Raw genomic sequence first — 165,974 nt, 5'->3', positions numbered from 1 at the left:
TCACGTCGTGGCTGAAAGCCTGAACCATAACCTGGTCTTCGTGGCCTTCCTGGTAGGTGTTGCCAACGGAGTCAGCGGTGAATGCGCCTGCAGTGATCAGGCCTTGTTTTTCGCCGGTAACCGACATATACGCTGGTGTTGCCATGGGGTGCTCTCCTTGCGGATAAATTTAAGGTGCCCGGGAGGCGAAATCGCCCGGTGGGTGCCTGACTGTTATCAAGGAGCGTGCCAGGTTTGGAGAGGTGCCCGGGTGACGGGCTCGACATGGTAGTCGGTGATCTTTCGGGGCGATTTTCAGCGGAATAATCAGGAGAAAGTGCGCAAGAAGTTGCGCAGTACTGCGCAACTTCTTGCGCACTTGGCTGCAGGCCTTGCACTGCTTGGGCTGCAGAGGATTTAGGCCCTGAAATATTACGACCTACTGCGCAACTTCTTGCGCAGTATGGCATTGGGCCATGATTGGCAAATGTAGCGTCTACAGTCCCGAGCAATGTGAGAGGCGGACTGCTTTCGGCCAATAGCAGTCATTCGTGAGCGGCCGTTTCGACCCAAAGTGGACGGTCGCAAGTAGAAGCGAGCACTGAGTTGAAAAATGCAGGTCAAGGTCGTAAGCCCTTCGCAGTTGAATAACGCGCGCTGCTCAGACCCGTTAACTGCATGGGGTTTGCCAGAGGGTGAAACCATAACCGGTTCGGCAGTACACCGGGCCGTGCGCTCGCAACGCGAATTCAACTGCGGGGTGAGGATGAGGATGTGAGCCGAATGGGAAAGCACAGAAAATGCTGAACTCCGGCGCGATCAGCCGAGCTACGTCATCGTGCCAACTAGTCCTAGCTCCATGGTGCATGACCTGTAAGATCTGAATGCAGTCAATGCGGGGTTGACCAAAATAATCCACAAGCTGTCCAAGCTGTCGCTTTGTACTTAATGACCCGTCACCAGTGAGCAGCAGCGATTTCGGCCCGCTCACCCTGGTGGGTGGGTAGAACCAATACCAGTAACAGTTGTAGTGGTAGTGGTCTTTGTTCAGAAGTTCCCAATCAGCCAATGTCAGGTCATTTGACGTTCCGTAGGCGTATCGGGCGGGAGCACCGCAGTTGATTGCACCTGCATACACGAACAATGAAATCAAATTCCTTAGGCGGGGAGAGGCTCCGAAGGTCTTGTTGTAGATCCGCTCCATAGAAGCTTTGACAGCCTCGCGATTGCCTGGGTATGCGGGATCGAGGAGAGTGGTCGTGAGCTTCCCGATTGCTTTCTGGAAAGGAGCAGTGGCATGTGGTGTCAGCGAGGAGTCGTTGTAAGGGACAAACTCCCAGATGTCCTTGACGTTGAACCGTGCGGAGGGGCTAAGCCACTCGACCGGATAGCTGCCAGCCCGGTAGCCTTCATCCACAACGGGAGATCGTCGGAGGGGCGGCGGATCTATGACTACGCCATCGTCTGAAGTGAAGGGCGGTCTATCCTGGTTCTCAGGCATCTGAGTGGTGGCTGGTAGGACTACTGCGATCCGTTCAACATCCACGTCTTGCGCCGAGGCGATATACTTGACGGGATCGATGACGAACAGTTGCCATTCGCTAAACGTCCTTGTCTTCACCTCCATAGCGATGCTTATCCGTAAATGCATAGGGATGTATGGGAGTACTAAACGACCGACCTCGAATTTGGCTAAAAGCTCCAAAAGACCGTTGATGTGATCTCTATCGAAGTGAGAAATAAACACCATATCCAATCTCGCTTTTCCGTTGGAGCGAGATATCGCCACTGAGTGGGACAGTTGGTCGATTTCCTTAGTTAGATCGAGCTGATGCTTTTTGAGATAAGTTCCGCAGTCAAAAACCCACCAGTACGGTTCAGCCCCCATAATTTTGAGCACGCCACTTGTGAAGAGACCTTGCCCAACAGGATGAAAGTTGTAAGCTGAGTACCAATTTTTCATCGATCTTCCCTGAGAGAACATTGCGTGATGTCATTTTGACATGTTTGGGTGTCCCGCACAGTGTTTTTAAGGTCGCCAATGTTCTTGCCTGACATCAACCGCTAGGCACGGGTGCTCCGAGGGGTTGGCAGCCCAAGCTCAAGACGCTCAAGACGCTCATGACGTGTTGCTTTGGAATGCTTCCAGCGTGTGTTCCGTAGTGGCTATCCTTTACTCGTTGACAGCATTCGATTACTGGAGAGTATGTGTCGGATGTCGTCCCACCTGAAGCTTGTAAAGAAGAAAATAGGCCTTCCGGCATCGGCAGACCATCTTCGTAGTCTCGCCAGCGATCTTCGGTAACGAACACAAGCGTTGCGGCTTGGGCTTTGCTCTGCTCTGCTCCATTGCCTCACGCAGCGCGATAATCTCTTCAGCCTTCGCTTCACGATGACTGGGGCGGGGCCAGAGCCGAGGGAGGCTGCTGTTCTTATTGACAAGCCGAAGTCTAACGTCATCCCAGTCAACCAATCGGGCGATATCTGCGGTAGTGTCTCCGACGCATCGAGTACCTAGACCGATGACTGACTCTGCGCCAGCTTCCTTGTACCCGCGGATTGTCAATTCAATTGCTGACCTGGCTCGCACTACCTGCTCTCTGGACAAGTTGCGTAGAGTCAGATGCACCTCGCCTACCGCTTGCACACTTCGCCGCGCACGCCGCCGAACATCGATTTTCTGATGCTGCTCATCTAGAACTCGAAGTTTGAAGTCTTTATCTGCCCCGAGAATCACTTTATTTGCATAAAACTTTACTGGCCGTTCCCTGCCAGTCAGGACGGGCGTGAGTCGGGCCGATTTTTAAAGTCTCGTCAGGTTCGAAGCAAATTTAAGAGTCTTGATCCCGTACGACATCGGCGCGCATACGCGACCCCACAATGTCGGTCTTTTATTCTGTAGGCCCGAACTGAAATCCGACGTTATCAACAGCATCGGCCGACAGCTGGCTTTCGATACGTCCATGATCGCACGGGGATATTAATTTTTGGTATATGGGGCGTCCCACATACCTTAGTTATTTTAAGAATAATCTATTCAGTCTTCTGGCTCATCGTCCACATCGTTTGCTTCTTCAATACCAGACATCACAAAGTTGAAAGATGCTGCGATATGATCTTGAATTGACTTCTCTCGAAGAATGACGAACTCGTCAAAATCCGCTTTTGATTTTTTGGGTCTTTTAAGAACATCGAATGCGCTACTTTCGATAAATTGAAGTCTGTAATTTTCAGCGATTATTGCGTCACTCTGACCCTTGCCAGCTTCTCCGATGTGATCCGAAGGATTTCCATTGATCCATCGTCTATTGGTCTCTGATTCTAAAAACATTAGATTTAGTATGACGTCACCCTGATCTCCTTTGTTCCATCCCGAAATTGTAGGAAGGTATTTTTTTGGGAAAATGTGATGTTTTTCCGTTGGGAAAGCGCCAGGGCGAAAACCGATGCCGTTTGATGATACTGGGTCTTTCGGGCTTCGAGAATTGATGAGGCCTCGAATCAACTTACCAATAGCTCCGTTAGGCGAGTGCCGCAAAAGTCGGGGTATGGTAACTTCAGTTATCCAGGAAGGAGCGGATAAGTCGTCATCAAGCCAAAGATTGAAGTCTAGGTAGTCGCGAACTTGTTTGTTATGAACACCTTCCTGATATCTTTGGGATAACGCAGCGCCAACATACCAACGCGTCAGCTTCTTCTCCGCGTTTGTTTTTTCTAAGCCTTTGAAATTTCGGCTATTTATTTCTTTTAGGGCTAGGGCCATTGGTGCGTAGACAGCGTCATAGGGAACCATGTCTACACCCTTGGTATCCAAACCTGCGCCGAGATTATCCGTTAGAAATCGGCCTAATATCTCAAGAGATTGATATGCTGACTCTTTATGGGATGTATAAAGCTCAGCGCTAATCGTTTTTGGTAGGTTTGCCTTCTTAGGTTCTTTTCCGCCTAGCATGGCAATTGTTTGTAAAAGTATTTCTCCAGTCCCATCCATATTTCCATAATATTTACCCCTCTCGCGAAAATCTTTGATCTCCTGAGATAGATCGATATCTTTAGGGTATAGAATCGACACTACAAGTTCAAACGGTGTGAGCATTTGTCCTGTTGTGTTTAATGTTGTGAATATTCGGCTGATAGATTCAATTTGGGTGGCGGATTCAATCTCAATTACCGGGACAGTGTCAGTTTTTGCAAGGCTGAAAAATGGTACAATAAGACGATAGGCAAAGTTAGTGCGCTCAGGATATGCTTGAAGATAACCGAGGATGGCCAAATTTAATTCCGTAGAGTCCGCCAGTATTGATGTGCAAAGCAAGTGCCTTTTCACCAAAAGCGAACGAGGGTCATTTGTGCGTTGCCGGGCGATGATATAGCTGTCAGTTTCATCGAGATCATGAATAAACTGAATTACTTCATCTCTGTTTTCAAAGTTAATATTTTTTGTATTGCAAAGTTCAAGCAGGCGATCCAGGTGAATATAATATTGCCTTGGGCCGGTAGCGTACAGAAGATGAATTCCAGCAGTGAGCCGCTGCTGGCCATCCAATACGAGGAAATCAGCGGCCTTATTCGGGGCTTGAACGCATGCTCCCTCAAAAGTTCTCGGAGCAAGGAGCTCATTTTCACCTTTTAGAAATAGCAGGGCACCAATAGGATAACCCTGACGAAGCGAGTCAAAGAGTTTGATTACTTTATCTGTTCTCCAGCGCCAGCCCCTCTGGAAAGCCGGAAGCTTCAACTTACCATCATGTGCGTCTGTAACAAGGTCTCGGAAGGAACGGGCGCTTGAGGTCATCAAAAATATCCTATTGAACGGGGGGCAAATTCATCTACGCCTGCGGCTTACTTTCTTTAGCATTCATAGGCAAATGTAGACTATCGCACCTACCTGGTTAGCATGGCAACGTGCTGGATGTGGGCATGGAATATCTGCACAATTCGCGTGAGCCGCCCGTGGATTGATAAACACGAAATAGCCGATTTTGGCCGAAAAGCATTGGTTGGCGAATGTCTCCTTTTGGCCGAAAGCTGCCTGACGCACGGACGGTGCAAAGCCGCCCTATGGCTCCCTCCACGACTCCTGCTCGGCGTCAGGAAACAGCGGACCGCCTCGACTGTCGACTTAATCCAGGCGTCTTGCCCGTAATGCGCTTGAATGCGCGACTGAATGCGGCCTGAGATGTATAGCCCAAGCGCAGCGCCACCTCTTCAATTGGCAGCCTTTCTAGCGTCAACCACTGGCTTGCAAGCCGCATCCGCAACTCCGTGACGTAGCGCAACGGGGTCATGCCAATAGTCACCTGGAAACGATCCGCGAAGACTGATCGCGAGGTATTGCATTGCTCCGCCAGTTGCGCAACGGTCCAGTCGCGTCCCGGTTGTTGGTGGAGCGCAAGAAGCGCATTTGCCAAGCGTGAATCGCGCAATGCGGCGACCAGGCCAGAAGCATTACCGCAGGCGCACTCCACCCAACCGCGAACGACCATGGCGGCCACCACGTCGGCCAGTCGCGCGAGGATGCCGGCGAAGCCGATACGTGCGGCACTGACCTCGCGCTCCATGGTGGTCAGGATCGGCACCAGTCCGGGGTAACGCTGGCCGCCGGCATCAATCAGCATCAGGCCGGGCATCAGGCTGCCCAGGCCATGGATACTGTCCAACTCAAACTCCATGCAGCTACTGAATAAAATGGTGGTCGGCGTGGAGTTGGCATCGGTTCCGGCATCCACCGCGCTGACGGTTTCACCGAGGGGCGCGCCGTCTAAACGGTCGATGTCCTGAACAGGCACTTCCGCATGGGAAAGCAGTTGATGGGCCGCACCATGGGAGATGAGTACGGCGTTGCCGGCAGACAGCGCATACGTTGTCCCGTCCTCCATCCGTAGCATCGCATTGCCGACCGCCAGGAAGTGGAACCAGGCATGCCCAGGTTTGGCAGCGAAGCCCAGGCCGAAGGCTGGACCGGCTTGGATACGTCGGTGCTCGACGCCACGCAGGCGCATGCGGCGCAACAGCTCGTTGATGAGTTCCGAGGAGAGAGCAAACTGATCTGTAGGCATCGTTAGGTGTTTCAGTCAAAAAATCGAGGTTTTTGATCATAGATCATCCAGATTCTCGCGCCTAGACTGCGGGTCGCAATGAAGATTGGGAGATCCGTGCAATGACTGACCTTGTGTGTAATGCCGTACCCGACAGCCGTGCCGGCGTCGGGCAGGATGTAGAACCTGCAACCCCCGCGTGGATGGCCGTATTCTCGTTGGCAATGGGCGTGTTCGGCTTGCTGACCGCTGAGTACCTTCCGGCAAGCCTGTTAACACCGATGGCTACCGATTTGGGAGTGTCCGAAGCGCTAGCTGGCCAGGCCGTAACGGTAACTGCAGTGGTGGCGCTGTTCGCCGGCCTGTTGGTGCCCGGCCTGACTCGCAGTATCGATCGCCGTTGGGTGCTGCTGGGGTTTTCCACGCTGATGATCGCATCCAATCTGTTGGTCGCTATTTCCTCCAGTTTCGCGGTGCTGCTGTTGATGCGTATCTTGCTGGGTATCGCCCTTGGCGGGTTCTGGAGCATGGCGGCGGCAGTGGCGATGCGATTAGTACCGGCTGCTTTGTTGCCGCGAGCGCTCTCGATCATTTTCAGCGGCATTGCTATCGGGACGGTGGTTGCGGTCCCGTTGGGCAGTTTTCTAGGCGGGCTATATGGCTGGCGCAGCGCGTTCTTTGCAGCGGCGGCGGTGGGGGGCGTGACGCTTGCTTTCCAGTCGTTTACTCTGCCGCGCCTTGCGCCGCGCCGGCCTGCACGCCTGCGCACGGTGTTTGAGGTGTTGCTGCGACCGGGCATCGCCATGGGGATGTTCGGTTGCGTGCTGGTGCACAGCGGCCACTTTGCGATGTTCACTTATATTCGGCCATTCCTCGAAGGTACGACAAGCATTGGCCCGCAAGGGCTGTCGCTGATGCTTCTGGGGTTTGGTGTGGCGAACTTTGTCGGCACGCTGGTGGCTGGATGGCTGCTTCCCCGTCACCCGTTGGCCACCCTGGTGTTGATGCCGGTGCTGGTGGGCGTTGCGGCACTGGCGTTGGTTCTTTTGCCGGCCTCGGTGCCGGGTCAGGCCATTCTGCTGGCGGTCTGGGGCTTGGCCTTTGGTGGTGTGCCAGTGGCATGGTCGAACTGGGTCGCCAGCGCCGTACCTGATCAGGCGGAAAGCGCTGGGGGCATGGTAGTGGCGTCTGTGCAGTCGGCCATCGCAACAGGCGCAGCCGCTGGCGGTGCGATGTTCAGTTTCGGTGGTAGCGCAGGTGTATTTGTAGCGGCGGCCGTGTTGATGCTGCTGGCCGCGTTGCTGATTGCGTTGCGTGTCCGGGTTCCTTCCCATGGCGGTGCCCAGGCCAGGCCGGCGCTGCATCTTTGATCCGACTCCCCGGGCGCCCCGGTTCTGCCCGTAACCCGGACATAAAACAAGAACAATACGACGTCTCACCAACGACGCCTGAAATCTTTTCGCGCCGCAGGTATAGGCGATGCGCTCGGGTGGTTCGACTGGACGTTGTACGCAACCTTTTCGGTGAACCTGGCAGGCAATCTGTTCGACAAGGCCTGTCAATGTATCCGCGCTGATCAAGCATTCGACTTGGCCAAGACATCCTGTAGTGAAGAACGGCAGAGAATGGCCGAAAGCTGTCCGTTGAAAACAGCCACATCCTCAGGTGTGTCGAGGTCGAACCAGTGATGTCGGAAGGGAAGGGTTGCGGAAATGGCCGAATAGATGCGGAAACGGTCTATAAAGAGAGAAGCCAAATTCCTGAAAGCCAGAAACGACAAAGCCCTGAATAATCAGGGCTTTGTCGGTACCAAATATGGCGGAGGCGATGGGATTCGAACTCATGGACCTGTTACAGTCGACGGTTTTCAAGTCCATGTCTAAAACAAGTAATTTCAATGGGTTATGGTCCGAAGTATTCCGCTTTGATTGTGTGCAAGCGTCACTCGGTACGGCCGATAACGGCCAAAAGCAGGCTTGAGACGACTCATACAGCTTGAAAAGCCCTTAGTCAGTCATCGCCATCCGGTTTCACAGTGTTACCAGCTTGCCTCATCTATGCGGGGGACATTGTTATGCATTCTTAAATTATTATCGTATTAGAAGCCTTCTTTTCTTAAATTGGCCTCAACGTCTTCGCGTTTTCCATGGCGCTCGTAGCCTTGAGCAAGTTGATGCAGCATGGCTGCAACATTTGGATGGGAGTGCTGTACCCGTTCTGCCTGGCTTCTGTAATTTGCTGCCAGATCACGTTCTTGGTCGCCGCCATCCCAAGGAGACCGGCTAGTGACCCCACGCTTATTAACGGTTCCAGTGATGAAGCCGCTACGCATATGTTCTAATTCAGGAGAATCTAAAATCTCCCTAGCCGGCGTGAATGGCCACGTACCATCCTCATCTGCAGGGGAATGGGAGAGAATTTCTCCTAAAGTCTGATCACACATTGTTGGCCGCTCTGCATCACTGCATAACTCACGTGCCTCCTGAATAAAGTGAGAAAATTTATCTGCATCAATACTCCCATCTGATTGGGTGCCAGGCAGTCGCTTGCAGTGATGCAAGACACTCCAAGCCCTCTCTGCAGTTGCCCGACTGGCGTCAGTAACCTCCTGCCTTTCCCCGTGTTCCGGCTTGTAGATCGCACAAATTAACTCCTTGAAGAGTTCTGGCTCCGATGTGATAGCTTCATAAAGCGCACTAGCATTGTCTCCTCGCCCATACTGAAGAAATGGAAACAGCCCAAATTCAAGTTGAGCCAGAGCTAACCGCTCAAATTCATCAGAGTTCTCTAGACGCTCCAGCATTTTCTCTAGATGCCAAGGCTGAATTTTCGGCCCATCTATCTCTCTACAGTTGAGTAACTGTTGAAGAGCTAAAAAAATCTTGCCAGGAGCAGTTTCTTGAAGTTTGAATTGGCAGCAATAAAGAGCACTCATTGGCCGCTTAGCCTTCAAGAGCTGCTCTAACACAAAGTCCAGATCCTCTTCATTTGTTTGATGGTATGGTTGAACCCTGTTCCAATACTCGGTATCGATTTCATCACCACAGGACTCAACCAACTGCCAGGTTTCTCGGTTTGGGATAGCCAGAGTCAAGAAGCTGGCGAGCCTCACAGGTGGCCACCCACGGTGTTTGCCTAACTCAATTACTTTTTTAAGTAGCGCATCAGATGCGGGTGGCGCAGCCGTACGGAGAAAGCCTGCTATACACGCACTCATGTGTGTGCCGTTATCAAAGCTCTCAAGCTTTTCCGGAATCCATTCCATCCAGTAGCCCTCACCCCAGGAAACCCCTGCCAATGTGGCTCCGACGATGCTGGGTTCCGTGCATACTTCAATAAGGCTTTCTATTCCTGGGATCCCTTGAGCCTCATATATCTCCGATAACGAGGAGGCTCTGAGCTCGGAAACAATTTTAGCTTTGTCATGGAGATCTTTTTTTTCATCCTCCGAAGGGAGATCCAGCCAATGACTATCGAACAACCAATGGTCTCGTATGATCAAGTTGAGGGGAGCCAATCGTTCATAGCACGTCTCCACCGACTCGAGCCACTCGTCAAGCTCCTTAGTGGGTGCCTCATCGTAATTACGGTGCCAATTAATAATTGCCCTCAGAGCTAAGCGTAAAATTTCCCGATCCACATCCCTATCTGTCGCTTGCGTGAAGGGTTCAATCAGTTCCAATAATCTGGGCAAACCCTCTCGATCCCTAAAGCCGGTTTTTTGCAGTAACAAGACAATTCTAGGTGCATTCCCATCGCTGAGTTGAAGTAGCTTTTCATGGACGAAATCAAGCATTTCATACATTTCAGCATGGGTAACACCACGGCCTGCACCTGCATCGTCTTCACGCCATTTGGGCCTGTGGATATGGTCGGCAGTTTGGTGACCACGCCCCGCGATCCCCACCAAAAGACGAAAGGCAGCCTCGGGATCCCTATCGATTAACAGGCTGAGTACCTGGATCCGCTCCGATAAGCTGGCAGCAGTTTGCGGAAACCACGAGCGGAAAAAGCTCAGAAGGCTCCGGCTCGGTTTGTTGCCCCAGTTTCCCTTCATCGGGACATGGCTTAGCTGGGCAAGAATCAGCGCCACGGGGGCCAAGCGACGCGGAGCCCAGCCAAGAGTTTCCAATGCCCAAAGCAAACCTGCGTGCCAGCAACGCCCTCCAAGTATAGAGTCACTGGTTTCGGTAAAAAGCCTCGTTATTGGAGCATCCGGCATGCGTAAGCTATTCTGAATAGCACGAAGAAATCTATCCGGCGCGGCTTCTGCCAAGTTGGGTAGATAGGAGGATAAAGACAGCCAGCGCCATCCATCGGCCCCGTCAAGCAACTCGCCCACTAACTCCGCCACCCTATCTTCGATCTCCAGTGCCTGTAGGCCAACTTGCTCTGGGGCACGCACTGCCAACTTTATGAGCGAATCGCAGATCGATTCAAATAATAAATTTGAATACGGATGAACTTTTCCATGAAGCTGGGCCATCCAGCGCTCTTTATCCGGCAGTTCCAACTGGGGGTCAGGTGCCGATAACATTTTCTGAGCAAGGGCAAAGAAGCGGTCCAGTTGGTTGCTAGTAATTCGGTCTGCACATTGACTGAGCAGCTCCAAAGGCGATTTGGCTTTCCACACTGCGCCGATCTTCAGCAGTGGAGCATCGTCAAGACGTACAAGTTGCCGCAAATCTTGCTCAACAGTTTCATATGAACGGCCAGACAGTTCTTCAACTGCTTGTCGATCCGCTGCTTTGTCTGAATGCCAAGCTCCAAGTAGACAAAGCAGAGGTAGGCTTGCTGCTTGCGGTGCTTCTAGCCAAGCAGGGCGTTGAATTGCCGGGTTTGTCGCTCTTTGTCGGCGAAACACGGTCCATGAGCGGCCAGTGGATAATGCATACCGCTTGGCATCAGATTCTTCCATTCCTGTAGCAATTAGAGCTTTCTCGAACTCGTATATGTTCGGCCGCTCCAAGATCAGCTCGTTACCATTCGGTCTGCCGGCCAAATCGCCTGTGGCGTGAGGAATGATAACTCGCAAGCCGTCACGTAAAACTAGATTGCTTGCGGTTTCAGTGCGAGCCGCGATTGCAACTCGCAATTGTGGGTTTGCTTCCACATACCTCCAACCATGAGGTTCTGTCACAACAAGGGCATGATGTTGAAGGTCGCCCGATGCCATCACCACCGCGACTGTGAATGCTACGGCTTCTTCCACACTGTCGGCACGTATCACGAGAGGCTGTGCAGGTGTAACGCTCTCCTGAAGCTTTTCACCCAAAGCGTCGAACATAGATGTCCGATCCCGAAATAGTGCTTCGGGAGTGATGGCCGGGCTACATTGTCGCGCCCACGTATCCCAGTAGCGAGAAAGGCTTACTACCCCCCCACCACTCAAACCCAACGCTTCGGCGAACTGCAATGCAACTGCGGGGCTTTGCTCCAACCATTGCTCGAGATCGTCCGCATCGTAGACCCGCACATCAGCCCATTCCCCCTGGCAGATCCGCTCCCTAAGCCATTCAGACTTTTTTGTCCAGCGACGAGGGGTAACAAATACATACGTGCAAATCGATCGCTCTGCCTTGCTTGTCGTTTCTGTACGCTTCCGATAATCGCGATTAGCTTTGCCGGGCACATCCTTATCACAGCCAACCTCCCAGCAAGACGCACCAGCTGGAACCCAAGCATTACCCAAGTCACTAAACAAAACGCCGTCCCAGCCGGGTACGTAGGTTGAATCCCCGGCCGGAAATGAAAGTTGGCGTGTTGCTCCGGGCTCAAAGCAAAGGCGCCTGACCCAGCGCGGCAAATCGGTTTGGGCTTCTTTGGCATGCGTATTGGCCCAATTGACGATGTGGGAGGCTGTGATTCGCATAATCCGTTCCAGATAAAAGAGTAGTCAGTGCGACCTCAAGCTTACCCCTCCGCCAACTCATCTAGGAACACCATCGGTTTTCGTGTGGTTTAGTATCCCGGTGTTTTCGTGAGTGTTCTATGGCTGAAACCAGGGGTCTCCCTGGCTTGCTGCGACCCGGACCGCTTTGGTTCGAGCATTCCATACCATTCAGCGATACCCCTCTCGAAATGAACTTAAGGAGGTCATCAGCCCTGATGCGGGGCCGGCGAATTTCGTGGACAGCCAAATAATGCAAGCGCCGCGGAGCGGTTGATATACATATCCTCCAAGCCAGACTAGTAAGACAGTCTAAAAGGTGGCACTGTGCTACTTTAGGCGTCTAGGCGTCTAGAGTCGAGGTTGGGCAATTTTCTCGCGCAGCTTTGACGGACCAAGAGAAAGACAACAAGTGTGATTGGAGTGCAGGGAGCAATGGCAATAAATTTTGATGTGGTTATTGAAACGCCTGAATACGAAGTAGATATGAAGGCTGGACTGGATACCCTCCAAGGGGTTTCAGACGCGACCCGAATTATTGGTGAGACGTTGTTGACCCAAAAGGTCCCGCAACGTATCAGCTACAAAAGCGATGTGAGAACAACACTTAAAAAAACCTTCCCGGGATCGTACGGCCACATATTCAGCTTGGACTTAATGAGTGAAGAACTTAAAAAGCAGTACCGGAAAATTGGCTCCGCTACATTTTCAGAACTTATGTCGTACTTTACAAAAGAAGCGTTGCATATAGATGTAGACGTGGACTCTCTATCAGAAAAAGCTCAAAAAACTCTTGAAGCTCTTGGTGACAATACCGAGAAGCTCATAGAGCAATTACGAGAATCACCACTTCGAAATATTCACGAGGTCCCTAAGAAATTCGGTTATAAAGTATTATTGAGTCGCCGAAACAGTGTTAACAACAGAGAAGTGCTTGTCAAGTTTGACAAGGAAACATCTCTAGTGTTGGAGGCTAAAAGATCTGATGAAAAGGTAACTTTGCTTGCAAGTATCCGAAGACTTAATACCAATACGGGAAACGGCCGGCTTCAAGTAAAAGGTGGTGAGGAAACGGTCGCATTTGGATTTTCTACAATGTATCGCGACGTAAGGCTTGCGACCAAGAAAAAGTTTTCAGAAAATCTGGATTACAATAATGGTATTGATATTGAGCATTGGAAATATTTGGAGATAATCGCGGCCCCAGTAAAACTCCTAGATGAGAAAATCGTGAAGTACATTGTGTTGGGCTTTCATGATGAGTAACAGATACATAAGCATTGCTGCTGGATTGATTGCGCTAGTTAGTATGCTTTATGTAGGGAATTTCTATTTCCGCCTCGGGTATGTAATTTCAGACAGCCCTGAAGCTTGGGGGCAGTTAGGAGACTACGCCGGCGGTGTTCTAAACCCATTGCTCAGTTTTATATCGATTGTTTTGCTGATAAAGTCACTTGCATTACAGAATGATGCCAATAGTGATCTTAGAGATGAGATTCGTAATACTAGAAAAACTGAAAGACTTCGGTCCTTCGAAGCACAGCTGTTTCACATGATAGAATCTCAGCGATCACTGTTTGACTCCTTGCGTTTGGAAATATTTTTGAATGGCGAAAAAATTGAGAAATTTGGTGCGGACGCGGTTATAGCAATTGAGGATGAGATCATAAGAATTAGAAATGAATTTGATTTAGATCAGATTGGCGATGATCGCATACGCGAATTTCTGAAGCACGTGGATAATACTGACAAAATCTTCGGTGTTACTCGTATTTTCTATAATATAGTCAAACTAATCACTGACAAACTTAGTGATGATAATGGCTTTGAGGAAAGTGATCGTGCTGCTCATTATGTGACGCTAATAAATTTCAGTGACTTTGCTCTCCTTCGACTCATAATGATTTCCGTTCAATTTATGGATTATCATTCGGTCGAGTATTTAAAGAAAAACTTAGAGTTCAGCTCAGTTGTAAAAAACATGTCACTTGGATATTCATTGTACTGATGATTATCGGCTTAAAATCCCTGATCCTGTCCTGAATCGCCCTCTGATTTACGGGGCTCGTCCGACTGGCACCTTTTGGCTGTGGATTCAACCGGTGGACGCAACACGACTAAATTCTGTGTAAGCAGAAGGAGTGTTGCAGATGAAGCAGAGACCTCGGATTTATTACACCGACAGCCAGAAAAAACTGATGTGGGATCACTGGCAGAAAGGCCATATAGTACTGAGATGGGACTGGCGCGTAATTTTAGTGCGGAAACAGAGCGTCGCTGTTGATTGGTTGAGCATGATTCGGTTGTAATGGGCTAGTCTCCGCAGACGCCTCGATCAAGGACGAATCCATGCCAAATAACTCAGACTCCAACATCGCCACGGCCGTCGCTCTTACATTGCTTTTGCACAACCAGCATGCCCTGGGTGCAGCAATAGAAGAGGGTACTAGATGGCTTTCAGAGAGTAGGGCAGAGAGCGTTGCCGATAACGCACTGGTTGCCATGGAGACCTTGGACACGAATGCCAAAGCGATTACAGATGCGATTATGCGATTACGGCAGACCTAAGGGGTGTAGCCCCAAATATTGGCCCCGTAAAAATATGACTTTGAGAGTCTTTTCGTTCAACCGTTAGGTATTCCAACTCCCATGACAGCACCTCCCCACGATCCATTCTTCGCCGCACCAGAGAATTTGGAGTCACTTCGACTCTATTCCCGAACACTCAGAAGTTTCGCCGCAACGTCTGATTCCAATCTGGTGGCGCAAACGTTGCTGAAAATCGTCGAACTGATGATTTCAAACGCTTCTAGATTCGATGAGTATTGCACTGCGAATATCGAGTGGATCGGTGATAGCTTCATGCGCGAGGTAAGAGAGTTTCCAAATACTCCGGAAGAAAAAAGATCTGAGGCAATTACATCCAATTTCACTTCTGCGTTCCGCTTTTTGTGCGAATTAGAATTTGTGCAGCCTGCGGAACCGAGCTTTGAAATCCGGAAGATCGGACTCTTCGTTGATGAAAATTTTGAATTATTCACCGGCAATGACCGTCAGCAGATCACATTCGCTAGGCACTCCATGCCGGTGCAGGTGGCGAAAAAACTGCTGAACGATCCAGCCATCGCGGAGTTTCGAAAATTTTCGCAAACCGTCGAAGAGGCATCGAAGCTCAAAGCAGATTGGGATTCTGAACTCGAAGAGCGACGACTACATGTCGAGGCAATTCAGCAGGGATTAAAAGACGTAACCTCGTCCTATAACTTCGTAGGTCTTGTTGATGGGTTTCGCCAGCTGGCAATCACAAAGCTCACTGAGCGCAGAGTCGCGTTCTGGTCCCTGATCGTGCTTGCAGTAGTGATGATCACTCCACCAACCGTTCAGATTACTTATGTGGTTACTCATATAGACGCAATCGAGTCGAAAAAAGGACTGCTGCTGTATACGCTTCCAACGATTCTCGCGATCGAAGTAATCCTCATCTATTTTTTTCGAGTCGTTCTCGCGCAGTTCAGATCAGTCAAAGCGCAAGTACTGCAGCTAGATTTGCGAATCGCCTTGTGTCAGTTCGTACAGAGTTATGCGGAATACTCGAAAAAAATAAGGAAGGATGACCCAAGCGCTCTCTCGAAGTTTGAAGCCATTGTTTTCAGCAGTCTCGTCTCTGAAAGTGAGGGTATCCCCTCCACATTTGATGGTGCTGAGCAACTCGCCAACCTTATCAAGAGCGTCCGAGGAACGTAGCGCGGTTGATGTCAGTTAATTCCAGCCTATTTTCAATCGGCCCACACGCCTGGCCCAGGCGAGGGACCTTTTTTCGTCGCCTCAGAAACCGGTCCCCGATGGTCTGGTCTACCATCTTTGACTGTCTAGCTATACGAGGCGACCGTTACCGGTGACAGCTTCAAGTCCATTTGTAGCAAATCCACCAAGTCCGGTCCGTCGTAGTTGATCCACGTCCGTGCTACCGACTGATCATTTCTCCATTTGTCATGGTCCACCTAATCGGCGATCCAGTCGACCGGCGCACGGATAGGACCAGACCTTTCTACATACCGATTTCCGTCCGACTTGTCTTAGGGTGCGGGATCCTGCATCCCGATTTCTTTCCGCAATTTATTTTGTGGTGCTGGTTTTGCTGTATGAGAACGGAGGGAAAATTTGTGTGATGCGGAAAAATCCAGATCCTAAGCTTATGATTTACAAGTAAAAAGATATGGACTTAAAATCCCCCGCTCGTAAGGGCGTGCCGGTTCGATTCCGGCTTCGGGCACCATCTATATCAAGGGCTTGCATGACATACCTCATGCAAGCCCTTAGTTTTTTCCGCAATCAAAAAATCTTTTCCGCAATTCCCGTCCTTCTGTCACTCCGTAGGGGCTATCTTCATGCCCTTACGCGTCCGGATATCCTGTTCTGTCATCCCGACAGATGCATGCCCAACTGGTCTCGAGTTTCGTGGATGCTCTCTGTTGGTTCCTCTTCGCCCGCTGCCGCTTTTGCTCGTGTCCCGTATTTGAAATTCTGCTTACGGAATCCAGGGGCAACCGGCAGTTAACGTTCATTCCGTGTAGCCGGCGTTGTCCGATTCATAATGGCGTGGTGAGCGAAAACGGAAGGCGCAGTTCTTCGACAGGCCCTGTATCCCGGCCGCACATTTCGTCGTGCACGCATTGCTGCACCAGCACGCAAGGAAATGCAGGGACGGTCTGCAGCAAGTCACGCAGGTGGGTGATCGAACGCAGGTGCATCGGCTTGGTCGCATCATCAAGCAAGGTGAACTGGCCGTGGTCCAGGCGGATCCGCGCCAGATAAAAACCACCTTCGAGTGACAGCAGTTCCAGCTCGCGTATTTCGCTGTTGGCCGCGTGTTCGGTGAGGGTCTTCAGGTTCATGCTTCACTCCTTGCCTACCAGGGCAGGCGTTCTCCATCGTAAGCAAAGAAATGGCCGCTGTCGGCCGGCGTCAACTGGTCTATCAAGGTCAGTAATTGGGTCGCGGCAACGTCTGCCGGCTGGGCACTGGAGGCTCCGCGGAAAGGTTGCGACAACCCCGAGACAACCGTGCCTGGGTGCAGACTGAGCAAGCGGCTCTGCGGGCGAGTGCGTGCCAGTTCGATGGCGGCGGTCTTGATCAGCATGTTCAGTGCAGCTTTGGAGGCGCGATAGGCGTACCAGCCGCCCAAACGGTTGTCGCCAATGCTCCCGACCTTTGCCGAAAGCATTGCCATCGCTCCCATGGGATCGAGCAGCGGCAGAAAGTGGCGCAGCACCATTGCCGGCCCCAGCGCGTTCACTTGAAACACTGTCTTAAGCGCCTCCGGCTCGATTGCACTGAGGCTTTTTTCCGGCTTGATCCCGTCGCGATGGAGTAGGCCGGCCGCGTGTACGATCAGTTGATACGGTGCTTCGGTTGCCAGCTCGGTGGCGGCCCTGGCAATCGTTTCGGGTCGTTCAAGGTCCAGCTCGGGAACGGTATGGCGCCCCAGCGCGCGAACCCCGGCACAGCGCGGATCCTGTTCGAGTTGTTCGCAAAAAGCCGTGCCGAGGGTTCCACCGGCGCCGATCACCAGCGCGCGATAGCCGTCGCCGAGCGAGTCCATGGTCAATACGCGATTCATTGGCTCGCACCGGCGCCCTGGCGACGGAAGAATAGCGTCACCTGGCCGACCTCTACCCCGAACTTGGACATAGTGGTGCGGTTGATCAACGTGTCCTCGTCCATCAGGTACATCCAGTCGTCCATGCTCATTTCGTAGGTCGAGTCGTCGACCGGCAGGTTCAGGCGATAACGCCAGTGCAACGTGTTTCCAGCGATTTGGCCCTTGGCGACACCCACCACATCATCTGCGCGACCGCTCCAGCGCCCCTGGCCCTCGGGCGTGAGGGTCCAGACGCGGCGCTGGCGTGTGCCGTCGCTATATTGGAAGCGCTCGTCGAGAATCAGGTTGTTGCCCTCGCGGCGGCTGACGATGTCGACCTCGAAGCGCTTGACAACCTCACCGCTGCGCTTCTGAAACATCCCCCAGGCTTTGACGGGCTGGCTGAAAAAATGCTCCAGATTCAATGCCGGTTGCTGATCCGCATAACGGGCGACATCCACACTGCTGCAACTCCCGACGCTGAGGGCCATTGCCAGTATCAGTAGAAATCGGGTCATTGCCTTACTCCCTGAAGTACAAAGGTGATGAGTGTGAAGTTTCGACCTATGGGCTTGTACAGTTGGCAGGCCCTGTATAGGTTTATCGCCGTCCGATCAGCTGCAGAAACTCCTGCCGCGTCGTCGAACTATCACGGAAGGCGCCCAGCATTACGGAGGAAGTCATGACCGAATTCTGCTTCTCTACGCCGCGCATCATCATGCACATGTGCCTGGCTTCAATGACCACCGCCACACCGGCGGCATCGGTGATCTGCTGGATGGCTTCAGCAATCTGCCGGGTGAGGTTTTCCTGGATCTGCAGGCGACGCGCGAACATATCAACCACTCGCGCGACCTTTGATAGCCCCAGCACCCTGCCGGTGGGGATGTAGGCCACATGCGCCTTACCGATAAAGGGCAGCATGTGGTGCTCACACAAGGAATAAAGCTCGATGTCGCTGACGATGACCATTTCATCGCTCTGCGACTCGAACAAGGCACCGTTGGTGACGTCCTCCAGGCTCAACGTGTAGCCATTGCACAGATACTGCATCGCTTTGGCGGCACGCTTGGGCGTGTCTAACAACCCCTCGCGCTCGGGGTTTTCACCGACGCCGACGAGAATTTCACGGTAATGGCTGGCTAGTAGTGGGTTCATTGAAGTTTCTCGCGGCGTTGGTATGCGTGAGGGCCAATCCGTAGCTAAAGAGTTGTACGCGGCCAAGTGCTTTGTATAGGTTTTACTCAAGATAGGCTGAAAAAAATCATCTGACAATGAAACGGCAATCTTTTTGTGCAGATGCGAAACCCTCACATCGCAGATGTGTGAGGTTGCTCGGATAGCTTCTCGGAAGCCAATGCCACGACGTGCACTTACAACCTGGGATGGGAAACACTTACACGGCAGCGCCGCCAACCGTCACGGTACCGTCGGCGAAACTGAGTCCAGTGTTACTTTCAGAAGGGTGAGTCAGGCGATAGCAATGCGTTTGACGAACGCGGGAATGATGCATCTCTTTGATTCTTCGCCCCGTCGAACGAGGGGCGATGGATCTACGCAGAAGAGACACGAAAAAAGGGCCGAGAGAATCGGCCCTTTTTATGCTGTCCTAAACAAAGGCTTGTCCGCTAAAGCCGCGGGGCAAGCGCTGAAGTCCGGCCATCGTCGTCAGCCGTTCAATCCATTCGGCGCGCCAGTTGGTTGGGCCGTGTGAGGCTTTTGCTTTTCGCGCGGTGCGGCGAGCCGCATTGCGCTGGTCTTTTCTTGCTTGTTTGAAGGCATCGGTATTGCGGCAACTGCGGCACTTCACGCGATTGAGTTCTTTGCTTGCGCTCAGTTGTTCACCTTTGTGACCACAGGCCAGATGCCCGTCGACGTTGAAATGGATGACCATGAAATGTCTCCTTCGTGACGTGTACAAATTTTGACCATTTGAATACAACGACGTTCGGGGAGGTTTTCGACAGGAAAAAAAACACCCGCATGCGGGCGGGTGAGGGGGGTGTTTCTAAAGGAGTAACTCTACTGTAGGCCAGCAGATGTGATGGTTGTGTGAAAAGACCCACGCCAATTCAAAATCCAGATAAAAAGCGCCAAAGCAGGACTTCAGTGACACTTTTGCCACCGCTGGTGAGGCTCAGATGATTACCGCGCAAAACCCACCGTCATCTGAATCGAGGCAGTGGCCGATCAACAGGCTTGAGCGCCGACAGTGAATTGCGGATCAGCGGAGTATCTTTTTCGATGTCATTCAGGCGATCGCGGATGCGCAGGGCTGTCGGGTGCCCGCCCTGGTGATCGACCCAGTCGGCTATCTCCTTGCAAGCGGCCGCGAGGCGCGCCTGCCGGGCGTCGAGCAGGGTGAGGAGGGTGGTGATGGACTCTTTTTCGGACATGAAACACCTCCGTACGTTGAAACCGCTGAACAGCAGCAAAAAGCCCGCGAGTTGCGAGCTTTCTGCCGATGGGGCGCTGCTCCTTCAGCTGGTTTCAGTATAGACCCGCTGCTGATCGGCATCAGCTTGATAACTGTCGGGCCGGTGTGGTTGAACTGGCTGCGTTGAGGCGCTTGCATTCGTCTCGAGCGTCCTCTTCCACGTCGTAGCCATCGCCAATGAAACCGCCAGTGCGGCTATCGCAGATGCGAAACCAACTTTTGGCTTCTGCAGGATCATGCTGGCTATCAGTGGCGCGTCGCCCGTGAATGATGATCTTGTTGCAACGCTTCACGACGAAAATGTCTTCCATGGCGTCACCGCAGTTGATTCGTGTCACATCAACTATAGAAGTCTTCAGCAATTGTGCAAAAAACAGCCAGGTCAGCTCGTCGGTTGCAGACGCCATCCTTCGGCGTGCCACTGCAGTTCATGGGTTGGGTTTAACGCCCGTAGAAACGCCTGATCGTGGGAAACCGCCACAATCGCACCAGGAAAGGTCTGCAAGGCTTGCTCGAAAGCTTCTACCGAAGTCAGATCAAGGTGATTGGTTGGTTCATCAAGCAGCAGTAATTGGGCGGGCGTCTGACGCCATAACGCCAGAGCAAGCGCGGCTTTCAGGCGTTCACCGCCACTGAGTGAAGCGCAGGGCAGGGTGACGCGCTGCGCGTTGAGTTGCAGGTGTGCCAGGTAACTGCGCAACGTGCCTTCGCTCAGCGGTGTTTGTTGCTCCTTCAGCTGTTCAACGATAGACATACGATCATCCAGCGACGTCAGTTGCTGATCGAGGAAAGCCAATGGCACATGGGTGATGCAGGCGCCGGACAGTGGCCACAGTTCACCGCTTAGCAGGTTCAACAACGTCGATTTGCCACAGCCATTCGGACCACTGACCGCAATACGCATCGGCCCGTGGATGTCTAGGTTCAGCCGCGACGATGGTGCATCAGCCGCTAGCCAGGGCAAACGAGCGTCGATCAACGTGCAGATCCGGCGTGTACTTGGCACGATGCTGCCCGGCAGATTGATCAAGACACCCTCGTCAGGCACGACCTTCGCGAAGGCGTCACGTACCCCGGTATCCAGATCGGTTTTGCGTGACTGCTGGCCGAGGCGCACGTGGCCCATGATTTCCCGCGCAGCCGCTTTCATCGCCGCCCGTTCGAAGCCCGCCACGTTGGCGGTCTGTGCGTTGCGCCGACTGCTGGCAGCGTGGCGCTGGATTGTGTCGTGCTCGCGTTGCAGTCGCGCACGCTGGCGCTGGCGTTCGACTCGGGCCTGATCAAGCTGTGCCTGCGCCGCGGCTTGATGGATCTGCCGCTGTTCAGTGAATTCTGAATAACGCCCCCTGAAGACAGTCGCCCCCAATGGCGTGAGTTCGACAATTCGACGCATCTGTTCCAGTAACTGGCGGTCGTGACTGACGACAATCAGGCCACCGCGCCATGCTTGCAGTGCGCTCATCAGCCATTGCCGACCCGTGTTGTCGAGGTGGTTGGTCGGCTCATCCAGCACAAGTAATTGATCGGGATTCAGCAGCGCGCCGATCAGGGCGATTCTGGCTTGTTGGCCACCGCTGAGCGTTTGAGTGAGGTCGCTGGCAACGATGTCGGGCAGTCCGGCTTCATCCAGTCGCTGACGCAAGCGCTCCGATAAATCCCAGCGTTCGCCGATGAGGTCGAAATCCTCGCTACTGGCGCAGCCCATCGCCAGCCGCTCGAGCGCCGCGAGCCCCGGCGCCGTGCCTGTTGCGTCGGCGACTGTCTGCCCGCAGGTTGCGACGAAGTTTTGCGCGACGTAGCTCACCGAAACCGGACGCACCACACTGCCGGTGACAGGCTGCAATTGTCCGGCTATCAGCCGCGCGAGCACGCTTTTGCCGATGCCATTGCGACCCACGATAGCAGTCGGCAGATGATCGAATTTTAGAGTGAGGTCGTTGAAAATCGTCTCGCCATTGGCGAATTGAAAGCCCATTTGATTCAGGGAGACGAGTGCAGGCGTACGCGAGACGTGAGTCATCGGCACCTCCAGAAAATGTCGTGAAAACTGACAAGCGCTAATAAGCGGCAAGTCGCGATTACATTTTTAGAAGGCTGGATTGTTCACGTTTGCGATCATCCTGAGGACGGAAAGGTGGCTAGCCTAAAGGAGGGTGCGCAGTCGATCAAGGGGCGACGGTCATCTCGCTCATGCGTTCGAGAAACATCGCCAGCGCCACTTCTTCGGTGCGCAGCCCTTTGCGTACGCGTGGGCGCGGCAATTCGGCAAGCGCGCCTAGCATGAAATTTTCCACCACGGCCGGGTGGATGTAGCACTTGCGGCACACTGCAGGCGTGTTCCCCAGCTGTTTGGCGACGCCTTTGACCATGTCCACCACATGCCGTTTAGCTTCGGTTTCTGATTCATGTTTAAGCTCGCGCAACACGGACAAGGCCAAGGCGCTGCCGGCCCAGGTGCGGTAGTCCTTGGCGGTGAAGTCTGCGCCGGTCAGGGTTTTCAGGTAGCTGTTGACGTCGGAAGAGCTGACGGTATGCCGTTCGCCGTGTTCATCCAGATACTGAAACAGGTTCTGTCCGGGGATTTCCAGGCAGCGTTTGATGACCCGCGCCAGGCGCCGATCCTTCACGGTGATCTGGTGTTCTATGCCGCTCTTGCCCCGAAACTGGAACAGGATCGCACTGCCGTTGACCTCGACGTGCCGGCTGCGCAGGGTGGTCAGACCGTAGGAGCGATTATCCCGCGCGTATTGTGTATTGCCGACTCGAATCAGCGTTGCGTCGAGCAAGGTGATCACCGTGGCCATGACCTTGTCGCGACTGAAGCCCGGTGCAGCCAACAGTGCTTCCAGTTGTTTGCGTAACTTCGGCAATGCCTGGCCGAACTCGCGCAGCCGCGAATACTTGTCGGCATCACGCACCTCACGCCAGCGCGCGTGATATCGGTATTGCTTGCGGCCACGGGCATCGCGGCCGGTGGCTTGAAGATGACCGCTCGGGTCGGGGCAGATCCACACGTCGGTGTAGGCCGGTGGCACGGCGAGGGCGTTTATGCGTTTGATCTCATCCGCATCGGTAATGCGTTGGCCCGACGGTTCGAAATAACTGAACTTGCCGCGCAGTTTTTTGCGGGTGATGCCGGGCTGTGTGTCATCGACGTAATGCAGGTCGGATGGCAGTGCATCGATCAGCTCGGTGTCGGGCATGGCGGCTTCCTTTGGTGGCGCAGTGGTCGTTAAAACCATTGACCGCACGCCGAAGCCGTCGTGCCGAATGATTTACGCGAGCACCGCGACTGCCTTTATTTGCGCCCACAATTGCAGGCCAGGACGCACGCCCAATTGATCGCGGGAGAACCTTGTAATGCGCGCCAGCAACGGCGTGCCGCCCGCGTCGAGACGAATCAACACATGCGCGGCATTGTCCGCGGCCTGCTCACTGATGACGGTGACCGGCAGGCGATTGAGGATGCTGCTGGATTCGCTGTTTTGCAGGGTCAGGCTGATGTCGCGCGCATGTACCTTGCAGCGCAAGGTCTGGCCCACCGCCATTGGCGCATGCGTTACGCGGATGCTCATTTCGGTGGCCGGCAATTGCAGGCTCAGCAGCTGATAATCCGCGTCGTAGGCACAGACCTGGCCTTCGATGATCACGCCGGCGTCATCGCCCATGGCCATCGGCAAGTCCAGACGCGCGAGGGTTTCACCAATCGGCCCGCTGGCCAGGGCCTTGCCGTCGCTGAGCAGCACCAGATGATCGGCCAGGCGCGCGACTTCGTCCTGCGCATGGCTGACGTACAACAGTGGAATATCCAGCTCATCATGCAAGCGCTGAAGGTAGGGCAGGATTTCGTTTTTGCGCTGACTGTCGAGTGCTGCGAGCGGCTCGTCCATCAGCAGCAGTTTTGGGCTGGTCAGCAGCGCACGGGCAATGCCGACACGCTGACGCTCGCCACCCGAGAGATGCTGCGGATGACGCTCAAGCAAATGACCGATGCCGAGCAATTCAGTGGCATGCGTCATGTCGACCCGGCGCTGGGACTTGGCAATACGTTTGAGGCCGAACTCCAGATTGGCCAACACTGACAGATGCGGAAACAGGCTGGCCTCTTGAAACACATAACCCACCGCGCGTTTGTGCGGCGGGACGAAAACACCGTTATCGCTGTCCTGCCAAACCTCGTCGTTGACCCGAATAAAGCCTTGCTCTGCGCGTTCAAGCCCGGCGATACAGCGCAGGCACGTGGTTTTTCCCGACCCGGAGTGGCCGAACAGCGCGCTGACGCCGCGGCCCGGCAAGTGCAGATCGACATCCAGGCTGAAGCCTGAATAGGCCATTTTCAAACGTGCATCAATCATCGATCAGCTCCAGCCCGCGCGGGTCCTGCGGCTTGAGTACAGCGCGAGCAACACCACAAACGAAAACACCAGCATCGCGCCTGACAGCCAGTGGGCCTGTGCGTATTCCATCGCTTCAACGTGATCGTAGATTTGCACCGAGACCACGCGGGTCTTGTCGGGGATATTGCCGCCAATCATCAGCACGACGCCGAACTCACCGACGGTATGGGCAAACCCGAGGATGGTCGCCGTGATGAAACCCGGGCGGGCCAGCGGCAGGATCACGCTGAAAAAGGTGTCCCACGGATTGGCGCGCAACGTTGCGGCCACTTCCAGCGGACGGGTACCGATTGCCGAAAACGCGTTTTGCAACGGTTGCACCACGAACGGCATGGAATAGATTACGGAACCAATCACCAGCCCGGTGAAACTGAACGTCAGAGTGCCCAGGCCCAGCCATTGGGTGAACTGGCCGAGAAAGCCGTGTGGCCCCATCATCAGCAACAGATAAAAACCGATGACGGTCGGCGGCAGCACGAGGGGCAGGGCGACGATCGCCCCAACCGGGCCGCGCAACCATGAGCGGGTGCGCGACAACCACAGGGCAATCGGCGTGCCGATAACCAACAGGATCGCGGTGGTCAGGGACGCCAGTTTCAGGGTCAGCCAGATCGCCGCAAAATCGGCACTCGTCAGCGACATTTTAGAGTTGGTAGCCGTAAGACTTGATCACCGCAGCGGCTTTCGGGCCCTTGAGGTATTCAACCAGTGCCTTGGCGGCAGCGTTGTCCTTGCCTTTGCTGAGGATCACCGCGTCCTGTTTGATCGGATCATGCAGGCTGGCCGGTACGATCCACGCCGAACCGCTGGTGACTTTGCCTTCCTTATAGATCTGCGACAGCGCGACGAAGCCGAGTTCGGCGTTGCCAGTCGAAACGAACTGGTAGGCCTGGGTGATGTTCTGGCCTTCGACAATCTTGGTCTTGGTCGCTTCGGTCAGTTTCAGCTTTTCCAGCACTTGCGTGGCTGCCAGGCCGTATGGTGCGGTTTTCGGATTGGCGATGGACAGGTGCTGGTATTCGTTTTTCTTCAGCACCTCACCTTTGCTATCGACATAACCATCCTTCGCGGACCACAGCGCCAGGGTGCCAACGGCGTAAGTGAAGCGCGAGCCCTTGACGGTATCGCCTTCTCTTTCCAGTTTTTCCGGCGTGGTGTCGTCCGCCGAGAGGAACACTTCGAACGGCGCGCCATTCTTGATCTGCGTGTAGAACTGGCCGGTGGCGCCATAGGCTGCAACCAGTTTGTGCCCGGTGTCTTTTTCGAAATCGGCAGCGATGGCCTGGATCGGTGCCGTGAAATTCGCAGCAACAGCAACCTGCACTTCATCAGCCTGAGCAGCACCGATGGCGAATACTGCAAGCAGTGAGGTGAGACAGGCAGGGGCAAAACGTGAGGCGCGAATGGTCATGTAGCAGCTCCGTTGTGGGCGGTGCACAGGGCAGTTTTACTCGTGGCGTACTGCGCCGTTGCAAAGGGGGAAATCGCTATGTAGCGAAATATATAGCGATCCCCACTTTGTGGCGAGAGGATTTATCCTGACGGGCCACTTGACCTGAAACGCACCCCGCGCGCGGTATCAAAGCGCATTCAGCTTCGCCAATGCACCCTCGGCCAATTGGCGAGTCAGTTCAGCACTGCTGAGGTCTTGGCCCAGCGTGAAAGCCTGGCCTGCCCACAGGTTGGCGAACTGCGCATCATCTTTTGCACGTAGAGGCATCAGGGCGCCACCGGCCAACGGGAATGCCGGCGCTTTGGCCGACATTGGGCCCATTTCACGCATCACACGATTAAGAATGCCCCGTGCCGGGCGTCCGGTGAAAATGTTGGTGATCGCGGTCTCACTCTCTTTGGCGGTGCGCAAGGCCTTGTGATGAGAGGCGCTTACTTTCGCTTCCGGGGTGAACAGGTACGCGGTGCCAACCTGAGCCGCTGACGCGCCGAGCATGAAAGCTGCCGCGACGCCTCGCGCATCTGCGATTGCACCGGCGGCAATCACCGGCACTGTCACCGCATCGACGATCTGCGGCACCAGTGCGAACGTGCCGACTTGACTGCTCAAGTCCTCGCTGAGAAACATCCCGCGATGACCGCCGGCCTCGTAGCCCATGGCGATGATCGCGTCACAGCCATTGTGTTCCAGCCAGATCGCCTCATCGACGGTGGTTGCCGAGGAGAGGATTTTGGCGCCAGTAGCCTTTACCCGATCGAGCAGGGATTTCTCCGGCAAACCGAAGTGAAAACTCACCACCGCAGGCCGGAATTCTTCCAGCACTTCGCACGCTGCCGTGTCGAACGGCGCCCGGTTGGATACCGGTGTTGGCGCCTCGAAGTCGACACCCAGTTCCCGGTAGTACGGTTCCAGCAGGTTCTTCCACTCGCGTGCGCGTTGCTCATCAGCGGCGGGTGGCTGGTGGCAGAAAAAATTCACATTGAAGGGCTTGTCGGTGTGTTCGCGAATCGTTTTCAGCTCTTCGCGTAACTGCTCGATGCTCAGCATCGCCGCCGGCATCGAACCCAGGCCGCCAGCGTTGCACACGGCGATCACCATCGATGAATTTGTCGCACCGGCCATCGGGCCCTGAATGATCGGCGATTGAATGCCGAGCAGGTCGAGAATGCGTGTATCTGGCCATTGGCTCATGGAAGCGGACTCCGAACGATGAAACGGGGCAGGGACGGCAAAGCCGGTTTTACCAGCAAAACCAGACTCCGGGCCACTTTGAAATTGTGAACATCACCTGACGCAGGTTCTTAGCGTCGACGAAATCCGCCATCTCCACCACAGCCGCCATGAAAATACCCGGGCGATTCGTGGATTGGCTGAAAGTCGAGTGTGGCAACGTGTTGCGATGTGATATTTGAAAGCCATGACCACCTGAAATCCATCCATGAGAGGCCATCATGTTCAACGGTATTTTGATCAATAAAGACGACAGCGGTTATCGCGCCAACCTTCAACAGATCAACGAAGACCAGTTGCCCGAGGGCAACGTGACCGTGGCCGTCGCGTACAGCACGTTGAATTTCAAGGATGGCCTGGCGATTACTGGCAGCAGTCCGGTAGTGCGCAAGTTTCCCTTGGTTCCGGGGATCGATCTGGCAGGCACCGTCGAGGTCAGCTCACATCCCGACTATAAAGTGGGCGATCAGGTGCTGCTCAATGGCTGGGGCGTGGGCGAAAGCCATTGGGGCGGCCTGGCGCAAAAGGCCCGGCTGAATGGCGACTGGCTGATTCCGTTGCCAAACGCTTTTACCGCTGCTCAGGCGATGGCGATCGGCACGGCGGGTTACACCGCAATGTTGTGCATTTTGGCGCTTGAGCGTAATGGCGTGACGCCTGCGCAGGGCGAGGTGCTTGTGACGGGGGCCAATGGCGGTGTGGGCAGTTTTGCCATCGCGCTGCTGAGCAAGCTCGGCTATAAGGTCGTGGCGTCCACGGGTCGGGTGTCCGAGCATGACTATCTCAAGCAATTGGGCGCGACTGAAATCATCGACCGCGCGACCTTGTCCGAACCGGGCAAGCCGCTGGCCAAGGAACGTTGGGCAGCGGTAATCGATTCGGTCGGCAGCCACACGCTGGCGAATGCCTGCGCCAGTACGCGTGCAGAGGGCACCGTCGCCGCGTGCGGTCTGGCCCAGGGCATGGATTTCCCTGCCTCGGTGGCGCCGTTTATTTTGCGCGGTGTCACCCTAGCCGGCATCAACAGCGTGACTCAGCCAAAAGCGCGCCGCGTGGAGGCATGGGATCGATTGGCGAAGGATCTGGACTTCGCCTTACTGCCATTGATCAGCCATGAAATCGCCCTCGGCGACGTTATCGATGCCGCGCCGAAACTGCTCGCAGGACAGCTTCGCGGACGCGTTGTGGTGGACGTCAATCGCTGAAGCGGTACGCAGCTTCAGGGTTGCGTTTCACGCTCCAGCAGTTGCCGTTTACGTTCGACACCCCAGCGATAACCGGAAAGATTGCCATCGCTGCGCACCACGCGATGGCAGGGAATCGCGACGGCCAATCGATTGGCACCGCATGCCTGAGCCACGGCGCGCATGGATGTCGGCGCGCCGATGCGTTGGGCAACGTCGGCGTAGCTGGCGGTGCTGCCAACCGGGATTTCCCGCAGCGCCTGCCAAACGCGTTCCTGAAATGCCGTGCCGCGCACGTCCAGCGGTAGATCGAGGCCGATGGCCGGGGTTTCGATAAAGCCGACGACTTTGGCGATCAACTGTTCAAACCCTGCATCGGCGCCAATAAGATTGGCTTTGCGAAACTGGTCCTGCAGATCACACACCAGTTGGTGAGGATCGTCGCCCAACAAAATCGCGCAAACCCCGCGCTCGCTTTGTGCCACCAGGATCGCGCCGAGCGAGCATTGTCCGACGGCAAAACGAATGTCGTTGTTTTGCCCGGCGGCGCGGTAGTCACCGGGTTTCATCCCCAGCAAGTGATCGGCGCTTTCATAGAAACGACTGTTGGAATTGAAACCTGCGTCATACAACGCATCGGTCACTGAGCCGCCGTCTGCCAGGCGCTCACGCACGCGGCGCGAGCGGTGGGCGCTGGCGTAACCCTTGGGCGTCAGTCCGGTCGCGGCTTTAAACACACGGTGAAAATGAAACGGGCTCAGACCGGCCGTTTCGGCGAGTTCATTGAGCGCGGGCAAAGTGTCGGCGGACTCGATCTGCCTGCATGCCAGCGCCACGGTGGCAGCATGTTGCGCGAGCACATCGCTCTGATCCTTGCTGGCCCTTTTGCTCGGGCGGTAGCCGGCGGCTTCAGCCTCAAGCGCCGTATCAAAAAACTCCACATTCTGCGGTTTCGGCAAGCGCGCAAGACTGCTTGGGCGACAGTAGATGCCTGTGGTCTTCACCGCATAGACAAACGTCCCGTCCGCCCGAGCATCCCGCGCAACAACAGCGGCCCAGCGTGGATCGTCTTCAATGTTGGGCGTGTTCGAAAGCGTTTTCATGATGGCTAATCCGTTGACCTGTTTAATTCAGGTTAACCAGCGTTGGTGAACACAACACTCCGGGCCTTGCGGTCAAATTTTCAAGGTTCATCCGGCAACACGAAAAGTCAGATTGATGCGTTGTTCGCCAAGTTGCGGGTGTCGCCCCTGCTTGATTGGTAAAACGCCATGGAAACGCAAACGATCGACACCACCCCAAACCACCATGTCGCCATGCAACAGAGGGATCCGCTGGCTCTTGTCACCACGCGCGAAACCGCCAAACAAAAACATTGCCGGCAAGCCCAGCGACAGCGAAACGATTGGTGCAGCGTAGGCATTTTCGTCTTTGTCCTGATGCAAGGACATCTTGGCGCCGGGGATATAGCGGTTGATCAAGCAGGAATCTGCCTTGAAGTCAGAAAAACCGGCCCCCTGCGCCGCAGCCTCTGCCAGATCGGCAAACACCGGCGGCAGCTCGGGCCAGGGCAATCCGCTGAGTGGATCGACCCTTGAGTAACGATAGCCGCTGCGGTCAGTAATCCAGCCCAGTTGCCCGCAGCTGCTGGTGCCCACCGACATGCTGAAGCCGCCCGGCGTGACCATGTGGCGGAGTGGGGCGGCGACCAGGACGGCGTCCAGCGCCGGTAGCAATCGATCGGTCAGCGGCAGGGCGAATCCGCGCAGTACCCAAGATTGTTCACCGATCTGTTCGGCGCGGGGCTGCTGTGCGGGTTGGTGATCAGCGAACAAGTCGAAAGTGTGCGGCTGCATAGCGATCACCAAAACCTTGCGGCAGTCATTCTGTTGGTCCGTTACAGCGCTTTGCTGACGGCGATATCGCTGATCACATCTTCAGTCTGCCCGTGGATTGCGTCGAGAGCAGCCTTGGCTTCTTCCGCGGTGCCGTTTTCCAGTTGCGCGAACTCGAAACGGCGCTCGCCGTTGAGCTTGTACTTGATGACGTATTTAGTCGTTTGGGCCACGGTCATGAATACCTGTCTGTGTGGGCGGGGCGGCTCAGCTGAGTTTGGAGCTGGAGCGGCGGATGATCTTGATCGAGTGCGTCAGCGTCGGTTTGCGTGTAACGCTGATTGCCCGGGTGGTGACGGTGTCGATGGTAATGTTCCAGAATCCGGTGCTCGGCGCGGTGATGCGGGCCGGGAACGTGTCGAAAGCGCCGCCGTGGTAAGAGTGACGACCGCCATTTTTGAAGCTGCGGAAGTTGGCGTCGCTCATCAAACGGATGTTGCAGGTTTGCGAGCACTGGATGACGACGATGTCGTCTTCGTTGAGGTGTTCGCGCTGGTGAATGAATTTCATGGGCGCCTCCAGAAGGGCTTTTTCTACAAAATCAAAACGATAGCTTGTAATTGGGCGCAGTTTATCAGCCTGCACAGGTTATTATCTGGCCGTCGGGCGTTGGTTTGACAATTTTGAACAGATATTCGCGATTGGATGCGGGTTAAATGCAGAAGGCCCCGGAGAAAAACGGCATTTGTGCTGTCGGACGGTCTTTAACGGAGGTTTTGTATGAAGTGGGGTGTGGTGTGTCTGCCGTTGGTTTTGGCTATGGGTGGTTGTGCGAACGTTTCCGAAATCAATGAAACGCTACCGACCGTAAGCGTAATCTCTGGCAAGAAGCCCCATGAGTACGCGCAATGCCTGACCGAAAAACTGGCGAACAGCCGCGGCGCGCTGCAGGTTCAGCCGCAAAAGGAGGGGGTTCGCGTGATTGTGCCGGGCAAACTGTCTTCTGGTCCCGCCGCCGTGTTTGATATCGAAGACCGCTCCGGCGGTAGCAGCATCAAGCTGCATGAGCGCATGTCCAATGTGCCGGTGCGCCCGCGTGATGTGCGTAACGCTGCCAACGCCTGTATTTCCGGCTGATAGACTATTGGTCATCAGCATCAATGCCGTCACAGTCATGCTGTGACGGCATTTTCATTTCTGGAGTTGCAATGAAGCGAGAGCAAGTGCGGGAACGCCATGCAGAGGGTTTGATCTCTGCCACACATGTCATTCAGAACCCGGCAAATTCCGGAGAATGGATCGTGTTTTTCAAGAAGAGCGCCGGGCGCAGCTATTTCCTGGTGGACGAAAACGACGAAGTCGAGTCTTTCAATCGGCTCGACGACCTGATCGAAGTCGTACGCGGACTCGGGATCAAGTTCGCGGAAATTCACATGTAGCGTCTATTTGCAGACCACTACCACGCTGCGGTTTTTGTAGTTACCGACATCGACGCCCAATGTCTTTTCGCTTTCCTTCGGCGCCGGTGTGCCGTCAGTGCCGACGATACGGTAGCCCGTCCCTGCGCATGAGGCGTCAGCCTTTTCATAGCAGGTGGCCCAGGAATTGGCTTCGCCGGAGCAGTCGATGGTCAGCCCCTGTTCGCCGTTGTTCAGGGTGGTCGGTTGGGACGTGGCGCAGCCGCTCAATACCAGTACCGCAATCAGTGGCAAAAATCTGTTCATGTTCATAGTTGTCGTCTTCAGCGATGGGGGACTAGACGCTCTGACAGCGCCGGTGTGAAAAGGTTATAGCGATTGGCCACTTGTTTGCGACGGTCGTGTGTCAGGCACAAAAAAGCCCTGCTCGACGGCAGGGCTTGCGGCGCTTGGCAGCAGATCAGTCCTGATCTTTGCCGCGGCGCTTTGCCGATGCAGGGGTGTCAGTGAATACCGACGCAACATCAGTCGCCATCTGCTCGCTGTCGAAAGGCCCGGCAACGTGTTCGCCATTGGTAGTGGTGAGAGTCCACTTTCCGTCTTTCTTGTCGATCACATACCCGTTGATGATTTTTACGGCGGCCATCTAATCTGTCTCGTTCGCTGGTTCAAAGTCGCAATGATACCGGCAAAATGTTCACAACGGGGGCGATGAGCGTATGGTAATCCTGCTCGTCGGTCACTTTGCGCTACGCTGGGTGATGGTCTGAAGATGTCGATGGAACTATCGGCGAGAATATTTCTCTATTTTGGCATCGGTCAGCCAGTGCGGGGCATTGTAAGGTGCACGCCGCCTGATTAGACTGCGCCGAAACTCGTACACACAGCCTTTTCAAGGACTTATATGATCAAGAAATGCTTGTTCCCAGCAGCCGGTTACGGTACTCGCTTCCTGCCAGCGACTAAAGCCATGCCTAAAGAAATGCTGCCGGTGGTAAACAAGCCACTGATCCAGTACGGCGTTGAAGAAGCTCTGGACGCTGGCCTGACTGAAATCTCGATCGTTACCGGTCGTGGCAAGCGTGCACTGGAAGACCACTTCGACATCAGCTACGAGTTGGAAAACCAGATCAAAGGCACCGACAAGGAAAAATACCTGGTCGGCATCCGCAAACTGCTGGACGAGTGCTCGTTCTCCTACACTCGTCAGACCGAAATGAAAGGCCTGGGCCACGCCATCCTGACCGGCCGCCCACTGATCGGTGACGAGCCGTTCGCCGTGGTGCTGGCGGATGACTTGTGCGTCAACCTCGAAGGCGACGGCGTACTGACCCAGATGGTCAAGCTGTACAAGCAGTTCCGCTGCTCGATCGTGGCCATTCAGGAAGTTGATCCGCAAGAAACTCACAAATACGGCGTGATTGCCGGTGAGATGATTCGCGACGACATCTACCGCGTTCACAGCATGGTCGAGAAGCCAAAGCCGGAAGATGCGCCGTCGAACCTGGCAATCATCGGTCGCTACATCCTGACTCCGGACATTTTCGACCTGCTTGAGCAGACCGAGCCAGGCAAGGGCGGCGAAATCCAGATCACCGACGCCCTTATGAAACAGGCCCAGAACGGCTGCGTAATGGCCTACAAGTTCAAAGGCACGCGTTTCGACTGCGGTGGCGCTGAAGGCTACATCGACGCGACCAACTTCTGCTTCGAAAACTTCTACAAGACTGGCAAGGCTTACTAAGAGCGCTCGACTCGTCTGTAGGAGCATCACACGACCCAAATCCTGAGATGCTCAAAAACAAACGCCCCGACTTGTTCGGGGCGTTTGCGTTTGTGCAATTCGGCCACATTTTTTCTATCTGCATTGTCTGAAAGTCTAATCTGAATTAAGTTTTAATTTCCTTTGAGTGTCGGGCATCTCGAAGTCTATGGGACATTCAGCTGGAGAACGATCGCGCGATTAAGCGGCGTTAGGCGTTGGCGGAAAGACTGAGGCGTTTGATGGTAGATGTTCCCAGTCAAGTTTCGTAGTGATCTGCAAGGTGTATCAAATGCATTGGGCCGTCGTTTGAATCCGGGGGGGGGCTCGATTGTCAGCACGTGTTTTCATTGTTGAACTGATCCATTTACGCGAGGGAAGTGCGTAGAAAAACGTTTCACGGGCGCATGAACAATGCACCGTGGAATTATTTTTGTAAAAAGGAGCTTTACTCATGGTTACAACAAGCGAGGCGATTAATCGTAAAGCAAAATCAAAACGCTGGTTCGGCCTCAGCGTTCTGATGCTGCCAGTACTGCTGGTAACCGTAGACAACACTGTGCTCGGATTCGCACTACCCAAAATTGCCGAAGCTTTGCGTCCGACTGCCAGCCAGCAACTTTGGATGATCGACGCTTACTCGCTGGTGCTGGCGGGATTGCTGGTGTCGATGGGCAGTCTGGGTGACCGGGTCGGGCACCGTAAGTTGCTGCTCATCGGGTCTATGGGTTTTGCAGTCGTATCGGTTTTGACCGCGTATTCCGACACGGCCATGCAACTGATCATCGGGCGTGCATGCATGGGGATTTTCGGTGCGATGCTGATGCCTTCCACGCTGGCATTGATACGTTCGGTTTTTGAGGATCGAGAAGAGCGCAGGCTGGCGGTGGCGATCTGGGCAACGACGTTGACCGTCGGCTCGGCACTGGGGCCTTTGGTGGGCGGAGTGTTGCTGCAGTTCTTTGGTTGGGGCGCAATTTTTCTGTTGGCGGTGCCCGTTCTGATTCCATTATTGGTGTTGGGGCCGCTTTTGCTCCCTGAGTCAGAGCGTGATGCGTCGGGCCCGTTGGACCCGATCAGCATCCTCCAGTCGATGGTCGCACTGGGAAGCATCGTTTACAGCATCAAACATGGCGCCAGTGACGGCGTTGACTTGGCAGTGCTAATTACTTTTTTGGTCGGTGCATTGGCGGGCTGGATGTTCGTAAGGCGACAGCTGCGTCTTCCTGTGCCTCTGATGGATATGGCCCTATTTCGCAGTGGCACCTTCAGCGGGTCTGTTTTAATCAATTTGATGAGTCTTGCGTTTCTCGTCGGTTTCGTTTTCTTTACGACTCAGTATCTGCAAATTGTCCTGCAGATGTCGCCCTTGAGTGCGAGTCTGGCGTTGGTGCCGGGGCAAATTATGGCAATCATGGTTGGAATGGCGGTGGTCCCGGTCGCGCAGCGTATGCCTGTGCATGTACTGATACCGGTCCTGATGGCCTTCGCTGGCGCTGCGTTTTTGCTGGTGGCCAGCATGGGCAGCAGTCTTGCGGTATTGGTAGCGGCGTTCGCATTGTTGAATATCGGAGTGGGCGCTATTGCGACGGTTTCCAATGACGTGATTTTGTCGGCTGCGCCCCCGGCAAAGGCAGGTGCAGCTTCCGCCATCAGTGAAACAGCCTATGAAGTGGGCGTGGTGTTGGGGGACGACTCTGCTCGGCGGCCTGGTTACGGCCTACTATCGTACTGGCCTGCAGCTACCAGCGTTTTTGAGTGATATTCAGGCAGCGCTGGCAAGTGAAACGCTGTCGGGTGCTCATCATGTGGCGACCGGTTTGGTGGAAGATCAGGCGCAACAGTTGATGCAGCAGGCAGGAAGTGCATTTGAAGGCGGAATCGAATTGGTTTCGTGGGTCGCGTTCAGCCTGGCACTCATGGCGATTCTGATCGCTTGGCGTACGTTGCGATTGCCAAAATCGCAACCAGCAGAATGTCATTAATCAAAAGCTGAAGGTAGAACTCCTCGGTATTGCTCATCCACATCCTGTAGAGACTTGCTCAATGGGTGTCTACAGGTATGCTGATCGCCTGCCGAGGAGATAGAAATGGCCTACGATTTTGACCTTTATGTAATTGGTGCTGGTTCCGGTGGAGTTCGCGCTGCGCGGTTTGCGGCCGGTTTTGGTGCGAAAGTGGCGGTGGCTGAGAGCCGTTATCTGGGCGGGACCTGCGTCAACGTGGGTTGCGTGCCGAAGAAGCTGCTGGTTTACGGCGCGCATTTGGCCGAAGACTTCGAGCAGGCGTCCGGTTTTGGCTGGAGCCTGGGTGAGGCGAATTTTGATTGGGCGACGCTGATCGCCAACAAGGATCGCGAGATCAATCGCCTCAATGGCATTTATCGCAATCTGCTGGTGAACAGCGGTGTGACCCTGCACGAAGCTCACGCGAAGATCGTTGGTCCGCATGAAGTCGAAGTCAATGGTGAGCGCTTCACTGCAAAAAATATCCTTATCGCTACGGGTGGCTGGCCGCAGATTCCAGAGGTTCCGGGGCGTGAGCACGCGATCGGTTCCAATGAGGCTTTCTTCCTCAAAGAACTGCCCAAGCGCGTATTGGTCGTGGGTGGTGGTTACATCGCGGTCGAGTTTGCCGGGATCTTCCACGGCCTCGGCGCCAACACCACATTGCTGTACCGCGGCGATCTGTTCCTGCGCGGCTTTGATGGTTCGGTGCGCAAGCACTTGCAAGAGGAGCTGACCAAGCGCGGCATGGATCTGCAATTCAATGCCGACATCGCGCGCATCGACAAGCAGGCGGACGGCAGTTTGAAAGCCACGCTCAAGGATGGCCGAGTGCTGGAGGCCGATTGCATTTTCTACGCGACCGGTCGCCGTCCGATGCTGGACAACCTGGGGCTGGAAAACACTGATGTTCAGCTCACCGATAAAGGTTTCATCAAGGTCGATGAGCAATACCAGACCACTGAGCCGTCGATTCTGGCGCTGGGTGACGTCATTGGTCGCGTGCAGCTGACGCCTGTGGCATTGGCCGAGGGCATGGCGGTGGCGCGGCGTCTGTTCAAGCCGGAGCAATACCGTCCGGTGGATTACAAGATGATCGCGACGGCTGTGTTCAGCCTGCCGAACATCGGCACTGTCGGTTTGACCGAAGAAGAGGCGCGTGAAGCGGGTCACGATGTGGTGATCTTCGAAAGCCGCTTCCGGCCGATGAAGCTGACCCTGACTGAATGTCAGGAGAAAACGCTGATGAAGCTGGTGGTCGACGGCAAGACTGACAAGGTTCTCGGCTGCCACATGGTCGGTCCGGACGCGGGCGAAATCGTCCAGGGCCTGGCGATTGCGCTGAAGGCTGGCGCGACCAAGCGTGACTTCGACGACACGATCGGGGTGCACCCGACGGCCGCCGAAGAGTTTGTCACCATGCGTACGCCGGTCGGCGCTTAAGCGTCTTTCGGTTTGGCCGAGTCTGGCGCTGCCGCAACGGTAGCTGCCAGGCTAAGGCTGTCCTCCAGGCTCGCTTGAGCCTTGGTCAATTCCTTTTCCAGTGACTGATTGAGTAGCGTCTGCTCCTCGATGCTCTGTTTGAGTGTCTGGCTTTCCAGTGTTGCTACGCGCAGACGTTCCTGGAGGAGGGTGCGCTCACTGTCAACGCGGGTGGCTTGCTCCAGCAATTGATCCTGGCGCTGGTTGCTTTGCTTGAGCTGGTCTTGCATCAGGCTGAGTTCGCGTTGAGTGCCGCGGTTCTCGGTGAGCAAGCGCTCGTTGTCGCGATGCAGTTGGGTAATTTCATCCTGACGCACCATCGCGCTTTGCTGCGCCTGACGCAGCTCTGCCTGAATTTGCTGCACCTGGCCTTCGTGGCGGCTCTGTTCCTGCTCGCGCTGCTCCTTGGTGGCGTTGCGGTAATGCTCCAGCGCATCGCGGGCATGCAAGTGCTTTTCTTCCAGTGAGCGGATCTGCTCGTCCTTGTCCTGCAAGCGCAATTCAAAGTCGGCCAATGCCTGATTCAGACCGGCATTGCGGGTTTGCTCGGTTTGCAGCATCGAGCGGGTGTTGCTTAGCGCCTCGGATTCACGCTCCAGCGCGGCGCCTTGAATGTCGTGCTGGTGCTCCAGTTGTTCCAGTGCCTGACGCACCTGCTTGAGCTCTGATTCGAGCGCGTCGCGCTGTTCCTCAAACTGCTCGCGAGCCTGCTCGATGGGCTCTTGGGCCTGCTCCTTCAAGCGCTGGGCGAGACGCGAAACCAGCGCTGTGAGCTCGTCGTCGATGGGCTCGGCTGAAGCTTCGATCGGCTGAGCGCCGTCATCCAGCTCTTTCAGATAGCGATGGATCGTGGTTTTCGAACCGGTATTGCCCATTTCAATGCGTACTGCATCGATGCTTGGGTGTTCGCCGCGAGCCAGGATTGCTGTGCGTGCAATCTGAACCAGCGCTTTGGTAATGCCGCCACGGGCCATGTGAACTCCTACGATTACGTACTGTGGTACATGCCACTAAAGTACACAGTGTACCACGATGATAATAAAGTTAAATCTTTGATATTTAAGAAGCGGGATATACTGGTATTACCCAGTGTCAGGCGGCAAAATGCGTTTTGGACACCCTTGAATCAGTACGCCAGCGAGAAAACAGCCCATGAGCGATCTGGATCGCTACCTGCAAGCCGCCACCCGCGACAACACCCGCCGCAGCTATCGCGCCGCCATCGAGCATTTCGAAATAACGTGGGGTGGGTTTCTGCCGGCCACAGCCGACAGCGTTGCGCGGTATCTGGTCGAGCATGCGGGTGTGCTGGCGATCAATACCCTGAAGTTGCGGCTGTCGGCACTGGCGCAGTGGCACAACAGCCAGGGTTTTGCCGACCCGACGAAAGCGCCCGTGGTGCGAAAAGTGTTCAAAGGCATTCGGGCGCTGCACCCGGCGCAGGAAAAACAAGCCGAGCCTTTGCAGCTGCAGGATTTGGAGAGAGTCATCGATTGGCTGGAACAAGAAGCTGAAACTGCGAAGGCGCAGCAGGATCGTCCGTCATTGCTCAAGGCTTATCGCGATCGCGCGCTGATTCTGCTGGGCTTCTGGCGCGGCTTTCGCAGCGATGAGTTGTGCCGCTTGCAGATCGAGCATGTACAGGCGCATGCCGGCAATGGCATCACCTTGTATCTGCCGCGCAGCAAAGGCGATCGGGAAAACCTCGGCCAGACGTATCAGACTCCGGCACTGCTCAAGCTATGCCCGGTGCAGGCCTACATCGACTGGATCAACGAGGCGGCGCTCGTGCGCGGCCCGGTTTTCCGTAGCATCGATCGCTGGGGCAATCTGAGCGAAGAGGGCTTGCACGCCAATAGCATCATCCCGTTATTGCGCCAGGCGCTGGAACGCGCCGGGATTGCCGCCGAACGCTACACCAGTCACTCGTTACGCCGCGGCTTTGCAACCTGGGCCCATCAAAGTGGCTGGGACCTGAAATCGTTGATGAGTTACGTTGGCTGGAAGGATATGAAGTCAGCCATGCGCTATGTTGAAGCCAGCCCATTCCAGGGGATGGCTCGGATTACGGATAAACCGGTTTCGCCCTAGATATCGTTTTCTTCTATTAATACAGTCTGCTAATAGCGAAAACAAATCAGCAGCATCAGGTTTGCCAATGAGCCATCCGTCGAGTGAGTGGGTAGGATTCACCCCATCAACTTCATAACCACTGACGGAGAGTCATCAATGCCTATCATCAACAGCCAAGTAAAACCGTTCAAAGCTACCGCGTTTAAAAACGGCGACTTCGTTCAAGTCTCGGACGCTGACCTGAAAGGCAAGTGGTCGGTCGTGTTCTTCTACCCAGCCGACTTCACCTTCGTTTGCCCAACCGAGCTGGAAGACCTGGCTGACAACTACGCTGCTTTCCAGAAGCTGGGCGTAGAGATCTACAGCGTTTCCACCGACACCCACTTTGCTCACGCTGCCTGGCACAACACTTCGCCAGCCATCGGCAAAATCCAGTACACCATGATCGGCGACCCGACTCAGGTTATCTCCCGCAACTTCGATGTGCTTATTGAAGAAGCTGGCCTGGCTGACCGTGGCACCTTCGTGATCAACCCTGAAGGCCAGATCAAAATCGTTGAACTGAACGATGGCGGCGTTGGCCGTGACGCTTCCGAGCTGCTGCGCAAGATCAAGGCTGCTCAGTACGTTGCTGCTCACCCAGGCGAAGTTTGCCCAGCCAAGTGGAAAGAAGGCGAGGCCACTCTGGCTCCGTCCCTGGACCTGGTCGGCAAGATCTAAGTCTGTGACACGCAACTCAGGGCGGAACTCCGCACCTACTTAAGTTAGCTGCACCGCCCAATAAAACGCCCGGGCGAGATTCGCTCGGGCGTTTTTTTATGTCTGAAACAAACCAAAGGAAATCGCCCGTATGTTGGACGCCAATCTTAAAGCCCAGTTGAAATCGTACCTGGAACGGGTTACCCAGCCGATCGAGATCGTTGCTTCCCTCGACGACGGTGCGAAATCCCGTGAAATGCTGGACCTGCTGAAAGACGTTGCCAGTCTTTCGAGCCAAATTACTTTGATCGACAGCGGTGACGATGCTCGCAAGCCATCGTTCTCGATCAACCGCCCGGGCGCCGATATCAGTCTGCGTTTCGCCGGCATCCCGATGGGCCACGAATTCACCTCGCTGGTGCTGGCCCTGCTGCAAGTCGGCGGCCACCCATCGAAAGCCAGTGTCGAAGTCATCGAGCAGATTCGCTCGCTCAAAGGCGAGTTCAGTTTTGAGACGTATTTCTCGCTGTCCTGCCAGAACTGCCCGGACGTCGTTCAGGCGCTGAACCTGATGGCGGTGCTCAACCCGAACATCCGCCACGTCGCCATCGACGGCGCGTTGTTCCAGGACGAAGTCAACGATCGCAAGATCATGGCGGTGCCGAGCATTTACTTGAATGGCGAAAACTTCGGCCAGGGCCGCATGGGTCTGGAAGAGATCCTCGCCAAACTCGACACCGGCGCTATCGAGCGTCAGGCTGAGAAAATCACCGCCAAGGAAGCCTTTGACATGCTGGTGGTCGGCGGTGGCCCGGCCGGTGCTTCGGCGGCCATTTATGCCGCACGTAAAGGCATCCGCACCGGTGTTGCGGCTGAGCGTTTCGGCGGTCAGGTGCTGGACACCATGGCCATCGAGAACTTCATTTCCGTGCAAGAAACCGAAGGGCCGAAACTGGCCACGGCGCTGGAGGAACACGTCAAGCAGTACGACGTCGACATCATGAACCTGCAACGTGCCGACAAGCTGATCCCGGGTGAAAATGGCGAGCTGCATGAAATCCGTTTCGCCAGTGGTGCGACCCTCAAAGCCAAGAGCGTGATTCTGGCGACCGGTGCGCGGTGGCGTGAAATGAACGTGCCGGGCGAGCAGGACTATCGAAACAAAGGCGTGGCGTACTGCCCGCACTGTGATGGCCCGTTGTTCAAAGGCAAGCGTGTCGCGGTGATTGGTGGTGGTAACTCTGGCGTTGAAGCGGCCATCGACCTGGCCGGTATCGTGGCGCACGTGACGCTGCTGGAGTTCGATGTGCAGTTGCGGGCCGACGCCGTGTTGCAGCGCAAGCTGCACAGCCTGCCGAACGTTACCGTGATCACCAGTGCGCAAACCACTGAAGTCACCGGCGACGGCCAGAAGGTCAACGGCCTGCGCTACAAGGATCGCAATACTGACGAACTGCGCACTATCGAGCTGGAAGGGATTTTTGTGCAGATCGGTCTGCTGCCCAACACTGACTGGCTCAAAGGCACCATCGAGCTGTCGCCGCGTGGCGAGATCATTGTCGATAACCGTGGCGAGACGTCGATCCCGGGCATCTTCGCTGCCGGTGACGTGACCACGGTGCCGTACAAGCAGATCGTGATTGCAGTGGGCGAGGGCGCGAAGGCTTCGCTGAGCGCATTCGATCATCTGATCCGAACTTCGGCTCCGGCGTAAACGCCAGGCCTGAAAAGACAAAACCCCATGAGTGATCATGGGGTTTTTTATTGTGCGTGAAAATGTAGCCCCTCACCCCAGCCCTCTCCCGAGGGAGAGGGAGTCGACCGCTGGCGGAAGCGACCATCTGCCTGCAACATACGGCTCGACTATGGATTCAGCGCCGATCTTTCAAGTCGGTGAATCTCATCAAGATCCCCCATTCAGTTCCCTCTCCCTTTGGGAGAGGGTTAGGGTGGGGGGCTTTTCGCCTTTCACATCGGCGCAGGCTGAATGATCTCGACCCAGTAACCATCCGGATCCTTGATAAACGCCAGGCTTTTCATGCGGCCATCGGTCAGGCGCTTCTGGAAGTCACAGCCCAGCGCTTCAAAACGCTCACACGCTGCCACGATGTCCGGCACCGAGATGCAGATGTGGCCGAAACCACGCGGGTCAGTGTTGCCATTGTGATAGGCAAAATCAGCATCGTTTTCGGTGCCGTGATTGTGGGTCAGTTCCAGAATGCCCGGGATCGACTTCATCCATTCGGTGCGAGCAGCAGCGTCGGCCGGGATCTGCGCCTTGTCGACCAGCGCGAGGAAATACAGGCTGAACTCCGCTTCCGGAAAGTCGCGCTTCTCAACCAGCGAGAAACCCAGCACGCGGGTGTAGAAATCCAGGGACTTGGTGATGTCCTTGACGCGCAGCATGGTGTGGTTGAATACGAAATTGTGGGTTGCGCTGTCTGGCGTGGCGGTTACGCCGGGGAAGGTGTTCAGTTCGTGCAGGCTCATGGGCCCTCCAATAACTATGGGCGAGTGATTGGCGCAATGATACGCATGCCTGCCGGCATCGCCAAATGAAAGGGCAGGCTTGCCGTGCGCGCGGCCGGGGCTCAGACTTTGCGGCTCAATCTTCGAGTGCGTCCGGCAATGATCCGACTGTTTAAAACCCCGTTAGTTTTCTTTGGCTTGTTTCTGTGCACCGCTACTGTGTTTGCCGAAGAACCGAGCATCACCTGGCCCGCAGGCTGGCAGGTGGAGGCGCTTGCCGACACCGCGCCGCAGGTTTCTCGCCAGCGGGCGGTCAAGAACGATGCCGATGGCAATCAGGTAATGGTGATGGAGTTGACCATGACTCAGGTTGAAACGGATCATCAAGTCAATTTGCAGGGTGTTTTGCTGGAAATGCGCAAGTCGATACAGAAGGACTTTTTCCAGGGTGGCTATCAAAGTGTCTGCAACAAGGTGCATCCGGCGACGCTTGGTTCTTTGTCTGCCCTGGAGACGACTTGCACGGTGACCGAAAACGGTCGGCATGTGTTATCGCAAACGCTGGTGGCGGCGGTCGCGGCGGATAAGGCTTATGTTCTTTCCTATGCCGGCCAAGCCGAGGCTTATAAGGCGAGTGCAGAAGAAATTGTCGCGGTGAGAAACAGCCTGAAACTTTAAGCCTCTGTACTTTTTCGCCAGTTAGATACCCAAAGGGATTAAGCACAAAGTTTAACGTTGGCGTCGCTCGCAACATGATGCAGCAGAATGTTCAGGTTTTTGGCTCAGTAACGTTACACAAAATTCGCAACTTGCTCGATGAAATTCATTTCATTTGTTAGATATTGTCAATAAAAAAGCCCTGCATCATGCAGGGCTTTGGTGGGGGCCGGATTAACCGCGCAACCAGGAATCAACGGTGCCTGCACCATACTCTTCCTTCCAGGCTTTGAGGCCACGGTGGTTACCGCCTTTGGTCTCGATCAGTTCGCCGGTGTGCGGATTATGATAGACCTTGACCACGCGAGCGCGACGGGTTTTAGGCGCTGAAGCGCTTTGCAGTGCGGATTTTGTCGGATTCGGATCGAGAATGGCGATGATGTCTTTGAGGCCTTTGCCGTAGCTTTTCATCAGCCCTTGAAGCTTTTCTTCGAATTCGATTTCTTTCTTGAGCCCGGCATCGTTCTTCAGCGATTCCAACTGCTTGAGCTGTTCCTGAAGGGCCTTTTCAGCTGCACGAAATTCAGCGAGTCTGGACAATATCTTTACTCCAATAGTGTATTTGGCTGATACCAACCGCAAACAAAGCTTAAAACTGGAGCCTTGTAGCGACTCGGTGATAAGTGGCTCGCCTGCCAATCTTTGCACAGGCAAGAAAAATTGTAGTTGTTAATGCGTCAGGAGTAAATCCTGATGTTGTCCTTATGTAACAGCAGTGGTCTTTTGTATCATTTTTGTGCGCCTTGTCGGCGCATCTCGCATAAGTCCATTTAGTTAATGGTGAGTTAATGCACTAATGAAGTCTGCTGCCGGCATGGGTTTGCCGTACAGATAGCCTTGCAGGAAGTTAACGTTATGCGCGGTCAGATAATCGGCTTGTGCCTGTGTTTCGACACCTTCGGCAACAATGCCCAGATCAAGCTTGGCCGAGAGTTCGATGATGGTGTCCAGAATGTGCCGCGAAAGGGCGTCAACGCCGATCATTGCCACAAAACTTTGGTCGATCTTGAGGAAGTCCACATTGAATTGGCGCAAGTAACCGAGGCTTGAGTGCCCCGTCCCAAAGTCGTCGATGGCGATCTTCACGCCCAGTGCATGCAGTTGCTCAAACAGCTGCCGCGTGATTTCGGTGGGCTCGATCAGCTCGCGCTCGGTCAGTTCCAGCACCAGGCTAACGCTATCGGGCGCGAATGATTCGAGGAACTCACGGCAATCTTCGACCAATAGCAGATCCCGGCAATGACTCGCCGTAATGTTGATACCGATGTGAAACGGTGCGGCAAAGGTCGATGACTGGGGCCCAAGTAACGCCGCTGTTTGTTGCATCAAGGCGCGGGTCATCGGCACGATCAGCCCTGAATGTTCGGCGAACGGGATAAACAGGTCCGGGCGCACCAGTCCTTCCTTGGGGTGATTCCAGCGCATCAACACTTCAGCGCCCGACCATTTCTTGCTGTCGCCGTGCACCACAGGCTGGAAGTATGGGATGAACTCGCCGGCTTCCATGGCGCGAAGCATTTCGTGGCTCGGCGAAGTCGAGCGCTTCTGCACGACGTGGCCGATGGCGCCCGACACCACACCAAAGAACATCAGCAGGCTGAACAATGGTGGGTACTGTTCGGCCATGTAACGCCAGGTTTCGCCCTTCGGAAAACCGGCCGAGACGCTGAACGCATACCGCGATGAGTCCAGCATGGTGTGCGCCACCGGCAGCGCGGGCAGCACGCCCTGGCGGACCTGGCCATTGGCTGACATCCAGTTATCACCCACCTGCAATAACAGCAGTGTGTGCCGGCCGATCAGTCGCAGCATATTGCTCAGGTGATAGCCATCCAGTGTCGTCAATGCACCACCGCGACCATCGCTGAGCCGGTACACCAGCAGCGCAGTGTTGGGTGTGACCGGATTGCCGTTCATCAACCACAACTTGCCCTGAACATAGTCGCCTGCTTTGACGGCTTCCTTGAAGTCGCCGAACAACGAACTGCAATAAAGATTGTTGTCCCACACCAGATTGGTCGAGCGCACGAAAGGGCGGCGGGTTACCTGCTCGCGCAGGGCCAGTTTGACGTTTTCACACGGTTGACCGGCCAGTTGCAGTAGATCCCGGGCCGCCTGGGCTGTGCTGTCAAGCATCAACTCGAACTGGCGCAACGCCTCTTCGGCAGTCTTCTGTGAACTTTGCGCAAGTGTGCGCTCGGCCTGCATGTAGAGAATCACGCCACCCAGCAAAACTGGCAGCAGCGCACAGAGCAGGGTGATGGCGATGCGCACGCTATGTTTACGGCGAGGTCTGACGGTCAACGGCATGGGCACATCCTGTCGCAAAAAAGTGAGGCGCCCGACATCAGACCAGGCATTGGCGCACAGCTGAAAAACACTTCAGCCAGTGGGCAGGATAGATGGCAGATTACACTTGCGCCGCACATTGCGGGTTAAGTCGTGATGCCAGCGCGATAAAGGCCAGCGCCGCCGGTGATGCCTGGCGCTGGTCGAGGACGGCGAGACCGACTTGGCGTTTAACCGCCGGCGACAGCGGTATTTTTACGTAACCGGGATGTGGCGAGTCCGGCAGCGAACCTCCGGCAATCACCGATGCCCGGATGGGCGTCATCGGCGCGACCTTCGGTGCGCGAGTGGCTGCTACTTGCAGCGTTGGGGTCTTCGGCATCTCTTCTACAACTTGTGCTTCTTTTATGGTTTGCAGTACATCAATGCTGCGCGAGCCATCGTTGAGGGTCGCGTTGAATCCCGCGGTGATCGGGCGGGCATTTACCTGTGCAACAAACCCCTTGCACCGGCGTCAGAAAAGCGGATTTTATAGAGAGGGCAGACAACCCTATTTACGCTGTGTAGAATCGGGTTACGCATACAATAATAATTCGTCTTCTGGCAGCAGAAGCCTCGCCCGCAAGAGCCTTGGGTCGACAATGAAGATATTCGGGTTTCAACTGATCTACGGTGACTTTCTCGCCCGCAGTGTGCGTGGCATCTCCTGTGCGCCACCCAGCTACCTCAGCATGACTGACAAATAACCCTGGTTAATTGATAAGAAATGATGAGGCGTCACCATGGCAGATTTATACGAAAACCCAATGGGCCTGATGGGCTTTGAGTTCATCGAGCTTGCATCGCCGGTCCCTGGCACTCTGGAGCCGATCTTCGAGATCATGGGCTTCACCAAAGTTGCCACCCACCGTTCCAAGAATGTGCACCTGTATCGTCAGGGCGCGATCAACCTGATCCTCAACAACGAACCGAACAGCGTGGCTTCCTACTTCGCGGCCGAGCACGGCCCGTCGGTGTGCGGCATGGCGTTCCGCGTCAAGGATTCGCAGCAGGCCTACAAGCGCGCGCTGGAAATCGGCGCCCAGCCGATCCACATCGAAACCGGGCCGATGGAGCTGAACCTGCCGGCAATCAAAGGCATTGGCGGCGCGCCGCTGTACCTGATCGACCGTTTCGGCGAAGGCAGCTCGATCTATGACATCGACTTCGTGTTTATCGAAGGTGTTGATCGCAATCCGGTCGGTGCCGGCCTGAAAATCATCGACCACCTGACGCACAACGTGTATCGCGGTCGCATGGCTTATTGGGCGAATTTCTACGAGAAGCTGTTTAACTTCCGCGAAATCCGCTACTTCGACATCAAGGGCGAATACACCGGCCTGACCTCCAAAGCGATGACCGCGCCGGACGGCATGATCCGTATCCCGCTGAACGAAGAGTCGTCCAAGGGCGCCGGGCAGATCGAAGAGTTCCTGATGCAGTTCAATGGTGAGGGCATCCAGCACGTCGCGTTCCTCTCTGACGACCTGATCAAGACCTGGGATCACCTGAAGAAGATCGGCATGCGCTTCATGACCGCGCCACCGGAAACCTATTACGAAATGCTCGAAGGGCGTCTGCCGAACCACGGCGAGCCGGTTGATCAACTGCAGTCGCGTGGCATTCTGCTCGACGGCTCTTCGGAGCAGGGCGACAAGCGCCTGCTGCTGCAGATCTTTTCGGAAACCCTGATGGGCCCGGTGTTCTTCGAATTCATCCAGCGTAAAGGCGATGATGGTTTCGGTGAGGGCAATTTCAAGGCACTGTTCGAATCGATCGAGCGTGACCAGGTTCGCCGCGGTGTACTCGCGACTGAGTAAGCGATAAAAAAGCCTGGCTTCGGCCAGGCTTTTTCAAATCAAAAGATCGCAGCCTTCGGCAGCTCCTACAGGGGATTTACCTTCCAAATGTAGGAGCTGCCGAAGGCTGCGATTTTTTGCTTTTAAGGTCTGCGCTGTCGCATCAGATGTTTAAACCCCTCAAACACCAGCACCACAACCGCCAGCCAGATCGGAATGTAGGTCAGCCATTCGCCTGACTTGATGCTTTCGCCCAGGATCAGCGCGACACCCAGCAGTAACACCGGCTCAACATAACTCAACAACCCAAACAGACTGAACGGCAACAACCTGCTGGCAATGATGTAAACCACCAGCGCTGAAGCACTGATCAAGCCGAGCAGTGGAATCAGCCACATCAACCCCGGATATTGATTGAACACGTCCAGGCCTTGCTCACCACTCTGCACAAACCAGTAAGCGACCGGCAGCATCAGGGTCATGTCGACCCACAGCCCGCCGAGGTGGTCGGTTTTCAGGTATTTGCGCAGCACGAAGTACAGCGGATAGCCGACCACGACCACCAGCGTCGCCCAGGAAAATCCGCCGACCTGATACAACTCGTTCAACACGCCCAGGCTTGCAAAGAACACCGCGACCTTTTGCAGGTACGACAGGCTCTCGCCGTAGGCAATCCGCCCGGTCAGTACCATGGCCAGCGGCAGCAGGAAGTAGCCCAGTGACACGTCGAGGCTGTAACCGTTGAGCGGTGCCCACATGAACAGCCACAACTGCACGCCGAGCAGCGCTGACGAGACGACCAGCCCCCCGATGAGTTTCGGCTTGCCCGCCATCAGGCGAATCAACTCCAGCACCCGCCGCCATTCGCTGGAGACCAGCATGAACACCGTCATGCACGGCACCGTCAGGAGCATCCGCCAGCCGAAAATCTCCACGCCGCTCAACGGGGTGAGCAACGAAGTGAAGTAATACATGACGGCAAACAGCACCGAGGCTGTAACCGATAAAGCGATACCTTTAGACAAACTGTCCTCGCGGGTGGGTGATCAAACGGGGCGCGAAGGATACGTGGTTTTTGTGCTGAATATTGCTCGAGTGCTCGATATTCCACACATCCGTCATGACGGTGGTTCGAATCCATTGTAGGAGCTGCCGCAGGCTGCGATCTTTTTGATCCTGTTTACCAAAGCAGAATCAAATGATCGCAGCCTGCACTCGCTCTTGCAGATGGTTTACCGAGTAGCCTTCAACGGGTTACTGAAGCGCTTGAGGTACATTTGACCGAGCTTGTAAGAGGCATAGTCAGTCACGTGGCCAATGTCACGATAGACCGGAAAACCGTCAATGACCGTCGCGCAAGTGCCGTCTTGGCATTGAACACCTTTTGGATCAATAACAATCAGACTCGGGTACTCATCCTGCAGTTCGCTGAACAGCTTCGCCAATACCGGGTCTTCGCCACCCGACCATGGTGAGGTGGCGCACAGGCTGCTCTGCTCGGTGCTTCCCATCCAGCCTCGCAACTTGACTCGTTTCAACAGGCATTCGTTGATACCCGCCGGCATGGGCATCGTGTTCATCAGGAAGATGGGCGTGGCGCCCGACTTGACGATGATGTCCAGGGCTTCGCGGATCGCCACGCCCAGACGTTGTTGTGATAGCTCAGTGCTGCGAGGATCATCCTGTTTCGTGACGATGTCAGCATTCAGGTACGCCTCCCAGAATTGGCCAACGATCACGTACTCAAAACGGCTTTTGCTGATCAGGTCGTAATATTGCTGAGCGGCGGTATGGCACTTTTGATACAGCCCGCCCTTGTATTTTTTCTCGTCGTAGAGGTAGACCTTGGGCAGTGCCAGGCACGCCGGGTAACCCTGTGCGAGTGCTGACAGGTTGGCGTCTTTAGCCAGCGTTTCAACAAATCCCCAGTAATGGTTCGAAAACGAATCACCCAGCAGAAATACCTGCGGGTCTGCCTGGGCGGCACCCATGATGCAGCCGAGGTCGGTGCCATCACTGACACCCAGGCATTTTTCCCGATGGGCGGGGACATAGGCCTTCAGACCACTGAAGACCTGACTCGAATCTTCGCCAAAACGCTCGGGCCATCCATCGTGCTTCTTGCCGGCAGTGTGCAGCAACGAAAGTCCGATCGCGGGCACCAGCATCAGCAGTATCAGGGTTTTGGCAAAGCCAGCCCTTGGCTTGCGAAATTTGTTTTCGATGAGCACGAACGAAAGCCAGGCAATCACAAACGTGGCGACGAAATAGATGACCGTCACCATCGGCGTAAGCGTGATGCCGACATAGGTCAAGAACGCCAGGATCGGCCAGTGCCAGAGATACAACGAGTAGGAGAGGGTGCCGATAAACACCAGCGGTTTGAAGGCCAGTATTCTGGAAGTGATGCTCGCATCGCCAATGCCCCGAATGAGCAAGGCTGCGGTCGCGATGCAAACCGCTATGGCGTGGTAGCCCGGGAACCCCGCGAGGATATCTTCCCGCGTCGCGCAGTAGAGAATCGTCGCCAGTGAAAGCGCACAGACCAACGATGCACTCAATCGATTGAGCCTGAATTTGTCCGTGCTGAAAATCACGGCACAGGAGCCGATCATCAATTCGAAAATTCGAGCGCTAAAGAGGTAGTAGTTTTTATCCGCCAGTGTGTGAGACCAGTACAAGGCCAGCGCCATGGCCGCCACAGTTAAACCGAGGACGGTCAGCTTGAAGGCTTTTTTCGCCACATAGCGGTTGAGCAGCCAAATGCCCAAGGGCAAGACCAGATACCACTGCCACTCGATGGCCAGCGACCAGGTGTGCAGCAGGGGCAAGGTCGCTGCATCGGGTGTCGCATAGCCGGTTGTCGCGTTGGAAAAATACTGGTTTGAGAGGAGTAACGAGGTGTACTTGCCGCTTTTCAGAAAATCGACATAGTCATCGGGCAAGTAAAGCAACGTGGTGATGATCAGTGTTGCGATCAGCAACGCAATGATGGCCGGCTGTAATCGCCAGATACGGCGGGTGTAGAACCCCGAGAAGCTGAACGTTCTATTGTCCAGCGACTTCATGATGATCGAGGTCGTCAGATACCCCGAGATCACGAAGAAGATATCCACGCCGATGTAGCCCGACGGGAACAACGTCAATCCGCCGTGAAAGATCAACACCAGCAGAACGGCAATCGCCCGCAGCCCGTCTATGTCTGCTCGGTATTCAATAGTGGGTTTGCGATGGGGGGTAGCAGAAGCTTGCGCCGAAGGGGAGGGGGCTTCTGCGGTCTTATCATTGGCGCCGAGTGCTTTATGCCATATCGCGCGCAAAGGCTTCCATGCAAACTCAAAAGGGCGATTGAGCATTTACTTATCCTGAAACAGTCTTGAACGATCTGATTTGTTTTTGTGATTGCGCTCAATTCACTGGGAAAAGGCGCGATGCGCAGGGTATCAGAAATGTTACAGAGATTTTTTCAATCGCCTGGGTTCAGCTCAGATCTTGTAATCAAACGACCCACCACCGTGGCGCCTGCCTGTTGAGAGCGCCAAGGCGCAGAGGAAAACGTCAAACCGAATGGGGTTTACGCCCTGACACAAAATGACTGACATCGTTGAACCCTGGTGTCGATGCATGCCCAGGCACCACCAGCGAATCGATAAACGCTTCATCTTCAGCCGTGATGCTGACTGTCTGCGCCCTGGTGTACGCATCCCACTGCGTTTCCGTGCGCGGCCCGACAATCGCCGACGTCACTGCACTGTTGTTCAGCACCCAGGCGATCGCAAATTCAACCATGCCCACCCCACGGCCTTCGGTGTACTGCTGAATCTGCTGGGCAATGCGCAACGACTCGACCCGCCATTCGGTTTCCAGAATGCGCTTGTCCTGACGCCCGGCGCGGCTGTTGGCGTCGGGTGTCACATCCGGCGCGTACTTACCGCTTAGCACGCCACGGGCCAGCGGACTGTAAGGCACAACGCCGAGGCCATAGGTCTGCGCCGCGGTAATTTGTTCGATCTCGGCCTGACGGTTGACGATGTTGTACAGCGGTTGACTGATCACTGGCCGATCAACGCCGAGTTTATCGGCGATGCGAATCACCTCGGCAATCCGCCAGCCGCGATAGTTCGACAAACCCCAGTAACGAATCTTGCCCTGACGAACCAGATCGCCAATCGCCGCCACCGAGACCTCCAGCGGCGTGTTGTGGTCTTCGCGGTGCAGGTAATAGATGTCGAGGTAATCGGTGCCGAGCCGTGTCAGGCTGGCATCAATGCCGTTGAATATGTGTTTGCGGCTCAGGCCGCTACGGTTCGGCACACCGTCCACCGGGCCAAAACCGACCTTGGTCGCCAGCACCCATTCATGGCGATTACCGGCAATCGCTTCACCGACGATCTCTTCGGAGCGGCCGTTGGTATACACGTCGGCGGTGTCGATGAAGTTGATGCCCTTATCCCACGCCTTGTCGATGATGCGCAGCGATTCCTCAGTGCTGGTCTGCTCACCGAACATCATCGTGCCGAGGGTGAGGGTGGAGACCTGCAGTCCTGAGTGACCCAGTGTGCGATAGCTCATGCCGAAATCCTTTTGTCGGTGGGAAACTCTAATCAAATATCAGATGCGCTGCGTGAGACAAAGCAAAAAATCGCAGCTGCGACAGCGCCTGCACGGTGTATATCCATCCCGTGTAGGTGCTGCCGCAGGTTGCGATCTTTTGATACGGCTTGAATCAGGCGCGCAATGTCCGCGTCATGCGCAACGCCAACACACTCCCGGCGACGATCACACCTGCCAGCAGATACAACGCCGCATCCGTCGATCCGGTGCTGTCCTTGACCCAACCCACCAGGTACGGGCTGAGAAATCCGGCCATCTGTCCCATCGAGTTGATCAACGCCAACCCTCCGGCAGCAGCGCCCGCACTCAACATGGCAGTCGGCACCGGCCAGAACATCGGCAGGCCCGTCAACGCCCCCATGGTCGCGATGGTCAGACCCAGGATAGCGATGGCCGGATTGCCGGCGAAATTCACCGCAATCACCAGACCGATCGCACCCATCAACATAGGCACCACCAGATGCCAGCGGCGTTCTTTGCGCAGGTCCGCAGAACGCCCGACCACCAGCATGAACACGGCCGCCAGCAGATACGGAATAGCACTCAACCAGCCGATCACCAGGTTATCGCTGAAACCGAGGTTCTTGATGATCGACGGCAGCCAGAAGTTGATCGCGTACACGCCGCTCTGGATGCAGAAGTAGATGAGGCCGAACGCCCAGATCGCCGGATTCTTGAACACCGCCAACAGCGAATCGGTGGTGGTTTTCGGTTTGTTCGCCAGGTCTTCGGCTTGATCCGCTTCCAGTACCGCACGCTCATGTGCGGTCAGCCATTTGGCCTTGGCAAAGCTGTCGCTCAGCAGGAAGTAAGCCAGCAAGCCCAGCACCACGGTCGGAATGCCTTGCAGCAAAAACATCCACTGCCAGCCGGCCAAACCGCCCTGGCCCGCCGCGAAGTGATTGAGAATCCAGCCCGAAAACGGGCTGCCGAGCAGACCGGACACCGGGATCGCCGACATGAACAGCGCCATGATCCGGCCACGGCGGAAGGTCGGGAACCACTGCGAGAGATACAGCACAACGCCCGGGAAGAACCCGGCTTCGGCCGCACCGGTAAACAGGCGCAGGGTATAGAACTCGGTTGGTGTGGTGACAAACAACAGGCAGGTCGACAACGTGCCCCACGTGATCATCATCACCGCAATCCAGCGTCGCGGACCGAATTTGGTCAAGGCCAGATTGCTCGGTACGCCGCACAGCACGTAGCCGATAAAGAAAATGCCGGCACCTAGGCCGTACACGGTTTCGCTGAATTTCAACGCGTCGAGCATCTGCAGTTTGGCAAACCCAACGTTAACCCGGTCGAGGTAGTTGAACAGGTAGCAGATAAAAATGAAGGGGATCAAGCGCAGGGTAATGCGTTTGTAAACGGCGTTTTTATCGTCGTCGATGGTCTGGGTAGCTGCGGCGCTCTGCGACATAGCGGCTCTCTCTTTATTATGATTTTTTGCGATGCAAAGGGTAACGTTGATCGCCCTGAGAGTCTCGGCCACCTTTGGCTGGATTGTCTTTGTGCCTGAGCACAGGGTTTGCCACCAGACCCTGTGCGGGTGACCAACCGTCCGCGCCTGTTTAGAAGGATTGCAGCCGTTATGTTCGAACTCGATCACGACCTCGCTCAGGACATCGTCGACCGGGCCATGGCCATTTTGCCGTACAACGTCAACGTCATGGACAGCCAGGGCTTGATCCTTGGCAGCGGCGAGCCGGAGCGTATCAACACCCGCCACGAAGGTGCGCAACTGGTGTTGGCCAACGGTCGCGTGGTGGAGATAGACGCGCCGACAGCCCTGCATCTGAAGGGTGTGCAGCCGGGGATCAATCTGCCGCTGTGGCTCGATCAGCGGTTGATAGGCGTGCTGGGCATTACCGGCGAACCAGAGCATCTGCGCACTTACGCCGAACTGGTGCGCATGACCGCCGAAATGCTGGTGGGCCAACGCAATCAGCAGGCCGAACAGCAATGGCGGCGCCAGCGCTGCGATGATCTGCTGGCATTGCTGCTGAGCGAAGCGGGCGATTCACCGCGTCTGGTCGACGAGGCGCAGCAACTCGGGCTCAAGCCGCAATTGACGCGCGTGCCGTATCTGTTCGAGTTGGGTCTTGAGCACGGGCCGGGGCAAACGGTCGAAGCGCTGAGTGCCTGGCTGACCTCGCGATACCCGGACAGTTGGTGCGTGAGCTCGGCCAAGTCGTCGCTGCTGTGGTGTCGGCCGGCCAGTCAAAACATCGAGCACGATCGTTTGCTGGAAAAACTCGACGGCCTGGGCTGGAAAATCCTGCGCATTGCGGTGGGCGGGCAGGCCGATGGGCTGGTCGGGTTGCGCCGTTGTTATCGCCGGGTCGGCGATTTGCTCGCCTACGGCCGCGAGGTGTTGCCCCATTCGCGCTTGTTGACCCTCAATCGCTATCGTCTACCGGTCATGCTGTGGCGCCATCGCAACGACGATGCGCTGGATGAACTGCTCAAACCATTGCGCAAGGTGATCGCCAAGGACGGCAACGGCCAATTGCTGGCGACGCTGCGCAGTTGGTGTGATCACGATGGGCAGAGTCAGGCCTGTGCCGATGCGCTGGGTATTCATCGCAACAGCTTGCGCTATCGGATGGAGCGGATTGCCGAGATCAGCGGGGTGGATCCGCTAAGGCTGGAGGGGATGCTGGCGTTGTATCTGGGTGTGCAGTTGTTGCCGCAGATTGAACCGGGTTAATTGCTGCTCTCACTGACGCCATCGCTGGCAAGCCAGCTCCCACAGTTTTGGGGGGTGTTCACAATATCTGTGGTCACCTAAGCCCCCTGTGGGAGCTGGCTTGCCAGCGATGGCGCCGGAACATTCAGCATCAACACCAAGACCTTTTGTAGAAATGAACAATAAACGCCTGCGCCACTTGTGCAGCAGACAGGCGTCAATGCGCATGCCGACTGGCAGCATGAGGGGCATTGGAACTGGAGAATTCACATGAAGATCGTCATCGCCCCCGATTCGTTCAAGGACAGCCTGAGTGCCCAAGGCGTTGCCGAGGCCATTGCGCTGGGCCTGGCGCAAGTCTGGCCGCACGCCACGCTGGTCAAATGCCCGATGGCTGACGGCGGCGAAGGCACGGTCGAGTCGATTCTGGCGGCGTGCGAAGGCGAATTGCGCCGCACTACTGTGCGTGGCCCATTGGGCACGGCAGTTGATGCCGCGTGGGGCTGGTTGCCGCACAACCACACGGCAATCATTGAAATGGCCGAGGCCAGCGGTTTGCAATTGGTGCCGCCGGGCAAGCGTGATGCATGCATCAGCAGCACGTTCGGCACCGGCGAACTGATTCGCGCCGCACTCGATGCCGGTGCGCAACGGGTGATCCTGGCGATTGGCGGCAGCGCCACCAACGATGGCGGGGCAGGGGCGATGCAGGCGTTGGGTGTGAAGTTGCTCGACGCCCAAGGCCAAATGCTGGTGCCGGGCGGATTGGCGTTGGCGCAATTGGCGCGTGTGGATTTGACTGAACTTGATCCTCGTCTGGCGCAGGTGCGGTTTGATATCGCAGCGGACGTCAACAATCCACTGTGCGGCCCGCACGGTGCCTCGGCGATTTTCGGTCCGCAGAAAGGGGCATCGCCAGCGCAGGTGCAACAACTGGATCAGGCCCTCGGTCATTTCGCGCAATTGTGCGCCGAGGTGCTGGGCAAGGACGTGCGCGATGAACCGGGCAGTGGCGCGGCAGGGGGCTTGGGTTTTGCCGCCAAAGCGTTCCTTGGCGCGCAGTTTCAGGCCGGCGTGGAGGTGGTGGCCGAACTGGTCGGGCTGGCCGAGGCCGTCAAGGGCGCGGATCTGGTGATTACCGGCGAGGGGCGTTTCGATGCACAGACGCTTCGCGGCAAAACCCCGTTCGGCGTGGCGCGGATTGCCAGGCACTATGCCGTGCCGGTGATCGTAATCGCAGGAACCCTGGGTGACGGTTATCAAGAACTCTATGGCCACGGCATCGATGCCGCTTTCGCCGTGACCAGTGGCCCGATGACGCTCGAACACGCCTGCGCCGAAGCACCACGACTGCTGCGCGAACGGGCCACCGATATCGCCCGTGTGTGGCAACTGGCCGCAAAACCCTGAGACATTCGCACTGCAAGAGCTGCCGAAGGCTGCGATCTTTTGCTCTTGGTTTTTAACCTCAAGAGCAAAAGATCGCAGCCTTCGGCAGTTCCTACATAATGCGCCGTCGACATGGGCGGTCGGGTGTTTCATTGCCGTAACAACCTGAAAAATACTTCTTCCTTACCCACATCCTTCCTCAAGCCTGGCCGATACAGCCAATAGGCGCGCACAACAAATCCCAAAACAGTGACGCCGCACTGAAGCCCGTCCCGCGGGCAGGTGATCAAGGCATGGATGCTCGTAGTTTCTATCCTCCGAGAGTCCAACTATGTCCTTGCGTAACCTCAATATCGCGCCCCGTGCCTTCCTCGGTTTTGCCTTCATCGCCTTGCTGGTGATTGTGCTCGGCGTGTTCGCCGTCAATCGCATGTCGATCATTCGCCAGGCGTCAATCGACATGGACTCAACGCAGTTGCCCAGCGTGACGCAACTCAGCGTGATGACGGAAAACGTGCTGCGCCTGCGGATTCTGTCGTTCCGCGTGCTGGTCAATCGCGAGCCCGCTGGTTTGCAGGAGGCGCAAACTCGCATCAATGTGTTGGTGGACAAAGTGCGTAATGCTCAAGCCAGCTATGCCGCGCTGCCCGCCGGCACAGAAGAACGCGCGCTTTACCAGACATTCGTCACGACGCTGGACAACTACCTGCAAGCGCAGAGCCAGATGATGGAGCTGTCGCGTCAGGACAAACTCGACGAAATGCGCACCTTGATCAACACGCGCATCAAGGACGGCACCGACCAGATGGGCGAGCAGCTCAACAAGCTGATCGCAATGAATGCTGCCGACGCCAAAGCCGCGTCGATTCAGGCGGGTAAGTATTACGACAGCGCCATCACCGGCATCATCATTGTCGCCGTCGTTGCTGCGCTGGCGACCGTGCTGCTGGCCTGGCTGCTGACCCGCAGCATCGTCACCCCACTGAACCGCGCCGTTGAAGCCGCGCGAACCATTGCTGGCGGCAACTTGAGCAAACGCATCGAAGTCGATGGCAAGGACGAACCGGCTCGCCTGCTCGAAGCCCTCGCAGCGATGCAAACCAACCTGCGCAAAACCATCGAACAGATCGCCGGGTCCGCGACGCAACTGGGTGCCGCTGCCGAAGAACTCAGCGCCGTGACCGAAGAAGCCTCACGTGGCCTGCAACAGCAGAACAATGAAATCGAACAAGCGGCCACTGCCGTCAACGAGATGACCGCCGCTGTCGAGGAAGTCGCGCGAAATGCCGTGTCGACCTCCGAAGCGTCGAACCAGTCGACTCACGCCGCCCGCGAAGGTCGCGATCAAGTGGTGAAAACTGTCGACGCGATCCAGACCATGACCCACGACGTGCAAAACACCTCGCACATGATCGAAGGCCTCGCCGCACAGGGTCGCGACATTGGCAAGGTGCTCGACGTGATCCGCGCCATCGCCGAACAGACCAACCTGCTGGCGCTCAACGCCGCCATCGAAGCAGCGCGTGCCGGTGAAGCCGGACGCGGTTTTGCGGTAGTGGCGGACGAAGTGCGCGCGCTGGCTCATCGCACCGCGCAGTCGACGCAAGAGATTGAAAAAATGGTCGCCGGTATCCAGAACGGCACCGGCGAAGCGGTTTCGTCGATGCAACAAAGCAACCAGCGCACCCAGTCCACTCTGGAAATGGCTCGCGCCGCCGGCGTTGCGCTGGAGCAGATCACCCAGTCGATCCACCAGATCAACGAACGCAACCTGGTCATCGCCAGCGCTTCGGAAGAACAGGCGCAGGTCTCGCGCGAAGTTGACCGCAATCTGGTCAACATCCGCGACCTGGCCACGCAATCGGCCGCTGGCGCTAACCAGACCAGCGCCGCGACCCACGAACTGTCGCGCCTGGCGGTGGATTTGAACGCCATGGTGGCGCGTTTTGTGATTTGAGATAGGGTGAAGGCTGGACACTGCGCAATCAGGAGACGTGCATGCGCTATTCAGCCTTGACCCAACGAATCGCCGGCGAGGGCGCAGCGGCCTGGCAGATTCACGACCGAGCGCTGGAGTTGCGCGCCGAAGGTGTCGACATTCTGCTGCTAAGTGTGGGGGATCCGGATTTCGATACGCCGCTGCCGATCATCCACGGCGCGATCGACAGTCTGCTGGCGGGCGACACGCATTATTCCGATGTGCGTGGCCGCCTGGCGCTGCGCAAGCTGATTGCCGAACGTCATCGGCGAAGCAGCGGCCAAGTGGTCGATGCCGACCATGTGATCGTCATGCCCGGGGCGCAATGCGCCGTGTATTCGGTGGCGCAATGCCTGCTTGATCCGGGTGACGAGGTGATCATTGCCGAACCGATGTACGTCACCTATGAAGCTGTTTTCGGTGCGTGCGGCGCGACGGTGGTGCCGGTGCCGGTTCGCCCGGAAAACGGCTTTCGCGTCGATCCCGCCGATGTCGCGGCGCGCATCACGGCGAAAACCCGCGCCATGCTGCTCAACAGTCCCAACAACCCATCCGGTGCGAGCCTGTCGTTGCTGATCTGGCAGGAATTGGCCGCGCTGTGCGTGCGTCATGACTTGTGGCTGATCAGCGACGAGGTCTATAGCGAACTTCTCTACGAAGGCCAGCACATCAGTCCGGCGAGCCTGCCGGGCATGGCCGAACGCACGGCGACAATCAACAGTCTATCGAAATCCCATGCCATGACCGGCTGGCGCGTCGGCTGGTCGATCGGGCCGAAATCGTTGGCTGGGCATCTGGTTAATCTGTCGTTGAGCATGCTTTTTGGTCTGCCGGATTTCGTGCAGAAAGCCGCGCAAGTCGCGCTGGAGACCGACCTGCCGGAAGTGAAGCAGATGCGTGAGGAATATCGACTGCGCCGCGACCTGGTCTGCGAGCGCTTGCACGGTTGCCCGGGTCTGCATCCGGTCCGCCCTGATGGCGGCATGTTCGTGATGGTCGATGTGCGCCAGACCGGACTCGGCGCGCAGGCATTTGCCGAGCGGTTGCTGGAAGGGTATGGCGTCTCGGTGCTGGCCGGGGAGGCATTTGGGCCCAGTGCAGCGGGGCATATTCGCATCGGGCTGGTGGTGGATCGGGTGCGGCTGGCGGATGCCTGTTCGCGGATTTCGCTGTGTGCGGCGCAGCTGTTACAGGCGCGCAGTGCCTGAACGTTTTGCGTCAGATGTACTGGCCTCATCGCTGGCAAGCCAGCTCCCACAGTGGTTAGTGTCGCTCACAAATGTGATGAACACCGAATAACCTGTGGGAGCTGGCTTGCCAGCGATGGGGTCCATTCAGGCACTGAAAATCTCAGCCCTGCCAAGCCACTGGATTCACCGGATTCAAAGGCTTTTTACCACCCAAAGCCGCCAACAAATTCTCTACTGCGCACCGCGCCATTGCCTCGCGTGTCTCGTGCGTCGCCGAGCCCATATGCGGGGTTGCCACCACGTTATCCAGTTGCATCAACGGCGAATCCTGATTCAACGGTTCACGCTCGAACACGTCCAGACCTGCCGCACGAATCCGTTGATGGCGCAGTGCATCAACCATCGCTGCTTCGTCAACAACCTTACCCCGCGAGATGTTGATGAAGATGCTTTCCGGACGCATCAACGCAAATTGCCCGGCGCCGATCAACCCCTCGGTCTGCGCCGTCAGCGGCAAGGTCAGGCAGATGAAATCGGCCTGCTTGAGCAAATCTTCCAGGCTGCGGTACTGCGCATCAAAACGCGCCTCGACAGCCGGTTTACGCGACTGACTGTGATAGATCACCGGCATGCCAAAACCGAAATGACCACGTTGCGCCAGCGCCTCGCCAATGCGGCCCATGCCGATGATGCCCAGCGTCTTGCCATGCACATCGGTGCCAAAATGCGCCGGGCCGAGGTTGCGCTGCCACTGACCGCTGCGCACCATGTTCGCCAGCTCGACCACGCGCCGGGCGGCGGCAAGGATCAGGGCGAAACCGGTGTCGGCGGTGGTTTCGGTCAGCACGTCCGGGGTGTTTGTCAGCAGAATCTTGCGGCGGGTCAGGTAATCGATGTCGTAGTTGTCGACGCCCACCGACACACTGGCGATGGCCTCCAGCTGTGGCGCCAGGTCGAGCAATGTGGCGTCGAGTTTCAGGCTGGCGCCGAGCAAGCCATGGGCGCGGGGCAGGGCATCACGCAGTTGCATGAGGCCGTCGGCATCGAGGCTTTCGATCAGCGTCACATCAAACTGATCTTGCAGGCGCGCCATGAGCGCGGGCGATAGTTTCTTGTACAGGACGACCTGTTTTTTCATGGCAAAGATCTCTTCAGGAGTGAGCCGGCACGGCAGGCGTGGCGACGGCTTTGGCCACGACGCGATCACTGGCGCCGGGCTTGAGGAAAATCGTCAGCACCACCGACAGCAGCAATGCACCGCTCATCAGCAGATACGAAGAACCGGGCGAACCGGTCGAGCTGTTCAGGTAACCCACCAGGTACGAGCCGCCGAACGAACCGAGCGCGCCCATGCTGTTGATCAGCGCCATCGCGCCACCGGCGACGTTGGCCGGAAGAATCTCGGGCACGATCGCGAAGAACGGCCCGTAAGGCGCGTACATGCAGGCGCCAGCGATCACCAGCAGCGTGTACGACCACCAGAAGTGTTCGGCACCGAGCGCGTAGGATCCGTAGAACGCAATGGAAGCAATCAACAGCGGCGGCCAGACGAAGCGTTTGCGTTTTTGCAGTTTGTCCGAGCCCCACGACACCACCAGCATGCCGATCACGGCCGCCAGATACGGCAGCGACGACAGCCAGCCGGCCTCGATCATGTCCATTTGCGCGCCAGCCTTGAGGATCGACGGCAGCCACAACACAAAGCCGTAGACGCCGATGCTCCAGCAGAAAAACTGCAAGGCCAGAATGATCACCTTCGGTGAACGGAACGCCTCGGCGTAGTTCTTCACCGCTTTGATGCCGACCTGTTCGGCGGCCAAGGCGCTTTCCAGATCGTGTTTTTCCTGGTCGCTGAGCCACTTGGCCTGGGCCGGACGATCATCGGCCAGTTTCCACCAGATAAACGCCCAGAGCACCGCCGGCAGACCTTCAATGATGAACATCCAGCGCCAGCTGAAATGCTGCACCAGATAACCCGACACCACCGACATCCACAGCATGGTCACCGGGTTGCCGAGGATCAAAAAGGTGTTGGCCCGCGAGCGTTCGGCGCGGGTGAACCAGTGGCACAGGTAAACCAGCATCGCTGGCATCACCGCCGCTTCGACCACGCCGAGCATGAAGCGGATGACGATCAGCCAATAGGCATTGCTGACCACGCCGGTCAACGTCGCGAGCCCGCCCCAAAGGATCAGGCTGACGAAAATCAGCTTCTTCACGCTGTGTTTTTGCGCGTAGATCGCGCCGGGTACCTGGAAGAAAAAGTAGCCCAGGAAGAACAGTGCACCGAGCAATGAGGACAGGCCCGGCGTGATCATCAAGTCTTCGGCCATGCCGGACGCCGCAGCGAAACCGTAGTTGGCGCGATCGAGATACGCCAGGCTGTAAGTGATGAACACGATGGGCATGATGTACCACCAGCGGCGGGCGGCGAGGGTTGCAGTTTTCATGGGTGTGACTCCTGAGCTTGTTGTTTTTGTCGCAGCAGGTTTAGTTAATCGGTTGACTGTCAGGTCCTCATCGCTGGCAAGCCAGCTCCCACAATGGTTTGTGGTGTTTCAAAAGCAGTGGCAACACCACAGGACCCTGTGGGAGCTGGCTTGCCAGTGATGGGGTCCATGAATTCAACAGTGAGTTCAGCCCGGGTCGGCAACCCCTCCATATCCCCGCGACTCTGCACCGCCCGACTGCCAATCCAGTTCGCGCGCCGCACGGCCTCGGCAAAACTCTGGTGCTCCAGCAGGGCGCTGATCATGCCCACCGCAAACCCGTCACCCGCGCCAACCGTATCGACGACATGGGTCACCGGCACCCCGGCAACAAAGCCCTGATCCAGTTGAGTGCGGTAATAGGCACCCTGCGGCCCGAGCTTGATCGCCACCGCTTCGGCGCCCTGATCGAGATAAAACGCAGCGATATCTGCCGGGTCTTCAAACCCGGTGAGCAAACGCCCTTCGCTCAAGCCCGGCAGGACCCAATGGGCGAGGGCGGCGAGGTGGTTGATCTCGCCGATCATCTCGCGCTCGCTGGCCCACAGACTCGGGCGCAGGTTGGGGTCGAACGATACACTGCGCCCGGCATTGCGCATGCGCGTCATCAGCTCAAATGACATTTCCCGCGCCGTACCGGACAGCGCGGGAGGAATGCCGGTGGCGTGCAGATGCCGAGCGTTCAGCAGTTCGGGCGTGATCGATTGCGGCGACAGATGACTGGCCGCCGAGCCACGACGGAAATACTCGACCTGCGGGTCGCTGCCATCGTCGCAACGGGACTTGAACTGGAAGCCGGTTGGATGCGTTTTGCAGACTTCAACCTGGCTGCAATCCAGACCCTCGCGCGCCAAGGTGTCGACGACAAAACGGCCGAGCGAATCATTGCCCACCCGACTCAGCCACGCGACGTTGAAACCCAGCCGTGAGAGGCCGATCGCCACGTTGCTGTCGGCGCCGGCAATGCGCTTGTGGAAGTGCTCGACCTGTGCCAGGTCCCCGCTTTGCTCGGCCACCAGCATCGCCATGGTTTCGCCGAACGACAGAATATCGATCTCAGACATGAGCTGGCTCCAGGCGGGATTGGCCGAGGCGGGCGAGGGTGGCGACGTGTTCGGTGGTCAACTCCACCAAGTCATCGCCCTGCAACGGATATTCGGCGGCGCGCATAACGCCTTGGTCCATGTGCCGCAGCAGTTGCTCCCACAGATGCAGGTCGCTGACGGCGGGCGGCACTGCTACCAATTTGCCGTCGGCGCGCCGGGCCACGGCTTTGCAATGCACATAGCCGACGTGCCGACCGAGCAGGCGTGCGGCGTTGGCAGCGGATTGATCCTGCCACTGCCAGTTGCCGATATCGAAGGTCATCTTGATCGGCAAGTTGTGCTGTTCAACAGCATTAAAGAAGCGTTGAAACGGCTCGATCCGCCCGCCGTGTAGCGTCTGGTCGTTTTCCACCAGCAGGTGCACCGGGCTGTTGCCGAGCAGTTGCTGCAAAACCCTCAGATCGCAATTGTCGGTGAAGTAGCCGAGGGAGATTTTCAGCCATTTGGAACCGTACGCCTCGGCGTGTTGCAGGGCCGTGATCAGTTCAGGATTGGGGCGCGCCTGGCCGGCCAGCCACAACTCGGTCGGCGAGGAATAGATGCTTTGCAGGCCCAGTGCCTGAGCGGCTGCGCTCAACTGTGCGGGGTTCTCGCGAGTCAGCAACTCTTCGCGCCACTCGATACGATCGGCCCCGGCAGCGGCCAGCACGTCGATAAAAAAGTCCTGCCCGCGTTGGCGCACTAGCTCGGCGCCGTAGCTGGACAGGCTGATGGAAACGGCAGGTTTATTCATTGTTGTTGACCTCTGAAACCGGTTTCATTTTTGTTCAAAAAAATATCAGTCAGTGCTGTGTTGCTTTCGAGCGCCTCATCGCTGGCAAGCCAGGACCCACAGGTTTAGTGAGCGACACGGACATAGTGGGAGCTGGCTTGCCAGCGATGAGGCCCGATCAATCACTGCAAAACCCCCAGGGTGGAACCTCGCACAACCAGCACCGGCGCAAAATCCACCACCCGCGCCGCCTCATCATCCCCACGCAAACGCTTGAGCAAACACTCGAATGCTCGCGCGCCAATCGCTTCCGTTGGCTGCGCAAGCGCAGTAATCCCGCTGCCCACCAGCGGATACCAATCCAGATCATCCAGGGCAATCAAGCCGATATCCTCGAACAGCCGCGAACCGATCTTGCGCAACGCATGAGTGGCGGCCAGCGCGGCCACGCCATTGGCACAAAACAGCGCTTTCGGGCCGAGATCGGGTTTGTGTAAAAAGGTTTGAAGATGCGTCGCGAGATCGTCGCCGGTTTCCACCACCGCCCCATTCAATGCAGAGCGCTGCTTTAGCTGCGTCTGAAAACTGCTGACTCGTTCGATCCGCGAACTGGTGCCGTCATAAGGTTCAGTCACCAACAACACGTCGCGATAACCACGTTGTTCCAAGTGGGCCAGGGCCATTTCCACTGCCTGCGGGTTGTTCAGCCCGATCATGTCGCTGTCGAGCCCGTCGACCTTGCGATCCACCAGCACCAGCGGCATCTCGCGGCGCAGCTCGTGCAACTCGTCACGGTGATGGCCGAGGGTGTTCACGATCAGCCCTTCGATGTTGTACGAGCGCAATAGCGCCAGATGCTGGCGCTCCTGCTCGTCATTGCGGTCGGTGTTGCACACCACCAGGCTGTAGCCGTGCGCACGGCAGGCGGTTTCCACCCCGTGCATCACGGCAATTGAATAAGGGTTGCGGATATCGGCCACGAGCATGCCGATCAGGCGTGTACGCCCGCGCTTGAGGCCACGGGCCATCTGGTTTGGGCGATAGCCGAGTTCATCGATAGCCTGTTCGATGCGCAAAGCGATGGCATCGGAAAGCAGGGCGCGGTCGTCGCCGATGAAACGCGAGACGCTGGCCTTGGATACGCCCGCGCGCTCGGCGACATCAAGCATGGTGACGCGGCTGCGCTGGGCGGCGGAGAAGTCGTTCACGGTCTGAAACCTTATTATTGGATTTATCAGGTTCAGTCGCTGGTGTAGCGCTGAAACCGGTTTCAGGAAACAACAGAATCCAATCGTCCGTCAAGTGAAGGATCGTCTGATAGTCGTCAGGTCCAGACGGGCGGCGCTGCAAAGCAGGCCGCCCTTGTACCCGTCAGCCGAATAAGCCTGCGGCGATATTGATGGAGAATCCGAGAATTGCCGTGTTGAACACGAAACCGATCAACGACTGTGCGAGGACGATTTTGCGAATGTCCCGCGTCGCCACGCCGACGTCGGCAGTTTGCACCGCCACGCCGATGGTGAAAGAGAAGTACAGGAAGTCCCAGTAGTTGGGCGTGGTCAGCCCTTCGGCGAAACGCAGTGCGGGTTCCTTGCCGTCCCAGGTGTAAAACAGGCGTGCATAGTGCACAGAGAAAATCACCCCGATCAGCAGCCACGAACCAATCACCGTCAGGGCGGTGAAGCCGTAGTGCATCAGTTTGTGAGTGGTGTCCAGATCCTTGCTGCCGGCCAATTCGAAGGTAATGGTGGCGAGACTCGCCAGCGCGGCGATGCACACCACGAACAACACCAGGCCGGCATTTTCATCTTCGACTTCAGCGATGCGCCTCACGTCCGGGGCCTTGGAGCGCGCGGTCAGCCAGAGCATCAGGATCAGGTAAGTCCATACGCCGGCGTTCCAGCCGTAGAGGATTTTGCTGACGATGGAGTCGACGGGCGAAATCAGGCCCACGGCGAGGCCGAGCAGGGCAGCTGCGGAAAGGCGAGGGTGGGTGCGGGCGAGCAAGCGCATGGGGACTCACTTTGGTGGTCGATCCCTGCACCATAGCGCACGCCATGTGGCTTTTGTAGGAGCTGCCGAAGGCTGCGATCTTTTGATCTTGTGTTTTAAGAAAAAAATCAAAAGATCGCAGCCTTCGGCAGCTCCTACATGTTTACACGTGGGGTTTAGTGAATCGTTTTACGAGCTTCATCACCACGACGAAGAACACCGGAACGAAGATCACTGCCAACGTTGCGGTGATCATCCCGCCGATCACCCCTGTACCGATCGCTTGCTGGCTCGCCGAACTGGCGCCGGTGGCAATCGCCAGCGGCACCACGCCGAGGATGAAGGCCAGCGACGTCATCACGATCGGACGCAGGCGTAGGCGGGCGGCTTGCAACGTTGCATCGATTAGGTCGTGACCTTCGTCGTACAGGCTCTTGGCAAACTCGATGATCAGGATCGCGTTCTTCGCCGACAGACCGATGATGGTGATCAACCCGACCTTGAAGAACACGTCGTTGGGCATTCCGCGCAGGGTCACTGCCAGCACCGCACCGAGTACCCCCAACGGCACCACCAGCAACACCGAGGTCGGAATCGACCAGCTCTCATACAGCGCCGCCAGACACAGGAACACGATCAGCAGCGACAGGCCGAGCAGAATCGGTGCCTGGCTGCCGGACAAGCGCTCTTGCAACGACAGGCCGGTCCATTCTTGTCCCAGACCCTTCGGCCCCTGTGCGACAAGACGTTCAATCTCGGCCATGGCCTCGCCGGTGCTGTGGCCGGGAGACGGTTCGCCGGAAATCGCAATCGCCGGATAACCGTTATAGCGGGTCAGTTGGGCCGGCCCTTGAATCCAGTTGGCCTGGACAAATGCCGACAGCGGAACCATTTTTCCGGCATTGTTGCGCACGTGCATTTTCAGCAAATCATCGACCTGACTGCGTTGATCGCCTTCAGCCTGCACCACCACGCGCTGCATACGTCCCTGATTGGGGAAATCATTGATATAGGCCGAGCCCACGGCAGTAGACAGCACGTTGCCGATGTCGGCGAACGACACCCCCAAGGCATTGGCCTGCTTGCGATCCACTTCGAGTTGCACTTGTGGCGCCTCGGCCAGTGCGCTTTCACGCACATTCATCAGGACCGGACTTTCCTCCGCGGCTGCCAGCAGTTCCGTGCGCGCTTGCATTAATGTCGCATGACCGAGGCCACCGCGATCCTGCAAACGGAACTCGAAACCGCTGGACGTGCCGAGACCGTCCACGGGCGGCGGCAGAACCGAGAACGCCATGGCGTCCTTGATCTGGCTCAGGGCGATGTTGGCGCGGTCGGCAATCGAGCTGGCCGAATCTTCGCTTTCGCGCTGCGACCAATCCTTGAGTGTCGAGAACGCCAGTGCAGCGTTCTGTCCGCTACCGGAGAAGCTGAAACCGAGAATCACCACGCTGTCGCTGATACCAGGCTCACCGGCGTTATGCGCTTCAAGCTGTTCGGCCACTTGCACCGTGCGGTTCTTGGTTGCGCCGGGCGGCAGTTGGATATCGGTGATGGTGTAACCCTGATCCTCGACCGGCAGGAACGAGGAGGGCAGACGCATGAAGCAAATCCCCAGGCCCACCAGCAACACGCCATAAATCAGCAGGTATCGCCCGGTGCGTTTCAGCGCATAACCGACCCAGCCCTGATAACGCAAGGTCAGTTGCTCGAAACGGCGGTTGAACCAACCGAAGAATCCGGACTTCTCGTGATGCTCGCCCTTGGCGATTGGCTTGAGCAGTGTCGCGCACAGCGCTGGCGTCAGCGTCAGGGCGAGGAATGCGGAGAACAGAATGGACGTCGCCATCGACAGCGAAAACTGCTGATAGATCACCCCGACCGAACCCTGCATGAACGCCATCGGGATGAATACCGCCACCAGCACCAGAGTGATGCCGATGATGGCGCCGGTGATCTGCGTCATCGCTTTGCGCGTGGCCTCCTTGGGCGACAAGCCTTCGGTGGCCATGATCCGCTCGACGTTTTCCACCACGACAATGGCGTCGTCCACCAGAATGCCAATGGCCAATACCATGCCGAACATGGTCAGCACGTTGATCGAGAAACCCAGCGCGAGCATGGTTGCAAACGTGCCCATCAGCGCCACCGGCACCACCAGCGTCGGAATCAGCGTGTAGCGCACGTTCTGCAGAAACAGGAACATCACCGCAAACACCAGCAGCATCGCCTCGCCGAGGGTGTAGATCACTTTAGTGATCGAGACTTTGACGAAGGGCGAAGTGTCGTAAGGGATTTTGTATTCCACGCCGGCCGGGAAGTAGCGCGCCAGCTCATCCATCTTCGCCCGCACCAGCGTTGCGGTGCTCAGCGCGTTGGCTCCCGGCGACAATTGCACGCCGACAGCGGTGGACGGCTTGCCGTTGAGGCGTGTGCCGAACTGATAGTCCTGACTCCCGATCTCGACCCGCGCCACATCACCGATACGCACGGTGGATCCGTCCGGGTTGGCCTTGAGCACGATGTCGGCGAACTCCTGCGGCGTCGACAACTGGCCTTTGACCAAAATTGTTGCAGTGATTTCCTGCGTTGACGGGCCGGGCAAGTCACCGATGCTGCCTGCCGACACCTGAGCGTTCTGCGCCACAATGGCGGCGTTGACGTCAGCCGGGGTCAGGTTGAAACCGATGAGCTTCTGCGGGTCGATCCAGATACGCATGGCCCGCTCGGCACCGTACAACTGAGCCTTGCCGACGCCGTCCAGACGCTTGATTTCGTTCATCACGTTGCGCGCCAGATAGTCACTGAGCGCAACGTCATCGAGCTTGCCGTCGTTGGACGTCAGGCTGATCAGCAAGAGGAAACCCGAGGAGACTTTCTCCACCTGCAAACCCTGCTGGTTCACGGCTTGCGGCAAGCGCGACTCGACCACTTTGAGACGGTTTTGCACGTCGACCTGCGCCAGTTCCGGGTTGGTGCCCGGCTGGAACGTCGCTTTGATCGTGGCGCTGCCCAAGCTGCTCTGCGATTCGAAATAAAGCAGGTGATCCGCGCCGTTAAGCTCTTCCTCGATCAGGCTGACCACGCTTTCATCGACGGTTTGCGCCGAGGCGCCGGGGTACACGGCATAGATTTCGATCTGAGGCGGCGCGACGTCGGGGTATTGCGCCACCGGCAATTGCGGGATGGCCAGCGCACCGGCCAACAGGATGAACAAGGCGACCACCCAGGCAAATACGGGGCGATCGATAAAGAACTGCGGCATATAAAAGCGTCCTGCTTACTGACCAGAGGTCTGGGCAAGTGGAAGAGGGGTGTCATCAATCTGCACCTTGTCACCGGGGCGGGCGTGTTGCAGGCCTTCAATAACGATGCGGTCGCCGGGCTTGAGTCCACCGGTGACGATCCAGCGATTGTTTTGCACGGCGCCCAGTTGCACCGTTTGCTCGGCTACACGCATTTGCTCATCGACGGTCAATACTTGCGCGATCCCAGCGCTGTCACGTTGCACGGCGCGTTGCGGCACGGTGATGCCGTTCTGGATAGTCGCCTGCTGCAGTCGCACGCGAATGAAGCTTCCGGGCAGCAGGTCGAGATCGGGATTGGGGAACTCGCTGCGCAAAATGATCTGGCCGGTGCCCGGGTCGACGGTGATGTCGCTGAACAGTAGTTTGCCCGGCAACGGGTACAGGCTGCCGTCATCCTGAATCAGGGTCGCTTTGACCTGATCCTGACCGACTTCCTGCAATTGTCCGGAGCGGAAAGCCCGGCGCAGTTCGTTGAGTTCGCGGGTCGACTGGGTGAGGTCGGCGTAGATCGGATTGAGTTGCTGAATCAGCGCCAGTGGCGTGGTTTCGTTCTGCCCGACCAGCGCGCCTTCGGTGACCAGCGCGCGGCCGATACGACCGGAAATCGGCGCGGTGACAGTGGCGTAACCCAGGTTCAATCTGGCCCGCTCCACCGCAGCCTTGTTGCCGGCGACGTCAGCGGCCGTTTGCCGGGTATTGGCGCGGGCGTTGTCATAATCCTGAGCGCTGATGGCTTTGTCGTCGATCAACTGGGCGTAGCGTTGCTCCTGCAGCTTCGCCTGAAACGCGTTGGCCTCGGCCTTGCGCAACGCCGCTTCGGCGCTGTCCAGATCAGCCTTGAACGGCGCCGGGTCGATGCGGAACAGCACATCGCCTTTCTTCACGTCGCTGCCTTCGCGAAAGTTACGTTGCAGTACGACGCCGGGCACACGGGCACGAACTTCGGCAATCCGCGGTGCAGCGATCCGGCCGCTGAGTTCGCTGCTGATCGACAGTGGGCGCGCTTCGATGGTTTCGATGCGCACGGTTGCTGGCGGTGCCTGATCTTCGGCCTTCGAAGAAGAGTCACAGGCGCTCAGCGTCAGCGCCACGGCGATCAGGCCGAGCCCGGCCAGCAGTTTGTTCGACATTTACCACCCCCAATATTGATGCCCGCATCCTACGGGCAGTTGGCGAGAGTAGCGGTGAAGCTTTGTAGTCGCTGTGTGAAATTGTGTAAGGGTTTTACTCAGGAACGGGTGAGGGCGTATATCCTTAAGCCATTGAAATTTATTGCGACATATAAAGCATTCGCGAGCAGGTTCGCTCCCACACTTGGAATGCATTCACTTGTGGGCGCGAGCCTGCTCGCGAATGCGGTTGCTCGGTCGCCACAGCACTTTCTGGATCACCCATGCCCAATATCCTCCTGGTCGAAGACGACACCGCCCTCGCCGAACTGATTTCCAGCTACTTGGAACGCAACGGTTATTCCGTCAGCGTCATTGGTCGGGGTGACCATGTGCGTGAACGGGCGCGGGTCAATCCGCCGGATCTGGTTATCCTCGATCTGATGTTGCCGGGGCTCGACGGGCTGCAAGTCTGCCGTCTGCTGCGCGCCGATTCGGCGACGCTGCCGATCCTGATGCTTACCGCCCGTGATGACAGCCACGACCAAGTGCTCGGCCTGGAAATGGGCGCCGACGACTACGTCACCAAACCCTGCGAGCCGCGTGTGTTGCTGGCGCGGGTGCGGACCCTGTTACGGCGCAGCAGTCTCGGAGAGCCGTTGACGGCCAACGACCGCATCATCATGGGCAATCTGTGTATCGACTTGTCCGAACGCACCGTGACCTGGCGCGATCAGCCGGTGGAACTGTCCAGCGGTGAATACAACTTGCTGGTGGTGCTGGCCCGACACGCCGGCGAAGTGCTCAGCCGCGACCAGATTCTGCAACGCCTGCGCGGCATAGAGTTCAACGGCACCGACCGCTCGGTGGATGTGGCGATTTCCAAGTTGCGCCGCAAGTTCGATGACCACGCCGGTGAGGCGCGCAAGATCAAGACCGTGTGGGGCAAGGGTTATCTGTTCAGCCGTTCCGAGTGGGAATGCTGAGCTGATGTTCCGCATCCTGTTCCGTCTGTATCTGGTGACGATTGTGTCGTACAGCGCCGCCATCTATCTGGTGCCAGACCTGGTGGTCATGGCCTTTCGGGATCGCTTCGTCACCTACAACCTGGATTATTCCCGTGGTCTGCAATCGTTGATCGCCAAGCAGTTCCGAGCGGTGCCGCAAGATCAATGGCCAGCGCTGGCGGCGTCGATGGACAAGGACTTCCAGCCTTTGCACATCGTGCTGGCTTCTATCGATGACGCTGAATTCACTGACATTGAGCGTGAACGGCTGCGGCGCGGCGAGAACGTGGTGCGCATCGGTGACTGGGGCTGGCGCACCCTCGCGGTAGCGCCGCTAAACGACAGCATGGCGGTGCAAATGATCGTGCCGCCGGATCCGATGGACGTCGATCTGCTGTACTGGAGCATCAACGTATTGATCGGCGCGACGCTCCTTGCGTGCCTGTTGATATGGTTGCGCCCGCACTGGCGCGATCTGGAGCGCCTCAAAAGCACCGCCGAACGCTTCGGTAAAGGCCATTTGAGCGAACGCACGAAAATCGCTTCAAGCTCCAACATCGGCGGCCTGGCGGTGGTGTTCGACACCATGGCCGGCGATATCGAAAACCTGCTTAATCAGCAGCGCGACCTCCTCAATGCGGTTTCCCACGAATTGCGCACGCCGTTGACACGCCTGGATTTCGGCCTGGCACTGGCACTGTCCGACGACCTGCCGGCAGCAAGCCGCGAACGCTTGCAGGGATTGGTCGCACACATTCGTGAGCTGGATGAGTTGGTGCTGGAACTGTTGTCCTACAGCCGCTTGCAAAATCCGGCGCACTCACCGGAACAGGTCGAAGTGTCGCTCGATGAGTTCATCGACAGCATCCTGGGCAGCGTCGACGAAGAGCTGGAGTCGCCGGAAATCGTCATCGACGTGCTGTTGCACGGCCAGCTCGAACGTTTTTCGCTCGACCCGCGGTTGACCGCCCGAGCGATTCAGAACCTGGTGCGCAATGCCATGCGCTACTGCGAGAAACGCATTCAGATTGGCGTACAGGTTAACGCTGAGGGTTGCGAGATCTGGGTGGATGACGACGGCATCGGTATTCCTGACGATGAGCGAGAGCGGATTTTCGAGCCGTTTTATCGACTGGATCGCAGTCGGGATCGGGCCACGGGCGGGTTTGGGTTGGGATTGGCAATCAGTCGCAGGGCCCTGGAAGCTCAAGGCGGGACGTTGACGGTCGAGTCTTCGCCTTTGGGTGGGGCGCGATTCCGTTTGTGGTTACCAACAGCTGCCTGAAACTCAAGTCCCTGTAGGAGCTGTCGAGTAAAACGAGGCTGCGATCTTTTGATCTTGTTTTTTAAGGATCAAGATCAAAAGATCGCAGCGTGCCGCAGCTCCTACAGGGGGCGCGTTGTTCAGGTCAGCTCGGTCGATTGAATCAGTCCAACGCCAGCGCCCTGCATCCGGTCGATCGCGGCCGCCAGCGACCCATTCATGTCGATCGCCCGGCAAGCATCCAGCACGACAAACGCATTGAACCCCGCCGCCCGAGCGTCCAGCGCCGAGTACATTACGCAGAAATCCAGCGCCAGACCGACCATGTAAACCGTGTCTATGCCGCGCTCTTTCAGATAACCGGACAGCCCTGTGGTCGTGCGACGGTCTGCCTCCAGAAACGCCGAATAACTGTCTATGTCAGGATTGCAGCCCTTGCGAATGATCAATTGGGCGTGGGGCAGGTCGAGTCGCGGGTGGAGCTCGGCGCCGGGTGTGGCTTGCACACAATGCTCGGGCCACAGGGTTTGCTCGCCGTAAGGCAACTGGATGACATCGTAAGGTTGGTGGCCGGGGTGACTGGAGGCGAACGACGCATGGCCGGCTGGATGCCAGTCCTGGGCAATAACGACCTGTTTGAACTGGCGCGCGAGGCGGTTGATCAACGGCACAATATGATCGCCTTCAGGCACCGGCAATTGGCCGCCGGGAATGAAGTCGTTTTGGACGTCGATCACCAGTAAAGCAGCACGAGACGAAATGGGCATCGGTGAATCATCCTCGGAAAATCACTCGCTCAGCATAGAGCAGTCTGGGTCATGCACTTATGCGGCTTTTCAACAATTTCGCCTTGTCTGCCAGCGCCGCCGGGGCGTCATGGCCGATCAGCATCCAGGCATGCTCGCGCTCGGTCCAATACACCACATTCATACCATGCCGACTTTCATGCTCCAGCGGCCGGCTGCCGCTGTTCGAGCGGGTGACGCACAGCGATAATGGCCGCTGCCTGGCATCCAGATAAACGATCTGCGCAATCGGCACACCGTCATATTCAAGCATCTGTGCGCGTTTGAATTCGGCGCCCGGCAATTTCAACACGGCAGGCCAAAGACTCAGGCCCATTCGCGCATCGACCGTGCGCAACTGCGCGCGTTGTGTGGCTTCGTCGGCAGGCAAGTGGTCGAGCGTATGCGGTCCATACAGCGCCATGTAGTCGCCGACCAAGCCTCGCCACTCATGCGTTTGTTGCGCCTGCCAGCCGAGAAACAAGCGGTCGGCGAGTACGCCACCGGCGATCAATGTTGCGGCGGCAGCACCGACAAACCAGCGCCGACTCAGTCCCGGGTTTTCTGGCGAAGGGATGGCATCCAGTCGTGCTTGCAGGCGATCGAGCGGTGCCTGTTGCGCCAGTTCATCGTAAGCGGTCCTGTACGGCAGGCTGCTGCGATTCAGCCACTGCACGCGCAGGTTCAGCAGCGGATCATCCGCTATGGCCGCGTCGAGTTGGCGGCGATAATCCTCGGCGATTTCGCCGTCCAGATACGCCACCAGTTGCTCATCCGAAGGTGCATTCATCAGCGATCCCCTTCGGTGGTTTTCGGGACCGCTTGCAGCGGCGGGTACTCGGCGAGTTTCAGGCGGGCGGTGGCCAGACGACTCATCACCGTAGCGATCGGTACTTGCAGGATCTCGGCGACGTCGCGATACGACAGGCCCTCGACATAGGCCAGATACACCGTTTCGCGCTGGGTTTCGGGCAGCGCATCGACGCGGCGGATCACCTGCGCCGCCATGACGTGTGTTTGCGCCGCGTATTCGCCGTCGAGCATCATTTGTCCATCGGGCTGTCCACCACCCTGACGCACACGACGGGCGCGTACTTCATTGAGCCAGGTCGAATGCAGAATGCTCAGCAACCAGAGATCCATGCGCGTCCCCGCGACGTATTGCGCAGCACGCTCCAGTGCACGCACACACGTTGTCTGCACGAGATCCTCGGCCACATGCCGATTGCGCGACAGCAGCAGACCGTAGCGCCACAGTCGTGCGAGGTGCTGTGCGAGTTCTGCTCTGAATGCCTGATCGCTGATGATGGACTCCGTTTATGGGTGTTCAGGTGCTTGATGAATCGATGTCAGTACGTTGGCAGTGGGCATCACGCCGCTGGTGAGCAGCACGCATTTCTGGGTCTTGCTGTCCCAGACCTGGCCTTTTGGACACTCGGGTTTCTGCACGGGATTCTTTTCATCGCCACTGGCCATGACCATTGGGCTGGACAGGGCGGCGGCCAGTAGCCACGGGGCGGCGAACATAACGGATCGGATAGTCATGGGCAAGGCTCCACGAAGGGACATGTCTGTGTTTGAAAAGCACAGAGCGAAATTTTCTTCATTGCATAGACAGTGACTGTTCAGGGTGCAGGTAAATTCAAGGAATATGGCGTCTGGCAAAATCCACGGGGGGGAACGAGCCTGCTCGCGAAGGCTCATTCAGCAGCAACAAGTCATCCGGATCAGCTCGGTTGACGCATATTGATCATGTTCTTGCGATCCCTCACCCCGCGAACCACCAGATACAACAACGGCCCGATCGACACAAAAACCGCCGTCAGCGACAAATAAGGCACCACCGACCAAACCGTCTGCCCACGCGAGCGGGCATCCCTGACCATCCAGACCCCGGCCAGCGTCGCCAGCAGATACAGATCAATTACCACTTGCGCGGTATCTGGCCGCGACATCAGGCTGATGCCGAAATCGATCAACGACTGCTCGGCCTGGAGCATCACCGAAACGGTGTAGCCGGTAAATGCGAGCAAAGCAGTGAGAGGCAGGGCGATAGACATCATGCGTTCATTCCTTGAAGTGATGGGCAGAACCGTCAGCCTATCGTTCGTGCCGGAAATTGGCCATTGACTTGCCATTAGCGCTCGGGCTAATTTTCAGGCCATGACTTCCACTGTATTGCGTTGCCAGCCAAGCATTATTACCGCCATTCCTCATTTGGCGGGCTAGCTCACGACTGCAGCACCCAACCCGCCCTAGAGGCGGGTTTTCATTTTCTGTCTCCCGGGTTTTAACCACGAACACCGATCCCTGCAGGAGCTGCGGCACGCTGCGATCTTTTGACTTTGGTTTATAGAATCAAAGACAAGATCAAAAGATCGCAGCCTTCGGCAGCTCCTACAGGGCGGGGTGAGTCAGGAGACGATGATGAACGACCAGCAAGCTCTGCTTGAGCACTACGTAAAAAAGATCCTTGCCGCGCCGGTGTATGACATTGCTGTGCGCACGCCATTGCAGGCCGCGCCGGCATTGTCCGAAGCGCTCGGCAATCACATCCTGCTCAAGCGCGAAGACCTGCAACCCACGTTCTCCTTCAAGATCCGCGGTGCCTACAACAAGTTGGTGCAATTGAGCGACGAGCAGAAGGCACGTGGCGTGATCACCGCGTCGGCCGGCAATCACGCGCAAGGCGTGGCACTGGCAGCGCGTGAACTGGGCATCTCGGCGACCATCGTCATGCCGTCGACCACGCCTGAACTCAAAGTACTGGGCGTGCGAAGTCGCGGTGCCGAAGCGCTGCTGCACGGCGAGAGCTTCCCCTTTGCCCTGGCACATGCGCTGAAAATGTCCGAGCAGTCAGGCCGCACCTTCGTTTCACCCTTCGATGACCCGGACGTCATCGCCGGACAAGGCACGGTTGCGATGGAAATCCTTCGTCAGCATCAAGGCGCACTGGACGCAATCTTCATCCCGGTGGGCGGTGGCGGTTTGATCGCCGGCATCGCGGCTTACGTCAAATACCTGCGCCCGGAAGTGCGCATCATTGGTGTCGAGTCAGAGCATTCGGCGTGCCTGAAAGCTGCGTTGCACGCGGGGCAACGGGTGGTTTTACCCAGCGTCGGCACCTTCGCCGACGGCGTGGCCGTGGCGCAGATCGGAGAGTACGGGTTTGAAGTGTGTCGCTTTTGCGTAGATGAAGTCATCACCGTCAGCAACGACGAACTCTGCGCGGCGATCAAGAATATCTACGACGATACGCGCTCGATCACCGAGCCTTCCGGCGCGTTGGCGGTGGCGGGGATCAAGCAATACGTGAGGCGAAGTGGTGTGCGGGATCAGACCTTCGTGGCGATCGACTCAGGCGCCAACATCAATTTCGACAGCCTGCGCCACGTCGCCGAGCGCGCCGCTGCATGCGGCTTGCCGGCGTAATGGTGGTCAGGACAGCAGGGGGCGCAGGAAGCTGCGCTCGTAACTGATAATGAATTTCTTCTCGACCAGTGACTCCACCAGCGCGGTGCTCTCTGGGTCGGTCATCGCGATATGCCGGTAGCTTTCGTAATCCGCCAGCGACGGAAAACTGAACAGGCAGTAGGCGATATTGCTCGCACCCTCGGACGGCAAAAAATAGCCGTGATGGGTGCCGCCCAGTCGCTCGACAATGCCGAGCCAGGCCTTGGCATACGCCTCAAACTCGGTCAATTGGTAAGGGTCGATCACGTATCTGACGTGGCAGGTAATCACCGATGACGCTCCTTGCTCAGGTCATTCCTGAAGGGCAGTGCCGACTTTGTCCGAGGCGGACCAGATGCGATAACGCACTTCGACGTCCGACGGAGCGTAGACCACCACCGGCAGCTTGCTGTTGTAGCGCAGCATGAAGCCGTCGCCGACGACAGGCACGAACGCGCGTTTTTTCTGCGAGCCGGATGGGCAGGCCATCATCGTGCTCATCGGGCCAATGACTGTTTCCAGTCGGTAGAACGGGTAACCCCAGCCTTCGAGGTTTTTCTCGTCCAGCATCCCGCCGAGGCGTTGAAGATTGCAGTCCACTTCAAGGGTTTTGCCCGCGAGAATCTCGACCTGGAAATTCTCTTCCTTGTCCTGCTTGGGCAGATGAATGACCTGTCGGGTGAAGCCGGTCTCTGCCTTGGGATATGGCGCGACATCTTCCAGTTTGGCCGCTTGGGCGAGACTGGACAGGCTGGCGATCATCAGGCCGACGGTCGCGTAAGCTTGGAAAGAACCCATAAAAGCCTCCTTGCAGGTGTAGTGTGGTTGAGCGCCATTCTTACTGTCACCGACGCTGAATGCAAACTGCGACCGACATGCAATTTGCAGTGCCTCGATAGGCGATTCATGCAATTTGCAACTGGCTCAATGCTGGCCCTCTTGGCAAGTGCTTGATTTCGCTAGGGTCAAAACGATCTGATGAGAGGCACGCTTTATGCGTCTATTTGGTGCAGCGTACCGGGTTCGGACGCCTACACTCCAAGAGGCATTTCGCCGTACCACCGTTTGCTACACCCAAGGAATCAGCGGGGATACACCCGTGCAGGGGCAGCAAAAACGGTCAACGTGAAGAGTTGATTGGCAGTCTCATCAATAAGGAGAGGTTCACCATGTTTCTTTCTGCCTTGGAACTACGCAACATCATTGAAAGCAGCTTTCTGCCCAAACGTTGCCAATGCACGCTGTCGCCGGACCTGTCGATGACCGTCAAGGTTTTTGGCGATCACAAGACCGATCAGGTCGATCTGCTCGTTAGTGACATCGATGCCAGCCACCTCAATGGCTGTCGTGAAATCAACGACCTGATCGCCGGGTTGCGTTCGGAACTTGCGCAAAAAGCATTGCCGCAGCAGTACAGTCCACGATCCAGAGCCATTTAACGCACTGTTTCACCCAGTTCGACCGTCACGCGCCGGGCCTGCAAAAATCCAAGGCCCAGCGCGAACTCGACCAGCACCGCGAGCAGAATCCCGGGGCCGGCATGGCCGTTCAGCCATTCAGCAAAACCCAGCACTGCCAAACCAAAACAACCTACGATAAACCCGTTGCTCAGCGCATTACGCCCAAGCGACGGCGGTGCCTTGCGCGCCAGATAAAACATCACTCCCAACGCCGCGAACAACACTGCACTGCGCCGCGCAACAAAACCCGCGACCCCGGAAGACTCGATGCTCCAGATGGCCAACAACATATCCGGCAAAAATCCCCAGACGATCGCCAGTAGAAAACACAACAAAGACGTGAAGCTCGACAACGTGCGAAACGACAACTGCATGGCGAATCCTTGCGGCAGTGAGGCGGGCCCCGAGCATAACCCCGGGAACCCTCCAAGCCTACTGTAACGCCACAAATCAGACTTTTCTGTCAGTTCTGATAACTGCACGCGTCAGACAATTTCCGGTAGCTGATTTCCTGAGGCTGCCCGTTGTTATTGATGTACTTCATGTTGGCAGTGATCACCTTGCAATCCATCGTTGGCGGCTCGGTGAGCGACACCACTTTCGCCACATGCAGCGGCATACCGTAATGATAGGGAACGGCGCTGGACGAAGTGGACGTGTCATTGGCCTGGGCCAGCCCGGCGAACGCGGTAGAGGCGAGGGCGGTGGTGAGCAGTAGCGTGCGAATGTTCATGGTGCGACTCCCGTACGACGGATGAGAGTTCGGCGCAATGTAGCCGAACCTGCCGCACTGGGCGTCAGCGAAGGGCTGAGGGCGTGCGGTTCAGTAGAGTTTTTGACCACGGCGTTAAGCGATGATTAACCGAGTTGAATGCCGGTTGTCAGGGAACGGGGCGATTTCCGCGGGAGGGAGTGCGGATTCCTACAAGGACAGATGCCTTGTCTGCTTTCGGCAGCTGGAGTGGGGCGGGTATGGTTCGGTGTCGCTGCAAAATCAGCGATTCGGGTTTGGTCACCTGATAACTTCCCCCCATTGCAGATGTGCCATCATTTGCGCTGCGGACATCTATGTCCTTGCGGTGCATTGCTGTGGCGGCTGTGTGCAGGACGCCTTCGGGCGAGCTGAGTTTGGGGTTGTTCTCGGTTGACCAAGCCTGCATACAGTCCGCCTCCCACTGTTTGGTCACAGTGCTGGCGGTTACTATCGCCCCAGTCTGAGTAACCACCTATGCCAATAATTAAACCGCTGCAAAACCGCTATCTCGCCCTCAACAGCAACGTTACCGAAAGTCCAACGCTGCTCATCGACACCGAAGCCAACCCCAAAGACATCCTCGAAGCCGCCGTCCAGCGCGTCCGCGCCTCGGCCGACCTGCTCGAAACCCTGCATTGCCTCTGTTTCAAACACGCCGATGTCGAGGACATTCCGCACATTACGCATGCGTTGTATCTGCTGGTTCAGGACGGCAATGATCTACTGCAGGTTGCGCAGCAGCAGATGTTGAACTGGAAGGCGCCGGTATAGAGACTGGTTGCACGCTCTAGCATTCACGGGCGGAAGCGCTTTCTGCCCGTGCTTACGCTGGTGTGGCTTGATTTGCAGACGTCAGCATGGCGCCGGGCGTACGGAGTAGGGCGAGGATCTTGGGGTGGCGTAGCAGAGCAGCAAGGCCAGTACACTCAGAGCTACTTGTCTCCGGCGCCAGGTTCGTTTTCGGCGTGCTGCCTCAGCAATATCTATCAAGTGCATAAAGTCCAGAGGCTGAAGATTAAATTCTGGTTTTGCGCCTAGAGTGTGTGTTTCTCATCGACTGGAGTAGCAAGCTAAATGCTGTGTTTTTCATGTGTTAACGACTTAGTTTTTCAGGAAAAAAAGACAGCGGAGGGTGAGTCAGTGCCCACTTTTTCGAGAGTTCGTTTGCTTCTGCTAGTTGCGAGCTTGTTAGTTTTGCTGCAATGATTGGAAGTTTGTATTTAACATTAACCTGCATTCCACCGCCACCATCCAATGTTTGAAGTGAAGATACGAGCGAGTATCCTTTCACAGGATCGTATGGGAAACCAAATGAATCAGGCTCGTGAGCAAGATATGATCCGAAGTTGTAGACGGATTCAGCATTGCCTACTAGAGCTGCTTGTTCATTCCAATATCGAAAGCCGTCGATATCGCCTTTTTCATAAAGAAGGGCTGCGTATTCCATCATCGATTTAGGGTTTCCGTTCTCGGATGATAGTTTGAACCATTTTTCCACTTCTTTAGAACGATTCCAAGGTAAAAACAACCCTTTGCCTTGCTTGTATAAGACTGCCAGCCAATATTGCGCTTGGGAGTTTCCGGCGATCGCTGATTTCTCAAGCCAAGAGTCATCTAATGTAACTTCGTACATAATATACATTGCTTCTGCGCTACCGCTTTTTGCTTTTTTTGAAGCTTGATTCTTTGCTTCGTTCAACCACTCAATTGGCTCTTTCTGAGGAGGAGTACAGCCTTTAACGATATCGCATAAATTTCGATTCGACCGAGTTGTATCATTGCGTACAGATCACCTTGATTTGCTGAAGCTTCATACCAACTTCTTGCATCGGGATCTACGTAATGGTTTTTTGTTCTCAAGGCTTCGGCTAAATAATATTGTGCTTCGTGATCACCGGCCTCTGCTGCAATTGTAAGAAAAGGAATGGCGGAGATCGCTTTGTGCTGGTTGTAGAGTACGATTCCATTATCTTTAGCAGATCGCTGCTGCAAAGTGAGTGAGCCTGTGCGTACGAAGGAAGCAAGGCGATCAATAGCAGTGCGCCGGCTAAACTCTTCATGAGATTATTGACTTAACTTGTCTGGAAAAAAAGAAAGAGGAGCATGGGTGGATTTCCATTTTTTTGCGAGCTGCTTGCCTTCTGTAATTTGATCGGCTGTCATCTTAGCTTCAATTTTTAGAAGTTTTCTTTCCACTCTAGCTTGTAATCCGCCACCGCCATCTAGTTCCTTCAACGTATAAACGAGTGCATATCCTTTGATAACGTCGAATGGAAAACCATAGGTGTCTGGCTCATGAGCAAGATCAGATCCGTAACCATATACCGTTGTGGCATAACCTGCTAAAGCCGCTTGTTCGTTCCAGTGGCGGAATCCTTCTAGATCACCCTCCTCATAAAGAAGGGCTCCGTATTCCATGATGGAAGGTGGGTATCCACCCTCAGCTGAAGCCTTGAATAGTTTTTCAACAGCTTCGGAACGTTTCCATGGCAGAAAAAAACCATCCCCTTGTTTGAAGCTAGTGGCCAATAAGTACTGTGAGATGTGGTGGTTTTTCGCGGCAGATTTTTGTAGCCAAGTTTTATCTAATGTTAGTTCGTACATGATGTACATGGCTTCAGCGTTTCCATCCTCAGCCTTAGGGTGAGCCAGGCTATATGCCTTGTTTAACCAATCTGAAGGTTTTTTTTCTGTGGTTGGACAGTCATTTGCTAGTTTACACGGATCATTTTTATCTCGTCCAAGCTGAATCATTGCATAGAGATCCCCTTGAGTGGCTGCGGCTTCATACCACTTTTTAGCTTCAGGGTTCATATAGCTATTTTTCTGTCTTAACGACTCAGCAAGGTAATATTGTGCCTCATGGTCTCCGGCTTCTGCCGCGACTCGAAGTAAAGGAGTTGCGGAGACACCTTTGAGCTGGTTGTAAAGAATTATACCCTGCTGCTTTGCGAGCGATTGTTCAATATTCAGCTCGGCGGCTGCCTGGTTTATACCCATGAGTACTAGCGCGGACGACAAAAATACTATAAGGCGCATCTTGTTTTTCAAAAAAAGGATAAACCTCTAAGCAGCATGGTCAGACTCTTTGTGGGGTGAAGATCTTGATCCAAACTAGAAACCTAGTTTTTCTGGAAAGAACGAAAGGGGCGGATGCGTAGACTTCCATTCAGCGGCGTACTTTTTTGCTTCTTCGATTTGAGCAGCGGTCATTTTTTCTGCTATTTCGGGCAGCATTTCATCGACGTAAACTTGAATGTTTCCACCTCCATCTAGCTCTTTAAGGAGAGATGTCAACGCGTAACCTTTTATCAGATCTAACGGATATTCAACTTTATTAGGGGTGTGTGCGATATATGCACCGTAGGTGGCGACAGCATCCTGATAGCCAGTATTCGCTGCTACCTCCAGCCAATGGCGAACGCCTTCAAGATCATTTTTTTGAAAAAGAATCGCGACATATTCCATCATGGCTTTAGGAAACCCTCCCTCGGAGGCATCCTTCAATAATTTTTCTTCAGCGTCTTTTCGTTTCCAAGGCAACAAAAATGTGCCTTTGCCCTCGGCGTAACGATTGGCAAGCAACCACTGCGAAGGCGCATATCCAGTCGCAGCGGCTTTTTCAAGCCATTGTAAATCTGCTGTTGCATTGTAGAGAACTGCCATTGCCTCGCCATCGCCCTTCAATGCGTGTGGTTCTGCCGTTTTTATAAGAAGGCCGAGCCAGTCGGCCGGCTTCTTACTTCCTTGTGGACATTGATTTCCTACTGAGCATAAATCACTGGCGGTCGTGGCGAGCTTAAACATTGCATAGTAATTTCCTTGAGAGGCAGAGGCTTCGTACCATTTTTGTGACTCGGCCGTCATTCTCTGCTTCTGCTGGCGTATTTCCTCCGCTAAATAAAATTGTGCATCTTGATCTCCAGCATCTGCAGCTATGCGCAATTCGGGCTCAGCGTACTTTAACTGATTAAAAAGCATGATTCCGCGATCTTTTGCGCTTTGTTCGGCGGGAGATAATTGAGCGAAAGCAAAGCTGGAAAATACTATCGTAAATGCAGCAAATATTTTAGTTGGTTTACGCATCATTTTGGCTGCTCTAAAAATTTATGAGTTTGGTGCGATGTAGGTTGCTTTTCCGCCAGGGACAAAGGTTTTGCCATAGTATTGAATGCGATGGCACGACCCATCTAAACGGCTACCCAATATGCTCACATGCGTTTTGTAGCGGGAGCGCATTCTATCGTTTTGAATACCGAACATTCTCTGAACGGATTCAGCCATGAAGTTATCCATTCTTAGTCTATTTTCGCAATAGGTTTGTTCTGCTGCGCTTGGATCCTTTGTCCCGAAGCGGTTCATACTCATACATGCTTCTTCAAACTGTGCCTGTGCAAGCGATACAGTTCCCTGGGCTTTGGCTTGGCCTAAAATCAAACCAATTATTCGTTCTATAGCTTGTTGCTGAAGTAGATGGCACTCATTTGCTGAATAGGTTTTTTCAATGGGTTTGCCATCCACGCCATATTCTCTGATCTTGAATTCTTCTGCATTGGAAATCAGGGTCATAAACATGGGGCCGAGTGCGCCCGGAGTCGCCGATAAAATCCATTGATCCATTTCTGCCTGGTTACGATAGTTCATGATCGTATGGGCTATGGATGCGCCTCGTCCGCCCCCGGTCAAAGCCTCATACAGCGACATAGCCATGTCAACGCCTTGCATATAGACCATGGCCACTTCCATACCGGCTACGCCAAGAAAATTCAACTTGTCGATGTAATCTGCTGCCTCATCCTCAACGAAGATCAGGGATTTATCCTGATTTTTGTGCATTTCGCGACGCAGGAGGTTAATCAGGTCAGTAACGCCGTCGTAACCGACTTCGAACTGGAACTCGCCACCGGCGCCAGCACCTACGATCAGTGATGCCTTGAACCTCAGGATAAATCGACCTTCATGCAACGAAATAGCCAGATCGGCGCTAGCGCCAACGCCGTACGCGCCGGTGAAGCCGGCAGTGAGCCTTGCGAGGCTGAACCACTGGCTGGCTTTTGAGCTATTAGCGCTGCCTGCCATTCCAGTAGACGGCGCGGTTCGCAGTGCGGCGATATCCTTTGGCGGCGCCCAGTTCAGGGCTCCGGTGAGTAATATTCCGGCCTGCACACCGGCAAAAAGGTTGAATTGCGCTTTCGCACCATCCTCAACTCTTATTTTGGCGGCGTCGCCGGTTAGTGCTGGCTCGCCGCGTACGGTCGCTGCTGTTGCTTTTGAAGTCTCCGGTCGTTTCGCGTCGGAGATTTCCGGAAGGTTCAAGCCGCCCTGAACATTTGCTCTGCCTAGCTGAATGCTAGAGGAGAGCAGTAGCGTCGCTCCTGTGTAGCCCCAAGCTCTTGCACCTAGGTGTAGAGAAAACCTGCCGAGGTTTAAGTTTTTGCGGTTTTTTTCATAATCCAGGTAGGGAATCAGAATGTCTTGAGCCTGGTCTCTTCCCGGAAGATCCATTTTCATCAATTCAACTTCACCCCGAGCGAGATCGACTCCAAAGCTAGCTTGTGCACTGGCGGACGCCTTGAAGTTGTCCGATACGCTGAACGACGGGCCACTTACCTTCGCAGCGGCATGGATTGTTGACTGTGGAGGCGTCAGGCATCGCACCAGTTGAGCTTGGGGGCTGTTGTCGAACAGGCGCAATGAGCTTCTGATTTCCTCTTTGAATAGAAGTTGTCGTAGCCGAAGCCCCCATTCCTTGCGGGCGCCAGCGTCATCAAGCGTTTCGACTTTGTAGTTTTTCGATTTCAGGTAAGTGTGGAAGATTTCAACATCGAACCATCCTTTTTCGTCAAACCAGTTACCTTCCTGATCTTTGATCGCTAACGCACCCTGAAGGCGCAGCCACTCATGGAATGGATTGTCCTCGCTGTCTTCGCCTGATTTGCCATTGCTGCTCCCCGGTGCTTTAAGCAAATCACCTGCTGCGGTGGCACCGACTTTTTTCCAGGCATCGCCCAATACCTTGCCGATGCCTTCCAGATTCAGGAGGCTCAGGTGTTTGACTGGCGAATTCGGACTATTGAACAGCGCGACTTCGCGTAGAGGGAAGCCCGCTTTGACCAAGCGTTCTTCAGGTTTCGGCTGGAATTGTTCCGGTTCCCACAGCAGGTGCCGTAGAGGCAATGCAGCGGCGACGGCGGCCTCCGCATCCTCTTGCAGCTTTACGCGAGCTTGTTGAATGCGCTGCCACTCTGCCTGCTCTGATTCAACGATACCTGCGGGAGCAGCTACGTTCTGTCCGCTTGCGTCTATCCATGCCTTGTATTTGGTACGAATCTGCTCAGTCAGCTTGAGCTGCTGCTGTTCCATTTCCAGGTAGGATTTGAATTTCTCGATGCCTGCACTGATTTCTCCGCTTTCAGGAATAAGTGCAAACTCGGGAAGCGCTAAGCCGTAGTCGGCCACTTTTAAGATCGAGTCAATGTAAGCGGCGAAATCTTTCTCCATTTTCTTTCGATTACTGGCGACGTCCGCCAGATAACCACACATTCGGGCTTTTCCATCGATTACACAGTTGGTCGCGTCTAGATAGGCTTTTTTGTTTTTCTGAAAGTCTTCTTCTTTCAGCGTAGTTAGCTTGCCGCTGGTCATTAGTGCTGCTCGGGCTTTCAGATATGTCTGAACACGATTGCGTGCTTCCAAGGCGCCAGGGGAAAACAGGTTGCCGCTTTCGTAGATATAGCCTTCAACCTTGGCTTGAGCGATAGCAACAGTTTTTAGCTTTTTCCATTCGCTGTAGAGTCGTTGCAGTTTCCGTCCTTCGGAATTGACTTCCAGCAGGCTTGCTTGCTGTTGGTCAGCCAGTGCACGATTGCGCGCGTATTCGCTCTGATCCGCTTGTTTGTCGATTGCAGTGGCGTTTTTTGCTTCTCTGCTGACGGCCTTCAGGCGCATGGCCATCGTTGGTTGAGCGATGTCAGGTTCTTGGGCTTCAATTTCCTGCATACGACTTTTCTGTTCGCCTTGCAGAAAATTGGTCAGCTTCGGCTCAAGGAAGTATTCCAGCAGCCCTGCAGTATTCATGCCGGCAAGACGTTCTGCTGGTGATTTGCTCGCGCTGATATGTCCCTCAAGTTCACTCATCGCCTCTTTGATCGCGCTAGCGGCGCGTTCGGGCAGAAGATAGAACATTTTTTCTTTGGTGGCGTAAATCACTTCACCATAGGTGGTCGAGCAAGGCGTTTTTACTTTGTCGAACGCGTTGGAGCAACTGACAGGCGCTTCAGGTTGGGGATCAAGTTCCAGAGCAGGCTTGCTTTCGACAGGTGTCGCTGAGGTCGAAGCGCCTGCAGCATTGGCGTTGAGGTCTACCTTGGGTGCTTCTGAGATATCAGTTTCCATTTCGCTTCCATTCATTCTTTACGGACGGGGTCATCAAGCAGCGCTGGTGGCGAGTTGCTGCAGCTGCTGAACTTTGATGAACGACTCTTCCCTGGATTGCAGGATGGTCATTGCCTGTGGCTGCGTTTCCAGCAGTGGGCCGTTGGTGATCTGGCCCAGTTTCAGTAAATGACGACCTTCGTAAATGTTGTGGGCAACCAATACCTTAAGGTTTTCCACGAGGTTGGGCAGTTGTTCGTCGGTTGGTTCGCCGTAAACAGCGTATTGCTCGTCTGCCCAGTAAACCCAACCCAGATGCTCTTGAACCGTTGGTGCGGCTTGCGGCAGGTTGAACGCTGAGACGTCGCCCAGCCATTCGAGTTCCGAGACGGGGCGCCACCTCAGCCATGTTCCGCGATTACGGCCAAAGTGAACCGGCGCAGGGCTGTATACGTGCTGCCAGGGGCCGAAGAGTTGGTGCGAGTTTTCACCTGCGGTGTAGGCCAGAGCGGCCCATAGGCTGGGTTTGTGGAAACTCAACAAGCTTTGGCCACCGGAGCCGTCGTTGGCGCGCAGCAGCCAGCGGGCATGGGCGAGTGCTTTGGCAGGGTCGTCGGTGGTCAGTGCGATACCGGCGAAGTTTTCTTCGCAGAGTTTTGCCGCTTCCGCAGCCACGCGACTGCCCCATGGTGCAGTCAGCCATAACGGGCCCTCCGCAGCCATTTCAGCGAAGTCGGTGTCGAGGAACAGACCTTGGCAGTTGATAGGCTCACCGAGGCGGTAGAGGCGGCTCGTTGCTTCTGGCTGACGTGTGCGGTCGATTATGAAACACAGCGTCGGGCCGGCGCTTTCTCTTGGCAATTGGTCGAATGCGTGGCGCGGGGCATCGAGGAGGGCGCTTAGCGCTTTTACATGCATGTGCAATCCTTACGGCTGCAAGCGCCGTTACTTTGTTTTCCGCACAACGGTGTAATGCCTGACTCATTCAAACGGACGGGGAGCGGTGCTTTGCCCGCCTTATCCGCATCCGCCACCTTCATCGGCCCCGGAAGCAACGGAGCGGCAGGCGTCCCAACCCCAGGTGCACCGCCGGTGTTCACCTTCACCTCAGCACCGCTAATGGTCACGCCGCCTGCATCAACCTTGACGAAACTCCCGCCAGCCTTGGCAGTGAGTTCCATCGCGCCTTCAATCACCACCCTCTCACCAGCGTGGTAATGAATCTCCGTCCCGGCCTCAACAAACTGCGCAGTCCCCACTTTCACATGCTGAGTCACCGCAACCGTCAGGTGATCATCCGCACGCATTTCGCTTTTACGATCCAGATGCGTAATCCGGTGTTCTTCAACCTTGAACTCGCTCAGGGTGTTGGCTTCAACGGTGTCGTGCCGTTCGTTGCCCACACGAATCTTCTGGTCGTGCTCGATGTTTTCGTCCCAATCGCGCTGGGCGTGGATGTAGATCTGCTCCACACCCTTTTTGTCTTCGATGCGAAATTCGTTGTAGCCCTTGCCGCCCGGTGAGCTCAGGGTTTTGAAGGTGCTGCGGGTTTTGTTTGCCGGCAGGTCGTAGGGGACGACGTTTTCCTTGTGGTACAGGCAGCCGGTGACGAGTGGCTGGTCGGGGTCGCCTTCGAGGAAGGTGACGAGGACTTCCATGCCGATGCGCGGGATGGCGATGCCGCCGTAGGCTGCGCCGGCCCAGCCACTGGCGACGCGCATCCAGCAGGTGGTTTTATCGTCGGCCTGGCCGTCGCGGTCCCAGTGGAACTGGACTTTGATGCGGCCGTACTGGTCGCAGTGGATTTCTTCGCCGGCCGGGCCGGTGACGACGGCAGTCTGGCTGCCGAGGACTTTAGGTTTCGGGTGTTCGAGGGCAGGGCGGTAGTGCGCGTCCCACGGGGTGGCGATGAAGCTGTTGCGGTAGCCCTGGTGGAAATCGCTTTTGTTGTCGGTGACGTCGCTGGTGACGTTTTCGCCGAGCACTTGCGGTTGTTTGCCTTCGTGGAAGACTTCCAGCAGCAGCCACAGGTCGTTCCACTCGGCGCGTGGGTGTTCGGCGAGGGTGAGGAAATGGCCGCTGGTGAGCGTTGGCTCGTCACCTTTGCCTTCGGCGAGTTTGTAGTCGCTGCGATGGCGTTCAAGTGCGCGAGTCGAGAGGAATTTGCCGCGCTCGCGAGTGGTGAAGCGGCCGGGGTAGTCGTAGTCCTCAAGGTCCGGAGCGAACTCGGACTTGACCGCGCCTTCGGGCAGGATCTTCGGTTTTTCGAAGTCGTAGTCGCGGCGGCTGACGCGGGTGGTGCGGGTTTCCAGGCGCAGGTTGAAGCGCTTGATGACTGGTTTGTCGGCGCTCATGCCGGAGTCTTGCTGATAGCTCACGGCTTTGAGTTTGCGGAAAACGGTCTGGTCGTCGCCGAACACCAGTTTGTGGCCGCTGCTGCTGTGCTGGAAGTGGAAGTGAATGCCTTCCTCTTCGCACAAACGCTGGATGAAATGCAGGTCGGACTCGTCGTACTGCACGCAGTAGTCGCGTTCCGGGTACTCGGCATTGAGCTGAAAGCTGTAGGCATCAGCAAGAATGCCGCGATCTTCCAGCACCTGAGCGATGATCTTCGGCACGGTCAGTTGCTGGAAAATCTGCTGATCGTGGTTGTGCCGCAGATAGGCGAGTTGCGGCACAAGGCTGATGCTGTAACGCGTCAGGGTTTTGCCGGAATCGCCTTGCTCGATGCGGTACACCAAACCGTGGATCGTGCCTTCACCGGTGGCACCAAACGTCAGCACGCCGCGCTTGTGCAGCAGCTCTTCGAGCTTGAGGTCGGGGCGAGCGCTGACCAGTTCGAGGTCAAAACGGAACGGTTCGTTGAGGGCTTCGCGACCGGTGAAGCTCAGGACTTGCAGGTCAGCGCAAACGCCTTCGAGGGTTAGGGTGATGTGGGTTGCGTTGGCGTCCAGCATGCCTTGAATTCCGTCCGTTGAATAAGCAGGAGGTGGATGTTGCAGGATTAGACCGTCTCGTTCAAGGCGCAAATGCCGTACGCCCAGCCTGTGCGGGTTATAGGGAAAACCCTTAGGACGAACGCTCGGCCCAATAAAATCGGGTATTCCCCAAAAGCATGGCTCGCCAATCTGGAGGGTTCAAACGGCAGAGCGCCGAAGAATAGCCAGTCAGTTTCAGACTAAAGTCGCCTGTAGCACGTCAAAGCCATCTGCCATCATTGCGGCTCACCCCTGCGTGTTCACTTCCTCTCGGCGCTTCATTGATCCGGGACGGGAGCTATTTTTCTGGCTTATTGCGCGTTTGCGCAAACGCTTCAATGTTGGAGTTTTTCATGCGTCCCCCATTTTTTCTCATCCCCCCGCGCCAGTCGTTTGGCTTCGGAGCCTTTGTGCTGTGCGCCGGTTTCACCGCGCAAGTGCAGGCCGGCGGATTTCTTGAAGACACCAAAGCGAAAATCGAGTCGCGCACGGTGTACTTCAACCGCGATTTCCGTGATGGGCGCACGTCCAACGATCAGGGCGCTTCCAAGCGTGAAGAGTCGGCGCAGGGCTTCATTCTTAATCTGCAATCGGGTTACACCGAGGGCACCGTGGGTTTCGGTATCGATGCGCTGGGCATGCTCGGCTTTCAACTCGATTCCAGCCCTGACCGCAGCAATAGCGGCTTGCTGCCATCGAGCGGCAACGACCCGCGCGGTTCGAAAGGCCAGTACGCCAAGATGGGCCTGACGGCGAAGGTGAAAATCTCGGACACCGTGCTGAAGTACGGCGCGCTGCTGCCGGATCTGCCGCTGCTGAAATACAACGATGGTCGTCTGCTGCCGACGATGTTCAATGGCGCAATGCTGACTTCAAAAGAAGTGAAGGACCTGACCTTCATGGCGGCGCGTTTGGACAAGTACACCGCGCGTGATTCCACCGATTCGCAAGACATCCGCGTGCACTGCAAGAACAAGCGCTACGCGTGTAACACCACCGCCGACCATTTCGACATGTACGGCTTCGACTATCAGATCAACGATCGTCTGACCGCGCAGTATCACTACGCCGAACTTGAAGACATCTATCGTCAGCATTTCGTGGGGTTGTTGGGCAATCAGCCGCTGGGCAACGGTGTATTGAAAGCTGACCTGCGCTTGCTGAAAAGTGCCGACAGCGGTGATGCAAAAGCCGGCTCAGTCGACAACCGTGCACTGAGCGGCATGCTGTCTTACGCCATCAGCGGCCACACTTTCAGTACTGGCTGGCAACGCATGAACGGTGACAACTCGATGCCGTACCTCGATGGCAGCAACCCGTATCTGGTCAACTATGTGCAAGTCAACGACTTTGCCGCTGCGCAGGAACGCTCCTGGCAACTGCGTTATGACTATGACTTCAAGGCGATCGGCATCAACGGTCTGAGTTTCCTGACGCGTTATGTGAACGGTGATCACATCAAGGTCGTGGGCAGTGATCAGGAAGGCAAAGAGTGGGAGCGTGACAGCGAGTTGAAGTACGTGATTCAGACGGGGACATTCAAGGACGTGAGTTTACGCTTGCGTAATGCGACTTACCGGACGAATTACCAGCAGTTTGCGCGGGATGTGGATGAAACACGGTTGATTGTGAGTTACAACTTTTCAGTGTTGTAAACCCTGGATTTGTAGCGCTTGAACGGTTGCCATCGCTATCAGGCTAGCTCCCACACTGGCCCTGCGCCGCACCCAAATTCCCTGTAGGAGCTGCCGAAGGCTGCGATCTTTTGATTTTCAAAAACAAGATCAAAAAGATCGCAGTCTTCGGCAGCTCCTACAGGGGTATGGATTTATAGCCAGTGCCAGAACCGACTCCAGAAACCTCGGTTGAGGTCTTCCTTGCACCCGGCATATTGCCTTGCATACATGTCGGAACGATTCTGCACCTTGCGCGCCGTCGGCATCAGCCACGCTTTGCTGGCGTAGGTCTTGTTGCGATAACCGCCCCAGCCTTCGTGATAGTTAAGGTACTGGCCATAGGCGTCGTATTTGTAGACGCCGTTGATCGAGGTGGTCTTGTCCATGTACCAGCCGACGAAGTCGATGGCGTCGTCGAAGTCTTCGCGGTCGGCCCAGTTTCTGCCGGTGCTTTTCTGGTAGTCGGACCAGACTTCATCCTTGGCCTGCGCATAACCAGAGGCGGTCGAGACGCGGCCCCACGGAATTATCCAGAGCAGGTATTTGCGTGGCGTCTTGGCGTCGTAGCGGTAACCGGACTCCTGATACATGATCGCGAACGGCACCTGGATCGGTACGCCCCAGCGCTTTTGCGTGACTTGCGCGGCGTCGTACCAATCGCTTTTTTCCCGGAAGATCTCGCAGATGTTTTCAGGCGAGCGGGGCGGCGAGGTGCCGCAGCCTGTCAACAGTGCCGCGAGTATCAATAGTCCAATCGTCTGCCGAGAATTCAAAAGCCGTCATCCTGTCATGCGCGTAAAAGGGCGACAGTTTACGCGTTCAGGCCAATTGATGACGATAGGGCAGATCCGGGCCGGTCTTGCTGCACGTCAGCGCCGCCGCTTGCACAGCGAACTTGAGCATCGCGTCGATCTGTTCGCGAGCCAATTGCTGCACGCCTTCTACCGAGTCCAGACCCTGTTCGGTCAGCCAGGTAATCAGTGCAGCCTGGAAGGTGTCACCGGCGCCAACGGTATCGGCGATCTTCACGGAACAGGCTGGCACTGACCAGGAGCCGTGGGCGCGACTGAACACGCTTGCGCCTTCACCGCCACGGGTGAGGAATACCATGTGGCAACGATGCTCCAGCCAGCCTTCGATGACCCGCTGCGGATCCTGCTCGGGATACAGCAGGCTCAAGTCTTCATCACTGACTTTGATCAGATCGGCCAGTCGCACCAGCGTGGCGATTCGTTCGCGCCACAGATCGATGTTCGGCTCGGGATTGAGGCGTACGTTGGGGTCGAGGCTGATCAGGCGTTTGCCGCTTTCACGCTGCACCAACGCCAGCAGTGTGTCGGCAATCGGCTGCACCACCAGGGAAAATGAGCCAATGTGCAAGCCGCGTACTTCGGGGCCTAGCGTAGGCAGATGCGCCAGGCTCAGTTGCCGGTCAGCGCAGCCTTCACCGCGAAAGCTGTAATGCGGCGAGCCATTGGCACACACGGCGACCATCGCCAGCGTGGTTGGTGCAGCGAAGTCCACCAGATAATCCGGGCGCACACCTTCGTCCTGCAGCACCTGTTGCAAGCGTCGGCCGAGGTAATCGGTGGACAGCCCGCCGAACAAGGCCGATTCCACACCTAAACGGCGCAAACCCACTGCGACGTTGAACGGCGAGCCGCCAGCAATCGCTTTGAAATTCACTTTCGACGCCAGACCACTGGAATCGTCTTCGCTGAAGAAATCAAACAGCGCTTCGCCACACACCAAATACATAATTGTTTGCTCTTTATAGGGTTGCGACATGCTGTTGATAGCGTTCATAAGCCTGCTGGAACGCCGCGACATTGGCGGCGATCGGCAGGGTTTCACTGTTCAGGTCGAGTTTCACGCAGCGCTGGCAGAGGTCGGCCAGCGTGTCTTCGTGGCCGTTTGACCAGGATTTGCACCACGCTGCCTGAATCGCCGCGCCGAGGGCAGCGGCTTCGCTTTGTTCGGTGCAGATCACCGGGGTGTCCATGATGTCGGCGACGATCTGCCGCCACACCGCGCTTTTCGAACCGCCGCCAATCAGGCAAATGCTGCGGCTTTGTAAACCATTGTGCCGGAGTAAATCCAGTCCATAACGCAAGCCGAAGGTCGTGCCTTCGATGGCGGCGCGGCACACATTGGCCTGCGTCAGGTTGTCCAGCGTCAAGCCGTGCAGGCTGCCGGTGGCGTGGGGCAGGGCGGGTACGCGCTCGCCGTTGAGGAATGGCAGCATACACACGCCTTCAGCCCCGATAGGGGCTTGGGCGACGAGGGTGTTGAACTGATCGAGATCGAGGTCGAACAGTTCGCGAATCGCGCCGGTGGCGTTGGTCAGGTTCATGGTGCAGATCAGCGGCAGCCAACCGCCGCTGGAGGAGCAAAAAGTCGCAACCGAAGCATCCGCACTGACCGTTGGCGCATCAGCATAGGCGTACACAGTGCCGGACGACCCGAGGCTCATGGTGATCGCGCCGGGCTGGATATTGCCGGTGCCGATGGCGCCCATCATGTTGTCACCGCCACCGCTGGACACCAATGCGTTGCGGTTGATGCCGAGGTGTTCGGCAATTGCGGGCAGGATCGTGCCTACGGCTTCGTGCGCATCGATCAACTCCGGCAACGCCGCTTGCAGGCGTCCGCTGGGGTCGATATCGCGCAACAGCTGCAAATCCCACTGGCGGCTGCGGACGTTGAAATAACCGGTGCCGGACGCGTCGCCGTACTCGCTGCAGGCTCGGCCGGTGAGCCAATAGTTGAGGTAATCGTGGGGCAGCAGGACGCGGGCGATGCGCGCGAATACGTCTGGATGTTGTTCTTTGGTCCAGAGCAGTTTTGACACGGTGTAACCCGGCGCGATGACCACGCCGAGGCGTTCCAGAGAGCCGTTTTCGCCGCCGAGGTGGGTGAGCAATCGGTCGTTTTCAGCGCTGGTTTCGGTGTCGCACCAGAGTTTGGCCGGGCGCAGGACTTCGCCTTCATCATCGAGTAGCACCAGACCGTGCTGCTGCCCGGAAACACCGATGCCGAGGATTGATTGGCCATCGACATCCGCCGCCAGCAGCGCCTGGCGGGTGGCGAGGGCGAAAGCTTCAAGCCATTGCTGAGTGTCTTGCTCGCGACGGCCATTGGCGCCGCTGATCATCGTGTGCGCCGCGGCGCCCTGGCCGAGCACCTGACCGCTGGCGGCATCGAGGATGATCGCTTTGGTGCCTTGGGTGCCGCAGTCTATGCCGAGGAAGAGTTGTCGGGTTGTCACAAGAATATCCTCAAGGAGTCAGGTCAATCCGGGTGTGGCCAATCGCTGGCAAGCCAGCTCCCACAGGGTTCTCAGTCGTTCACAAGTATTGAGTGCCATCGAGAAAATGTGGGAGCTGGCTTGCCAGCGATGACGTCGGTAGCTTCACCGCATAACTCAGGCCAGCACACGCTCCAAAGTCCGCGTAACACCCACCTCGCGCAAACTATCGCAACACCATTCAAACGCTGCGACAAATTCCACCGACCTCGGTATCGCCTTGCCGAAAATTTCCTCGACCGCCAACAAACGCTCAGTCATCGAAGCATCCTGCGCCACCAACGCCTGACAAAAAACAGCCCGCGGATCAGGAATGGAATAGGTATCGCCATTCTCATCCACGCCCTTCAAATACAACGCCCAGGCCGCCACTACCAACGCCGCGCGGCGGGTCTCGCGCCCATCGGCAATCAACCGGTTGATCGTCGGAACAGTGAACTTGGGAAACTTCGACGAACCATCCGAACACACCCGCTCAAGCTGATCGGCAATCGCTTGGTTAGAGAACCGCGCTACCAGCGTGTCTTTGTAATCGTCCAGGTCGATACCGGGCACCGGTGCCAGTTGCGGCGTGACATCCAGGTTCATGTAAGCGCGCATGTAACGCACGAACAGCGGGTCGTTCATGGTTTCGTGGACAAAGCGATAGCCCTTCAAAAAACCCAGATAGGTCAGCGCCAGATGGCTGCCGTTGAGTAATTTGATCTTCATCTCTTCGTACGGCGACACGTCGTCGGTGAACTGCACGCCAACCTTCTCCCATGCCGGACGACCATTGACGAATTTGTCTTCCAGCACCCACTGCACAAACGGTTCGCAGACCACCGGCCAGACGTCGTCCACCGCGTGTTTGTCGGCCAGTTGCAGACGGTGCGCGGTGCTGGTCATTGGGGTGATGCGGTCGACCATCGCGTTGGGGAAACTGACATTCTGCTCGATCCAGTCGCGCAGCCCCGTGTTGCGCAGGGTGGCGAAGGCCAGCAGCGCCTTGCGGGTCACCGCGCCGTTGTGCGGCAGGTTATCGCAGGACATGATCGTGAACGCCGGCGTGCCTGCGCCACGGCGTTTCTCCAGGGCCGCGCAGAGGAAACCGAACACGGTTGTCGGTGCGCCCGGGTGCGCCAGATCGTGCTGGATCTGCGGCAGGTGCGCCATGAATTCGCCGTTGCTGTCGTCGATGCAGTACCCGCCCTCGGTGATGGTCAGCGAGACGATGCGGATCTGCGGATCGGCGAGTTTGTCGATCAACGCCTGCGCGCCGTCTTCGGCCAGGAGCATGTCGCGAATCGCGCCGATGACGCGCACTTCGGTGTCATCGCTGTCGCCGAGTTCGAACAGGGTAAACAAGTAATCCTGCTCTTTGAGATCGTCGCGGGCGCGACGGTCTTCGGCGCGCAGGCCGACGCCGCAAATCGCCCAGTCCAGGGCTTCGCCGGTGTTCATCAGCGCGTCGGTGTAATACGCCTGATGCGCCCGGTGAAAGCCACCGACGCCAATGTGCGCGATGCCCTGGCGAGTGTCGCTGAGGCTGTAGGCCGGCAGTTGCACTTCGGCGGCGAGGCGGTTGAGATTCTGTTTGTTCAGTTTCATGGGAAAACTCTCGAAAAAATCAGGCAGCCGCACGCAGCGGACGGGTCAGCGCCACGCCTTCGGCATCAAATAAATGGCAGTGGGCGGCGTCCAGATAAAGATTCAGTTGCTCGCCATATCGGCTTGCCAGATCACCGCGCACACGCATGGTCAGAGCTTCGCCTGCGTTGGTTTTGACGTGGCAAAAGGTGTCGCTGCCCAGACGTTCGCTGACATCGGCGGTGACTTGCAGGGTGCAGTCGCCCGGTTGCGCCAGCTCCAGATGTTCCGGGCGAATACCCAAGGTCACAGCGCTGCCGACGCTCAGGTGCGCGGCGTTGAAAGGCAGGGTGATGCGGGTACCAGCGTCCAGCGCGACTTCGCAGCTTGGGCCACCGACGCGGGTAATCTTGCCCTTGAGGAAACCCATTTTCGGTGTGCCGAGGAAACCGGCGACGAACAGGTTGGCCGGGCTGTGATAGAGGTCCAGCGGCGAGCCGACCTGCTCGATCCTGCCGCTATTGAGCACCACGACTTTGTCGGCCATGGTCATCGCTTCGACCTGGTCGTGGGTCACGTAGATCATGGTCGCTTGCAGGTCCTTGTGCAGGCGCAGCAGTTCCAGACGCATCTGCACGCGCAGCGCGGCGTCGAGGTTGGACAGGGGCTCGTCGAACAGGAAGATTTTCGGATTGCGCACGATGGCGCGGCCGATCGCGACACGTTGACGCTGCCCGCCGGAGAGCTGTTTAGGTTTGCGCTCGAGCATCGGCCCGAGCTCAAGAATGCGCGCCGCCTCACCGACTTTCTGCTCGACTTCGGCTTTCGGCACACCGGCCAGATCGAGGGCGAAGGACATGTTCTTTTTCACGGTCATGTGCGGGTAAAGCGCGTAGGTCTGAAACACCATCGCCAGGTCGCGTTTGGCCGGGCTGACTTCGGTGATGTCGCGGCCATCCAGTTCGATGGTGCCGTCGCTGACTTCTTCCAGGCCTGCGATCAGGCGCAGCAGCGTGGACTTGCCGCAGCCGGACGGGCCGACGAAGACCACGAATTCCTTGTCGTTCACTTCCAGGTCGATGCCCTTGATGATGGAGAAACCTTCGAAGCCTTTTTGCAGATTCTTGATTTTCAGGTTGGCCATGGTGATGGGCCTCCGCATTGTTGTTTTTTTAAGATCAAAAGATCGCAGCCTGCGGCAGCTCCTACAGGGGGACGGTGTGCTCTGTGTAGGAGCTGCCGAAGGCTGCGATCTTTTGCTTCTGAAATATCTACTTCACAGCGCCAAACGACAGCCCGCGCACCAGTTGTTTCTGGCTGATCCAGCCGAAGATCAGAATCGGCGCACAGGCCAGAGTCGACACCGCCGACAACTTGGCCCAGAACAATCCTTCAGGGCTTGAGTACGAGGCGATCAACGCGGTCAGTGGTGCGGCTTTCGAGGAAGTCAGGTTCAGTGACCAGAAGGCCTCGTTCCAGCACAGGATCAGCGACAGCAGCACGGTCGAGGCGAGGCCGCCCTTGGCGATTGGCAGCAGCACGCGGACCATTTCCTGCCACAGCGTGGCGCCGTCGAGGCGGGCGGCTTCGAGGATGTCTTTGGGGATGTCCTTGAAGTAGGTGTAAACCATCCAGACCACAATCGGCAGGTTGATCAGCGTGTAGATCACGATCAGCGCGATGCGCGTATCGAGCAGGCCGAAACTCTTGGCCAGCAGGTAGATTGGCATCAGCACGCCCACTGGCGGCAGCATTTTGGTGGAGAGCATCCAAAGCAGCGTGCCTTTGGTGCGCTGGGTTTCGTAGAACGCCATCGAGTAGGCGGCCGGCACTGCAATCAGCAGGCTCAGCGCGGTGGCGCTGAAGGAAATCACCACCGAATTCCAGGCAAAACTGAAGTAGTCGCTGCGCTCGTTGATGTGCAGGTAATTCTCCAGCGTGGGCGTGAAGATGAACTGCGGCGGCGTGGCGAAGGCGTCGATTTCGGTCTTGAAACTGGTCATCACCATCCAGAAGATCGGGAAGAAAATCACGATCGCGATGGCCCAGGCCAGGGTGCCGAGCAGCAGGCTTTGCAGCCGGCGGGATTGTTGAAGAGTCATGGCAGGCCTCAGGCTTTGTCAGTCAGGTTTTTGCCGATCATCCGCACCAGAATGATCGCGGCGATGTTGGCGATGACCACGGCAATCAAGCCGCCCGCCGAGGCCATGCCGACGTCGAACTGCACCAGCGCCTGGTTGTAGATCAGGTAGGCGAGGTTGGTCGAGGCGTAGCCGGGGCCGCCGTTGGTGGTGGTGAAAATCTCGGCGAACACCGACAGCAGGAAGATCGTTTCGATCATTACCACCACCGCAATCGGCCGAGCCAGGTGCGGCAGCGTCAGGTGCCAGAAGATGGCGATGGGACCTGCACCGTCGAGGCGCGCGGCTTCTTTCTGTTCCTGGTCGAGGGACTGCATGGCCGTCATCAGGATCAGGATCGCGAAGGGCAGCCATTGCCACGAAACAATGATGATGATCGACAGCAGCGGGTAGTGCGCCAGCCAGTCCACCGGTTGTGCGCCGAACAGTTTCCAGATGTAGGCGAGGATTCCGGACACCGGATGGAAAATCAGGTTCTTCCAGATCAGCGCGCCGACCGTGGGCATGATGAAGAACGGCGAAATCAGCATGACCCGCACGATGCCACGGCCGAGAAACTCACTGGCCTCCAGCAACGCACTGATCAATACGCCGAACACCACACTGATCAGCAACACGCTGCCGACCAATAACAAGGTGTTGGTGGCGCCGGGCATGAAGCCCGAATCGGTCAGGAAATAAGTGAAGTTCTCAAGCCCCACGAACTGGTTTTCACCGGGGTAGAGCAGGTTGTAGCGGATCATCGAGAAGTAAACGGTCATGCCCAGCGGCACGATCATCCACAGCAGCAACAAGGCCACGGAGGGGCTGACCAGAAACCAGCCGGGATTGGCCACGCGGCTTTTGCGCTGCGGTCGGGACAGGTCGATTTGGGCTTTGGCAGTTGAAGTATTCATGGCAATAACCGATTAGCGACGGGCGGATGAAGATCAACTGTGGGAGCGAGCCTGCTCGCGAAGAGGCCGTCACAGTCAACATCTCAGTGACTGACCTGGCGCTTTCGCGAGCAGGCTCGCTCCCACATGGAAATGCGCTGGTTTACTTCGGATAACCCGCGCGCTTCATCTCGCGTTCAGTGGTCTGCTGCGCTGACGCCAGCGCCTGATCCACCGTGGTCTGGCCGATCAGCGCCGCCGAGAACAGCTTGCCGACCTGAGTGCCCACCGCCTGGAATTCAGGGATGGTCACCAATTGAATACCGATGTACGGCACCGGTTTGAGCGTCGGTTTGCTCGGGTCGGCGGCTTTCAGCGATTCCAGCGTGACCTTGGCAAACGGCGCGGCCTTCATGTAGGCATCGCTGTAGGTCGTGGCGCGGGTGCCCGGCGGTACGTTGGCGATCCCGTCCTTCTCGGCAACCAGTGCGCCGTATTCTTTCGACGTGGCCCAGGCGCTGAAGGTTTTCGCGGCATCCTTGGCCTTGGAGCTGGTCGGAATCGCCAGCGCCCACGAATACAGCCATGCCGAACCTTTGTCGGTGACTTGATGCGGTGCGAAGGTGAAGCCGACGTGGTCGCTAACCTTGCTCTGGGTCTTGTCGGTGACGAACGAGCCGGCGACGCTTGCATCGACCCAGATCGCGCATTTGCCGCTGTTGAACAGCGCAAGATTTTCGTTGAAACCGTTGCTGGAGGCGCCCGGCGGGCCGGATTTCTTCATGGTGTCGACGTAGAAATTCAGCGCGTTTTTCCACTCGGGCCCCGTGAATTCCGGCTTCCATTGCTCATCGAACCAGCGTGCGCCGTAGGCATTGGCGACGGTGCTGATCAACGCCATGTTCTCGCCCCAGCCGGCCTTGCCGCGCAGGCAGATACCGTATTGCTCTTTATCTTTGTCGGTGAGTTTTTCCGCGAAACCAGCGATCTGCTCCCAGGTCGGCCGCTCTGGCATGGTCAGGCCGGCCTCCTTGAACAGGTCGGTGCGGTAATAGGTGATCGAGCTTTCGGCGTAGAACGGCAGGGCATACAGCGAACCCTTGACCGACAGACCTTCGCGCACCGAAGGGAACACATCGTCGAGGGCGTAACTGGCCGGCAGGTCTTTCATCGGTTCAAGCCAACCCTTGGCGCCCCACAGTGCAGCTTCGTACATGCCGATGGTCAACACGTCGAATTGCCCGCCTTGAGTGGCGATGTCGGTGGTCAGGCGCTGGCGCAGGACGTTTTCTTCCAGCACGACCCAATTGAGCTTGATGTCCGGGTGCTCGGCCTCGAAAGTTTTCGAGAGCTTCTGCATGCGGATCATGTCGCTGTTGTTGACGGTGGCGATGGTCAGGGTCTGGGCGCCAAGGCTGACGCTGCTGAGGGTCATGCAGGTGAGGGCAAGCAGAGCTTTTGCAGTGGGTTGCATCGTGCACTCCTTTTTCTGCACCCCGGGGGAGGCAGAAGGACGGTTATTGTTTTTGTGTCTTCCGAATGCAGGAAGAATGTGTGCTGATTACAGCGTTCAATCGCAGGACTGACAAATCATCCATCGCACTTAGACTGATACTTTTTTGTACTGGACTTTGACGGGGTAAACGCAGGGAAGGGGATTGCAGCGGGGGGAGGACATCGGATATGTACAGGTTTTCAGAGATTTATAGCCAAGGTCAAAAGACGGCAGCCTTCGGCAGCTCCTACAGAAGACCGGTGTAGGAGCTGCCGAAGGCTGCCATCTTTTGATCCTGCTTTCAGCTGTGGTTTTGCTCGGTCAGGCGCTGCACCGCCAGGCGTCGATAATGCGAAGGCGTCATGCCCTTGAGCTGCTGAAAGCGCCGATTGAAGTTAGAAATATTGTTGAATCCCGACTCGAAGCACACATCTGTCACCGGTTTATCACCATCAGCCAACAGCTCGCAGGATTTGCTGATACGCAAGCGATTAACGAACTCGATGAAGGTGCGCCCGGTCGCCTGTTTGAATACGCGGCTGAAGTAGGTCGGTGTCATGCCCAGATGCTCGGCGACTTCTTCGAGCGAAATGTCCCGGGCGTAGTGGCTGAAGATGTAATCGACCGCGCGGTTGGTGCGATCGATATTGTGCTCGTCCGCCAGTTGCGGCGTTGTGGCGCCAGACAATAACTGGAAATCATCGCTGGCCGCGAGCAACTCCATGAGGATGAAAAAGTGCCCAAGCCGAGTGATGCCGCTGCTGTCGGCGATTCTTTGCATCAACGTCATGGCCTGGCGAATCGTGCGTTTGCAGCGGAACTCAATGCCGTACTGAGCACGCTCCAATAATGGCGCCAGCGTCTTCAATTCGGCGAACACCTGGTGGCCGCTCTCGAACAACTCATCAGTGAAATTGACCAGCATGTCGCGCTTTTCGACGATTTCGTCTTCGGCCACCTGGCTGATCCAGTTGTGCGGCAGATTGGGCCCGGTGAGAAATAGCGATTCTGGATAGAAGTTGCCGATGTAGTCGCCGATGAACACCTTGCCCGAACTGGCAACGATCAGGTGCAGCTCGTATTCCTTGTGAAAATGCCAACGCACCAACGGGCAGGGAAAACCATGCTGGCGGTAGATGATGGACAGCCCGTTGTGGTCATCCATCAACTCGTAAGAGGGGTCGGTCACGCGTGCGGTGCGGGTCATGGCTGGGCGCTTTTTTTGTTATCGCCTGGCGATCATGCCTCTTTCAGGGCGCAGGGTGCCAGCTCGATACCTCAATAGGCTGGCTGATCAACCCTGGAGAGCCTTTTTGCCCGCCTTCTTGAGATTTGCCAGATAACAGAAATAGACGATCTTGGAGTTTTTAATAAAGTCGAAGTTGATGATGCTGCATTTTTCTGCCCAATCACTTTTTTCCGGGTCGAACCATTCGTCGAGGTCTTTCAGCATTCTGACTGGGCCACCCGCGTCATAGACGGCAGCCGACAGCGACCACGGCGCCCGTTGCCCGGGAGGATTGGCTAGAACTTCAGCGATATAAAGTTTTAAACGCGAGTGAGAGAAAGTATCTTCAAAAATCTTTGAAACGTCGCTGCCGGCCCATCGATGCGGGGTTTCAGATGCGAAGATTTTTCTATCAAGACTGCTGTTATAAGGCGCGGTGACCAGGACTCGCTGAGGCCGGCTGACTGCCTTTAATTCTCCGAGCGTCAGGTTCATGTTTTCTGTCGGTATAATGTGTTCTCCAAGGTGCTCCTTCATCATGTCGCTGAAGTAGCCGAAGTCGAACCTTTCGTCCCCATGTTCGAGTTTGTGAAAGTCCAGAATGATGAACTCGTTAAAGCTTCGTTCGAGAAAAGCTTTAATGTCGCGAATAAGATCAGCCAATGTGCGCGAAGACCGGGCTCCGTTATGTACGAAACGAAATTTCTCAAGTCCGCTCGCTTTGGCGTTATAGACCAGGCGTACATCAAGCGCCCGGGCGCCGCGATTAAGCTGGCTGTAGAAGGGCACGTCCTGACACGCGAACCAATTACGCTTGAATACACTGGAGTAAGAGGCCTCCAGGTCGCAGCCCGCATTGTGCGTACCGGGCAATGTCATTTCTTTAAGCGATAGATTGTCGCATTCAGGGGTCGCTCTCATCCATTCGTGAGCGGGGAAGTATTTAAAACTAATCGGTGTCATGTTTACATCCTGCTGGCTTGGTAAGTTGTTTAAGTTGGCTGGGCAGGATGTATATAACGAATGACAGAGATTTGACTAATGATGATGTTGTTCGAGTTGTGTGTTGTCGGATCTTAAGTGTCGCTGTCTGGCGCAATGTTACGATTCTTTGCCTCAATCCACTGTGCCATGTACTGAGTGCTTTTGTGGGAGTGGTGGCGTAGCATGTTTCCGATAAAGTTACTGGCCCTGAGTTGTTTCAGGTTTAGTTGGTAATGGATCAGTTTTTTTATCAATGCCGGGCCATGAACTGAAATAGGGTAACGCTCATTGAGCAATACTGTCCCTGCAAGTTGGTTCGCTTGCCAGCGTACCTCATCGGTATGAAGTTGAACGGCATTGTTCGCGAAGTCGCTTGCCGTTTGTGTGACCGCGCCGGGCCAAGGGAGATCCCCGTGCATGCCTTCGGCGCCGATAGGCGTGGTCACGCTAGGTGTTCCGCAGAGCATGGCGTCAACCAGTTTGCCCTTGATGCCGGCACCGAAACGCAGGGGGGCCAGACAGACCCGCGCTGCCGACATAACCTGCAAAGCATCTTCAGCCCAGTTCATGATGTGGAACCCTTGCGCCGCATTATGCAGCGCCGTGGCTTTGGGCGGGGTGTACGCACCATAGATATGCAGTTGCGCCTGCGGCAGTTGCTGGCGGATCAGCGGCCAGATCGTGGTCTTCATCCAAAGCACGGCATCCCAGTTGGGCGCGTGGCGAAAATTACCGATGCTCAGAAAATGCGCGCGTTCCTCGAACGGGCGAAATGCTGCTGTCGGCGACTCGATCATCAACGGGCACCAGTGCAATAGTTGTCGCGGCAGCCCGAACTGTGACATCAGCAGATCTATCTCGACCTCGGAAATCATCAAGTTCAAGTCACAGCGATACAGCGCAGCGATTTCACGCTTGGCCAGGTCGGTATCGGCCATCAACTCAAACTCTTCGCGCAATGCCGGAGCGAACAAATCGCTGAAGTCATCCTGATCGTCGTTGATTTTCAAACGATCCTTCTGACGTTGATGGCGGGCATGTCGCAAACTTTGCAGGTCGGATGTTTCCAGAACACGCAGGGCGTCTGGACAATGCTTTTCAACCCGCCAGCCGAACTGTTCTTCCATCATGAACTGGTCGAACAACACAATGTCGGGCGCCAGGTCTCTGATGAAGGTATCGAAGCTGCTGTTATTGAGTTCGATCGGCACTTCGCGGATCCCCAGTGCAGACAAATCGGCCTTGTGCTCACCGGGCCCCGCCGGGCTGCTGAAGGTGATGTCCCAGCCTTGGGCCAGGAACGTCTCGAGAATCTGCATTACGTGCCCGCTGGCAGCGGAGGAACGGGGTTCGGGCCAGACATAACCAACGACGAGAACTTTGGTTGCAGGCTGACTCATAACGCGAATTCCTAAACATACGGTGGGGAAAAAACAGCGCGAATTAAAACACAAACCGGACAGTGTCCGGTTTGTCGATATCCGTTGGGAGGGGCGTCGAGGCGCAGAGTGTACGGCGCTTCCGGGAATCTGGTCGTACCAAGGACTACATGATCAAGTGTTCTGAGTTACCAGAATGCCCTTCACCTTGTCGCGTAGTTCGTCAATCGAAAAGGGTTTGCCGATAACGTGCATGCCATCTGGCACATCGATACTTTCGGCGTAACCACTGGCAAACAGGATTGGCAATTCGGGACGCATTTTACGCGCTTCCAGGGCCAGTTCGCGGCCATCCATACCGGGCAAACCGACATCCGTCATCATCAGATCAATGTGCCTGGCCGTAGCCACCAGAATCTCCAGCGCCTGTTCGCTACCGTCAGCCTCCAACACTTTGTAGTCCAGTTCCTCGAGGACATCGACGATCAGCATGCGCACGATGGCATCGTCTTCGACTACAAGGATGGTGGAAAGGGTGGCGGACATAATTAAGCTCTCAAGGGTAGGGTTGGGGCGCGTCGGTGGATCAAAAATACCGGGCTCTTGCATGAGTAAGTGGCGCATAGCCACAAGTTCCCGTTTTGATACAAAAAAGATTAGCAGCTGCGAGGCGTGCAAGGATAACTGTTGGCACGCACCCAGGCGCAGGCAAATGTAGGAATTTACTGCCAAAGTCGTCAGAAAAATGGATCCACGCCGGTGTTTTGGGGCAAACTCTCGGGTTTTCAACAGTTCGACAAGGCTGCCCCATGTCCTCTCCGTCTTCGGTTGATGAACAACGCTTTCGCAAACTCCTGAGTCGCAACGTCGGTCTGCCGTTGGGCGTCGGTCTGCTCAGTGCGGTGTTCTTCGTGTCGCTGATCACTTACCTGCTATCGGTCATCCAGTGGGTTGAACACACTGACCGCGTGATCAATAACGCCAACGAAGCGGTGAAACTGACCGTGGATCTGGAAACCGGCATGCGCGGTTACCTGTTAAGCGGCGATGAGCACTTCCTCGACCCATACGAAACAGCCAGGCCGCGAATCGCCGTGGCGCTCAATACGTTGCTTGAGCTGACAGCCGACAATCCGGTGCAAACCGATCGTTTGCGCCGTCTGCAAGCGTTGCAGACCGAATGGGCGACCTACGCGCAATCGATGATCGATTTACAGCGCAGCAGCGGTGATTACCGTGGCGCGGTAAAGGCCGGACGCGGCAAGCGCCTGACGGACGAGATTCGCAAACAGTTCGAAGATGTGATCGACATGGAGCAGCAGTTGCGCGCCTCGCGCAACGAAGAGGTGCGCCGCACTACGATCTGGAGCATCACCCTTTATCTGCTGTTTGTCGCGGGTATCAGCGGGTTGCTGGCCTACATTGGTCGGCGCGATCTGGTCAATCTCTCGCAAAACTACGGCGCCACATTGGCCGCGCAGCAAGCCAGCGCCGAACGCCTGGAGCGCCAGGCCTGGCTGCGCAACGGCCAGACCGAACTGGCCGAGCAAGTGCTGGGGCAGCTGACACTGAATCTGTTGGGACGCAACATTCTGCAGTTCTGCGCCCAATATCTCGGCAGCGCGGTGGCTGCTCTTTATGTACGCGAAGAGCACGGTGACCTGAAGCGGGTCGCCACCTATGGCTTCTCGCGGGAACAGGAAGAACACGGGCAGGCGATTCACAGTGCTGAAGGCATTGTCGGCCAAGTGGTGCAGCAGGCGCGTCTGGTTCGGCTGGATTCGGTGCCATTCGATTATTTCAAGGTCAGTTCCGGTCTTGGCGAAGGTCTGCCGCACAGTGTGCTGGTGGTGCCGACCAGCGACGACGATCGGGTCAACGGCGTGATCGAGCTGGGTTTCCTGCGTCCGCTCAATGACCGCGACATCGAGTTGCTGGAGCTGATCGCCAGCAATATCGGCACTTCTATCGAGGCGGCCCGTTATCGCCAGCGCCTGCAGGAAGTGTTGGCCGAAACCCAGCAACTCAACGAAGAGTTGCAGGTGCAGCAAGAAGAGCTGAAAACCGCCAACGAAGAACTGGAAGAGCAGTCGCGGATTCTCAAGGAGTCCCAAGCGCATCTGGAAACCCAGCAAGTGGAACTTGAGCAGACCAACGAGCAACTGGCTGAACAGGCCCAGACACTTGCAGAGCAACGCGACGCCATGGACTTGAAAAACACCGAGCTGAATCAAGCTCAGGTGCAACTCGAAGAGCGCGCCGAAGAGTTGCAGCGTTCGAGCAAGTACAAGTCCGAGTTCCTCGCCAACATGTCTCACGAACTGCGCACGCCGCTGAACAGTTCGCTGATCCTCGCCAAGTTGCTCGCGGAAAACCCGCAGGACAACCTCAGTCCCGAGCAGGTCAAGTTTGCCGAGTCGATCTATTCCGCCGGCAACGATCTGCTCAACTTGATCAACGACATCCTCGACATCTCCAAGGTCGAGGCGGGCAAGCTGGAAGTCCTGCCGGAAAACACCCACGTCGCGCGGCTGGCGGACGGTTTGCGGGGTGTCTTTGAACCGATCGCGGCGGATAAGAAGCTGGCGTTCCGTGTCGAAGTGCAACCCGGCGCCCCGACAATGATGTTCACTGACCGCCAGCGTCTGGAACAAGTGATCAAAAACCTGCTGTCCAACGCCATCAAGTTCACCGAGCAAGGCGCGGTCAGTCTGACGATTGCCAGTCAGCCCCATGAGCGCATTGCCTTCATCGTTCAGGATTCGGGGATCGGCATTGCCACGGATCAGCAGGAAAGCATCTTCGAAGCCTTCCGTCAGGCCGATGGCACCACTAATCGCAAGTACGGCGGCACCGGGCTGGGGTTGTCGATTTCCCGGGACCTGGCAATGTTGCTCGGCGGTTCTATCAGTGTCAGCAGCACGCCGGGGCAGGGCAGTGTGTTCACCCTGGTATTGCCGTTGCAGTACAGCGAGCCGGGCGATACGCCGTTCGCGCCGCTGAGCTTTACTCCGCCCGCGGCAGTGACGCACGTTGCCGCACCAGCGGTGCCAGTGGCGCCTGTTAAATCGCTGGCACCGGTCAACATCCCGCGCTTTGCCGATGATCGTGACAAGGGGCCGTTTGCCACCCGCTGCATTCTGGTGGTCGAAGACGAGCCGAATTTCGCTCACATCCTTTACGACCTGGCGCATGAGCTGGGTTATCAGTGCCTGGTCGCCCATGGGGCGGACGAAGGCTACGATCTGGCGCGGGATTTCTTGCCGGATGCGATCCTGCTCGATATGCGCCTGCCAGACCACTCCGGTCTGACCGTGCTGCAGCGTTTGAAAGAGCGCGCCGAAACCCGTCACATCCCGGTCCACGTGATCTCGGTCGAGGATCGCGTCGAAGCGGCCATGCACATGGGCGCCATCGGTTACGCGGTCAAGCCGACCACCCGCGAAGAGCTCAAGGACGTGTTTGCCCGTCTCGAAGCCAAACTGACGCAAAAGGTAAAACGTGTGCTGCTGGTCGAGGACGATGATCTGCAGCGCGAAAGCATTGCGCGGCTGATTGGCGATGAAGACATCGAAATCACCGCCGTGGGCCTTGCTCAAGAGGCTCTGGATCTGCTGCGCACGACGATCTTTGACTGCATGGTTATCGACCTGAAGCTGCCGGACATGCTCGGCAACGAGCTGCTCAAGCGCATGTCCACCGAAGACATCTGTTCGTTCCCTCCGGTGATTGTCTACACCGGGCGCAACCTGACCCGCGATGAAGAGGCGGAGCTGCGCAAGTATTCGCGCTCGATCATCATCAAAGGCGCGCGTTCACCTGAACGCTTGCTCGATGAGGTCACACTCTTTCTGCACAAAGTCGAATCACAGTTGTCCCATGAACGGCAGAAGATGCTCAAGACCGCGCGCAGCCGCGACAAGGTCTTCGAGGGTCGCAAAGTGCTGCTGGTGGACGACGATGTACGCAACATCTTCGCCCTGACCAGCGCGCTGGAGACCAAAGGCGCAGTCGTGGTGATCGGCCGGAACGGTCGTGAGGCGATTGAAAAACTCAATGAAGTCGAGGACATCGATCTGGTGCTGATGGACGTGATGATGCCGGAAATGGATGGTTTCGAAGCCACCATTGAGATCCGCAAGGATCCACGCTGGCGCAAACTGCCCATTATTGCGGTGACGGCCAAGGCCATGAAGGACGATCAGGAGCGCTGCCTGCAAGCGGGCGCCAACGATTATTTGGCCAAGCCTATCGACCTGGATCGCCTGTTCTCGCTGATTCGTGTGTGGTTACCGAAGATGGAACGCATTTAGTGGACGGCAATCACTCATTAGAGCGAAACAGTGAAATCGAATTGCGGCTGTTGATTGAGGCGATCTACCTCAAGTACAGCTACGATTTTCGCGATTACTCCGGCGCTTCGATCAAGCGTCGGGTGCAGCACGCATTGAGCCAGTTCGAGTGCGCGACGATCTCTGCGTTACAGGAGAAAGTCCTGCATGACCCGACAGCGTTCATGCAGTTGCTGCAATTGCTGACGATTCCGGTCAGCGAGATGTTTCGTGATCCGTCGCACTTCCTCGCCATTCGCAATGAGGTGGTGCCGCTGCTGCGCACCTATCCATCGATCAAGATCTGGATTGCCGGGTGCAGCACCGGAGAAGAGGTCTATTCGATGGCGATTCTGCTGCGCGAAGAGGGCCTGCTCGATCGCACGATCATCTACGCGACCGACATCAACCCGCGTTCGCTGGACAAGGCCAAGCAGGGTATTTTCTCGATGGAAAATGTCCGGGCCTACACCGCCAATTATCAGCAGGCCGGTGGCCAGTGTTCATTTGCCGATTACTACACGGCGGCTTATGGTTACGCGATTTTCGACAAGAGCCTGTGCGAAAACGTGACGTTCGCCGATCACAGCCTGGCCACTGACAGTGTGTTCTCCGAAACTCAATTGATTTCTTGCCGCAATGTGCTGATCTACTTCAACAAGAAGCTTCAGGACAGAGCGTTCGGGCTGTTCCATGAATCGCTTTGTCATCGCGGTTTTCTTGTACTGGGCAGCAAGGAGACGCTGGATTTTTCCAGCTATGCGAACCAGTTCGAGCCGCTGGTAAAGCAAGAACGGATCTACCGCAAAAAATGAACGACACTGCGGATTTGCCTCGAATCGAGGCTATTGTGGTCGGTGCTTCCGCTGGTGGCGTCGAGGCATTGATGAAACTGCTTGGCCCGTTGCGCCAGGGTTTCGTGCTGCCGATCATCATCGTGCTGCACTTGCCGGAGGAGCGTCGCAGCCAGTTGGCTGAGGTGTTCGCCCGACGTCTGCTGCTGCCGGTCGAAGAGGCCACGGACAAGCAGGATATTCAGGCCGGCACGGTGTATTTCGCCACGCCCGGTTATCACCTGTCGGTGGAGCAGGATCGCAGTTTGTCCTTGAGCCTTGAGGATCGCCTTCATCATTCGCGGCCATCAATTGACTATCTGTTCGAGTCTGCTGCCGATGTCTACGGACCCAAATTGGCCGCTGTGTTGCTGACCGGCGCCAATCAGGATGGCGCGCGCGGGCTGGCGCAGGTCAAACGCTGCGGCGGGCTGACCATTGTGCAGGAGCCCAGCGACGCTCAGGTCGCCACCATGCCTCTGGCAGCGCTGAAAATTCAGCAGCCGGATCATGTCTTACCCATTCACGGCATCGGCCGTCTGCTAGTCGAGCTGGAACAAATCGCATGCTGAGTAATATTCAGGCAAAACTGCTGATCGTCGACGATCTGCCCGAGAACCTGCTGGCTCTCGAAGCGCTGATCAAACGCGAAGACCGCACCGTCTATAAGGCGTTGTCGGCTGACGAAGCGTTGTCGCTGCTGCTGCAACACGAGTTTGCCATGGCCATTCTCGACGTGCAGATGCCCGGCATGAACGGCTTCGAACTGGCCGAGCTGATGCGTGGCACCGAGAAAACCAAGAACATTCCGATCGTTTTCGTCAGCGCCGCCGGCCGCGAACTGAACTATGCGTTCAAGGGCTACGAGAGCGGCGCGGTGGACTTCCTGCACAAGCCGCTGGACATCCACGCGGTGAAAAGCAAGGTCAACGTATTCGTCGATCTGTATCGCCAGAGCAAGGCCATGAAGCAACAGGTCGAAGCGCTGGAACAGGCCCGGCGGGAGCAGGAAGCGCTGCTGCAGCAATTACAGAGCACCCAGTCGGAGCTCGAGCAAGCTGTGCGGATGCGCGATGACTTCATGTCAATCGTCGCCCACGAAGTGCGTACACCACTCAATGGCCTGATACTCGAAACCCAATTGCGCAAGATGCACCTGGCGCGGGACAACGCTGCGGCGTTCACCCTCGACAAGATGCACGCCATGGTCGATCGCGATGAGCGGCAGATCAAAAGCCTGATCCGTTTGATCGAGGACATGCTCGACGTTTCGCGGATCCGTACCGGCAAACTGTCGATCCGGCCGAATTCCTTTGACCTTGTGCAGTTGGTGAGCAATCTGCTGCAAAATTTTGCTGCGCAAATCGAAGCGGCGGAAACCACCGTCACCTTCGAGGCTGACGTGCCGGTAAAAGGTTGCTGGGATGAGTTCCGCATCGAGCAGGTGATTTCCAATCTGCTGACCAACGCCTTGCGTTACGGTGGCAGGAGCCCGATTCAGGTGCGCGTCTATCGCCAGGGCAACGAAGCTCGGGTTGAGGTTCAGGACCACGGGATCGGCATCAGCTCTGAGAATCAGAAACGTATTTTTCAACAGTTCGAACGGGTTTCCGCCAAGACGGTAGTGGCCGGTCTCGGGTTGGGTCTGTTCATTTCCGAGCAGATCGTCGCCGCCCATGGCGGTTCCATCGTCGTCGAGAGTCAAATCAACGAGGGCGCCCTGTTTCGCGTTTGTCTGCCGATCGAGGAAAACGGCAAATCCGACGCAACCTCTGAGTGACCGCACGGTCGTATCAGCAGCTATTGACCGAACATAGGCTTCCCATGAGCGTAGATGCACAAGATGTAGTACTCGTCGTCGAGGACGAACCGGTTATCTTGATGGTTTTGACGGATTATCTGTCGGGGCAGGGCTATCGTGTCTTGCAGGCCGAAAACGGCGAGCAGGCGTTCGAAATCCTCGCAAGCAAGCCACATCTGGACATGTTGATCACCGACTTCCGTTTACCCGGCGGCATCTCCGGCGTGCAGATCGCCGAGCCCGCCGTGAAACTGCGACCCGATCTCAAGGTGATTTTCATCAGCGGTTATCCGCAGGAAATCCGCGAGACCGGTAGCCCGATCACGCTCAAGGCGCCGATTCTGGAAAAGCCGTTTGATCTGGACGTGTTGCAGGAAAAGATTCAGGAAATGCTGGCCTGATCGCGATAGCCCTCATTTAAGAGCTGCCGCAGGCTGCGATCTTTTGACTTTGTTTCAAGATCAAAAGATCGCAGTCTTCGGCAGCCCTTACCGCTTTTTTGAGGCTTCAGCTTTTGATCATCTCTCGCACCTTGGCGGTCAACAGATCAAAGGTGAACGGCTTGGTGATCATCTGCATTCCCGAATCCAGGAAACCACCGCGCACCGCCGCATGCTCGGCGTATCCGGTGATGAACAGAATCTTGAGCTCCGGCCGGTATTGCCGGCCAATCTCAGCCAACTGACGACCATTCATCCCCGGCAAACCGACGTCGCTGATCAACAGATCGATGCGCTGCGTCGAGTTGAGAATCGGCATTGCGCCGTCGGCATCTCCAGCTTCCAGAAACGCATACCCCAACTCACTGAGCACCGCGCTGACCAGCACGCGTACGGCCGGGTCGTCTTCGACAATCAGCACGGTTTCGCCATCTATTGCATTCGGCGATTGCTGGATGTCGGACGCGGGTTGCTCAAGTTCTTCGCCACGGTAACGCGGCAGGTAAAGTCTGACGGTCGTGCCCTGATCGACTTCGCTGTCGATCGACACATGGCCGCGCGACTGCTTGCTGAAGCCGTAAATCATCGACAGACCCAAGCCTGTGCCTTGGCCGATCGGCTTGGTGGTGAAAAATGGATCGAACGCGCGACTGATCACACTTTGTGGCATGCCGCTGCCGTTGTCGGTGACGCTTAACATCACATAATCGCCGGGCTCAAGATTGGGGTAAGCCACGGTGAACTCACGATGCAGGACCTGATTGCTGGTCTCGACCACCAGTTTGCCACCTTCGGGCATGGCGTCGCGGGCATTGATGACCAGGTTGAGCAGGGCGCTTTCCAGTTGATTGGGGTCCGCCTCGGCTATCCAGAGTTTTTCGTCCAGCCGCATTTCCAGTTGAATGCTTTCATTGAGACTGCGCTGTAGCAGCTCGCCCATCGACAGCACCAGACTATTCATCTGCACGGCTTTGGAGTCGAGCGATTGCCGACGGGAAAAGGCCAGCAGGCGATGAGTCAGGCTGGCAGCCCGGTTGGCCGAGGTCACGCCCAGGTCGATCAAGCTGTCGAGGTCTTCTGTGCGCCCTCGGGCCAGACGCCGACGAATCAATTCAAGGCTGCCGATAACGCCGGTGAGCATGTTGTTGAAGTCGTGAGCGATACCACCGGTGAGCTGACCGACTGCTTCCATTTTTTGCGACTGACGCAATGCTTCTTCGTTGTGCCGCAGTTGCGCGGTGCGTTCTTCGACTTGCTGTTCGAGGGTTTCCAGTGTCGATTGCAGGCGTCGTTCGCTTTCACTCAGATCGATCAGACGGTCGCGGGCTTCGTACTGTCGTCGCCGACCGCGAAGGGCGGCAGACACCAGGCTGATCAGAGTGGCTGGATGGAACGGCCGTTCAAGGAACGTTACGTTGCCTAACTGATCGCTGAGTCGAGAGGAGGGGCCCTGTTCCTGTCCGCCGTGATGAGTGAGCAAAATGGTCGGTAAATCCGACCATGCTGGCTGCTCTTCCAGATACACAAACAGCGTTTCCAGTTCCGGGCCGCGCAACGCTTCGGCAGCGATCAGCACCAGTCCGGCACCGATTTCCAGTTGCGCACACAGTTCGGCGAGATTCGGTGTGATCAGGCCGTGATACCCGGCCTCGTTGAGGATCATCAGCGCAATTTGGCTGTCGCGACCCATGGGCGCCAAAATCAGCGCCCGTTCGGCGAGCGGCACTGAGCCAGTCATAAGCGTTCCTGCAACAGCGGTTTTTTCTCACCGAGGTAAGTCGGGACGCCACGCAGTACGCCCTGAAAGGCTTCCAGCGGTTCGCCAATGATCATGCCATTCGACGAAATAAGGTATTCGCGAATCGTCGATTCGTGGCTGCCGGTGCGCTTCTTGATGATGGAAATGGCGCGGCGCACCTTGCCGATGGCTTCGAAGTAGCGCAACAGAATCACCGTGTCAGCCAGATAGGTAATGTCGACGGGTGCCTGCATGTCGCCGACCAGACCATGCTGGGCGACTGTCATAAATGTCGCCGCCCCTTTGCGGTTCAGATACAGCAGCAATTCGTGCATGTGCAGCACCAAGGCCTTTTCTTCAGGCATGGCTGCCTGATAGCCGTTGATGCTGTCGATCACCACGGTTTTGATCTGGCCTTCGTCAACGCACCGACGTACGCGATGGGAGAACTCACCCGGAGACAGCTCGGCGGCATCCACTTGTTCGATCAGCAGGTTGCCGGTGGCGCGCAGGGCCTTGAGATCGATACCGATGTTCTTCATCCGCTCGAAAAGCAGTTCCAGCTCTTCGTCAAAGATGAACAACGCCGCTTTTTCCCCGCGTGCCACAGCAGCGGCGGCGAAGATCATCGAGATCAGCGATTTGCCCGTACCCGCCGGGCCCAGAATCAATGTGCTTGATCCCGTCTCGATGCCGCCACCGAGCAGCGCGTCCAGCTCTTTGATACCGCTGGTCAATTGCAGTCGCGGGTAGTCGCCGCGATGTTCGGCTGCGACCAGTCGTGGGAACACATGAACGCCATCGCCCATGATGGTGAAGTCGTGATAACCGCCGCGGTACTTTTGGCCACGGTACTTCACTATCCGTACTCGGCGACGCTCGGCGCCATAGTTGGGGGTGATTTCTTCCAGGCGAATCACACCGTGGGCAACGCTGTGGACGGTTTTGTCGAGAGACTCGGTGGTCAAGTCGTCGAGCAGCAGAACCGTCGCGTTGTAACGCACGAAGTAGTGCTTGATTGCCAGAATCTGTCGGCGGTAGCGCAAGGAGCTTTGTGCGAGCAGACGGATCTCAGACAGGCTGTCGAGTACTACGCGGGTCGGTTTGAAGCGTTCGACCGCTTCGAATATCTGCTTGGTGGCTTCGCCCAATTCCAGATCTGAGGAGTACAGCAAACTCTGCTGGTGCTCTGCATTAAGCAGGCTTTCCGGGGGCGTCAGCTCGAAGATGTTGATGTTTTCATCCAGGTCCCAGCCGTGGGACAGCGCACCTTGGCGCAATTCACGCTCGGTTTCCGAGAGCGTGATGTACAACGAGCGTTCACCGGCTTTCGCGCCAGCCATCAGAAAATGCAAAGCGACCGTGGTTTTGCCGGTGCCGGGCTCACCCTCCAGCAAAAATACATGACCGCGAGACAAGCCACCGGCGAGGATGTCATCCAGGCCTTCGACTCCGGTGGCGGCTTTTTCACTGATCAACTCGTTAGATGTAGACAAAAAATACCCTCTCATGACTAGGGGAAGCGAGGCAGCCGTCTAGGGTGGACTGCCTGTTTACTTGACCTGTAGCCGTGATGGCAGTTCCGCTTTTTCTTTCAGGAAGGCTGGAAATTTGCTGTGGCGAGCGGATTTGTCCCCTCACCACAGGACAATCTCAGAGGCCTTGCTGTATTGCCGGATCGTCGGGGTTCAACTGTTCAAGCTGGGCGAGCAGTATCTGCACATTCTGCAATTGCCCGCTTTCTTTCCAGTAGTTGATCAGCAGCACCCGCGCCTTGCGATCGGCCGGATGGCGCTGGACGATTTCCTGCAGTTGCTTTTGCGCCGCTTCCAGTTCTTCTGCGCTGTGAAGAGTGGTGGCGAGGTCGTAGCGGTAATCTTTGTTGTCCGGCTCCAGCTCAACCGCTTTGGACAGACCGAGCAGGGCGTATTCGCGCTGACCATGGTGCAGCAACCACAGCCCCAGGGCATGTTGCAGATAGGCGGAGTCAGGCTGGGCTTGAAGCTTTTGCGCGAGCAACTGTCGCGCGGCGTCGGCCTGCCCCTGGCGGTCGAGCACATCGATCTGCATCACCAGCGCCGGCAGGTTGCCGGGGTCCAGGCGCAGCGCATTCTCCAATGCATGCTGTGCCTCTTTGAGCTCTGCGTTATGCAGATGCAGACGCGCCAGTTGCGCATAAGAGGCGGCGCTCGGCGGTTGATCCTTGAGTGCTTGCTCCCAGCCGTCGATGGCCTGCTGCAACGGCGCAAAATACAGCCCGAGTTCATCCGGGGTCAGGCCGAGCAGGGCGTTGATCGCGGCAAACCGAACAGTCGGTTCCTCATCATCAAGCATCGGCCCGAGCAACAGACTGCGTTGCCCACCTGGCACGAGTCCAATCACACTTTTGATCGCTGCCACCCGCACCTCGGGTGCTTCGTGCTGCAGGTCCGCGTCGGCCAGTTTCAGCGCCTGTGGGCTCGGGTAATTGGGCAGTTCGCCGTGTAGCCAGACGCGGCGCTTGACCGACAGATCCGGCCGGCCCAATTGCTGATACAGCCGACGCGCCGCCCCCGGTTCACCGGTTCGGGCAGCGCCCAGCGCTTCGCTGTAGCCGTGCTTGATCGCGTCCGGAATCACCGGCGTGGTGCTGCGCAGGGCTAGCCACGCCACGACGACAATAAGCACGAGCCCAAGGCAGATAAGCAGATAGCGGCGAGACTGAGGCATGCGGGTTTCCGAAAACAGACGTACTTGAGCAGAGCGGCAAGCTTCGGTCAGCTCGGGCCGTGAGTCAAACCCGAGCATGGGAATCGTGACGCAATCCCCTCTAGGAGCTGCGGAACGCATTTCAAATGGCGGAGCCACTTTGGCCTCTCCTGCAATTGCGGGCATAAAAAAGCCCCGCGACCGAATGATACGCGGGGCAAAAAATTGGTTGGTTGCGGCCAACCAAAGGAGCTCTTTAACAATCAATGGTTACTTGCTGGCGACCGTCTCCGGCTGCCAGCCACCGCCGAGAGCTTTGTAGATCGCGACAATCCCGCGATACAGATCCACTTCGGCCTGGGCCTGGCTGTCTTCGGCATTCAGCCGTTCACGCTGGGCGTCGAGTAGCACCAGGAAATCTGTGGTGCCTTCGCGATAGCGAATCTCTGCCAAGTCGGCTGCGTTGCGGCTCGATTCACTCTGGCGGATCAGCGAGATCAGGCGTTGCTGACGTTTGCCGTAGTCGCTGAAGGCGTTTTCCGACTCTTCCAGTGCCAGCAGCACTTGTTGCTCGTAGGTCGCCAGCGCGCCCTCGGCATCCGCATCGGCACCGCGCAAACGCGCTCGCACGCTGCCGAGATCGAATGCTGCCCAGGTGATGCTCGGGCCGAGTGCCCAGGCATTGGCCGCCGAGGAACCGATCTGCGAACCACGCCCGGCCGTCCAGCCGAGGAAGCCGCTGAGGCTGACCCGTGGGAACAGATCCGCTTTCGCCACGCCAATTCGCGCTGTGGCTGAAGCGAGTTGGCGTTCAGCACTGAGAATGTCCGGACGACGTTGCAGCAGTTCGCCCGGGTTGCCGATTGGCAAGGCCTTGGCAATTGCCGGCAAGTCTTTTGGACTCAGGTCGACGGTCAGTTTGTCCGGACGCTCACCCAGCAGGGTGGCGATGCGGTTTTTCTGCCGAACCTGCTCGGCTTGCAGTTGCGGCACGCTGGCTTCGACCGAGGCCAGACGCGCATCGGCACGTTCGACATCGAGCTGATCGCCAACGCCGGCATCACGCAGGCTGATGGTGATCTTGCGTGACTCCTGCTGGTTGTCCAGGTTGGCCACCGCGATTTTTTCGCGCAGTTGTGCGCCACGCAGTTGACCGTAGGCGTCCACCAGTTCGGCAATCATGGTGACTTGCAGTTGGTACAGATCGGCTTCGGCGGCCTGCTGATCGGCATCGCTGGCTTCCAGATTGCGCTGGATGCGCCCGAACAGGTCCAGCTCCCAGGCCATGTCCAGGCCCAGGTCATAGCGTTCACTGCTGACCCGATTGGTGGTCTGGCCGGGGATTTGCCCCTTGGCCAGATCACTGCTGGCGCGGCTGGTGATGGTCGGCATGATGTCATTGCTGGCGTCATCGCGGATCGCCCGTGCGGCTTTCCAGCGGGCAAACGCCACGCGCAGTTCACGGTTGCCTTGCAGCGATTGCGTCACCAACTGGTTGAGGGTCGGATCGTCGAACTGCTGCCACCAGATGCCTTCGAACTTCGAACGGTCAAAGTTCTTCTGACCGTTTGCGCCGTCGGTGGCGGTCGTGATGTTGGCCGCCTCCGTCGCCGGGGTCTTGTAGTCGGGGCCGACGGCGCAGGCGCTCAGGGCCAGCACCAGCAGACTCGGCAGGAAGACTTTCAGACTCATTGTTGCGCCTCCAGTGGCTTTTGAAGAGAGTGCGCCTTGGCCGCTTTGCGGGCTTCGCCGCGTTCGACAAAGTTACGAATCAATACGTAGAACACTGGCGTCAGCAACAGACCGAAGAAGGTCACCCCGAGCATCCCGGAGAACACCGCCACACCCATCGCGTGACGCATCTCGGCACCGGCACCGCTGGAGAACACCAGTGGCACCACACCCATGATGAACGCGAAGGAGGTCATCAGGATCGGCCGCAGACGCAGACGGCAGGCTTCCAGTACCGCCGCGAGCGGATCCAGGCCTTCTTCCTGTTTATCCTTGGCGAACTCGACGATCAGAATCGCGTTCTTACACGCAAGTCCCACCAGTACGATCAGTCCGATCTGGGTGAAGATGTTGTTGTCGCCGCCAGAGATGATCACACCGGTAATGGCGGACAGCAGGGTCATCGGTACGATCAGGATCACCGCCAGTGGCAGGCTCCAGCTTTCGTATTGAGCCGCGAGTACCAGGAACGCCAGCAGTACGCAGAGCGGGAACACGAACAGTGCGGTGTTGCCGGACAGAATCTGCTGGTAGGTCAGGTCGGTCCATTCGTAGGTCATGCCGTTCGGAAGTTCTTCCTTGAGCAGTTTCTCGATGGCTTTTTCGGCCTGGCCAGAGCTGTAGCCGGGGGCTGCCGCACCGTTGATTTCTGCGGTAATGAAGCCGTTGTAGTGCATCACGCGATCCGGACCCGAGGTGTCGCTGACCTTGATGAAGGTCGCCAGCGGGATCATTTCGCCTTTGTTGTTACGCACTTTCAGCTGACCGATCTGATCGGATTCGAGGCGGAACTGTTGCTCGGCCTGAACGTTGACCTGATAGGTGCGTCCGAAACGGTTGAAGTCGTTGGCATACAGCGAACCCAGGTAGATCTGCAGGGTGTCGAAGATGTCGCTGACCGCCACGCCATGAGTCTTGGCTTTCTCGCGGTCGATCGCTGCATCGACCTGCGGCACGTTCACGGTGTAACTGGTGAACAGGCCAGCCAGTTCCGGCACGTTGTGGCTCTTGTTGATGATGTTCATGGTTTCTTTGTACAGCTCGTCGTAGCCCAGGTTGCCCCGGTCTTCGATTTGCAGGCGGAAACCACCGATGGTGCCCAGACCTTGTACCGGCGGCGGCGGGAAGATCGCCATGTACGCCTCTTGAATGTTCGCGAACTGGCCGTTCAGGGCGCCGGCGATTGCTCCGGCGGACATGCTCGGGTCTTTACGTTCGTCGAACGGTTTCAGGGTCACGAACACGATGCCGGCGTTCGGGCTGTTGGTGAAGCCGTTGATCGACAGGCCCGGGAACGCGACTGCACTTTCCACGCCCGGCTGTTTCAGCGCCATATCGGACATGCGCTTGATCACGTCTTCAGTGCGATCCAGGCTCGAGGCGTCCGGCAATTGCGCGAAAGCCACCAGGTATTGCTTGTCCTGGCCGGGTACAAAACCGGTCGGGGTATGCGAGAACCCGAAGAAGGTCAGCACCATCAGGCCTGCGTACAAGATCAGGGCGATACCACTGCTGCGGATAACCCGAGCCACCGTGCCGACGTAGCCATGGCTGGCACGTTCGAAGAAGCGGTTGAACGGGCGGAACAGCCAGCCACCGAAGATCTTGTCGAGCACTCTGGAGAAGCGGTCTTTCGGTGCGTCATGACTTTTCAGCAATACAGCGGCCAGTGCCGGCGACAGGGTCAGCGAGTTGAACGCCGAGATCACGGTCGAGATTGCGATGGTCAGTGCGAACTGCTTATAGAACTGACCGGTGAGGCCGGAGATGAACGCCGCCGGAATGAACACCGCACACAGCACCAGTGCCGTGGCAACGATCGGCCCGGTCACTTCACGCATGGCGCGTTTGGTGGCTTCGACCGGTGTGAGTCCGAGTCCGATGTTTCGCTCGACGTTCTCCACCACCACGATGGCGTCATCCACCACGATACCGATGGCCAACACCAGGCCGAACAGCGACAGGGCATTGAGTGAGAAGCCGAACAGGTGCATCACCGCAAACGTACCGATCAACGATACCGGCACCGCCACCAAGGGAATGATCGAGGCGCGCCAGGTTTGCAGGAACAGGATCACCACCAGGACCACGAGGATCAGCGCTTCGAAAAGGGTGTGAACCACTGCTTCGATCGAGCCGCGCACGAAGATCGTCGGGTCATAGACGATGCTGTAATCCATGCCTTGCGGGAAGCCTTTCTTCAGCTCATCCATTTTCGCCCGAACGTCATTCGAGATGTCGATGGCGTTGGAGCCTGGACGCTGGAAGATCGGGATCGCCACCGCCGGCTGGTTGTTCAGCAGCGAACGCAATGCGTACTGGCTGGAACCCAGTTCAATGCGAGCGATGTCTTTAAGTCGAGTGATCTCACCGTCGTCACCTGCACGAATGACGATGTTTTCGAACTCTTCCTCGGTGACCAGTCGGCCCTGAGTGTTGACCGACAGCTGGAAGCTCTGTGCAGTCGGGGCAGGGGGCGCACCCAGTTGGCCGGCGGCTACCTGGCGGTTCTGTTCACGAATGGCGGTAACCACATCGGTAGCGGTCAGATTGCGCGAAGCGGTTTTGTTCGGATCAAGCCAGACACGTAGCGAGTAATCGCCCATGCCGAACAGTTGCACATCACCGACACCGCTCAGACGAGCGAGCTCATCCTTGATGTTGAGGATCGCGTAGTTGGACAGGTAGAGCATGTCGTAACGCTTGTCCGGGGAGGTCAAGTGCACAACCATGGTCAGGTCAGGTGAAGCTTTGTCGACGGTGATACCGATGCGTGTCACTTCCTCGGGAAGTTTCGGCTCGGTTCGGGTGACCCGGTTTTGTACCTGCACCTGCGCGTTGTCCAGGTCAGTGCCCAGGGCGAAGGTGATGGTCAGGGTAATCTTGCCGTCAGCGGTCGATTGCGAGGACATGTACAGCATGTTCTCGACGCCGGTGATGGCTTGCTCCAGAGGAGCCGCCACGGTTTCACCGATGACTTTTGGGTTGGCGCCCGGGAAGTTTGCACGCACCACCACGGTCGGTGGCACGACTTCCGGGTATTCGCTGATCGGTAACTGGAACAGCGAAATCGCACCGGCGATCAGGATCAGCAGCGACAGCACCGCTGCGAAGATCGGCCGTGAAATGAAGAATTGGGAAAAATTCATCGGAGTTGTCGTCCCTTAACCGCGTGGGGTCGTAGCGGCCAGCTTCGCAACCGAACCGGACGCGCCTTTGGCAGGCGTGACTTTAGGCAGGTTGCTGGCTTCCAGCGCTTGACGTTGTTGAGCGAGTGCCGCGATGGTTTGCTCGCTGGCCATCGGGACGACTTCAGGCGTCACCGGTGAGCCAGGGCGTACGCGTTGCAGGCCCTTGACGATGATGGTGTCGTCTTTGTTCAGGCCGCTACGGACGATCCGCAGGCCTTCGATTTTCGGGCCGAGTTCAACGGCGCGGTAAACGGTCTTGTTGTCCGCATCCATCACCAGCACGAACTTCTTGCCCAGATCGGTACCGACGGCTTCGTCGTTGATCAACATGGCGTCGTAGGTGCCACTGCCCACCAGTTTCAGGCGTGCATACAGGCCCGGGGTATAAGTGCCATCGCTGTTGTCGAACACCGCGCGACCACGGATGGTGCCGGTTTTCGGATTGACCTGGTTGTCGATGAAGTTCATCTGACCCAGGTGCGGATTGCCATCCTCATTGGACAGACCCATGTACACCGGGGTGGTGGCTCCGCGCTGACCCTGACGGGCGAGTTGGGTGTATTTGAGGAATACACGCTCATCAGCGTCGAAGTAGGCGTAGACCTTATCGGTAGAAACCACGCTGGTGAGTGGCGTGGTGTCGGCGGTTACCAGGTTGCCGGCGGTGATTTCGGCACGGCTGACGCGGCCGCTGATGGGTGCGGTCACGCGGGTGAAGCTCAGGTTCAGCCTGGCCAGATCCAGTTGCGCTTGCAGTGCACCAACGGCGGCGCGGGCTTCTTGTGCGGCGCTGGTACGCGAGTCGGCGAGTTCGGCGGAGATTGCGTTGCTGGTACGCAGACGTTCACCTCGGGCGGCTTCGTTTTGGCTGCGAGTGGCATTGGCGCGTGATTGAGCAACCAGGGCTTCGAGGCGGCGAACCTCAGCCTGGAATGGACGCGGATCGATCTGGAACAGCAGGTCGCCTTTCTTCACCAGTGCGCCTTCAGTGAAAGCAACCTGGTCGATCTGGCCAGAAACCCGTGGGCGGATATCAACGGTTTCCGGCGCTTCGAGGCGCCCGGTGAATTCGTCCCACTCGTTGACCGGTTGTTCCAGCACCTTGGCCACGCTGACTTTGGCAGCAGGGGGGGCGGCTGCGGTTTCCGGATTTTTGCCGCAAGCGCTCATCACCAGTACGGCCAGCAAGGCCAACGGGAAGCGCAAATGTTTAAGTGACTGTTCCATGGAATGCATCCGCCAAGTATTGAAGATGGGCGGATGATGCTCGGCGGCTAGTTAGCAAACGAATCGAATGAGGCAAAGGTAACTATCATTCGGAATGATATAAGCCCCGAGCGAGCCCTCTAGCATGCACCTTTCGTTAGGGTGCTATCAATCTGATTGATGGCAATTCTGTTTTGCGCGACCAGTAAAGGTGCAGCTACTTGTAGGGGGAGGGATTTCAGAAACAAAGAGACGGCCATGAAGGCCGTCTCGATCAGCGATATGCCGATGTGTATCAGTTGTTGCCTTTACGGTTCTCGCCGAAACGATTCGGGCCCGGCTGGCTGTCTTGCGCAAGGAACACCAGGTTGACGATAGGCAGCAGCAACCACCAGCCGCTGCGATCGGTGTCGTGCATGCGACGGACACCTACTGCGATCGATGGCAGGAGGATCGCGAGGCTGTAGAGGTTGTACAGCATGCCTTTGGTGTTCAGCATGGCATCAATGGCGATGATGCCAAAAGAGATTCCCAGGTTGATCAGAAAGAACATCCAGTACTCGCGGCGAGTGGCGCGGCCGCGGAACACTACGTAATTTCTCCACGCCTCGACGTACGGGTTTCCCGTTGTAATGGCTGGGGCACTTGGGTAGGACTGTTGGGTGGCTTGAGGCGCCCCGCACTGTGGGCAAGCCACGGCCAAAGTGCTTATTTCCTTGGCGCAACCGCGGCAGAAAACCATGCTCATATTTTTTCCCTAAAATTATTCAATCGATAGACAGAGCAAAACGAACGCAGTAAGGCCTGACAAAACAATGCCGGCGATCGCGAGGTTTCTTCCTGAGTGTTTTTGGTTGATGCAGGTGATGCCGCAAGCTAGAGCTGCGATGCAGAAAACTCCCACACCGAGGATCGTCTCACTGTCCCATTCGGAGTCATCAAACAGGGTGAGTGCGCAGATAATCCCGAAGATCAGTGAAACGATGGCCAGCCAAGGTGTTTCGGCTTGAGTTTGCGGCACATGGGCCTGCTGGACAGCCCCGCATTGGGGGCAGTTGAGCGCCGTTTCGTGAAGCTCCTTGGCGCAAGCACGACAATAGACCATTGCCATCGTTTTCCTTAACTGAGTGCTGAAACCCGGCCTTCCATCCGGCGGGGCGCGCTAAGTTAAACTTTATTACCAAATTTGTCATCCGGCACTTTGCCATTACCCATCATGGCTGTTCAAAGCAGTGCTTTAGAAGTGCGTTGCGGGGGATTGTGAGCGGTGGCGAGGGAGTTCGATCCCTCGCCACGCGTGCATCAGAGCTTAGGCAGCTGACCGATTCGACCAATCATTTCCGTCACGATCTGCAGATCAAGCTGGAATTGCTCCACGGTCTTGAATTCACCGTCGGTGTGACCGGTGTATTTGACCTCTGGCCGGGCCAGACCGAACTGCACGCCGTTGGGCAGTTCATGCACCGAGGTCGCGCCGGCGGAAGTGCCGAACTCGTGTTTCATGCCCAGATTTTCAGTGGCCACCGCCAGCAGGGCTTTGACCCACTCGCCCTCTGGATTGCGGTACATCGGTTCGGCGATCGAATAATCGAAGGCAACGGCAACATGGGTTTTCTTGCTCCACGCCGCCAGTTTCTCGGCGATTTCGGCCTTGAGTTTTTCCGGCGACTTGCCTTTCGGCACGCGCAGGTTGACTGCCAGTTTAAAGGCCTTGTCATCCATTGCGACGTAGGTCAGCGACGTGGTCAGCGGCCCCATGAAGGCGTCGGAGAAACCGACATTCAGCTTGTTGCCCAGGTAATCCAGCCCCCAGTTGTCGGCGGCGTAGCGTGCGGCGTCAGTAATGTGGTTGTGCTTGAGCGCGACCTTGCCATCAAGGCTATTGATGAAGTCAAGCATACGCGCCACCGGATTGACCCCGGATTCGGGCTCGGAGGAGTGCGCGGACACCCCGGTGACCGTCAGCTTCACGTCTTTGCCATCCGCTTTGGCGCTGATCTCGAAGTTGCCGCCATTGCGTTTGGCATAGTCGGCGCCGGCCTTTTGCAGGCTTGCGACGAGTTCGGCAGGTTTGTCCGTAATCAACGTCGCGACGGATGCCGACGGAATCTGGTTGGTCGCCAGGCCACCGGTCATCGAGAGGATTTCTGCGCCTTTGCCCTCAGCCTTGCGCTTGGCAAAGTTGGCCATGACGGTGCCGTAACCTTTCTCGGCAATCACCACCGGGTAACCGCCATCCAGCGCCAGGTTGTAGTTGGGCGTCGGGTTACGCTCGAAGTAGTAGGGGATCGCGTCGCCAGTGGTTTCTTCGGTGGTGTCGACCAACAACTTGAAATTACGTGCCAGCGGCAGCTTTTCTTCCTTGATTACCTTCATGGCATACATCGTCACTACGATGCCGTTCTTGTCATCCTCGGTCCCGCGGCCATACATGCGATCGCCGATCAGAGTGATCTTGAACGGGTCGAGACGAGTACCGTCCTTCAATACCCAGTTCTCCGGCGTCACCGGAACCACATCGGCATGCGCATGAATGCCGACCACTTCATCGCCGGAACCATCGAGGGAAATCTCGTAAACACGGTTGTCGATGTTGCGGAAATTCAGATTGAAAGACTTGGCCAGATCCTTGATCTTCTCTGCGATCTTGATGAATTCCGGATTGTCGTGCTGGGCAACGCCGTCCTTGCGAAAGGTCGGGATTTCCACCAACTCGCGCAGAGTCTCGGTGGCTGCCGCGCTGTACTTCACGCGTGCGTAGATGCCGAGCAGGCGATAGATCTCGTTTTGCTGCTCAGCGGTCAGCGTTTTACTGTCGAGGAAGGCGCCAATGGCCGGACCGATACTGGCTGTTTTCGCTAGATCGCTCTTGGCCACGCTGCCGAGGAACTGCCGGAAATCCGTAGTCGTTTCGGCACTGAAGCTCTTAAGGATTTCAGCGCTTTGCTGCGGGGTGATGTTGGCTTGCGCGGGCGCAATGAAGGCGGATAGACCGGCCAGCATCAGCGTGGTGGCGGCCAGTTTCTTGAAAGGGAAATTCATTACGAAGGGCATTCCTTGGCAGTGCAGTTAATAAAAGAGTGTCTCAATGCTGAGACACATGCCCTTACAAACTACCACTGCAATGCTGCATTGCGGCACCCCTGAAACGGGATCTGTCGCACAGAAATGCAAAAGCGACGCAAAGTTGCAGGTCGCGCGCGGGGGCGTTCTTAGAGACTATCCGGATCCCCAAAAAACATTTGAATCCGCGACCGCAACCAACGCTCGCCCGGATCATTATCCTGCGACCCACGCCAGGCCATGTGCAGTTCAAATGTGCGGGTCGGCAACGGCGGATCTTCTGCGCGGACACCACCCGCAGACGTCAGTGCTTCGGCGGCATAGTCCGGCACGGTCGCGACAATGTCAGTTCCGGCCAGCAGCGTGCTCAAACCATTGAACTGCGGCACGGCCAGTACCACATGGCGTTTGCGGCCGAGTTTCTCCAGTTCTTCATCTATAAAGCCGCTGAGGTCGCCGGCAAACGACACCAGGGCGTGGGGGCGGGCGCAATAGTCGTCGAGGCTCAACGGCCCTGGTACGGTGTCGGCGCGCAACAACTTGGGCGCGCTGCGTCGCAGCACTTTGCGCTTGGCATTGGCTGGCAGGTCGGTGGTGTAGCTGACGCCGATCGAGATTTCGCCGGAAGCCAGCAAGCCCGGCATCAGGATGTAGTTGACCCGGCGCACCACCAGCACAATTCCAGGCGATTCGGCGCGCAGGCGTTTTAGCAGCATCGGCAGCAGGGCGAATTCGACGTCATCCGACAACCCGATCCGAAATACCGAAGTACTGGTGGCCGGATCGAATTCTGCCGCACGGCTGACGGCGGTCGAAATCGAGTCGAGGGCAGGCGAGAGCAGGGCGAAGATTTCCACCGCGCGGGCGGACGGTTCCATGCTCCGGCCGGTGCGTACGAACAAGGGATCATCGAACAGGCTGCGCAGGCGCGAGAGCGCCGCACTGATCGCCGGCTGGCCGAGGAACAACTTCTCGGCGGCGCGGGTCACACTGCGCTCATGCATCAACGTTTCGAATACGATCAACAGGTTCAGGTCGACACGACGCAGGTCATTACGATTCATCTGGAGTCCTGGCAGAGTCATCAAGCTTGACGAGGGCGGCCATATGAGAACAATGGCCGGCATGAATCTTACGGGGAAAGACTGGTACTCTGCACCGGAAAATTCAGCTTTACTCAGACGGTGGCAGCAGTTTTTCAAGGATTTTGCCAATACCGCGCATACTGCGGAATCAATGACAGGCATGTCGACTATTAATAGCCACTGATAGTCTTGGGTTAAAAGCCCAGATAGAGTTCATGGCATTAGAGGTTACTTTGACGAGGTTTGCGATGTCCCGCACGATCCGTTTTCACAAGTTTGGTCCGGCCGAGGTGCTCAAATGCGAAGAGCATGCGGCCGCTCAGCCAGGTCCTGGCGAAGTGCAGGTGCGTGTCGAGGCAATCGGCATCAGTTGGTATGACACGCTGTGGCGCCAGAACCTGGCGTCGTCCCAGGCACGTCTGCCATCAGGCCTTGGCCATGAAATGGCCGGTGTGGTCACGGCGATTGGCGCTGGTGTCGAAGACCTGTCCGTCGGTGACAAGGTCGCCAGTTTCCCGGCCGAAAGTCCGAACGACTATCCCGTCTATGGCGAGTCGATCGTGTTGCCGCGTACTGCGCTGACCCGTTATCCGGATGTGCTCAGCCCGATCGAAGCCAGTGTGCATTACACACCGCTGTTGATCGCCTATTTCGCCTACGCCGATCTGGCGCGGGTCAAACCCGGGCAGTTTGCCTTGGTCACTGACGCCAGCCATTGCGCCGGCCCTTCGTTTGTACAGCTGGGCAAGGCCATGGGCGTGCGCGTCATTGCCGCCACCAAAGAGGCGCAGGAGCGCGAGTACCTGCTGTCTCTGGGTGCGGAAAAGGTGATTGTCACCGAAGAGGAAGATCTGTTGTTGCGAATCAACAAGATCACCGACAACCGTGGCGTCGATGTGGTGTTCGACGGCCTTGGCGGCCCGCAGATGTCGCTGCTTGGCGATGTACTGGCGCCCCGTGGCAGCCTTGTGCTGTACGGCCTTCAGGGTGGGAACCAGACACCGTTTCCGGCCTGCGCAGCGTTCCAGAAGAACATCCAGTTCTTTGTGCACTGCATCGGCAACTTCACCGGCAAGCCGGAGCTGGGTATCGCCCAGGACCACGTCGCCGTGCAACGTGCCCTGCGTGACATCAACCAGTTGACCGCAGACCGCGTGTTGCTTCCGCTCAAGACCCGGGTGTTCCCGTTCAGCGAGTTCGTCGAAGCGCATCGCTACATGGACGAATGCCCATGCCGCGAGCGGGTTGCCCTCCAAATCGAGTCGGCGTAACCCTGGCAATCAGAGTCCGTGGCCCCACGGACTCTTTCGTGTTTATCCCTCCTTGAAAGCAAGCCTCTCTGGTGCCATGTCCGGGACCTGTTCAGCAACTGAACTGGTTTTTGGCCCGGATCTGTATCTTCTAATCGCAATGTAAGCCCTGATAATTGAATGATTACTTTCATCTCAAGGAATGAGCCATGGCTGTGCATTCAATTTGTCCACCTCAACATATAACCCCCAGTTTTGTTAAACACGGCATTCTTTGTTTAATTGCTGTAGGGCTATTCCGAAACGCCTTCTCTTTTTCTTGTAATCACTTGTCGTGGGACGTTGTGGGAAGTTTCCTAGGATTAATTAACAATAAAAAATACCTATGTAAAACAATGGCTTGAGATCTTGTTTTGGCAAAAACAGAGTTTTTGACAGGTCAAATGTTTCAAATAACTACGAATTTGTAAGTGTTAGCATCTGAGCGTCTATTACTTATTGATTAATTGTCGTGCGGACGGTTGGTTTTCTGTCTGCGCGCCATGAAACCTTTTATACCGGGTAAATACCGATGAGCACGATCCACGATCAGGCAATGAATTATGTCTACCAGCAAGTATTGCAGCGGTTGCTGAGTTTTTTCTCACGAGCTGAGCGCACGGCATTGCAGTTGCTGATCCAGCGACTGGCCGTGGCTGCTGGCGGCATGGAAAACATCGGTCAATTCAAAGTGCTGGTTAACCAGACCGGGTCGCGCGACAGCTGTTACACATTGGCGCTGCTGCGGGCAGCGCAATTGAGTATCGCCGGGCGTGCGCCCGGGACGTTTCAGCTACGGGTGGCGACGTTACGCTGGAACGGCAACAGTGACACGGCGCTGAAGAACATGCACCGCAGCTACGGCGCGCTGTTCCTCCATGACGATCCTCGGGTCGAGCTGTTGATGGTGGATCATCGCCAGGTCCTGCCATTCGACCATCAGGCACCGATTTGCGAAGAGGGGCGCGAAACCCATCGTCTAAACCTGCTGCTGCTGGGGCATCGAAGAACCTACAGCGAAGCGCTTGAGTTGTGGGACGACGCTTATTTGGCCACTGCCGAGTACTACGGTCAGATCGCCCGATGGAACAATGGTGTCGATGCCATGATCGGCAGTGAGTCGTTAAACCGCCAGAAGCACTTTCTCGACGGCTTGAGTCGCGCCGTTCAAAAAGCCGCCATTGCCGGTCCGCTGGTGACCTCTGCTGGCTTTGAAACGCTGTTCCCGCTGCTCGACCGGCTGGGTGGTGAATACTATCGCGAGTTCTACACCGAGGAGGAGCGGGTAGCGTGGCGCCCGGAAGGTGAGTTCGAAGCGTGTCGGCGCACCGGTTTCATCAACATCAATGACATGATCGTTGGCAAGCTCGAGGAGCGCTGGCCGTTGCTAAGTGACTTTCTTGGGTTCCAGGCGGACGACCTGAGCCTTTATCAAAGTGACGATGAATATGCAGATCCTCTGGTCGCTGCGCATCTGCGAGGAATGCAGGCGCGATTCATCGAGGGAAGAACCTACGAGGCCGGAGTCGGCGAATACCTGCAAAGCAACCTGGTGACGATGCGTCGCAGACAGGTACCCGAGCCGGTTTGCGAACAGATGCTCGCCCATTTCGGCAATCTGCAGGATCCGCGACAGTTGCGCGTGCAGGCGGAAGGCTGGCTCTCGGCCGGTTTCGATTTGAACGATATCCAGCTGATGTGCCTGCTGTTTGCGCCGTTTGTTGATAGCGGGGCAGGGCTGGAACGGTTTCTGCGCAATTGTCATCCCGGCATGTTGGTGGCACTGCCGGATCTGCACCGGGCAATGCAGGGCCTGCATGCGCCTGAGCAAGTGCTGAAGTGGATGACGGACGTCAGCGGGTTGCCGGTCAAATTGATTGTGCGCCTTTACTCGATGGGACCCGTTAGGTTACTTGCGTGCGGTGACAGCGCCACTGCGGAGGAGGCGGGTGCCGAGCCGACAAACGATCGATCGGCGGAAGGCTGACCGTGAGCCAATCGCCTAACCCTGAATCACAGCCCATGGATGCCGGCTCGTGAAAGCGTCGCGGGAAAACGACTTTGTTTATCAGGCTGTCTATCGCTACCTGACGCTGCTGATCGAGGAAGCCGGGAGCAGCTCGGCAGTGCGCCTGCCTTCCTTGCGGCAATTGGCTGATCGACTGAATGTGTCGATCTCGACCGTCCAGTACGCCTATTCGTTGCTGGAAAAGGAAGGTCGGGTTTATTCAATCGCCAAATCCGGTTATTACGCGAAAGCACTGCCCGCACTGGACGTGCCTGGTTGTGGCAGGGACCTGCTCGAAACCGTCTACGTCAATACCCAGCGACCGGGCATGTTTGTATTGAGCGCCGATGACCCGGCTTCGCTGCAACCGCTGGACCGTCCTTTACTGATGCTTGAGCGGGAACTGCTGCGCCAGTACCCGCGCCAGCCGCAAGTACTGGTGCAGCCTTGCGGTGAGCTGGAGTTACGCACCGTACTGGCTGCGCGTTACACCTCATCGACGGTGAATTGCTGGCATGCCGATGACGTCTACATCGGCGCCGATTTGCGCGGGGTGCTGGAAATTCTGATTTCGGTGCTCGAGTTGCGCGGGGCCACCGTAGTGGTTGAGTCGCCGTGTGACTGGGTGATCCTGCGTCTGCTGGATTGCGCCCATGTGCGCGTGATCGAGTTGCCGCTGCTCGCCGGCGGGGTGATTGATCCGCAACGCCTGGAGTCTTTGCTCAAGAAGGAGCCGGTGCGGCTGATCCTGTTGTCCTCAGCGTTGAGCATGCCCCACGGCAGCCTGCTATCTGCGACCAATCGACAAGCCATCGCCCATCTGCTCGGGTGTCATGGCACCTGGGTTCTGGAAAACGACTGTCACAGCGAACTCGATGAAGGGGTCGACTCCCAACGCCTGCGCGACTGGCTGGACCCGGATCGCCTGCTGGTGTTTTCCACGTTCGAGAAGTTCATCGGTGCAGAGGCGCCTTTTGGTTTTGTCCTGTCGCGCCATTGGCGCAGTGAGTTGCAACGCCATTTTTTGTTACGCGCGTTTAGCTTGTCGCTAATCCGCCAGAAAGCGATTGCGAGATTGTTGGGCGGCGGACGGCTGGACCAGCATTTGTCGGTACTGCGACGGATGTTAAAGGAGCGACGAACGCAGTTGATCCAGTTATTGCGCGAGCGCCTGGGCGACGCGTTGCAGGTTGTCGAGCCGCAGGGCGGGGCGACGGTCTGGGTAAGCTCGTTGCGTCCGGTAGACATGGGGAATGTCTTTCAGCGCCTGCTCAAGCAACAGATCATTGTTGCGCCAGGGGAGTTGTTCAGCCTGCAGGGGTTGCATGCGCACCATCTGCGCTTGAGCTCGTTGAGCCATGGTGACCAAGATCTGGCGAATGTCGTCACGCTGCTGGGCGACGCATTGCGGATGGCACCCGAGGGTAAACGTTAAAAAACATCGGGAGTGTTCCGGATAGATCCCATCGCACTACGGTCAAACTGCCAGTAAACTGCGTTCTATTCCTGAATCACTCTATTTCAGAGGTTTTGCATGACACTCAGTCCTTTTGCGGGCAAACCGGCACCGGCAGAATTGTTGGTCGATATCCCGCGACTGGTAACGGCTTATTACACCGGCCAGCCTGACGCTTCCATTTCCACGCAGCGTGTGGCGTTTGGCACGTCCGGACATCGGGGCAGTTCTTTCGACCTGAGTTTCAACGAATGGCACGTGCTGGCGATCAGTCAGGCGATCTGCCTGTATCGTGAGGCCCAAGGGATCACCGGGCCGCTGTTTGTCGGCATCGACACTCACGCGTTGTCGACTCCCGCAGGTGCCAGCGCTCTGGAAGTGTTGGCGGCGAACGGTGTGACCGTGATGATCGCCGAAGGCGACGAGTACACGCCGACTCCGGCCATTTCCCATGCCATTCTTTGCTACAACCGCGGCCGTACTTCGGGCCTGGCCGACGGCATCGTCATCACGCCGTCGCACAACCCGCCACAAAGCGGTGGCTACAAATACAACCCAACCAACGGCGGCCCGGCAGACACCCACATCACCAAGTGGATCGAAGCCAAGGCCAACGAGCTGCTGGCCAATAAACTGGCTGGCGTGAAGCGCATCAGTTACGAGCAGGCGCTCAAGGCCAGCACCACCCATCGTCACGACTACGTGAATACCTACGTTGCCGATCTGATCAACGTGATCGACTTCGATGCCATCCGTGATGCCAAGCTGCATTTGGGTGTCGATCCGCTGGGTGGCGCAGGGGTGCGCTACTGGTCGGCGATTGCCGAGCACTACCGTCTGGATCTGGACGTGGTGAACAAGCAAGTCGATCCAACGTTCCGTTTCATGACCGTCGATTGGGACGGCCAGATTCGCATGGACCCATCATCGAGCCATGCGATGCAAGGCTTGATTGGTCTGAAGGAGCGTTTCGACGTGGCGTTTGCCTGCGACCCGGATCACGATCGCCACGGCATCGTGACTCCTTCCGGAGGCTTGCTTGCGCCGAACAACTATCTGGCAGTGTCCATCGATTATCTGTTCCAGAACCGTCCGCAGTGGCGTGCCGATGCTGGCGTGGGCAAAACCGTGGTCAGCAGCGGCCTGATCGATCGTGTGGCCAAGCGTCTGGGGCGTCCCCTCTACGAAGTGCCTGTCGGTTTCAAATGGTTTGCGGACGGCTTGTTCGACGGTTCGCTGGGTTTTGGCGGCGAGGAGAGCGCCGGTGCATCGTTCCTGCGCAAGGACGGCGGTGTATGGAGCACCGACAAGGATGGCCTGATCCCGGCACTGCTCGCGGCAGAAATGACCGCTCGCACTGGTCGCGACCCAAGCCAGGCCTATAAAGCGCTGACCGATGAACTCGGGGAGCCGTTCTCGGTACGCGTAGACGCCAAGGCCAACCCGGAACAGAAAGCGCTGCTGAGCAAGCTGTCGCCGGAGCAAGTCACTTCGACCGAATTGGCGGGCGAGAAGATTCAAAGCATTCTCAGCCACGCACCGGGTAATGATCAGGCGATTGGTGGTTTGAAGGTGATGACCGAGAACGGCTGGTTCGCGGCGCGTCCGTCAGGCACCGAAGACATCTACAAGATTTACGCAGAGAGCTTCATCAGCGACGAGCACCTCAAGCAATTGGTGGTTGAAGCGCAAACTCTGGTGGATGGCGCAATTTCCAGCAAATAAGCTGAAGTCCTTCACCGCAAGGGCTACCGAGGCAAAAAAAGGGGCAACCATTATGGTTGCCCCTTTTTTGCCTGCGATCAGGCCAGGTCCACCAACACAATCTCACTGTCTTCAATCGCAGTAACGGTCAACACCTGCTCATGCGCAACCGCCACACCGTCTCGAGCTTGTGCACGCAAGCCATTGACTTCAATCACACCAGTAGCCGGCACCAGATAAGCGCGGCGTCCTTCGTCGAGACGATATTGCGCCGTCTCACCAGCCTTGATATTCGCCGCCACCAGACGTGCATCGGCGCGGATACGCAGGCTCTGATCATCGCCATCCTTACCGCTGGCAAGGGTCACAAACCCTTCACGCTGACCTTTGGGAAAGGGTTTCGCACCCCAGGACGGCGGGGCGCCGGTTTCGGTGGGCAGGATCCAAATCTGGAAGATCTTGGAGTCCTGGGCTTCCAGGTTGTATTCACTGTGCGCGATGCCCGTGCCGGCGCTCATGACTTGCACGTCGCCAGCCTCGGTGCGGCCCTTGTTGCCGAGGTTGTCCTGATGAGTAATCGCACCTTCGCGCACGTAGGTGATGATCTCCATGTCGCGGTGCGGGTGCTGCGGGAAACCGCTGCCTGCGGCGATTACGTCATCGTTCCACACTCGCAGATTGCCCCAGCTCATGCGCTGTGGGTCGTAGTACTCGGCGAACGAAAAATGGTGATGGGCATCCAACCAGCCATGATGGGCGGCGCCCAGTGTGTTGAAAGGTCTGAGTTCAAGCATGATCGTCTCCTCAAAAGGTAATGACGGGGCGCAGCTATCGCGCCCGGCCCAAGACCGGTGGTTTATGACGGTGATCATCTATCAGCCAAGTATCGATAAAAAGCGTAAAAAGTGCGGTATTAAGATCGAATAAGCCGATCAAAAAAAGCTCGAAGATGTCTTATCCCACCTTCAGTTCATCGCCTAAACCAATGAAGCGTAAGCATTTCGCTAGAACCCGGCGTTAAATAAAGACACCATAGCCTTCAACAGCCTTACTTACTGGAGCCCGTCAGCGTGGCGCAACAAACCCCCGATCTTCCTCCCGAACTTCGTCCATTGGCCGAGATGCCGTGGTTCAAACGTATGGCCGCACGTTTCTTCGGCCACGGTTTGACGCGTTTGCGCGCGCAACACCGTGCGTCGTGGCTGCATGGTCAGGCGGATGGCTTTCGTAGCGGTCACACCGCGGGTGTCGAGTACGGGTATAAAGAGGGCAAGCTCGAGGGGTTTGAAGAAGGTCGGCAAGTGTTGCTGATACGCGACAGCCGCAACACCGAACATCGTCCGCCAAGCGTGGACAATCTCCTGTTCGACGACTGGCGCCTGCCGCTCACGGCTGAGCTGAAGAAGCGCATGAAGGCTGATGTCGCGCGTTTACTTCCCGCACACGCTCAGCCGAGCACTGCGCAGTGGAAGATGATTTTCAGCGATACGCCTTCGACTTCCGTGGTGGCCGGCGCCGGAGCGGGCAAGTCGACCACGCTGGTCCTGCGCATTCTACTGTTGACGCACTATCTGGGCTTTGAACTCGATTCGATGACCGTAGTGACCTTCACCCGCGAATCGCGCAAGGACTTCATCAACAAGCTGATCGAGCTGTTTGCGCTGTGGGGGCGGGCGCTAAGCCTGAAACAGGCGCGGGAGCTGGTGCGAACCTTCCATTCGCGAATCCTGCCGATGGTGCGCAGCCTGGCGGGTTTCGAGCGGTTGCAGGCTTTCGAGAACCTCAGCCATCGAGCGCCCGGTGCTGACGAGGAGGTCGACAGCAATCCGTTCGACCTGCGTATCAACGACGCGCAGCGCCAGCAGCTTAATGCCTGCTATCACCGATTGTTCACGCAGGACGAGCGTTTCCGCCAACTGATTCAGCCGATGGCAAAGGCCGGGTTGCAGCTCAAGGAACTGGAGCGTGATCACCCCGATGTACAGAAGCGCATGGCCGTCACCGAGCTGGCGGCCAAGCGCGATGAAGAACTGTGCGATGCCATCGAAGATCTCTGGTTCGGCGCCGGTGCCTGGCCTATCAAGGGCATTGAGCCCAACCGGCAGACCTTCGAAATCAATGGTTCGACATTTCACTGTCACGGCTACATTCCAAGCCTTGATGCTTGGGTTGTACTCGGTTTCGACCCCAGGGAAAACGCCCAGCTCTGCCGACCGAATGCGAAACTTTCGATACGTGCAGAATGGGCAGTAAAGCGCACCCTGTTTCAAGCTTTCTGTCATAAGCCATTGATATGGTTAGATAGTTACGAGTCGTCAAAACGCGTTTTGGCGACATTGGCAGGCGATGCGAGTGCTGGCCCGGGCTTCGATTACAAGGTCAAAGGTGAACTCGCTTCCGCGCCGTTGCTCGACTGTTTCGTGGCGGCGGCCGGGTTTATCGAGAACCTGGGGCTGGACGTGCCGGATGCTGTTGGCCGCATGAGTTTCGCCAAAGATGACCCCGACCGGTTTTTCTTCGAGGCGTTGAGCCTGTTCTGGCGCGCCCTGGAAGATCACTTGCTCGACCAGAAGCCGCCGATCATGACCTACAACCGCATGTTCGCGCTGTTCAGCGAGCACTCGCCGGAAAACCTCAAACTGCTCAGCGATGAACTGCTGCGACCCATGTCGCACCTGATGATCGATGAGTTTCAGGACGTTTCGCCACAGATCGTTTCGTGGATTCGCGCGAGCCTCTCGGAGATTCGCAGCCGTGGGCCGGCCATGCATGTCGGACGAGGCGCGCAGCGCTCGTCGCTGCTATGTGTGGGGGATGACTGGCAATCGATTTACGGCTGGCGCGGCAGTTCACCGAGTTACTTCATGGAGTTCAACAAGGAATTCCCGTCGCCGAGCACCACGCGAGTGATGCTCAGTGACAACTATCGCAGTCATCAACACATCATCGACGCGGCGGAACACATCGTCCGTGCCGCGCCCGCGATCCCTGGCAAGAAGGCCAAGGCGAGCGGCGAGCCCAAGCCATTGCTGCCAGTCAACGTACTGGAACGCGATGATCAGGCACTGGGCGAACGCCTGGCAGAGCATTATCGGCAAGGGCATTCAATCTTGATGCTTTATCGAAAAAGTAGCGATAAGTTATTGATAGAAAAGCATATTCAGTCTGTAGTTAATGTTGATTCGAGCTTGCCGTACGAAGCTCGTCGCTTGAAACAACTGACGTATCACAGCGCCAAGGGCCTGCAGGCAGACGCGGTGTTTTTGCTCGGTGACTGTCAGCATCTGACCAGTTCTCCTTACAAGAATCAGGTGTATCGCATGGCCGGATTGGGCAAAACCGGCGACAGCGAGCCGTATGACAGCGCGCAAAAGGACGAGATCTTGCGCCTGGCGTACGTCGGGATTACCCGTGCGGTCAGTCATTGTTATTGGTATGTCGAGCCGCAGGAGCCGCAAGCGGTGAACATGCCGAAGGCGTCTGACCGAGTGGCGAAGGGCAAGCCATTCTTCGCTGATCATCGAGCAGAAAAGCAAACCGCTTGACCCACAAAAAAGCCCGCATCAATGCGGGCTTTTTGTTGTAAATCAGAGAGTTATGCGTAATTCCTGAGAGACTCTGGAGGTATGAAAGCATCCAGCTCATCCTCCACAGCCTCGATAATTCGCTCGACGTCTGCCGCATTCATTACCGTTGCGCACGGGATGCCAGCGATAGCGATCATGGTTTCACCACTGGCTCTATCAAACAATCGGGCAATCATGCTGCCCGGTGCATCCATCGTTGCCTCGAAACCCATGGGATGAAAATGCCAGCGCATCAGCTGGCAGGCGTTGGGGAACGTGACTTTGCTTGACCCGTTATTCATGTGTTGCCCGCCTTCTTAATCGAGCGCTTCCTTTAGCTCATGTTAGGTGGGAAGAGCCTTCATTGGCTCAACCGGTGACTGACATTAAAAGTAGCATCTCAATGTGAAATTCCTGTGGGAATTTTCAGTTCATTTTGCGATTGATTCGTATTTTTTGATGTAAGTCACGGCCTACGCATTCATCGCCAAAATGCCACCATGGATTAGTCATTGATGCCCGTGCCGAACTTCGGCAAGCTCGATTCTTTTTCGCCGAGCTCCTTATGCACGCCGACGACGACGGCCCCGCACAGACCCAGGCCACGACCGCCACGGTCATGCGCTATCACTTGAGCTGGAAACACCGCGACCTGGACAGCGTAATGGCGCTGTATCACCCGGACATTCAGTACAGCGATTTTTTCCAGAACCGCGTGCTCGGCCTCGACGAGTTGCGCGAGTACGTGCGTGTGAGCATGCCGCGCGAATCCGACGAAGCGCTTGAGCATTGCGACCGCATTCGCGTTGATGGCAACACTGCGTTCATTCAGTACGAAGTGACCCTGCGCGGCGGCGAGGGACTTGTGTCGTTCCGCTCCAGCGAGGCGATCACGGTCAAGGACGGGCTGATCTGGCGCGTGAATGAATACGCCTCGTTGGTGCGTGCACAGGTTGGCAATACGACTGCGCCGAGCCAGCGCCCGGCCGTCAGTCGCCTGGGCCTGTCGCCGCGTCAATTGAGTTTTATGGCCGACGATCTGCAGCAATACTTCGAACGCCAGCAACCGTACCTGGATCCGGAGCTTGACCTGCAACGGGTCGCGAAGGAGTGCGGGTACAGCCGCAATCAGATTTCCTACCTGCTTAACCAGGTGCTTGGGCAAAGTTTCTACCGCTACGTCAACCACGCACGACTGCAACATCTGCTCAAGTCACTGGACGATGCCGCGCCGCCAGTGCGCATCGATGAGTTGGCATTCGCCGCGGGTTTCAATTCGTTGTCGGCGTTTTACAGCTGTTTCCGCCAACACACCGGCCTGTCGCCCAAGGCCTACGTTAAACAAATTTCTTTGCGGACACGCGCGCAAGACATCCCATGAGGTCGCGCACTAGGATCGACGCCATCGAAGGTTTTCAGTGGCGGAGTCTTGCATGCCGGCGTGGCGCACTATCAGTTTGTGGATGGATCAACTCGACGAGCCGCTGATCGCGCGGTCCGAGCTTGAACGGGATCTGGACGTCGACGTGGCGATTATCGGCGCCGGTTACACGGGGCTGTGGACGGCGTACTACCTGAAGAAGCACGCGCCGGGCCTGGACATCGCGATTATCGAGGCGCAAACCGCCGGGTTTGGCGCATCCGGGCGCAACGGCGGCTGGCTGATGGGCAATCTGCTTGGCGAGGAGCGTTTGCTCGCCGGCCTGTCCCCCGAGCAGCGACGCGCGTCGTTTGATCTGCTGCACAGCATCCCCGATGAAGTCGAAGTCGTCCTCGAACGTGAAGGTATCGACTGCGATTATCGCAAGGGCGGCGTGCTGTACTGCGCGGCGCGCTACCCGGAACAGGAAGCAACGCTGCGCGACTACCTGGCCAAACTCCACGCCCAGGGCCTGACCGACGACGATTACCGCTGGCTCAGCCCCGAGCAACTGGCGCAGCAGATTCGTGTCGCCAAACCTTACGGTGGTATCTACGCTCCGCATGTGGCGACCATTCACCCGGCCAAACTGGTGCGCAGCCTGGCCCGCACCGTGCAAGGCATGGGCGTGAAGATTTACGAAAACAGCCCCGTTACGCATTGGCAGTCGGGCAGTTTGCGCACGGCCAAAGCCAATGTGCGCAGTCGCTGGATCGTGCCGGCGGTGGAAGGTTACTCGGTGACATTGCCGCCATTGGGTCGCTACCAATTGCCGGTGCAAAGCCTGATCGTCGCCACTGAACCGCTGTCCGCCGCTACGTGGGACGAGATCGGCCTCAGTCGCGGCCAGGCTTTCAGCGAATTCAGCCGCCAGGTCACTTATGGCCAGCGCAGTGCTGACAACCGTCTGATTTTCGGCGCCCGCGGTGGTTATCAATTCGCCGGCAAGCTGCGCCACAACTTTGACCTGACCCGCGATGAAGTCGAGCTGCGTCGTTATCTGTTCGGTGAGCTGTTCCCGCAACTGAAAAATGTGCAGATCACTCACGCCTGGGGCGGCAACCTCGGCATGTCCCGCCACTTCAAGCCGCACATGCTGTGCGATCGGGCCAACGGCATTGCGTTGGCCGGCGGTTATGGCGGGGAGGGCGTCGGTGCCAGCAACCTCGGCGGCCGTACCCTGGCCGACCTGATCCTTGAACGCGACAGCGAACTGGTTAACCAGCCGTGGGTGCTGCCGGACGGCGGGTTTCATGCGCTGCGTGCCTGGGAGCCGGAGCCGTGCCGCTGGCTCGGTTACAACGCGATCATCAAAAGCTTTGTCCACGAAGACCAGACCCTCGCCAACCCGGCGACTGCGCCATGGCGGCGCAAACTCGCCAGCCAGGTGGCCGGGTTCATGGAAGGTTTCATGCACTGACAGTTGTTTATTCACAAGACAGGTAACGCCATGAGCATCACCCAGTTCAAAAACACCGCCACGTTACAACTCGATGAATCCAACCCGGTCGCCGTGCCGCTTGGCGAGCCGATAGCCATTGCCTCAACGACCAGCGTCGAGCGCGACGATGGTGTCGAAACCGGCGTCTGGGAATGCACCCCTGGCCGTTGGCGCCGGCAGATCACCGCGCAGGAGTTCTGCCATTTCATTTCCGGGCGTTGCACGTTCACCCCGGACGACGGTGGCGAAACCCTGCACATACAAGGTGGCGACGCATTGATGTTGCCGGCCAACACGCTCGGTATCTGGGATATCCAGGAAACCGTGCGCAAGACCTACGTGCTGATTTTCTGATTGCTTGAGATTGCCTGCCAAACAACAATAGCCTCTACAGGAATCGACCCATGATCCGGAAAACCCTCACTCTGGCACCGCTGTTGCTGGTCGCCTCCATCAGTCACGCCGCCGAGACGGTCAAGGTTTACAACTGGTCCAGCTACATCGCGCCGGACACCACGAAAAATTTCCAGAAAGAAACCGGCATTGGCGTCATTTATGACGTCTACGACAGCAATGAAACCCTCGATGGCAAGTTGATGACCGGCAACTCCGGTTACGACGTGGTGTTTCCGTCCAACCACTTCATGGCCCGGCAGATTCAGGGCGGCGCGTTGAAGAAGCTCGACAAAAGCCAGTTGCCGAACTGGAAAAACCTCAACCCGGTGTTGCTCAAGGCCCTGCAAACCAACGATCCGGGCAACGAGCACGGCTTCCCGTATCTGTGGGGCAGCACCGGCATCGGTTACAACGTTGCCAAGATCAAAGCGGTGTTGGGCGACGACGCGCCGGTCGATTCGTGGGATCTGATCTTCAAGCCCGAGTACATGGAAAAACTGCAGAAGTGCGGCGTCGCGATTCTCGACAATGGCCCGGAATTGCTCCCGGCGGCCCTCAACTACCTGGGCTTGCCGCACCACAGCAAGAACCCCGAGGACTACAAGAAAGCCGAAGCGCTGCTGATGAAAGTGCGGCCGTACGTCAGCTATTTCCATTCCTCGAAGTACACCAGCGATCTGGCCAACGGTGATATTTGCGTGGCGGTCGGGTTCTCCGGTGACATCCTGCAAGCCGAGAGTCGCGCCAAAGAGGCGAAGAACGGCATCGAGATCGGCTATTCGGTTCCCAAGGAAGGTTCGCCCATCTGGTTCGACATGGTCTCGATGCCCAAAGACGCTCCGGACGAGAAGGCCGGCTACGCCTTCATGAACTACCTGTTGCGCCCGGACGTGATGGCTGACATCAGCAACTCGGTGCACTACGCCAACGGCAATGAGCAGGCCGATAGCCTGATCGATCCGGCGATCAAGAACGACACCAAGGTTTATCCGACCCCGGAGATGTTGGGCAGGTTGTTCGCCCTGGAGGCAATGCCGATGAACATCGACCGGATTCGTACTCGGATCTGGAACAAGATTCGTACCGGTAGCTGAGATATATCGGTAAATGCAAAACCTGTGGGAGCGAGCCTGCTCGCGAAAGTGATGTTTCATTCAGCATTGATGTTGGATGAGCTTTCGCATTCGCGAGCAGGCTCGCTCCCACATGGGTTATCAGCGACTATTATCGGGTGATATCAATGCGCTGGCACTTGCACTAATACAAGGTGAAAGTGAGACGCCTTCGACAAAAAACAACTTAGCCTTATTTAATAATTAAATAGAAAATCGTCAGACAATTAGGCAAAAACCAGACATCTGAAACATTCTTTCGACCTCACATGCTTTGTTTACGGGAGCTTCCCGGAATAGCTCGATTTGAATTCAAAAAAATGCTTTACGTCAGATTTCAAATTGTGTCAGTTTTCTTTCGCCTTCATTGGGCGAGTGATAGGACGATCTCGCCAGAGATTGTCGCTATCGGACAAAAACTGTTCCATTGCTTAACAAGGAAGTGTGTTTATGTCGAAAGTTAAAAAGAATGCTATTGATACCGCCGAACAGGCTTTTCAACCTGTAGGGGCTGCGCAGTCACTGGCAGCATCCAGCTCCGCCTGGAACCAGATCAATAGTTTCAGCCATCAATACGATCGCGGCGGCAACCTCACGGTCAACGGCAAACCCTCCTTCTCCGTCGACCAGGCCGCCACCCAGTTGCTGCGCGACGGCGCTGCCTATCAAGACAAAGACGGCAGCGGCAAGATCGAACTCACCTACACGTTCCTGACTTCTGCTTCATCGAGCACGATGAACAAGCACGGGATCTCCGGGTTCAGTCAGTTCAGTGCACAACAACAAAACCAGGCCAAGCTCGCCATGCAATCCTGGGCCGATGTGGCCAATGTCACCTTCACCGAAAAAGCTACGGGTGGTGACGGTCACATGACGTTCGGTAACTACAGCGGTGGCCAGGATGGCGCTGCAGCGTTCGCTTATCTGCCAGGCACCGGCGCCGGTTATGACGGCACCTCGTGGTACCTGATCAACAGTGGCTACACGGCGAACAAGAATCCGGATCTGAACAACTACGGCCGTCAGACTCTGACTCACGAGATCGGTCATAGCCTCGGTCTGGCTCACCCTGGCGACTACAACGCCGGTAATGGTAACCCGACCTATAACGATGCTTCCTACGGGCAAGACACCCGCGGCTACAGCATCATGAGTTACTGGAGCGAGAACAACACCAGCCAGAACTTCAGCAAGGGTGGCGTGGAAGCCTATGCCTCCGGCCCGCTGATGGATGACATCGCAGCGATCCAGAAACTTTACGGCGCCAACACCACCACTCGTACCGGTGACACCACCTACGGTTTCAACTCCAACACCGGTCGCGACTTCCTGAGCGCTTCGTCGTCGAGTGACAAAGTTGTGTTCTCGGTCTGGGATGCGGGCGGCAAGGATACTCTGGACTTCTCGGGGTTCACCCAAAACCAGAAGATCAACCTCAATAGCGCCTCGTTCTCCGACGTTGGCGGTATGGTTGGTAACGTGTCCATCGCCAAGGGCGCAATCATCGAGAACGCCATCGGTGGTTCGGGCAGCGACCTGCTGATCGGCAACAGTGTGGCCAATGAACTCAAGGGCGGTGCCGGAAACGACATCCTCTACGGGGCTGGCGGTGCCGACAAGCTGTGGGGTGGCGCGGGTTCGGACACGTTTGTGTTCGCGGCCAGTTCGGATTCCAAACCGGGTGCGATCGATCAGATCCTCGATTTCGTCAGTGGTCTGGACAAAATCGACCTGACCGGCATCACCAAGGGCGCCGGCCTGCACTTCGTCAGCGCCTTCACCGGTGCGGCGGGCGATGCGGTATTGACCTCGTCGGGCGGCAATAGCCTGCTCTCGGTGGACTTCTCCGGATTCGGCGCGGCCGACTTCCAGGTCAGCACCGTTGGCCAGGCGGCAATCAGCGACATCGTGGCCTGATGTGAAACAAGAGGGCGGCGCGTGATGCGCCGCTTTCTTCGCTTGCATCGTCTTGCCCTGTAGGCAAGGCTACGCACTGGGGTGAAATTTCCTATGAGTCGAAACGTTTTTACCTACATGGCGGTGGCGTGGCTGATGGCGACGCTGATGATGATTTCAGGAGAAACAAGCATGGCAAGCAGCCTCAGGCTCGAAGAACCCTCGGTATTTGCCGGGCAGTGGCAGGCGACGCTGAGCGCCCGCGATGACAGCGCTGAAGCGCAGAAACTGCAGGACAAACCGTCAAATACCTGCACTGTCGATCTGCAATCCAACCAGACGATTGGTAAAGGCGCTGACTGCTTGGGGGCATGGCTCGAAGAGGCACCGATTGGCTGGTTTCCCGACCCGGACGGTATTTCGATCACTGGCAAGGAGGGTTCAAGAATCCAGTTCTTTAGCCGACAACGTGATGGGTTTTATCTGGCGACTTTGAAGTCAGGTCTGAAAGTTACCCTGGAGCGCGTTGCGCAACAGTCGTAAAGATCAATCAGACGACAAGGTTTTAATATAAGGCGTCACTGTCAGGTTATAAGCGACATGTTCAAGCACAACTGCACTGTATTAATCAGAGCTAGTTGTTATGAATTTGTAAGCGAACAGCTTGGAAATACGTTCCCGCGTTGCGCGGATAATCAATTTGAAGTCTCGCCAAAGATTGGCGAGAGTTAGATCTCAGGAATAATCAATGAAGATGGCGAAGGCCCCAGCCACCGCTCCCTTGTTCAAGGCATTGGGTGACTATAAAAGCATCCTGATCAGCGTCGGTTGCTTTACGGCACTGATTAACGTGCTGATGCTGGTGCCCTCCATCTATATGCTTCAGGTCTATGACCGGGTGCTGTCTTCGCAGAACGAAACCACCCTGGCGATGCTGTCGATGATGGTTGTCGGCTTCTTCGTCTTTATCGGCCTGCTGGAAGTTGTACGTAGTTTCATCGTAATCCGCATCGGCAGCCAACTGGAGCGCCGTTTCAACCTGCGGGTGTACCAGGCGGCGTTCGAACGCAATCTGTTCAAAGGCGAGGGTAATGCCGGGCAGTCGCTGGGCGACTTGACCCACATTCGTCAATTCGTCACCGGCCCGGCGCTGTTCGCTTTTTTCGATGCGCCGTGGTTTCCGGTGTATCTGTTCGTTATTTACCTGTTCAACGTCTGGCTCGGCGTACTGGCCACCGCCGGTGCGCTGTTGCTGATCGCCTTGGCGTGCCTCAACGAATACATGACCAAAAAGCCGCTGGGCGAAGCCGCCGGTTTCTCGCAGCAATCCAGCCAGTTGGCTACCAGCCACCTGCACAACGCCGAAACCATTCAGGCGATGGGCATGCTCGGTTCCTTGCGTAAACGCTGGTTCCAGGTGCATTCGCGCTTTCTCGGTTTGCAGAATCAGGCCAGCGACACCGGCGCGGTGATCAGCTCTCTGAGCAAAACCCTGCGTCTGTGCCTGCAATCGCTGGTGCTGGGCCTTGGCGCGTTACTGGTGATCAAAGGTGACATGACCGCCGGCATGATGATCGCCGGCTCCATCCTGATGGGCCGCGTACTCAGCCCGATCGACCAGTTGATCGCCGTCTGGAAGCAATGGAGCGGGGCGAAGCTGGCCTACCGTCGTCTCGATGCGTTGCTGCAAGCCTTCCCGCCGAGTGATGAAGCGATGGCCCTGCCAGCGCCGAAAGGCCAGATCACCTTCGAGCAAGTCAGTGCCGGCCCACCGGGGCAACGCGCTGCGACCTTGCACATGGTCAATTTCAATCTGGGCGCAGGTGAAGTGCTGGGTGTGCTCGGCGCGTCCGGTTCCGGCAAATCGACCCTGGCCCGAGTGCTGGTCGGTGTCTGGCCGACCCTGGGTGGCACGGTGCGACTGGACGGCGCGGACATCCATCGCTGGAATCGCGATCAACTCGGCCCTTACATCGGCTACCTGCCGCAAGACATCGAACTGTTCAGCGGCAGCATCGCCGAAAACATTGCGCGTTTTAGCGAGGCCGATGCGCAGAAAGTCGTGGCGGCTGCCCAGCAGGCCGGCGTTCACGAAATGATCCTGCGCCTGCCGCAAGGTTACGACACGCAGTTGGGCGAGGACGGCAGCGGTCTGTCCGGTGGTCAGAAGCAACGAGTGGCGCTGGCGCGCGCCATGTACGGGACGCCAAGCCTGGTGGTGCTGGATGAGCCCAACTCCAACCTCGACACCGTGGGCGAAGCGGCGTTGGCCAGCGCGATTGCGCAACTCAAGGCCCAGGGCACCACAGTGGTGCTGGTGACACATCGCTCTTCGGTGCTGGCTCAGGCCGACAAACTGCTGGTGCTCAACGAGGGTCGTCTGCAGGCCTTCGGCCCGAGTCAGGACGTGCTCAAGGCGCTGTCCGGCGCCGCCAATGAACAACCACGCGAGAAACCTGCACAAGCACCGGGCGGGCTCAGCATGAGCCGGCAGTATCAGCCCACGACAAGGAATTCGGGTGTATGAGCAGCGCAAACATGAACACTGAAAACGAAGCGAGCATGGAGCACGCGTACATCGCTGAACGTCCGGAACGTGACGCGAAATTCTTCGCACGCATGGGCTGGGTTCTGGCGATTGTCGGCGCGGGCAGCTTCTTCACCTGGGCGGCATTGGCGCCGCTGGATCAAGGCATTCCGGTACAGGGCACGGTGGTCGTGTCGGGTAAACGCAAAGCCGTGCAGTCGATGAGCAGCGGGGTGGTCAGCCGGATTCTGGTACGCGAAGGCGAGATCGTTAAGCAGGGCCAGCCACTGTTCCGCCTCGACCAGACGCAAGTCGCTGCCGATGTGCAATCGTTGCAGGCGCAATACCGCATGGCATGGGCGAGTCTGGCGCGTTGGCAGGCCGAGCGCGACAACCTCAAGCAAGTGACCTTTCCGGCGGAGTTGAGCAATGACCCGGACCCGCGCCTGGCGTTGGTTCTGGAAGGCCAGCGCCAGTTGTTCAGCAGCCGCCGCGAAGCGTTCTATCGCGAGCAGGCCGGATTGCGCGCCAGCATCGAAGGCGCCACCGCGCAACTGGCCGGCATGCGCCGCGCGCGCACCGACCTCAATGCCCAGGCCGACTCGCTGCAACAACAGTTGAGCAACCTGCAACCGCTGGCCGACAACGGTTACATCCCGCGCAACCGCTTGATGGAATATCAGCGCCAGCTCTCGCAGGTCCAGCAGCAACTGGCGGAAAACACCGGTGAAAGCGGGCGAGTCGAGCAGGGTATTCTTGAGTCGCGCCTGAAGCTGCAGCAGCACAGCGAGGAATATCAGAAGGAAGTCCGTACGCAACTGGCCGAGGCGCAGCTCAAAAGCGTCACGCTGTCAGAGCAACTGACCTCCGCCGGTTTCGACCTGCAACACAGCGAGATTGTCGCCACCGCCGACGGCGTTGCAGTCAATCTTGGCGTACACACTGAAGGCGCCGTGGTGCGACAGGGCGAAACCCTGCTGGAGATCGTTCCGCAAGGTACCACCCTGGAAGTGGAAGGGCACCTGCCGATCAATCTGATCGACAAGGTCGGCCCGCATCTGCCGGTGGACATCCTGTTTACCGCGTTCAACCAGAGCAAAACCCCGCGTGTGCCGGGCGAAGTCAACCTGATTTCCGCCGACCAGATGGTCGATGAAAAAACCGGCGTGCCGTACTACGTGTTGCGCAGCAGCGTCAGCGATCAGGCCATGGAAAAACTCCACGGCCTGGTGATCAAACCGGGCATGCCGGCAGAAATGTTTGTGCGTACCGGCGAGCGATCGCTCCTCAACTATCTGTTCAAACCGCTGCTCGACCGGGCCAACTCTGCGTTGACCGAAGAATAAGGATGTTCAGCTGTATGAATAAGCTTTGCATGCTCGGGGCAGCATTGACGCTGTTCGCGAGTCACTCAGTCGTAGCGGCCATGGGGCCGTTTGAGATCTACGAACAGGCGTTGCGCAATGACCCTGTGTTCCTCGGCGCGATCAAGGAACGTGATGCTGGCCTGGAAAACCGCGCCATTGGCCGTGCCGGGCTGCTGCCGCGTATCGGTTACACCTATAACAAGGGCCGCAACTCCTCGAAGGCAACGTCCCTTGATGAGCGTGCGCGCAATAAAACCGACGACCGCAATTACAGCAGTTACGGCTCGGCCCTGACCCTGCAACAACCCTTGCTCGATTACGAAGCCTATGCGGCGTATCGCAAGGGCGTGGCGCAGTCGCTGTTTGCCGACGAAAGCTTTCGCGGCAAGAGCCAGGAACTGCTGGTGCGCGTGCTGGATAACTACACCAAAGCCTTGTTTGCCCAGGACCAGATTGATATCGCACAGGCGAAGAAGAAGGCTTACGAGCAGCAGTTCCAGCAAAACGAACACATGTTCAAGCAGGGTGAAGGCACGCGCACCGACATTCTTGAAGCCGAGTCGCGTTATGAGCTGGCGACCGCCGAGGAGATCGAGGCGCGCAACGAACAGGACGCGGCGCTGCGCGAACTGGGCGCACTGGTCGGCGTGCCGGCCGTGGATATCGGTGATCTGGCGCCGCTGGATCAGAACTTCCAGACCTTCGTACTGCAGCCAGCCAATTTCGATACCTGGCATGAAATGGCGGTCAGCAACAACCCGAACCTGGCCTCGCAACGCCAGGCTGTGGAAGTGGCGCGCTACGAGGTCGAGCGCAACCGCGCCGGGCACTTGCCGAAAATCAATGCTTACGCCTCGATGCGCCAGAACGAATCGGAAAGCGGCAACACCTACAACCAGCGCTACGAAACCAACACCATCGGTCTCGAAGTGAGCGTGCCGTTGTACGCCGGTGGCGGCGTGTCGGCCTCCACCCGTCAGGCCAGCCGCACCATGGAACAGGCCGAGTACGAACTGGACGGCAAGACCCGCGAGACACTGATCGAACTGCGTCGCCAGTTCAGCGCCTGCCTGTCGGGGGTGAATAAATTGCGCGCGTATCAAAAGGCCCTGAGTTCGGCGGAAGCGTTGGTGGTGTCGACCAAGCAAAGCATCCTCGGCGGTGAACGCACCAACCTCGACGCGTTGAACGCCGAGCAGCAACTGTTCACCACCCGCCGCGATCTCGCGCAGGCGCGGTACGACTATTTGATGGCCTGGACCAAGTTGCATTACTACGCCGGCACGTTGAATGAGCAGGATCTGGCGCGGGTGGATGAGGCGTTTGGTGTAGCTCATCGCTGATGTGCACGACTTGAGAGCGGCCCCTCACCCTAACCCTCTCCCGAAGGGAGAGGGGACTGATCGGGGGATGCTTCAGAGGTACACCGACGTGAACGTGTTGCACCGAATCCATAATCGCCCGGTTTTTACAGGTCGATGTAAAGCCTCGGTCAGCGCCCTCTCCCTCGGGGAGAGGGCTGGGGTGAGGGGCTCCAGGCAACACTGCAAAAGTACCCGCATAAAACAATAAAAGTGAGTAGTGAACATGGAAGTACGCATCAAGCCAATTTCGGTCGGCACGCTGTTGCTCGCAGTTTCTATATCCCAGGCCCACGCCCAGTACTTGGAGGCCGGCAAACCCGGTGATCCCGCCAGTTGGCGCAGCGCCGAGTTTCTGCGCGATTGGGGCCTTGCGCGCATGCAGGCCGATCAAGCCTACGCTGCCGGCATTACCGGCAAAGGCGTGAAGATCGGCGCGCTCGATTCCGGTTTCGACGCCGCCCATCCCGAATTCGCCACTGAGCGTTACCACCCGGTTCTGGCCAACGGTAACTATATCGACGGCTCGCCGTTCAACGTCGATGGCACCCTCAACGCCAACAACGATTCCCACGGCACCCATGTGGTCGGCACCATGGGCGCCTCGCGTGACGGCACGGGCATGCACGGCGTGGCCTACAACGCGCAAATCTTTGTCGGCAACACCAACAACAACGACAGCTTCCTGTTCGGCCCCAAGCCCGATCCGCGTTATTTCAAAGCGGTATACGACGCATTGGCCGATGCCGGCGTGCGCGCCATCAACAACAGTTGGGGCAGTCAGCCGCCGGATGTCAGCTACCGGACCCTGGCTGATCTGCACGCTGCCTACGCGCAGCATTGGAGCAAAGGCACCTGGCTCGACGCCGCTGCCGATGTTTCGCGACGCGGGGTGATCAACGTGTTCAGTGCCGGCAACAGCGGTTATCCGAATGCCAGCGTGCGTTCGGCGCTGCCGTACTTTCAGCCTGATCTCGAAGGTCACTGGCTGGCGGTCTCCGGTCTCGATCAGAGCAATCAGCAGAAGTACAACCAGTGCGGCCTCGCCAAATACTGGTGCATCACCACGCCGGGCGCGAAGATCGACAGCACCATTCCCGGTGGCGGTTACGCGATCAAGTCCGGTACGTCGATGTCGGCACCGCACGCCACCGGCGCCTTGGCTCTGGTGATGGAACGCTACCCGTACATGAACAACCAGCAGGCGCTTGAAGTGCTGCTGACCACCGCCACCCAGCTCGATGGTTCGGTGACGGATGCGCCGACCGAGCGGCTCGGCTGGGGCGTGGCCAACCTGAACCGGGCGATGCGCGGGCCTGGACAGTTACTCGGGGCGTTCGACGCCAATCTGGCGGCCGGGCAGAGCGATGTCTGGAGTAACGACATCTCCGACAACGCGCTGATCCAGCGTCAGGGCGAAGACCTCGCTGAACACGTTACCTGGCAGCAAACCCTGCAAGACAAGGGTTGGCAGAACGGCATTGCGCCCGGCGCCAGCCAGCAGGATCAGACCGACTACGCGGTAGGCATGGCCCGTGATGCCGCCGCCGCGGCGCGGGTTTATCAGGGCAGCCTGATCAAGTCCGGAGACGGACGCCTGTTTCTTACCGGGGACAATACCTATCGCGGCCCGACCACAGTCAATGGCGGCCTGCTGAGCGTCAATGGTTCGCTGGCTTCAGCAGTGACCGTCAACGATGGCGGCACCCTTGGCGGCTCCGGGCGAATCGGCTCGCTGATCGCCAACAACGGCAGCCGTGTGGCGCCGGGCAACTCCATCGGCACCTTGAATGTGGCCGGTGACGTGACCTTCGCGCCGGGTTCGACCTACGCGGTGGAGCTGTCACCGAGCCGCAGCGACCAGATTGTTGCCGGCGGCACAGCCACGGTCAGCGGCGCGACCGTCAGCCTGGCGCTGGAAAACAGCCCGACCTTGCTCAGTGCCTCCGAGGCGCAAAGCCTGCTCGGTCGCCAGTACAACATCCTGCAAGCGGCGGGTGGTGTTCAAGGCCAGTTTGGCGCCGTGGTGCCGAACTACCTGTTCATTGGCGGCAGCCTCGATTACGCCGCCAGCGCGATCCAACTCAATATTGAACGCAACGCGACCGCGTTCTCCAGCGTCGGCCAAACCCCGAATCAGCGTTCGGTGGCCACGGCTGTCGAAGGCCTGGGCGCAGGCAATTCGGTTTACGAAAGCGTGCTGCTGTCGGCAGACGCCGCGTCTGCGCAACAGGCCTTTCAGCAACTGAGCGGCGAAATCTACCCGGCCCTCGGTTCGATGCTGATCAACGACAGCCGCCAATTGCGCGATGCCGTCGGTGAGCGCCTGCACGACGCCTCCGCGGCGCAAAGCAACGGCTGGATCAAGGCCCTCGGCGCGTGGGGCAGCACCGATTCGAGCCATGACACGGCGGGCTACAACACCTCGATTGGCGGTCTTTTGGCCGGTGTCGACGGCGCGCTGGACGAGCAGACCCGCATCGGTCTGGTCACCGGCTACAGCGACAGCTCTCTGAGCATGGGCTCGGGCACGCACTCGTCGGCCAAGGTCGACAGCTATCACCTCGGTGCTTACGCCGGGCATGAAATCGGCGCCTGGCGTCTGAGCACCGGCGCGGCCTACAGCTGGCATCGCGCCGATGTGAAACGCGATCTGCAGTACGGCAACGTCAGCGCCAAACAAAAAACCAAGGTTGATGCGGCGACGACTCAGGTGTTCGGTGAGGCGGCTTATCGACTGCACCTGCAACCGCTGGCGCTGGAGCCGTTCGCCAATCTGGCTTACGTGCATCTGGACACCGAAGGTTTCACCGAGAAGGGCGACGCTGCGGCGCTGAAAAGCTCGGGCGATCAGCGTGATGCAGTGCTGAGCACCCTCGGTGTGCGGGCGATCAAAACGTTCAATCTGTCGACTCGGCAAACACTGGATGTGAGGGGCCATCTGGGCTGGCAGCACAGCCTCACCGACATCGAATCTGAACAGCATCTGCGCTTTGCCAGTGGCGGCACGCCTTACAGCGTCGAGAGTTCGGCGCTGGTGCGCGATGCCGCGTTGGTCGGCGTGCAGGCCAGTCTGGCGTTGAGCAAGGACGTGCGCGTGAACCTTGATTACAACGGGCAGTTGGCTAGCCGCGAGAAGAGCCATGGCGTGGGCCTGAGCCTTAACTGGCAGTTCTGACCGAACCCTCAAAAACAGGCAACCCTCTGTAGGAGCCGCCGCAGGCTCGGGCCGCGATCGGACGATCTTTTGACTTTGATTTTTATAAGCAAGATCAAAAGATCGCAGCCTGCGGCAGCTCCTACAGGGGGCGCTAGCTGAACATAGACGGATTTTTCGTAACACAACTAAGGAAGGTCGCAGGATGAAAAACAATAAAACCCCCGCGCAAACGGGTGGCTGCTTTGCCCTGAAAACGTTGACTGGCGCGGTGTTGTGCGCACTCGCCACCTGGGGCACGGCACACGCCGCGCCCTATGTGGAAAACGGTCGCACGGGCGATGTCGCCAGTTGGCGCAGTGCCGAATTCAAGGCTGACTGGGGCCTGGGCGCAATCGGTGCCGAACACGCCTACGCCGCTGGTTACACCGGTAAAGGGGTAAAACTGGGGATCTTCGATCAGCCGGTGTACGCCGCACACCCGGAGTTTTCCGGCAGTAATAAAGTCGTCACTCTGGTCACCAGTGGCATCCGCGAATACACCGACCCGTACATCCCTGTCAAAGCCGGGGATGCGTTCCGTTATGACGGTTCGCCCTCGGTCGGTTCCGACGGCAAACTCGGTGCGCACGGCACCCACGTCGGCGGCATTGCGGCTGGCAGTCGTGACGGCGGGCCGATGCATGGCGTCGCGTTCGGCGCACAAATCATCAGTGCCGACAACGGCGACCCCGGCCCTGAAGACGGCATCGTCCGCGGTAACGACGGCGCCGTGTACAAGGCCGGTTGGGATGCGCTGATCGCCAGTGGCGCGCGGATCATCAACAACAGCTGGGGCATTGGCATCACCGATCGCTTCGACCTCGGTGGCCGCGATCCGGCGTATCCGCACTTCACCGTCAACGACGCACAGGTGCAATTCAACGAAATCCGCACGCTGCTCGGCACCAAACCCGGCGGCGCCTATGACGGTGCGATTGCCGCGGCACGCAGCGGCATCGTGACGATTTTCGCCGCCGGTAACGACTACAACCTGAACAACCCGGACGCCATCGCCGGCCTCGGTTACTTCGTCCCGGACATCGCGCCGAATTGGATCACCGTCGCCGCGTTACAGCAGAATCCGGACCTGACCAGCGCCAATCCGTACATCATGAGTACGTTCTCATCGCGTTGCGGCTACACCGCGAGCTTCTGCGTTTCGGCACCCGGCACGAAGATCTTCAGTGCGATCATCGAGGGCACCAACGCCGATAATCTGACCACCGCCTACAAAAACTACAACGGCACCTCGATGGCCGCTCCGCATGTGGCCGGCTCGATGGCCGTGCTGATGGAACGCTTCCCGTACATGTCCGGCGATCAGGTCGCCAGCGTGTTGCGCACAACCGCGACCGACCTCGGCGCGCCGGGCATCGACGCGTTGTATGGCTGGGGCATGATCAACCTGCGCAAAGGCATTGATGGCCCGGCGATGTTCGTCACCGAGCAGGACATTCCGAGCGAGTTCCGCATCGACGGCGCTTACGGCTCCGGCCAGTTTGTCGCGGATTTGCCGGGCATCGGCGCGATCATCGATCAGGGCAAACCCACCGAGCGCGTGTGCAACGACATCACCTGTGGCCTCGATACCTGGCGCAACGACATTTCCGGCCATGGCGGCCTGACCAAGCAGGGTATCGGCACACTGGTGCTGACCGGCAATAACAGCTACAGCGGCCCGACCCTGGTCAATCAGGGCCGACTCGCTATCAACGGCTCGCTGGCCTCTGCGGTCACGGTGAATGACGGCGGCATCCTCGGCGGCAATGGCCGGATCGGCGCGTTGTCGGTGAACAGTGGCGGTACCGTGGCGCCGGGCAATTCGATCGGCACGATGAATGTCGCCGGTGACGTGAACTTCGCGTCGGGCTCGACCTACGCGGTGGAACTCTCGCCGACCAGCAGTGACCAGATCATCGCCACCGGTAAAGCCGTGATTGAAGGCGCCACAGTGACCATGGCGCTGGAAAACAGCCCGACACTGCTGACCACGGGCGAAGTGAAAAGCCTGCTCGGCACGCAGTACAACATCCTGCAAGCGGCGGGCGGTATCGAAGGACGCTTCGGCCAGGTATTGCCGGATTACGCGTTTCTTGGCGGGACGCTCGCTTACTCGACGAACGGCATTCAACTGGCGGTGGGGCGTAATGACGCTTCGTTCGCCAGCGTGGGTCTGACGCCGAACCAGCGCGCCGTGGGTGCTGCTGCCGAGCGCCTGGGCGCGGGCAATGCGCTGTTCGAAACCCTGCTCGTGTCACCGACTGCCGCCGTAGCGCAGCAAGCGTTCCAACAGTTGTCCGGAGAAATTCACCCGGCCATCGGCACGATGCTGATCAACGACAGCCGTTACCTGCGCGATGCCGTCGGCGAACGTCTGCGCGAACGTGATCTGTTCGACGCCGCAGCGCCGACTGACGATCGCAGCAACGCCTGGGTCAAGGTGCTGGGCGCGTGGGGCAAGAGCGATGGCGGGCATGAAAATGCCGATTCCAACAGCTCCATCGGTGGCTTGCTGGCCGGCGTCGACGGCTTGATTGCTGAAGATACTCGTCTGGGTTTCGTTACCGGTTATAGCGACAGTTCACTGAGCATGGGCAGCGGCACGCATTCGTCGGCATCCGTCGACAGCTACCACTTGGGCGCGTACCTGGGGCATGAGATCGACGCACTGCGTCTGACCGTGGGCGGCGCCTATAGCTGGCACCGTATCGACGTGAAACGTGATCTGCAATTCGCTGATGTCAGCGGCAAGCAGAAGGTCAAACGCGATGCGAGCACCGCGCAATTGTTCACCGAAGCGGCGTATGACCTGGGCCTGCAACCGATGAACCTGGAGCCGTTCGCCAATCTGGCTTACGTGCACCTCAACAGCGACAGCTTCACCGAGAAGGGTGACGCCGCGGCGCTGAAGGGTGGTGAAGACAATCGCGAGGCGGTGCTGTCGACCCTCGGCGTTCGCGCCAAGCGCACGTTTGCCCTGTCGGACAAACATCAGCTCGAACTGGGCGCGACCTTGGGCTGGCAGCACAACCTGAGCAGCGTCGATGCTGAAAACCATTTGGCGTTCGCCAATGGCAACAGCGCGTTCAACGTGCAGAGTGTGTCGCTGGATCGTGATGCTGCGGTCGTCGGAGTGCGCGCCGGTCTGGCGCTCAACCGCGATGTGCGGGTTAACCTGGATTACAACGGGCTGATCGGCTCGAACGAGAAAGACCACGGCGTAGGTCTGACGCTCGACTGGCAGTTCTGATTTCAAGGAAGAGAGAGCACAACACATGGGACTGTTTGATTACAAAAATGCCGATGGCAAAGCGTTGTACAGCGATGCCATCGCTCTGACGCTGTATGCCTACACCCCGACCGGCAAGCCATTGCCGGCCGGGGGGTGGGCACCGGTTACAGCGACGGCGCTGGGTTATCAAGGCAAGGTCGGGCCGCAAGGCACGTTTTTCGGCGAGAAGGATGGCTTCACCAGCGCCGAGGCCGAAGTGCTCGGCAAGTACGACGCGGCCGGCAAGCTGATCGGCATCGGTATTGCGTTTCGTGGCACCGGGGGGCTGGGTTACAGCGACACCTTCGGCGACATGAAAAACAATCTGCTGGCCGCCATCGGGCCTTCGGACTACGCCAATCAATACGCGAAAAATGCCTTCGACAATTTGCTCAAGGCTGTCGCGGCGTTCTCCATCGCCCATGGCATTGGCGCCAAGGACGTGTTGATCAGCGGCCACAGCCTTGGCGGGCTCGGGGTCAACAGCGTGGCTGAATTGAGCGCCGGCAACTGGGGCGGGTTCTTCAAGGACGCCAACTATATCGCTTTCGCCTCGCCAACCCAGAGCAGCACCGGCAACAACGTGCTGAACATCGGTTACGAGAACGATCCGGTGTTCCGCGTGCTCGACGGCACCACGTTCAGCAGCGCATCGATGGGCAAGCACGACAAGCCGCACGAATCGACCACCGACAACATCGTCAACTTCACCGACAACTATGCGTCGACCGCGCAGAACCTGGTGCCTTTCAGCATCGTCAATCCGATGAACTGGTCGGCCCACGGCTCCCTGGGGTATGCCGACGGCTTGAATCGGGTGATCGATTCGAAGTTCTACGGCCTGACCCACAAGGACTCGACGATCATCGTCTCCAACCTTGAGGAGTCGTCCCGGGGTAAAACCTGGGTCGAGGATCTGGGCCGCAGTGGCGAGCCGCACACCGGCAGCACCTTCATCATCGGCACCCAGAGCAACGACTGGCTCAAGGGCGGGGCGGGTAACGACTTCCTTGAGGGCCTGGGCGGTGATGATCGTTTTCGCGATGACGGCGGCTTCAACATCCTGCTCGGCGGCCAGGGCCACAACACCTTCGAGCTGCAGAAGCCGTTGCAGAACTTCAGCTTCGCCAACGACGGTGACGGCACGCTGTATGTGCGCGACGCCTACGGCGGCATCAGCATGACCCGCGACATTGGCGCGCTGGTGAGCAAGGAGTCGGGGTCGTGGTGGGGCAGCAAGGAGATCACCTGGGGCGTCACGGCCAAGGGTTTGACCAATGGCAGCGAGCTGACCCAGTACAACCATTCGCTTAGCGGCGATGGCTACGGCAACGCGCTGCACGCCACGGCCGAGGATGACTGGCTGTTTGGCCTGGGTGGCGACGACACGCTGATCAGCGACAAGGGCCATGTGACCTTCGTCGGTGGCGGGGGGAACGATGTGATGAACGCGGTGGGTGGCAACAATACCTTCCTGTTCAGCGGCGCGTTCGGTTTCGATGCGATCAATGGTTATCAGGGCAGCGACAAACTGCTGTTCATGGGGGTCGAAGGCGCGGGGCAGGGCTACGACTACAAGCAGCATGCGTCACAGGCCGGCGGCGATACCGTGCTGAAGATTGGCGAGTTTGCCGTGACGCTGGTTGGGGTAGGAGTGGCTAACCTGTCGGACGCAAGTTTCGTCTTCGCCTAGGTCCAAATGTGGGAGCGAGCCTGCTCGCGAAAGCGGTGTGTCAGCAATACAAATGTTGACTGACACTTCTTCTTCGCGAGCAGGCTCGCTCCCACAGTAAAAGCTGTAAGTAGTTTTGAAATGCTCCGCGGCGTTCCGCGAGGGGCGCCCCGGCTGTGAGCTATCTCTGACAATTCCAACAAAAAGAGAGGCAATGGCAATGGGTGTGTATGACTACAAAAACTTCGGTACAGCCGATTCCAAGGCGTTGTTCAGTGACGCCATGGCTATCACGCTGTATTCCTATCACAACCTCGATAACGGCTTCGCCAGCGGTTATCAGCACAACGGTTTCGGCCTCGGTCTGCCGGCCACGCTGGTTACCGCGCTGATTGGGGGCACCGATTCGCAAGGCGTCATCCCCGGTATCCCGTGGAATCCCGATTCAGAAAAACTTGCCCTCGACGCAGTGCAAAAGGCCGGTTGGACGCCGATCACTGCTGCGCAATTGGGCTATGACGGCAAGACTGACGCGCGCGGAACCTTCTTTGGCGAGAAGGCCGGTTACACCAGTGCCCAGGTGGAAATCCTCGGAAAGTACGACGCCCAAGGCCATCTCACTGAACTGGGCATTGCCTTTCGCGGCACCAGCGGCCCGCGAGAAAACCTGATCCTCGATTCCATCGGCGACGTTATCAACGACCTGCTGGCGGCCTTCGGTCCCAAGGACTACGCGAAGAATTACGTCGGTGAAGCCTTCGGCAATCTGCTCAATGACGTGGTCGCCTTTGCCACGGCAAACGGCCTAAGCGGCAAAGACGTGCTGGTCAGCGGTCACAGCCTCGGAGGATTGGCCGTCAACAGCATGGCGGATTTGAGCGGCGGCAAGTGGGGTGGCTTCTTCAGTGACTCCAACTACATCGCCTACGCTTCGCCAACCCAGAGCAGCACCGACAAGGTGCTCAACGTTGGCTACGAAAATGACCCGGTGTTCCGCGCGCTCGATGGCTCGACCTTCACCGGCGCTTCGATTGGCGTACACGATGCGCCCAAGGAATCAGCCACCGACAACATCGTCAGCTTCAACGATCACTACGCCTCTAACGCCTGGAATGTGCTGCCGTACTCGATCCTGAATATTCCAGCCTGGATCTCGCACTTGCCGACTGCGTATGGCGACGGCATGAACCGGGTGATCGAGTCGAAGTTCTACGACCTGACCAGCAAGGACTCGACGATCATCGTCGCCAACCTGTCGGACCCGGCGCGGGCCAACACCTGGGTACAGGACCTCAACCGCAACGCCGAAACCCACAAGGGCAGCACGTTCATCATCGGCAGCGACGGCAACGACCTGATCCAGGGCGGCAACGGCCATGACTATCTCGAAGGTCGCGCCGGTAACGACACCTTTCGTGATGGCGGCGGCTATAACGTCATCCTCGGCGGGCAGGGCAGTAACACCCTCGACTTGCAGAAATCGGTAAACACCTTCGATTTCGCCAATGACGGTGCGGGCAATCTATACATCCGCGATGGCAATGGCGGGATCAGCATTACCCGCGACATCGGCAGCATCGTCACCAAGGAGCCCGGCTTTCTCTGGGGGCTATTCAAGGACGATGTGACCCACAGCGTCACGGCCAGCGGGTTGAAGGCTGGCAGCAATGTGACGGCGTACGAATCCAGCATGAAGGGCACCCACGGCGCCGATACGCTCAAGGCGCATGCCAGCGGTGACTGGCTGTTCGGGCTTGATGGCAACGATTATCTGATTGGCGGCGCGGGCAACGACGTGTTTGTCGGCGGCGCGGGCAATGACCTGATGACGTCGGGCGGCGGGGTGGACACGTTCCTGTTCAACGGCGCGTTCGGACAGGACCGGGTGGTGGGGTTTACCGCCAACGACAAACTGGTGTTTCTTGGGGTGCAGGGTGTTTTGCCCAGCGATGACTTCCGTGCTCATGCTTCAGCGGTTGGGCAGGATACGGTGTTGTCGTTTGGTAATGATTCGGTGACGTTGGTGGGGGTGTCGCTGAACAGCCTGAGTGGCGATGGCATTGTGATCGTCTGATGTTGATGGGGCGCCTGTAAGGACGCTTTCGCGAGCAGGCTCGCTCCCACAGTGGATTTGCGTCGAACACTAAATATGTGGCCGACCAGGAACCGTGTGGGAGCGAGCCTGCTCGCGAAGAACCATAACGCGGTATCAGAAGTGACTCGATGGCCATTACCTGACTCTCAACCTGTGCAAAACAGGAAAAGCGGCCTAAAGCCAGCACGTGCGCACACGTTCTATAGCTAGCCGCCACTGAGCACAGGAGATTCAAACGTGAAAGGTTTCAAAGGGTATGTCGGGATTGTGGGATTGGCGCTGCTATCGGCCAACGCCTGGGCCGATCTGCCTCAAAGCTCGATTCTGAGCCGTTACGGCATCACCACCGATGAATTGCCGAGCCCGGCGAAAAACGAAGTGGTAGAGCCGGTCGAAGAGAAAAGCCGCTTTCAGATCCAGCCCGAACAGCCATTCGTGACCATTCGCCTGGGTAACGGCAAGCAGCCGCAGACCACCGGCAACCTGAGCATTGACCGCGTGGCTCAGCAAGATCAGGAACGTTGCCAGCGTTTGCAGGGCGAACTGGCCCGGCGTGGTGGGCAATATTTGCGTTGCGACGACACGATCCCCGGCATGACCGTGGATCAATAACACCGCGAATCCCCGGTAGGAGCTGCCGGAGGCTGCGATCTTTTGATCTTGATCTTAAAAAAGATCAAAAGATCGCAGCCTTCGGCAGCTCCTACACAGGTCGTGTTTCGTCAGTCTTCTTCGCGCACGGTAGCCACTTCAGCCGCGCGTACCTTAACTTTGGCGCCGGAAATATCCTCGAACTCATAGAAGCCGTCCTCGGTTTCGGTCTTCGGCATGTCCTTGGTCAGATACTGGGTGCCGTTCTGCAGGGTGACCACTGTCGGGCTTGCGCAACCGGCTAGTGTCAGCAAGGTCGCTACCGCGAGGGGGATGCCCAGAGTCTTGATTTTCATACCCATCTCTAATTCCTTAATCCATGTGATTCCGAACGATGTCGGTGTTCTAACGCGGTTGGTGCCATTCAACCAGAAAAAGTTCGATAGGCCGGTGAAAAAATGCCATTGATCCTTTTCCGTTTGCGCCGGGCGGGGCAGAGCTGGTATCTGTACGCATAACCAGTATTCGCTCCCCATGGCCCAGAATTCCCGTGACTGCCAATCCACTCGACGATCCGTTCTATTACCTCAACAACTTCCGGCAAGTGCTTGAATGGCTTGAGCTTCGCTATGCCGATGTGATGGGTGAAGCAGAGCATGCGTTCATGCGTGACTTCAAGGCGTTGCCGCGCGCTTCGCAGGGTTTGCTGGTGCGGTTGGTGATGCGCAAGGGGGCGCATTTTCGTGCCGGCAAACTCAACTACCCGGAAATCGGTGACATCGGCCAAGCGGCGCATCCGCTGCTGGAGCAGGGCTGGATCGACGAGCATGCAGCGCTGGCGATTACAGAGCTTTTCGACGTACTGCTCAAAGCCGAAATCCTGCAAGCCTTCGGCGCTTTCATCGAACAACCCAAGGGGCGCAAGGACGATTGGCTGCCAGCGTTGGCCGAGCAGTTCACTGATGCGCGCACGCTACGTGACTGGGCGCCGGCGCTGCAGGATCGCCTGTTCAGCCTGACCATCATGGACCTGTGCGACCGCTTGCGGTTGATGTTCTTCGGCAACCTGTATCAGGACTGGTCGGAATTCGTGCTGGCCGACCTTGGCATCTTCACCTATGAAAAAGTCGAGTTCTGCGCCGATTCCCGTGGTTTGCGCAGCCGTGAAGACGTCGATGCCTGCCTGTTTCTGCACCAATGCCAATTGCGCTTCGAGGCGGGTGAGCCGCTGGAAACCATTGTCGAGCAGGTCAGCGCCTTGCATTTCGACAACCCGTGGCTGGAACGTCGACGCGTCAAGGTGTTGTTTCAGATCGGCCAGTATTGCGAGCGCATCAGCGAGTTTGCCCTGGCCCTGGACATTTACCGGACGTGCGCCTATCCCGGTGCACGATTGCGCATGATTCGGGTCTTGGAGCGCTGTGGCGAATACGGCTTGGCGCTGGAACTCGGCACGCTGGCCGAACAGGCGCCGCAAAGCGCGACCGAACAGCAAGGCCTGCAACGCATCCTGCCCCGGCTGCGGCGCAAACTCGGTGGCCCGCCGCTCAAACGGCTGGCGCCGCGACCGGTGGAGCGTCTCGATCTGCAATTGCCGCGCATCGATCCGGCGCGGTCTGTTGAGTTTCATGTGCAGGCGCATTTGCACGACGACGAGGGCCCGGTGCACTACGTGGAAAACAGCCTGATCAACTCGTTGTTCGGTCTGTTGTGCTGGCCGGCGATTTTCGCGCCGCTGCCGGGGGCGTTCTTTCACCCATTCCAGCGGGGGCCGGTTGATCTGCTCAATGAAGACTTTCAGCAACGCCGCGCCGAGCTGTTCCGGGCCTGCCTCTCCGAGCTGGACGACGGCCGTTATGCCGATACCATCCGCCAGCGATTCGTCGGCAAGTGGGGCGTGCAGTCGCCGTTCGTGTTCTGGGGCGCGTTGAATGAAACGCTGCTGGAGCAGGCGCTGGCCTGTTTGCCCGCGGCCCACCTCAAACACTGGTTCAGCCGCTTGCTGCTCGACATCAAGGCCAACCGCGCCGGGATGCCCGACCTGATCCAGTTCTGGCCGCAGCACAAAACCTACCGGATGATCGAAGTCAAAGGCCCGGGTGACCGCTTGCAGGACAACCAGCTGCGTTGGCTGGAGTTCTGCCATGAACATCAGATGCCAGTGGCCGTGTGTTACGTGCAATGGGCGGAGCAGAGCGCTTGAGCTACAGCATTGCAGTGCGGGCGCTGTGCGAGTTCACCGCCAAGACTGGCGATCTCGACTTGCGCTTCACACCCTCACCGACGGCACTCGAAGGCATTGCCGGCCATCGCACCGTGGCCTCGCGGCGCAGTGACAACTACCAGAGCGAAGTGGCGCTGGAAGGCACGTTCCGCCAATTGAAGGTCAAGGGCAGGGCGGATGGCTACGATCCGGCGCAGAACTGCCTGGAGGAAGTCAAAACCTATCGGGGCGACCTGAGCAAGCAACCGGCCAATCATCGGCAGTTGCACTGGGCGCAGGCGAAGGTCTACGGCTGGCTGATGTGCCGCAAACTTGATCTCGCGCAGATCAACGTCGCGCTGGTGTATTTCGACATCGTCAGCGAGAAGGAAACCTGTCTGGTCGAAGCATTCAGCGTCGAGGCCTTGCAGGTTTTTTTCGAGCAGCAATGCAGCCTGTTTCTGTACTGGGCCGAACAGGAAATGGCCCACCGCGAGGCGCGCAATCTGGCCGCGCAGCAACTGGCCTTTCCCCATGCAGACTTCCGTCCCGGTCAGCGCCATCTGGCCGAATCGGTGTTCAAGGCGATCAGCACCGGTCGCTGTCTGATGGCGCAGGCCCCGACCGGGATCGGCAAAACCCTCGGCACGCTGTTTCCGATGCTCAAGGCTCTGGCGCCGCAGCAACTGGACAAGGTGTTCTTCCTCACCGCCAAGACACCCGGGCGCAAACTGGCGCTGGACGCCAGTCAGGTGTTGTTCGACCAATCGGCAACCTTGCCGTTGCGCGTATTGGAGATGGTCGCGCGGGACAAAGCCTGCGAACACCCGGACAAGGCATGCCACGGCGAATCCTGCCCATTGGCCCAGGGCTTTTATGATCGCTTGCCCGCCGCCCGCGAAGCGGCCAGTCGCATCAACCTGCTCGATCAAGCCGCGATGCGTGAAGTCGCCGCGCAGCATACGGTGTGTCCGTATTACCTGAGTCAGGAGATGGCGCGCTGGGCTGACGTGGTGGTCGCCGACTACAACTATTACTTCGATTTCAGCGCATTGCTGTTCGGCCTGGCGCAGCTCAATCAGTGGAAAGTCGCCGTGCTGGCAGACGAGGCACACAACCTCGTCGAGCGCGGCCGGCAGATGTACAGCGCCAGTCTCGATCAGGCCACGCTGGGCAGTGTGCGCAAAACCGCACCCGCACCGCTGAAGAATTCGCTGCAACGGGTCAATCGCGAATGGAACGCGCTGCATGCGCCGCAACTGGCGGCTTATCAGGCCTACGACAAAGCCCCGGAAAAGCTCTTGCAGGCGATTTCCCTGTGTTGCGCAGCGATTGGCGATTACCTCAATGACCATCCGCAAGGTCTCGACAGCGGTTTGCAGAACTTCTATTTCGACCTGCTGCAATTTGGCCGGGTGGCGGAGCTGTACGACGAGCATTACCTGTTCGACATCAGCAAGCGCGACCTCGACCGCAAACGTCCGCTGTCGCAGCTGTGTTTGCGTAATGTGGTCCCGGCGGCGTTCATCGGTCCGCGCCTGAAGGCTGCGCGCAGCAGCGTGCTGTTTTCCGCGACCCTGAGCCCGCGCAACTATTACGCCGACTTGCTCGGTACGCCCGCCGATACCGTGTGGATCGACGTCGAATCACCGTTCAGCGCCGAGCAGTTGCAGGTGCAGATCGTCAGTCGCATCTCGACGCGCTTCAACCATCGCCAGGCATCGCTTGAACCGATCGTCGAGCTGATCGCCCGCCAGTTCAGCGAACGGCCGGGCAACTACCTGGCGTTCTTCAGCAGTTTCGATTACCTGCAACAAGTGGCATTGTTGCTGGCCGAACGGCACCCGCACATCACCCTGTGGCAGCAATCGCGGGGCATGGTCGAAGGGGCGCGGCAGGCGTTTCTCGACCAGTTCACCGCCGACAGCCAGGGCGTCGGCTTTGCGGTGCTGGGCGGTGCGTTTGGTGAAGGCATCGATTTGCCGGGCGCACGCTTGATCGGCGCATTCATCGCCACCCTTGGGCTGGCGCAGCTCAACCCGGTCAATGAACAACTGAAGCGGCGCATGGCGGCGATCTTTGGCGCCGGCTACGACTACACCTATCTCTATCCCGGCGTGCAGAAAGTGGTGCAGGCCGCCGGCCGGGTGATTCGCACCCGCGAAGATCGTGGGGTGGTGATGCTGATCGACGACCGCTTTGCCGAGAGCCGCGTCCAGCAACTGCTGCCGCGCTGGTGGGCGATCAATAATGAAGCGCCGGCTTCCCAATTCCCCGGATTGCCGCATACTTCCGCTCATGACAACGGCTGGTGAGTGTGATGAGCGATAACAACAAGTCCGTAGCGATCGAAGAGATGCGTTTCAGGCTTCTGATCGATGCGGTCGTCGACTACGCGATCTACATGATCGACCCCGACGGCGTCATCACCAGTTGGAACTCCGGCGCCAAACGCTTCAAGGGTTATGAAGAGGCGGAAATTCTCGGTCAGCATTTTTCGCGGTTCTATACCGCCGATGATCGCGCAGCCGGATTGCCGCAACGGGCACTCGATACGGCGATCCGCGAAGGGCGATTCGAAGGCGAAGGCTGGCGCGTGCGCAAGGACGGCACCAACTTCTGGTCCCATGTGGTGATCGATCCGATCATCGACCCCAATGGCAAACTGCTGGGTTTCGCCAAGATCACTCGTGACCTCACCGATCGCAAGATGGCCGAGGAAACCCTCAAGCAAAGTGAACAGCAGTTTCGTCTGCTGGTGCAGGGCGTCACCGACTATGCGATCTACATGCTCAGCCCCGAAGGTCGGGTGAGCAACTGGAACCAGGGCGCCCAGCGGATCAAAGGTTATCTGCCGGAAGAAATCATCGGTCAGCATTTTTCGATTTTCTATACCCCCGAGGACCGCGAGCGCGGCGAGCCGCAGCGGGCGCTGGCGATAGCCACCGAAACAGGCCGCTTCGAGAGTCGAAGCTGGCGTGTGCGCAAGGACGGCACGCAATTTCTGGCGCACGTGGTGGTCGATGCGATTCGCGGTGAAACCGGCACGTTGCTCGGTTTTGCCAAAATCACCCGCGACGTGACCGAAGCCCATCAGGCCCAGCAGTCGCTGGAAAAGACCCGCGAGGCGCTGGCCCAGGCGCAGAAAATGCAGGCCATTGGTCAGCTCAGTGGCGGCATAGCGCATGACTTCAACAACCTGCTGACGGTGATTCTCGGCAATCTGGAGATCGTCCAAAAACGCATTGGCGACGACCCGAAAATCATCCGCCTGTTGGAAAACGCCACTCAAGGCGCACTGCGCGGCGTGTCACTGACCCAGCGCATGCTGGCATTCGCCCGGCGTCAGGAGCTCAAGACCGAATCAGTGGACATACCGCAACTGGTGCAAGGCATTACCGGCCTGCTTCGCAGCTCGCTGGGCCCGGGCATTCGCATTGATACAGATTTCCCCGAAGACCTGGAACCGGTGTTGGCGGACGTCAACCAACTTGAATTGGCGCTGCTCAACCTCGCTACCAACGCGCGCGACGCCATGCCCGAGGGCGGCAGCGTGACCATTGCTGCGCAACGCGAAGTCGTGCTTGAACTCGGTCATACGGAATTGGCGGCGGGGCGTTACATTTGCCTGAGCATGACTGACACCGGCGACGGCATGGACGCGCAGACACTCGCTTCGGCCCGCGACCCGTTTTTCACCACCAAAGGTGTGGGCAAAGGCACTGGCCTGGGTTTGTCGATGGTGCATGGCTTCATTGAACAGCTCGGCGGCCGCTTTATCCTCAAAAGTGAAAAGGCCAACGGCACTACCGCCGAACTGTGGATTCCGGTAGCCGGCGAGGGCGCGACGGCGGAGGCCTTGTTCCCGCCGGCCGCTCCGATCGTTGTACCGCGGCTAAGCGTGTTGGTGGTGGACGACGACTCGTTGGTGCTGACCAGTACCAGTCTGCTGCTCGAAGACCTCGGTCACCGCGTGGTCAGCGCAACCTCCGGCACGGAGGCGCTGGCGTTGTTCGACCGAGGCGAGGTCATCGACCTGATGATTACCGACATGGCCATGCCGCACATGAGCGGCGCGCAACTGGCCCACGCGGTGCGGGTGCTGAAACCTGATCTGCCGATCGTTCTGGCCACCGGTTACGCCGAGCGCCTGGAAGGCTTTGCCGCGCAGTTGCCGCGCCTGCCAAAACCGTTCACGCAGTTGAATCTTGTGGAGATCATTGCCCTGTCGATGAAATGAGCTTCGGGGATATTCGGCTGAACTAGTGTGAGGCAGGGGGTTTCTAAGTTTTTTACCTGCCCCGGAGCCCGCGTCTCGTGTCTCGCATATTGACCCACCCGACCGCTGAAGAAATCCAGACCGAACATGACGCCAAGATGTTCGGCTCACCCAAGGAACGTCTGGACTTCTATCGGCGCGAAATCCAGTACGAAACCAGCATCCTCGCCAATCGCACCGATGCCTATCTGGCGGCGCAATCGTTCCTGGTGATTGCATTTGCTTCGTGCATGTCCAACCTCAACCCGGAATGGGGCAAGTTGTTTACCTTGGTGGTGCCACCGTTTCTGGCGCTGCTGGGACTGCTCAGCTCGCTCAACGCCTGGCCTGGGATTCGCGCGGCGTACGACATCATCGACCACTGGCACTTCAAGCAGAGCCATTTGCTGCACAGCGAGCCTTTGATGGGCCTGGCGTATGACGAATCACCCCTGTTCAGCGAGACGGAGTCTAGCCACAAGGGCTACCGTAAATCGCTGTTGTTCTCGGTGCGCACGCCGTGGATTTTTGCCACGTTCTGGGTGATGCTGGGCAGTTATGCGGTGTTTATCCAGGTCACGAATCCTGGGGGCTAGGTTTTGGCTACCCGAGTCGAAGAATCAACAGCCCCTCACCCCAGCCCTCTCCCAGAGGGCTGGGGTGAGGGGCTTTTTCAGCCTATTCCGCCGTCTCCAACTCCCGACGCAACCCCTGCGAATTCTGCACCGACATCGGAATCGGCGGGAAATCCTCGTTCAGCACGCACAGATGCTCAATCGCATCGGCAAACTTCACATCGGCTTTTCGGCGTAAAGCCCGATAGTGCTCAAACTGTTCGAGATCCAGCTCCCCGCTTTCGAGTAACTGATAAGCCGCGCGATTCAACGCGTGTGCTTCTTCGAACAATTGACGATTGCGTTCCAGGGCCAAAGCCCTGCAAGCCTTGATTTGCGCAGGAGTCGAGCATTCTTTCATGACCGTAACCTTAAATAACGGGATTCCTTTTCAGGGCGTGATGCCGCAGGGGAACCGAACCTGCCGTACCCCATCGCAGGGTGCGGCAGGGAGTCAAGGTTGTGACCGTTGGCAGTTGCAGAGCGATCCATTTTTTTTCATCACAACGTTCAGCAGTTATTGCCGGGAGCGCTTTTTGCGCTGTTCATATCGCGCAAGGATCGGTTGCGTACTGATGCCATGCAGCAAAATACTCAGCGCCACCACCGACAGCGTCAGGTCGGTACAGAGCGTGGCCACCGAATCGCTCAGCCCATGATTCAAGGCATAAAACAGATAGAACAGGCTGCCGATCCCGCGTATGCCGAACCAGCCGATCAGCAAACGTTGCCGTCCCTGCAGCAAAGAACCCCACGGCATCAGCGCAACGCAAAGCGGGCGAATCAGGCAGAACAACACGCCGCCAACCAGTAACGCCCGCCAGTCCCAGTGTGCAATCAGCACAACGCCCAGCAGTGTGACGAGAAATACTTCCATCGCCCGTTCTACCAGCCCCCCGAACGACAACATGTCACCCATCATGATCCCGGCAGCAACCTGACTGTCTTCCATCCGTTCGGTATCGCCATGCACGGCATGCTGCGGTTCCGCATTCAGGTGACCGACTACCGGCTGCACCAGATGCTCAGCGGGTGGCTGGCTGGCACCGGTGGATTGAACTTCCACCTGACGCAGGCCCAGTCCCGCAGCAAATACCGACAGAAAGCCATAGCCACCGATGGCTTCGGCCACGACATAGGCCAGCGCGATCAATGCCAGCGCCAGATAGTCATTGGGGCTCAGGGTGCTGTCTTCGTTGTGGATGCGTAATGACAGTGTCACGCGGCCGATACCACGGCCCATCCAATAACCGGTCAGCAACCCGGCGGGTACAGC

Annotated in this window: 137 protein-coding genes and 3 pseudogenes (1 of these 140 cut by a window edge); 56 read left to right on the top strand and 84 right to left on the bottom strand. The window is 57.3% G+C overall.

Going from position 1 to position 165,974, the window contains the following annotated elements; all coding sequences use genetic code 11:
• The 4 genes from tssD to H8B20_RS22150 form a co-directional block, all read right to left on the bottom strand.
• Positions 1-145, bottom strand: a 145-nt coding sequence (tssD, locus tag H8B20_RS22165; protein ID WP_210624643.1) for a type VI secretion system tube protein TssD, incomplete at its 3' end; no start/stop codon positions are given.
• A gap of 504 nt (positions 146-649) precedes the next feature.
• On the bottom strand, positions 650-1,942 hold the full coding sequence (locus tag H8B20_RS22160) for a ComEC/Rec2 family competence protein (RefSeq protein ID WP_210624616.1): 1,293 nt from the start codon (positions 1,940-1,942) through the stop codon (positions 650-652).
• Positions 1,943-3,016: 1,074 nt separating this feature from the next.
• Positions 3,017-4,774, bottom strand: a complete 1,758-nt coding sequence (locus H8B20_RS22155) for a GmrSD restriction endonuclease domain-containing protein (RefSeq protein ID WP_210624615.1) — start codon at positions 4,772-4,774, stop codon at positions 3,017-3,019.
• 295 nt (positions 4,775-5,069) lie between these two features.
• Positions 5,070-6,038, bottom strand: a complete 969-nt coding sequence (locus H8B20_RS22150; RefSeq protein ID WP_210624614.1) for an AraC family transcriptional regulator — start codon at positions 6,036-6,038, stop codon at positions 5,070-5,072.
• Positions 6,039-6,139: 101 nt separating this feature from the next.
• Here H8B20_RS22150 and H8B20_RS22145 point away from each other — a divergent pair, with 101 nt between their 5' ends.
• The gene (locus tag H8B20_RS22145; RefSeq protein ID WP_210624613.1) at positions 6,140-7,387 is read left to right on the top strand and encodes an MFS transporter; all 1,248 of its coding nucleotides are present in this window, start codon (positions 6,140-6,142) and stop codon (positions 7,385-7,387) included.
• A gap of 728 nt (positions 7,388-8,115) precedes the next feature.
• On the opposite strand, the gene H8B20_RS22140 is transcribed toward H8B20_RS22145, so the two are convergent.
• Entirely contained in the window at positions 8,116-11,889 is a 3,774-nt protein-coding gene (locus H8B20_RS22140) for a polysaccharide deacetylase family protein (RefSeq protein WP_210624612.1), read from the bottom strand.
• Positions 11,890-12,321: 432 nt separating this feature from the next.
• On the opposite strand from H8B20_RS22140, the gene H8B20_RS22135 reads away from it, so the two are divergent.
• From H8B20_RS22135 to H8B20_RS27960, 4 genes are all read left to right on the top strand, one after another.
• On the top strand, positions 12,322-13,173 hold the full coding sequence (locus H8B20_RS22135; RefSeq protein ID WP_210624611.1) for a hypothetical protein: 852 nt from the start codon (positions 12,322-12,324) through the stop codon (positions 13,171-13,173).
• Complete coding sequence (locus H8B20_RS22130) at positions 13,166-13,915, top strand: hypothetical protein (protein WP_210624610.1); 750 nt, start codon at positions 13,166-13,168, stop codon at positions 13,913-13,915. Before H8B20_RS22135 ends, H8B20_RS22130 begins: the two co-directional genes overlap by 8 nt.
• A 341-nt stretch (positions 13,916-14,256) precedes the next feature.
• Positions 14,257-14,475, top strand: a complete 219-nt coding sequence (locus H8B20_RS27965) for a hypothetical protein (protein ID WP_228732742.1) — start codon at positions 14,257-14,259, stop codon at positions 14,473-14,475.
• Between the two features lie 81 nt (positions 14,476-14,556).
• Positions 14,557-15,651 (top strand): hypothetical protein, encoded by a 1,095-nt coding sequence (locus H8B20_RS27960; protein ID WP_228732741.1) that lies wholly within the window; start codon positions 14,557-14,559, stop codon positions 15,649-15,651.
• 845 nt (positions 15,652-16,496) lie between these two features.
• Here H8B20_RS27960 and H8B20_RS22120 read toward each other — a convergent pair.
• The 13 genes from H8B20_RS22120 to H8B20_RS22060 form a co-directional block, all read right to left on the bottom strand.
• Complete coding sequence (locus tag H8B20_RS22120) at positions 16,497-16,802, bottom strand: DUF6482 family protein (RefSeq protein ID WP_042559369.1); 306 nt, start codon at positions 16,800-16,802, stop codon at positions 16,497-16,499.
• A gap of 14 nt (positions 16,803-16,816) precedes the next feature.
• Positions 16,817-17,527: an SDR family oxidoreductase gene (locus tag H8B20_RS22115; protein ID WP_210624609.1), complete on the bottom strand. Its 711-nt coding sequence runs from the start codon at positions 17,525-17,527 to the stop codon at positions 16,817-16,819.
• Positions 17,524-18,066 (bottom strand): DUF3833 domain-containing protein, encoded by a 543-nt coding sequence (locus H8B20_RS22110; RefSeq protein ID WP_042559367.1) that lies wholly within the window; start codon positions 18,064-18,066, stop codon positions 17,524-17,526. Before H8B20_RS22110 ends, H8B20_RS22115 begins: the two co-directional genes overlap by 4 nt.
• Positions 18,067-18,148: 82 nt before the next feature.
• A complete protein-coding gene (folE, locus tag H8B20_RS22105) occupies positions 18,149-18,706 on the bottom strand; it encodes a GTP cyclohydrolase I FolE (protein ID WP_047301436.1) in 558 nt (185 codons plus the stop codon).
• A 451-nt stretch (positions 18,707-19,157) separates the two neighbouring features.
• Positions 19,158-19,442: a hypothetical protein gene (locus H8B20_RS22100; RefSeq protein ID WP_210624608.1), complete on the bottom strand. Its 285-nt coding sequence runs from the start codon at positions 19,440-19,442 to the stop codon at positions 19,158-19,160.
• A gap of 271 nt (positions 19,443-19,713) precedes the next feature.
• A complete protein-coding gene (locus tag H8B20_RS22095; RefSeq protein WP_210624607.1) occupies positions 19,714-19,944 on the bottom strand; it encodes a hypothetical protein in 231 nt (76 codons plus the stop codon).
• 121 nt (positions 19,945-20,065) lie between these two features.
• The gene (locus H8B20_RS22090) at positions 20,066-20,296 is read right to left on the bottom strand and encodes a hypothetical protein (RefSeq protein WP_150602374.1); all 231 of its coding nucleotides are present in this window, start codon (positions 20,294-20,296) and stop codon (positions 20,066-20,068) included.
• A 71-nt stretch (positions 20,297-20,367) separates the two neighbouring features.
• Positions 20,368-22,005 (bottom strand): ATP-binding cassette domain-containing protein, encoded by a 1,638-nt coding sequence (locus tag H8B20_RS22085; RefSeq protein ID WP_210624606.1) that lies wholly within the window; start codon positions 22,003-22,005, stop codon positions 20,368-20,370.
• Positions 22,006-22,150: 145 nt separating this feature from the next.
• Positions 22,151-23,188, bottom strand: a complete 1,038-nt coding sequence (locus tag H8B20_RS22080; RefSeq protein WP_210624605.1) for a DNA topoisomerase IB — start codon at positions 23,186-23,188, stop codon at positions 22,151-22,153.
• A gap of 72 nt (positions 23,189-23,260) precedes the next feature.
• The gene (gene modC / locus H8B20_RS22075; RefSeq protein ID WP_210624604.1) at positions 23,261-24,340 is read right to left on the bottom strand and encodes a molybdenum ABC transporter ATP-binding protein; all 1,080 of its coding nucleotides are present in this window, start codon (positions 24,338-24,340) and stop codon (positions 23,261-23,263) included.
• Between the two features lie 3 nt (positions 24,341-24,343).
• Positions 24,344-25,024: a molybdate ABC transporter permease subunit gene (modB, locus tag H8B20_RS22070; protein WP_210624603.1), complete on the bottom strand. Its 681-nt coding sequence runs from the start codon at positions 25,022-25,024 to the stop codon at positions 24,344-24,346.
• A 1-nt stretch (position 25,025) separates the two neighbouring features.
• On the bottom strand, positions 25,026-25,793 hold the full coding sequence (modA, locus tag H8B20_RS22065; RefSeq protein WP_228732740.1) for a molybdate ABC transporter substrate-binding protein: 768 nt from the start codon (positions 25,791-25,793) through the stop codon (positions 25,026-25,028).
• A gap of 168 nt (positions 25,794-25,961) precedes the next feature.
• Positions 25,962-27,026 carry an NAD(P)H-dependent flavin oxidoreductase gene (locus H8B20_RS22060; RefSeq protein WP_210624602.1) on the bottom strand — a complete coding sequence of 355 codons (1,065 nt, stop codon included), beginning with the start codon at positions 27,024-27,026 and terminating at the stop codon, positions 25,962-25,964.
• A gap of 260 nt (positions 27,027-27,286) precedes the next feature.
• Here H8B20_RS22060 and acuI point away from each other — a divergent pair, with 260 nt between their 5' ends.
• Complete coding sequence (acuI, locus tag H8B20_RS22055) at positions 27,287-28,270, top strand: acrylyl-CoA reductase (NADPH) (protein WP_210624601.1); 984 nt, start codon at positions 27,287-27,289, stop codon at positions 28,268-28,270.
• A 14-nt stretch (positions 28,271-28,284) separates the two neighbouring features.
• Here acuI and ada read toward each other — a convergent pair whose 3' ends face one another.
• The 4 genes from ada to H8B20_RS22035 form a co-directional block, all read right to left on the bottom strand.
• Positions 28,285-29,352, bottom strand: a complete 1,068-nt coding sequence (gene ada, locus H8B20_RS22050; protein WP_042559356.1) for a bifunctional DNA-binding transcriptional regulator/O6-methylguanine-DNA methyltransferase Ada — start codon at positions 29,350-29,352, stop codon at positions 28,285-28,287.
• A gap of 87 nt (positions 29,353-29,439) precedes the next feature.
• Entirely contained in the window at positions 29,440-30,105 is a 666-nt protein-coding gene (gene alkB / locus H8B20_RS22045) for a DNA oxidative demethylase AlkB (protein ID WP_210624600.1), read from the bottom strand.
• A 41-nt stretch (positions 30,106-30,146) separates the two neighbouring features.
• Positions 30,147-30,323, bottom strand: a complete 177-nt coding sequence (locus H8B20_RS22040) for a hypothetical protein (RefSeq protein ID WP_155401126.1) — start codon at positions 30,321-30,323, stop codon at positions 30,147-30,149.
• Positions 30,324-30,351: 28 nt separating this feature from the next.
• The gene (locus H8B20_RS22035; protein ID WP_042559354.1) at positions 30,352-30,654 is read right to left on the bottom strand and encodes a DUF1883 domain-containing protein; all 303 of its coding nucleotides are present in this window, start codon (positions 30,652-30,654) and stop codon (positions 30,352-30,354) included.
• Positions 30,655-30,864: 210 nt separating this feature from the next.
• Here H8B20_RS22035 and H8B20_RS22030 point away from each other — a divergent pair, with 210 nt between their 5' ends.
• Positions 30,865-31,221, top strand: a complete 357-nt coding sequence (locus H8B20_RS22030; protein ID WP_150591996.1) for a hypothetical protein — start codon at positions 30,865-30,867, stop codon at positions 31,219-31,221.
• A gap of 71 nt (positions 31,222-31,292) precedes the next feature.
• Entirely contained in the window at positions 31,293-31,523 is a 231-nt protein-coding gene (locus H8B20_RS22025) for a hypothetical protein (RefSeq protein ID WP_042559352.1), read from the top strand.
• Between the two features lie 3 nt (positions 31,524-31,526).
• Here H8B20_RS22025 and H8B20_RS22020 read toward each other — a convergent pair whose 3' ends face one another.
• On the bottom strand, positions 31,527-31,814 hold the full coding sequence (locus H8B20_RS22020; protein ID WP_080896026.1) for a hypothetical protein: 288 nt from the start codon (positions 31,812-31,814) through the stop codon (positions 31,527-31,529).
• A 148-nt stretch (positions 31,815-31,962) separates the two neighbouring features.
• Positions 31,963-32,148 (bottom strand): hypothetical protein, encoded by a 186-nt coding sequence (locus H8B20_RS22015; RefSeq protein ID WP_042559351.1) that lies wholly within the window; start codon positions 32,146-32,148, stop codon positions 31,963-31,965.
• 258 nt (positions 32,149-32,406) lie between these two features.
• On the opposite strand from H8B20_RS22015, the gene galU reads away from it, so the two are divergent.
• The 4 genes from galU (at position 32,407) to gorA (ending at position 36,713) form a co-directional block, all read left to right on the top strand.
• A complete protein-coding gene (galU, locus tag H8B20_RS22010) occupies positions 32,407-33,246 on the top strand; it encodes a UTP--glucose-1-phosphate uridylyltransferase GalU (protein WP_042559350.1) in 840 nt (279 codons plus the stop codon).
• A 472-nt stretch (positions 33,247-33,718) separates the two neighbouring features.
• Positions 33,719-35,026, top strand: coding sequence for an MFS transporter (locus H8B20_RS22005; RefSeq protein ID WP_228732739.1), 1,308 nt, complete (start codon positions 33,719-33,721; stop codon positions 35,024-35,026).
• A complete protein-coding gene (locus H8B20_RS27955) occupies positions 35,019-35,249 on the top strand; it encodes a hypothetical protein (RefSeq protein WP_228732738.1) in 231 nt (76 codons plus the stop codon). The genes H8B20_RS22005 and H8B20_RS27955 overlap by 8 nt, the downstream gene beginning before the upstream one ends.
• 105 nt (positions 35,250-35,354) lie before the next feature.
• On the top strand, positions 35,355-36,713 hold the full coding sequence (gene gorA, locus H8B20_RS22000; protein WP_210624599.1) for a glutathione-disulfide reductase: 1,359 nt from the start codon (positions 35,355-35,357) through the stop codon (positions 36,711-36,713).
• Here the strand turns inward: gorA and H8B20_RS21995 are convergent.
• Positions 36,710-37,726 (bottom strand): DNA-binding protein, encoded by a 1,017-nt coding sequence (locus tag H8B20_RS21995; protein WP_210624598.1) that lies wholly within the window; start codon positions 37,724-37,726, stop codon positions 36,710-36,712. The two genes, gorA and H8B20_RS21995, sit on opposite strands and share 4 nt — an antisense overlap.
• A gap of 178 nt (positions 37,727-37,904) precedes the next feature.
• Here H8B20_RS21995 and H8B20_RS21990 point away from each other — a divergent pair, with 178 nt between their 5' ends.
• From H8B20_RS21990 to ahpF, 3 genes are all read left to right on the top strand, one after another.
• A complete protein-coding gene (locus H8B20_RS21990; protein WP_210624597.1) occupies positions 37,905-38,843 on the top strand; it encodes a site-specific integrase in 939 nt (312 codons plus the stop codon).
• Positions 38,844-38,981: 138 nt separating this feature from the next.
• Positions 38,982-39,545, top strand: a complete 564-nt coding sequence (ahpC, locus tag H8B20_RS21985) for an alkyl hydroperoxide reductase subunit C (RefSeq protein ID WP_007958941.1) — start codon at positions 38,982-38,984, stop codon at positions 39,543-39,545.
• A gap of 130 nt (positions 39,546-39,675) precedes the next feature.
• A complete protein-coding gene (gene ahpF, locus H8B20_RS21980) occupies positions 39,676-41,238 on the top strand; it encodes an alkyl hydroperoxide reductase subunit F (RefSeq protein ID WP_210624596.1) in 1,563 nt (520 codons plus the stop codon).
• 254 nt (positions 41,239-41,492) lie between these two features.
• Here the strand turns inward: ahpF and gloA are convergent, their stop codons facing one another.
• On the bottom strand, positions 41,493-42,014 hold the full coding sequence (gene gloA, locus H8B20_RS21975; protein ID WP_042559344.1) for a lactoylglutathione lyase: 522 nt from the start codon (positions 42,012-42,014) through the stop codon (positions 41,493-41,495).
• A 138-nt stretch (positions 42,015-42,152) separates the two neighbouring features.
• Here gloA and H8B20_RS21970 point away from each other — a divergent pair, with 138 nt between their 5' ends.
• Positions 42,153-42,671: a DUF4946 domain-containing protein gene (locus H8B20_RS21970; RefSeq protein WP_210624595.1), complete on the top strand. Its 519-nt coding sequence runs from the start codon at positions 42,153-42,155 to the stop codon at positions 42,669-42,671.
• Between the two features lie 213 nt (positions 42,672-42,884).
• On the opposite strand, the gene H8B20_RS21965 is transcribed toward H8B20_RS21970, so the two are convergent.
• The 3 genes and pseudogenes from H8B20_RS21965 to H8B20_RS21955 all read right to left on the bottom strand — a co-directional run.
• Positions 42,885-43,250: a histone-like nucleoid-structuring protein, MvaT/MvaU family gene (locus tag H8B20_RS21965; RefSeq protein WP_150592573.1), complete on the bottom strand. Its 366-nt coding sequence runs from the start codon at positions 43,248-43,250 to the stop codon at positions 42,885-42,887.
• A gap of 234 nt (positions 43,251-43,484) precedes the next feature.
• Entirely contained in the window at positions 43,485-45,020 is a 1,536-nt protein-coding gene (locus tag H8B20_RS21960; RefSeq protein ID WP_210624594.1) for an EAL domain-containing protein, read from the bottom strand.
• Positions 45,021-45,120: 100 nt separating this feature from the next.
• Positions 45,121-45,306, bottom strand: a pseudogene (locus H8B20_RS21955) (LysR family transcriptional regulator); the annotation flags it as partial.
• A gap of 23 nt (positions 45,307-45,329) precedes the next feature.
• Here H8B20_RS21955 and H8B20_RS27950 point away from each other — a divergent pair.
• Positions 45,330-45,481: pseudogene (locus tag H8B20_RS27950) on the top strand (EamA family transporter); the annotation flags it as partial.
• A 300-nt stretch (positions 45,482-45,781) separates the two neighbouring features.
• Positions 45,782-46,858, top strand: a complete 1,077-nt coding sequence (gene hppD, locus H8B20_RS21950; RefSeq protein WP_042559338.1) for a 4-hydroxyphenylpyruvate dioxygenase — start codon at positions 45,782-45,784, stop codon at positions 46,856-46,858.
• 122 nt (positions 46,859-46,980) lie between these two features.
• Here the strand turns inward: hppD and rarD are convergent, their stop codons facing one another.
• The 4 genes from rarD to H8B20_RS21930 all read right to left on the bottom strand — a co-directional run bounded on the left by rarD (position 46,981) and on the right by H8B20_RS21930 (position 52,874).
• Positions 46,981-47,862, bottom strand: a complete 882-nt coding sequence (gene rarD / locus H8B20_RS21945; protein WP_042559337.1) for an EamA family transporter RarD — start codon at positions 47,860-47,862, stop codon at positions 46,981-46,983.
• A gap of 207 nt (positions 47,863-48,069) precedes the next feature.
• The gene (locus H8B20_RS21940) at positions 48,070-50,193 is read right to left on the bottom strand and encodes an acyltransferase family protein (protein ID WP_210624592.1); all 2,124 of its coding nucleotides are present in this window, start codon (positions 50,191-50,193) and stop codon (positions 48,070-48,072) included.
• Between the two features lie 202 nt (positions 50,194-50,395).
• Positions 50,396-51,409 (bottom strand): aldo/keto reductase, encoded by a 1,014-nt coding sequence (locus H8B20_RS21935; RefSeq protein ID WP_210624591.1) that lies wholly within the window; start codon positions 51,407-51,409, stop codon positions 50,396-50,398.
• Between the two features lie 154 nt (positions 51,410-51,563).
• Positions 51,564-52,874: an MFS transporter gene (locus tag H8B20_RS21930; protein ID WP_210624590.1), complete on the bottom strand. Its 1,311-nt coding sequence runs from the start codon at positions 52,872-52,874 to the stop codon at positions 51,564-51,566.
• A 171-nt stretch (positions 52,875-53,045) separates the two neighbouring features.
• On the opposite strand from H8B20_RS21930, the gene H8B20_RS21925 reads away from it, so the two are divergent.
• From H8B20_RS21925 to H8B20_RS21910, 4 genes are all read left to right on the top strand, one after another.
• Complete coding sequence (locus H8B20_RS21925) at positions 53,046-54,164, top strand: sugar diacid recognition domain-containing protein (RefSeq protein ID WP_042559334.1); 1,119 nt, start codon at positions 53,046-53,048, stop codon at positions 54,162-54,164.
• 249 nt (positions 54,165-54,413) lie between these two features.
• On the top strand, positions 54,414-55,553 hold the full coding sequence (locus H8B20_RS21920; RefSeq protein WP_210624589.1) for a glycerate kinase: 1,140 nt from the start codon (positions 54,414-54,416) through the stop codon (positions 55,551-55,553).
• A gap of 310 nt (positions 55,554-55,863) precedes the next feature.
• Complete coding sequence (locus H8B20_RS21915; RefSeq protein WP_210624588.1) at positions 55,864-57,489, top strand: methyl-accepting chemotaxis protein; 1,626 nt, start codon at positions 55,864-55,866, stop codon at positions 57,487-57,489.
• Between the two features lie 41 nt (positions 57,490-57,530).
• The gene (locus tag H8B20_RS21910; RefSeq protein ID WP_210624587.1) at positions 57,531-58,718 is read left to right on the top strand and encodes a pyridoxal phosphate-dependent aminotransferase; all 1,188 of its coding nucleotides are present in this window, start codon (positions 57,531-57,533) and stop codon (positions 58,716-58,718) included.
• A 142-nt stretch (positions 58,719-58,860) separates the two neighbouring features.
• Here the strand turns inward: H8B20_RS21910 and H8B20_RS21905 are convergent, their stop codons facing one another.
• From H8B20_RS21905 to H8B20_RS21870, 8 genes are all read right to left on the bottom strand, one after another.
• Positions 58,861-59,838 (bottom strand): 2-hydroxyacid dehydrogenase, encoded by a 978-nt coding sequence (locus H8B20_RS21905; RefSeq protein WP_210624586.1) that lies wholly within the window; start codon positions 59,836-59,838, stop codon positions 58,861-58,863.
• A gap of 13 nt (positions 59,839-59,851) precedes the next feature.
• Entirely contained in the window at positions 59,852-61,150 is a 1,299-nt protein-coding gene (locus H8B20_RS21900) for an MFS transporter (RefSeq protein ID WP_042559329.1), read from the bottom strand.
• A 59-nt stretch (positions 61,151-61,209) separates the two neighbouring features.
• A complete protein-coding gene (locus H8B20_RS21895) occupies positions 61,210-62,253 on the bottom strand; it encodes a sugar kinase (protein WP_210624585.1) in 1,044 nt (347 codons plus the stop codon).
• Complete coding sequence (locus tag H8B20_RS21890) at positions 62,246-63,028, bottom strand: AP endonuclease (protein ID WP_210624584.1); 783 nt, start codon at positions 63,026-63,028, stop codon at positions 62,246-62,248. The genes H8B20_RS21895 and H8B20_RS21890 overlap by 8 nt, the downstream gene beginning before the upstream one ends.
• 161 nt (positions 63,029-63,189) lie before the next feature.
• Complete coding sequence (locus H8B20_RS21885) at positions 63,190-64,215, bottom strand: LacI family DNA-binding transcriptional regulator (RefSeq protein WP_342345718.1); 1,026 nt, start codon at positions 64,213-64,215, stop codon at positions 63,190-63,192.
• Positions 64,216-64,378: 163 nt separating this feature from the next.
• Positions 64,379-65,020, bottom strand: a complete 642-nt coding sequence (locus tag H8B20_RS21880; protein WP_042559322.1) for a DUF1345 domain-containing protein — start codon at positions 65,018-65,020, stop codon at positions 64,379-64,381.
• Positions 65,021-65,162: 142 nt separating this feature from the next.
• Positions 65,163-68,264 (bottom strand): efflux RND transporter permease subunit, encoded by a 3,102-nt coding sequence (locus H8B20_RS21875; RefSeq protein WP_210624583.1) that lies wholly within the window; start codon positions 68,262-68,264, stop codon positions 65,163-65,165.
• A 15-nt stretch (positions 68,265-68,279) separates the two neighbouring features.
• Positions 68,280-69,437 carry an efflux RND transporter periplasmic adaptor subunit gene (locus H8B20_RS21870; protein ID WP_047301389.1) on the bottom strand — a complete coding sequence of 386 codons (1,158 nt, stop codon included), beginning with the start codon at positions 69,435-69,437 and terminating at the stop codon, positions 68,280-68,282.
• A 263-nt stretch (positions 69,438-69,700) separates the two neighbouring features.
• On the opposite strand from H8B20_RS21870, the gene H8B20_RS21865 reads away from it, so the two are divergent.
• Together H8B20_RS21865 and H8B20_RS21860 are read left to right on the top strand one after the other, a co-directional pair.
• On the top strand, positions 69,701-70,402 hold the full coding sequence (locus H8B20_RS21865) for a response regulator (RefSeq protein WP_042559319.1): 702 nt from the start codon (positions 69,701-69,703) through the stop codon (positions 70,400-70,402).
• A gap of 4 nt (positions 70,403-70,406) precedes the next feature.
• Positions 70,407-71,708 carry an ATP-binding protein gene (locus H8B20_RS21860; protein WP_210624582.1) on the top strand — a complete coding sequence of 434 codons (1,302 nt, stop codon included), beginning with the start codon at positions 70,407-70,409 and terminating at the stop codon, positions 71,706-71,708.
• 119 nt (positions 71,709-71,827) lie between these two features.
• Here H8B20_RS21860 and pncA read toward each other — a convergent pair whose 3' ends face one another.
• The 5 genes from pncA to H8B20_RS21835 form a co-directional block, all read right to left on the bottom strand.
• Positions 71,828-72,454 carry a bifunctional nicotinamidase/pyrazinamidase gene (gene pncA, locus H8B20_RS21855; protein WP_210624581.1) on the bottom strand — a complete coding sequence of 209 codons (627 nt, stop codon included), beginning with the start codon at positions 72,452-72,454 and terminating at the stop codon, positions 71,828-71,830.
• Positions 72,455-72,503: 49 nt separating this feature from the next.
• On the bottom strand, positions 72,504-73,262 hold the full coding sequence (locus H8B20_RS21850; RefSeq protein WP_210624580.1) for an anti-sigma factor family protein: 759 nt from the start codon (positions 73,260-73,262) through the stop codon (positions 72,504-72,506).
• Positions 73,262-73,780: an RNA polymerase sigma factor gene (locus H8B20_RS21845; RefSeq protein ID WP_401186175.1), complete on the bottom strand. Its 519-nt coding sequence runs from the start codon at positions 73,778-73,780 to the stop codon at positions 73,262-73,264. Before H8B20_RS21845 ends, H8B20_RS21850 begins: the two co-directional genes overlap by 1 nt.
• 9 nt (positions 73,781-73,789) lie before the next feature.
• Positions 73,790-74,017, bottom strand: a complete 228-nt coding sequence (locus tag H8B20_RS21840; RefSeq protein WP_210624645.1) for a hypothetical protein — start codon at positions 74,015-74,017, stop codon at positions 73,790-73,792.
• Between the two features lie 182 nt (positions 74,018-74,199).
• Positions 74,200-74,535, bottom strand: coding sequence for a DUF2834 domain-containing protein (locus H8B20_RS21835; RefSeq protein WP_210624579.1), 336 nt, complete (start codon positions 74,533-74,535; stop codon positions 74,200-74,202).
• Between the two features lie 361 nt (positions 74,536-74,896).
• Here H8B20_RS21835 and ilvA point away from each other — a divergent pair.
• Positions 74,897-75,880, top strand: a pseudogene (gene ilvA, locus H8B20_RS21830) (threonine ammonia-lyase, biosynthetic); the annotation flags it as partial.
• Positions 75,881-75,910: 30 nt separating this feature from the next.
• Here the strand turns inward: ilvA and H8B20_RS21825 are convergent.
• Both H8B20_RS21825 and eco read right to left on the bottom strand, forming a co-directional pair.
• Complete coding sequence (locus H8B20_RS21825; RefSeq protein WP_042559313.1) at positions 75,911-76,216, bottom strand: NIPSNAP family protein; 306 nt, start codon at positions 76,214-76,216, stop codon at positions 75,911-75,913.
• 21 nt (positions 76,217-76,237) lie between these two features.
• On the bottom strand, positions 76,238-76,723 hold the full coding sequence (gene eco / locus H8B20_RS21820; RefSeq protein ID WP_042559312.1) for a serine protease inhibitor ecotin: 486 nt from the start codon (positions 76,721-76,723) through the stop codon (positions 76,238-76,240).
• A gap of 371 nt (positions 76,724-77,094) precedes the next feature.
• Between eco and H8B20_RS21815 the strand changes: the two genes are divergently transcribed.
• Positions 77,095-77,364 carry a DUF1652 domain-containing protein gene (locus H8B20_RS21815; RefSeq protein ID WP_042559311.1) on the top strand — a complete coding sequence of 90 codons (270 nt, stop codon included), beginning with the start codon at positions 77,095-77,097 and terminating at the stop codon, positions 77,362-77,364.
• On the opposite strand, the gene H8B20_RS21810 is transcribed toward H8B20_RS21815, so the two are convergent.
• Both H8B20_RS21810 and H8B20_RS21805 read right to left on the bottom strand, forming a co-directional pair.
• On the bottom strand, positions 77,361-77,759 hold the full coding sequence (locus H8B20_RS21810; protein WP_042559310.1) for a hypothetical protein: 399 nt from the start codon (positions 77,757-77,759) through the stop codon (positions 77,361-77,363). The genes H8B20_RS21815 and H8B20_RS21810 overlap by 4 nt on opposite strands.
• Before the next feature lie 89 nt (positions 77,760-77,848).
• Positions 77,849-78,118 carry a DUF2790 domain-containing protein gene (locus H8B20_RS21805; protein ID WP_042559309.1) on the bottom strand — a complete coding sequence of 90 codons (270 nt, stop codon included), beginning with the start codon at positions 78,116-78,118 and terminating at the stop codon, positions 77,849-77,851.
• A gap of 495 nt (positions 78,119-78,613) precedes the next feature.
• On the opposite strand from H8B20_RS21805, the gene H8B20_RS21800 reads away from it, so the two are divergent.
• On the top strand, positions 78,614-78,910 hold the full coding sequence (locus H8B20_RS21800) for a hypothetical protein (RefSeq protein WP_200617687.1): 297 nt from the start codon (positions 78,614-78,616) through the stop codon (positions 78,908-78,910).
• A 322-nt stretch (positions 78,911-79,232) separates the two neighbouring features.
• Here H8B20_RS21800 and H8B20_RS21795 read toward each other — a convergent pair whose 3' ends face one another.
• The 7 genes from H8B20_RS21795 to H8B20_RS21765 form a co-directional block, all read right to left on the bottom strand.
• The gene (locus H8B20_RS21795) at positions 79,233-79,838 is read right to left on the bottom strand and encodes a tetratricopeptide repeat protein (protein ID WP_228732736.1); all 606 of its coding nucleotides are present in this window, start codon (positions 79,836-79,838) and stop codon (positions 79,233-79,235) included.
• A complete protein-coding gene (locus H8B20_RS21790) occupies positions 79,835-80,131 on the bottom strand; it encodes an SEL1-like repeat protein (RefSeq protein WP_210624577.1) in 297 nt (98 codons plus the stop codon). The genes H8B20_RS21795 and H8B20_RS21790 overlap by 4 nt, the downstream gene beginning before the upstream one ends.
• 72 nt (positions 80,132-80,203) lie before the next feature.
• Positions 80,204-81,178, bottom strand: coding sequence for a tetratricopeptide repeat protein (locus H8B20_RS21785; protein WP_210624638.1), 975 nt, complete (start codon positions 81,176-81,178; stop codon positions 80,204-80,206).
• Between the two features lie 75 nt (positions 81,179-81,253).
• Entirely contained in the window at positions 81,254-82,228 is a 975-nt protein-coding gene (locus H8B20_RS21780) for a tetratricopeptide repeat protein (protein WP_210624576.1), read from the bottom strand.
• A gap of 18 nt (positions 82,229-82,246) precedes the next feature.
• Positions 82,247-85,534, bottom strand: a complete 3,288-nt coding sequence (locus H8B20_RS21775; protein ID WP_228732735.1) for a hypothetical protein — start codon at positions 85,532-85,534, stop codon at positions 82,247-82,249.
• 33 nt (positions 85,535-85,567) lie between these two features.
• Positions 85,568-86,431: a DUF4123 domain-containing protein gene (locus tag H8B20_RS21770; protein WP_210624574.1), complete on the bottom strand. Its 864-nt coding sequence runs from the start codon at positions 86,429-86,431 to the stop codon at positions 85,568-85,570.
• Entirely contained in the window at positions 86,422-88,470 is a 2,049-nt protein-coding gene (locus H8B20_RS21765) for a type VI secretion system Vgr family protein (RefSeq protein ID WP_210624573.1), read from the bottom strand. The genes H8B20_RS21770 and H8B20_RS21765 overlap by 10 nt, the downstream gene beginning before the upstream one ends.
• A 374-nt stretch (positions 88,471-88,844) precedes the next feature.
• On the opposite strand from H8B20_RS21765, the gene H8B20_RS21760 reads away from it, so the two are divergent.
• Entirely contained in the window at positions 88,845-90,146 is a 1,302-nt protein-coding gene (locus tag H8B20_RS21760; RefSeq protein ID WP_210624572.1) for an OprD family porin, read from the top strand.
• 173 nt (positions 90,147-90,319) lie between these two features.
• On the opposite strand, the gene H8B20_RS21755 is transcribed toward H8B20_RS21760, so the two are convergent.
• The 12 genes from H8B20_RS21755 to H8B20_RS21700 form a co-directional block, all read right to left on the bottom strand.
• The gene (locus H8B20_RS21755) at positions 90,320-90,940 is read right to left on the bottom strand and encodes a transglycosylase SLT domain-containing protein (protein WP_115148129.1); all 621 of its coding nucleotides are present in this window, start codon (positions 90,938-90,940) and stop codon (positions 90,320-90,322) included.
• A 46-nt stretch (positions 90,941-90,986) separates the two neighbouring features.
• On the bottom strand, positions 90,987-91,925 hold the full coding sequence (locus tag H8B20_RS21750; RefSeq protein WP_210624571.1) for a carbohydrate kinase family protein: 939 nt from the start codon (positions 91,923-91,925) through the stop codon (positions 90,987-90,989).
• Positions 91,926-91,938: 13 nt separating this feature from the next.
• Complete coding sequence (gene xylB / locus H8B20_RS21745) at positions 91,939-93,435, bottom strand: xylulokinase (RefSeq protein WP_210624570.1); 1,497 nt, start codon at positions 93,433-93,435, stop codon at positions 91,939-91,941.
• Positions 93,436-93,591: 156 nt separating this feature from the next.
• Complete coding sequence (locus tag H8B20_RS21740; RefSeq protein ID WP_210624569.1) at positions 93,592-95,064, bottom strand: mannitol dehydrogenase family protein; 1,473 nt, start codon at positions 95,062-95,064, stop codon at positions 93,592-93,594.
• 19 nt (positions 95,065-95,083) lie between these two features.
• Positions 95,084-96,187, bottom strand: coding sequence for an ABC transporter ATP-binding protein (locus tag H8B20_RS21735; protein WP_210624568.1), 1,104 nt, complete (start codon positions 96,185-96,187; stop codon positions 95,084-95,086).
• 127 nt (positions 96,188-96,314) lie between these two features.
• Positions 96,315-97,145, bottom strand: coding sequence for a carbohydrate ABC transporter permease (locus tag H8B20_RS21730; protein WP_150591945.1), 831 nt, complete (start codon positions 97,143-97,145; stop codon positions 96,315-96,317).
• Positions 97,146-97,153: 8 nt separating this feature from the next.
• Positions 97,154-98,080: a carbohydrate ABC transporter permease gene (locus H8B20_RS21725; protein ID WP_210624567.1), complete on the bottom strand. Its 927-nt coding sequence runs from the start codon at positions 98,078-98,080 to the stop codon at positions 97,154-97,156.
• Between the two features lie 142 nt (positions 98,081-98,222).
• Positions 98,223-99,533, bottom strand: coding sequence for an ABC transporter substrate-binding protein (locus tag H8B20_RS21720; RefSeq protein WP_210624566.1), 1,311 nt, complete (start codon positions 99,531-99,533; stop codon positions 98,223-98,225).
• A 322-nt stretch (positions 99,534-99,855) separates the two neighbouring features.
• The gene (locus H8B20_RS21715; protein WP_150591942.1) at positions 99,856-100,761 is read right to left on the bottom strand and encodes an AraC family transcriptional regulator; all 906 of its coding nucleotides are present in this window, start codon (positions 100,759-100,761) and stop codon (positions 99,856-99,858) included.
• Positions 100,762-100,848: 87 nt separating this feature from the next.
• Positions 100,849-101,745, bottom strand: coding sequence for a phosphatidylinositol-specific phospholipase C domain-containing protein (locus tag H8B20_RS21710; protein WP_210624565.1), 897 nt, complete (start codon positions 101,743-101,745; stop codon positions 100,849-100,851).
• Positions 101,746-101,858: 113 nt separating this feature from the next.
• A complete protein-coding gene (locus tag H8B20_RS21705) occupies positions 101,859-103,166 on the bottom strand; it encodes a glycosyltransferase (protein ID WP_210624564.1) in 1,308 nt (435 codons plus the stop codon).
• 153 nt (positions 103,167-103,319) lie between these two features.
• The gene (locus H8B20_RS21700; protein ID WP_210624563.1) at positions 103,320-103,691 is read right to left on the bottom strand and encodes a response regulator; all 372 of its coding nucleotides are present in this window, start codon (positions 103,689-103,691) and stop codon (positions 103,320-103,322) included.
• 263 nt (positions 103,692-103,954) lie between these two features.
• On the opposite strand from H8B20_RS21700, the gene H8B20_RS21695 reads away from it, so the two are divergent.
• From H8B20_RS21695 to H8B20_RS21675, 5 genes are read left to right on the top strand one after another with little or no spacing between them, the layout of a single operon-like run.
• Complete coding sequence (locus H8B20_RS21695) at positions 103,955-107,458, top strand: response regulator (RefSeq protein WP_210624562.1); 3,504 nt, start codon at positions 103,955-103,957, stop codon at positions 107,456-107,458.
• Entirely contained in the window at positions 107,458-108,291 is an 834-nt protein-coding gene (locus tag H8B20_RS21690; RefSeq protein ID WP_042559287.1) for a CheR family methyltransferase, read from the top strand. Before H8B20_RS21695 ends, H8B20_RS21690 begins: the two co-directional genes overlap by 1 nt.
• Complete coding sequence (locus H8B20_RS21685; RefSeq protein ID WP_210624561.1) at positions 108,288-108,881, top strand: chemotaxis protein CheB; 594 nt, start codon at positions 108,288-108,290, stop codon at positions 108,879-108,881. The genes H8B20_RS21690 and H8B20_RS21685 overlap by 4 nt, the downstream gene beginning before the upstream one ends.
• Complete coding sequence (locus tag H8B20_RS21680) at positions 108,875-110,089, top strand: hybrid sensor histidine kinase/response regulator (protein WP_042559285.1); 1,215 nt, start codon at positions 108,875-108,877, stop codon at positions 110,087-110,089. The genes H8B20_RS21685 and H8B20_RS21680 overlap by 7 nt, the downstream gene beginning before the upstream one ends.
• A 44-nt stretch (positions 110,090-110,133) precedes the next feature.
• A complete protein-coding gene (locus H8B20_RS21675; RefSeq protein WP_042559284.1) occupies positions 110,134-110,511 on the top strand; it encodes a response regulator in 378 nt (125 codons plus the stop codon).
• A gap of 106 nt (positions 110,512-110,617) precedes the next feature.
• Here the strand turns inward: H8B20_RS21675 and H8B20_RS21670 are convergent, their stop codons facing one another.
• The 10 genes from H8B20_RS21670 to H8B20_RS21625 all read right to left on the bottom strand — a co-directional run bounded on the left by H8B20_RS21670 (position 110,618) and on the right by H8B20_RS21625 (position 125,231).
• Positions 110,618-112,288, bottom strand: coding sequence for an ATP-binding protein (locus H8B20_RS21670; protein WP_210624560.1), 1,671 nt, complete (start codon positions 112,286-112,288; stop codon positions 110,618-110,620).
• A complete protein-coding gene (locus tag H8B20_RS21665) occupies positions 112,285-113,784 on the bottom strand; it encodes an ATPase domain-containing protein (protein ID WP_210624559.1) in 1,500 nt (499 codons plus the stop codon). Before H8B20_RS21665 ends, H8B20_RS21670 begins: the two co-directional genes overlap by 4 nt.
• A gap of 157 nt (positions 113,785-113,941) precedes the next feature.
• Positions 113,942-114,997, bottom strand: coding sequence for a tetratricopeptide repeat protein (locus H8B20_RS21660; RefSeq protein ID WP_210624558.1), 1,056 nt, complete (start codon positions 114,995-114,997; stop codon positions 113,942-113,944).
• Between the two features lie 249 nt (positions 114,998-115,246).
• Entirely contained in the window at positions 115,247-116,668 is a 1,422-nt protein-coding gene (locus tag H8B20_RS21655; RefSeq protein ID WP_210624557.1) for an efflux transporter outer membrane subunit, read from the bottom strand.
• Positions 116,665-119,856, bottom strand: coding sequence for an efflux RND transporter permease subunit (locus H8B20_RS21650; protein ID WP_042559280.1), 3,192 nt, complete (start codon positions 119,854-119,856; stop codon positions 116,665-116,667). The genes H8B20_RS21655 and H8B20_RS21650 overlap by 4 nt, the downstream gene beginning before the upstream one ends.
• A gap of 15 nt (positions 119,857-119,871) precedes the next feature.
• Entirely contained in the window at positions 119,872-121,125 is a 1,254-nt protein-coding gene (gene mexE, locus H8B20_RS21645; RefSeq protein WP_210624556.1) for a multidrug efflux RND transporter periplasmic adaptor subunit MexE, read from the bottom strand.
• A 274-nt stretch (positions 121,126-121,399) separates the two neighbouring features.
• Complete coding sequence (locus tag H8B20_RS21640; RefSeq protein ID WP_210624555.1) at positions 121,400-121,852, bottom strand: DUF805 domain-containing protein; 453 nt, start codon at positions 121,850-121,852, stop codon at positions 121,400-121,402.
• Between the two features lie 15 nt (positions 121,853-121,867).
• Complete coding sequence (locus tag H8B20_RS21635) at positions 121,868-122,215, bottom strand: DUF4190 domain-containing protein (RefSeq protein WP_210624554.1); 348 nt, start codon at positions 122,213-122,215, stop codon at positions 121,868-121,870.
• A 191-nt stretch (positions 122,216-122,406) separates the two neighbouring features.
• Positions 122,407-124,146 carry a dipeptidase gene (locus H8B20_RS21630; RefSeq protein ID WP_210624553.1) on the bottom strand — a complete coding sequence of 580 codons (1,740 nt, stop codon included), beginning with the start codon at positions 124,144-124,146 and terminating at the stop codon, positions 122,407-122,409.
• A 170-nt stretch (positions 124,147-124,316) separates the two neighbouring features.
• Positions 124,317-125,231, bottom strand: a complete 915-nt coding sequence (locus H8B20_RS21625; protein ID WP_042559271.1) for a LysR family transcriptional regulator — start codon at positions 125,229-125,231, stop codon at positions 124,317-124,319.
• Positions 125,232-125,500: 269 nt separating this feature from the next.
• On the opposite strand from H8B20_RS21625, the gene H8B20_RS21620 reads away from it, so the two are divergent.
• The 4 genes from H8B20_RS21620 to pgm all read left to right on the top strand — a co-directional run bounded on the left by H8B20_RS21620 (position 125,501) and on the right by pgm (position 131,730).
• Positions 125,501-126,523: a zinc-dependent alcohol dehydrogenase family protein gene (locus tag H8B20_RS21620; protein WP_047301189.1), complete on the top strand. Its 1,023-nt coding sequence runs from the start codon at positions 125,501-125,503 to the stop codon at positions 126,521-126,523.
• A 550-nt stretch (positions 126,524-127,073) separates the two neighbouring features.
• Positions 127,074-128,528, top strand: coding sequence for a hypothetical protein (locus H8B20_RS21615; RefSeq protein WP_210624552.1), 1,455 nt, complete (start codon positions 127,074-127,076; stop codon positions 128,526-128,528).
• A gap of 49 nt (positions 128,529-128,577) precedes the next feature.
• The gene (locus tag H8B20_RS21610; protein WP_210624551.1) at positions 128,578-129,984 is read left to right on the top strand and encodes an aminotransferase-like domain-containing protein; all 1,407 of its coding nucleotides are present in this window, start codon (positions 128,578-128,580) and stop codon (positions 129,982-129,984) included.
• A gap of 99 nt (positions 129,985-130,083) precedes the next feature.
• Positions 130,084-131,730: a phosphoglucomutase (alpha-D-glucose-1,6-bisphosphate-dependent) gene (pgm, locus tag H8B20_RS21605; protein ID WP_210624550.1), complete on the top strand. Its 1,647-nt coding sequence runs from the start codon at positions 130,084-130,086 to the stop codon at positions 131,728-131,730.
• A gap of 77 nt (positions 131,731-131,807) precedes the next feature.
• On the opposite strand, the gene H8B20_RS21600 is transcribed toward pgm, so the two are convergent.
• Positions 131,808-132,503, bottom strand: a complete 696-nt coding sequence (locus H8B20_RS21600; protein ID WP_210624549.1) for a pirin family protein — start codon at positions 132,501-132,503, stop codon at positions 131,808-131,810.
• 276 nt (positions 132,504-132,779) lie between these two features.
• On the opposite strand from H8B20_RS21600, the gene H8B20_RS21595 reads away from it, so the two are divergent.
• Positions 132,780-135,254 (top strand): UvrD-helicase domain-containing protein, encoded by a 2,475-nt coding sequence (locus H8B20_RS21595; protein WP_210624548.1) that lies wholly within the window; start codon positions 132,780-132,782, stop codon positions 135,252-135,254.
• 50 nt (positions 135,255-135,304) lie between these two features.
• Here H8B20_RS21595 and H8B20_RS21590 read toward each other — a convergent pair whose 3' ends face one another.
• Complete coding sequence (locus H8B20_RS21590; RefSeq protein WP_042559264.1) at positions 135,305-135,577, bottom strand: DUF1652 domain-containing protein; 273 nt, start codon at positions 135,575-135,577, stop codon at positions 135,305-135,307.
• Between the two features lie 263 nt (positions 135,578-135,840).
• On the opposite strand from H8B20_RS21590, the gene H8B20_RS21585 reads away from it, so the two are divergent.
• From H8B20_RS21585 to H8B20_RS21520, 14 genes are all read left to right on the top strand, one after another.
• Complete coding sequence (locus H8B20_RS21585) at positions 135,841-136,656, top strand: AraC family transcriptional regulator (RefSeq protein ID WP_047301180.1); 816 nt, start codon at positions 135,841-135,843, stop codon at positions 136,654-136,656.
• A 52-nt stretch (positions 136,657-136,708) separates the two neighbouring features.
• On the top strand, positions 136,709-138,115 hold the full coding sequence (locus H8B20_RS21580; protein ID WP_210624547.1) for an NAD(P)/FAD-dependent oxidoreductase: 1,407 nt from the start codon (positions 136,709-136,711) through the stop codon (positions 138,113-138,115).
• Positions 138,116-138,145: 30 nt separating this feature from the next.
• A complete protein-coding gene (locus H8B20_RS21575; RefSeq protein WP_115148108.1) occupies positions 138,146-138,490 on the top strand; it encodes a cupin domain-containing protein in 345 nt (114 codons plus the stop codon).
• Between the two features lie 50 nt (positions 138,491-138,540).
• The gene (locus tag H8B20_RS21570; RefSeq protein ID WP_210624546.1) at positions 138,541-139,626 is read left to right on the top strand and encodes a polyamine ABC transporter substrate-binding protein; all 1,086 of its coding nucleotides are present in this window, start codon (positions 138,541-138,543) and stop codon (positions 139,624-139,626) included.
• 468 nt (positions 139,627-140,094) lie between these two features.
• The gene (locus H8B20_RS21565; protein ID WP_210624545.1) at positions 140,095-141,561 is read left to right on the top strand and encodes a serralysin family metalloprotease; all 1,467 of its coding nucleotides are present in this window, start codon (positions 140,095-140,097) and stop codon (positions 141,559-141,561) included.
• A 93-nt stretch (positions 141,562-141,654) separates the two neighbouring features.
• Complete coding sequence (locus tag H8B20_RS21560) at positions 141,655-142,083, top strand: AprI/Inh family metalloprotease inhibitor (protein ID WP_210624544.1); 429 nt, start codon at positions 141,655-141,657, stop codon at positions 142,081-142,083.
• Positions 142,084-142,288: 205 nt separating this feature from the next.
• Positions 142,289-144,067 carry a type I secretion system permease/ATPase gene (locus H8B20_RS21555; RefSeq protein ID WP_210624543.1) on the top strand — a complete coding sequence of 593 codons (1,779 nt, stop codon included), beginning with the start codon at positions 142,289-142,291 and terminating at the stop codon, positions 144,065-144,067.
• A complete protein-coding gene (locus H8B20_RS21550) occupies positions 144,064-145,413 on the top strand; it encodes an HlyD family type I secretion periplasmic adaptor subunit (protein ID WP_210624542.1) in 1,350 nt (449 codons plus the stop codon). The genes H8B20_RS21555 and H8B20_RS21550 overlap by 4 nt, the downstream gene beginning before the upstream one ends.
• A gap of 2 nt (positions 145,414-145,415) precedes the next feature.
• Complete coding sequence (locus H8B20_RS21545) at positions 145,416-146,777, top strand: TolC family outer membrane protein (RefSeq protein WP_210624541.1); 1,362 nt, start codon at positions 145,416-145,418, stop codon at positions 146,775-146,777.
• A 244-nt stretch (positions 146,778-147,021) separates the two neighbouring features.
• On the top strand, positions 147,022-149,973 hold the full coding sequence (gene eprS, locus H8B20_RS21540; RefSeq protein WP_210624540.1) for an autotransporter serine peptidase EprS: 2,952 nt from the start codon (positions 147,022-147,024) through the stop codon (positions 149,971-149,973).
• Between the two features lie 184 nt (positions 149,974-150,157).
• Positions 150,158-153,244 carry an autotransporter serine protease gene (locus H8B20_RS21535; protein WP_210624539.1) on the top strand — a complete coding sequence of 1,029 codons (3,087 nt, stop codon included), beginning with the start codon at positions 150,158-150,160 and terminating at the stop codon, positions 153,242-153,244.
• Positions 153,245-153,269: 25 nt separating this feature from the next.
• Positions 153,270-154,958 (top strand): polyurethane esterase, encoded by a 1,689-nt coding sequence (locus H8B20_RS21530; RefSeq protein ID WP_210624538.1) that lies wholly within the window; start codon positions 153,270-153,272, stop codon positions 154,956-154,958.
• Positions 154,959-155,157: 199 nt separating this feature from the next.
• The gene (locus H8B20_RS21525; RefSeq protein ID WP_210624637.1) at positions 155,158-157,011 is read left to right on the top strand and encodes a polyurethane esterase; all 1,854 of its coding nucleotides are present in this window, start codon (positions 155,158-155,160) and stop codon (positions 157,009-157,011) included.
• A 258-nt stretch (positions 157,012-157,269) separates the two neighbouring features.
• Positions 157,270-157,644, top strand: a complete 375-nt coding sequence (locus H8B20_RS21520) for a hypothetical protein (RefSeq protein ID WP_210624537.1) — start codon at positions 157,270-157,272, stop codon at positions 157,642-157,644.
• A gap of 110 nt (positions 157,645-157,754) precedes the next feature.
• Here the strand turns inward: H8B20_RS21520 and H8B20_RS21515 are convergent, their stop codons facing one another.
• Positions 157,755-157,979, bottom strand: coding sequence for a YgdI/YgdR family lipoprotein (locus H8B20_RS21515; protein WP_042562092.1), 225 nt, complete (start codon positions 157,977-157,979; stop codon positions 157,755-157,757).
• A 194-nt stretch (positions 157,980-158,173) separates the two neighbouring features.
• On the opposite strand from H8B20_RS21515, the gene H8B20_RS21510 reads away from it, so the two are divergent.
• The 4 genes from H8B20_RS21510 to H8B20_RS21495 all read left to right on the top strand — a co-directional run bounded on the left by H8B20_RS21510 (position 158,174) and on the right by H8B20_RS21495 (position 164,680).
• Positions 158,174-159,826 carry a VRR-NUC domain-containing protein gene (locus H8B20_RS21510; RefSeq protein ID WP_210624536.1) on the top strand — a complete coding sequence of 551 codons (1,653 nt, stop codon included), beginning with the start codon at positions 158,174-158,176 and terminating at the stop codon, positions 159,824-159,826.
• Positions 159,823-162,141, top strand: a complete 2,319-nt coding sequence (locus tag H8B20_RS21505; protein ID WP_210624535.1) for an ATP-dependent DNA helicase — start codon at positions 159,823-159,825, stop codon at positions 162,139-162,141. The genes H8B20_RS21510 and H8B20_RS21505 overlap by 4 nt, the downstream gene beginning before the upstream one ends.
• Before the next feature lie 5 nt (positions 162,142-162,146).
• Positions 162,147-164,066, top strand: coding sequence for a hybrid sensor histidine kinase/response regulator (locus H8B20_RS21500; RefSeq protein WP_210624534.1), 1,920 nt, complete (start codon positions 162,147-162,149; stop codon positions 164,064-164,066).
• Between the two features lie 77 nt (positions 164,067-164,143).
• Positions 164,144-164,680: a hypothetical protein gene (locus H8B20_RS21495; RefSeq protein ID WP_210624533.1), complete on the top strand. Its 537-nt coding sequence runs from the start codon at positions 164,144-164,146 to the stop codon at positions 164,678-164,680.
• Positions 164,681-164,762: 82 nt separating this feature from the next.
• Here the strand turns inward: H8B20_RS21495 and H8B20_RS21490 are convergent, their stop codons facing one another.
• The gene (locus H8B20_RS21490) at positions 164,763-165,059 is read right to left on the bottom strand and encodes a hypothetical protein (protein WP_210624532.1); all 297 of its coding nucleotides are present in this window, start codon (positions 165,057-165,059) and stop codon (positions 164,763-164,765) included.
• A 156-nt stretch (positions 165,060-165,215) separates the two neighbouring features.
• Positions 165,216-165,974: the 3' portion of a cation:proton antiporter gene (locus H8B20_RS21485; RefSeq protein WP_210624531.1), read on the bottom strand. Its footprint extends 588 nt past the window's final position; 759 of the gene's 1,347 nt are visible here — the last part of the coding sequence; the start codon falls outside the window, past its right edge — the gene reads right to left on this strand; it ends in the stop codon at positions 165,216-165,218.

The organism is Pseudomonas sp. P42 (assembly GCF_017973755.1).
Taxonomy (GTDB): Bacteria; Pseudomonadota; Gammaproteobacteria; order Pseudomonadales; family Pseudomonadaceae; genus Aquipseudomonas; species Aquipseudomonas iridis.
Note: the sequence above shows the minus strand (reverse complement) of the source record. Positions and strands in the feature narration are given on the sequence as shown.

Excerpts from the sequence above, each read along its gene's own strand:
- H8B20_RS22160 (WP_210624616.1), bottom strand. The coding sequence starts at position 1,942 with ATGAAAAATTGGTACTCAGCTTACAACTTTCATCCTGTTGGGCAAGGT.
- H8B20_RS22155 (WP_210624615.1), bottom strand. The coding sequence starts at position 4,774 with ATGACCTCAAGCGCCCGTTCCTTCCGAGACCTTGTTACAGACGCACAT.
- H8B20_RS22150 (WP_210624614.1), bottom strand. The coding sequence starts at position 6,038 with ATGCCTACAGATCAGTTTGCTCTCTCCTCGGAACTCATCAACGAGCTG.
- H8B20_RS22145 (WP_210624613.1), top strand. The coding sequence starts at position 6,140 with ATGACTGACCTTGTGTGTAATGCCGTACCCGACAGCCGTGCCGGCGTC.
- H8B20_RS22140 (WP_210624612.1), bottom strand. The coding sequence starts at position 11,889 with ATGCGAATCACAGCCTCCCACATCGTCAATTGGGCCAATACGCATGCC.
- H8B20_RS22130 (WP_210624610.1), top strand. The coding sequence starts at position 13,166 with ATGAGTAACAGATACATAAGCATTGCTGCTGGATTGATTGCGCTAGTT.
- H8B20_RS27965 (WP_228732742.1), top strand. The coding sequence starts at position 14,257 with ATGCCAAATAACTCAGACTCCAACATCGCCACGGCCGTCGCTCTTACA.
- H8B20_RS27960 (WP_228732741.1), top strand. The coding sequence starts at position 14,557 with ATGACAGCACCTCCCCACGATCCATTCTTCGCCGCACCAGAGAATTTG.
- H8B20_RS22120 (WP_042559369.1), bottom strand. The coding sequence starts at position 16,802 with ATGAACCTGAAGACCCTCACCGAACACGCGGCCAACAGCGAAATACGC.
- H8B20_RS22115 (WP_210624609.1), bottom strand. The coding sequence starts at position 17,527 with ATGAATCGCGTATTGACCATGGACTCGCTCGGCGACGGCTATCGCGCG.
- H8B20_RS22110 (WP_042559367.1), bottom strand. The coding sequence starts at position 18,066 with ATGACCCGATTTCTACTGATACTGGCAATGGCCCTCAGCGTCGGGAGT.
- folE (WP_047301436.1), bottom strand. The coding sequence starts at position 18,706 with ATGAACCCACTACTAGCCAGCCATTACCGTGAAATTCTCGTCGGCGTC.
- H8B20_RS22100 (WP_210624608.1), bottom strand. The coding sequence starts at position 19,442 with ATGGTCATCCATTTCAACGTCGACGGGCATCTGGCCTGTGGTCACAAA.
- H8B20_RS22095 (WP_210624607.1), bottom strand. The coding sequence starts at position 19,944 with ATGTCCGAAAAAGAGTCCATCACCACCCTCCTCACCCTGCTCGACGCC.
- H8B20_RS22090 (WP_150602374.1), bottom strand. The coding sequence starts at position 20,296 with ATGGAAGACATTTTCGTCGTGAAGCGTTGCAACAAGATCATCATTCAC.
- H8B20_RS22085 (WP_210624606.1), bottom strand. The coding sequence starts at position 22,005 with ATGACTCACGTCTCGCGTACGCCTGCACTCGTCTCCCTGAATCAAATG.
- H8B20_RS22080 (WP_210624605.1), bottom strand. The coding sequence starts at position 23,188 with ATGCCCGACACCGAGCTGATCGATGCACTGCCATCCGACCTGCATTAC.
- modC (WP_210624604.1), bottom strand. The coding sequence starts at position 24,340 with ATGATTGATGCACGTTTGAAAATGGCCTATTCAGGCTTCAGCCTGGAT.
- modB (WP_210624603.1), bottom strand. The coding sequence starts at position 25,024 with ATGTCGCTGACGAGTGCCGATTTTGCGGCGATCTGGCTGACCCTGAAA.
- modA (WP_228732740.1), bottom strand. The coding sequence starts at position 25,793 with ATGACCATTCGCGCCTCACGTTTTGCCCCTGCCTGTCTCACCTCACTG.
- H8B20_RS22060 (WP_210624602.1), bottom strand. The coding sequence starts at position 27,026 with ATGAGCCAATGGCCAGATACACGCATTCTCGACCTGCTCGGCATTCAA.
- acuI (WP_210624601.1), top strand. The coding sequence starts at position 27,287 with ATGTTCAACGGTATTTTGATCAATAAAGACGACAGCGGTTATCGCGCC.
- ada (WP_042559356.1), bottom strand. The coding sequence starts at position 29,352 with ATGAAAACGCTTTCGAACACGCCCAACATTGAAGACGATCCACGCTGG.
- alkB (WP_210624600.1), bottom strand. The coding sequence starts at position 30,105 with ATGCAGCCGCACACTTTCGACTTGTTCGCTGATCACCAACCCGCACAG.
- H8B20_RS22040 (WP_155401126.1), bottom strand. The coding sequence starts at position 30,323 with ATGACCGTGGCCCAAACGACTAAATACGTCATCAAGTACAAGCTCAAC.
- H8B20_RS22035 (WP_042559354.1), bottom strand. The coding sequence starts at position 30,654 with ATGAAATTCATTCACCAGCGCGAACACCTCAACGAAGACGACATCGTC.
- H8B20_RS22030 (WP_150591996.1), top strand. The coding sequence starts at position 30,865 with ATGAAGTGGGGTGTGGTGTGTCTGCCGTTGGTTTTGGCTATGGGTGGT.
- H8B20_RS22025 (WP_042559352.1), top strand. The coding sequence starts at position 31,293 with ATGAAGCGAGAGCAAGTGCGGGAACGCCATGCAGAGGGTTTGATCTCT.
- H8B20_RS22020 (WP_080896026.1), bottom strand. The coding sequence starts at position 31,814 with ATGAACATGAACAGATTTTTGCCACTGATTGCGGTACTGGTATTGAGC.
- H8B20_RS22015 (WP_042559351.1), bottom strand. The coding sequence starts at position 32,148 with ATGGCCGCCGTAAAAATCATCAACGGGTATGTGATCGACAAGAAAGAC.
- galU (WP_042559350.1), top strand. The coding sequence starts at position 32,407 with ATGATCAAGAAATGCTTGTTCCCAGCAGCCGGTTACGGTACTCGCTTC.
- H8B20_RS22005 (WP_228732739.1), top strand. The coding sequence starts at position 33,719 with ATGGTTACAACAAGCGAGGCGATTAATCGTAAAGCAAAATCAAAACGC.
- gorA (WP_210624599.1), top strand. The coding sequence starts at position 35,355 with ATGGCCTACGATTTTGACCTTTATGTAATTGGTGCTGGTTCCGGTGGA.
- H8B20_RS21995 (WP_210624598.1), bottom strand. The coding sequence starts at position 37,726 with ATGGCCCGTGGCGGCATTACCAAAGCGCTGGTTCAGATTGCACGCACA.
- H8B20_RS21990 (WP_210624597.1), top strand. The coding sequence starts at position 37,905 with ATGAGCGATCTGGATCGCTACCTGCAAGCCGCCACCCGCGACAACACC.
- ahpC (WP_007958941.1), top strand. The coding sequence starts at position 38,982 with ATGCCTATCATCAACAGCCAAGTAAAACCGTTCAAAGCTACCGCGTTT.
- ahpF (WP_210624596.1), top strand. The coding sequence starts at position 39,676 with ATGTTGGACGCCAATCTTAAAGCCCAGTTGAAATCGTACCTGGAACGG.
- gloA (WP_042559344.1), bottom strand. The coding sequence starts at position 42,014 with ATGAGCCTGCACGAACTGAACACCTTCCCCGGCGTAACCGCCACGCCA.
- H8B20_RS21970 (WP_210624595.1), top strand. The coding sequence starts at position 42,153 with ATGATCCGACTGTTTAAAACCCCGTTAGTTTTCTTTGGCTTGTTTCTG.
- H8B20_RS21960 (WP_210624594.1), bottom strand. The coding sequence starts at position 45,020 with ATGCCGTTGACCGTCAGACCTCGCCGTAAACATAGCGTGCGCATCGCC.
- hppD (WP_042559338.1), top strand. The coding sequence starts at position 45,782 with ATGGCAGATTTATACGAAAACCCAATGGGCCTGATGGGCTTTGAGTTC.
- H8B20_RS21940 (WP_210624592.1), bottom strand. The coding sequence starts at position 50,193 with ATGCTCAATCGCCCTTTTGAGTTTGCATGGAAGCCTTTGCGCGCGATA.
- H8B20_RS21935 (WP_210624591.1), bottom strand. The coding sequence starts at position 51,409 with ATGAGCTATCGCACACTGGGTCACTCAGGACTGCAGGTCTCCACCCTC.
- H8B20_RS21930 (WP_210624590.1), bottom strand. The coding sequence starts at position 52,874 with ATGTCGCAGAGCGCCGCAGCTACCCAGACCATCGACGACGATAAAAAC.
- H8B20_RS21925 (WP_042559334.1), top strand. The coding sequence starts at position 53,046 with ATGTTCGAACTCGATCACGACCTCGCTCAGGACATCGTCGACCGGGCC.
- H8B20_RS21920 (WP_210624589.1), top strand. The coding sequence starts at position 54,414 with ATGAAGATCGTCATCGCCCCCGATTCGTTCAAGGACAGCCTGAGTGCC.
- H8B20_RS21915 (WP_210624588.1), top strand. The coding sequence starts at position 55,864 with ATGTCCTTGCGTAACCTCAATATCGCGCCCCGTGCCTTCCTCGGTTTT.
- H8B20_RS21910 (WP_210624587.1), top strand. The coding sequence starts at position 57,531 with ATGCGCTATTCAGCCTTGACCCAACGAATCGCCGGCGAGGGCGCAGCG.
- H8B20_RS21905 (WP_210624586.1), bottom strand. The coding sequence starts at position 59,838 with ATGAAAAAACAGGTCGTCCTGTACAAGAAACTATCGCCCGCGCTCATG.
- H8B20_RS21900 (WP_042559329.1), bottom strand. The coding sequence starts at position 61,150 with ATGAAAACTGCAACCCTCGCCGCCCGCCGCTGGTGGTACATCATGCCC.
- H8B20_RS21895 (WP_210624585.1), bottom strand. The coding sequence starts at position 62,253 with ATGTCTGAGATCGATATTCTGTCGTTCGGCGAAACCATGGCGATGCTG.
- H8B20_RS21890 (WP_210624584.1), bottom strand. The coding sequence starts at position 63,028 with ATGAATAAACCTGCCGTTTCCATCAGCCTGTCCAGCTACGGCGCCGAG.
- H8B20_RS21880 (WP_042559322.1), bottom strand. The coding sequence starts at position 65,020 with ATGCGCTTGCTCGCCCGCACCCACCCTCGCCTTTCCGCAGCTGCCCTG.
- H8B20_RS21875 (WP_210624583.1), bottom strand. The coding sequence starts at position 68,264 with ATGCCGCAGTTCTTTATCGATCGCCCCGTATTTGCCTGGGTGGTCGCC.
- H8B20_RS21870 (WP_047301389.1), bottom strand. The coding sequence starts at position 69,437 with ATGTCGAACAAACTGCTGGCCGGGCTCGGCCTGATCGCCGTGGCGCTG.
- H8B20_RS21865 (WP_042559319.1), top strand. The coding sequence starts at position 69,701 with ATGCCCAATATCCTCCTGGTCGAAGACGACACCGCCCTCGCCGAACTG.
- H8B20_RS21860 (WP_210624582.1), top strand. The coding sequence starts at position 70,407 with ATGTTCCGCATCCTGTTCCGTCTGTATCTGGTGACGATTGTGTCGTAC.
- pncA (WP_210624581.1), bottom strand. The coding sequence starts at position 72,454 with ATGCCCATTTCGTCTCGTGCTGCTTTACTGGTGATCGACGTCCAAAAC.
- H8B20_RS21850 (WP_210624580.1), bottom strand. The coding sequence starts at position 73,262 with ATGAATGCACCTTCGGATGAGCAACTGGTGGCGTATCTGGACGGCGAA.
- H8B20_RS21840 (WP_210624645.1), bottom strand. The coding sequence starts at position 74,017 with ATGACTATCCGATCCGTTATGTTCGCCGCCCCGTGGCTACTGGCCGCC.
- H8B20_RS21835 (WP_210624579.1), bottom strand. The coding sequence starts at position 74,535 with ATGATGTCTATCGCCCTGCCTCTCACTGCTTTGCTCGCATTTACCGGC.
- eco (WP_042559312.1), bottom strand. The coding sequence starts at position 76,723 with ATGGGTTCTTTCCAAGCTTACGCGACCGTCGGCCTGATGATCGCCAGC.
- H8B20_RS21815 (WP_042559311.1), top strand. The coding sequence starts at position 77,095 with ATGTTTCTTTCTGCCTTGGAACTACGCAACATCATTGAAAGCAGCTTT.
- H8B20_RS21810 (WP_042559310.1), bottom strand. The coding sequence starts at position 77,759 with ATGCAGTTGTCGTTTCGCACGTTGTCGAGCTTCACGTCTTTGTTGTGT.
- H8B20_RS21805 (WP_042559309.1), bottom strand. The coding sequence starts at position 78,118 with ATGAACATTCGCACGCTACTGCTCACCACCGCCCTCGCCTCTACCGCG.
- H8B20_RS21800 (WP_200617687.1), top strand. The coding sequence starts at position 78,614 with ATGCCAATAATTAAACCGCTGCAAAACCGCTATCTCGCCCTCAACAGC.
- H8B20_RS21785 (WP_210624638.1), bottom strand. The coding sequence starts at position 81,178 with ATGCGCCTTATAGTATTTTTGTCGTCCGCGCTAGTACTCATGGGTATA.
- H8B20_RS21780 (WP_210624576.1), bottom strand. The coding sequence starts at position 82,228 with ATGATGCGTAAACCAACTAAAATATTTGCTGCATTTACGATAGTATTT.
- H8B20_RS21775 (WP_228732735.1), bottom strand. The coding sequence starts at position 85,534 with ATGGAAACTGATATCTCAGAAGCACCCAAGGTAGACCTCAACGCCAAT.
- H8B20_RS21770 (WP_210624574.1), bottom strand. The coding sequence starts at position 86,431 with ATGCATGTAAAAGCGCTAAGCGCCCTCCTCGATGCCCCGCGCCACGCA.
- H8B20_RS21765 (WP_210624573.1), bottom strand. The coding sequence starts at position 88,470 with ATGCTGGACGCCAACGCAACCCACATCACCCTAACCCTCGAAGGCGTT.
- H8B20_RS21760 (WP_210624572.1), top strand. The coding sequence starts at position 88,845 with ATGCGTCCCCCATTTTTTCTCATCCCCCCGCGCCAGTCGTTTGGCTTC.
- H8B20_RS21750 (WP_210624571.1), bottom strand. The coding sequence starts at position 91,925 with ATGTATTTGGTGTGTGGCGAAGCGCTGTTTGATTTCTTCAGCGAAGAC.
- H8B20_RS21740 (WP_210624569.1), bottom strand. The coding sequence starts at position 95,064 with ATGAAACTGAACAAACAGAATCTCAACCGCCTCGCCGCCGAAGTGCAA.
- H8B20_RS21735 (WP_210624568.1), bottom strand. The coding sequence starts at position 96,187 with ATGGCCAACCTGAAAATCAAGAATCTGCAAAAAGGCTTCGAAGGTTTC.
- H8B20_RS21730 (WP_150591945.1), bottom strand. The coding sequence starts at position 97,145 with ATGACTCTTCAACAATCCCGCCGGCTGCAAAGCCTGCTGCTCGGCACC.
- H8B20_RS21725 (WP_210624567.1), bottom strand. The coding sequence starts at position 98,080 with ATGAATACTTCAACTGCCAAAGCCCAAATCGACCTGTCCCGACCGCAG.
- H8B20_RS21720 (WP_210624566.1), bottom strand. The coding sequence starts at position 99,533 with ATGCAACCCACTGCAAAAGCTCTGCTTGCCCTCACCTGCATGACCCTC.
- H8B20_RS21715 (WP_150591942.1), bottom strand. The coding sequence starts at position 100,761 with ATGACCCGCACCGCACGCGTGACCGACCCCTCTTACGAGTTGATGGAT.
- H8B20_RS21710 (WP_210624565.1), bottom strand. The coding sequence starts at position 101,745 with ATGACACCGATTAGTTTTAAATACTTCCCCGCTCACGAATGGATGAGA.
- H8B20_RS21705 (WP_210624564.1), bottom strand. The coding sequence starts at position 103,166 with ATGAGTCAGCCTGCAACCAAAGTTCTCGTCGTTGGTTATGTCTGGCCC.
- H8B20_RS21700 (WP_210624563.1), bottom strand. The coding sequence starts at position 103,691 with ATGTCCGCCACCCTTTCCACCATCCTTGTAGTCGAAGACGATGCCATC.
- H8B20_RS21695 (WP_210624562.1), top strand. The coding sequence starts at position 103,955 with ATGTCCTCTCCGTCTTCGGTTGATGAACAACGCTTTCGCAAACTCCTG.
- H8B20_RS21685 (WP_210624561.1), top strand. The coding sequence starts at position 108,288 with ATGAACGACACTGCGGATTTGCCTCGAATCGAGGCTATTGTGGTCGGT.
- H8B20_RS21680 (WP_042559285.1), top strand. The coding sequence starts at position 108,875 with ATGCTGAGTAATATTCAGGCAAAACTGCTGATCGTCGACGATCTGCCC.
- H8B20_RS21675 (WP_042559284.1), top strand. The coding sequence starts at position 110,134 with ATGAGCGTAGATGCACAAGATGTAGTACTCGTCGTCGAGGACGAACCG.
- H8B20_RS21670 (WP_210624560.1), bottom strand. The coding sequence starts at position 112,288 with ATGACTGGCTCAGTGCCGCTCGCCGAACGGGCGCTGATTTTGGCGCCC.
- H8B20_RS21660 (WP_210624558.1), bottom strand. The coding sequence starts at position 114,997 with ATGCCTCAGTCTCGCCGCTATCTGCTTATCTGCCTTGGGCTCGTGCTT.
- H8B20_RS21655 (WP_210624557.1), bottom strand. The coding sequence starts at position 116,668 with ATGAGTCTGAAAGTCTTCCTGCCGAGTCTGCTGGTGCTGGCCCTGAGC.
- H8B20_RS21650 (WP_042559280.1), bottom strand. The coding sequence starts at position 119,856 with ATGAATTTTTCCCAATTCTTCATTTCACGGCCGATCTTCGCAGCGGTG.
- mexE (WP_210624556.1), bottom strand. The coding sequence starts at position 121,125 with ATGGAACAGTCACTTAAACATTTGCGCTTCCCGTTGGCCTTGCTGGCC.
- H8B20_RS21640 (WP_210624555.1), bottom strand. The coding sequence starts at position 121,852 with ATGAGCATGGTTTTCTGCCGCGGTTGCGCCAAGGAAATAAGCACTTTG.
- H8B20_RS21635 (WP_210624554.1), bottom strand. The coding sequence starts at position 122,215 with ATGGCAATGGTCTATTGTCGTGCTTGCGCCAAGGAGCTTCACGAAACG.
- H8B20_RS21630 (WP_210624553.1), bottom strand. The coding sequence starts at position 124,146 with ATGAATTTCCCTTTCAAGAAACTGGCCGCCACCACGCTGATGCTGGCC.
- H8B20_RS21625 (WP_042559271.1), bottom strand. The coding sequence starts at position 125,231 with ATGAATCGTAATGACCTGCGTCGTGTCGACCTGAACCTGTTGATCGTA.
- H8B20_RS21620 (WP_047301189.1), top strand. The coding sequence starts at position 125,501 with ATGTCCCGCACGATCCGTTTTCACAAGTTTGGTCCGGCCGAGGTGCTC.
- H8B20_RS21615 (WP_210624552.1), top strand. The coding sequence starts at position 127,074 with ATGAGCACGATCCACGATCAGGCAATGAATTATGTCTACCAGCAAGTA.
- pgm (WP_210624550.1), top strand. The coding sequence starts at position 130,084 with ATGACACTCAGTCCTTTTGCGGGCAAACCGGCACCGGCAGAATTGTTG.
- H8B20_RS21600 (WP_210624549.1), bottom strand. The coding sequence starts at position 132,503 with ATGCTTGAACTCAGACCTTTCAACACACTGGGCGCCGCCCATCATGGC.
- H8B20_RS21590 (WP_042559264.1), bottom strand. The coding sequence starts at position 135,577 with ATGAATAACGGGTCAAGCAAAGTCACGTTCCCCAACGCCTGCCAGCTG.
- H8B20_RS21585 (WP_047301180.1), top strand. The coding sequence starts at position 135,841 with ATGCACGCCGACGACGACGGCCCCGCACAGACCCAGGCCACGACCGCC.
- H8B20_RS21580 (WP_210624547.1), top strand. The coding sequence starts at position 136,709 with ATGCCGGCGTGGCGCACTATCAGTTTGTGGATGGATCAACTCGACGAG.
- H8B20_RS21575 (WP_115148108.1), top strand. The coding sequence starts at position 138,146 with ATGAGCATCACCCAGTTCAAAAACACCGCCACGTTACAACTCGATGAA.
- H8B20_RS21570 (WP_210624546.1), top strand. The coding sequence starts at position 138,541 with ATGATCCGGAAAACCCTCACTCTGGCACCGCTGTTGCTGGTCGCCTCC.
- H8B20_RS21565 (WP_210624545.1), top strand. The coding sequence starts at position 140,095 with ATGTCGAAAGTTAAAAAGAATGCTATTGATACCGCCGAACAGGCTTTT.
- H8B20_RS21560 (WP_210624544.1), top strand. The coding sequence starts at position 141,655 with ATGAGTCGAAACGTTTTTACCTACATGGCGGTGGCGTGGCTGATGGCG.
- H8B20_RS21555 (WP_210624543.1), top strand. The coding sequence starts at position 142,289 with ATGAAGATGGCGAAGGCCCCAGCCACCGCTCCCTTGTTCAAGGCATTG.
- H8B20_RS21550 (WP_210624542.1), top strand. The coding sequence starts at position 144,064 with ATGAGCAGCGCAAACATGAACACTGAAAACGAAGCGAGCATGGAGCAC.
- H8B20_RS21545 (WP_210624541.1), top strand. The coding sequence starts at position 145,416 with ATGTTCAGCTGTATGAATAAGCTTTGCATGCTCGGGGCAGCATTGACG.
- eprS (WP_210624540.1), top strand. The coding sequence starts at position 147,022 with ATGGAAGTACGCATCAAGCCAATTTCGGTCGGCACGCTGTTGCTCGCA.
- H8B20_RS21535 (WP_210624539.1), top strand. The coding sequence starts at position 150,158 with ATGAAAAACAATAAAACCCCCGCGCAAACGGGTGGCTGCTTTGCCCTG.
- H8B20_RS21530 (WP_210624538.1), top strand. The coding sequence starts at position 153,270 with ATGGGACTGTTTGATTACAAAAATGCCGATGGCAAAGCGTTGTACAGC.
- H8B20_RS21525 (WP_210624637.1), top strand. The coding sequence starts at position 155,158 with ATGGGTGTGTATGACTACAAAAACTTCGGTACAGCCGATTCCAAGGCG.
- H8B20_RS21515 (WP_042562092.1), bottom strand. The coding sequence starts at position 157,979 with ATGAAAATCAAGACTCTGGGCATCCCCCTCGCGGTAGCGACCTTGCTG.
- H8B20_RS21500 (WP_210624534.1), top strand. The coding sequence starts at position 162,147 with ATGAGCGATAACAACAAGTCCGTAGCGATCGAAGAGATGCGTTTCAGG.
- H8B20_RS21490 (WP_210624532.1), bottom strand. The coding sequence starts at position 165,059 with ATGAAAGAATGCTCGACTCCTGCGCAAATCAAGGCTTGCAGGGCTTTG.